The following is a 223202-nucleotide window of genomic DNA, read 5'->3' on the forward strand; positions in this document are numbered from 1 at the left end:
CAGCCGCGCCTGGAGTGTGGCGGCGAGGCGCCTTTCAAGGTCCTGACGGAGGCGCCTTTCTTGCTGTCGGCGCTGGCGCTCCCGCCACCAGATGGGTAGCACAAGAAATGCGGTGTATAGCCCGCCTAGCAGCAGAAAACCACCCACCGCTGCCCCCTGGCTCAGCGACAAGTCACCACGGCCCCCCGGGAGGGGCAGCCGAACCAGGGCCGGATTTTCCAACGACACCAGAAGAACGTAGGCCGTCAGGCCCAGCAGCAGCAGTACCTGGACAAAGGATAGGAGCCGCATCGGCCCAGTCTACGCTTTCGTGCAGAGCAAAAAAACGAAGAAGAGCCCCTTAACGGGGCTCTTCTCTCCGGAAAGGGTTAGAAGAAGAACTTCAGGCCGGCTTTACCAGCAACATTAAAGCCGTTGCGGGCGCTGTTGCCAAGGCCAGTGCCGGTGCCGTTGTTGGTCATGTAGTAGCGACCGTTGCCCTCGACGTACGCGGCAATGCTATCGGTGATGTTGAAGTCCACCCCAGCCAGCACATTGACGTAGGTGTCGGTGGCGTTGCCGGCAAAGCCGGTCACGTTGCCGTTGGCGTCCCGCGTACGGCCCGTGCTGCTGCTGAGGCCCAGACCAGCACCCACGTACGGAGTGATTGCGCTGCCTGTTTCCAGGTGGTAGGTGGCAGTTACGTCAGCGTTAAAACCGTTCTTGCCAGGAGCGTATTCGGCGGCGACGCGAGCACCGACAGGGCCCAGGATGTTCTTGCTACCGATCATGGCGCCGGCGGCTACACAGTAGCTGGTCTGACGACCCGAATTGCTGTTGCCCTGGAAGCAGGGAATATCACTGCTCGTCGCTGCGGCGCCCACGCTAACACCAGCGTACAGGTTGCTGCGTACAGGCGCGTCGACCACAGGTTCACCAATGACTACCGTGGTTGGAGCAGGTGGTGCAGGCGTCACAACAGTAGCGCTCGCGCCGGCAGGACCAGCGGGGCCGGCAGGACCGGCGGGGCCAGCAGGACCGGCAGGGCCAGCAGGACCGGCAGGGCCAGCAGGAATGTTGCGAATAGCCGCTTCCAGAGCATCAATGCGTGCATTCAGAGCGGTTACGTCTGCGCCGGCAGTGCCGGTACCCATGGCGTTGATACGTTCTTCCAGGGCCGTGATACGGGCCTGCTGCTCAGCGTTCAGACGCTCGAGATCGGTCACGCGGTTGGCAATCGCTGCCAGCTCGGTGCTGACTTCTGCCATACCACGAGCGACAACCGTCATGTCGGTCTGCGACAGTCCACAGTTGCTGAGCGTTCCGGTCTGAAGGAGGCGGTAGAAGATCAGAGCGGCCTGGTAACGGGTCAGGTTCTCGTTACCGCGGAAGGTTCCATCCGGGAACCCCTGGATCAAACCGCACTGCACAATGCGGTCAACTGCATCCTTGGCCCAGTGCCCGGCAGGCACGTCGGTGAGGGTGACTTGCGTGGCGGTGGTGGCCGTGGTGGTCGTGGTCGTGGTCTGGGCACTGGCGGCACCCAGAATCAATGCGACCGTGGAAGCGAACATCATTGACTTGCGCATGGTTTCTCCTTTGAAGCGGTACGAGAGGTTTGTAACGACCTGCCCGTTTTCCTACAGTCAACGTAGGCATGCTCGGTGAGGGTCCTGTGAATTGTGACTCCCAGACGTATTTATTTTCAGATGAGGACTAGCAATCCTGCTTGAAGATACCCATATATGGGACATTTATGAGAAACGGTGTTGTGATGTGTGAGGTATAGAAAGCGGTCAGATCGGCTTTTTTGTTGTCAATATGTGAAAAACCAAGAAGCTTTTACGCTTCTCCCTCATGAGTGAGGACTCATGAATATGGCCTTCGTCGTTGCCGCAGATAAGCATCAGAATTGATACAGGGTCATTTTCTACGCTGTGTTCACGTCCTGCACATGAAGTCCGGCTTAGCGCTTGAGGACATTGGTTTCTGCTGACTGACACTGTTCTGCGGCAAGCCATAAAGCTGTAGGCCGTGGTCCTGGGTCCCTCTGTGCAGGACTCCCGAATTCCTCTGGGATGCTCCTTCATGCCAAGTGAAATGACTCGCGTCGCGCTGACTTCTACGAGGCGCGAAAAGGACATGTCAGGATGAGGCCATGACACACCTCGACGAACATGAATTTGAAACCATCCAGATCGATCAGCATGGGCCCCTGGCAGTTCTGTCGGTCAGCCGTCCCAAAGCGCTGAATGCGCTGAGTGCCGAAACGTTCGGTGAGATCAGCGAAGCCATCGATCTGATCATGGACAATGCCGAAATCGGTGCGCTGATCGTGACCGGAGCAGGGGATAAAGCGTTTGTGGCAGGTGCTGACATCACCGAGCTCGCTGCCCTGGACGGCGTTTACGCTGGGCGTGAGGCTTCGCTGGCAGGTCAGGACGTTATGCATCAGCTCAGCAGCCTGCCTATTCCTGTCATCGCGGCCATCAACGGCTACGCGCTCGGCGGCGGGCTGGAACTGGCTCTGGCCTGCGATATCCGGGTGGCGTCTTCCGGGGCGCGTCTGGGCCTGCCCGAGGTCACCCTGGGCCTCCTCCCAGGCTACGGTGGGACCCAGCGCCTCTCGCGCCTGATTGGCGTTGGGCGTGCACTGGACCTCATGCTCACCGCACGTCAGGTGAGCGCCGAGGAAGCGTTGCAGCTGGGACTGGTCAACTATGTGGCTGACAATGCGCTGAGCAAAGCCCGTGAGATTGCCGAAACCATGTTGCGCCACGGCCCTATTGCGCTGTCTCTGGTCAAGGAAGCCGTGCGCCGGGGTATGGATACCAGCCTGGAAGGCGGACTGGAAATAGAGGCCGACCTGTTTGGTATGGCGATGTCCACCGAGGACTTCAAAGAAGGGACTGCCGCCTTCCTGGGCAAGCGCCGCCCGGAGTTCAAAGGTGAGTGACGAAGAGCGCACTCCGCTGGAAGGTGGCCAGAAGTTCCGGCTCAGCGTAGAAGACGGGAACGTAAGCGACGTTGGCCTACAGGCCGACGCAGCAGCTCCTAAAGTCGATCACGGGGAACGCGTGGTCGAATACTCCACACCGCGCGCCAAGCTCATTGAGGAAGCCAGTCAGGCAATCCGAACGGACCTCAGGGCCTATCCGCGTGCGATGGCCGCCTTCGAGGCCCTGCACAATGACCCCGAGGCCCTTGCGCACTGGGACATGGCAAATTACATCACCATGCGGAAGTTGGGATACAACGACCACGGCCGCGTTCATGCCTTTATCACCGGCGCCGCCAGCCTGGCGATCACCGAGTTGCTGCTGGAAGGTGGTGTCAAACCTGATCTGATGGACTCGGGAATCGGTGACGCTGATGACGTCCATCTGGTGGTCATTCTGGGCACGATGCTGCACGACATCGGCAATCAGATTCACCGCGTTGCGCACGAGGAGCATGGTGTGCGGCTGGCCATGCCGATTATCGACCGGATCATGGGGCCGCTCTACCCTGATCCTTTCAGGCGTACCAAAGTTCGCTCGTTCATCCTGAGCTGTATTAATTGCCACGACCTGAACCCCGCGCCGCTGACTATCGAGGGCGGAATCACCGCAGTGGCCGATGGTACCGACATCACCAAGGGCCGTGGGCGCAAGGCTTTCTCGCTGGGCAGTGTCGATATTCACAGCATCAGTGCCTTGGCCGTGGACGAAGTCGTGATTGAGCGTGGGAAGAATAAGCCAGTGCTGATCAACGTGACCATGAACAACTCAGGTGGGATCTTTCAGGTCGAAGAGATTCTGGCACCGAAGGTGATCCGTACACCGTTACGTCCTTTTGTTGAACTGCGGGCCAGCATGCGTGCAGCAGGCGAAGAACAGATTCTGTCGCGGGTTCGTCTGGAGGGCGACGCCTTTGTTATGGACCTTGACAGCGGTGAGCAGGTCGCTGTGGAAATCATGGACAGTCAGAAAAAGACTCAGGAAGCCATTATCGATAACCTGGGAATCGGGAACGACAGCCGCTGAAAATAGAGTAACTTGAGTATGTAAGAAGGCCAGAACATCCTGTAGGGCAAGGCCAGATAGGGCTGTTTGGTCCTTCTGGGTGACACCACAAGGCTGTTGGACAGCGGCGAACAAGCTCACCCGTTTGGGAGTTCACTTGACGCTTGGAAACTGGCTGCTCAGACGAAGCTCGAGGCAGGACACATCTATGGTGTCAGAAGGGTACGGTCACTTTGGTTCTCCGCGTGCCGCCAGTGGGGGAGCCTGAGACAACCGCCTGTTGGATAGGGAACTGGCCGGATAGAGAAGGTGGACCGGCAGGCTTGTTGGACCAGTCAAAGCCAGCCGTTGAACCTGCTTGGCAAGCCTAATGTGGTTGTGTGACCACAACGCCTCTGCTATAGCTGACTTGATCCAGCGGCGTTGACCACAGTCACGATGAAACTGACACAGATGAAGAGCAATTGCTGCCGGCGGGGACTATACTTGACCGTCTATGACCAAGCCCCGCCCCACCATGACACAACGCGGCTATGACAAGCTGAAAGAAACGCTGGACCATCTGAAGACCACCCGGCGCGAGCAGATCAGTGAATATATGGGTCAGGCCATCGCCGACGGTGACCTGCGGGAGAGCGCTGCCTACGACGAGGCGCGCATGCAGCAGAGCGAGAACGAAGCCCGTATCGCGGATATCGAGTACCAGCTCGAGCACGCGCTGATCATTGCGGAAGATAGCGCTGGCGGCGCGGGTCTGGGCGCCAGAATCCGTGTCAAGGACGACAAAGGGAAAGAGCACCAGTTTGAGCTGGTAGGTACCTACGAAGTTGACATCCTGAAAGGCAAAATTAGCGATGCCAGCCCTATTGGCAAAGCCCTGGCCGGCAAGCACGCAGGCGAAACTGTCAATGTGCAGTTGCCTAAAGGAACCTCCCGCTTCGAAATTCTTGCCGTCGAATACGACTGAGAGCGAGCAGAGATGAAAGGGGCAGGCGGAATTCACCGCTGCCTCTTTTTTTTACGGTATGAGCCCGGCGGAAACCTCGCACAAAGGACGAGCGCACCTCCAGTGGCTCCAATCATGCGGTCCAGAACAGTGACCTGTTTCCCGGCTCCAGCAGAACCATGAGGCTGTTCTGCCGAAACGACGTGGCGGGTGGCAGGGGGACAACATCCCTGTCTTCCTGTGACTTGCAGTGGCGGCTATGCCGGCGCGGCGCCGCAAGGAAAGAAGAGCAGCCACTCTGTAAGGCCAGCGAGACGCACCGGCGCCCAGGTCCTCTTCAGGAAACGCTTATTCCGGCTCTTTGAGGCTTGGCCTACTCGCGACGGCGGAAAAATAGTGCGAGCAGAAACAGGGCGGTGTTGACCAGCACGATCGTGGCGCCCGGCGCAGTATTCATGAAGTAGCTCAGGTAAAGGCCGGTGATGCCTCCAACAACGCCCAGCAGCGCAGCCGTCAGGATCATTTTCTTCAGGTTCCGGGCCAGCAGGCGCGCGGTAGCGCTTGAGGTGATCAGCAGGCTTACGCTGAGGGTGGTGCCGACCAGTTGTACAGTCAGGACCACCACCAGTCCAATCAGAATCAGCAGCAGGCTTTCCAGGGGCCGTACCGGCAAGCCGATGGCACGCGCTTCCGTGGGATCGAAACTGGCAAGCAGCAGTTCCTTCTGGATAGCAGTCAGCAACCCGCCCACCAGCGCCGTAACGAGCAGGGCGCTCCACAGGTCTGTTGGCGTCACGCCCAGTGGATTGCCGATCAGGAAATTGCTCAGGTCGGTGGTAAAGCTCGGCGCGCGTGAGAGCATGACTATGCCCAGCGCGAACATTCCGACAAACACGATGCCAATGGCACTGTCCTGTTTCAGCCCGCTGCGCTGACTGACCAGTCCGATCCCCAGTGCTGTAAGTACGGCGGCAATCAGAGCTCCGACCAGCAGATTTCCCTTCATCAGAAAGGCGGCCACGATTCCTGGGAACACCGCGTGACTCATGGCATCCCCGATGTAACTCAGTCCACGCAACACCACCCATGCGCCCACCAATGCACACAGCACACTGACCAGCACCACGGCTGCCAGCGCACGCTGGAAGAAATCAAATTGCAACGGATCGGTCAGCCAGTCCATGTTCAGGCTTCCGCGTGGGTATGACCCAGATGACTGGTGCTGAAGGTCGCCTCGATGTTCGCCGGAGTGTAGACCTGCTCGGGTGTGCCGTCGGCAATGATGCGGCGGTTGATCAGCAGCAGATGATCACACCAGCGGCGCGCCTGCTCCAGGTCGTGGGTCACCATGACGACAGCCCGGCCTCGCTGCGCCTGCGTTTTGAGCAGAGCCATCAGCTGTTCCTGGGTGGCACTGTCAACCCCGGTCAGGGGTTCATCCAGCAGCAGCAGATGGCCCTGGCGCGCAAGCATACGGGCCAGCAGCACACGCTGACGCTGCCCCCCCGAAAGCGCGCCGATATGCCGTGCGCGCAGCTCGTAGACTCCGGTCTCCTTCAGGGCGTCTTCGACCAGCTGCCGGTCCCGCTTCGACGGCCAGCGGAGCCAGCCCAGCCGTCCGGTGCGGCCCATCATGGCCACGTCCCATACGGTAACCGGAAAGCCCCAGTCCAGCGTCTGCTGCTGCGGGACATAGGAGATGCACTGACGCGCAGAATGGCCTTCGTCAAAAGCCACGCGGCCTTCGGTGCCGGGCAGGAGACCCACCAGCGTTTTGAGCAGCGTGCTTTTGCCGGCGCCGTTTGGCCCGATGATGGCGCTGAAGGAGCCTGCCTCGAAGCGCACCGTCGCGTCCTGCAGGGCGACGTGCGATCCGTAGCGGACGGTGAGGTTCTGCACGCCTAGCACCCGCGAAGCATACCTGCCTTGAAGTGATATTGCGAGTGCGAAATCAACAAAGACAGGTGCCTTGCGACAACAGGGGACGTTGCGCGGGCACGAAAGGTTGTCTGCTCCTGCCTGAGCAAGCCCGGAGAGTCCTTGCAGTTGGTAGTGCCGCCCACAATCAGTGACTTCGTGCCCTCAGGGTCAGACGCAGCGGCCGGAGCATCTGCTCCGGCCGCCATGAAACCTCTCTTCAGATCAGGCTGAGTTCGCTGCCAGCGTCCAGGTGGGCCAGATGCTCGGGCAGGTTGCCGGGGTTGTCCATCACGATCTGCTCGGCCTTGTAACTGCTGCGTACCAGGGGACCGGAAACCACTTCCATAAAGCCCAGCCCCATGCCTTCCTCGCGGATCTCGTCGAACTCGGCAGGGGAGACGTAGCGCTCCACCGGCAGGTGATGCATGGTCGGGCGCAGGTACTGGCCGAAGGTCAGCACGTCCACGCCTGCTGCGCGGCAGTCCCGCATGGCCTCGCTGATTTCCTCGCGGGTTTCGCCCAGCCCCAGCATGATGCTGGTTTTGGTGATCACGTCTGGTCGTGCCTGCTTGGCGTGAGCCAGCACGGCCAGCGTCTGGTCGTAGTTGGCACGGATGTCACGTACGGGGTGGGTCAGGCGGCGCACCGTTTCCAGGTTCTGGGCGTAGGTGTCCACACCGCTGTCCAGCACCAGGTCCACGCAGTGGGTATTCCCACCGAAGTCGGGTGTCAGTGCCTCGACCCGTGTGCCTGGATTCAATCGCTTGATTGCCTGTACGGTCTTGGCGAAGTGGTACGCGCCGCCGTCCGGCAGGTCGTCGCGGTCCACGCTGGTCAGTACGACGTATTTGAGCCCCATCAGCTGAACGCTCTGGGCCACACCCTGCGGCTCGTCCAGGTCCAGCCTGCCCATGGGGTTACCGGTGTCCACTGCGCAGAAGCGGCAGGCGCGGGTGCAGATATGGCCCATCAGCATGAAGGTGGCGGTGCCCCTCGACCAGCATTCGCCGATATTCGGGCACATTGCTTCCTCACACACAGTGTGCAGGCGGTGTTCCTTGACGATCTTGCGAACTTCGCCGTATACCTGCCCCGTGGGAATGGTGACCTTGAGCCACTCGGGCTTCTTTTCGCGTACCGGCACACTGTCTTTACGGTAGATGCCGTTCTTGATGAACTTCGGTTCTTGCTGAGTCATAACTTAACTCCCCGCCCCGGCGGGTGCCGGCAGGCTCCAATCATACGTCTGGAAGGTGCGCACAAAAGCGTCCGCGAGCGCTTCCTTGGCATCTTTAATCTCAATGGTGCTGTTCCGGCCGCGCAGATCATATTCGCGCTGCACGCTGGTCATCTGGGTATCGGTCAGGCCACAGGGCACGATCAGATTGAAGTGGTCCAGATTGGTGGTGACGTTCAGGCCAATGCCGTGCAGTGCGACGTGTTGTTTGACCGCCACTCCAATGCTGCAGATCTTCTGGTGACGCTCCAGCCCATTGACTTCGCGGTCTTGCAGATACACACCCGCGTAGCCTGGGTTGGGCCGGGCGTCGGGGAGTCCCAGCGTGCCCAGGGCTTCCACCACGCTCTGCTCAAGCAGCCTCAGAAAGTCACGAACGCGTCGCCCAACTGGGAAAATCGCGTAGGCGACCAGCTGGCCGGGGCCGTGATAGGTTACGTCACCGCCGCGTTCGACCTCGAAGACGTCAATACTCTGGGCGGCCAGATACTCGCGGGTCACCACGATGTTCTCGCCCTCCCGGGCCTTGCGCCCCAAGGTCAGCACTGGCGGATGCTCGACGAGCAGCAGCGTCGGCCGGCCACCACCCGCGACACGAGCATGGTGCTGCTTTTGCAGATCCCAGGCTGCGCGGTAGGGCATAACCCCCAGATCCAGAATGTCGAAATCCGCTCGCGTCACGTGGGCGATTGTACGCCCCCGGGCGCGCATTTCACCGTGCTGCCAGAGCGGTTTGAGGCTTGATTGACCACGCGCTGTGGTGAATCTGCGTGTCTGCGCTGGTAGACGCCGTCCATTTGGTATGGACAGGCTGAATGACAGATGGCGGTGCCGGTCCAGGCCGGTACCCTGACTCATGCCAGAACTTGTTGTGCCCTCGCAGCGGTACAAGGAGAGCTTCATCGAAGCTGTCAGGGAAGCGCAGATGATGGCCAGTGGCCTGGGAGACACACTGGGGCGGAGTGCACCTGGGCTGGAAGCCGATTTCACCATGTTTCTTGCTGAATTGCGGCGGTACGAGCCTGGTCAGAGGTTGCCGGAAGGGTTTGTGCACTCCGAGGCCCTCTGGCTTGTTGACGGCGAAAATTATCTGGGCCGGGTCAGCCTGCGCCATACCCTGAACGAGCGTCTGCGGACCTTTGGTGGTCACATCGGATATGAGATACGGCCCTCAGCACGGCGCCAGGGATATGGCACGCTGATTTTGCGGCTGACCCTGAACCGGGCGCGTGAGCTGGGCCTGGACCGCGTGCTGGTGACCTGCGACGTGGACAACAGCGGCTCGCGCAGAGTGATCGAGGCTAACGGAGGCGTGCTGGAAGGCGAGTTTCAGTTGGATTTTTATGACAAGCCCATCTACCGGTACTGGATTCAGCTCTGACGGTCACTCTGAGCGCCGCGCAGGTTCTCGCTCTTGTCCTGAGCGGCCCTGGCCAGCCGATCAAGCGCGTCAGCCTGCGTACAGGGATCTCCTCCGGTTTCCGGCACACTGTCCACCACCGCCTCCCCGATCCGGGTCAGGGCGTTGAGCTGTCCCGGCGGAGTTTCATCAAGCTGGGTAATGCGCGTCACAAGCTGTTCACCGACTTCTCCCAGAGCCAGGACTTCGTCCTCGGCACTGAATTGCTTCAGGCTCTGCACGCGCTGCTGGTGTTCGGCGCTGACGCGTTCGAGCGCGCCGAGCTGCTCCAGGGTATCGGCCTGGACCTGCGCCGCCTCAATAATGGTGTTCAGGGCCTGGACCTGCTCGCGGACGCGCTGGTGTACCCGTTTTAACCGCTGCACGTTGAGCTCCTGCACGGGCGTGTGTGTCACGTCGTCCAGTGCCTGACGCAGCAGTTCGTCCAGGGCCTGGGCCGCCGTGATCTGTTCCTCACTGCGGTCCACAATGTCCTGCAGGGCCTGAAGGTGCCCGTCACGCTGATCCAGCGGCGCACTCAGCGGCAGCGTGCGAAGCTGCTCGGTGGTCAGGCTCACGACCTGACGCAGCGCGTCGGTGGCCGACAGTCCTTCGCGGCCTGTGCGGATAATCTCTTCAAGGGTACTGCTCTGGGCCCAGCCGGCAGCGCCGACGTGCTCCCGCGCCCGCACCTCCGACAGCCGGCGACGCTGCACCGAGTTGCTGTGCTCCAGGCCAGCCAGCAACTCGTCGCGTTTTTCAATCAGTTCTGACACGCAGATCATGCTGCCGCATGGTGACCTGCGACACCGTGACCTGAAGTGCCTGATTCGAATGCTTGCCGTACCGGGCAGACCCACGTATACTCTCAAGGTTGCAGCCTCCCCGGTTCCCGGGGCCCATGCAGGTGTTAAGAACGCCCCCCTCCGGGGACACCGGAGTTTCGTGGAGCGGTCCGCTGACCAAAGGAGATCCTATGCAGAGCACCGTTAAAGTCAACCGTGGCGCCATTCTCCGCGCCGTTGAGCAGCCCCACATCAAGACCGACGCACCTGACTTCCGCCCCGGAGACACCATCCGCGTGGAAACCAAGGTCGTGGAAGGCAACCGCACCCGCAATCAGGCCTTCGAAGGCGTCGTTATTGCCATCAACGGCAGCGGCAGCCGCAAGAGCTTCACCGTGCGCAAGATCTCCTTCGGTGAAGGCGTCGAGCGTGTGTTCCCCTTCAGCACCCCCCTGATTGCCAAGGTCACCGTGCTGGAGCGCGGCAAGGTTCGCCGCGCCAAGCTGTACTACCTGCGCGACCTGCGCGGTAAGGCAGCCCGCATCAAGAACGACCGCAGCCGCGTGATGAAAGACGCCGCGCGTGCCCAGCAGGAGAAGGCCGCAGCTCAGGCTGCCGCTGATGCGCCCGCTGCCGACGCTGCTCCCGAAACCCAGGGCGAATAAGTTTTACCTTCTCCCGGACCGTCTGCCCCAGAGGCAGGCGGTTTTTCGTTGATATTCCCTGATGTGGCCGGGCTGGTCGTCTCTGGGCTGGCACGGTAACCGCTCCTGGGCAGGAGGGAAGGCCGGCGTGCTGACGGTCAGGCTCCACAAGTTATCGCTCCGGATGCATATTGAGCCATCCTGCAGACATACAGTGCGCTTCAGGGATTCCACCGTCGTCAGGGCGACAGACGAGGCGCTCTGGACGGAGCATCACATACGGGAATCCCTCAACTGCTCTGGCCCTGCTCGCAACCGTGCGGGCAGACTGGTAGCCTGCCGCGCATGACTGCCCGCACGCCTGTTTCCTTTCCTGCCGGACGCCCGCTGCTGCTGGCCTTTGACCTGGACGGTACTCTGATTCCCGACGCCGGACGTGAGGTTCCGGCCGACACCGTCAGTGCTCTGGCCCGTTTGCGCGCTCTGGATGTCAGGCTGGCCATCATCACCGGGCGCGACACTCCGCCGGGTGCAGTACGTTCAGCAGTGCAGCCGGATGCGGTCGCCACCAACAATGGAGGCCGGATCGAATTGGACGGTGCCCTTCACATCGAGGTCCGCTTCACTCCGGAAGACCTGGAAGCTGTGCTGGCCCATGAGCTTCAGGACGCGCGGATGGTGTTGTTTACTGCCGATGGCCTGTACGTGGATGTGCCGGAAGGCTCAGAGCCAGAAGCCTGGATGGTGGCCCGTTCCTACCGGCCGGTTTCGGAAGCGCCGCGCGAAGGCATTCTGAAAGTCGGCTTCTATCATCCCGAGGTCGCTGGCCTGGCCGGTCGTTTGCGCCAGAGCCACCCTCATCTGGTGCTGACAGGCGCGCAACCACCGTACCCTCAGTTTCTGACCGTCACGCCTGAGGGGGCCCATAAGGGCGCAGCGCTGACGCTGATTGCCGACGCGCTGGGGGTGCCGCACAACCACACCGTGGCCTTCGGTGACAGCGACAACGACGAGGCCATGCTGGAAGTGGCTGGCTACGCGGTGCAGGTGGGGACGCTGCCCCTGTTGGCCCGTCACGCTCATGTCCAGATCCCGCGGCATGAGGACCTGGGTGCCTACCTGCACGACCTGGCCAGTCAGCTGGAAGCCACGCGGGCTGGCTGAAGAGCCCGGCTGTACACCGCCTGCCCATGATCCAGGTGCAGGTGGTGGGTCAGGCCGGGGGGTGCGTCGGACGCACGGTGGGCGACCACCATGACATGTGTGCCCTTCGCTGCCAGGTCTGGCAGCAGGGCCAGGAAGGCGGTACGGCTGGAGGCGTCGAGGAAGTCCAGACCCTCGTCCAGGATCAGCAGCCTGGGCCCATGCACCACAGCGCGCGCCAGCAGCAGGCGCCGGAGCTGCCCCTGCGAGAGCGTCTCTGTGTGGCGGCTGAGCAGCCCGGTCACTCCCAGCTGTGCGGCCAGGGCTTCTACCTGGGCTTCCTGGGCGGGGCTCAGCAGCTCACTGAAGCCCTCGGTGCCTGCAAAGGCGCTCCCGATCAGGTCCCTTCCGGTCCACTCACGACGCTGGCGCATTCCCAGTTCGGCGCTGACCAGCCCCACGCTGCGTCGGCGTTCGGTCAGCAGGTCGCGCGTCAGGAAGGGCCGGGTGACCTGCCCGCCCAGCGCGGCGTGGAACTCGCCGGCAATCAGGCGGGCCAGGGTGCTTTTTCCACTTCCGTTCTCGCCAGTGACCAGCCAGTGCTGCCCGGTGTTCCAGCTCCAGGACAGTGGCCCCAGGGCAAGGTGACCGTTGCGGTAGACCTCCGCGTGGTCAAGCTGCACCAGGGGGGCGCTACCCGGCGGACGGGGCAGGGTTGGAGCCAGGCTGGTCTCAGCGCTGGTGGCGGGCTCGTCCACGATCCGCCCCCCTTGGACATGCACGCTGCGCCAGGACAACTCGGGGGCCTCTTCAGGGCGGTGAGTGGCCAGGACGATCGCCACCCCCGCCTTATGCACGTTTGTGAGCACCTCACTCAGCCCAGCGCGCGCTCCTTCACTCAGGCCATCGGTAAATTCATCCAGCAGCAGCAGTTCCGGCGCCGCCATCAGCGCGCGGGCCAGAATTGCCCGGCGGCGCTGCCCGTGACTCAGGGTCCGGAAATCGCGGGTCAGCAATGAGGTCAGGCCGGTCAGCACACTCACTTCTTCCAGCCGCTGCAACGCTTCTGGCCGCGCGTCCCACAGGTTAAGCAACTCGCCTTCAAAGCCGGAAAGCAGCACATCCTGAACCGTCTGGGCCCAGTCTCGCGTCAGATAGAAGGCCTCGGCATCTGGCCCGACGACCCCCAGCGTCTGACGCGCCTGCACGGCCGAGTGCTGAACGCCACCCCGCAGGCCATAGGTTCTGAGTCCCTCGACTGGAGCAACCTGGCCGGCGAGCAGGCGCAACAGTGTCGTTTTGCCCCCACCATTTGGTCCCCACAGACGCAGCGCTTCCCCCCGCTGTACCTGAAGCGTCACGTCAGACAGCAGGGTGTCGCCGCCTGCCCGGACAGTCACTGCATGGAGGTCTACCAAGGGCCGCATCAGCCGAGTCTAGAGCCTGAATCATATGGCGCATGGCGGCTGCGCAGAGGTGTGCTTCCCTTGTCAGATGTCGCGTACCCTGCACCTTGTCAAGCATGGCCAGCCGCACATCCTGTCTGGCGTCCCAGCGCATGAGTGGCAGCTGGCCGAAGGCGCGCTGGGTGGACTGCCCGGACTGATCTCACGCCTGCGCCCCCGTCCGGAGGTGGTCGTCTCCAGCGAGGAACCCAAGGCGGTTTCCACGGCACAGGCCCTGGCCACCGAACTGGGCGTACCGCACCGCCGCATGCTTGGGCTGCATGAGCAGCTGCGTTATACCGTACCCCTGTATCCGGAACCTGCGGACTTTCAAGCCGCCCTGGACCGGTTTTTTGATCACCCTGCCCAGGTGATGTTCGGAGAGGAAAGTGCTGATGATGCCCGGCGCCGTTTTGCCAACGCCGTAGGGGCCGTAATGAGCCGGCAGACAGGGGATTCAGTGGCCATCGTCGCGCACGGTACCGTGATCAGTCTGCTGGTGGCCCATGCCGGGGACCTGGACCCAAAACCGCTCTGGAGGCACCTGAACTTGTTGGATGTCCTGACACTCGAATGGCCAGCACTGCAGCTACGGGAACCTTTGTCCTGAGCCCGGCGTACCGGTTTGCAGGAGGATCAATCTATGGGACTGACGATATTTGTGATTGTGGCCGTATTGCTGGTCATAGTCACGCTGCTGGCCGGGGTCAAGAGTGTGCCGCAGGGGTTTGAGTGGACCCAGGAACGCTTCGGAAAGTTCCAGCGCAGCCTCAAGCCGGGGTTGAACCTGATCATTCCCTACATCGACCGCATCGGGCGGCGGGTCAACATGATGGAGCAGGTGCTGGACGTGCCCAGCCAGGAAGTCATCACCAAGGACAACGCGCTGGTCACAGTGGACGGCGTCGTGTTTTATCAGGTGCTTGACGCCGCCAAGGCCAGTTATGAGGTGGGCAACCTGCAACAGGCGGTCCTGAACCTCACCATGACCAACATCCGGACCGTGATGGGCAGCATGGACCTCGACGAACTGCTGTCCAACCGCGACCAGATCAATGCGCGCCTGCTGGCCGTGGTGGACGAGGCCACGGAGCCGTGGGGCGTCAAGGTCACCCGCATCGAGGTCAAGGACATCAAGCCGCCCGCCGATCTGGTGGCCAGCATGGCCCGCCAGATGAAGGCCGAGCGCGAGAAGCGTGCCAACATTCTGGACGCCGAAGGCTTCCGTCAGGCGGCCATCCTGAAGGCCGAAGGCGAGAAGCAGGCCGAGATCCTCAACGCCGAGGGTCAGCGTCAGGCTGCCTTCCTTCAGTCCGAAGCCCGCGAGCGTCAGGCGCAGGCCGAGGCCGAAGCCACCCGGATGGTGTCCGAGGCTATCGCCGCCGGGAATGTGCAGGCCATCAACTACTTCATCGCCCAGCGTTACGTGGACGCCCTGAAGGACGTTGCGACCGCACCGAACCAGAAGACCCTGATTCTGCCCATTGAGGCGACCAGTGTCCTGGGCAGCCTGGCGGGCATAGCGGAAGTCGCCAAGGAAGCTTTCGGGAACAAAGGCTGAGGTGAGACATGGACTGGCTTCCCACTCTTGAGCGCATCCAGTCGTGGCACTGGTGGGTGCTGGGCGCTCTGCTCCTGATTCTGGAAGTGTTCGCGCCGGGTGTGTTCTTTGTCTGGCTGGCCATGGCCGCTTTTATGCTGGGCCTGCTGGTGTTTGTGCTGCCACTCCCGGTGACCCTGCAACTGCTCCTGTTTGCTCTTCTAAGCGTGGTGGCGGTCCTGATCGGCCGGCGGTATGTCAACCGTCTGATTCTTGGGGGTGACGAAGGCGAGAGCATGAACCGTGGTGCAAGCCGGCTTGTGGGCCGCACTGTGGTGGTCACTTCAGCTATCCGTAACGGGGTTGGCCGGGTTCGCGTCGGTGACAGTGACTGGCGGGCCACCGGCCCGGATGTTCCCGAGGGCGCCAATGTCCTGATCGTCAGTGCTGAAGGAACGACCCTTCACGTCCGTGAGATCAACGGCACCTGGGTCTAGCGAAGGAAATAACGAGGGAAGCGCCAGCTGACACTTGCTGGCGCTGCCCTCTTTGACCTGCGGTTAACTTGTCCGGGGATAAAGCCATCGGCGCAGGGCGCGTGACAGTAGCGGCAGCACCGGCCAGTTCAGAAACAGCGTGGCCAGGAAAGCGGACGGCACAATGGCTGCCCACCAGGGCCAGTGACTGGTCAAAAAACCCGTCAGCCACGTGAACAGCAGGATGAGGGGATAGACACCTGCAAACCCGACCAGCACGTTCTTCCAGAGCGGCGGCGCCGGAGTGCTGGCAGGACGATCAAACCACGCTTCCAGTCCACTGGCTTCCCGGTAATGAACCTCGGACGCTGTGAAGTGGGGCAGCTCACGCAGAGCGGCCTGATATGCAGGGGAGTGTCGCCAGCTTTCCAGCGCCTGCTGCGAGGTGAACCGCAGCAGGGTGATGTATTCGGGAAAGGGACCGCTGCGGTCCCGCAGCACGTTGAGCCCCACAAACCCTGGATGCTCGGCCAGCAGATCATGTACTTCCCGGGCCCAGGCCTCGTACCCTTCCACCTGTGAGTGCTGGACCCTCTCGGTGATCACCAGCGTCACGCCCTGCGGAGTGGCGTCGGAGGGAGAAGGCACAGTCATCTGTGCCTGGTGAGCCGGGATATTCGGAGGGATGGCGTCAGGGGAAGGACTCATGTGCCTGGGCAGGGTAGCGCAGCGGCGTGTTCTGCAAGCCAGATGCAGAAAAAAAGTCCCTCCACAAGGGAGGGACCACTGGGAAAACTTTGGATTCAGCGCTTGCTGAACTGAGGTGCGCGGCGGGCCTTCTTGAGGCCGTACTTCTTGCGCTCGACTTCGCGGGGATCGCGGGTCAGGAGGCCCTTGGGCTTCATCTGGGCGCGGAAGTCAGGGTTGACCTTCAGCAGTGCGCGGGCGATGCCCAGCTTGATTGCGTCGGCCTGTCCGGTGGGGCCGCCACCGTTGACGGTGATCACGGCGTCATACCGGCCAGCAGTGCCGGTTTCACGGAACGCCTGCAGGGCGTGCACGGCGCGCAGCAGACCACGGAAGTAGGTCTGGAACTCTTTGCCGTTGACGATGATCTTGCCTTCGCCAGGGCGCAGGAACACGCGCGCCACGGCGGACTTACGGCGGCCGGTGCCGTAGAACTGTTCAGGTTGCTGAATCGCCATTATCTAACCTCGAGCGTCTGGGGCTTCTGGGCGGTGTGGGGGTGGGTCTCGCCGGCATACACCTTCAGGCGGTTGTGCATGGAGCGGCCCTGGCGGCCCTTAGGCAGCATGCCGAACACAGCGTGCTCAATGACGCGCTCGGGGTGCTTGGCCAGTGCTTCGCGGGCGGTTTCGGTCCTGAGGCCGCCCTGGTAGCCGGTGTAACGGGTGTAGACCTTGCCGTCGAGCTTGTTGCCGGTCAGGGCGACTTTCTCGGCGTTCAGCACAACCACGAAGTCGCCCTGAATCAGGTTGGGCGTGAAGTCGGGGCGGTGCTTGCCGCGGATGCGGCTGGCGATCAGTGTGGCGAGGCGGCCCAGGGGCACGCCGGCTGCGTCCACGACGACCCAGTTCTGCTCATCGTTTTTGGGGATGTAGGTTTTCACCGTAAAGCTCCGTATGCGTGGGGGATTTGGCTGCGACATGCCCCAGCCTGTGGGGGATAAGGACCGTGCATGTCCGGGTGCCTCCCGGTCGCCGCGCGCCCTACCAAGCGCGAGACACTAAAGGCAAGGGTACCAGATGTGCCCCCACCTGGGCAAGTTGTGGCTGCGGATGTGATGCTGGATCAGGGTGCTGCGCGCAAGACACGCGCAATGGTGTCCACATTGAAGCGCAGGGCTCCCAGAAAGGTTGCCCCTGCGCTGCCTTTGGCTCCGAGCGCGTCGGTGTACAGGGCAGGGGCAATCCGCGCGCCTGTTTCCCGGGCCAGCGTCTGTGCCAGGCGGGTATTGACCGACTGTTCCGTGAAGATCACCCAGGCTCCGCTCTTGCGTACGGTCTGAACCAGTCGGGCAAGTTCCTGTGCACTCGGCTCGCGCTCGGTACCCTGGCCCGGCATGACGGTGCCGACCACGGTCAGTCCGTAGCGCTCGGCGAGATATCCCAGACTCTCGTGGTTGGTCACGAAGCGGCGCTTCGCAGCTGGCAGAGACGCGAACTGCTTTTTGGCATAGGCGTCGGCGGCGGAAAGCTGCTTGAGGTACGCTGCGCTGTTTTTCGCATACACGGCCTTGCCGGCTGGATCCAGTGCGGTCAGGGCTTTCTGGACGTTGCGCACGTACCCGGCAGCCAGTGACGGGTCCCACCAGGCATGGGGGTCCAGAGCGCCATGGTCATCGTGACCGGCAGTTTCTTCCTCATGCCCAGCCTCGTGCAGCTTCAGGCCCTGGGTCAGGGTGATCAGCTGTGCCTTGGGAACAGCGGCGCGCAGCTTGGGCAACCAGGGCTCAAGGCCGGCGCCATTGGCGAACAGGGCGCGGCTCTGGGCCAGGCTGCGGATCACGCCGGTAGATGGCTGGAAGGTATGACTGTCGCTGCCTGGCTGCACAATCACGTTGACCTGCACGCGGTCGCCGCCAACGACCCGTACAAAGTCACCCATGATGCTGGTGGTCGCGCTGACCTTCAGCGGCGCAGCGCTGGCAGTACCGGCGAGCATCAGCATGAACATCAGACTGCGTGTCATACCAGCTCCACGTTCTTGTACACACCGCGCGTCAGGTTCCTCAGGGCGTGGGCACTGAGCCATACAGTCTTGAGCTGCCCGGATTCACGGACGGTCTTTTTCTGCAGGTTGGCCTTCTGGGTGCGCCTGGTAATGCCAGTGGTCTTGCGGCCCACGCCACCCTGCGCGCGGGCCTTACCGCGGCGGGTCACGCTGTTGACGACAAGATTTTTCTTTCCGGTGAGATAACATTCACGGCTCATTGGGCCTCCTGAAGCACAAATTAGGGAGCAGCAGGCAGAACCTGCATCTTCTGAGAATAATATATCAATATCTATTGCGGTGAATCTTGAAGGAGATAGGCCCGGTCGAGGGGAGGGCTCTCATCGTGGGGGCAGCGCTTCCAGGGGCTTGTCAATTACACTGGCTCGCATGATCCAGACCACCCCACCAGAGTGGTACAAGAGTGCCGTCTTCTATGAGCTGTCTGTCCGGACCTTCGCTGATGGAAATGGTGATGGCAAGGGCGATTTCCCGGGGCTGACGAGCAAGCTCGACTACCTCAAGAATCTTGGGGTGGACTGCCTGTGGCTGCTGCCCTGGTATCCCAGTCCGCTCAGAGACGACGGCTACGATGTGGCCGATTACGTGGATATCCACCCCGACCTCGGAACCCTGGAAGATTTCAAGGTTTTTTTGCGTGAAGCGCATGCCCGCGGGCTGCGGGTCATCGGCGATCTGGTCACCAACCACACTTCCAGCGACCATCCCTGGTTCCAGGCGGCCCGCCGCGGCCCGACGCTGCCGGACGGCTCACCGAACGAGTTCTACAACTATTACGTCTGGAGTGACACCGGCGAGGAATACCCCGGTGCGCGCATCATCTTTACCGATACGGAAACCAGCAACTGGACCTTTGACGAGCAGACCGGGCAGTACTACTGGCACCGCTTCTTTTCCAGCCAGCCGGATCTTAACTTCGACAATCCCGCAGTGGTTGAAGAACTTCTGGCTGCCGCCCGCTTCTGGCTGGATCTGGGCGTGGATGGGTTCCGGGTGGACGCTGTGCCCTACCTGATCGAGCGGGAAGGGACCAACTGCGAGAATCTGCCAGAAACCCACGCCATCCTCAAAAAGATGCGCCAGCTGGTCGACCAGGACTACCCTGGGCGCCTGCTGCTGGCTGAGGCCAACCAGTGGCCTGAAGAAGTGGTGGAATACTTCGGCAGCGAGACCGATCCGGAATTCCATATGTGTTTCAACTTTCCGGTGATGCCGCGCCTCTACATGAGCCTCAAGCGGGAAGACACGAGCAGCATCCGCGACATCATGGACCGACTGCCGGCCATTCCGAGCTTCGGACAGTGGGCGACCTTTCTGCGCAACCACGATGAACTGACGCTGGAGATGGTCACCGACGACGAACGTGCCTTTATGTACGCCTCGTACGCGCCTGATCCCCGCATGCGGATCAATGTGGGCATTCGCCGGCGTCTTGCACCCCTGCTGGACAATGACCGACGGCGCATCGAACTGCTGAACAGTGTCCTGCTGGCGCTTCCAGGCAGCCCGATCCTGTACTACGGCGACGAGATCGGCATGGGCGACGACCTGAGCCTGGCCGACCGCAATGGTGTACGCACACCCATGCAGTGGAATTCCAGCCTCAGCGGTGGTTTCTCGAGTGCCAGCCCCGAACACTGTTTTTACCCACCTATTGAGGATCCGGTGTATGGGTTTCACCGTGTGAATGTTCAGAGCCAGGAGCAAGATCCAAGCAGCCTGCTGAAATGGACTGCCCGTCAGCTTGAGATGCGCCGTCAGCATCCGGCTTTTGCCTACGGAGAACTGAACTTTGTGGACAGTGACAACCCGGCGATCCTGGCGTTCACCCGGACTACACCTGATGAGACCCTGCTCATCGTGAGTAACTTTGCTGCCAACGCTCAGGCCTGCACCCTTGACCTCTCGGCGCATCACAGGCGCACACCGGTCACCTTGTCCGGAGGCAGCCACCTGCCGCCTGTTCAGGATGAGCGCTATCCGCTGGTCATGGGCAAGTACGACTATTACTGGCTGCGCCTGAACTGACGGCAAGCCCAGATTGCTTTATGCGGGCTGCCGGCTTAGGCCCGGACAGGTCTTAAGATTCGGTAGGGAGCCGATTTTTCAGTTTCTCTGGGATGGTGCATCATGGGATCATGAGTGACCGGCAATACGGGCGTCCGTCCCGCGTGATCATGGAGTGGGACGAGGTGGAGACAGACACTGAACACCCGACTCCAGCCGCTGCAGAGGCCACTCCTGCCGCCCAGAGGATTGCCTCGCCAGAGCCTGCTGCAGCAGGTGGCTCGAAAGATGCAGAAAACAAAGGGGCCGGCTCTTCGTTGCTGAAAAATATTTTCAAGGGTTTGCGGCGCACAGACAAATAGCACAGATACATAGGTGCCCGGCAAACGAGCACATTTGCGGAGCGGCTTTGACCGCTCCGTTGCCATTCCCCGACCAGTATTGGGCGAGGCAGAGTCAGCGCCCTGTTGGATTGACCGAGTTAGGTGTGGCCCCTTCCTTTCCGTAATGCTGCCGAACGCGCCAGACCCGTGCTGTGGAAGCCCAGGCCTGGCAGTGCAAAGATCTGAGTTGTCCTGGCTCGCTACAACATCACACGCGGATGGTGACGCGGGCGCCGTCGTCTTCCAGGTGGACAGTGTCGATGAACCGGACGACCCGCGTCGCATAGCCCATCACCAGGGTATGGGTGCGCGCCCCTCCACCGAAGCGCCGTACCCCGTTCAACAATTCACCGTACGTAATGCCCGTTGCGCTGAACACGATCTGCTGCCCAGGAGCCAGTTCATCGGTGCGGTATACCCGGTTTTCGTCAACGCCCATGGTCCGGAACCGCTCGCGCATCGCGTCATCTTCAGGGATAAAGCGGCCCTGGATTTCAGCGCCCAGACATTTGCAGGCTGCAGCGCTCAATACGCCTTCAGGAGCTCCGCCCGAGCCCATCAAGGCATGAACGCCGGTGCCGCGCACGGCCACGGCCAGTCCTGCCACGACGTCACCGTCGCCGATCAGCTTGACGCGCGCTCCGGTGGCACGGACCCGCCGGATCAGTTCCGCATGCCGCTCACGGTCGAGGATGGTCACCAGCAGGTCTTCCACGTCACGGTCCAGCGACTGGGCCAACGCTGCCAGATTGGCCTCAACCGGCCATTCCAGATGCACCCGGCCAGCCGCAGGCGGCGGCACGATCAGTTTTTCCATGTAGCAGTCCGGCGCGTGCATCAGGCCGCCACGCTCACTGAGGGCAATCACGGCCAGCCCGTTCGGGAGCCCCTTGGCCGTCACGCTGGTCCCTTCCACCGGGTCGACGGCGATGTCCACTTCGTAACGTCCGGTGCCCAGCTCCTCGCCGATGTACAGCATGGGCGCCTCGTCCATCTCGCCCTCACCGATCACCACCCGTCCCCGGATGTTCAGCGTATTCAGCAGCGCGCGCATGGCCTCGGTACCGGCGCCGTCCACGGCATTCTTGTCTCCCATGCCGACCCAGCGGCTGGCCGCCAGTGCTGCGCCCTCGGTGACCCGCGCCGTTTCGAGCACCAGTGCATGCTCGAAACTCTGCTCCTGTGCTCCGCTGTCCTGCCTTTTAACCATCATGTCCTGAACCTAACACGCGTTCAGCGGGTAGACCGCTCCGGGAGCGCTTCCAATAGGTGTCAGGCAATCAGCGCACAGGAAATCCCGCGCCGATTCCCAGAGGCAGGTTCAAAGGATGCAGACTTACCGCAATATGCCCAGCAGCACCAGCAGGCCCCACAGCACCACCGGGATGGCCAGCGTTGCAGCGGTCAGTTTGCCCAGGCGCCACCAGTCGTTCAGGAACTCGCGCATGTGGTCTACGGTAGCAGGGCGACTCAGGCAGGGTGTCCCGAAAACCTTTGGCCTGTCTTGTGGGGCGGGCGTGAGGTCAGGGTCGGCTGCTTAAACTGCAGACATGACCCAGAGCCCACTTGCCGGACAGCCTGCGCCCTCGTCCCTGCTGACCAATATTCCGCGTCTTGTGTCTCATTACTACGAAACCCGTCCCAACGTCCACGACCCGCTGCAGCGCGTCAGTTTTGGCACCAGCGGGCACCGCGGCACCAGCCTGGGCGCAACGTTCAACGAAGCTCATATCCTGGCCATTACCCAGGCGGTCTGTGAGTACCGCGCCTCAGCCGGTATTCAGGGCCCTCTTTACATGGGCCTGGACACCCACGCGCTTTCAGAACCTGCCTGGATGAGTGCGCTGCAGGTGCTGGCTGCAAACGGAGTGCGTGCCCATGTCCAGCCGGGTTTTTTTACGCCCACGCCGCTGGTCAGCCACGCGATCCTCGAATACAACCGCTCCGGCCAGGCGGACAGGGCCGACGGCATCGTGATCACGCCCAGCCACAACCCACCCCAGGATGGCGGTTTCAAATACAACCCCCCCAGCGGAGGCCCCGCCGATACCGACGTGACAAAGGTTATTCAGGCCCGCGCCAACGCCATCCTGGAAAACGAGATGCGGGATGTGCACCGCCTCAGCCTGGAAGACGCCATGAACGCCCTGGTCCCCTTTGATTTCGTGACCCCGTATGTGGAGGCTCTGCCGCAGGTGGTGGACCTGGACGCGATCCGCCACAGCGGCGTGCGGCTGGGCGTGGACCCGCTGGGCGGCAGCAGCCTACCGGTGTGGCAGGCCATCGCGGCGCGCCACAACCTGAACCTGACCATCGTGAATAAAAAGGTCGACCCTCAGTTTGCGTTTATGAGCGTGGACAGGGACGGCAAGATCCGCATGGACTGCTCGAGTCCTTACGCTATGGCCAGCCTGCTGCGCCTGAAAGACGATTTCGACGTGGCAGTCGGCAATGATCCCGATGCTGACCGTCATGGAATCGTGACCCCGGATGGGCTGATGAATCCCAATCATTACCTCGCCGTCATGATCGACTACCTGTTCCAGAACCGGCCGGGATGGAGTGCAGACGCGGCGATCGGCAAGACACTGGTCAGCAGCGCCCTGATCGACCGGGTGGGCGCAGGCATCGGGCGGCGTGTGCTGGAAGTTCCGGTGGGCTTCAAATACTTTGTGGAGGGTCTGCTGGACGGCTCGCTGGGTTTCGGCGGCGAAGAGTCCGCTGGTGCCAGCTTCCTGCGGATGGATGGCCGCGCCTGGAGCACCGACAAGGACGGCATCATTCCTGGTCTACTGGCTGCCGAGATCACCGCCAAAACCGGTCAGACTCCCTCTCAGCGGTTTGCGGAGCTCAGCGCCCGGTACGGCACAACCGCCTACGACCGCCAGGACGCGCCTGCCACCTCGGATCAGAAGAAGATCCTGGCCGCCCTGTCGCCCGAGCAGGTGACCGCCACCACGCTGGCCGGTGACCCCATCACGGCCCGGCTGACCCGCGCTCCCGGCAACAATGAAGCTATTGGAGGCCTGAAGGTCACCACTGAGAACGCCTGGTTTGCCGCCCGGCCCAGCGGCACCGAGGACGTCTACAAGATCTATGCCGAGAGCTTCAAGGGTAGCGACCATCTGCAGCAGGTCATGGCTGAAGCGCGCGAAGTGGTCAGCGCGGCACTGGCCCAGTGAGCCCGGAGGGGAAGAGGGGGAGAGAGGTGCCTTTCCCTGGACCTTCAGCAAGTGCTTATAGTTGGGCCCGTGAAGGTCCCCCCAGGCTCCAAGCCCCCAGTCCCTGAAATCAATCTGGAGTTCGGTGAGACCCCTCCTGCCGCGCCCGATCCCAGCCTGACGCCCACCGGCCCCGCGCAGCCAGCGGCCATGGCCAGCGCGCCGCGCCGGTCTCTGGGGGCCAACACCCTGATTGTCATGGCCGGGACGCTTGGTTCGCGGCTTTCAGGGATTGTCCGGCAGCAGATCATCAATGTCTTTGATACAGCCCTGACTGACGCCTTTACCGTGGCAGTCAGGGTGCCCAACCTTCTGCGGGAACTGCTGGCCGAAGGAGCGCTGGTCAACTCGTTTATACCGGTGTATAAGACACTGGACGACACAGAGCGGCGGCGGCTCGCACAGGTCTTCAGCGGGGTGATGATCGCCGTGAACCTGCTGCTGATGGCTCTGGGAATCCTGGCCGCGCCCTGGGTGGTAGACCTGCTGACCTCGACGAATTCCAACGTGGACCGTGACCTGGCGGTGTACATGACCCGGCTGGTCATGCCCTTCCTGATGCTGATCAGTCTGTCCTCCGTTGCCATGGGTCTGTTAAACGCCGACGAACACTTTCGGGAAAGCAGCTTCGCCCCGGTCGCCTTCAATGTGGCCAGCATTGTGGCGCTGCTGCTGCTGCCGGATACGGCGACCTGGCTGGCGTTCGGCTGGCTTATCGGCGGGGTAGCGCAGCTGGTGGTGCAGCTTCCGGCGCTGCGGCGCTTCGGGCTCCTGCCGGCCCCAGCCCTGGGCCGGCATCCGGCTTTGGGCCGGGTGTTGCGGCAGATGGCTCCGTTTACCCTGACGGCAGGCGCACGGCAAATCCTCAATGTCTATGTCACGCGTCTGCTCACGAACGCCGGGCAGTTTCCGGCTGGAACCCAGACCGGCTACGCCAATGCCGAGGCCCTGTTTACCATGGCCAATGGACTGTTTGTCGTGTCACCAGTACTGGCGTTGTTTCCACGTTTCTCTGAGAGGGCGGCGGAGAAGGACTGGCCCGCATTCCGGGCTTTGACCGTGCAGGCCATCCGGACCACCACCTTTTTCGCCGCCATCATGAGTGCCCTGCTGCTGGCCCTGGCACCCTACGCCGTGAGTCTGTTCAACCTGGAGCGGGACTTCGCGCCCACCAAGTTCGAAGCCGGGGCAGGCATTCTGTCCGGCTGGGCGCTGGCTCTGGTGCCCTGGGCCATCGTGACGGTACTTCTGCGGACCTTCTATGCCCGTGAACGCACCCGCGAGGCCGTAATCGTCAGCGCTATAGGATTCGTGCTGGAAGTTGTGTTGTACAGGCTGCTGGTGCCCTCCCTGGGCTTTATGGGCTTCGGGATCAGCACCACCATCAGCGGCCTGCTGATGGCCGGAGCACTGACCTTTATGTACCGCCGCGCCCTAGGCTTTCCGGGACGTGAGGTGGCAGGCCACCTGTTGCGGGTGGTGCCCCTGGCAGCAGCATCGGGGCTGGCGGCATGGGCGGTTTCCCTGGTGTTGCCTGATCCCGGCTTTATCCTGCCTGGCCTGCTGGGCCTTGCTGTGGCCGGCGGTGTGGGTATGGGGGTCTACCTGACCGGAGCTCTGGCCCTGCGCCTGCCGGAAGTGGCCGGGGTCATGCGCCGTCTGAAACGCTGAAGGTCCGTAGGCCAGAAAGATCGCGCCGTGCCTCAGGCCCGGATGCCGATCAGGGCATAGGCCACGAGCGCCAGCTTCTCGCGCAGCAGGTAGCGCAGGTCGGGCCGGGCCCCCAGCGGACTGGCGTTGGCATTGGCGTCGAGCCCCAGGGCACGGGCCAGGGCCAGCGCGCGGGGCGTATGGGCTTCGTCAGTGACCAGGGTTACGGGCGTCTGGGGCGGTAAAGAGGTGCGTGCATTACGCAGGTTTTCAATGGTGGTGCGGCTGCGGGTTTCGGCCAGCAGAGCCTGGGCCGGCACACCATGGAAGGCCAGAAAGGTCACGCCGACTTCCCCTTCGCTGTAGGGATCACCGGGTCGGCGGCCTCCGGTCACGACGATGCGCTCGACGCCGCCCGCACGGTACAGCCGCAGGGCATGGATCAGCCGGCGTTCAAAGGCAGGACTGGGCCGTCCGGCGTACTGGGCGGCCCCGAGCACCACCAGCGTAGGGTGCGGCGTTACAGCCCTTGGCGCGCGGAGACCAGAAGAAAGCACGAAGCTGGCCGCCAGGACAGCAATGATCATGACGGGTAGCAGGGACAACGTGGAGCCTCGGGCGCGCATGACTCTGCGAGCCTAGCATGAAGGAAATGTAAATCCTGTAGCAAAGGGTATTGAGCGCCTCCTGTGCCCAAAGCCACAGCGCAATGAAAGCCTCCTTGTGCGCGGGGAGGGCTGTGCTACCCTCAGCCGCAAGTTTCCAGCTTATGCACGGCACCACCATGGAAGCTTTCAGGGGAGCGTATCAGGGAGATGGCCAGAACCTTAGTGATCGTCGAGTCGCCCGCCAAGGCGAGAACCATTGAGAAGTATCTCGGGAAGGGATACGCGGTGGAGTCGTCCATCGGACACATCCGCGACCTGCCCAAGAGCGCTTCGGACATCCCCGAAAAATACAAGGGCAAGGCCTGGGCCCGGCTTGGGCTGGACATCGAAAACGACTTCCAGCCGCTGTATGTGGTCGCTCCTGACAAGCGTCAGCATGTGGCCAAGCTGCGCAAGCTGGCCGCTGACGCCGACGAGATCATCCTCGCGACCGACGATGACCGCGAAGGGGAGAGCATTGCCTGGCACTTGTTCCAGGAACTCAAGCCCAAGGTGCCGGTCAAGCGCATGGTGTTTCACGAGATCACCAAGGAAGCCATCCAGGCAGCCATTGCGCACCCACGTCAGATCGATACGAATCTGGTCGAGGCCCAGGAAGCCCGCCGGGCCCTGGACCGCCTGTACGGGTACGAAGTCAGCCCGGTGCTGTGGAAAAAGGTTGCGCCCAAACTGAGCGCCGGCCGGGTTCAGAGCGTGGCGACCCGCATGCTCGTCGAGCGCGAGCGCGAGCGCATGCGTTTTGTCAGTGCTACCTGGTGGGACCTGCTGGTGACCGGCAAAACAGGCGACGGTCAGACCTTCCCTGCCCGGCTGACTGATGTGGGTGGTCAGCGCCTCGCCGCCGGCAAGGACTTCGACCCCCTGACCGGCCGCCTGAAGGAAGGCGCAGCCGTGCGGCTGCTGACCGAAGCTGAAGCCCAGGCGCTGACCGCCGGCCTGACCGGTCAGGCGCTGACCGTCACCAGCGCTGAGGAAAAGCCCTTTACGCAGCGGCCCTATGCGCCGTTCATCACCTCGACCCTGCAGCAGGAAGGCAGCCGCAAGCTGGGCTTCGCGGCCACACGCACCATGCGCGCCGCACAGAAGCTGTACGAGGGCGGGTACATCACCTATATGCGTACCGACAGCACCAACCTGAGTGTCGAAGCAGTCACGGCGGCACGCACCCAGGTCACGCAGATGTACGGTCCTGCCTTCCTGCACCCGCAGCCGCGCGTGTACGCCAAGAAGGCCAAGAATGCCCAGGAGGCGCACGAGGCGATCCGCCCGGCCGGCAGCAGTTTCCGTACCCCTGACAGCCTGCGCGGTGAACTGGGTGGAGACGAATGGCGGCTGTACGACCTGATCTGGAAGCGTACTGTGGCTTCCCAGATGGCCGACGCCAGGGGCCGCAGCCTGCGGGTGCGCCTGGGCGGTCAGGCTCAGGGAGGTGAAACGGTCGGTCTGAGTGCTTCCGGGCGGACCATTGATTTCCCTGGATTCCTGCGGGCCTACGTTGAAGGCAGTGACGATCCCAATGCTGCCCTGGAAGACCGTGACACGCCCCTGCCTCCTCTGAAGGAGGGCCAGCAGGTGACGGCCGAAACCGTCAGGCCCGAGAGCCACGAGACCCAGCCGCCAGCCCGCTATACCGAGGCCAGCCTGGTGCAGGCGCTCGAAGCTGCAGGCATCGGCCGACCCAGCACCTACGCCAGCATCCTGGGCACCATTCAGGACCGCGGCTACGCCACCAAGAAGGGTCAGGCACTGGTGCCGACCTGGACCGCATTTGCTACCAGCGCCCTCCTGGAACACCACTTCGGCAAGCTGGTGGATTACGACTTCACGGCGCGCATGGAAGAGGACCTGGACGACATTGCCGGTGGACGGGCCAGCCGGGTGCCGTACCTTCGGCGCTTCTACCTGGGAGATGAAGGTCAGGGCATGGCACTCAAGCCCCTGATCGACCGCCAGATGGGTGAGATCGACGCCCGTGGGATCGCGACCATCCACGTGCCCAAGCTGGACGGCACGGGCATCGAGGTGCGGGTGGGCCGTTACGGCCCGTACATGCAGCGTGGCGAGGACAAAGCGAACCTGCCTGAGGGTCTGGTTCCTGATGAGCTGACGGCTGAGGTTGCCGAAGATCTGATGAGCCGGCCCAGTGGCGACCGCGTGATCGGCACCGATGAGGCCAGCGGGCATCCGGTGGTCGCCCGTGCCGGGCGCTACGGCCCCTACGTGACCCTGGGCGACAGCAACCCACCTGTGCGGAGCGCCAGTCTGTTTCCTGGCGACGACCTGAATACCCTGACCATGGAGCGTGCCCTGCGCCTGCTGAGCCTGCCGCGTCTGGTCGGTGTCAGTGAGGGCGAAGAGGTCTGGGCCATGAACGGAAAGTACGGTCCGTACCTCAAGCGGGGTGGGGACAGCCGCAGCCTCAACAGCCACGAGGAACTGTTCACCGTAGGGCTTCACGAGGCCGAAGCGCTGTTCATGCAGCCACGTTTCCGGGCTCGTGGCGTGGCGGCCGCGCCGTTGCGCACCTTCGAGTTTGAAGGCCGGCCACCCATCCTGCTGAAATCGGGGCGGTTTGGTCCCTACCTGACCGACGGCGAGCGCAACGCCACCCTGCGCAAAGGCGAGGACGAGGACAACCTGACCCCAGAACGCGCCCTGGAAATTCTCGAGGAGCGCGGCAAGGAACCCAAGAAGAAGGCTGGCAAGTCCCCTTCACGCAAGGCTTCCGTCAAACCTGCAGCCGGGAAGTCTGCCAAGGCGGGAAGCAGTACCAAAAAGCCAGCAGCCAAGAAACCGGCTGCCAAGAAGGCAGGCGCAAAGGGCCCAGCCAGCAAATCATCAGCAGCCAAAACCCCACTAACCTGGGCCGAACTCAAGCCGCATCTGGGCGTGCTTTCTGAGCAGGAGCGTGAGCTGGTTACGGCAACCCGCGAGCAGGGCCGCAAGGTAGACGAGGTAGCGCCGGGCCTCGGGCTGGACGTCAAGAAAGCCAAAGGAATGGCGCTGCAGGCCAGCAAGAAGCTCAATCAGGCAGCGCGCGGAGAGTAAATGCCGGCGCGTTCCCGCCCCGAGATACCACAGGCCCTGCATCTGGCTCGGCTGGCGCAGGGCACCCCAGGGCAGTGGGTGGCCCTGCCTGGCGGGCAGGTGCGGTGCCTGAACCTCAACGGCCGGGTAGACGGCCCGGCCCTGGCTGGCTGGCTGGTGTGTCTGACCGGTGAGGCTGTGGTGGACCTGCCACTGAACAACTTCGTATGTCTGCGCGCCAGCGAAAGTTACCGGCTGCGGGCTGAAGAGCCCTGGAGTGCCTTTGAGACCAAGGCAGGCACGGTGCTGCTGCTGATTCCGGACGCCTGATGGATTCATGAAAAGGGGAGAGCCGCATTCAGGCTCTCCCCTTAAGGTTGCACTCCTACTTTTTACGGCGCGCGGCCTTGGCCGCTTCTTTGGCCGCTTTCTGTTCTGCCTTCTGTTTTTCCTGCAACTCGCGGCCCATGTCTTCCATCAGCTGGGCGCCCTGAGCGTCTACCTGGCGCTGCAGTTCCAGCAGCGTGGACATGACCAGATTGTGCAGCATGCGCTCCACGGGCCGGCGCACCCAGCCGTAGCGCACCCGCGCGTTGAGGGTCAGCGTGACGTCCGTCCCCCCGGGCATGGGCTTAAAGCTCCACGCCTGAGTCAGCTTCTCCAGGGGGCCCACATGTCGAACACTTTCCCAGCCTCCACGCTGAGGCGCCTGAAGCTGTCCGTACTTGGCGGTAAAGCTCAGCCCCAGCAGCCGCCGGGCAAACTTGAAGCGCACCAGGGCGTTGTTGGCCAGCCGGCCGTCCCCACCCTGGTAGTCGGCCTTGACGAGGTTGGGGTCCCATTTCACGCGGCGACGGGGTTCCAGCGCGAGACGGTACAGCACGTCCGGGCGGGCGCGCACGACAATGTTCTGCTTGATGTGTATCGACTCGGACATTCCTGAGCGGCAGTCTAGCGCGCCTGCTCGTCCCGGACGGACTGCCCGATGCTCCAAGTGCAGATAAGCCCTTCAGTGCAGATAAGGCCGGGCCGGCAGATGGCTGGCCTTCAGATTGAACCGCTCGGCGTACTTCGCGCCGGTCAGGCGACCAGCCACTGCGCGGGTCTCCAGAAACTGCTCGCGGTTCCAGGTCCAGCGGTAGAAGGCCTGGTAGTACTCCATCACCTCAGCGGCGACTTCCACCGTGTCGGTAATGTCCGTAAACACCTCCGGATACGGGCTGGCCGGTGCGTGGTACTGATAGAAGCGCACCGGTTCCCTCCAGGCCTCCAGGCGGCGCACGTCCTCACCGCTGTCCACGCCGTCACTTCCGCCCAGGTCCGGGGCAGGCGCCATGGGGACGCCACCCCCTTCCTCGTTGATGATCTTGGGAATGCGTGCCAGCGTGATCGCATCAAAGGCGATCTTCGCTGTCATGCGGTGGTCCGGATGAGGATGATCGTCGCTCCAGGTAATTACGGCGTTGGGGCGGAACTGCGCGTACAGCCGCGCCAGTTGCAGGGCCTCACTGCGTGAGCCGGTCATGCGGCTGTCACCCATGTCGAAGAAGTGATGGGACGCGCCGATTTTGCCGGCCACCCAGGCGCCGTGCTCGCGCCGCACGCGGGTGACCTCTTCGTGCGTCTGATCCCCAAACTGGCTGGCCAGCTCGCCCAATGTGGTCCACACCAGCATGACCTCATCTCCACGTGCCGTGTGCTTGGCCAGAGTACCGATACAACCGATCTCGTCGTCGGGGTGGGCAAAGACCGCCATGATTCGCATAGCCACAAGAATAAGCTGCCTGCAGGAGTGCAGGCTCGGAGGGCAGGTGTCTGCAGCCTTCCCCCGTGTTTTTCAGCCAGTGCCTTCAGCGCAACAGGCGCAGCGTCAGCGGGTAGCGGTAGGGCCTGCCACCACTCACGTGAATTACCGCCATCAGCATCAGGATCAGCGGCAGCAGGGCAAGCACCAGCAGAACCGGTAGAAAAAACAGCAGGAAGGCGCCGAACAGTCCCAGCGCAGCAAACGCTCCGGCGGCCGGCTGCCCGGCAGCGCTGCCCACCGCCCCGCCGATCACGCCCAGGCTGAACAACCCAAAGGCCACCAGGCCAATGACCGTGTTATAGATCCATACACTGATCTGAAAATTCACCGCTTCCTTGCCCTGCTCGTCCAGGAGTCGGCTCCGGTCACGGAAGTACAGCCACGCCGCCACCGGCCCCAGCAGCGCGCCGATCCCCGGCAGCACAAAACCCAGCAGTGGAGAAAGGTGCGTCACCAGGGCCGGCGTGCGCTCGGATTCAGGAATGCAGGAGGACGGGGCGCTCATGCTTGACACTACGCCCCCAAGCTGACTACAGTTCCTCGGATGACGGGCAAGCCCTCCTACCGCACCAGCGCCGCGCAAAAAGCGCAGGCGGCTGCCCGTGACCGCCTGCCGATCAAGGCCGGAATTCAGCCTGACGTGCCGGTCTCCGGCGAAGAGGTTGAACTGTACAGTGACGGTGCCTGTGATACGACCCAGGGCCACGGCGGCTGGGCCACCATCCTGAAGTACAGGGGTCAGGAACTCGTGCTGAGCGGCAACGAGGAAGCCACGACCAACAACCGCATGGAGTTGCGCGGTCTGCTTGAAGGCCTGAAAGTCCTCAAGCGGCCCTGTCAGGTACGGGTGGTCACAGACAGTCAGTATCTGCGTAAGGCCTTTACGGATGGCTGGATTCTGAAATGGCAGCGCAATGGCTGGAAGACAGCCGGAGGTGATCCGGTAAAGAACCGCGAATTGTGGGAGGAGCTGATTGCGCAGGCGCGAACGCACGCCCTGACCTTTATCTGGGTCAAGGGACACGCCGGACACGGGGAAAACGAGCGGGTGGATGTGCTGGCCGTCCAGGAACGTACGAAACTGCGTGCGCGCTGAGGGCAGGCCCGCCTCATTGCCTGGCTGAGGCACACCGTGCACAATGCGGCTCAGATCTCTCTGCGGGGAGAAGCGCTGCGGCGCCTGCCCCGAAAGGACGGGTGCCCATGCAGGATCACTGCTCCAGAATGCCTCACCGCCCTTGGTCCTTTGCCTGGAATGTGCGACGGCTCGCAGGTGTGGGGCTGCTTGGTCTGGCTGCCACCGCCTCCGCCGGGGGCAGCGAAAGACGACCGGAACTGCACAGTCCTGACTCCGTGCGGTCGGTCGCAGCCGGCACAGATGGCCTGGGACGCTTTGTGGTTGCCTGGGTCTCACGCCGCACTGAACTGGCTGAAGGCGGAGGCGAGCAGTTGAGGGCTGCCCGGCTGGAAGGCACCCGCTGGCGGCCACTGGGCGATGTGGTCAACGAAAAGCCGCAGTACAACGCTGCGCAGCCTAATGTTCATGCCGGGCTGGGCGGCAGCGTGTGGCTGGACTGGGAAGAAGGCAGCGGCCACGCCCACATCGATTCCTATCTGATGTCCAGCTGGACCGGGAGTGCCTGGACCCGGCCAACGCCGTATGCTCTGCGGCGCAACCTCTCGGACGCGGGACGCTCCCGCTCCCTGGCACTGGACCCACAGAACCGCCCGCTGGTGGGCTGGACCGATATCGGCACCGGTACCCGCAGCATGTATCCCAGTGTGGTGTCGCTCAGGCTCTGGCGGGGCCAGGACTGGGTAACCACGCCCTACCTGAATCTGAACCTGCGGCAGCCGGCCTACATGCCCAGCGTGGCCCAGGTCAACGGGCAGGTCAGCGTCGCGTATGTGGAAGGAGCGACAACCCGTTCCAACCTGTGGGTGCGGCAGTGGACGGGTGACGGCTGGCGCACCCTGGGTGGGCGCGTGAACGTCCGCCCCGATACCTATGTTTTTCGTCCCCTGCTGCGGGCCGATGGGCTCGGCCGGCTGACTGTGGCGTGGCTGGAAGACCTGAATGGGGCAGACGCTCTGTATGTCAGCCGGTGGAATGGGCGTGCATGGCAAGAGCTGGCAAGCGGTCCGGTCAGTCAGGCAGGCAAACACGCCGCCACCGCGTCACTGGCCTTCGACGGACATCACCGTCCGGTCGTGGCCTGGACGCAGGCACCGGATGGTCAGCGTACGGTCCACGCTTCCCTCTGGGATAGGGACCGCTGGAAGCCACTGGGCAGGGGAGCCCTGAATACCAATCCGGGAGCGGACGCAGACCACTCCTCTGTAGCGGCTGGTCGCTACGGCATCCTGGTGGCCTGGAGGGAGTTGCGCGGTGGCGTCTGGCGGCTGCAGACCTGGTTGCAGCCTTGAAGACTCACCCGCCGCATTCCATGTGCACACGAAGCGTTGCCGACCCCCTCGGAAAGTAGCTTCACGAACCTGAAATCCGCTTCGGCAATAAAACCCGGCTGCGTCCTCGTCGGTTTCTGCGGTCATGATCGTCAGCTCCAAAGCCAGCGCGAAGGCAGACAGCAGCGCCCGGCCCGAGCAAAGCCCTTGCCTGTCTCCTGCGGGTCGGTACCAATGTGCAGCCCTCTGCCTGCTTCCCCTGTACCTGGAGCCCGACTGCACACATCACGCGGCCACCGGTTTCCCAGGTAACAATCAGCTGCTGTGAATCGGTCCGGTAGGCTTCCCGGTGGCGTGAAATGCGTACTGCATCAGGAAACATGGCGCGGGCCAGCAGGGTCTGGACCTCCGGGGTCAGAGGCCTACAGAGGCGCATCGCAAGGCACATTTTGACGTCAGAATTCTGTCCTGGGCCATTCGGCGTATCGCGCACCAGAGCGCTTCAAGCCTACGCTGGACCTATGACGCCCTCACCTGTCCAGCCAGCTCCAGATGGGGACAGCTGGCGCACCTTTCTGCGCCTGTGGGCCTCGCAAGCGCTCAGTGTGCTGGGCAGTGGCCTGAGCGGCTTCGCCCTGAACATCTACCTGACCCAGACCATGTTTCCCCTGGAAAACCAGCGGGCGCAGCTGGCGGGCGCACTGTCGCTGACGGCCCTGGGCTGGACGGTTGCGGCAATCGCGGGTGGTCCGCTGGCCGGGGCACTGGCAGACCGTTGGGACCGCCGGCGCATGATGATCACCTGTGATGTGCTGGGCGCCGCATTGCTCCTGGGCCTGACCGGCCTGATCCTGGCGGGCACCCCTCCGGTCTGGGCACTGGTCGTCTTTACCACACTGCTGGGCCTGGTCGGTACCTTTCACGGCTCAGCTTTCGACACCAGCTATTCGGCCCTGGTGCCGCGTGAACGGCTGCCGCGAGCCAACGGCATGATGCAGACGCTCTGGAGTCTTTCGGGGTTGCTGAGCCCCGCACTGGCGGCGCTGCTGATCGGTCTACCGGCTCTGGCGCGCAAAAGTGATGGGCCTCAGTGGCTGTCCGGCTGGAGCAATGGGGTGCCCCTGGCCCTGCTGATCGACGCGGTGTCTTTCGGTGTGGCTGCGCTGGTGATCTGGCGTCTGTCGCTGCCCAGCCCGAAGCGAGCCGACCTGCAGGGCCCGGCTGCGCAGAACACCAGCCTGGGACAGGACATGCGGTTTGGATGGAGCTACATTTTTGCCCGTCGTCCGCTGCTGCACCTGCTGCTGACCTTCGCCGTGGTGAACCTGATGACCAGTGGGGTCGGGGTGCTGCACCCCCTGCTGGTGAAGTTCACGCTGGTGGGTGACATCCAGACTCAGGGCCTGAGCACCGAGACTGCCCTGGCGACCCTATGGACTGCCATGAGTGCGGGTGGGCTGGTGGGCGGCCTGTTGATCAGCGTGTGGGGAGGCCTGAAACGGCAGCGGGTGCTGGGCGTGCTGGTTCCCATGGTGCTCGCCGGCGCTGCGCACGCCCTGAGTGGCGCAGCCGGAACCCTGTACCTGACAGCCGCATGTATCGCGGCGTTCGGCCTTATGACGCCAATCATGAATGCCCACTCGCAGAGCATCTGGCAGTCGCAGGTTCCCCCTGAAATGCAGGGCCGGGTCTTCAGTGTCCGGCGCCTGATCGCCCAGTTCACCTCACCGCTGGCCACGGCAGCCGCTGGCTTACTGGGAGCGCATACCTCTCCAGGCCTGATCCTGCTGTGGAGTGGCGTGGTGATGCTGGCAGTATCTGGCCTGCAACTGCTGAATCCGGCCCTGCGCCGGGTGGATGAGTTGCCTGCTGTGTCCAGGCCAGCAGAAGCAATGGGGTAGGGAAAGGCGCGCTGGGATAGCTTCCAGCGCGCCTTTCAACCGAAATTAGTTGTCGCAGACAGTCAGACCAAGGTGGCGAATACCGCGGTCCTCACGGCGCAGGTCCTGCCAGAACTCGTCACGGAAGACCGGTGGACGGACGTCCAGGGCTGCCATCTGGCTTGAGGTCATAAACCGGGCTTCAACCAGGGTGTCTGATTCATCATCGACCAGATGTGCGCGGGAAAGTGCGCCGCCGACCTCATGACACAGCACGAAGCTTTTGCAGATGCGGCTTTCAGCGTCCGCCAGCTCCTGCAGGTACAGGATGCGCTCGGCGCCCACTTTCAGTCCGGTTTCCTCGTGCACCTCACGTTCAGCGGCCTGCAGGATGCTTTCGTGCCCTTCCAGCCCACCGCCCGGCGGCACCCAGAAGTCGTAGGCGCCCGGCTGGCGGTGACGCACCATCAGCAGCTGGTTGCCACGAAGGACCACGCCTGCGGCGCTGATCCGGTGCCGCAAGGCTCAGCCCTGACGGTCCAACCAGCCAGCCAGCCAGGGGAGTTTGACCTGCACCTTCTCATGTAGGCCACCCCAATAGCGCCGGGACCAGCCTTCGAGGTTGCGCTGTTTGCCCCGGGCCACAGCCATGGCGCCTTCCGGAACATCGTCGTGAACGGTGCTCCCCGCAGCGATAAAGGCGGCGTCGCCGACCACGCGCGGCGCGATCAGGGTGCTGTTGCTGCCGATAAAGACCCCGGCCCCCACCCTGCTCTGGTGTTTGTTCACGCCATCGAAGTTCGCCACGATGGTGCCGGCACCAATATTGGTTTCTGCACCGATGGTCACGTCGCCCAGGTACGCCAGATGTCCCGCTTTGACGCCTGCGTCCAGCTGCGCATTCTTGGTTTCCACGAAGTTGCCGATATGCACGCCCTGCGCCAGCCGGGTGCCGGGCCGCAGCCGGGCAAACGGGCCCACGTCACTGCCGGCTCCGACCTCTGCACCTTCCAGCACGCTGTGGGGTTTGATCACGGTCCCCTCGCCCAGCACGCTGTCGGTCACGATGCTGTACGCGCCGATCGTGACCCCATCTGCCACCCGGGTCTGGCCCCGCAGCATGACGCCGGGCTCCACCGTTACGTCGCGGCCCAGCGTCACGGTGTCTTCGATGTAGATAGTGTCCGGGTCCTGCAGCGTCACGCCAGCCGCCATGTGAGCGCGGTTGATGCGGCGGCGCAGGATGACCCCCAGATCGGCAAGACCCTGACGGTCGTTGGCCCCCAGGACCTCGTCGGCGTCCGTCAGTTTGAATGCGCTGGCCTGCGCTCCCAGGGCGCGGTACAGGCCCAGCAGGTCAGTCAGGTAGTACTCGCCAGCCTTGTTGTCGTTGCCGATCTGGCGCGCCAGTTCAGGCGCACGGGCGTCCATGACGTACACGCCACTGTTGAACTCGCCAATTGCACGTTCCGCTTCCGTGGCGTCTTTCTGCTCCACGATGCGTTCTACCGTTCCGTCCGCGCTGCGGACAATCCGGCCGTAGCCGGTGGCGTCGGCCAGTTCGCCGCTGAGGATAGTGAACGCACCGCCGCGGGCGCGGTGGTCATCAATCAATGCCTGCAGGGTTGCAGTCCGGAGCAGTGGAGTGTCGCCGTACAGCACCAGCACGTCCGCGTCCTGGGTGCCCAGGGCGTCCACACCGCACAGAAAAGCGTGCCCGGTGCCCAGCTGCTGGTCCTGACGCGCAAAGGTCACCCCACTGCCCTCCAGGGCTGCCTCGACCTTCTCTGCGCCGTGGCCAGTGACGACCACCACGTTCCTGGCCCCCAGTTCGCGCGCACTCTTGACGGCCCAGGCCACCATGGGGCGGCCGGCAACCGGGTGCAGCACTTTGGGAAGAGCGGATTTCATGCGGGTGCCTTGCCCAGCCGCGAGGATCACTACGTCCAGCGGACGATTGTTATCTGTCATCACATTCACCTTCTGTGCCAGTGTAACCGGCAGTCCGGTCCTGGTTGGACCTCAGCAAAACAGGAGACGCGTTGATGCGTCTCCTGATGGGATCCCCGCTGCTGTCAGGCCGGTCGTGTGCCTGCCCCCCTGCCCGCAGCCGGGTCCACGCGGGTATCCGGCTGCCTTCTCAGTTTCAGCAGCATCCAGATGCTGACAGCGATCAGCAGGAAGCTGATGACATGGGTTTCTGTAAACAGACCAATGCCGGGGGACTCCAGACCCTGGTTCAGGTAGACCTTGGGCAGCAGAGGATTGAGGCGGAAAGTCTCTTCCCAACCGGCGCGCAGGATGGAATACCACAGCCAGAACTGCCAGAAGGCCCAGCCCGGCTTGCGCGAACGCAGCCAGAAATACGCCGCCACGCTGAGGATGATTCCAATGATCACGCCGTACAGCTGCGCGAAATGCACGGGGGCAGTCATGACCAGCTGACCGCCGATCTGCTGGCAGTACTGCGAGAGATCCAGATCCGGATTTGGGTTGCGGACGCACATGCCGTCGTGGAATGCACGGGCGCTGTCAGGCCAGCGGAAGCCGACCGGCCAGCCAGTCACGCGGCCGACCGTGTCGGTGCCGTTCATGATGTTGCCGATGCGCCCGCCGATGATGCCAAAGGCCACACCGGGCACGCACAGGTCGGCGTATTCGTAAAAATTCATGCGGTACTTGCGGGTGTAGTACAGCATCACCAGAATGCCGCCGATCAGTCCGCCGTGAATGCTGATGCCGCCCTGGCGCAGGTTGACGATGTCCAGCAGCACGCGTGGGAAGGGAATGTTTTCGAACTGGTGCCACGACGTCGCCACAAACACAATCCGGGCGCCCACCAGACCCCAGATAATCATCCACAGGATCATGTCGTTGAACCGGTCAACGTCCAGGCCGCGCTGGCGGGCCATGCGGGTTCCCACCCATACGCCGGCCACGATCCCCAGCGTGATCAGCACGCCGTACCAGGCGATGGTGAAACCACCAATGTTCAGAAAAACTGGATTCATAAGTCGGTGCCAGTCTACCTGCATAAACGCGGCCCTCAGGCATCAACGCTTGAGGGCCGCAGGAGCTGTGGGGAAATTAGAGGTGCAGAGCGGGTACTTCTTCGGGCTCCTGCACGCGGAACACCTTCGACAGGATGACGCCAAGTTCGTACAGCACGTAGAGTGGGACGGCGACCAGCAGCATGCTGCCAGGGTCAGGAGTGGGCGTAAGCACAGCCGCGAACACCATAATCAGCACCAGTGCAATGCGCCAGCTCTTGCGGAGCATCGTGTGATTGATCAGCCCGATACGCGTCAGAATGACTGCCAGAATCGGCATTTCGAAAGCCAGCCCGAAGCCCACAAGGAATGTAGTGACCGTGCTCACATACCCGGCCAGCCCCAGAATCGGTGTGACGGCGCCGTTCAGGAAGTCGAGCAGAAAGCGCACCATGCTGGGCAGCACGAAGGTATACCCGAACGCAGCTCCGGCCATGAAGGCCAGTCCCGCTCCAATAATGAAGGGTGCGGACCAGCGTCGTTCGTGGGCATACAGCCCGGGTGCGATAAAGGCCCACACCTGCCACAGGATAAATGGCAGTGCCAATGCCAGACCCGCCCAGAACGACAGGTTGATACTCAGCATGAACTGGTCCGTGAGGTTATAGGTCACAACCTCGACCCTGTCCTGCTGGTACAGGCGGGAATACCGCAGCGGACCTTTGATCAGGTCAATCAATGGCGTGCGGTACTGAAAGGCGACCACCATCCCGGCAATCAGAAACGCGACACTGATGATCAGCCGTTTGCGCAGTTCTTCGAGATGGTCAAACAGTGGAGCACTCTTGAGGTTGTGTTGCGGGGTGCTGGGCATGCTCATGTGCTGTCGTCCTTACGGCTCAGGAACGGCGGTCGCTGGCCGGGACTGTGCTTTCGGTACTGACTGGCGCACCTGTCACCGGGTCCAGGCGCTGGGAAGGAATATCCGTCACCTGTGGCCGAGGGGGAGAGGGTTCGTGCATTTCCTGCTTGAATTCCTTGATGCCGCGTCCCATGCCCTTGCCGAGCTCCGGCAGTTTGCGTGCGCCGAACAGCAGCGCGATGATCACCACGATCAGAATCAGTTCAAAAGGTCCAAATCCCAACATAGCTTCCTCCTGAGATCACGGCTTCCAGGCCGGACCGGGGTCTTTCTAATATCAGCGTAGCGCCTGAGAGTAAAACGAACGGTTATCTCTGAGCCAGGAGCAGGTGTAACTGCCGTGACAGCTGTACCTAGGGGTATGCAGTACACGTGGAACTGGATCATTTCGTGCGGTGCCAGGAAGCATGCATGAAGTCTTTAACATGATCCATCTGGGCTTGCCGTGCATATGACTTGTTGAACCCGCCGCAAGCGCCTTACCCCCACCGGTGCACGGAAGTTCATAAGGAGACGTGACATGCCCAATATCGGTGCCGCTGAAATTATCATGATTGTTCTGGTCGCCCTGGTGGTTTTCGGACCACGTAAGCTTCCGGAATTGGGCCGTACAGTTGGACAGGCACTGCGCGAGTTTCGCAGTCATACCAGCAGCGTGACCAACGAACTGCGTTCCGGTCTGGACGTCACCCCACCAGTTCCACAGGCCGTTCCTGCAGCTCAGGTTATGGCTGAGGCTCCGGCTGAAGCTGTTGTACCGGTGGCCGCCAAGGCATCGTGAGCTCTGGGTAAATGATGATGCGGTTAGAGGGAACGGTCAGCTGGTACCCTGGGTTTCATCCCATGACTCACCCCGAACCGCACCTCGACCCCACCGACGAAGTGCTGATTGCCCGTATGGCAGCCCGCGACGAAGAGGCCCTCAGAGAATTGCACCGCCGGCATTCCCGGTTGCTGTATGGCCTGGGTCAGCGCATGTTGCGCCATCCCGACGATGTGGACTGCTGCGTACAGGACGCCTTTGTCAATGCGTGGAACCATGCGGCGCGCTTCGATCCATCCCGCGCCCGTGCACGTACCTGGCTGGTCAGTATCGCGCACAACCGTTTTCTACAGCAGCTGAGGGACCGTCCCGATGTTGCCCTGGAGCTTGAAGACTGGGACCAACCGACGCGAGACCCTGACCCTATTGACCGTCTGATGACCGAACGGGCCATGGAAGGGCTGGACAGTACACAGCGTGAACTGATTGAGCTGGCATACTTTCGCGGATATTCTCACTCGGAACTCTCGGCAATGACCGGGCTGCCCCTGGGTACAGTCAAATCGCGGATGCGTACTGCCCTCGACCGGATGCGGGCCAAGCTGAGTCCAATTCACACAGATGTAAAGAAAGGAGGTGAAACCCAATGACCGTTCAGTCTGATCAATTGCTTGCCTACGCGTTAGGGCAACTCGACCCAGTCGAGACCGCCCAGATGGAAGCGGCGCTACAAGCTGATCCTGCCCTGCAGGCGGAGCTGCAGCAACATCTGGACGCACTGGCGACCCTGCTCGACGAGCTGGACCTGTCTACTGTCGAAGTGCCAGCTGACGCCGAGGAACGCCTTCTGGCACGAGTGCGTGCCGAAGGAGCAGCGCCTTCCCTACAGACCGAGACAGCTTCATCTGCTCCTGCTGCTGGACCTGCTCCTCTGGAATCTGGTTCGAATGCTCTCCCGGTTCGCAAAAAGGCGTGGTGGATCCCGGCAGGGCTCTCTCTGGCTGCCGCATTGGCCCTGGCATTCTTCCTGCGTCCTGCCGAAGATCCAGTCAGCCGTTATGCCAGGCTTCCAGGAGCAGTGGCCCAACCCATCGGAACGCCTGAAGAGCAGCTGGGCACCATAGTGCGCCTGACCGATGGCCGCGTCTACGTACACCTGAAGCGTCCACCTGCAGACGGCCGCACCTATCAGCTGTGGCAGATCAAAGATGGTCAACCAGCGTCCCTGGGCGTGTTCTCAGGCGATGGCCTGCTGACCGAGGGCCTTCCGCAAGGGGTCACGCTGGCGGTCAGTGTGGAACCTCTTGGTGGAAGTCCACAACCGACCACTCAACCGCTGTTCGCTCAGCGTGTATAGCTGAAGGGCCCGTAGTGGACTCACCGCCTTTGCGCCGCCCCTGGATCCCTGGGGGCGGCGCTTTCTTGATGTGGATCTTCATCCCTCGTTCATACAATCTGGCAGCAGTGATCCAACTGAACTGTGGCTGCATACAAGCAGGGTGAAGGCAAACGCGACCGCGGTGCGGCCCCTCCCTTAGGGCAGGTCCAGCTGCAGGTTCACGCTTGACCCTCACGTCCAGCGTCCTGGTCCTTTCCCTTTTTCCGGAGGTTTCCACCATGAGTAACGACAACAGCACCACCCCAGGCCAGAGCACCCGCCGTAAGTTCCTTGGTATGGCAGGATTGATGGGCGCCGGCGCCGTGTTGAGCGGCTGCACCAGCGTTATGGCTACGCCCAAGGAAAAAACCAACCTTGACGCAACCATCTTCAACTTTGCACTGAACCTGGAATACCTCGAAGCGGCCTTCTACCTGGCAGCCGTGGGCCGTCTGGGCGAACTCGACGCTGCAGGCGGCAGCAGCGCACGCGTCTCCCTCCCCGCTGGCTTCAACGGTATGAACGGCACCGGCATCTCCACCCTGAGCCCCGAAATTCGCGCCATCGCCAACGAGATCGCTACTGACGAGCTCGCCCATGTGAAAGTCATCCGCGCGGTTCTCGGTAACGCCGCTGTTGCACAGCCCCAGATCAACCTGTCCACGGCGTTCCAGGCCGCTGGCAGCGCCGCGTCCGGCGGAGCCATCACTGGCTTCGATCCCTTTGCCAACGAACTGTTCTTCCTGCACGGCGCCTTCATCTTCGAAGATGTCGGTGTAACCGCCTACAAGGGCGCTGCACGTCTGCTGGTCGACGACAAACCCGCTGGGAACCTTGAGAACGCCGCCGGTATTCTCGCTGTCGAGGCCTACCATGCAGGCGCCATTCGCGCGCTGCTCAACCAGCGCCGTGGCACGGCAGTCACCGCCTCCCTGAATGTTGAGGCAGTCGTAGGTGCTATCAGCAACCTGCGTGACGCCGTAGACGGTGCGGACGACCGTGATCAGGGCATCAGCCATATCGGTGCCGGTGCCAACATTTCGTCCAACATCGTTCCTACCGATGCCAACGGCATTGCATACAGCCGTACGCCCCGTCAGGTTGCGAACATCGTGTTCCTCGACACAAGTGGCAAGGCAGGGTCGGGGGGCTTCTTCCCCAACGGCCTCAACGGCAACTTTGGCGCTATTCTCGCGCTCTGATCCACCTTTTAAAATTCAAGGAACTGCCCCGGAGTTTAACTCCCGGGGCGGTTTCCGTTTACGAGGGATAATTCGCTTCAGATACTCCAGCCGCCGTCCACCAGGATTTCTTGCCCCGTAATGTATGCCGCTTCATTCGTGGCGAGAAAGGTAATGGCTGCAGCAACTTCACCCGGCTCTCCGAAGCGGCGGGCAGGAATGCGGACCTGGAGTTTTTGGGCTTCGGCAGGATCGGAATGGAGCTTTTGAAGACGCTCGGTGGCCGTGTATCCAGGTGCGACCGTATTACAGGTCACGCCGTCGGCAGCCACCTCCAGGGCCAGGGTCCGCAGATGGTTGGTCACCCCAGCGCGCAGGGCGTTGCTGACCGGCAGGTTGAGGGCTGGGCGCCCGACCGCCAGGCTGGTAATGGCGATGATCCGGCCCCAGCCACGCTCCCGCATCCCTGGAAGCGTGGCGCTGGCCAGGCGAACGGTGCTCATAAAAGTCGTCTGGATGCCCTGCGCCCAGGCTTCTTCAGTCACTGCGCTGGGCAGACTTGGGGGCGGCCCACCGGCGTTGCTGACCAGAATATCTACGTCGCCCGCAGCAGCCACGGCGGCCTGTACGCCCTCCAGGGTGCTCACATCAGCCACGACCCAGCGGGCACCTATAGCCTCAGCTGCCGGGCGCAGCGTGTCCTCATGGCGTGCAGCTACGGTCACTTCGGCGCCCTGTTCAATCAGTTGCTGCGCAGCCGCGAGGCCAATGCCCTTGCTTGCGCCCGTGACCAGGGCGCGCCTACCTTCCAGTCGAAACAACGTCATACGGCAGGGTAACGCTTACAGACGCTACGCTGCGCCGCGTGAAGCCCTTGATCGTGGTGGCCACCGCCGGGGAAGCGGCCCGGTTACATAGCCTGACTGCCCGTGTCGTGGTCTCAGGCGTGGGGCCGGTCGCTGCTGCCCTGGCGACTGCCAGCGCCCTTGCCAAGCAGCCCGCCCCCTTGGTAGTCAGCACCGGAATTGCGGGGGCATTCCCGTCAAGTGGCTTGCAGCCGGGAGACCTTGCGGTCTCCAGCCTTATTGTTCAGGCGGATCTGGGGGCCTGGGAGGGCGATCAGTGGCTGCCTCTGGACAGGCTAGGTCTTTCGATCCACCCGGCAGTACTGCACCATGCTGAATTCGAGGTCTGGGCAGGGGCCAAAGGCATTGCACGTGAACTCGGCGCAGGCTTTGGCCCCGCCCTGACCGTCTCGTCGGTGACGGGTGATCATGCCACTGCTGCCCGCCTGGAAGCGAGGTATCCGGGTGCACAGACCGAGGGCATGGAGGGTGCCGGGGTAGCTCACGCTGCACTGTTGGCTGGTGTGCCGGTAATTGAGGTCCGTGGAATCAGCAATCTGGTCGGTCCTAGAGACCGCCGTGCCTGGAAAATTGGTCCTGCCCTCGACGCTGCTCAGACAGGTGTCGCTGCTCTTCTCCAGCACCTGAATTGAGGGAGTCAGTCACAGTGCACGACTTGCGTCCAACAAGTAAGGACGCTGTTCTATATCAGGTGTGGCTCTGTTCCTGACTCTCCATCACCGTGCCGATCAGCGCCCGCATCATCAGAAAGCCGACCGCGAAAAACAGCAGGGGTGTCAGGTTCACGCTGACCTCGGCGTCCTTTTCAGGCTCCAGGGCATTCTGCTTTCGGTACTTGATCATGGCGGCAGCGTAGCCCGCAGGGTCTGCGGAGGGACAGGCCCAGGGCTTATTGAACTGTTCAGACGTTCGCCTTCAGCTCCTGGCCATGCGCGTCTCGTTGCGCGCCGCTGCACCCACGCGTTAGAACCGCTGACGTGACTGATACTGAGCCCGCATCCACTGATTTTCAGGACCCCCCCGGCCGCATGAAGGCTCTCAGCAAGCAGGAGTCCAGAGCGGGCATCTGGATGGTGGACACCGAGGTCCCCAGGCCCGGACCCAACGACCTGCTGATCCGGGTCAAAAAGGGCAGCATCTGCGGCACCGACGTCCACATCTACAAATGGGACGAGTGGGCGCAGAAAACCATTCCGGTGCCTATGGTGGTAGGTCACGAGTACGTGGGCGTGGTGGCCGCTATGGGCAGCGAGGTTCGCGGTTTCAATGTGGGCGACCGCGTCAGTGGGGAAGGCCACGTCACCTGTGGACACTGCCGCAACTGCCGGGCCGGTCGCCGGCACCTGTGCCGCAACACGCTCGGTGTGGGGGTCAACCGTCCCGGGTCCTTTGCGGAGTACCTGGTGCTGCCAGCCTTCAACGCCTTCAAGCTGCCCGACGATATTCCCGATGACGTCGCTGCCATCTTCGATCCTTTTGGCAACGCGGTTCACACGGCCCTGAGCTTTGATCTGGTCGGAGAGGATGTGCTGGTTACAGGCGCCGGTCCTATCGGCGTGATGGCGGCTGCAGTGGCCCGGCACGTGGGCGCACGCAACGTGGTGATTACCGATATCAACGACTACCGGCTGGATCTGGCGCGCAAAATGGGCGTGACCAGGGCGGTCAACGTCACCAAAGAAGACCTGTGGTCCGTGGCCCGGAACGAACTGGGCATGACTGAGGGGTTCGATGTCGGCCTTGAAATGAGCGGATCGGGGCCTGCCTTCGCGCAGATGGTCGATGTTATGAATAACGGTGGCAAAATTGCCCTGCTGGGAATACCCAGCGGTGACGTGCGCATCGACTGGAACGCCGTGATCTTCAAGATGCTGACCATCAAGGGAATCTACGGCCGTGAAATGTTCGAGACCTGGTACAAGATGGCCGCCCTGATCCAGTCGGGTCTGGACCTGAGGCCCATCATCACGCACCACTTTGGCATCGATGACTTCCAGCAGGGCTTTGATGCCATGCTCAGCGGTCAGAGCGGCAAGGTCATTCTGGACTGGGAAAAACGGTAGACTTTGCAAATGACACGTCAGGTACAGGGATGGTGGTGGCCCGGTTCTCCCGGGTGACCCTGCTTTGTGCCTGATGCTCAGCTGGCATGCCGCGCCCGGAATATCTGTCCGGGCGCGGCTCTTTTTTTGCCTCAGGCCTTAAGGAGATCCCATGAAACAACGGATTCTGACCGGTGACCGTCCCACCGGGCCGCTTCATATCGGCCACTACGCAGGATCACTCAAAAACCGTGTGGCGCTGTAGCACCAGTACGAGACCTTCGTGCTGATCGCGGACGTGCAGGCCATGACCGACAACTTCGGGCAGCCGCAGAAGGTCCGCAGCAACGTGCTGGAGGTGGCGCTGGATTACCTGGCCGTGGGCCTGGACCCGAAGGAGTGCACTTTTGTCATTCAGTCTCTGGTGCCTGAAATTGCCGAACTCACGGTGTTCTATCTGAACCTGGTGACTGTCTCGCACCTGCGTCAGAACCCCACGGTAAAAATGGAGATTTCCCAGAAAGGCTACGGTGAGGCAGTGCCGGCGGGATTTTTCGTCTACCCGGTGTCCCAGGCGGCCGACATCACGGCCTTTGGGGCTCATCTGGTGCCGGTTGGGGCTGATCAGCTGCCGATGATCGAGCAGACCCGGGAGATTGTCCGGCGCTTTAACAGCCTCTACGCCACGGTGCTGGTCGAGCCGCAGGCCCTGGTAGGAGAGACCGCGCGCCTGCCAGGACTCAATGGAGGCAACAAGATGAGCAAGTCTCTGGGCAACGCCATTTGCCTGCGCGACCCGGCAGACGAGGTGAAGCGCAAGGTGATGGGCATGTTCACGGATCCCCACCATCTGCGGGCTGAGGACCCGGGGCGTGTGGCCGGTAATCCGGTCTTTACCTACCTGGACGCCTTTGACCCTGACAAGGTCCGGGTGCAGGCCATGAAGGACCACTACTCCCGCGGTGGGCTGGGGGACGTGAAGGTCAAGCGGCACCTGCTTGACGTCCTGGAGGACACTCTGGAGCCTGTCCGTCAGCGCCGGGCCGGATTTGCACAGGACCCGGGTGCGGTGATGGAGCTGCTGCGTGAAGGGACCATACGCGGCCGGGAGGTTGCCGTGCAGACCATGGCGGCCGCAAGGCGGGCCATGACCCTGGACTATTTCGGCGGCAACTGAACTGCCCGGTTGCCCCCAACTGCACCCACGTTTCTTGAGTGTGGTCATGTTAACCTGGGAAGTGGAGGTCGGGCCAAGCCGCGCCCGGCGAAAACACGACACATGGACTACTACGAACTGCTGGGCGTCGCCAAAAGTGCGAGCGCCGATGAAATCAAAAGCGCCTACCGCAAACTCGCCCTGAAGTATCACCCCGACCGCAACAAGGAAGCTGGTGCGGCCGAGAAGTTCACCCAGATCAACGAGGCCTACGCGGTGCTCAGCGATGCCGAGAAGCGCGCCCACTATGACCGATTCGGCACTGCGCCCGGTGCCGGGATGCCGGGTGGTGACCCCTTCGGCGGCATGGGCGGCGCAGGGTTCGACCCCATGGACATCTTCGAGCAGCTGTTCGGCGGGGCCGTGGGAGGACGCACCCGGCGCGGTCCGGCGCGCGGCGACGACCTGGAAACCGAGGCCCACATCTCGCTGCTGCAGGCCCGGGCAGGAGAGGAAATCGAGGTCACGGTGGACCGCCTGCGCGAGTGCGAGCACTGTCACGGCTCCCGCAGTGAGCCCGGCGGCAAGCCGCCCAAGACCTGTGCGACCTGCGCCGGGGCAGGGGCAGTCCGCGCTCAGGCCCGCACCATTTTCGGCATTGTCGAGACGCAGCAGCCCTGCCCCACCTGCCGGGGCGAGGGGCAGATCATAGAGGACCCCTGCACGGTCTGCAAAGGCCGTGGGCGCACGTTGAAGGCCGACACGGTGAAAGTCAAGCTGCCCAAGGGAATCGACGAGGGTTACCGCATCCGCGTGGCCGGCATGGGCAACGAGGGCCCGGGAGGCAACGGCGACCTGTACGTGCATATCGAGATGGAGCCCCACCCGGACCTGCGCCGTGAGCAGGAGCACCTGATTCACACGGCCCGCATTGGCTTTGCCAAAGCTGCCCTGGGCGGCCAGCTGACGGTCCCAACCCTGGACGGCCCGCAGGTGATTGAGGTTAAAGCCGGCACTCAGCACGGAGACCTGCACCGGCTGGCAGGGCAGGGTATGCCCCGCCTTCAGGGACGTGGCAATGGTGACCTGATCGTGGAGTACGAGATTGCCGTGCCCAAGCCTTCGCAACTGAGTACCGAAGCCCGCGAGGCACTGCTGGCCTATGCGCGGGCAATGGGCGACGAGGTGAACGACCGCCAAGAGAGCCTGTTCGACAAGGTCGGCAAAATTTTCCACGGAAAGTAAAACAGTTCAGAGGTATTGCAAAGGGGAGGCACGCCAAGCGCCTCCCCCTCGTCCGGATTTACGGCACCTCGTGGATTCCGAATTCGTCCCGCAGCGCAGTGAGGGCGGCGTGATGCCCGGCCATGCCATGAACTCCACCACCGGGGGGCGTGCTGCTGCTGCACAGATACCAGCCTCGCAGCGGTGTGCGGTAGGGAGTCAGACCCAGGGTGGGCCGGGCCAGCAGCCCCCAGAGCGTGCCTGCTCCACCGTTGACGTCACCACCGCGGAAAACCGGGCTGAACGCTTCCAGGGCGGGAGCGGTTGTGACGTGCCTCGCCCTGACCCGCTGGCCAAAGCCCGGCGCAAAGCGTTCGATCTGGGCTTCGACCACACCGCTGATATCAGCGCTGCTGCCATGCGGCACGTGGGCATAGGCCCAGAAGGTGTGGCCGCCAGCAGGAGCACGGCTGGGGTCAAACCGGGTGTGCTGTGAGGCCAGGACGTACGGCCGGGCTGAGACGCCTGAATGCAGTCCAGCTTCCGACGTCCGCACCTCCTGTTCAGGTCCACCCAGATGCAGGGTGCCGGCGCGGTTCATACGGGGGTCAGCCCAGGGCACCGGGCCTTCCAGGGCGTAATCGAATTTCTGCACGCCCGCTCCGTAACGGTACCGGCCCAGCGCCTCGCGGTAGGGCGCTGGGGCACGGTCTCCAAGCAGGTTCAGCAGCACCTGAGGACTGCTGTCCACCAGGACAACCCGCGCCTCTGGCAGGTCGGCGGGCTTATGAACGGTCACGCCAGTCAGAACCTCTCCACCTAAAAAGTGCAGGTACGCGCAGAGGGCGTCCGGAATGGCCTGGGCACCACCTCTCGGAAACGGCCACCCCACAGCGTGCGCCAGGACACCCAGCACAAGGGTCGCTGCCGCCGTACCGGGTGTTGAAAGGGGCAGGGCCGTGTGCGCCGCAAGACCGGCCCACAGCGCCCGGGCCTCTGGCGTGCGGAACAACGCGTGTCCTGTCAGGTCTGCAGAAGGTAAACCCCGGAGTCCAAAGCGTGCCAGGGTCAGGGGATGGGAAGGCACCCGAATAAGCGGCCGCAGGATGTCGTGCAGGAGGCCTTCCCAGTCCTGGAGCAGAGGAGCCATCAGGCGCCGGTAGGCAAACCCGTCGGAGCCGAGGGCGTCGACCGTGGCATCCAGGCTACGTTCCAGCGTGACCGTGTGGCTGGGCGACAGGGCGTGGGCAACCGGCGCTGCGGGGTGAATCCAGTCCAGCCCGAACGCATGCAGTGGCCACCTCCGGAACGCGGGACTGGCAATTGCCAGCGGATGAATCGCCGACCCCACGTCATGCACGAAACCTGGCAGCGTCAGTGCCGCGCTGCTGACTCCGCCACCGGGCCGGGCATGTGCTTCCAGAACCTGGACCCTGAGTCCAGCGCGCGCCAGGGTGACAGCAGCCGCCAGCCCATTGGGACCGGCGCCCACCACCACCGCATCAAGCCGGGTCATGCGCTCAGCCTAGAGCACCCACCAAAAAAACAGCATGTTCCGGGCACTGAAGCGTCTGGAAGATGCCAGGCAGGCCTGAAGAAGGTGACCAGAGGCTGTCCAGCAACCACTTCCCGGCGCGTGACCTATAAAGTTGCACGCCTGCAACTGTGCCTGAGGCTCTATGTCGTGTGAACCGCTGTCTTTGGCCGTTCAGGGCCGGCGCTTTGGCAGCAATCAGACGACCCAGCTTCAGCCAGCCCGGACCGGAGCACTCTGACGCGTCCCGACCGGCGATCTGCATGCCTCTGTCATGAGGGTGCCCTCGTCGGGTTATGGAGTGCTGGCCCCCTAACGCCGCAGAAGTTCAATGTCTCCAGCACTTCCTTTGAGCGTCAGGTGCTGTGCTGTGCGTGTGATGGTCAGTGGTGTGTTCAGAACCTGAATCAACGCACCTTCCTGTTCGTTCAGTGCTGGCGCGCAGTCCAGACGTGTAGTTCCTGCCGTGGTGAAGGTCACCACAGGTCCGGCCTGCTGCAGGGTTCCAAAGATGCGGTTGCAGCCGGTGGTTCCGCTGAACTGGCGGAGATTCCGGTCAGTGCTCATCATGAAGTTGATGCTTGCCGGAGCAGCCAGCGCAACGGTACGTCCCCCTGGACTCAGCCGGGTCACGTTCCATTCTCCCTGCAGGTCTGGCGGAAGAATCGCTGGGCCGGTTCCTGCGGCGCGGAAAACCAGCCGGCCAGCCTTGCCGCTGAAGAGCGTCAAGGTCGAGTCCTTCAGCTCGTATCGCGTCACCTGCCGCAGAAGGTTGATGAACCCGTCCTCCTGGGCTGTGCGCTGCGCGTCCGTGCACGCCCGGCGGGACTGAACGACCGGGCCGAAATTCATGGCGTGCTTCAGAACACTGGCACGGGCGGAAAATGTATTGCAGCCGGTCTGGCCCACAACGCGGATTCCATTGAATTGCATGGTGGGGACCTGTGACAGCACAGCCTGGCGGTCGTCCATCACCATATTGGACAGTTCCCAGGTGACACCTTTTAACCCTGACGTGCCGGCTGATCCGGCAGCCTGTGCAGCGAATGGAATCACGTTCAGCAATGACAGCAAAAAGAAGTGTCGCATAAGACACATTTTATTGTTGGTCGCTCAAGGGCCGTGCCACATATGAGGTTGTCCGGCGGAAAAGGACAATTGCGAAAGCAGAGAGAGGGAACCTGGGTGTTCCTGGGATGGGCACGCTCCTGGTCCATGACACCTGCCCTTACAGACCGGTATGCTTCCATCGGTCACGCCTGGCGCGTTGCTCCATTCTTTATCCACCCGGAGGATTCCACCTTGTCCGTTCCCCACCGCCCGCCGACAAACTCGCTCCAAAGCCGCCGCTCTCCGTTGCTGGTGTTTGCCGGTCAGAGTAACCGTCCCCTTGCCCAGGCGATCTGCGACAACCTGGGTGTTCCGCTGGGGCGCAGTGAAACCGTGAAATTCACCAACGACAACCTGATCGTTCACTATGAGGAGTCCCTGCGCGAGGGCGACGTCTTTATCGTGCAGACCTTCTCCACACCGGTCAGTGACGCGATTATGGAATTGATGCTGATGATCGACGCAGCCAAAAGTGCGAGCGCCGGGCGGGTTACAGCGGTCATTCCCTACTACTCCTATGCGCGCAGCGACAAAAAGGACAGCCCGCGCATCTCCATCGCGGGTCGCCTCGTGGCAGACCTGCTGCAGGAAGCCGGCGCGGACCGCATCCTGACCATGACGCTGCATGCGCCGCAGGTTCACGGGTTTTTCAAGGTCCCGGTGGATCACCTCTCGGCGGATCTGGTGCTCAGCGAGCACTTCAAGAAGTGTGTTCCTGACGCGCACGACGGCGTGGTACTGGCGCCGGACGCGGGTAGCATCAAGCGGGCCTCACAGATCGCCCGCCGCCTCGACAGCGGTCTGGCCATGATCGACAAGGAGCGCCTGTCGGATACCGAAGTGCGTCCCCGCGCCCTGATCGGTGATGTGAAGGGCAAGACGGTATTTATCGTCGATGACGAGATCAGCACGGCCGGTTCTCTGGTGGAAACAGTGAACATTGCCCGGGAAATGGGTGCCAAGGATGTCTACGTTGCAGTGACGCACGGGGTCTATACCGGGCCTGCCATCCAGCGGATTGCGGGGCTGGATGTCACCCAGGTGGCCAGCTGCAATACCGTTCATGTGCCGGAGTCCAAGATCGAGGGGGCCAACGGGCGTCTTGCCGTGCTGGATGTCGCGCCGCTGTTCGCCAACGCGATCCGCAACATTCATACCGGCGACAGCGTCAGCACCCTGTTCAGCTGAAGCTTGCTGAAAGGAGGGGCGGGGGAGTCATTCCTCCGCCTTTTTCTGCTGTCGGTGCGAACTTCAGGGAACGTGACTGAGCAGCGGCTGGCGGACACTCGCACCAGGGCTTGAGTTTCGCGCCTTTGGCCGGTGTACCAGATCCTATCGATGGCCGCGGATCAAGGGGAATCCAAGGCGCTCACATGTGTTGGTGACTGCGGTCCGCCCAAGGTGCATCAGGGCCTCAGCAATCGTTTGAGAAAGGTGGGGTACCTGGTTGCGGCCAGAGCTGATGGTTGCTGGTGCTGGCCTTCGTTCCTGCATGCCTTCTGGGACCAGCTGCTGATTCCTGCTTTACAGCGCGGATTAAAGTCTGCGACCGGTGCTGGGGGTCCTTGCGTAACAGCGCAGGCCAGCAGAGACCGGGCGGGGTATGCTGCTAGGCATGGGATTCCTGCTGAGGTTGCTGGTGACAGCTCTGGCCCTGTACCTGCTGGCCCGGGTCTATAGCGGCGTCACTTTTGCGCCGGGCGCTGGGGTGGTCAGTATCCTGATTGCCGCGCTTGTCATGGGGATCGTCAATGCGCTCATCCGGCCGGTACTGCTGCTGCTCAGCCTGCCGATCACTATCCTGACGCTGGGCCTGTTCACGCTGGTGGTCAACGCGGTTGTGCTTCTGATCGTGGCCGCTGTGACAGCCCTGGATGTCGCCGGCTTTGGAGCCGCTTTCATTGGCGCATTGCTGCTGACCATCATCTCTTGGGTGTTGGACGCCATTGTGGGCGCGCTGGGCCTGGACGGTGGGCGCGATTAAGACCCCAATTCTGATCACATCTACCGAAGAGCTGCGTACCGCGTTGACCGGAGCAGGTGAAATCGGCTTCGTGCCGACGATGGGCTATCTGCACGAAGGTCATGCCACCCTGATTCGCCGGGCCCGGCAGGACCATCCAGGTGGGCGCGTGGTGGTCAGCGTGTTTATCAACCCCATGCAGTTCGGACCTTCTGAGGACCTCAGCCGCTATCCGCGCAACCTGGAAGGCGACCTGCAAGTGGCCGGGCAGGCCGGCGCAGACATCGTGTTTCACCCCAACGCTGCTCAGATGTATCCCGAAGGCTTCAGCACGCGGGTGAGCGTCTCGGGCGTGAGTGAGCCGCTGGACGGCGCTGCACGCCCCGGACATTTCACAGGGGTGACCACCGTGGTCCTGAAGCTTCTGAATATGGTGCGCCCCGACCGGGCGTACTTTGGAGAGAAGGACTGGCAGCAGCTGGCGGTTGTGCGCCGCATGGTGACTGACCTGAATGTGCCGGTGCAGGTGGTTGGCGTGCCCACCGTCCGGGACCCCTCCGGACTGGCGCTAAGCAGCCGCAACAGTTATCTCAGCGACGAGCAGAAGGCGCGGGCTGCTGTCCTCGCACGCGCGCTTAGGGCGGTGCAGGCCGCGTTTGCTGCCGGAGAACGCCACACACAGGCACTACAGCAGGCGGGCCTGGACATTCTGGCTGCAGACAGTGAAGTCACCCTGGACTATCTCAGTGTGGTCAACAGTCATCTCCAGGAAACGGAACTCGTCAGCCCCGATCCCCTCAACCGTGTCCTGGTCGCTGCGCGGATGTTCGGTGTGCGCCTGATCGATAACCTGCCGCTGGACCAGGGTCCAGATGACATTGGGAGGAATGTATGACCCTCGAAGAACTGCTGCGCGAATTGCTGGCACACCGCGCTTCTGACATTCATCTTCAGGCGGGGAGTCCACCGATGGGCCGGATTGACGGCGCCCTGGTGCCTTTTGGCAGCGAGCCGCTGATGCCCCCTGATACCGAGGCCCTGGCTCAGACCATTCTGAATTCGGAGCAGTGGGAAGATTTCGAATACCGTCAGGAGTTCGACACCTCCTATACGGCCCCAGGATTGGGACGCTTCCGCTGCAATGTATTCCGGCAGCGCGGGGCAGTGGGCGTGGTGATGCGTGTGGTGTCCGATGCGGTGCCAGGTTTCGAGACCCTGGGCCTGCCTGCCGACGTCATGCGTCATTTTTCGGATGCCCCTCGTGGTCTGGTGCTGGTCACCGGTCCGACCGGCAGTGGGAAGAGCACTACTCTGGCCAGTCTGATCGACCACATCAACCGGACCTACGCCTATAACATCATCACCATTGAAGACCCTATCGAGATTCTGCACCGTAACAAGCGCAGTCTCGTGGTGCAGCGCGAGGTGGGCAACGATACCCGGGATTTCCGGACGGCGCTGAAGTACGCCATGCGTCAGGACCCGGATGTGATCATGATCGGGGAAATGCGTGACCGTGAGACGGTGGACGCTGCGCTGTCGGCCGCACAGACCGGCCACTTGGTGCTAAGCACGCTGCATACCCAGGATTCGGTCCGGACGGTCAACCGCATCATCGAGTTCTTCGCACCACACGAGCGCGAGCAGGTGCGGCTGCAGCTGGCAGAATCGTTGATCGGCATTGTCAGCCAGCGCCTGCTGCGCCGGGCAGACGGAGTCGGACGGGTACTTGCCAGCGAGATACTGCTGAACACGCCCCTCATTCAGGACTACATCCGTGACGAGGACCGTACGCCGTTGATCAAGGACGCCCTGATGGAAGATAACATCCGCGGCATGCATACCTTCGATCAGCATCTGATGGAGTTGTATCAACACAACCTGATCACGTTAGAAGAGGCCACGGATGCAGCGACCAGCCCGCATGAGCTCAAGCTGATGGTCACTCGCTCGGGATTCGCCTCGTAAAGAAGGGAGAACGGCGCACCTGGACTTCGGGTGCGCCGTCCGGGGAGAACCGCTTTACCGGAACAGAGCATGGCTCCGTGGTCCTTTCAGGACCAGACCGGCTGGATAAGCCATGACTTCAACAAGCAGCACCAGACCGTATCGATACGGTCTGGTGCTGCACGGTTTGCAGTGCTGGTTTTTAACGTGCCTTGTAAATTGCAAACGATTTGGCAGGGAGGCTGACCGTCACGGAGCCGTTGCTGCTGGTCACCGTCGCGGGTGCGCCCTGTCCGGCCTGGTCGTCAAAGACACGGTTGGCCAGGTAGCTGCGGTCGGCACTGCTGATCGCCGTATTTCCGCCTATGTTGAGGGTCACGCTGGCCGAAGTGGCATTGTTGTTGAAGGCCACAATCAGACGGCTGCCGGTGGTGCTGTCACTGTAGCCGCGGTAGAAGGCAAACACATTGGTGCCTCCGTTTGGACGCCACATTTCCGCGTAGGAACCCTTCCACAGACCGGGGTTATTGGTCCGGACGCTTGCCAGTTTCTGAACCAGGTTGAAGGTCAGCCCGGGGTTGGGCAGGAAGCCGCTGTAGGTTCCGCTGCGCCCTGTGCTGGTCCAGGCCCATGACGGCATGTCACGGCGGTTGTCGGGATCGCCGCCACCATACATTGCGATTTCGTTGCCGTAGTAGAGCTGAGGGATACCCGGCAGGGTCATCAGGGCCCCCAGAGCCATATGGTAGCGGCGGCGAATTTCGTCCTCGGCGACACCAAATCCGGGCTCGTTGAGAAAGCGGGGCACATCGTGGTTGTCCAGCAGGTTCACTGTCAGCAGGGCGCGGTTCAGGCCCAACGTACCCATGTAGTCCTGAACACTGCTGGCCAGGGTGTCCATGCTGCCAGCCTTGGCGATGCTGCTGACCAGAGCGCTGCGCAGCGGGAAATTGAAGGCGCTGTCAAAACCGGCGTCGTAGTAGGGCTTGATCTGCGAGGCACTGCCGGTCACGAAGGCTTCGGCCAGCAGGAAGGTGTTTGGTCGGGAGTTGAGCACTCCGGGAATCCAGTTGTATTGCCAGTAGTTCATGGGCACGTGTTTGGCCGTGTCCATGCGGATTGCGTCAATTGCGTAGGTGCTGGTCCAGGTCTTGCTGAGATTGGTCAGATAGGTCGCGACCGCGCTGTCTTCCTGACGGAAGTCAGGCAGGCCTGCCAGCGGACAGTTGATGTCGTCGCCCGTACAGTCGCTGTGGAACCATGCCGGGTTGCTTTTGGTGACACTGGCGTTGTACCCGGCATGGTTGGCCACCATGTCCATCATGTAACGCATGCCGTTGGTGTGCAGGTCGCTGATCAGGCCGCTGAGCTCGCTGCTCGTGCCCAGCTTGGGCTCTACAGCAAGGTCGCTGGGGTTTTTGAAGTTTGGCCAGTACCCGTGATACCCGCATGACGCCGAGGACGTTCCTGGATTAACCTCGGGGACCTGGGCGTAGACAGGGGTGGTCCAGAGGGTACCCGCACCCAGGCCCTTGATGTACGAAATTTTCTGCCGCAGACCCGACAGGTCACCTCCATGAAACTTGTAAGGCCAACTTTGGTCAAAGCAGTAGGGCTGGCCCAGGTTATCGTTGGAGGTAGTGCCATTGAAGAAACGGTCCGGCAGGGTCAGGTAGATGATCTGTTTGCGCCAGGTATCAATATTGGTCCCGCTGATGGCCTGTGAGCCCACAGAGGTTGCGGGACTGTCCGATGTGGAAGTGCTTCCACAGGCGGTAAGACCAAGAGAGAGGGCCAGCAGACTGCTCAGAGAACGCTTCACAATAAGTCTCCATGACGCGACGGAATCGCGTGCTTAAGATTTTTGGAACTGGTAAATCATATGCCCAAGATCACAATTTGTTTTCAGGAAAAACTTTAATTATTCCTCATGTGAGTGACGCCTACACCAAGATGAATAGCCAGGAGGTTGGCAGCGTCGTGGGGAATGGCCACTGGACAGGAAAACTGTATGCCTGAGCTTGAGACGATCCAGGCTCCTGCTGCCTTGCCTGAATATTCGCAGCGACAAGATTCCGCGTCTGCAAACGCAGCTGGACGTGCGTTTTAAAACGGCTTTTCTGACGCGAGAGTCTCTGTGACGGGACCAGCGATCCACGGGCGTGTCCTGGGCAGCCCTGGAAACCCGCCTTGGTGCATTCGGCCGATTCTGAAGAGCTGTATAGAGCTGCGTCCTTACGTTCAGAACGGCTGGGCCATGTGTTCATGGTAATGTGAAGTGTCAGCGCAGCGGCAATGTACACCCGGGTTTCTCGTTCTCGTACCCCGGTTGCCCGATCCGTTTTTCTCCAGCAGGGGCAAAACACATTCGCGGGCAAGAGCAGGGGCGAAAGGCAGGCATGTATGGCAGAAGTGATTCTGGAGAACATCAACAAGCGCTATGGCACCAAGCATCACGCGGTCAAGGATTTCAATCTGCATATCGAAGACCGCGAGCTGATGGTGTTTGTGGGCCCCTCGGGTTGCGGGAAGTCCACCACCCTGCGGATGATTGCAGGCCTGGAAGACATCAGCGACGGCATCCTGAAGATCGGCGACCGGATCGTCAACGACGTGCCGCCCAAGGACCGTGACATTGCCATGGTCTTCCAGAACTACGCGCTGTACCCGCACATGAATGTCTACGAGAACATGGCCTTTGGCCTGAAACTGCGCAAGACCCCGAAAGACGAGATCGAGCGCCGGGTACGTGACGCGGCCAAAATCCTGCAGATCGAGCATCTGCTGGGCCGCAAGCCCAAGGAGCTTTCCGGTGGCCAGCGTCAGCGCGTGGCCATGGGCCGCGCCATCGTGCGTGAACCCAAGGTCTTCCTGATGGACGAGCCGCTGTCCAACCTGGACGCCAAGCTGCGCGTCGAGATGCGCTCGCAGATCAGCCAGTTGCACCGCCGTCTGGGGGCAACCATCGTCTACGTGACCCACGACCAGGTAGAGGCCATGACGCTGGGCAACCGCATTGTGGTGATGCGTGACGGCGTGATTATGCAGGTCGATACCCCCATGAACCTGTATGACTTCCCGCAGAACAAGTTCGTGGCCGGCTTTATCGGCAGCCCCAGCATGAACTTCCTGAACGGCACCGTGCAGAACGGCGAACTGGTGATCGGTGAGAACCGCGTCGCTCCGATGGGTCGCCTGGGCCAGAGCCTGCGCGCCTACGAGGGTCGCGAGGTCAGCATGGGCATCCGCCCGGAGCACGTGGGTGTGGTGGGCATGACCGACCTGCCGCGTGGCAACAACGTCCTGCGCGGCACCGTGGTGGTTGTGGAGCCGCTGGGCGCCCAGACGGACCTGATTATCGAGGTCGCTGGCCAGAACATCGTGGCCAAGGTTGAAGGCCAGGCTCTGGTTCAGCCCGGAGACAGCATTGACCTGTTGGTTGATCAGACGCGTCTGCACGCATTTGACCTGGCTACAGAACTGGCCATTGACCGTGGAACGCCGGCGGGCAAGCGTGGTCAGGCTGACACCACTGGCCTGGGCTACGAGTACCCGGCCACGACGACAAGTACGACCACTGTTTCGGGTTCCCCAGTCGTCTAACCCCGTTGACCTGACAACTGAAAACCACCTTCTGGAGGAGCAGCCTATGTGCTAGGCTCCTCCTCCAGTTTTTGTGGTGAATGCTAATCTGCCTCCTCAACAGCTTGATATGCGTAAAAAGGCAGCAGGTCGAGCTTCCCGCGAATCCAGATACATGCGCTACACTCGGCGCATCACAGCCTTTGTCGTACCTTCACAATCCGTTCCGAAAGACGATGTACTTCCAATACAGCCGTCGTTTTTCCAAGGAGATTCAATGAAAAAGACCCTGCTGACCCTGACCGCCCTGGCTCTTCTGACTGGTAGCGCTGAAGCGCGAACCTGGGAGGAGATCAAACGGAGCGGAACCATAAAGATTGCCACTGAGGGTGCTTTCCCCCCTTTCAACATGATCAAGGGCAAGCAGCTGACTGGCTTTGAGGTCGATCTGGCCAAGGAGCTGGCCACGCAGCTGGGCCTGAAGGTTCAGTGGGTAACTCAGCCCTTTGACAACCTGCTGATCGGCCTGAACCAGGACCGCTATGACTTCGTGATTGCCAGCCATGGCATCACGCCTGAGCGGGCCAAAGCTGTGAACTTTGCCAACCCCCATTACTGCACCGGCGGCGCTATTGTGACGCGCCCGGGTGGCCCGATGACCGCCGCCGCGCTGAAGGGGAAGAAGGTGGCCGTGCAGGTAGGCACCACCTACCTGGAAAATGTCCGCAAGGTCCCCGGCGTAGGGGACGTTAAGACCTTCCCCAAAGACACTGATGCCCAGGCCGCCCTGATGGCCGGCCGGGTGGACGCCTGGGTGGGCGACAAGTTTACCGGTATTGATCTGGTCAAGGCGCAGAAAGGGAAGGTCATTCAGGGAGACATGCTGTTCAAGGAGAGCATCGCTATGGCGGTCAAGAAGGGCAACAGCGGCCTGCTCAAGGAACTGAACGCGGCTCTGGCCAAGGCACTGACCAACGGCAGCTACGCCAAAATCAGCAGCCAATACTTCGGACAGGACGTCCGCTGCAAATAAGGTGAAGTCAGGGGTCTCGTTCAGGCCTCTGAACAGCGGGATGAAAGGAGGGGCGCCCGGTTGCGCTATGGCCGGGCGCTCCCTTCCTGCCTGAGGCCCCTGAACCTTTCTGCAGTCAGTTACGGTATGCCATGCTCCAGACCATGAACGAATTTCCTGAACGTCACGACCTGCTCTCCATCTACAGGAGCGTGCTGTGACGGCCCCCAGAATCAGCGCGCCGCGTCAGCCAGCGGGATCGCGCAACCTGCTGCTCTGGCTCCTTGGGGCCGCTGCCGCCTTCCTGGCGTTGTTCGGCGTGATTACCCTGATTCTCCGCCAGATGCCTGACCCTATCGGGCCACGGGCCGACCTGTTTGTCGAAGGTGCCCGCATGACCCTGCAGCTGACGGTGGTAAGCGGGGTCATTGGCCTCGTCATTGGCATGATTGCCGGGATTCAGAAGACCAGCAGCAACTGGCTGGTGCGCGCGCCCGCCAGCCTGTTTATCTGGTTGATTCGCGGCACCCCTCTGCTGGTGCAGATCCTGTTCGTGTATAACGCCTTGCCACCCCTGCTGGCCGCAATCGGCCTGAAAGTTGAGCTTAACGAGTTCTGGTCTGCGGTCATTGCGCTGGCTCTGAACGTGGGTGCGTATAACGCTGAAGTGATTCGTGCGGGGATTCTGGCCATTCCAAGGGGCCAGACAGAAGCCGCGCGTAGTCTGGGTCTCAGCGGTGGGCTGACCATGAGCACGGTCGTCCTGCCGCAGGCCCTGAGGATCGTGGTTCCCCCGCTGGTCAACAATCTGGTGGCCCTTCTCAAGGATTCCTCGCTGGCCTCGACCATTGCGCTGCTGGAACTGTCGCTGGCCGGGTCGCGGGTCTCCAGTGAGAGCTTCCAGCCTGTACCTGTGCTGACCACCATCGCTGCCGTCTATCTGGCGCTGACCACCGTGATGACCCTCTTTACCGATCAGCTGGAAAAGCGGGTCAAGGTTGCCAGCCGCTAAAGCAATGTCCGCCCAGGTCCTCGTTCAGGCCGGGCTTAGGGGCTGAAGAAGCGCCAGAACAGAAGTGGCTGGAGATTCATTCTCCGGCCGCTTCTGTTCTGGCGATTGCTTCTCCAGGCCCGGTCAGGCACCTGGAGTGCTGGGTGGAATGGGCGGCACAGTGCGCCCCTGGTGCGTGCGGCTGGGTAGCCAGTACCGTTCCATCCAGCGTTTGAGCAGCGTGGCAAATGGGATGGCCAACAGGGCGCCGCCGACGCCGCCCAGTGCCAGTCCCACCAGCAGCGCGATCAGAATGGCCGCAGCGCTGAGCCGCATCGTGTGACCCATGATCAGTGGCCCCAGCACGTTTCCCAGCAGCTGATTGATCAGAAAGTAAAGCCCGGCGACCAGCAGAATGGTCGTGGTGCCCATCGGAATTGCCTGGAACATTGCCAGAATCGAGGCCAGAACAATACCGACGTAGGGAAACAGGTTGATGACGCCGCTGAGCAGGCCGATTGCCAGCGGATTCGGCACTTTGAGCAGCAGCAGGCCGGTGGTGGCCAGGACCACGCAGGCGATCAGCAACAGCAGGCTGCCTCGAAGGTAGGAACCGAAGCTCTCACTGACGTCTTCAGAGAGTTGCAGGGCAGTAGGCTGCCAGGCACGCGGAAGTATCTGTAACATGCTGCGCCCTATGCCGTCGTAGTCGATCATGAAGTACATCGCCAGCGTCACGATGAACCCGACCTGCCCGAGCCAGCCCACCAGATTGCTGAGGGTTTTCATGACGGTCGGGCCGGTGCTGAGCAGCCGTTCGGCCAGTGGCCCGGCATTCTGCGTGATGTCCTGGACTTCGCGGTCAATGTAGGTGGTCAGCGTTTCTTTGAGCCCCTCGGTTCCTGGCAGGCGGTCCAGACGGTCCAGCAGGTTGACCAGAATTTCCTTGAGGCTGCGTGCCAGCTCTGGGACGTTATTCAGCATGCCGTTGATTTGCGAGCTTACAGTCATGACAACAGCCGTAACCAGCAGGATCCCCAGCACCAGCAGAAGCAGCACGCCGATCATCCGCCGGACCCGGTGCCTTTCCAACCAGGTCAGCAGGGGATTGCATAAAAAAGCCAGGCCGTAGGCCATGAACACGGTAAACAGGACGCTGGCCAGAAGACTTGAAGCACGCAGCACTACCCACAGCAGAAGCGGAAGCAGCACGATGTAGACGGCCAGTCGCACCGTGGGCCGGGCCCAAAGTGCCAGGACCAGGTCGGGGACACTGCGGGCCTGCCCGAGAGAGGACCCGGGTTCAGGAGGCGGTGAGGAAGCTGCGGAGGAAAGTGGGTTACTGCTCACCCTCTCATCCTGCCATCTGCGGCCCAAACAGACGCGTCCCCCACCAATTGGTCAGGGACGCGTAAAGAGAAGGATGAACCTAGAGGTGCGGCATTCAGGCGGCGCGGGTAACTGGAGAAGGAGGTCCTGTCCGTCCCGCTTTCTGCCAGAAGTACACCAGGGCAATCAGCGCCAGCGCTCCCAGGTTCCACACGATGTCCGTGGGAATAATCAGGATGAACGACGCCACCAGCAGCAGCAGTGTCTGCACCAGATTGGTCCGGCGGTGCAGGAACCGAAGGGTGCCCGCACTGAAGGCGACAAGACCGATAAAGGCAAACAGCACCATGGGAATGGCCTCACCCAGCGGCAGGCCTCCCAACCGGTTGTTGGCGATAAGCAGCAGCTGCGGATTGAAGAACATCATGTAAGCCAGCAGGGCGGTCCGTAGCTCGTATTTGAAAGCCTGCACCCCGGTTTTTACTGGGTCGCCCCCCGAAATGGCCGCCGCCGCAAAGGCGGCCAGCGCTACTGGCGGCGTGCTGTCGGCCATGATGCCGAAGTAGAACACGAACATGTGGACCGGCAGCATCTCGGCCGGGTTGCTGGTATCCAGGCCGGCGATACGCGCAATGATCGGCACGATCAGGGCGCTCATCAGAATGTAGTTGGCGGTGGTGGGCAGGCCCATGCCCAGAATCAGAGCAATCAGCTGGCCCATCATCAGGACCACCAGAATCCGCACGAACTCATTGGCAAACAGGGCCGATACTCCTTCAACCACATCCGCCAGCCCAAAGCCCAGCCCCGTGACTGTCACGATGCCAACGATAATTCCGGCTGCGGCAGTTGCAACGGCGATGCCGACCATGCTGCGGGCTCCGGCCTCGAAAGCATCAATCAGCTTGCGACCGCCGTCCAGGAAACTCCGCAGCGGGGTGCGGCCATCTTTGCGTCCCCAGAACACCTCCTGGACCAGCATCATCACCACCATGATCAGAATGGTGTACAGGGCAATCCGCTCCGGGTTGGCATCCGGGTTGGAGGTCAGAACGCCGATCAGGTAACCCAGAGGCAGGATGTAATACCAGCCTTCAAGCAATGTTCTGCGCACCGGAGGCAGCTCGCTTTTCGGCAGGCCCCGCAGGTTGAGCTTCAAGGCCTCAATGTGGGCCACCACCAGCAGCGCCGCATAACATAGGAAGGCAGGAATTGCTGCCGCCAGAATCAGGCTGCGGTATTCGATGTTCAGGTTCTGCGCCATGATGAACGCCGCTGCGCCCATGACCGGCGGCATCAACTGACCATTGGAAGAACTCGCAACCTCGATGGCGCCGGCCTTCTCGCGGCTGTATCCGGTACGTATCATGGTCCCGATCGTGATATTGCCGCCCGTCACGACATTGCTGACGGAAGAACCACTGATGATGCCGTTCAGGCCGCTCGACACGATACTGGCCTTGGCTGCCCCGCCCCGGAAACGCCCCAGCAGTCCCTGCGCCACACGCATAAACCAGTCGCCGGCACCCATCTTGTCAAAAACAGCCCCGAACAGCACGAACAGAAAGACGATCTGTGCACTGACGCCCAGCGCCGTTCCGAAGATCCCTTCGGTATTGGTGGCCAGCTGACCGATCAGCTGCGGCCAGGTGTAGCCTCCGTGAAAGGGCGTCTGGATGCCTTTGATCAGCCCTTTTGCCCCCATGAAGGCAAACAGGATGAATGCCATCGAAATCAGCGGCATGGCAATGCCAATGGTGCGCCATGCAGTCAGCAGCAACAGGACCACCAGAGCGCTGCCAGCAATCAGGTCCAGCGGTACATCGGCGCGAATGCCGCCGTTCCCAGCGATGTTGGCGTACTGTGCCACAAAATACAGCGCGCTGCCGGTGGCAGCTGCGCCCAGCAGCCAGTCAGACCAGGGCACCCGCGTCTGAGGCTGCCCTGGCGTCTTCCGGAAGGGAAAAACCAGAAACGCCAGCGCGAATGCGAAGGCCAGGTGAATTGCCCGGAGGGTCGTGGGGACCATCGTGCCGTTCCAGGCCGCGTACATCTGAAACAGACACCAGCCCACCGCAATAATGGTGACAAGATGCTGCTGCCAGCCGAACAGTTTACGCCCACCGGTTTCAGCGGCTTCCACTATCTCGATGGCGCGGCGCTCACCTTCGGTCATGGGGGTGTGATGATGTGGTCCGCGGGCGTCCAGGCTGGGATCGCTGCTGACCGGTCTTGTTGGATCACTCATAGGTGACTCATCCTCCTCGAATGAGAAAGGGCCAGTCGCACGGGTGCTGGCGACTGGCCCAGAAGGCAGGCCCTGTAAGAGGCCTTAGCGGACGTTCTGCCCCTGCTCCTTCCAGAACTTCAGGGCTCCGGGGTGCAGAGGCGTAGGCAGGCCTTTGACCGCCTTGGCATCGCTGTAGTTGATCGAAACGCTGGGGTGCAGGGCGCGCAGACCCTTTTCGTCACTGAAAATGGCCTTCATGGCCTTGTACACGGTGTCGTCGCTCAGCGCCGTGGTGGTGACCAGCGTGGCCTGCACCGCGACGCTGGGCACCGTTGCGCCGACGCCCTTGTAGCTCTTGCCGGGGATGTTGTAGCGCACATAGAAGGGGTACTTCTTGATCAGAGCGCTGGCCTGGTTGCCGCTGACCGGGACCACCCTGACGTCCACGGTCTGGGCGATCTGGGTAATGGCACTGGCACCTACGCCCACGGTGTAGAACAGGGCGTCAGCACGCTTGTCCTGCATCAGGGTGATGCCCTGAGCGGGTGACACGCGCAGCGCCTGGCCCAGATCGTCGAAGCTCAGACCGTAGGCTTCGAGCACCTGACGGGCCGTCTGCTCGGTGCCGGAGCCCAGGTCGCCAATCACGACGCGCTTGCCTTTCAGGTCTGCAATCGAGTTGATCTTGGCGTCCTTGCGGGCCACGACATGCAGCACCTCGGGATACAGGACGGCCAGGCTGCGCACCTTGTTGTTGGCTTTGCCTTCGAAGGCCTGGATGCCTGTGCCCCGGTACGCATAGAAAGCCACGTCGTTCTGGACAATGGCCATATCCAGCTCGCCAGTAGCCAGGGCGTTCATGTTGAACACGCTGCCGCCGGTAGAACGGGCGTTGGCACGCAGGCCAGCGTTGCTGTCGTTGATCATCTTGGCCATGCCGGTGGCTACAGGAAAGTAGACCCCGGTGGTGCTGCCCGATCCGATAGTCAGAAAGCTGCCCTGGGCCAGCGCTGTGGCACTGACACCCAATACAAGTGCGGTCCCGATAATCTTGTGCGATTTTTTCATGTGTGATCCTCCTGGATTGACCCGTCCGGCTGCAACGGGCTTGCCGACGAACTGAATGCCGGAAATCCTACCATAAGGCCCTCTGAGCCACAGGAAGTTACCCCCCTACTGGGGAGTTGCAGGCACGGATGGTCCCGGCGCGGTCCGTGTAAAGTGACCCTATGACTCAGCGGGCCGCCCCATCCATCCACGCCCCCCCGAAGGCACTTTCTGAAGAGGGCCGGTCCAGCCCGGCTGAGGCTGGCAGCACGCCGATCATTATTGCGCAGGGGGTAGAGAAGCACTTCGGGACGTTTCATGCCTTGCGGGGCGTCAACCTGGAGGTGCGCAGCGGCGAGGTGGTCGTGATCATCGGTCCCTCGGGCAGCGGAAAAAGCACCTTCATCCGCACCCTCAACGCCCTGGATCCCCACGACCGCGGCAGCATCACCATCGACGGCATTCCCCTCAACGGCCGTCACAACCTCGACGCCATCCGCCGTGAGGTCGGCATGGTGTTCCAGAGCTTCAACCTGTTTCCGCACCTCAGCGTGCTGGACAACATCACCCTGGCCCCCATCCGGGTTCGCCGCCTCAGCCGCGCCGAAGCAGAACAGCGTGGCCTGGAACTGCTGCGGCGGGTGGGAATCGAGGAGCAGGCGCACAAGTTTCCGGCGCAGCTCAGCGGCGGTCAGCAGCAGCGGGTGGCGATTGCGCGGGCGCTGGCGATGGACCCGAAGATCATGCTGTTTGACGAGCCGACGAGTGCGCTGGACCCGGAGATGATCAAGGAAGTGCTGGACGTGATGAAGGAACTGGCGCGCAGTGGCATGACGATGCTGGTGGTGACGCATGAGATGGGCTTTGCGCGTGAGGTGGCCGACCGGATCCTGTTTTTTGATCAGGGCACGGTGGTCGAGGACACCACCCCCGAAGCCTTCTATCAGAACCCGCAGCACGACCGCGCCAAGGCCTTCCTCTCCAAAATTCTCGGCCACTAGGGAGCGGGACTGGGGTGCTCCGGCTGGCGGCGCCCTTGTTGCCCAGGAGAAACTGGCCCCGTGAAAGTTGCCTGACATGAGGCCCTGAAAGCGTTTATGCGTCGCGGCGCAGGCGACCGCATTGCCACCAGGCCAGGGCGCACAGTACCGCGCTCATGAGAAAGACCGGCGTGTACCCGGCCGCGTCAGCGACCAGACCGCCAAGAACCGGGGTGAACAAGGCGGCGCCGACCAGGGTATTCAGTGTGCCGATATACCGGCTGCGTGCTTCGGGCGGCGCGATGTTGAGCAGGTGGTTGGTATGGCCAAGGTTGAAGCCCTGAGCAGCCACACTGGACAGAACAAACACCCACAAGTACGCCCAGGCGCCCAGATCCAGCGCGCCAACCAGCAGGGCTGCCAGGGGAGCCAGCCCGTAGAACACGCTGGCGTAGCGGATGATCCGCCGTGAACCGTTGCGTTCGGCGACCCGCTGCCACATCACATTCGACAGTGGAGCAGCCCCCGTCAGCGCCATGACGAAGATGCCCAGCGTGGCAGCCGGGAAATTCAGTTCACGCAGTGCGTTGGCCGCAAAAAACGGTTCGCTCATACTGGCGCCGGCCAGCAGCAGCCTGACCGTAAGGAAGGCGCGGAAGTGAGGGTCCCTGAGCGTCTCCGGTATGGCCCGGAACTCGCCGCGTACGCCCTGGGCGACCAGCGGTGGGTCCGGGGGTTCCTGAATTCGCCCGAAAACCCAGTAGCCGAACGTAAAGGCCACAGTACCCAGCCCGAAAATCAGCGCATAGCTATAGGGAAATTCCAGCCCGGACGGCCCCAGAATCCAGCGGACCAGGAGCCCGGCGCCAAAGGCAAGCAGCCCGCCGTACAGATTGCGCGTGCCGAAAAACCTGGGCCGCCGCGCTGGGGGAACCGTCTTGCTGACCACCTCCAGGAAAGGCAGCCCGGATACGCCTGAAGCCAGGGCATTGATCAGCATGGCCAGCACGAACAGGCTCAGGCACAGGGTTGGGGTGTCGGCAAGGAAGGCCGCAACCAGCACCATGGCCAGGTAGGTCACAGTGCGCACCAGAGCCGCGGAACGGTACACCGGCAGTTTGTAGGGCAGCGGACGTACCCGCGCGGCCACCAGCAACTGCGGCAGCATCCAGCCGCCACCCGCGATGGCCGGCAGCAGCCCGATGACCCAGTTCGGGGCGCCCAGCCGCGCAGCAAATCCCGCCACCACGACGGAGACGCTCATAAAACCGTCGCCGGTAAACACCGCCCAGCCGTTCAGGATGCCCAGGCGCTCATTGCGGTTCCAGGCCGCCGGCCGTCCGGAGTGGCCAGGGGAGAGGGGCACCGGAGAGGGGGGATCGCTCATGTCTGTGCAGGCTACGCCACCTGAATCCACCGTGGCCTTGCCCCAGTCGGCTCACCCGGACGGCTTACCGGGGCCGCCTCTTTCGGGGGGCCTAGTTGCCCGGCAGGCGCAGGACACCTTCAAGCGCTTCATAGGCTTCCGGCTGAGCCAGGAAAACCAGTTCATCCTGTGCTGTCAGGCGCATTTCGGGCCGCGGCAGACGGACAGTGCCGTCGCGGACCACACCAACGACCTCGACGCCCGGCGGCAGGCTCAGAAGCGTCAGCTGCGCCCCGAGCCAGCTGCGCGGCACACCACGCCTGTACAGTTCACGTTCGGAGGCCAGGAGGGCGGCGCCGTCGCCTCCACGGTTTTCAGCTGGAGCGTCGAATGGCTGACCCGGCGCGGGCTCTGCGGCCTCAGGCACGCGACGGGCTGCAAAGCGGATGCCTTCGGGCAGCAGGACTGCTCCCCGGCGCAGCCCGCTGTCCTGACGTGAACCCACCTGCGAAGGTACGAGACCGGCGGTGCTGCTCAGTACGTGTGCCAGACCAGCAGCCAGCAGGAGTGCTGGAAGCAGCGCATCGCCGCCCCAGGCGACTGCCAGCAGCGCCGCTGCGACCGGCACGTTCAGCGTCACGGTCAGAAACGCGGTGGCTCCCACCAGTGCCGCTACAGCCGTGTCCAGACCCAGCATGCTGCCCAGCCCAGCGCCCAGTACGCCGCCGACCCCCACGGAGGGCAGCACTCCGCCGCCAAACGCCAGATGTGCGCCCAGGGCCAGCAGGAGCCAGCGCCACGCACCCTGGCCGGCGGCTTCGCCACTCAGGAATCCGGAGATTCCCAGCTGGGTCCAGCCCAGTCCGTCACCCAGCACCGCGGGAGTGCTGAAGACCGCCACGGCCGCAGTAATCAGGCCGAAGGCGCCGCCCAGTACCGGCCGGAGCCATCCGGCAGCGAGGTCCTGAGGGAAAGCCCGGACTGTCTGCAACAGGATCCAGCCTGCTCCCGTAATCAGAAGGGTCACCAGAGTGAAGGCCGGTACCTGAGCCATGGACGGCACCTGGACATCCGGCACACTCAGGAGCGGGTCAAAGCCAAACGCCAGTCCATAGACAGCGCTGCCTGCGACTGCTGCCAGGACGCAGGGCATCAGCACCTCGAATTCGAACTCGAAGCGGCGGTACAGGACTTCCACAATCAGGACCGCGGCTGCAAGTGGAGCGTGCAGGACCGTTCCCAGCGCAGCGGCAGCCCCGGCCAGGGTGAGGGTGCGCAGTTCTACAGCGTCGAGCTGTGCTGCGCGGCGCAGCAGGCTGGTACCCAGCTGCCCGACCAGGGTGAAGGCCGAGTCCCGGCCCACCATCAGCCCCGCGCTGTAGGCCACACCGGTGGCGGCCAGGGTCCGGCCCTGCTCGGCAGGTGAGGGCCACTGCCCACGTGCGTGATAGCCGCGGACCAGCTGAGTCAGACCGTCGCCAAGCTGAGCCGGGACCAGCCAGGCATACAGCGCACCGACCAAGGGGAGGGTCAGCAGGGACCACGGCAACACGTTTCCGAAGACCATCAGCAGGCCTCCCTCACCGGGAGTCCCAGGCGGAGCATAACCAGTCAGCAGAGCCACAAGTGGCGTGGCGGCGTCCAGTGCCAGACGAAGCAGAATGCACAGGCCACCCACCAGGGTGCCCAGTAACACACTGAGAACCACCAGTCGCCCGGTTTCCAGGCGGGTTAAAACGGCGCGGGGCAGCGGGGAACGCATCTCTGGCGTGCATGGTAGTGCAAAGATCCCCAGATGACGTTATCGGCGTCTTTGCGGCCGGGCTCTGAAGCATCAGTCATGCCCGATCTTGCCCAGGCGGCGATGACTGGCAAGTCGCCTGGGCGGTCCTCACCCCGGGTTTCCCTGATGCTTTTTTGATCCTGGCGCCCACGGCAGCAGTGTGAAGCAGGAGGTGTGCGAAGGAATCACGATGCTTTTTGACCTTGAGTTTCAGGCGCCGGTGCGCTGGCTACCGAGGTTCCAGTTTGTTGGCGGCTGCCAGTCCACTGCTTCTGAAAGCTGCCAGACCGAGATTTTGCACAGCTTCAATCCGGTGTTGTCGGTCCAGAGAAGAAGCGCAGTGCAGGCCATAAGGCGTTCTGAAGTCAGACCGGTTCGCTGATGGATCTGCCTGCTGATCAGTCGGCAGCCAGAGCGCAGAAGGTCAGATCCCAAAAGAGCAAGATGCAGAAGAGTGGGCCCTGGGGCCTGCTGGCGGCGAGCCCTGTTGACCTGGGACGGCTGGGTGCGAATGCCGATGACGCTGCGTTGCTGCACTCAAACCCTTGAGCTGCATGCCCAGAGGCTCTGCACACCGCCGAAACGAGTGCGAGTTTTGCTGCGCCGGAGGGGAAGATCCCGCATGAGTCAACAGGCTGGACTTCAAGAATCTTCGCCATGTCCTGTCCACATTAAGTCCCGGTAAAGCTGGTACGCGGGGGCTCCCAGCGTGCCCCACCTGTAAGATGAGGCCGAAAGTCAGGTTCGTGCCGTGTCCGCCTGGCGCCGCCGTCGGCACGCAATCGCCCGTCCCTGGCCTGAAAGGAGTTTTACCATGGCTTACGAACTTCCCCAGTTGCCCTACGCCTACGACGCCCTGGAACCCCACATTGACACCCGCACCATGGAAATCCACCACACCAAGCACCACCAGGCTTATGTGGATAACGCCAACAAGGCGCTTGAAGGCAGTGAACTGGCCAGCCTGCCAGTTGAGGAACTGATCCAGAAACTCGATCAGGTGCCTGCCGACAAGAAGACTGCCCTGCGTAACAACGCTGGTGGACACGCCAACCACAGCCTGTTCTGGCAGGTCATGGGCCCGGGTCAAGGTGGTCAGCCCAGCGGCGAACTGATGGAGGCGATCAACGCTGCCTTCGGTTCCTTCGAAGCCTTCAAAACGAAGTTTGAAGACGCCGCCAAGACCCGCTTCGGCTCCGGCTGGGCGTGGCTGGTCGTCAAGGACGGCAGTCTGACCGTCGTGAGCACTGCCAACCAGGACAACCCACTGATGGGAGAAGCCATCGCTGGAGTCAGCGGCACTCCGGTCCTGGGTGTGGACGTCTGGGAGCACGCCTACTACCTCAACTACCAGAACAAGCGTCCCGACTACCTCACTGCGTTCTGGAACGTCGTGAACTGGGACGAAGTCAGCCGCCGTTACGCTGCTGCCAGGTAAATCAGTTCATAAAAAGCCCCAGCCACGGTCGGCTGGGGCTTTTCTTACGCCTGAGCCTGCTTAGGCCAGGTCATTCAGGACATCGCGCAGGTCTTTTTTCAGACAGGTGAACATGGGTGTGTCAGACAGGGTGTAGTTGCTGGCCTCGGTGTAGCGCAGGCGGTGCACCAGATCCACAAATTCCTGCGGGTAGTCAGAGTCGAAGCTGACCACAAATTCCTGATCGTCGATGCCGTAGGAATAACTGGTATTGATGCGCACCCCTTTAAACGGTCCGGAGGCGTAGATGTGCTCGTCCATCATGCCCTGGCGGGCGTGAGGCGTCAGGTCATACCAGGCCCGGGTTTTGATAAAGGGGTAGATAAACAGGTACTTGCCCTGCCCCGGCAGAATTTCCAGGCCGTGCCCGCTGCCCTCGATTCTGTTGACGTACTGACTGCGCTTCTGCATGGCGATGTAGTTGTATGGCTGGGAAAGATAACCCATCATCCGCGTGCGGTTCAGGCGGGCCTGGGCTTCCTGAAGCTCGCGCAGATCAAAGGCAATACGCCACAACATCAGGTCCACGTCGGCACGTACGCCAGTCAGGCCATAGCTGCGCTGAATCAGGCCTTTTTCGGCAGGGGCGTCTTCGGTCCATCCAGCGGCAGCCGCCAGGAACTCTTCTTTGATCTCCTCGCGTTCTGCCTGAGGCAGACGCCGGAATGCCGGGTCCAGCTTGAAAAAAGCGTAATTCAGGAATTGCCGCTGCGCACGGTCGGGCTCGCGCTGCGTTACCTGACCACTGGGATCAAGATCCACCATCATCTTGGGCCGGCCGGGCTTGCCAGCCGGGGGACGCGTTCCGCCAGGCGCGCTGCCTTCTGCGGGTGCAGAGCTTTCCGTGGGGCGGTCATTTCCAGGCTGGCCGCTCATTGCGTGACCGCCATCAGAGACAGATGGGCATGAGGTGCGGTAGCTGATTGGCCGCCTGATGGCATGGTGGTCCGAAACGTCTTCATGATGTCCTCCAGTGATGTTGTCCTGCTGCGGTTTTTGGTAGCGGCATGATGCTTGAAGCTCTCCCGCCAACCACAGTCGTTCAGCATTTCAGGTTACTTCCGTTTTCTCTTGCTGTACCGGGCACAAGACGCTGCTCCGGGCGTTCGTTCAGCGCTGTGCCTGTCCTCAGCGACGACCCGCATGAAGTACCGTTCTGTTCTCCACGCCTGTTACTTTTTCACCGCCGGTACAGGACGTATTGCCCCGAACGACCGGTCAGGGAAGCCGGCCCAGCTTCAGCAGCCCGTATGCATCCATTCCCCTTCTTCCAAGGTAGCGCAAATGCGTGCCAGACGAGAGATTTTTATGCCCGGCGCATAGGCTTGACTGCACCTGAATCGCGCTGTATTCTGTTAACATCACCGTCCGCCAAGGGCGGATTTTTTGTTTCTCTGATGTGGCTTCCAGAGATCAGGGCGTCCAGTGACCCCTGGGGAACAGCAGAGTGAATTCCGGAACTGCCAGAGCAAGCACGGGCCTGTGGCGTGCAGGACGGGGAACCAGATCGCTCGCCTGACACCGGTGCTGCCGTGCCAGCCCTATCCAGCCATGCCCGGCAGGAGTGGTCAGTACCTGTCCTGGGCCGTTGAGGGCGGGTTGGGCCAGTGTGCGCCAGGGCGCCGGTATCCAGCGCAGGTTCATGGGAATATTCCAGGGGCTCTCGGAAAAGCTCAGATGGGCGATAACCTGACCCGGAGCGGCCGTGACCTGAACCTCGCCGGGCGTGCTCCAGTCGAATGACGCGAGCTTTTTCGGAATGGCCCAGTTGTGCCGTCCCCAGGTCATGCTGGCCTCCTGGCTGACCACGATGTGCCGGATCACCGGGTGCCCCAGCAGGCGCGTAGGCAGATCCAGCCACATCAGCTCGTCGTAGGAGCCAACCGGTGAAGTGCTGTACCTCACGAGCATCAGTGCTCCAGCGCGGGCACCGCCGCCCGGCGCGTACACGGCCAGGAAGGCGCGTCCGGTCAGGCGCCAGGGTGGGGGTGTCACACTGCCCAGGGTACGATGAACCCCCATGCTCAAACACGTCTCCTTTCTGACGCGCAACCTGGAAGACACTCTGGCGTTTTACGAGCAGCTGGGTGCCGTCACGGAAAAGCGGCTCGTGACGCCTGAGGGCTATGGGCGTGCTGTCGTGCGCCTGGGCGAGGGCCGCCTGCAACTGTTTGAAGTCAGTGGTCAGTTGCCACACCCGCACGCTCACTGGGCCGAGCACATTGCACTTTATGTAGGGGGGCTGCGGGAACTGTTGCCCATCCTGCGGGCGTCCGGGGTGCAGGTCAGCCGTGACCTGCAGCTGAGCCCTGGAGGACGTGACATGGCATTTGTCCTGGATCCGGACGGCCGGCAGGTCGAATTGCTTGAAGCAGACTAAGTGCACAAAAACTACGGGCCAGTGCCTGTCACAAAGCACTGGCCCGCCGCACTGGACGCGGCTATGGTCCGTCGGTGTAGATCCGGCTAGGATAGTAGTATTTCTGGAGCAGCAGTTTGACCAGGGCCACGGTTGGAACGGCCAGAAGTGCGCCGGCAAAGCCCATCAGGGCCACGCCTACCAGAATTGCCATCAGCACCGTTATGGGATGCAGGTCGGTGGTCTTGCTCAGGATGTACGGACTCAGGACATTGCTTTCAATCTGGTTGGCGGCAGCAAAAACCACGACCACCAGAATAATCTTCAGGACCACATTTGGCAGTGTCAGTGCCAGCAGCAGGGCAGGCGTGGCCCCGATGATCGGCCCCAGATAAGGCACGATATTGAATGCTCCGGCCAGGAATCCGATGGCCGCTGCACTGGGAATACCGGCCAGGCTCAGACCCAGCCATACAAAGACTCCAATAAACGCGGCAATCAGCAACTGCCCACGAACGTAGCCGCCGACAGCAGTGCCCACCAGGTCGCTCAGTTCCAGGATCCGCGGCTGCCAAGGGCGTGGAAAAGCGTGCAGGATGGCGCTGTTGACGCGGCTGTAGTCCAGCATCAGGTAGACGCTGAGCAGCAGAATCAGGAGCACGTGCCCAAAGATTCCCCCGATAGACAGCAGGCTGTTGAACAGGGTTCCGCTTGAGTTCAGGGCATTCTGCAGAATCGGCACGATATTCTGGCCGATGTTCTGTACGTATTCCTGGGCGCTGGCAATGAGCCGCTCACGGACATTGTCGAGCCCACCGATGCCGCGCTCGCCGAGCCACTGGCTCCAGCGGTCAAGCGTCTGACCGAATGTGCCGATCAGATCCGGAAGTTTTTCGAACAGCTGCACCAGTTGTCCGGAAACCGTGGCCAGCAGCATCCCGGCCAGCCCGAAGATTCCTATGAAGACCAGCAGGACGAAGAACACACCCAACCCACGCCGCACCCGGCCCCGCTGTAACCAGTTGAGCAGCGGGTTGGTGAGATAGGCAATCAGGAAGGCCACAGCAAAATCCACCACCACGGTCCGCACCTGCGAAAACAGCCGGTAGGACAGCCACAACAGCAGCAGAAACACCAGGAGGCGTATCCAGGGGCTGCGCCAGGCATGCTGGAACGCGTTCAGACGTGGAGGACTGGTCACCCTGTCAATCTACGGGATCGGCTGCAGCCGTACGGTTATGTTTCGACAACTTATGACCGCCCCACCTTGCCGGGCCGCGGCAGATGGAGGGGCACGAGCGGGCCTCAGAACTGGCGGCTGACGACCTGACCTGCTTCGCCGAGGGCCTTGAAGGCCGATCCTTTCACGCTGACCCGGACTGCGCCGGCGTTCCCGGTCCGCACCGTTACGCCTGCCGGAAAGCCCTTGCGTGTACCGGCTGGTGGAATACCCTCGTACAACACACGGCCGCTGGCGTCCGTCACCCGGGTCCAGGCCTCGGCGGTGAACTGCACGCTGACAGGCGTGCCCGGCGCTGCTTCAGGAGACGGGGTGGTCACGCTGTTTTCAGCGGGCCCCCCGCCTGACGCAGGAACCCCGGGTTTGACGACGGGTTTGGGTGTGGGTACTGCCAGATCCGTCAGCTCACTGGCGCCCTGCCCGGGCGGAAGCAGACGCGCACGCAGGTTGCGGCCCTGAGTGAGCGATACGCTTTGCTTGAGGGGCTGCCTTCCGGTGTATTCCACGCGCAGCTGAGCGTCCTCGCGTGCTTCGACCGGGAACGAGCGCAGCGGAGTCAGTCCCAGGTCACGGTTGTCCAGATACACCCTTGCGCCGCTGGGCACACTGCTCACCGAGAGCTTGACCGTACGCACCGGCTCAGGGGCCGCCGGGGTGGGATCAGTGGCTGGCACTGGAGTGCTGCCTGCCTGAGCGGCCTCTGTCGGGGAGCCAGTCTGTATGCCCGGCGCGAGGTACCGGTAGACCCCGTAGCCAGCGCCTCCCAGCACCAGCAGTCCGGCCAGAAGCGCCACCAGTGGGGAAGCCCGGCGGCTGACCGGAGCCGCGGTGCGCGAAGGCCGGGTCATGCCCAGATCCTGCGTAGACGGCACGCTACGGTCAAAGTCTGCTAGCAGGGGCGCAGGGTCGATCTTCAGTTCGCGGGCGTAGCGCTGCAGGTATGAACGTGCAAATGTCCGTTCAGGCAGCAAGGCGATGTTGCCGTCCTCCAGCGCCCGTAGATAGTCGCCCCGAATCTTGGTGCGCAGCGCCAGGTCCTGGGTACTCAGCCCCTGGGCTTCACGTGCCTGACGAAGCGCGTCACCATAGTTCATCGCTGGGATCCTCCGGCTGCCCAGAGCCGCTTAACCTTCATAGGGTCTTCCCAGAGCCTTGGGCGCATTGGCCCGGCCGGTAAAGATCAGCGCAATGATGGTAATCAGGTAGGGCAGAGCAGTCACCAGGGTGGGAGGCAGCAGATCCGTGCCGCCCAGCGTGATGCTCAGGGCCTGCAGAAAGCCGAACAGCAGTGTGGCGGCCAACACCCCCAGAGGCTTCCACTGCCCGAATATCAGCGCTGCCAGAGCAATAAAGCCCATACCGGCGCTGATGTTACGTACATACGAGTCCAGGTTGCCAATGCTCAGGAACACGCCCGCCGTACCGGCCAGGATCCCTGAGAGAATCACAGCGCTGTAGCGCATCCGCCGCACGTTCACGCCCATACTCGCTGCGGCGCCGGGCTGCTCACCTGTGGCGCGCAAACGCAGGCCGTAAGGCGTGCGGTACAGCACGTACCAGGTCACGATCACAGTCAGGAAGGCAAAAAACACCGGCGGCGAGAAGCGCAGGTCGCCAACGCCCCACAGTGGCAGTGCCTGCTCGACTTTGGGACTCTCGGTGCTGCTGCCGAACAGAGCAGTCAGAATCACCGGCGGTACACCGGCGGCAAGCAGGTTGATGGCCGTGCCGCTGATCACCTGATCGGCGCGGTACTTGATGCTGACCACAGCGTGAATCCACGCGATCAGACCGCCGACCAGCATGCCGGCCAGCCAGCCCAGCCAGGGAGCGGCCGCGCCCACCACCGGTTCGAGCACCAGGGTGCTGACGGCGCCTGCCAAGGCTCCGAAGATAATCAGGCCTTCAAGGGCAATGTTGACCACGCCGCTTCTTTCGCTGAAAAGGCCACCCATGGCCGTCAGCAGCAGGGGAACGACACTGCGGATAAAGGTGACCAGGAAGGCTGTGGTCAGGAGTTGTGTAAAGAGCTCGTTCATGCCTGGCTGTCCTTGTGTGCAGAAGAGTGATCGGACGCGGCCCGGTTGCTGACCTCGGTGCTCGTGAGGCCCAGGTTGGGAAGGGGCTCAGGCCCGGAAGCCGCCTTGGCTGGTCCAGGCGCATCAAGCTGAGGCGGCGGTGGGTCCAGGACCCGCCGGCTGAGGAAGCCACCAGCCGCGATAAACAGCACAATCAGGGCTTTGAGGACCGTCACGATGTCCTTGTTGACCTTGTCCAGCTTCTGATCCACGTCGACGCCGCCAGTGTCAATGGTGCCGAACAGCAGACTGGCAGCGACCACTCCGCCCGGTGTGCTCTGGCCCATCAGCGCCACTGCAATACCGTCGAAGCCCACATTGACAGGCATGTTGCCCTTCAGGCGGTATTCGTCGAGCGCCCCGCCGTTGACGTAGTGGGTTCCGGCCAACCCCGCGAACATTCCCGCCAGCGTCATGGCCAGGATCGTGCCGCGGGCCACGCTGATGCCGCCGTATTCTGCTGCCTTGGGCGAGTGGCCCACAGCGCGCAGGGCATAGCCGGTGGCTGTACGCCACATCAATGTGCCGAACAGGGCCACACAGGCCAGAGCGATCAGAAACGAGGCATTGAGCTGACTGCCGGCCACCTGGACCGGAATGCCGATACGCCACGTCAGGGCACCAGCCACTACGGCCACCGCCAGGGCAATCAGAGCGTGCAGGCGTCCACGCAGCAGCCGACGCGCCACGAAATAGGCCGCCAGGGCCACGAGCAGACCGATACTCAGCGCGACTGTTCCGTCACGTCCGACATTCAGCAGTTCCAGCAGGGTAGGCAGGTGCGCAGCTTCCTGCAGTTCCTGACTGCGCGGTTCGAAACCTTCTGCCTTGATCGGCAGGTTGTAGGTGCGGCCCAGGAAAGGAAAGCTTTCGGTGCCGATCAGAAAGATGAACACTGCCGAGGCGATGTAGTTGAGCATGATGGTGTTGATCACTTCACTGGAGCCGAAGCGGGCCTTCAGCAGTCCCGGAATGGCTCCCCACAGCGCGCCGCCGACTCCCGCGGCGATCACGCTGAGGGGCAGCAGGAGCCAGCCCAGGGCCGCAGGGGCGTATACGCCCACCAGCATGGCGCCGATAGCTCCCATGGTCAGCTGCCCCGGCGCGCCGATATTGAACAGACCGGTACGGAACGCGAACGCCACACTGAGGCCGGTGAAGATCAGTGGTGTGGCCAACTTCAGGCTGTCGAGCAGCGGGTTGAGGCTGGTGACCGGCGCAAACAAAGAGGAATACACGAAGTAGACCAGATCACTCTTGGCCAGCCAGCTTCCCCACAGCGTGAGCGGCTGGCCACTCAGGTTCACCACTGGCTGCACAATCAGGACCACCAGGGCGCCAACAACCACGGCCAGACCAATGGCCACGGCCGGAACCAGCAGGCTGCGCAGCCGGTTCAGACGGTCCCACACCTTTGGGCGGGCGCTCAGACCTGCCCCGGCGGCAATCAGGCCACCAAGAATGGGAAGGACCAACCCCAGATGCATGCCACCACCGTCATAAAAATTCCGCAGCTGTCGCTTGGCCCCCGGCCTCAGCGCGGTATCAGAGGCTACGCGGGCCATCTCGCTGTTCAGGCCGCCGCCCAGCAGCAGCACCGCTGCCAGGGCAGACAGAAAACTCAGCAGGCCGGTCAGCCAGAACCACCGCTCGCGCCGGACTGCGCCAAAAATGGTCGCCGCCAGCAGAGCCAGGGTCAGCCAGCCTAACGTCACGGTGGCTCCCACAGCCGGTAGCGGCGTCTCGGGATTGGACGTCAGGTTCAGGACTGAGCCACTGAGATGCAGCAGCGCAGCGTCAGCGGTAAAACCGCGTCCGAGCGTGGCCAGAGGGAAGAGCAGCATCCCGGCCGCTGCCGTAGTGGCCGCAGCCAGGGCGATGCGCGCCGCGGTCTGAGAAGGGCGCGGGTGAGGATCGTGGGTCACCTCGGTATTGTAAGGGCCGATACGTCAGGTGGCGACGTCCGGTGGGGCCGTATGCCTGCTATGCTCCTGGGCGGTATGGAACGGACTTTTGCCATGATTAAGCCCGACGGTGTACGCCGCGGTCTGACGCCCGAAATTCTTGCTCGTATTGCCCGCAAGGGCTACCGGGTGGTAGGTCTCAAGCAGATGGTGATTGCCCGCGAGACCGCCGAGAACCATTACGGCGAGCACAGGGAACGCCCCTTCTTCGGTGAACTGGTGGATTTCATCACCGGTGGGCCTGTGGTGGCCATTGCCCTCGAAGGCGAGAATGCAATTGCTGGCTGGCGCGCCATGATGGGCGCGACCAACCCGGCCAATGCTGCGCCTGGCACCATCCGCGCTGATTTCGCGACCACCACCGGAGAGAACGTGACTCACGGCAGCGACAGCGCTGAGAGTGCCCAGCGCGAACTTGCCCTGTTTTTCCAGGAAGGCGAACTGCTCGCCTGAGTTTGTCGGACGTATGCCCGGCCTGTCCAGCAGGCTGGGGTTTTTTATGGTTTGAATGAGGAAAGAATGAGCTTTTAAGGGTTGTGTAAGATATCGCACTTTATGCTGACTCATACGCCATGAACTCAACTGGGAGCATCCTCGAACAGCGTTTTCAGGCCATCCGCCTGAATGTCGTTCTTGCGGTGACCACCGCTTTCGTGGTGTTTTCTGGGATTACCAATCTGGTTGACCCACCCCCTGACCTGAACGCCATAGTGAGCAGTCCCAAAACCTGGCTTGCCGTCATGACCCTCAGTGCTGGCCTGATCTGCCTCTACCGGCCAGACACCCTGAAGATCGTGGTTGGCATCCTTCTGGCCCTGACCATGTTCAGCCTGCCCATTGAAGTGCGCTGGCACATCGACCACCGGGCTGTGCCCATGAATATGTTTGTCTGGCTGATGGTGTACCTGCTCTGCGCCTATGTGGTGTTTGGGACCCGGGTGGGGGGGATCCTCAATGCCGTGAGCCTGGGGATCATGCTGCTGGCGCTGGTATCGGACCCGCCCACCATGCCGATGCTGGTGTCCTCCTGGCTGACCGGACTGATCGTGCTGAGTGTTCTGGGGGTGCTGGGCTACTCGATCATCCACTTCATTGAAATCAACCTGCTGCTGCATGCACAGGACAACGTGCGCCTGCGCGCAGCGCGCCTTGACGCACTAACTGGCGTGTATGGCCGGGGAGCTATCGAGGAAGAACTCAAGCGTTCCATGCACACGGCCCGGGAAGCCAACACGGCCGTCAGTATTGTCGTGACCGACATTGATCACTTCAAGAGTGTCAATGACCTGCACGGCCACATGGCCGGTGACGACGTCCTGCGCGCGGTGGCCAAGTGCCTGCGGCGGAATGTACGCCGGATAGGCGGGGTAGTGGGCCGCTGGGGCGGCGAAGAGTTCGTGGTGCTGCTGCCCGGCATTTCACGCACCGACGCCCTGGTTGTGGCTGAGCAGCTTCGCCGTGAACTCAGTGCGGTTCCCCTGGGGGGACTGCCCATCACTGCCAGCTTTGGCGTGGCGGCTTACCGGGGCACAGGGGACAGCCCTGAGAAGATGTTCAGCCGGGCAGATCTGGCAATGTATGAGGCAAAACGTGCCGGACGCAACGCCGTGCGCTGATTGTGGTGCGGGCCCTCCACTCAGTCAGCCGGTCGGAAGGCCGGCAGCTGCCGGTTGTCGTACTGCGTGGCATAGCCGCGTGTCAGCAGCTGTAGTCCACCAGGTACCGGACGAAGCAGCACATCGCGCAGCCGGCCACTGGTGAACAACCGGCCCGGCCCCTGAGGAGTCCGGACGGTGCGGAAGACTGAATTTCCTTTCAGCAGTTCAGCCTGAAGCGACCCTGGAGCCCGCACGGTCACCGCCCAGATGGCCGGCCGGGCTTCACTGTTGTATTCCACCGTGACGGTCTGCCCAGGCAGCGGCGGGTTCCGATGCCAGATAGCCCGGCGACGTCCAGCTCCCAGACGAATTTTTTCATCAGCCCGGGCGTCGTAGGTGCCGGTGGCGGTAAACAGCAGCCGCGCTGTCAGGTCAGGCTCTGCTTTTGAGCCGCAGGCAGTGGTCAGCAGCGCGGCTGACAGCAGCGTGACGGGCAGGAATCCGGCAGACAGCCTGGGCAGGAAACGCTGGGGCTTCACGCAGCGCACCATAGCGCCCGCATGGGGTGCGCCCTGTGCCACCATGACATGTGATGACTGCCGCCCAGCTCAGCCTGATTACAACCGGGGCACTGCTGGGGGGGCTGTTGCTGCTGGGGCTGTCGCTGCAGTTGGGGTGGCGGCGCAATCAGGCACGCTGGCCGCACCACGCCCTGTTTTTTGCCGTATGCCTGGGGACGGGTTGCTCGCTGATGTTGACCATCCATGCGGGCCTGCAAGGCTGGGCCCTGGCGCCAGCACTGATCCTGCTGCTGACCATGCCCCGGACACGGCCGGGCAGCGCCAGCCACTGGCAGAGGGCCGTGCTGGTGGCCCTGGCCTACACAGTGGGTGCCTGGATCAGCTGGTGACAGCCTCGGGCCCACTGTCCAGCTCACTTTGACGAATCATCTTCCTGACCCTGCGAGTACACACGCTGGCTGCATCAAACGATTTCACGTGGATCACAACAGAACCATGGACGTCATGTGCTGGCCTTGTTGCCAGAAAGCACTGGACAGTGGACGGGTGCCGGTGTGGCCGAGGTCGGGCCGCATGCCCCGTGGGCTGACTGCTAGCCTGCATTCATGACCATCGCCGCCCGGCCCGAGACCCTGCTGATCCAGGGAATGCTCGCGCGCCGCACCACCAACGGGTCCTTCCGGCCGGACCCGGTCAGCCGCGAGCACCAACATCTGCTGATGCGCGTGGCCCAGGCCGCGCCGAGCCACTTCAACAGTCAGCCGTGGCGTTTTGTCCTGATCGAAAACTCCCAGACCATCCAGGAGATTGCCCGCATTTCCGGAGAGAGCATGACCGAGCTGATCGAGGCTGGTGTGTTTTTCGAGCGGTACCGCCGGTACTTCCGCTTCAGCGAGGCCGAGATGAACGCCCGGCGTGACGGTATTCATATCGATCACCTGCCCGGACCGCTGCGCCCGTTTACCCGGCAGGTTTTCAGCGACGCTGGCCTGCGGCTGATGCGGCAACTCGGCGTTCCGCGCAAACTGGGCGAGGACAACCGCCGCCTGGTGGCCGGCAGCCCGCTGCTCCTGGCAGCGCTGCTGGATAAGACGGAGTACCACCCGGGTGAACTCAGTGGGTTCTACAGCGTGTTCGGTCTGGGAGCAGCCATAGAGAACATCTGGAATGCGGTGGGCGCTCTTGGCATGGGCATTCAGTTTGTCAGCACTCCTATGGAAATTCCCCGGCAGTGGCAGGCTATCGGTGGACTGCTGCGCGTGCCGGATCACCTTGAACTGATGGCGGTGTACCGGCTGGGATATCTGCCGGACGAGGACAGGCGGCCAGCCATCGACTGGAGCAGCCGCCACCGCAAGCACCTGGAGCAGTTTGTCTCGCGTGAAACCTGTGACCTGCCGGAGACCGAACCGCGCTGACCCGCCCCCTTCCATGCCGGGAGGCTGAGCCGAACATGAACAAACACCCCACGCGCCTTCAGGCGGGTCTGGTGCAGCGCCGCCAGAATAGCGGGCGGAGGAACCACTGCATGACTTTGACTGGAGCGACAGCCGCCCGCAGCGGCACATTCAGAATAGGCGGGGACCTGGAGGTCAACCGTCTGGGGTTCGGCGCCATGCGCGTTACGGGCACCGGCGTCTGGGGAGATCCGGACGACCGTGACGGGTCGCTGGCCACGCTGCGCCGCCTGCCCGAACTGGGCGTGAACTTTATCGACACGGCCGACAGTTACGGCCCCGCTGTCAGCGAGGAACTGCTGCGCGAAGCGCTGCATCCCTACGACACGGTCGTGATTGCGACCAAGGCGGGTTTCCTGCGCACTGGGCCCAATGTGTGGGTGCCGATGGGCCGCCCCGAGTACCTCAAGCAGCAGGCCGAACTGTCACGCCGGCGCCTGGGGGTTGACCGCATCGACCTGTGGCAGCTGCACCGGATTGATCCCAAGGTGCCGCGTGAGGAGCAGTTCGCGGCCATCAAGGAGATGATGGACGCCGGTATCATCCGCCACGCCGGACTCAGCGAGGTCAGTGTCGAGGAAATCGAGGCCGCGCGTGAGTATTTCCCGGTCTCAACCGTGCAGAACCTGTACAACCTGGTGCACCGCAAAAGTGAGGACGTTCTGGACTACTGCGAGCGCGAGGGGATCGGTTTTATTCCCTGGTATCCGCTGGCAGCGGGAAATCTGGCGCGAAAAGGCAGTGTGCTGGGTGATGTGGCTGAGCGCCTGGGAGCGACCCCTTCGCAGGTGGCACTGGCGTGGGTACTCAAGCGCAGCCCGGTGATGCTGCCCATTCCCGGCACCGGTAAGGTGCGTCACCTGGAGGAAAACGTGGCTGCGGCGCAGCTGAGTCTGAGCGACGAGGATTTCCATGCTCTGGACGAGGTCGGCCGGCAGGAGTGGGCCACCCAGAACAAGGATGCCTGAGTCCTGCATCCCCGTGTCCTGCTCCTGACCTCAGGAGACCTTGGGGCCACGCACACCTTCAATCCCGGCGGACCGACGCAGAATGCCGCGTATGTCCGCCGCTGTCCTGCCCGCCGTGCGCTCCCTGGTGACCGGGACACCGCCGTATCACACCTCGCAGTCTGAAATACAGGCTGCTGCCCAGACCCTGTTTCCAAGGATGGCCGCGCGTCCAGGCCTGCTGGAGGTCTTTGAGAATGCCCAGATCGGGTCACGTGCTCTGGCCCGTCCACTGGACTGGTACCTGCAGGAACGAGGCTTCGGAGAGAAGAACGCCGTGTTTCTCGAAGAGGCCCGCAGCCTGATTACGAGGCTGGCGCGTGAGGCTCTGACCCAGGCACAACTGGCCCCAGCCGACGTGGACGCGGTCATCGTGGTGAATACCAGCGGCCTGAGTACCCCCAGTCTGGATGCCTATCTGATCGAGACCCTGGGTCTGAACCGGCACGCGGCGCGGCTGCCACTGTGGGGGCTGGGGTGCGCCGGCGGAGCGTCCGGTCTGGCACGGGCGGCCGATCTGGTGCGGGCGGGATTCCGGCGCGTCCTGTATGTCGTGGTGGAGTTCTGCAGCCTGACGCTGGTCAAGGGAGACGAGTCCAAGAGCAACTTCGTCGGCACGGCGCTTTTTGCCGACGGCGCTGCGGCCCTGGTGGTGACAGCACCCGACGTGCCCGGACCCCCAGCCCTGGTCTCGCTGCACGGCGGATTTTCCACGCTCATTGAGGACAGCGCGGACATCATGGGCTGGGACGTCGTGGATAATGGGCTGAAAGTGCGTTTCAGCCGCGATATTCCCGCCCTGGTCCGGGAAATGATGCATGGCAATATAGAAGAAGCCCTGGCCTCGCACGGCTGGGAGCGTGCCGACCTGCAGACCTTTGTGGTGCACCCAGGTGGGGTTAAGGTGCTGACTGCCTACGAGGAAGCGCTTGGGCTGCCGCCCTGTGCCCTTGATGCCAGCCGCACGGTTCTGCGGCAGTTTGGCAACATGAGCAGTGTGACGGTGCTGTTCGTGCTGGCTGAAACATTAAAAACCCGGCCAGTTGGCCGGGCCCTGCTGTCGGCCATGGGTCCGGGCTTCAGTGCCGAGCACGTGTTGCTGGGTTTCCCCACTCCCTGAAACCGGTTCGAGGCGGGAGTATCTGATTCCCGCCCTGATGCTGAGTCGCTATGCGCGCCGGTTGATTGGCTGTGCACCGTCGAGTTCACCAGTGACGTCCTGCGGCGTTTGATCCACCTGACGTCCTTTTTCCTGCATACCCTGATCCTGCACCTGCTTGATGCCCTCCAGGCCCTGGGTATCCTTGTCGCCTCCCTGAGGGGCGTCTGACTGGGCAGGCTGATTCTTGTCGTTACTCATCGTATGACCTCCCTGTGGTGAGGACTTCAGGCTAGGTGCCCTCCGCATGGGACGGACAAGAGGAGCCTTCAGGTGTCCTCAGAAAGTAGGCGCATTACCTTTGCAGAATGGGGCCACCTACCCCAGCGCGCTGCATCACCTGACTGACGCTGGCTGCCAGTTCCGTGAGCAGATCAAATGCCGGCTGGTTGCCTGAATGCCGGCTGCGCTTCCTTGAACTGAAGGATGGAGGAGCAGTCAGGCAAGACGAGCAAGAGCCTCAGCGCGGCAGTGTTGAGGTGTTCACCTCGGCAGTTCCGCGCCGCACTGTGACGAGATCAAGCAACATCAGGGCGTGAGGGTCACTCGCATGTAAGGTCAATGGCATCTTCAGTGTGCCGGGAAATGCCGGGTCCTGCCCAGAAAGGTCATGTTGCCTTCACTGCTTTCTGCTTAAAAGACGAGGCGGCGCAAGTCCACTCCACCTCGCACACGAAGATAGAAATGTATCTGCGGACTCTGCCTGACTTGGAGCCAGAATCAGGGCGCCGACTCCAGCGGGACCTGAACCAGCGGCAGGTCATGACTCTGCGCCAGTTCAAGCCAGTACCGGGTCGGCTCGCAGATCAGTGTCGTTGTGGCATCTTCACCAAACATGTCCTGCCAGCGCCTTGCAAAATGCTCCTCCAGGGGCGCAGCAGCGACCCAGCCGTCTGCTGTCCGGTACAGCCGGTAGGTGCCGTGCGTGCCCGAAAGTATTCCGCCAGGTGCGGTCAGGCCGTGAGTCAAAGGCAACGCCGCAAAGCGGGCAGCGTCCCCGAGGCCCACCGTCCGTTCGCGTTCAGCGGAGCCTCGCTCCCGTCCCAGCAGCAGGGTCAGCGCTGCGGCCACAGCGACCCGGCTGCCCAGCATGTCAGCCGTCAGCGTGCGGGGCATGGCCGGGGCCCGGGGGTCGAGGAGACCAGCCTCGGCCTGATAGGTCAGGTCATGCCCTGGAAGGTCTGGCTCACGAGTGTCCCCCACGATCCGCAGGCGGCAGAGGTGCGGGTAACATTCCTGAAGCGTCTCGCCGTCCAGCCCCAGGCGCTTCAGGGCTGAAGGCCTGGAACTGGTCAGAAGCACATCGGCCTCCTGCAGCATAAGAGCCAGCGCTGCCTGTCCAGCTCCGGTTTTCAGGTCCAGCTGATGTCTCTCCACGCCCTGGTGCAGCTCTTCGTACCACCGCGGAGCCAGCGTTGCCAGCGGGTCCCCGGCGGGCGGCTCAACCTTGATCACACGGGCGCCTTCCTCGCGCAGCTCCGCAGCTGCCAGCGGACCTGGCAGGTTCAGGGCAAGCGACACTACAGTTAGACCAGACAGAGGAAGAGACATGCCTCATCTTGCCAGTTGCCGCGTGTTGTCTCTATAGTGGTAACGCGTTTTACCCCTCGTGCCTGAGCCGGTAACGCCCGCGCTTATATACACGCGGCTTATGATGAACAGGTAATAGCCCAGAGGGCTTTCTCAAGGAGGAACACACATGGCGGACACGGCGATGAACCTTTTTGGCGCGCGCGACACGCTGACGACGCAGAGCGGCCAGAAACTCTACTTCTACAACCTCAACAAGCTTCAGGGGCGCGACGTTTCCCGGCTGCCCTTCAGCATCAAAGTGCTGCTTGAAAGTGTGCTGCGTGAAGCCAACGACTACGACGTGCGCCGTGAGGACGTTGAGACGGTCGCCGGCTGGAGCCCGACCAACCCCGAAGTCGAGATTCCCTTCAAGCCCGCCCGCGTGATCCTGCAGGACTTCACTGGTGTGCCTGCCGTGGTGGACCTTGCCGCCATGCGCAGTGCCATGGTCAAACTGGGCGGCGACCCCAGCAAGATCAACCCGCTGATCCCAGTAGACCTTGTCATCGACCACTCGGTGCAGGTCGACGAGTTTGGGACCGACTTTGCGCTGGCCAACAACATGGCCCTGGAGTTCGAGCGCAACCGCGAGCGTTACGAGTTCCTCAGATGGGGCCAGAAGGCCTTTGACAACTTCGGCGTGGTGCCTCCCGCCAGCGGCATCGTGCACCAGGTCAACCTGGAGTACCTGGCCAAAGGCGTGCAGAGCCGCCCAGAGGACGACGGCGTGGTCGTGTACCCCGACAGTCTGGTCGGCACCGACTCGCACACCACCATGATCAACGGCCTGGGGATCGTGGGCTGGGGCGTCGGCGGTATCGAGGCCGAGGCCGTCATGCTGGGCCAGCCGATCTACATGCTCATGCCGGAAGTCGTGGGCTTCAAGATCACCGGTGCCATGCCCGAAGGCGCCACCGCGACCGACCTGGCCCTGCGCGTGACCGAGATGCTGCGTCAGGCGGGTGTGGTCGGCAAGTTCGTCGAGTTCTACGGCGCTGGCCTGAGCAACATGACCCTGCCTGACCGCGCGACCATCGCCAACATGGCCCCCGAGTACGGCGCCACCATGGGCTTTTTCCCGGTGGACGACGAGGCGCTGCGCTACCTGCGCCGCACCGGCCGCCTGGAAGACGAGATCGAACTGGTGGAGGCCTACTACAAGGCCCAGGGCATGTTCCGCACCGACGAGACGCCTGATCCCATGTTCACCAGCACCATCGAACTGGACCTCGGCACCATCGTGCCCAGCCTGGCGGGTCCCAAGCGTCCCCAGGACCGCGTGAACCTGAACGAGATGCACACCGTGTTCAATGAGGCCCTGACCGCGCCCGTCAAGGCCCGTGGTTTCGAGCTGAGCGGCGATGCTCTGTCCGCCCAGGGCACCATCGGCGGTACCGATATCCGCATCGGCCACGGCGCCGTGACGCTGGCCAGCATCACCTCCTGCACCAACACCAGCAACCCCAGCGTGCTGATCGCCGCCGGTCTGGTGGCCCGCAAGGCCGTGGAGAAGGGCCTGAAGAGCAAGCCCTGGGTCAAGACCAGCCTCGCTCCTGGCTCCCGCGTGGTGACCGAGTACCTGGAAGCGGCCGGCCTGCAGAGCTACCTGGACCAGATCGGCTTCAACACCGTCGGCTACGGCTGCATGACCTGCATCGGCAACAGCGGTCCGCTGCCCGAACCCGTCGTGCAGGCTATTCAGGAAGGCGACCTCGTGGTGGCCAGCGTGCTGTCGGGCAACCGCAACTTTGAAGGCCGCGTTAACCCGCACATCAAGGCGAACTACCTTGCCTCCCCGCCCCTGGTGGTGGCCTACGCCCTGGCCGGCACGGTTGTGAACGACATCGTCAACGATCCTATCGGTCAGGACCAGAACGGCAACGACGTGTTCCTGCGTGATATCTGGCCCAGCAACGCCGAGATCCAGCAGGTCATGGACCAGGCGATCAACGCCGAGATGTTCAAGAAGGTCTACGACGGCATCGAGCAGAGCAACAAGGAATGGAACGCCATCCCTGTGGCCGAAGGCGCGCTGTACGACTGGAAGGAAGACAGCACCTATATCCAGAACCCACCCTTCTTCGAGAACCTCGCCGGTGGTCCCAGCGACATCGTGAACATCGAGAAGGCCCGCGTGCTGGTCAAGGTGGGCGACTCGGTGACCACCGACCACATCAGCCCCGCCGGTTCCTTCAAGGCCGATACTCCTGCTGGCCGCTACCTCACCGAGCGCGGCATTGCCCCGAAAGACTTCAACTCCTACGGCTCGCGCCGCGGCAACGACCGCATCATGACGCGCGGTACGTTTGCCAACATCCGCCTCAAGAACCAGCTGGCTCCCGGCACTGAAGGCGGCTTTACCACCAACTTCCTGAACGGCGAAGTGACCAGCATTTTCGATGCCTCGACCGCGTACAAGGAAGCTGGTATTCCGCTGGTCGTGCTGGCCGGCAAGGACTACGGCATGGGCTCCAGCCGCGACTGGGCCGCCAAGGGCACCTTCCTGCTGGGCGTCAAGGCTGTCATCGCCGAGTCCTTTGAGCGCATTCACCGCAGCAACCTTGTGGGCATGGGCGTGCTGCCCCTGCAGTACAAGAACGGTGAAACGGCCGAGAGCCTGGGCCTGCAGGGCGATGAAACCTTTGACTTCATCCTGCCCGGCGACCTGAAGCCCCGTCAGGATGTGACCGTGCGCGTGACCAGCAAGGATGGTCAGAGCCGCGACATCACCGTGCAGTGCCGGATCGACACTCCGGTGGAGATTGATTACTACAAGAACGGCGGCATTCTCCAGACCGTGCTCCGTGGCATCCTTGCCAAGAGCAAGGGCGAGGTCAAGGCGTAAGTCTGACCAGCTGACGTTCTCGACGAGCTCCCTGCCTGATCATCAGGCAGGGAGCTTTTCTCTCTCTGGCACTTTCCTGTGGGCAAGCCGTGAGCGCTACCGGTGCCGTCCCGGCTTTCTGATCATCTTCCTTAACTGTCATCTGTGTTCAGGTTGATGTCAGCCCTGAGCTGTAAACATAGAAACTATGAAGACGAGTGTTGCCCTCCCGCTGCTGGCGCTCTCTATGAGCCTTGCATCCTGCTCGTCCGGGTCGGGCGGCACCGTTCCACAGACTCCACCGGCTTCGACCACGCCGCCTGCCACGGGCACCACGCCTCCTCCTGCGCCTGCCATCTGCGCACAGGGTACGGATCAGTCCACTCCGGTCACAGCTTCGGGCCTGGGGACCCTCAGCGTATCCGGGACCTTTGCGCCTGACTGGTCGGCTCCCCATGTGCCTGGACGGGTACTGATCGTAGACGGCGGCAGGGGCCTGAGCGCCCAGAAGCTGAGTGCGCTCAGCACCGTGCGGACCCAGAGCGTGATTTCGGGTCTGACCCTGGCCTTTACACCCGGCGGGGAGTCGGACGAGGCTTTCGCAGGCCGTCTGGAAGCCAGCGGCCTGAAGGTGCAGCCGGATTACGTGTACCGCAAGCTGGCCACGATCGTGAACGACCCCGGCTACCCCGGCAATGGGGGATTCATGTCTGGCGGGGTCAACGTGACGCAGAACTACCTGACCCGCGTGCGCGCTGACCGGGCCTGGACCTTCCTGAACGGATGTGGCAAGACGCCTGCCGGCGTGGTCACGGCTGTGCTGGACACCGGCACGGAAGCGGCCCATGAGGACCTGCAGGGACGGGTCCTGCCCGGCGCACACTTTGCGGGCACGACGGCCGCTACGGTTGACGAAGACGGCCACGGGACGGCCACTGCGGGGCTGATCGGAGCTGCGACCAACAATGGAAAGGGCGTGGCCGGGATAACCTGGGGCGGCCAGAATCTGCTGCCGGTGAAGGTGCTGAGCAGCGAGGGCGAGGGGTCGACCTCCACCCTGGTCAAGGGCGTCAATTACGCGGTTTCGCAGGGCGCTAAGGTCATCAACATGAGCCTGGGGTCCACGGTGGCTGGTGGAGCAGACAAGGCGCTGGACGCTGCCCTGAGCGCAGCTGCAGAGTCCGCGGTTCTGGTCGCCTCGGCGGGCAATACCGCTACAGACGGTGTGTATTACCCGGCAAGCCACTCCAGGGTTATTGCCGTGGGTGCTGTGGGCGCCATGGATGGCGTGCTGGCCTGCTACAGCGCGCGTCCCAACGAAAAGTACCCGCGGCAGCTGGACATCGTAGCTCCTGGAGGTGCTGGCGACTGCGCGGGTGCGACGCCCGCACAGCAGATGCTGATTCTGGCGCCGGGCAACCGGTACGGCGTAGCCGCTGGCACCAGCGAGTCTGCTCCCCTGGTCAGTGGGGTCGCTGCTCTGATGCGCGCTGCCAACCCGAAACTGACCGCAGAGCAGACCAAGGGGTTGCTGCTGAGCAGCGTGAACCGGGCCAACGGCCTTCCCCTGCTGGACGCAGAGGCAGCGGTGCGGGCAGCCACGAAGTAACAGGAGTCAGGAGCAGGACCGCACTTTCCAGGAAGGTGCGGTCCTGCTCGTGTTTCCTCTGATCTGGGTCTCTTCGACGGGTCCATGAACCACACTTTGGACCTTCACGCCCGGGACTCGTCGGGCTCCTGTCCGCTCCAGGCTGGAACTATCGCAGGAATTTTGCAGGTGCTCAGGCCTGAACAAGCTGGTCCAAGAAGAGCCGCCCGGATGCGATGTTCCGGGCGGCTCTTTGTTCATTTTTGACTTGAGCAGCTTCGCTTGACTGGCGAAGCTGAGCGTGTATTACAGCTGCAGAGGGCGATCAGGAACGCTCGATGCGCTCCACAGCGGCAACCGGTGTCTGCACGTGGTGCAGGAGCATAAAGAACACGGCCGTGCTGTGAAGCAGCAACAGGTTGAACAGCGCGACGTTCGGCTGGTACCAGTGGCTTCCGGCTCCTACCAGGAGAATAAGCAGCAGGTTGAGCAGCAGCGCCGGGCGGCGTTCCGGAAAACGGACATATCCGTACAGGCCGGCCATGATGCTGAAGATCATGGGGAGTGCCAGAGCATTGAGCAAGTCTTGGGACATACCTCATTTTGCCTCTGGACTATGACGCGTTCATGACAGCTTCCCTACCTGAATAGAGGACCTGCTCCTAAAGCTGATACTGCCTGAGTTTCACCTGATCCACCGCATGCTCGCGGAGGGTATCAACATCGAGCCAGCCGTCCTGGAACGTGATGGGAAGATTGAGCAGATCGTCTTGCAGCTTCAGCACAAAGCTCAGTTCGCAGGGTTCAAGGACCTCGCTCTGTGTAGACAGCAGAGCGGCGTGCACGGTGCCCAGGCCGGTGCTGGCCTGCGAACCCACCATGCCGCGCTTGCCCTGCCGGGCCGCCGCACGCAGCATGTTCAGGCCGTCGGTAAAGCCATTGCGCGCCGTCTTGACGTTCAGCACGTCGAAGGTATCGAAGGCCAGTTCCCGTTGCAGATCGGCCGGGGTAAAACAGCTGTCATCAGCCACGATGGGCAGCAGGCTGCGTGCATGAAGCTCAGTGCGCGCGTGGAGGTCCCGGACCGGCAGCGGCTCTTCGACATACATCAGGCCCGCGTCTCGCATGGCGGCGAGAGCGTCCGGGGCCGTTTCCGAGGTCAAGGTTTCGTTGCTGTCGGCATAGAGTTGCACCTCATCACCAAACAGGCGACGCAGTTCATGAATCACCTGCAGGTCCTGCTGATGCTGCCGGCCGACCTTCACCTTCAGGCACCGCACCCCGGAATCCACGACCCGCTGGGCCTCCGCAATCATCTCAGCCGGCGCGGCAATGCCCAGGATAAAGCTGGCCCTGACCTTCCGGTTCGGGCCCAGCAGGGTGTCGAAGAGCGTCAGCCCCTGGGAGCGGGCACGGGCGTCATGAAGGGCCATGTCCAGCGCGCCGCGCGCGGTGTGGTTGTTGGCCACGCTGTTGCGTATCCGGTTCAGGGCAGTCTCGTCCTGAATATCCAGACCATGCAGCGCAGGGGAGAGGTGCTCCAGGATGCCCAGCACACTGGAGGTGGTTTCTCCATAGATGGTCGGTCTCGGGGTGGCTTCCGCAACGCCCACCGTGCCGTCCGAAAGGGTGACCTGGACCAGCACATGCTCGGCCACGCTGAGGGCCGAATGCGCTCCCCAGGCCAGTGCAGAGGTCAGCGGCAGGCGAAACGGAATTCCCTGGACGCGGGCAACAGTAACGGTCATTCCTGTGCCTCCGGGGAAGTTGACTGCAACGCCCACTGACGCACTGCCTGGGCTACCTCCGCCGGATTCAGCGCCACCGTGTCGAGCAGCAGAGCACGCTCGCCGGGAAGGGTCCGTAAAAAGGCTTCAGCTGCCTGCGGGTCGTAGTTCCGCCGCTCGCTGACCACGATCCGGGCCTTGGCAACGATCTCAGCCGGGCTGTGGCCCTCTGCTGTCAGTGCGGCGAGTTCTTCCAGTTCCCGGGAGCTGAAGACAGCCTCGACTCCTGGAATTGCCGACAGGCTGCTGCGCACATCCGAAGCTGGCGCCCCGCCCTTCACGCGGTCGAAAGCGTCCGCGCGGCCCAGGAGCCGGCGCACCCGTACGGCGTCAGGTGCCCCCAACGCCACAAAACGCCAGGCGGGAAAGGTCATGGCTGCGTACTGCACCTCGTCGAGGCCGCGCAGGCCGTCAAAGACCGGGGACGTGCCCCAGTGGGTCGTGTCGGCCTGCAATGACCCCAGGGCCTGGGCCATACCGCCTGGATTGGCCGCCCGGTACTCGGCCGTCAGGCGGAAGCGCTGCTCGCGGTCTGTGACCGGGCCGCCTGCCAGGGGCCAGATCATCACGGCGTCGGTCACCTCGCGCCGGTCAGGCAGGATCCGGAGCCCGGGCCGAACCTCCTGCAGGGCCTGCAGCGCAGTGCTTTTGCCAACGCCGGTCACGCCGACGAGCACAGTCAGCGGTAGACTTCCAAGAGGAGCCCAGGGGCTCTCCGGAGGGGTTGGGGTGGTCCGCAGAAAGGGCAACGGTGCGGGGTCGGTCACAGTCGCCAGGGTACAGGAGCTGTTGGGGAAGCGCGCAGGGCGGGTCCAGGCAGGGCCTCCCTAAAGAGACCCGCAAGAATCGTTCAAGTCCAGCCCTTACTGCGTCCTGCACGCGGTGAGGCCGCGCTTTCTAAACTCAGAGAGAGCCCCCGCTGGCGAGCTGCGTTGTTCCCCTCTCCCTGTGCTCAAAAGGTCGGGCTGACGGCAGAGCGCTGCTGCCTGCGTATCGCAGGCGCCTGGGCAGGGCCATACAGGAGCACCCATGATCAAAGGCAAGGAAATCCTCGGCAAGAACATTGTGGCCATCAGTACCGGTCAGCGGGTGGAGTCGGTCCGCGACGTGATCTTTGATCACCAGGCCAATCAGGTGCTGGGCTTGCTGGTGGATGAGGGCGGCTGGTTCCGCGCGGCCCGGGTCCTGCCGTTTGAGCGCATCCGCTCGTTTGGCGAAGACGCGCTCATGATCCAGGATGCAGGCGACCTGACGACCACCCGCGAGGACGGTCGGCTGGCCGATGTTCTGGAAAGCAACACCAACCTGATTGGCATGACCCTGCTGACCACCGACGGCCAGGACCTGGGCAGGATTGCCGATGTGCTGTTCGATGAGCGCACAGGCCGCGTAGAGGGTTATGAGGCGACCGGCGGACTGTTTTCTGACCTGAGCAACGGCCGTACGTTCGTGCCGGCTCCCGAGGGTGTGCAGATTGGCATCGACACCGCGATAGTTCCAGTAGAGGTCGCCAACGCCATGCGGGAGCAGGAAGGCGGACAGAGCGCCTACCCGCCCCTGTATGGCGTTGCGGAGACGCGCCATCCAGGGGCTTCGGGCAGCCGGGAAGGCGCCGTTCCAGCTGACGTGGCGCCGCGTGTCAATGGCAGTCCAGACGGACGCGTGGTGCAGGTGTATTCCCCGTCCCGCAGCCCGGCTTCTCCTCCAGCGGACCTGGATGCCCGGCAGTCCCTCAGTGAGGCGTCAGCAGACAGCAGGCAAGCATCCAATCTCACGGTCCAGGGGCAGTCTGAAGCTGCCGCGCAGGGCCGGCGCGTGAAGCGTGATGTCCGGACTCCCGGTGGACACCTGCTGGCTGTGCAGGGTCAGATCGTCACTCCAACCGTGCTCTCACGTGCCCGTGACATGGGCGTCACGCCAGAACTCGTGGCTGCCACACAGGACGACCACAGCCAGACGGCGGGGGCAGCCGGCGAGGGAGCCGGGCACCTGCTCGACCGCGCCAGACAGTGGTTCAACGACCGCCGTGAAGAGACCGAAGCGGCCATTCAGGAGCGTCAGGTCGCTGAACAGGAACAGCGCATCCGCGAAGCTCTGGGACGTCCGGTCAACCGGGTCATTCTTGCCCCCGATGACAGCGTGATTCTGAACATTGGCGAAATCATCACCCACCGGGCGGTGCAGTCGGCGCGCGACGCCGGGGTGCTGGATATTCTGCTGGGCAGTGTAAGCAAGGAGAATGTTTCCATTGACCCACTGTCAACACGGCCCAGTGAGCCCGGGCAGGCGGCACTGGAAAGCCGGAACCTGCTGGAGCCCAGGCAGGACTGAAGCGGGCACAGTAAAGGTCGGTGGTCGTCAGACAGGGGCCACCGACGCGTTTCTGCTGTAGTCTGATCGGCTTTTTTATAGTCTCTGGGAAGCCGTTTTTTCTGCGGTGCACCAAGGTCCCGGCTCTTGAAACCGTTCCGCGGCGGCTGTCGCGCGCCAGGAACTGCTCTATGCTGCGCGGCATGATCGACACCCTGATCGGCCATACGCCTCTGGTGCAGTTGCGGCACCTGGTCACAGCGGAAATGGCCGATGTGTTTATAAAGCTCGAAGGTCAGAATCCCGGTGGAAGTATCAAGGACCGCACCGCACTGGGACTGGTGCAGGATGCCGAACGCAGTGGCCGGCTGAAACCCGGCGGCACCATTGTGGAACCCACCAGTGGCAACACCGGCATCGGGCTGGCGCAGGTCGCGGCGGCCAGAGGCTACCGCCTGATCCTGTGTATGCCTGCCCAGATGAGCGAGGAACGCAAGCGAACCCTGACCGCCTACGGCGCGCAACTGGTTCTCACAGACCCGGAGCGCCGTATGCTGGCTGCTATTGAAGAGGCGGAGAAGATCGCCTCGGAGACAGGTGCGGTCATGATGGGGCAGTTCACCAATCCTGCCAACCCGGCCACCCATGAGGCCACCACTGGCCCCGAACTGTGGGACCAGATGGAAGGGCGCATTGACGCCTTCGTGTATGGCTCCGGTACGGGCGGCACCATCAGCGGGGTAGGCCGTTACCTGAAACGCCAGAATCCCAGCGTGCAGGTCATTGCCTGTGAACCGGCCCGCAGCAACGTCCTCAGCGGCGGCGAGCGGGGGGACCACGGCTTCCAGGGCATGGGACCGGGCTTTATCCCCGACAATCTGGACCGTTCGGTGCTGGATGACGTGATTCAGGTCTGGGAAGAAGACGCCTATCCGCTGGCCAGGCAGCTGGCACGCGAGGAAGGCATTTTCGTCGGTATGAGCAGTGGCGCCATGGCCTGGGCTGCGCTGGAAGTGGCACGGCGCCTGGGACCTGGGAAGCGCGTGGCGACGATTGCCTGCGATACAGGGGCGCGCTACCTGACCACCGCCCTGTTCACCGATGACTCGGGTACCCCTCCCGGCTACAAGCCATACTCGCGCGAGAAACTGACACCTGTTGATTCATGACTGTGATGGTGTGCCGCTTCTGGCAGGTGCTGAAGAAAGTGAACAGTGCATGGCCGCTCCGGATCACCCCACCCCACGACCAGCACCAGGAAAGGCGGAAGCAAGACCACTACTAAGGTGGTCAGTGATGCAGTGGTATTGCGCCCCCTGACCTGGGGCATGGGTGACAGATCGGACGGTCCTGTTATGGCCTACTTTGCGCAACGAATCTCCTGCCGGGAATCTTGGCCGCATCCTGGCCCCCGGCTTTTCAAAGTGTAAAAGGACGCCTACATGAAAAAACGTTTCGCCCTTCCTCTGCTCGCGACCCTTCCCACACTGCTTGCCGCATGTGGCGCGGACGACATCGACCTCGACGGGTACAAACGCAAGAGCTTCAGATCGCAGACCGAGTGCCGGGCCTACTACAAGACGCAGATCGATCAGGGCCTGCGTAATCCGTGCTACCGCGCCTCAGGAAGTGCCCTGTTTTTCGGCCCTTACTTTCTGGCCAGCCGCCTTGGAACCCGGTACCTGGGCTATGACAGCCGGGGGAAGGTCAGCCGCAGCGGCCTGAGCATCAGCCCACGGGGTGTACCCAACACGTTTAAGGCCCCTACTGTTTCCCGGGGCGGCTTTACCAATAGTTCCCGGGCCTCTGGGAGCAGTGGCACCCGGTCCTCCGGCAGCTTCGGCGGCTGACCGACCTCCAGGGACCGGCCGGGTGCACCCGGCCGTGGTTGTAGCTTCTGGGGCTACGACCTCAATGGCAAGAACTCTCGACTCAGGGTTGCCTTGTTCCTTTCATGTGAGTGCCGCGTTGCCGAGTGTTTGAAGGATATGATGCCAACTTTGGGGCATCGGTCCTGTGTGGTCGCCGGTAGCGTCAGGCATGACGCAAAACGGGCACTTCACGGCGCACGATGAACGCAGACTGGTGATCGCGGGAGGGTCAGGTTTTCTGGGCCGTGCAGCAGCCCGGCATTTTTCTTCACGGGGCTGGGACGTGGTTCTGGTCTCACGTTCGCGTCCGGCCCACACCACGCCGGCCCGGTGGGTGCCCTGGGACGGAGTGCGCCAGGACGCCTGGGCACGCGAGATCGACGGTGCCGCAGCGGTGCTGAACCTGGCAGGCAGAACCGTGAACTGCCGCTACAACGCCCGCACTATGCTGGAAATCTACACTTCGCGCCTGGCCTCAACCCGCGCCCTGGGCCGTGCGATCCGTGACTCAGCCGCGCCGCCCCCGGTCTGGCTGAATTCCAGCACCGCGACCATCTACCGGGACGCGCGGGACGGTCCACAGTCAGAATCAGGTGAGATCGGCGCGGGATTCAGTGTGGATGTCGCCCTTCGCTGGGAAGCAGCCCTGATGGAAGAAATGCTGCCGCACACCCGCCGGGTGGCCCTGCGCACCGCGATGGTTTATGGAGTCGGCACGGGCGGCGTTATGGAAACCACAGACCGGGTGGTGCGTCTGGGTGGAGCAGGGGCTATGGCGGGCGGGAGCCAGCGGGTGAGCTGGATTCATGAAACCGATTTCTGCCGCGCCCTGGAATTTCTGATCGCTTCGGAGCTGTCCGGGCCAGTCAATGTCTGTTCACCCGAACCTCTGCCCAACAACGAGTTTTTGCGTGCCTACCGCAAGGCCTGGAGGATGCCACTGGGACTTCCTTCAGCGGCGGCGCTCATCCAGGTGGGCGCGCGCATCATGAATTCAGAGGCCGAGCTGTTGCTCAAAAGTCGCTGGGTCTGGCCCGGCCGTCTCCTGGATGCGGGCTTCGAGTTTTTGTATCCGACCTGGGAGAACGCAATACATGCTCTTGTTCAGGAGGCGCGGCTCAAAGGACACCACACGCGCTGAAAAGAGGCCTATGCTTGCTGAAGAGGTCCCGCTACGCTGAGCATCTTCGTCTGCTCTGAACTGCCGTGCTTAACGGCGCTGGCCGCCGAACATTCCAATCAGGTCATCCAGTGCGTTGCCGTCCCCGTCACGGTCCAGCACGTTGTTGAGCGTACCGATCAGGCCACCCGTATTGGCCTGCTGCCCCATGGGGGGCTGCGGCCTGTGCCACTGTCCCGTTGGCTCGTCCTGACTGGGCAGCCCCGGAATGACCGGTCCGCCTCCCAGCACGCCGCCTGACTGGTCATCCGGAACCTGTGTGCGCTGAGCGTACCCATTTCCTGTGCCGGAGCCCATCCCTCCGCCCAGGAGACCGCCGAGGATGCTGCCAATGTCAAAGCCCCCGCCTCCTGTTCCGGCATTATCGCCCTGGCGTGACCCGCCCGGTTGCCCCTGACGCAGGCGGCCCAGGTAATTCAGGACCAGCGGGGCCAGCATCATAAGCACCTGCATGGCCATCTGCGGATCAATGCCGGCGCGTCGGCTGACCGCGTTCGCGGCGGCATGCTGCTGATTCCCAAACAGATGCCCCAGGATCTTCTGCCCGTCCTGCGGGTCGGGTACCTGACCCTGTCCGAACAGGTCCAGGGCGCGGCCGTCGTGGCGGTCCAAAGCTCCACTCAGCGCCGCTGCGCCTTCCGGGGTCTGGGCATTGCGGGTCAGGGCCCCCAGCAGTAAGGGCAGCGCGGCCTCCATGGCCGCTTCGGTCTGGTGGGGGCTGGTGCCCAGCTGACGGCTGACCGTCTGTTGCGCCTGCCCCATCCCGCCCAGCATGTTGAAGATGTCCATCATGGTGTGTTTCTCCTGGAAATGTGCGTAGGGCGAATTTGACGTAGGGCATAGCCTACGCCGCGCTGCCCGGTGGCTTATTGAGAAAAGCCTGAGACTCAGCCAACCCGGCTCCCACGAACCTTCCCTGGGACTCCGCCATCTGGCCCATGCGGTGTGAACCAGCCCGCCGCTATCTTTGCCGGTCCCTGGTTCGGCAATTTCTGGGGTGGAGGTTTCCTTGATAGGAGCTACGACCGGGCGCGACAGGCGCCCGAACTTCAGGCTGTATCTGGCGGTCGCGCGGCTCAGCTTCCGCCGGGGGTTCGCCTACCCGCAGGCGGCCCTGTGGGGGCTGATCACCAACGCCTTTTTCGGAGTGCTGCGCGCCGCAGTGCTGATGGCCCTGTTTGGTGCCCAGCCGCAGGTAGCCGGATTCACGGTGCAGGACGCCCTGACCTACACCGCCATGACCCAGCTGCTGATTGCGGCTTTCAGCCTGTTCGGCTGGAGCGAGCTGATGCGCACCATCCACCGCGGCGAAGTGGGCACCGAGCTGCTGCGCCCCCATCATTTCCTGCTGTTCTGGACTGCGCAGGACGCCGGCCGCGCAGCCGGTCAGTTCGTGCTGCGCGGGCTGCCGATTCTGCTGATCTTTGCCCTGCTGTGGCCGCTCAGCTGGCCGCAGGGAACCGAGGGATGGACCGTCACGGCCCTCAGCCTGCTGCTGGCCTGGGCCTGCGGCTTCGCCTTCCGCTTTCTGGTCAACTGCGCGGCCTTCTGGACTCCGGACGCTGCTGGCGTGGGGCGTTTTGCCTGGGCAGTGCTGGGCCTGAGCTGCGGCTTTCTGATGCCGCTGGCCTTTTTCCCCGACTGGCTGCGGGGAGTGCTGGCCTGGACCCCGTTTCCCTGCATGCTGAACACCAGCGTGGAGCTGTGGCTAGGAGTCCGGAGTGGCCCCGACGCCTGGACGGCACTGGGCACCCAGCTGGCCTGGGCAGGAGCGCTGTTCGTGGCTGGGGAATTCACGCTGCGGCGGGGTCTGCGCCGGCTGGAGGTCGCCGGTGGCTAGCTATTGGACCGAAACACGCTCTCTGGCCGGACTGTATCTGCGTTTGCTGGGCGCCCAGGCACGTTCTCAGGGGGCGTACCGGGTGTCGTTCGCCCTGGACGCGCTGAGCGCCATGCTGATCACCGCTGCCGAGTTTGCCGCGTTTGCGCTGGTGCTGCCGCGCTTCGGTGCTATGACCGGGCAGCATGGCGTGGCCTGGACGCTGGGCGAGGTGAGCCTGCTGTACGGACTGGCAGAACTGGCCTTTGTGCTGATGGATCTGCTGTTCGGGGGCTTTGACGCCCCGAATCTCTCGGGGCATGTCCGCAGCGGCAGCTTCAGCACGTTTCTGCTGCGGCCTGCGCCTCTGGTCCTGCAGGTGTTCGGTTCTGACTTTGCCCTGCGGCGCCTGACCCGGGTTCTCCTGGCTGCCGGCATCGTAGCCTACGGACTCTCGCAGGTCGAAGTGGACTGGACGGCAGGGCACGCCCTGATGCTCCTGGGCAGCGTGGTTGGCATGATCGCCTTTTTCGGCGGGCTGTTCGTGATCGGCGGCACGCTGACCTTCTGGACGGTGGACAGCGTCGAGGCCATGAATGTCCTGACTTACGGCGGCCGTACGCTGATCAGCTATCCCATGGACATCTACGGCACGTTCCTGCGCAAGACCTTTACCTACCTGATTCCCGCGGCCTTCCTGTCCTATTTTCCGGTGTTGTCCGTGCTGGGCCGCCCGCTGCCCGATGGTCTTCCGGTGGCGGCGGCGTTCCTGGCCCCGCTGGTCGGACCCGCACTGCTGGCGGCAGCGTTCGCGTTCTGGCGTTTCGGTGTTCGCCACTACCAGGGCACCGGGACCTGAGCCTCCTTCCCTGTCTGCAGGAGTAACCATGATTGAAGTTCGGCACCTCCAGAAAACCTTCCGCGTGCGTCAGGGCGGTCTGCTGCGCGGCACTTTCAGCGTCCGCGAGGCTGTGCGCGACGTGTCCTTTCAGGTCGGCGCCGGCGAGATCGTCGGATACCTGGGTCCCAACGGAGCAGGCAAAAGCACCACCATCAAGGTGCTGACCGGATTGCTCGTGCCTGACGGGGGACATGTCCGTGTGGGCGGCCTGATTCCCTGGCGTGAGCGCCGGAAGCACGTGGCCCGGCTGGGTGCCGTGTTCGGACAGCGCACCACCCTGTGGTGGGACCTGCCGGTGCGTGACTCGCTGGATCTGCTGCGGCACGTGTACCGGGTGCCCGAGGGGCGGTTTCGCGAAAACCTGCAGACCTTCACGGACCTGCTGGACCTGGGACCATTCCTGGGAACGCCAGCCCGCGCCCTGAGTCTGGGCCAGCGCATGCGTGCAGACCTCGCGGCGGCGCTGCTGCACGACCCGGAACTGCTGTTTCTCGACGAGCCGACCGTCGGGCTGGATGTGGTGGCCAAGGAACGTATCCGTGAATTTGTCCGCCATATCAATGCCAAGCGCGGCGTGACCGTTCTGCTCACCACGCACGACCTGGGCGACGTGCAGCGGCTGGCACAGCGGGTCATGATCATCGACCAGGGAAGCCTGCTGTACGACGGAGATCTGGCGCGTCTGCAGGCCCGCTATGGCAGCGCACGGGAACTCGTGGTGGACTTCGAGACGCCGCAGCAGCAGGCCCAGGTTCCCGGTCTGGAACTGCTGGAGGTCACCGGACTGCGCGCCCGCTACGCCTTTACTGGAGGCGCTGCCGTTCCCATCGCCCGCGTCACAGCCCACGCCCCGGTGCGCGACATCACGGTCCGCGAGCCTGACATTGAGGCGACCATCCGCCGCATCTACGAGGGTGGACTCCTGCGCGGCGTGTTAAATGAAGAGCATGCATCTGGCATACCTGCCGTACCCGCCACCTGAAGAGGTCGAGCGCCGCGCCCTGGCCCTGGCCGTGCTCGACGCGGTGCTCAGCCCGGAATGGGAGGACAGGTGTTTTTCCTTTGACCGGGGCTGGAGCGCAGGCACGCGGATGGCTTCGGCCAGAAACGGAAGCGGTGACGAAGCCTTCATGCTGTTCAGCCAGGGAGAGTGCATCTTTAAGGAGTTTCTTCATGAGGTCCCACAGCGTCTTCTCGTATCCGAGGTGCGCGCCACCGCCGGGGCAGCAGACCAAATGCCTCTGCTGGAAGAGTTTCTTGCAGAGCCTGCGTTCTCCATGCAGCTCCTGACTGAACTTGGTTGGTACACACCCAGGGCCCGTCACTGGGTCGTTATGAGTTCTGCTGGTGCACCGACCGAAGACAGCCTGTTCCGGCTCCTGTTTCAGGGCGATGGGCCGCAGTACGCCGCCTGGGCCAGCGACCTGTTCGAACGGCCTGTCAGGGAAGACGTGGTTGAACTTGTCTTTCAGGGCGTCCCGTTAACACCATTTCTGGTTCAGGGCCTCAACCCGGACGCAGACTGGCACAGCGTCCACGCGGAGGCTGCCGAAATGGGTTATCCGGTGCAGACCACGTAATGGAAAAGTTGCCTCCCCAATTTTTTCACCGGGACCCGGTACGGGTTGCACGCGACCTTCTTGGCGCCACGCTGGTTCACGTCCTGCCGTGTGGCGAGCGGCTGAGCGGCCGGATCGTGGAGACCGAAGCCTACGATTGCCCCCGCGACCCCGCCTGCACCGCCGGGCGGTTTCACGCCGCGCGCAGCGCCGAGATGGCCATTGCCCCGGGCCTGTGGCTGTTCTGGAGCGCTCACGGGCATCCGCTGTTGCAGGTGGCCTGCCGCGAGGAAGGTGTTCCGGCCAGTGTGCTGATTCGTGCCCTGGAGCCAGGAGAGGGAATCAGTCAGATGCTGACGCACCGCCCGGTCACACGGCACCGTGACCTGACCAACGGACCGGCCAAGCTGGTCTATGCCCTGGGGCTGAATCCGGCCCAGGTGACCCATACGCCGGTGGACAGTCCAGCGCTGCACCTTTACCCCGCGCCGCCGCTCGCTCCGGACTTCATAGAGGTCACAGCGCGGGTCGGCATCCGAGAGGGCCGCACGCTGCCGTGGCGTTTCCTGTTGCGCGGCAATCCCTGGGTGTCGCCAGCCACGCCCAGCATGGCGCTGGTCGACCCGGCAGATTAAGAGACAAACAGGTTGCTGGCGGCCAGAACCGGCGATTGGACCAGCAGACGCCTTCTAGACTGCTGGGATCATGACCACCCAAACTCCTCCGGCCGGCGCCATGAGCGTGGACGCCGCGATAGACGGCCTGGGCCTGGGACCCTTTCAGTGGCGGCTGCTGCTGATCTGCGGCCTGACCTGGGCGGCCGACGCCATGGAAGTGCTGCTGATGGGCTTTGCCCTGCCGGGAATTGCTGAAAGTTTCGGCCTTCGCCCTGGCAGCACGGAAACCAGGTGGCTGCTCACCTCCACCTTCGCCGGTATGTTCGTCGGAGCGTGGTTCTGGGGCTGGGTGGCCGACCGCCTGGGTCGGCGTCAGGTGTTTCTGACTACCGTGGCGCTGGGCGTGGTTTTCGGACTGCTGGGGGCCTTTGCCCCCGGACTGGGCTGGTTGGTGGTGGCCCGCTTCCTGACCGGCTTCGCCATCGGCGGCACGCTGCCCGTGGACTACGCCATGATGGCTGAATTTGTGCCGACAGCCTGGCGTGGCCGCTTTCTGGTGTACCTGGAGAGTTTCTGGGCGCTGGGAACCATCATGGTCGCGGCCCTGGCGTGGAGCCTGAGCACCCTGCTCCCCCCAGGTGAGGCATGGCGCTGGCTGCTGGGCCTGGCCGCCCTGCCGGGACTGGTGGGGCTGCTGGCCCGCCTGGGAGTTCCCGACTCGCCGCGCTCTCTGCTGGCCCGGGGAAAGGAAGCGCCGGCCCGGGCCGCCCTGAAGCGGGTGGCGCGCCTGAACAGGAAGACCCTGCCGGATGTGCCGCTGGCTGCGCCGGAACACACCGCCCGGGTGACGCCGGCGCAGCTGTTTTCCGGCGGTCTGGGCCGGCGCACGCTGCTGCTGGCGGCCGTATGGTTTGGCCTGAGTCTGGGCTACTACGGCATTTTTTCCTGGTTGCCCAGCTTCCTGAAAGCGCAGGGGATGGAACTGGGCGCGGTGTACCGCACCACGCTGCTGCTGGCGCTGGCGCAGGTGCCCGGGTACATCCTGGCGGCCTATCTGGTCGAGCGGATCGGTCGCCGGGCGACGCTCGTGGGTTACCTGCTGGGCAGTGCGGCGGGCGCGTACCTGTTCCTGGCGGCCGGTACCCCGGTGCAGGTGCTGGCCACCTCGGCGCTGCTGTCCTTTGCGCTGCTGGGGGCCTGGGGAGCCCTGTACGCCTACACGCCGGAACTGTACCCCACGCCGCTGCGTACCACCGGCATGGGGTTTGTCAGTGGCATGGCCCGGGTCGCCAGCGTGCTTTCACCCAGCGTAGGTGCCCTGCTGCTGACCGGTCAGCTGCCGGCGGCGCTGACCCTGTTCGCCGGGTGCTTTCTGCTGGCCGCACTATGCGCCTGGGGCATTGGGATCGAAACGCGGGGTCAGCGCCTGCCGGAGGCGATTGGCCCTCAACAGTAGGAGATTCGCCGCACCGCAGGGTTCGACCTGGTATGCACAAAAACGGGTGCGCATTGCGCGGAGAGACGGTACCCACATGCCGCCCGAGTGGAGACAGGTGAAACAAAGCCTGTCTCCAGTGCTGTATGCAGGCCAGCGCTGTCATGCCTTTCTGGGAGAAGCTCGGTGGTATGTGCTCCCCAGGATGCCAGTTCGGCCGGTTCGCAAGGCTGCTAGTCCAGCAGGCACTGGCTGGCGTTTCAGCAGCCCCAGGCTGGTGAAACTGATGCGCCCCAACCATCGTGTGCAGCAGGGGCGGGCATCAACCAGTGAACGGTGCTTACCGCTCACTGGTTAACCACCAGACCGACGCCGCTGGTGCCATAGGCGGAACTCTCCCGCTGTGCCTCCGCTGCGCACCTGCACTGACCCAAAGGCGCGACATACCGGAGAATGCCTGCATGTCACTGCTCCCCGGGTCCTCATTTTCCTTCGCCCATCCTGCGCTGTTTACCGATCTGTACCAGCTCACCATGATGCAGGGGTACTTCCGCGAGGGCCTGCATACCCAGGACGCCACTTTCGACCTCTATTACCGCCGCAATCCCTACCAGGGTGGATACGCCGTGTGGGCTGGGCTGGAGGTGGCCCTGGACTATCTGGAGGCGTTACGCTTCTCTGCTGCGGACCTGGACTACCTGCGCAGCCTGGGCCTGTTTAAAGAGGACTTCCTGGCTGCCCTGGAGTCCTGGCGCTTTACCGCCCAGGTCACTGCGTTTCCCGAGGGCAGCGTGGTGTTTCCCAATGAACCGTTGCTGACAGTCCGTGGACCGTTATGGGAAGCGCAGCTGGTGGAAACTGCCCTGCTGAACATCCTGAATTTTCAGACGCTGGTGGCCACCAAGGCGGCCCGTTGCCTCAGTGCCGTTCAGACCAGCAGGTACGGCGGGTCGGTGGTGGAGTTCGGGACGCGCCGGGCCCAGGGTCCGGACGGCGCCCTGGGTGCGGCGCGCGCTGCTGTGGTCGGTGGGGCCACCGGCACCAGCAACGTGCAGGCTGCAGCGCTGTACGGTCTGACCCCGGTGGGTACCCACGCACACGCCTGGGTCGAGAGCTTTCCCACCGAGCTGGAGGCGTTCCGGGCTTACGCGCGGCTGTATCCGGACTCGACCACCTTGCTGCTCGACACCTTCGACACCCTGGAAAGCGGACTGCCCAATGCCCTGACCGTTGCCCGGGAACTTCGTGCGCAGGGACATGAGCTGCGTGGAGTCCGGCTCGACAGCGGCGACCTGGCGTACCTGTCAGCCCGCGTGCGTGCCGCGCTGGATGAGGCGGGCTTCCCTGACGTTCAGATCGTCGCCAGCAACGACCTCAGTGAATTTGTTATCGAGTCTGTCATCCGCGAGGGCGGGCGCATTGACGTCTACGGCGTGGGGACTCAGCTGGCCACTGGCGGCGGTGAGGGCGGCGGCGCACTCGGCGGCGTGTACAAACTGGTGGCCCTGCACGGCGAGGACCGCATGAAGCTGACCGGGGACCCGCGCAAGACCAGTGTTCCTGGCCTGAAGCGGGTCTGGCGGGCCACCGACACCCAGGGCCGGCTGGTGATTGACGTGATTGCTTCCCTGGATGAGCCCCAGCCTCAGGCTGGAGCACGCGTGAGCGACCCGGCCAACCCGCTGCGCAACACCCGCCTGGGCGCAGGGCTGACTTGGACCGATCCGCGCCATGTGGTCATGGAAGGAGGACAGCGCAGTGGGGAGCCCGAGGCGCTGACCACCATTCAGGCCCGCGCCGTCGCTGACCTGCAGCGCCTGCCTGAAGGCACGCGTCGTCTGCTTAACCCCCACATCTACCGGGTTAGCCTCAGCCAGGATCTGCAGGGACGGCGTGACGCCCTGGTGGCCGAACTGCGCGAGCGCCACGGCCTGTAATGACCGTGCCGGCCCGCAGCTCACATCGGCTGTCTGACGTGCCAGCGGTGTATATCGGGCGCTTTCAGCCCCTCCATGACGCGCACCTGCGGAGCATGCTGGATGCACTCAGTCACTTCGAAAGGCTGATCGTGCTGCCTGGAAGCGCCAATCTGGCCCGGAGCATCCGCAACCCCTGGAGTGCAACCGAGCGTATCCACCTGATTCGTGCGTGTTTACGAGACGCGGGGATCGCTCCGGGGAGAGTGACCTTCCGGCCTGTTCCCGATGAGTTCGACAGTCACCGCTGGGCCGCACGAGTCCGCAGCGCCGTGCCCGCACCGCGGGCGGTGCTGGTGGGATTTGAAAAGGACGCCAGCAGCGCCTACCTGCGCTGGTTCCCCGAATGGCAGGCGCACCACGCTCCGGTGTGGCCCGGCCTGAACGCCACTGATCTGCGCGCCGCCTATTTCACGGGTGAAGCGGTTTCAAATGTGCCTGCCCGGGTCTCGGCGTTCCTGCAGGACTTCAGGGAAACGCCAGCTTTTGCGCGCCTGCAGACCGAGTGGAGGGCTGTGGAAACCGCCCGCTCACTCCTTGATCCGGGACGGATGCTGCACGAGGAACGCTGGGTGCACGTTCAGCAGGGGCACGTGTGGCTGCACACCCGTCGGGGGGCCATTGGTCACGGCCTCTGGGAACTGCCGGGACACGTGTTGGCGCCTGGGGAGCAGGCCGCTCCGGGGCCGGACGCCGTCTTCGCCCACCCCGCGCGCGCGCTCGTTGCTCCTACAACTGCCCATGTCTGGTGCGGCCCGCCTGCCCAGCATGTCGCCGGACGTCCCGTGCCCCTCTCCACTGCCCTGCGTCTGCCACGGCGTTTTCACGAGGACCATCACGTCATTCTGTCAAGGCTGCTTAAAGGTAAGCCGCCTGCCGAATGATCCAAAGGACACGGGGCTGCATACACCCTCATGAAGCAAGTCACTCCGCACCCGCAGAGGACAATTCAGGAGGAACCCCTATGACCGAAGACCAGAGCATGATGACTGACCAGAGCCTCGAGACCCCCAGCACCGACGCTCAGACTTTTGATCGCCGCAGCGCCCTGAGCACGCTCGGCAAGTTCGGGCTGGGAGTCGCGGCCTTCGGTCTTGCCGGAACAGGTGCCCTGGCAGCCCCGGCCAAGAACATCGATGTCGATGTGCTGAACTTCGCTCTCAATCTGGAGTACCTGGAAGCGGCCTTCTACATGGCTGCAGTGGGGCGCATCAACGAACTGCGGGCCTTCGGCGGCGACGCTGAGATCCGTCTGCCCGCCGGCCTCGACCGCACCCGCGGCATGCAGTTCAAGGACAGCAATGTCCAGGCTCTGGCCAAGGATATCGCTGAGGACGAGTTCCAGCACGTCAAGTTCCTGTATGGCGCCCTGGGCAAGGCCGCCGTTCGCCGCCCCGTGCTGGACCTGTCGGCCGCTTTCGACGCCGCAGGACAGGCCGCCAGTGGGGGCGCCATCAAGGGCTTCAATCCTTACGCCAACGATCTGTTCTTCCTGCACGGCGCCTTCATTTTCGAGGACGTGGGCGTGACAGCCTATAACGGCGCAGCCACCCTGCTGACCAACCCGGCTTTCCTGCAGGCAGCGGCCGGCATTCTGGCGGTCGAGGCGTATCACGGCGGGGTCATTCGCGGCATGCTGTATCAGGAGCGGCAGGTAACGGCGGCAGCCGGGCTGTACGTAGGCCAGGTTGTGCAGGCCATCAGCAATCTGCGCGGCAAGGTCGGTGGAGGCAAGGATATGGGCCTGACCGACGCACGTGGCAACGCCGTGTTTGCTCCAGCAGACCAGAACGGCATCGCCTACCCACGCTCGACCCGTGAAGTTCTGAACATCGTGTACCTGGCTCCCGGCGCGCGTAAGGGCGGCTTCTACCCCAACGGCCTGAACGGCAGCATCAAGTAATTCAGCGTTACGCAGGGCCGGAACGGCGTCTTACCGTTCCGGCCCTGCGTGTTCTGCTGTCTCGGAGAGCAGAGAACAACTCATCCTGCTTTTAAGCACACGGCGCAGATGAACAATCTGACGGCCACAGGAGCCAGATCATGGGTGCCCGCAAACAGGGCAGATGGTACTTGCACTCAACACGCTGTCAGACGAAATCCACTCGCCTGAGTGCCTCTAACGGGCTGGCAAAAAGGCTCCACTTCTATTGCTATCCCGCTCCAGTTTCATGGGGCAGCAATCACCTTTACCCTGATTCGCGCCGTCCGGTGCCTGCGCTCTCCGTCTGAGCCCACCTGAGTCGGTGGGGGAGAACAGTCAGGCAGCTGGCCCGTCGCTTCATCAGGTGTGGGGCTTTTTCCCTGAGGTCAGGTCCTCGACCAGGGCATGAATTCCCTGCACCGGCGTCAGAGTTCCAGCGAGGACTTCTGCCCGGAGCTGTTGCAGACGTCCGGTGTCCACTCCTGCCTGAAAAGCACGCCACGCAGCCTCGCGCAGCAGCTCGTCGAACCACAGGGCGGTCTGGGTGCGGCGTTTTTCGGCGACATCCACGGTAGTGCGGTACGCTTCCACCGCATTCCAGACTTCAACGATGCCTGCGCCTGTCAGTGCTGAGGCCTGAAGCGCGCGTGGACGCCAGGAGGCCGCAGCGGGGGTCAGCAGCTTGAGGGCCGCCGTGAGTTCCGTCTGCGCCCGGGTGGCTGCTTTGGGGTCGCTGTCGGCCTTGTTGACCACGCATAGGTCGGCCAACTCCATGATTCCGCGTTTGATGCCCTGCAGTTCGTCCCCGGCGTTGGGCAGGGTCAGCAGCACAAACAGGTCGGTCATGTTCGCCACCTGGGTCTCGCTTTGCCCGACTCCGACGGTTTCTACCAACAGGACGTCATAGCCGGCCGCTTCACACAGCGCGATGGCCTCACGGGTCCGGCGGGTAACCCCGCCGAGTGCCCCGCCCGATGGACTGGGCCGGATGAAGGCCCCTGGGTGAACGGTCAGCCGGGGCATGCGCGTCTTGTCCCCCATGATGCTGCCGCCCGTGCGGACACTGCTGGGGTCTACCGCCAGCACCGCGACCCGGTGTCCGGCGTCTGCCAGGTGCAACCCAAGTGCCTCGATAAAGGTGCTCTTGCCAACCCCCGGCACGCCCGTCAGCCCCACGCGTATGGACGGCACAGCTTGCGGGGTGACCTCAGCCAGAAGCTGCTGGGCCTGGGCTTCATGCTCCGGGCGGGTGGACTCGCTGAGCGTGATGGCCTTGGCCAGCGCACGCCGCTCGCCGGCGAGCAGGGCAGCAGTCAGGGGATGCTCAGGCATGGCTCTTCAGCACGCTGCTCCTCGTGGCAGCGGACGTAGGTAGCTGCGCAGGGGCCGCACAACCTCCCTGTGCCGGTACCCGGTTTCCCGGACCAGCCGCCCGCGGGAATCAAAGGCGCCGCGCACGTTGAGCAGCTCACCGGCAAAGCCGCTCCACTGCACCCGTACGCCGCTCAGACGCCCAGCCCGGTCGTAGCTCTGCCGGACCCATAGCTGGTTGTCCGGGTACAGGTGTCCGTGTTCCAGAAAGCGCACCCGCCCGGACGCGTCGACCAGCAGCCGGACGTCACCCTTCACGCAGGCCCGCAGACCAGCAGCAGGTGGAGAGGCCGAGGGCCGGAACTGGGGCACCGGAGGCAGACCCCAAGCGGCAGCACCCGACAACGTGGCAGTCAGGCACAGGCAGATCAGAACACGGCTCATGGGCACAGGTACGCCGCCAGCCTCAGACGGGTTGACGGTCACGCAACAGTTCCAGAACTTCCCGTGCGCTATGCAGGATGGGTGTGCCGGGGCCGAAGATCCCGGCGGCGCCTGCGTCGCGCAGGGCTGCGTAGTCTTGCTGCGGAATCACGCCGCCCACGACCACCAGGACGTCCCCGGCTCCCTGGGCACGCAGGGCCTGGATCAGCTGGGGCACCAGGGTTCTGTGCCCGGCCGCCTGACTGCTGACGCCCACCACGTGAACGTCGTTTTCGACCGCCTGGCGGGCAGCCTCCTCGGGGGTCTGGAACAGTGGGCCCACATCCACGTCGAAGCCCAGGTCGGCAAAGCCGGTGGCAATCACCTTGGCCCCGCGGTCGTGACCGTCCTGGCCCATCTTGACCACCAGAATGCGTGGCCGGCGGCCCTCGGCCTCGGCAAAGGCCTCGATGTCGCGTTGCAGGGCAGCGAAACCTTCGTCCCCGGCGTATCCGGCGGCGTACACGCCACTGAGGGTCCGGATCTCGGCGGAATGGCGCCCCCAGACCCGTTCCAGTGCGTCGCTGACCTCGCCTACGGTGGCGCGCACGCGCATGGCCTCCACGCTCAGCGCGAGCAGGTTGCCCTGTCCGCTGCGGGCGCACTCTTCCAGCGCGTGCAGGGCCTGCTCCACTGCGTTTCCGTCGCGCTCGGCGCGGATGCGCTGCAAACGGGCGATCTGCGAGTCGCGTACGGCGGCGTTGTCGATGTCCAGCACCTCGATGGGCGTTTCCATGGTGGGCCGGTACTTGTTCACGCCGACAATCACGTCTTCGCCGCGGTCAATCCGGGCCTGTTTGCGCGCAGCCGATTCCTCGATGCGCAATTTGGGCACCCCGGACTCGATGGCCTTGGCCATGCCGCCCAGTTCCTCGACCTCCCGCATCAGCTCGCGGGCTTTGTCGGCCAGATCAGCCGTCAGGCGCTCCATCATGTAGCTGCCGCCCCAGGGGTCGATCACGTCTGGAATGCCGGTCTCTTCCTGCAGTACAAGCTGGGTATTGCGCGCAATCCGGGCGGAAAAGTCAGTTGGCAGTCCAATCGCTTCGTCGAAGGCATTGGTGTGCAGGCTCTGGGTCCCGCCGAACACGGCGGCCATGGCCTCGATGGTTGTGCGCACGATGTTGTTGTAGGCGTCCTGCTCGGTCAGGGACCATCCGGAGGTCTGACAGTGGGTGCGCAGCGCCCGGCTCATGGGCTTCTGCGGGCCGAACTGCTCGATCAGTTCGCTCCACAACAGCCGTGCGGCGCGCAGCTTGGCGACCTCGGTGTAGAAGTTCATGCCGATGCCGAAGAAAAAGCTGAGGCGCCCGGCGAACTCGTCGATGTTCAGTCCGGCCTTCAATGCAGCCCGCACGTACTCCAGGCCGTCGGCCAGGGTATAGGCGAGTTCCAGCGCGGCGTTGGCCCCCGCTTCCTGCAGGTGGTAACCCGAGATGGAGATGGAATTAAAGCGCGGCATGTTGCGGGCGGTGTAGCTGATGATGTCCGCGATGATGCGCATGCTGGGCTCGGGCGGGTAGATGTAGGTGTTGCGCACCATGAACTCTTTGAGAATGTCGTTCTGGATGGTGCCGGACAGCTGATCCAGGGCCGCACCCTGCTCCTGCGCAGCCACGATATAGCCTGCCAGAATCGGCAGCACCGCGCCGTTCATGGTCATGGACACCGACATCTCCGAGAGGGGAATGTCAGCGAACAGAAGCTTCATATCCTCGACCGAGTCAATAGCCACGCCAGCCTTGCCCACGTCACCCACCACCCGGGGGTGGTCCGAGTCGTAGCCTCGGTGGGTCGCCAGATCAAACGCCACCGACAGACCTTTTTGCCCGGCGGCCAAGTTGCGGCGGTAAAAAGCGTTGGATTCCTCGGCGGTGGAAAAGCCCGCGTATTGCCGGATGGTCCACGGCCGGGCGGCGTACATGGTGGCGCGGGGGCCACGGGTAAAGGGCGGCAGGCCCGGAAGGGTATCCGCCGCGCCCCCTTCAGGCAGATCGGCACGGGTGTACAGCGCCTTGAGGGTCAGGCCTTCAGGTGTCTCGCGGTTCAGGGTTGCGGGGTCGCCGCCCTTCAGATCCTTCTGCGCCAGGGCTTTCCACGCGCTCAGGTCGGTCATGTGAGTCCTCCGTTCCTTCCGATTCTGCCACGCCTCCCTAACGGGCGTTCGGTTGTGGAGGTCAGCGCACGTGCCTGGATGCGTAACAGTTGCAGGTCAGCCGCTCATATTCTGAGGTTCATGAGCAGGGCGTCCCGGCTTGGTAGAGTGCAGCCTGTGACCGACCCCGCCGTGCCCCACCCCGTCAAACTCGCTCCAAGCCTCCTGGCCTGCGACTTCGCCCGTCTTGGAGAGGAACTGCAGGCCATTCAGGGAGCGGACTGGGCGCATGTAGACGTGATGGACGGCGCCTTCGTGCCGAATATCAGCTTCGGGTTGCCGATTCTGGCCGCAGCCCGGCGGGCCAGTTCGCTGTTCATGGACGTCCACCTGATGATCCAGCACCCTGAACGCTATCTGCGCGACTTTGCCGAAGCTGGTGCTGACGGCCTGACGGTCCATGTGGAGTCCACCCCGCATCTGCACCGCGCAGTGCAGCAGATCCGCGAACTGGGCAAGAAAGCGGGTGTCACCCTGAATCCCGGCACGCCCCTCGAAGCGCTCAGGCCCGTGCTGGCCGATGTCGACCTGGTCCTGATCATGAGTGTCAATCCGGGTTTTGGCGGTCAGAAGTTTATCCCGTCCAGCCTCGAGCGCATCCGGACCCTGCGCCGCTGGCTGGACGATCTGGGCAGCGCGGCCGAGATTCAGGTTGACGGGGGCGTGACTCCGCAGAACGCCCGCGCGGTGGTTCATGCCGGCGCCACCTGCCTGGTGGCCGGCAGCGCCGTGTACGGCCCGGACGGCGCTCAGGCCGGGCTCGAGCGCCTTCGCGAGGCCCTCAAGTGAGACTTCGGGTTGACCTGCTGCCCCACGGAAACTACCCCGACGTGGTGGTCGTCATTGATGTGCTGAGGGCCACCACCACTGCTGTGGCCTACCTGGAGCGCGGCGCGGACGCCCTGCTGCTGACCCGCACGCCTGAAGTGGCCCTGGCTCTGCGCCCGGAGGTCGGTGAGGCAGGGGAGAACCGGCCGCTGGTGCTGGGCGGCGAGCGCGGCGGCCTGCCGATCCCAGGTTTCGATTTCGGCAACAGCCCGGTCGAAGCGGCGGCGCAGAACTTTACGGGCAAAACCGTGGTCATGAACACGACCAACGGCACTGACGCCGCGCATGTTGCGGCGCAGACCGGCAAGCACATCCTGCTGGCCAGCCTGACCAACGCTCACGCTGCCGCCCGCCGCGCCCGCGCCCTGGCCACGGAGGAAATTGCCATTGTGTGTGCGGGCACCGACGCCCGCGTCAGCCTGGAAGACGTGTATGCCGCCGGCGTGCTGGCCGAGTATCTGCTTGCGCTGGGTGGATTCAGCATCGACGACGGCGCACGCATTGCGCTGACGATGCGCCGGAACGTCGGGAACCCAATTGAAGCCCTGTCGAGCAGTGTCCACGGCGAGCGCCTGGGGCAACTGGGTCTGGGCGAAGACGTGCGGTACGCCGCTCAGGTCAGCACCAGTACGCTGGTGCCTGTCCTGGTTTCCGGCGAGGACGTGCCGGAAGGCACACTCAAATTTACGGCTGGCTGAGCACCGGCTGCCCAGGGGCAGTATTGGGGGCACTCTAGGGGGCGGCTCATAGGTCACCTCTAGACTGCCTGAATGCCCCGTCACGCTCTGCTTGCTGCGCTGCTCACCAGCTGGAGCGCCGCCGCTGCCTACACCGATGCCACGAACGGATTCAGCGTCACGCCACCGGCCACGTGGAAAAAGACTGCTCATCCCGGAACGGTCCTGGTATACGTTGCGCCGCAGCCTGTGCAGCAATTCACCCCAAATGTGTACGTAGTGGTACAGAACCTTCCCACGGGCATGACGCAGGCGCAGTATCACCAGCTCAGCATGGCCCAGATTCCCAAAGTGTTCCCTGAGGGCAAGATTGTCAGCCACCGTCCAGTGACACTGAGCGGCCAGAAAGCAAATGAACTGGTGTATACCGGACGGCAGGGGGAGTACCTGCTGCATTTCATGGCGACCTACGTGGTCAAGGGAAACAAGGCTTACCTGATCACCTTCACGACGGTCAAGGGACAGGAGGTTGCACTGAAAACCCCCCGGGCAACGTTCCTGCAGACCTTTAAATTCACGCGGTAGAACTCGGCGGCCTGTATAAGCGTGGCCGGGTCAACAAGCATTCCGGGTTCCATTTGACGAAGGCGCCGTGTGGCCCATGAACATAGGGCTCTCTGCGGAAGAGCCTGAAGCTGTCTGCTGGAGCAGGCCGCCGGAGACCACCTGGCTTGCAAGTGTAAGAGTGTCCAGGAAGTGTTGTTTTGCGTTCCTGGACGCCAGAAGCGTCAATCGCCCCAGCAGTCCCAAAAGCCCTTTCCAACCTGTGCTGGCCATTGCCAGGCTCCTTGGCTGGAAAGCATTGTGGTGCGCGAATTTACCGGGGATGAAGGAACAGACGGTTGCAATCGTTCCCCGCGTGGCTGCGTCACACGGGCCTTGTCCGGTACCCTGTAGCGCGTGACTGATTTTGACCTTCCCCCTGTAACCCCTGTAGAAGCGGTGAACTGGGCGGACATCCCCAGTCCGGCTTTCGTGCTGGATGAATCGAGGCTGCGCAGGAATCTCTCGCTGATCTCGCAGGTGCAGCGTGAAAGCGGCGCCCAGATCATCGTGGCGTTCAAGGGCTTTGCGATGTGGAGTGCCTTTCCGCTGCTGCGTGAATACGGCATCACAGGCGCTACCGCCAGCAGCCTCAACGAGGCGATCCTGGCCCGTCAGGAGATGCAGGGCGAAGTCCATGTGTACGCCCCGGCGTACAGCGACGAGGATTTCCCCCGGATTCTGGAACTGGCGGACCACCTGGTGTTCAACTCCTTCGGGCAGTGGGAACGGTTCCGCCCTCAGGTGCAGGCGGCCCGGGAGCAGGGCCGCGTCCTGCATGTCGGTATCCGTGTCAATCACGAATACGGCGAAGTAGAAACGGACCTGTACAATCCCGCCGGCCCGTTTTCCCGCCTGGGGGTAACGCGCCGCGAGTTCCGCGAGGACCTGCTTGACGGCGTGGACGGCCTGCATTTTCACAGCCTGTGCGAGAACGACTCGACCACCCTGGAACGGACGCTGGTTGCCTTCGAGGAAAAGTTCGGGGAGTTCCTGGGGCGCATGAAGTGGGTCAACTTCGGCGGGGGCCACCTGATGACGCGGGCCGGGTACGACATCCCACGCCTGATTCGCGTGATCCGTGACTTCAAGGCCCGGCACGACGTTCACGTGATCCTGGAGCCCGGCAGTGCGTTTGGATGGCAGACTGGCTGGCTGGTCAGCAGCGTCCTTGACGTTGTACACAATGTCAAGGACGCTGCGGTACTGGACGTTTCCGTGTCAGCGCACATGCCCGACGTGCTGGAAATGCCCTACCGCCCACGCATCCTGGGTGCCGGCGATCCGCCGGAGCAGGGGCAGCATCGCTCGGACGACGGCACCGCTGTAGCAGCCGGGCACCCCTACATCATCGGGGGCACGACCTGTCTGGCCGGGGACGTTATCGGTGAGTACATCTTCCCGCAGCCCCTGCAGGTCGGGGACCGCGTGGTCTTTGACGACATGATTCACTACACCATGGTCAAGACGACGTTCTTCAACGGCGTCAAACATCCGGACATCGGCATCCTCCGCCCCGACGGCCGCTACGACCGCATCAAAACCTTCGGCTACGAGGAGTTCAAGGCCAAACTCAGCTGAAATGCGTCAAGAGAAAGGCTCCGGCCGGGTGGCTGGAGCCTTTCTCTTGCTGGAAAACTCGGTGAGAGAACGGAAACCTGCGTTATCACGCGCCGATTGGAACCCGGGCGTCTCATTCACACCAGACGCGCATCGGGAAGATACATGCCAGGGGTGGGACGCGGTGCTGCGCGCATCAGTCACTCCCAGCGTGGAAGGTCAGATCATTAAATCTTACTTGCGGTAGATCTTGGGCACGCCACCGATAGTGCGGATGGTGCCGCCCTCGAAGTCTGCTGCCCAGCCGCCGTTCAGCAGGAACTGGTCGCGGGTCGGGAAGCCCAGGAAACTGCCGGACCCACCCAGGCCCTGGTAAGTTTTGAGTACTGCGCCCTGGAGCCAGAAGGTGCCGTACTTCTCGGTGCCGTACAACGCGCCATTCTGGAAGAAGCCGTACAGTCCACTGGTGCCGTAAGGGTTACGTGGGATGACCTTTTCGTCGCCGGCAGCCCAGCCCAGACGGCTCGGTGGACGCGTGGCGCCGTTCTCAGCGCGCGCCATAGCCAGATAACGTTCGAGCAGGCGGCCGTGTACAGCGTAGGAGCGGCTGCTGCCATTGGCGTGCAGAAGCACAGCGTCACCGTAGGCGCCGATCCCTTTGAACTTCTGCCACCAGCCGTCACCCCAGGGAACAGCGTAGGTGGTGGCAGCACCCAGGGACTCGTCACCCTTCAGGCGGTCATAGGCTTCCGCCATGGCCCGGTCGATGGTACCGTCCCGGCGTTCACCTGCCTGGATCTGCGTGGTCGGTGTCTGTTCCTTTTCAGTTTCCCGGGGCTGGGTCTGAGGCTGGGTTACAGGCTGTGTGGAGTTCTCGGGAGTCTGCGAGACCGTACCTGTAGCACTTCCTTTCTCTTCGGTGCCTACACGGAACGTCGCTACGTCGGTGGTCCAGCCGTCGGCTGGCAAGGGGTTGACCACAATGCTCAGCGCCCTGGCCAGGTTCTCCTGCCCTTTCAGACGCACTTCGGCAAAGCCCTGGTTTTCAGCAAAGGTGGCGATGTCATCCAGGTCAAGTTCACGGGTGCTGGCCAGAGCCAGGAGTTTGTCCTGTCCGTTCGGGCCACCGACAGTGAAGGTGTACTTGGCGCCCTTCGTAGGAAAGATCCGGGTCACACCCGCCTTCACGAAGTTGCTTTCCTCATAGTTGTTGGGGAAAAACAGGTCCACTACGCCGTTCGCGTTGATGTTGAACAGGTACACATAGGCGTCCTGATTGGTTTTCAGGCCGATAGTGAGGTCCTCGCCTTTACGGTACAGGGGATTCCCTTTTCCGCTCGCGTCCCGGTTAACCCACACCTGAACGTCCAGCTTGGTCTCGACCGGATTAACGATGATGCTTTGGGCAGTAATCTTGGCTGGCCCTGCGCTTGCGGCACTCAGGCCAAGCAGGCTGGTCAGGGTCAGGATGCCTCGAACGTTCCTATGCATGGGTGAACCTCCTTGGTACGCCTGACCCTACGGCCTGAATCTGACCAGTCACTGAAAATCACGTTGACAACAACGAAAATAAAGTCTGCCTCAACGGTCTATCAAGAAGAGGCAGGCTTTGTGGGCGGCGGGTAAGGCTGCTCTGATGAAGTTTGGCGAGGTCAGTGCCGCTGACGAGTTTTTTTCTATGGAGGGGAAGGATATATCTGACCCTGAAAAAGAACAGCAGAGGGTGACGTTTAGATGATCCTATCTCGGGTTTGTGGTCCATGCTGCTTGGTCGTATGTCAACCAAAAGGTGCCTCGCATCCAACAGTGTCATTCATGACCACTGCCTGAGGCATGCCCAGCAGTTCAGAACTGGTCTGGAGAAGTTGGTGGTGCGCCTGCACAGTGAACCCCACGCCAATGCCATAGCCCCCTGACAATGCCAGGATCGCAATTCCGTGCAGTGTGCTTCTCACGGTGTAGGTGCCGTTGTCACAGGTCAGTTCGTACTGTAAACCTCGGACGACAATCATTCGGCCAATGCAGAACAACGGACTTGCCGCCACATGTCCTTCTGTGAAGCGGCCTTCACTCCAAAAGCGGCATTTGGATTTTCACCCATTTGCCCGAGACTTTCCTTGGTACCTGGGGCTTTTCCCCGCACGGCGCCTGCGGCGAGGATGATAAAAGCCAGAATGTCGCCGGGCATGCGTCACTATCTGTCCCGTTCAGGTTGCCGGCCATATCCAGCGCAACAAAAAAGGTCATAAGACTCACGGCTGCCACAGGATTCGCCGGGTGATTCAGGCAGGCGTGCTCCTCCTGTCAAACCCATCAAAGTGCCAGCAGCACGACACAAATATTCATGAACGTACCCAAGAACTGTTCCCTGAGACTTGTCAGGAGCAACGGTGCAGCAGCTCCGCCCCGAACGCTGGATCTCAGCTTTGCGTATGTATGAGCGCAGGCGTCGCTGGATGTCCTAGAGCTCCCCTTGAGAGTTGACACCGGGCTGACCAGGTGTATGGTACGCTCGCCCCAAGTTGAAACGTGTTGCCTGCCCTATTTGTTGCCAGCGCCCCGATGCGGGCGGGCCAGGCGGCGCGCGGAACATCCTTGATTCAGAAATCTCGTGTGGGGCTGCCGTGTGGTGGCCCCACGCTCTTTTGGAGGCCTGAGACTATGACCCTATCCGATCAGTTCCAGAATCTGCCCAAACTCCTGAAAGTCAGCGAGGTTGCCGATTTTACCGGCACTCACGAACGTACGGTCCGGCGCTGGATCCGGGATGGACGGCTGGGCGCTGTCGAGCATCCAAGCGGTCTGCGGGTACCGCGCCGCGCGCTCTGGCGTTTTCTGGGGCTGGATATGGCCCTGAGCGCCTGAGCTGCCCCGGCTTCGACCGATTGCCTGACAGAAGACCTACACTGCCGGCGTGAATTCCGGCGAACCACCGTCACAGACGATTCAGGACCTTCAGCTTGCCATGACAGCAGGGGATTTCCCCAGAGCCCTGGCAACGCTGGAGGTCCTGAGTCCAGAACATCGGCAGCAGGCCGCGCCCCTGGCCTTACAGCTTGGCCGGCCACGTCTGGCCGCTGCCTGGACCGACATTCCGGTGGTCAGGGCAGCCGCCCTGCTGCGTCTGGGAGAAGCAGCCGCGGCCCTGGAAGCGCTCCGGGAGCAGGAGCATGCAGCCAGGCCCGCTGCCCTGAGGGCCCGCGCTGCATGGCAGCAGCAAAGCAGCGGTGCAATCACAGAAGCAGAAGAGGCCCGTCGGCTGGCTCAGGCAGAGGGCGACGCCGCAGCCCTGGTGGCTGTGGCTACATTGCGCGGCGAGCAGCGCCTGAGTGATCCTTTCGCAGCTTTGCGAGCCCTGGCTGAAGGCCTGAAGGTCGCAGAAATGACCGGTGACCCGGCAGATGCGCATCTGCTTGCCGTGCTGGGACACGCTCAGTTACGGCTTGGCAGCAGCAAAGGCCGGCGCACGGCCGAGAAGGGCTTAGAGCGCAGTCTTCCCGGAAGCCCTGCACGGGTCCTGGCCTTACTCGCGCTGGAGCAGCCAGAAGAAGCCCTGACACAGGCAAAGGCGGGGGAGCTGGCTCCGGTCTGGTGGCGGGGATTTATGCCATCAGGGTCTGCCAGCGCGTCAGGAACGGCACATACGGCGGTGGACGGATAAGCCGTGGCGGATACGCGTCAGAGCTCGCCGGCCACCTTGTCAGGAGCTGGAAGAGCCAGGATGGCCTGCTCAATGCTGTGAAGCCTCTTGGTGGTGCATTCCACACTGGCTGCATATAAAGTCGGCACGGCAAACGGGACTTCCAGCGGCAGGCGGTTGTGCACCGACGCTGAACAGGTGCCCAATGCTGACGCGGTGTTTCTGCAAAGAGCAACCCGTGAAATAAGGCACCGGGAGCCTGGCAAAACAGCGCAGCTCAGGCTCCCTGCAATCGGGCCACAGGTCCGCCATCATGGGCTGGATTAGGAAAATCGGCGACCAGCGCGGCAGCTCAGCTATGGCCACATGTTCGCGTTCGACCTACATCCAGTCCGGCGAGCGGTAAACACGCCCGTGACAGGTACCATTTCCGCTCTGCACGCGCTAAGCGCCGTTGACGCTGCCTCTACCGGGAGCCAAATCTGCTTGACCGGACCAGTTGCCCTCCATGTGGCCAGGTCTGCCACGGTGGGTTCTGCGCTGTTTACCCGCTCCGTACGTCCAGCCGCGCCAGCCCCCGGATAACAAAGCCACCGGTGTAGTGCGCTGATCCGTCCGGGTCGTTGAGCCGCAGATCCGGCATGGCGCGGCACAGGGCCCGCAGGCTCAGGGCCAGCTCTAGCCGGGCCAGGGGGGCACCCAGGCAATAGTGAATGCCCAGGCCAAAGGTCAGATGGGGATTGGGGTCACGGCTCAGGACCAGCTCGTTGGGACGTTCAAACCGGCGGGGGTCACGGTTGCCACTGGCATACAGCAGAGCCACACGGTCACCGGGCCGGAGATCCGTGCCGAAAAGCTGCATCTTCTCCAGCGCGATTCGCTCGAACATGGGCAGCGGCGTGTCATAGCGCAGCAGCTCTTCAATGGCAAGGCGGAACAGCGGCAGGCTGTCTTCGCGTGGTGCGGCCTCTACCAGGGCTTGCCAGTGCTCCGGCTGGCGCAGCAGGGCCAGCACGCCCGCTGACAGGCCATTGACACTGGCCTCATGACCAGCGTTCAGCAGCAGAATGCAGGTGTCGATCAGCTCCTGCTCAGTCAGGCGGTCGCCGCCTTCCTCGGCCTGAACGAGGGCGGTAATCAGGTCGTCCTGTGGACGTGTGCGGCGCAGAGCCACCAGTTCGCGCAGCAGGGCACTGAAGTCCAGCACCGCCTGCTCGGCTTCGGCCTGGGCCTGGGGCGACACTCCAGGTTCGTAGAGTTTCACGATCGCGGCCGACCAGGGCCGCAGGTGCCCCCGCGCTTCCTCAGGCACGCCGAGCAGTTCAGCAATCACGATCACCGGAAGAGGCTCCGCGTAGCGCTCGACCAGATCGAAGGAACTCCCGGGCCGCAGACCCTCAAGCTGCGCAGCCAGAATGTCCTCGATGCGGCCCTGCAGGCGCTCAACCCGCTTTGGTGTGAAGGCCAGCTGCACCAGAGAGCGCAGGCGGGTGTGCTTGGGCGGCTCGCTGTCGAGCAGATGGTTGCTGTTGAAAGCGTCGAAGTTGGCCTGCCGCGGGTCGGCTGGAGGCCACCCCAGTTCATCACGGGAATAACGGTGCAGGGCGCTGCGTCCGAATCTGCGGTCGCGCAGCAGGGCACTGATGTCGGCATGGCGGGTCAGCACCACCCGGTTCATGCCCCGGTCATAAAAGACAGGGGACGACTCCCGCAGTTCAGTCAGCAGGGGATAGGGATCAGCCACGAAAGCCGGGTCTGCCAAGGGTAAGACGACCTGAGGCACCGCGGAGGCCTGATCCGTCATAGGAATTGCTGGCTTTTGACCCGGATTCCATCGGATGTGGTGTCTTCAGCTGGTGTGCCAAGCGTGGGCTCGTCCAGGCGGGGCGCAGCATCACTGTCAATTCTGTTCTGTGTACCCAGGTGGTGCCGGTCTGTCACGCCTGGAGGCAGCATCGCCGCATTCATCATGCGGGTCAGTTCACCGGGGAGCACCCCGGAGGGGACTGGCCCGTCAGGCGCTGGGGAAGGGGGCAGGGCATCGTTGGGCAGCAGGGCGCCTTCCGGAAGGACATGATGGGCAGACAGCTCGGTAAACGAGGCCATCAGTGCGCGGTAGCCACTGAGGAAATGGGCATATTCCTGGCGGGCGGCCGTGAGGCGGCTGGTCAGTTCGGCGTGGCGTTCCAGGTAGGTGCGTTCCAGTGAGGCGAGGCGCTCGGCCTGAATGCGCTCCCGTTCCAGAACCAGCTGATGGTGCTGGGTTTCCAGTTCGGCAAATCGGGTGCGGAAGGCGCCCTCCAAGGCGGCCATGCGGGCGCCGTACTGGGCTTCAAGTTCCACGTTACGGGCTTCGGCCTCGCGCAGCAGGCTTTCACGCTGGGTGGTGGCCTGGGCGATCAGCAGGTCACTTTCCCGCACGGCGTTCTCGCGCAGCTCATGCCCGATTCGCTCGGCTGACACCACGGCGCGGCGGATCTCGTCTTCAGCCTGGCGCTGCTCTTCGATCTGGCGTTCGAGATTCAGCAGATGCTCGCTCTGGGCGTGTTCAGCCTGCAGCATGTCCTCGAACTGATCGGCGATCTGGGCCAGAAAGGCACGCACGCTGTTGCGGTCATAGCCGCCCAGCCGGGAGGGAAAATCCTGATGGCGGATATCGAGAGGGCTCAGTTTCATGTAAACAGACTCCTTCCCACCCGGACCAGGGTGGACCCCGCTTGTACGGCCAGTGGGTAATCGCCGCTCATGCCCATGCTGAGTTCACTCAGGCCCAGGTCATGCGCGCGGCGCGCCGTATCCTCGAAGACTCGCCGGACCTGCGCTTCATCGGCCTCGGGCGCCATGACCATCAGACCGCGGACCGTCAGGCCGGTTTCACGGACACTGCTATAAAACCCAGGTAACTTCTCCGGGTCTACGCCATGTTTCTGCACTTCGCCATTGTGCACCTGAATCAGGACGTCGGGGGCCCGGCCCCAGCTCTGCGCCGCCTGGGCAATGGCTTCGGCCTGCCAGATTTCTTCCAGGCTATGCACCAGCGTCACGGGGCGCAGATACTTGACCTTGTTGCGCTGCAGGGGACCCAGAAAGTGCCATTCCAGGTCCGGGCGTGCCGCTGCCTTGTCACGCAGTTCCTGAGCCCGGCCCTCACCCAGGGGGAAGGCGCCGTATTTCAGGACCGAGCGTTCAATGCTGAGAAAGTCCTGTCCCTTGGTCACCGCCACCAGCCGGGCACTTCCTGGCTCGCGGCCAGAGGCGGCCTCAGCCTGCCGGATAGCCGCAAGCACCTCTGGCAGGCTCACGGCGTCCCTCCCGTGACCCGGTCCTGCTCGTATAAGGAAAACACGGACTATTCTCACCCACTGACTGCCCCTGGCTCAAGCCTGGAGGCAGTCCCCCACCGGTCGGCACCAAAGCCGACAGAACAGAGCAGCAAACCTTCACCCTTCTCAGAGATGAAGAGGCAAGTGTGAGCAGAGCGTTTGCCGCGTTTCGCCCGGGCCCGGTTGGTGCCCGGGCCAGTTCAGGAACGATGAGGCTACTCTAGGAGAAGAATGCGACACCCCATGACCCTTGCTGTAACCGTCTTGATGGCTGCGCCCGCTGTGGCCCAGACGGCCGGAACTGTGCAGGACATCACCATCGTCGGTACCAGTGAGTTGCTCGCCAACTTCCTGCGGGCCACCCTGACCGTTCAGCAAGGCGCCCCTCTGTCCAGTGTCAATGTCCGGCAGGTGGAGCAGGAAGTTATTGCCAGCGGATACTTCAAGACGGCTGTGGCTGAACTGCGCACCGTTGGTGGCCGGGACGTCCTGGTCGTGACGGTGACCCCCAACCCCACCATTTCCAGGGTGGAGGCAAGCGGCCTGACCTTCCTGCCTGCAGAAGGCTTCAAGAAATCGATCGGTGAGCTGCTGAACGTCGCTCCGGGCGCCACGCTGAATACCCAGCGCATCGAGCAGGCCAAAGAAGCTCTGGCACAGAACTACCAGTCCGAGGGCTACCCCTTCCAGCCCAGCATCAGCAGTGAGGTCAAGACCAACCCGGACGGCACTGTTACCATAAATTTCGTGGTCGATGAGGCCGCCAAGATCAGCCGCGTGGAAGTCAGCGGTGTGACCCTGCTGCCGCAGAGCACAGTCACGGGAATTTTCAAGCCGCTGTACGACGCCAGGAAGTTCACGCCGGAGGCCTTCTTTCAGGCCGTCGAGGCGCTGCAGCAGGCCTACAACGCCGCCGGTATCCTGCAGGCGGGGGTAGACAGCCGCAACACAACGCTGGAAAACGGTGTCCTGAAAGTTCGCGTGATCGAGGGCAAAGTTGCAGACATCGACCTCAGCGATCTGGGGAGCCCCCAGCCCACGGTGACGCTGCAGACCCAGCTGGGCCAGCCACTGAATCTCGAGCGCCTGCGTGCCGATGTGCGCACGCTGTCCAACCAGACCGGCAAGCCGGTGGGCTTTGCGATTCAGCCCAACCCTCAGGACCCTTCTCGGGTCACGGTGCTGTTCGGCGCCGCTGACATCGCCACGGGTCCTGTACGCAGCATCAACGTGCGCGGCAACACCCTGGTGCCCACCGCCACGCTGCTCGCGGCAGTCAAGACCAAGGTGGGAGACACCTACAGCCCTCAGCTGGCGCAGGATGACTTCCTTGCCCTTCGCGATGCCTACCGCAAGGCTGGCTATGAAATCAGCACCCGCGACGCCATCACCTTCCAGGAAGGCGCCCTGACCTTCAATGTCCGCGAAGTCAAACTGGTCGGCTACGAGCTGCAGTGGCAGGGCAAGCACTCTACCCGCGACCGCGTGATTCTGAGGGAACTGCCTGCTCCTGGCGGCGCCTACAATCAGAAGACCATTCAGGAGGCGCTGGGCCGCATCGGCCGACTGGGCTTCGTGCGTCCGGTGGGCGCTACGGTCAGGAGTGATCCCAAGAATCCCGAGAACGTCACCTATGTCCTTACCCTGGCCGAAACCTCCAGCGGCATTCCGGTCAACCTGGCCCTGTCATACGACAGTCTGGCCGGCGGCCTGGGCGGCGAGGCCGGCTACAGCAACCCCAACGTGTTCGGTCTGGGCCACAACTTCAGCCTCAATGCCGGGGCACAGCAGAACGAAGCCCGGCAGAACTTCGTGGGCAATGCCAGCTACACCATTCCCTGGCTGGATCTGGATTTCCTGGATTTCCGCAAGACGCCCACCAGCCTGAGCTTCAATGTGGGCAGCAACGTCGCCGGAAATAACCCGGTGGTGCAGCCCGGCAACACCAAAGACACCGATCCGGCCAACGACAAGGCTTCCGACACCGGCTACGACTACACCGTGCGAACCACCGGCTTCAGTGTCAACGCCGGGCGTAACCTGTCGCAGTACCTGCGCGCCAGTGTGGGCGTCGGGGTGTCTCAGCGGACCTACTTCCTGGAGCCGGTTCAGAAGGCGGACAAGCCTGCCGAGGGGGTCACCCCCGAGGCGGCAGCCACACTGGTGCCCGACCAGTCACTGACCACCAACCTGACAGGCAGCCTCAACTACGACAGCACCGACAGCGGAGAATTTCCTACCCGTGGCATACGCGCCGGACTGAGCTCCACCTACTCCTTTGGCCGCAGCGGTGAGACGCCCCTGGGCTGGACCGACGTGCAGAGCGGTGCGAGCACCTACTACGGCTTCGGCCGCATCACGGAAAAATCTGCGGGCGCCACCAGCCGTCAGCAGGTCTTCGCGGTTCGCGCCAACGCTGGCACCACCTTCGGCAACTTCCCCGAAGGCACCGGTTACGCGGTGGGCGGCGGCAGCAGCCCTCTGGCAGCCCGTCAGATCCGCGGTCTGGCCGACGGTGAACTGTTCGGCACCAACTACTTCACCACCAGTGCCGAATACCGGTACGACTTCGGGCTGAATGTCGGGGTGGCGCAGGGTCTGTACGGCGTCGTGTTTGCAGACGCAGGCAGTGCCTGGGGGACCACCAATAACCCCAACTTTGACCTGAAGTACGGTGTGGGAGCCGGAGTGCAGCTTGATCTGGGCTTTGGCGGTGCACGCCTGCCCAGCCTGCGCTTTGACTACGGCTTCAGCCCCCAGAACGGTACCGGGAAGTTCTACTTCCGTCTGGGCAACTTCTGGTAAACGCCTGACCCGAGTCCGGCCTTGTACGGCGCGTCTTCCTGCGGGAAGGCGCGCCGCTTTGCGGTTGTCCTAACGTGCGGGGTTGATCGTGTCACGACGACCGGGTCACCCGCAGCGCCGCTGTACCTGCTGGAGCCCGCGCTAGCATGCCCGGATGACTGCCTCTGACTTTCGCTTCGTTTCCGGAGGCCCCGCATGGAAGGACTGATGCTTGACCGGGTTCTACGCGACCTGCAGCCTCACCTGCCGGCCCGGACCCTGGGCTGGGCCTTCCCGGACGAAACGACGGCCGCCCTGCTGATTGAGGGCCTGGGCAACCTGGTGCTGTCTTACCGTCCGCCGCAGCCGGTGCTGTTCGTTTCGCGTGAGCGCCTGAGGGGCGATCCGCGCAGCCCCTTTCAGCGCTATCTGGCCGCGCGGGTTCGCGGGGACCTCACGGTCGTCAGCCAGCTCAAGCTCGACCGGGTGGTGGTCCTGCACTTTTCCGGCGAAAGCGGATTTGTGGATCAGGCGCCCACCCGGATCGTTTTCGAGGTCACGGGCCGCAACGCCAACGTGCTGGTGCTTGAGGATGGCGAGGGCTTCAACGGGCGCATCGTGATGGCTGCGCGCGAGATTACCGGGAGCCGAAACCGCTTCCGCACCATCCGCACGGGCGGTCAGTACAGTCCGCCGCCGCCGTACGAGAAGCTCGACCCGCGCACCATAAGCGAGGCCGAGGCCCGGGAACTGTCGGGCCTGCCGCTGGGCCGCTGGCGTGAGCGGGTTGATGGACTGGGGCCACTCCTGAGTGCTGAACTGGCGCGGCGGGCGGGCCTTCCGTTTTCAGCGGCACCAGAGGAGGCCTGGCCACAGGCGCTGGCAGCCCTGCGGGACCTTGTGGCTGACCCTACCGTCAGTGAAGGCGTCATGCACGGCGGCGCCCGCGAGGCCGCACGCACAGAGAAGGCCGAAGCTCTGCGCAAGGCCCTGCGCGAACCATTGGAAAAGCGGGTAACACTGCTCACCAACCAGCTCAATGACGTGACCCGCGCTGAGGAGGGGCTGGAGGCCGCTGCCCAGGACCGGGAGGAGGCGGATCTGCTGATGGCGTACGCCCACACCATTGAGCCCGGCAGCAGCGTGGCTGTGCTGCCCTCCTTTGACGGCAGCGGTGAGCGGCCGGTCAGTCTGGAGCCGCAGCTCAGCGCAGTTCAGAACGCCGAGAAGCGCTACACCCGGGCCCGGCGCCGTGAGGAGGTCTACGAGCGCCTGGCCGAACGCGAGCCGGTGCTGCGTGCCGAGCTCGCCGAGGCTCACGCCCGCGTATCGCAGCTGGAACAGGCCGAGCTGGGTACCCTGGAGGCTCTGGCGGCGCAGCTGCAACAGGAACGCCCGGAGAAAAGCCAGTACGGCGCGCGCTTCACCACTCCCGGTGGGTTCGAGGTTCTGGTGGGCCGCAACAACAAGGAAAACGCCACGCTGACGCACCGGGTGGGCCGCTCGATGGACTACTGGTTTCATACCCAGGGGTACCCGGGCAGCCACGTGCTGGTGCGCACAGGGGGCCGTGAACTGCCCTTGCCGGACATCCTCTATGCCGCGCAGCTGGCTGCGGCGCACAGCAAGGCGCGCGGCAGCAGCAATGTGGCGGTGGATTACACCCGGATCAAGTTTGTCTGGCGCCCCAAGGGTGCGCCGGCTGGACAGGTCCACTACACCGATCAGAAGACGGTCTGGGTGGATGGCGTGTCTCCGGAGGCCTGACAGAAGTCAGAGACCGTGCACTTATCTGCATGACTTCCGGGCGCAGCCGGGTACAATGCTGCGTTGTGGAACGCATCATGTTCAGGGCCAAGATTCACCGCGCAACCGTGACCCAGGCGGACCTGGATTACGTCGGCAGTGTGACCATCGACCAGGACCTGCTGGATGCCGCTGACATCCTGGTAAATGAAAAGGTCGATATCTGGAACATCACCAATGGCAACCGGCTGCATACCTATGCGCTGAGCGGCCCACGCGGCAGCGGTGTGATCGGCATCAACGGCGCCGCAGCTCACCTGATGCGACCTGGCGACATGGTGATCATCGCCGCGTTCGGAAACTTTACCGAGGAAGAAGCCCGTGTGCTGGAGCCCAAAGTGGTGCTGGTGGACGCCAGGAACCGGTTGCTGGAACTGGAGCCGGCCTGACCAGTCCTCCCCCAGACTCTCAGACTTGACTGCAAAGGTTCAGACGCACGCGAAAGTTCGCACCCGGTAGGGGAGGACACGAAGCGGCTCCGGCTGATACCATTGTGGAATGTGGCAAATTTCACCCTTGCCCACCAGCCTGGCGCTGATGGGGGCTGGCCTTCTGGTGGTCGGAGCCCTGACCCGCAGCGCTCCGCTGATGGCAGGGGCAGCCCTGGTGATGGCCATGGCCGCGCCCCTGGAGGCGCCGGTCAAGCGTCTGGCAGTATTGTCAGCCTATCCGGTCGCCTTCTTCCTGAGCTTGACCTGGCACGGGGTGGCCCTTGGAGTTGCGGACCTGCTGGGCGCTCTCCTGGTCAGCGGTGGGGTTGGTGTTCTGGTCCTGGGGCGGCAGCAGGCGGCCAAAGAAGACCGCTGGCAGCAGCGGGTCGTCACTGCGCTGCATAAGGGCAGCCAGCGCCTCCCCGCAGCCCGGGACTCTATGGGCATCATCCGGGCGGGGCTGGATACGCTGGATGTCCTGAAGATCGCGCCTCATCTGGCTTTCGTGGCTTACCGGGAAGGTACCCCCATGATTCTGGCGGGGCGAGGAGCATACGGCGCGGTAGTGGATACACCTGTTCATTCATTCCGCGACGGGTCGGCCGGCCACAGTGTACAGACTGATCTGCTCGTTGCGGAACACGCAGCCGCGCTGCTGCGGCCTCAGGCCGCCCGGCATACCCATATGGCACCCGTCCACGGTCATGCAGGAATACATCTGGGCCTGCTGCTGCTGAGCCGTTCAGAAGACCTGCCATTTACCCCGGAGGAAAAGAATGCCGTGCAGGCGTTTGCCCGGTTGCTGGGCGGGCAGCTTGGGCAGTGGCAGGCCATCTCTGATCTGTATGAAGCCAACGACCAGACGCTGCGTGCTCTGGGATCAGCTCTGGAACTGCGGGATGACAACACGGGCGGCCACACCAACCGGGTGGTAAGTCTTGCGGTTCGTCTGGCGCGTCATCTGGGCTGGAACGAGCGCCAGATCCACGCGTTGCGCTGCGGTGCCTATCTGCATGATCTGGGAAAAATCGCCATTCCAGACGATATTCTGCATAAGGCCGGTACGCTGAGTGAAGAGGAGCGTCGGGTGATCCAGACGCACGCGACCCGTGGACACGACATGCTTCAAAACCTGCAGTTTCTGCCGGCTGAGACGCTGGACCTGGTGCGCTATCACCATGAGCGCTGGGATGGCAAAGGTTACCCGGCCGGCCTTCGGGGCCATCAGATTCCTGAGGGGGCACGGCTGTTCAGCATTATTGATGTTTACGACGCCCTGACGCACGCCCGTCCTTACAAGGCCGCCTGGTCCTGCGAAAGAGCCGCGCAGGAACTCCGTGAGCAGGCGGGCCGGCAGTTTGACCCGTTTTTTGTCGATGCCTTTCTGGAGCTGATGGTCGAACAGGACGAGGCTCAGCTGGTCAGCTGACCTGGTACAGGGCTCCGAAGGCCTCTGGCAGGCGGCTGCTTTCAACCGTGCCGAGGCAATGATGATCAGGGAATAGAGATGGCAGGAGCAGTCCGGATTGGGGTCATGGCTCCCGCCGATGAGAGTGTCTCGTTCAGGAGCTCAGAATCTGCAGGTCGGCCCTTGTCGGCGCGTAGGCACCGGCGCGGGCACAGGCCGCGGCTGCGGTATTTAGAGCAAACTGCAGGTGTTCGGTCCATAAGGCCTGCGGGCGTTCCGTGGCGCTGACCAGCAGGCCAGCACACAGAGCGTCCCCAGCGCCGACCGTGTCGACCACCGGAACCCTGACAGCCGGAAGATCTGCCCGGCCTGCAGAGTGGTAAAGGGTGGCCCCTTCACTGCCACGAGTAATAACGATCGGGCAGCGGGCGTTCATGCCGCGCAGATCGCGCAGGGCGTCGGCCTCACTCAGCCCTGGAAAGAAGAATTGCAGGTCCTCGTCGCTCAGCTTGATCAGGCTGGCCTGACGCGCCACCCGTGCGAAGACAGCCGGGTAATCCGGGTGCCGGTGCGTGATGCGTGCGTTGGGATCAAAACTGACCTTGACGCCAGCCGCCACGGCCTTGTCCATAAGCGTCAGCAGGGTGTCGGCCAGGGGCCAGCGGCTCAGGCTGATTCCGCCCAGATGCAGCCAGCGTGCCTCGGCCATCCAGCCTTCAGGCAGCGCTGCCGGGTCGAAATGCAGGTCGGCGCTGTTTTCACCCAGAAAGCGGTAGGCCGGAGGCTGGAGGCTGTACACCACCGCCATCAGGGTGGGGGCGTCCACGCGCTGAAGAAAGCGCGAATCCAGCCCGGAGTCCACAGTAGAGGCGTACAGGTCCTCTCCGAAGTTGTCGCGGCCGATCGCACCTGCAAATGCGCTCGGGACCCCCAGCCGTGCGCAGGCGCGCGCCACGTTCCAGCCGGCTCCCCCCGGATGGGCAGTCCAGCTCTGGCCTCCGGCAGTAACCAGATCGGTAAGGGCCTCCCCGGCGCTGACAATGAGTGGCCATGTCATGGTGGCATGCATGGTAGCGCCTGGGCACACTCCGGAGGCCTCACCCATGGGCACCCGTCTGTACCGGCAGCTCATACAGCGACACCGCCCAGCTCTTGACGATCCGGTCGGCCACATGCTCAAAACCGATGGACTCGTACACGGCGCGCAGTTTGGGACGGTGGGTCGCGGTGTCCAGCCGCAGATAGGCACGCCTTCGGTCAGCGGCCTGTTGCGCGGCGCGCTGCAACAGCGTCCATGCCAGGCGCCGGCCCTGAACTTCGGGATGCACGGCCAGCTTGTGAAGGTAAAGGGCTTCACCCTCGGGGTCGTCTGGCCAGAACAGGGGGTCCTGGTCCAGCAGCACGTAGCACCCGACTGGCTGACCACCGTGCCACGCGACCTGCCAGCCTTCAGGCGGATAGTATTTCCCCAGGCGTTCGGGCGTCAGGCTCTGGGGCAGCCAGAGTTCCTCACCACGCGCCGTGCGGTCAACGGCACTGGCCATCAGGACACTGGACGCGGCCGCCACATCGCCGTGTGTGAAGGTCAGAGGAGACAGGAGCATGGCTCCAGTTTCACTCAGGTGCCAAGCTGAGGGGCAGGTTCGATGCCAGTGGCATAGATATCGTCGCCGCGCAGTTCCAGGCGCACCCGTGGCAGCGGCCCATTGGCTTTTCCGAAGACTGCGGCTCCGGCGCGCAGCGGATCGAACACGCTGTAGTGGCAGCGGCAGCCCAGTTGCGGATGCTGTTCCCCGCGTGGCGGCCGGTAATTAAATGCAAAGGCCAGCACTTCGGGGTCCCGTACCAGATTCACCGCGCAGCCCAGATGCGTGCACACCCGCGAGAAGGCGACCACATGCCTGCCTTCGGGGGCTTCAAGCCCGCCAGGAACCGCCTGCGGTACCCGCAGCAGAGTGCAGGGTCGCCCAGCATAGGAGAAATTGACGTCGGCCCAGTCCCGGGACAGCGCCGAAAGCGTTGCCACGCGCATGGCTGGCCCTGGCTGAAAACCGGGCTCACCGGCGCCGCGCTTGCCCAGCGTGACCTGTGAGGCGTACCAGCCCATAAACCCGAAGGCCCCCACCGTGCCGGCCACCGGGAGCATCCACCAGCGTTCCAGCACGGCCCGCCGGGTCAGCCGCTTTGCGCCGGCCGAAACCTGAGGTCCGGGGACTTCCGGCAGCTTCACTCACCTTCCTTCTGCCACCGCTGCATCAGGTCCAGCAGACCATTGAGCTGCGAGGCGCTCAGGTCGGGGAACGCGGGCATGGCGCCGCGTCCCTGCACGGTAATCTGCCGTAATTGCTCCCGACTGAGCGTACTGGCGCGCAGGCTGGGCCCCAGCCCCCCGGCGCCGGTTGGTCCATGGCAGGAGGCGCAACTGGCCGCGTAGGTGCGCAATGTGGGGTCCTGGGTGGTCTGGCGTGCGCGGATGGCAGTGATCATCTCGTCGGCGTCGCGGCCCTTGGGTTCCAAAGTGCGGTAGCGCTCCAGCGCTGCCAGGGCGTCTTCGTCCTGGCCGAAGCGCGCAAAGGCAAAACCCAGCAGCAGTTGCGACTCGGCTTCATCCGGAGCGAGCTGCGCGGCGGTACGAATCAGCAGCGCTGCCTGGTTGGCTTCCTCTGCGCTGAGCTCGCGTCCGGTACGCTCGCCCCCGGTCAGCAGCAGAATGCCCAGACGCCGCAGGGCCTCCGGCTGACGGGGATTTTGCTTCAGGGCATTGCCATAGGCGGTCAGGGCCTGGTCATAGGTACCGGAGTCAAAGGCCGCCTTGCCCCAGGCCATATACGCGGCGGCGCCTTGGGTGCGCTCGGCTTCCGCTTTCAGTCTGGGCAGGTTCAGTACCGCCAGCACGTCCTGGGCCTCGCCGGCGTCCAGCGACTTGAGCTGCCAGCGGGGAATGAACGTCACCGCGCCCGCCACCGTGAGCAGCCCAGCCAGCGCCACCCCCGTCAGGGCCATCCGGCGGGTTCCGGTGCTGCGTGTTCTGGGAGCCGGGGCCAGCGCGTCCAGTTCACGCAAGGCCAGTGCGGCACGCCGTTCGAGATCGGGGCGCCGGGTTTCGTCCTTCAGGGTGGCCAGTTCGTCGTACAGACGGTCGCGTTCGGCTTCAAGTGCGGCGCGTTGCAAAGCGTCCGGATCCGGCGCCGTGGCCGCGCGTAGCGGTGAGAGCATCAGCCCTCCGGCGATTACCACGATCAGGATCAGCAGAATGACGCTCAGGATCATGACTTGCTCTCCGTATCGCTTCCGGCAAGGCGCGCTGTGTCCCGCTGCACCTGGGCCAGGAAAGGATCAAAGGGTTCGGGCTCTGTCATGGGCGGCGCAGCCATGGTTGCCGGGGTGCGGCGGCGCAGCACGCGCCACAGCACAGCGCCGCCGGCGCCCAGGGCCAGCAACGGGGCACCCCACAACAGCACTCCAGCCCCTTCCTTTGGAGGATCAAGCAGGACAAAGTTTCCGTAACGGGCCACAAAATACTCGTACACGTCCCGGTCACTGCGTCCAGCGGCCACCTGTTCGCGAACCTCGCGCAGCATTTCGCGGCTGATGTCGTTGGTGGATTCGGTGATCGGCACTCCGGTGCAGATCGGGCAGCGCAGATTGGTCCCCAGGCGCTCGGCGCGCGCCTCCTGCGCCGGACTCAGCGCCGGCGGAGTCGCGGCGGCCAGAGTCAGCAGCAGAAAGGCCGGTACGGCCAGGCGGCGGACCAGGCATCTCACAGCCCCTTCACCCCGATTTTTTCCAGCCCGACGTTCAGCCGTGCACGGTCGAGCCCCCCACGGTCCACATGTTGAATCACTCCTTTGGCGTCAATAAAGACCGTCTCCGGAATGCCCGCCACGCCGTAGTTGATTGCGGTCCGGGCTTTCGGGTCCCGCAGGTTCGGATAGGCCAGCGCGTACTCCTGGATAAAGGTGCGCGCCGCGTCCTCACGAGGCTCCTGAAACAGCACCCCGACAACCGCCAGACCGGTGCCCGGTGCCTGCCGGGCGCTCAGGTCGCGGAACAGCGGCGCCTCCTCCCGGCACGGCACACACCATGAGGCCCAGAAGTTCACCACCACGGGCCGACCTTTCAGGGAAGAGAGGCGCAGTTCGGGGCCGTCCAGGCTCTGCAGGATGAAATCCGGCGCTGTCTTGCCGACCAGGGGCCCGCCAGTCGTGGCGTCGTCGGCAGGCCGGAAGAGCGCCACCCCCAGGACGCCTACCAGCCCCGCTGCGATCAGCGGGGGCAGCAGGCGTTTCCAGGCCGGCACAGGAGCAGAGTTGGTAGAGGATGCAGCAGGTTGAGTCATGTCAGGAAATCCTTGGAGACCAGGCAGCCGGAGCACACGGCGCCCAGCAGGGGTCAGTCACTTGCAGGGGCCATGACGGCCGGCACCCGGCGAAGCGCTGCGCGAGGTGGAGTTACCAGGGTCAGCGCCGCCCCCGCGCAGATGATGAGCGTGCCCCACCAGATCCAGGACACCAGCGGGCTCTGGATCAGGCGCACGCTGGCCCACTTCCCGGCCGGGTCCACGCTGGTCATGACCAGATAGGTGTCGCCCAGCAGGCCGTAGCGCACCGCCGGGGCAGGAAAGGGTGTGCTGCCGGACTGGGTGTAGGTGTTCATCCGGGTCTCGAAGGGCCGGCCATCAATCGTCACATGAGCCACCCGGGAGTGACCAAAGCCCCGGTCCACGACGTCGACCCGGTGCAGTTCCAGCCGCTCGCGCAGCAGGGTCACGGGAGCGCCCAGGTTCAGGGTGACCTGCGCGTCGCGGCGGTAGGCGGTGCTGAAGGCCAGGCCCAGCGCCATCACCAGCAGGCCAATATGGGCTAGGTAGGCGCCGTAGCGGCGGGGCTGGGCGCGCAGGGTGCCCAGCAGACTGCCGCTCTGGCGCGCAGCCCGGGCAGTCAGCAGGCTCAGGCCAACCAGGTTGTACGCACTGAGCGCCACGGTGAGCAGCACTCCCCAGCCCCGCACTCCCAGCCCAAAGGCCAGCACCGCCGCGCCCAGTCCCGCCAGCAGCAGCGGACGCAAGGCGCGGGCCAGCGTCTGACCCTCAGCGCGGCGCCAGGGCAGCAGCGGCCCCACGCCCATCAGCAGCAGCAGCCCCAGGCCCAGCGGGATGGCAAAGGCGTTGTAGAAGGCCGGGCCTACGCTGGTGTCGCGCCGGCCCTGTGCGAACTCTATGAAGGTCGGAAACAGGGTACCCAGCAGCACCATGAAAGCGAAGACCAGAAACAGCCAGTTGCCAGCCAGGAACGCTCCCTCACGGCTCAGCGCCGCCGGGGGCTCGCCCTCGTCACGCAGGTGCGGGGCCCGCCAGGCTGCCAGTCCTATGCCGGAAATCAGCAGAAACGCCAGAAACCCCAGGAACACCGGACCCACCGGACCACCGGCAAAGGCGTGCACGCTCTGCACGATGCCGCTGCGGTTCAGGAAGGTTCCCAGCACCGTGCTCGCGTAGGCCAGCACGATCAGCCACACGTTCCAGGACCGCAGCAGGCCGCGCCGTTCCTGAATCTGAATGGAATGCAGGAACGCGGTGGTCAGCAGCCAGGGAATCAGGGAAGCGTTCTCGACCGGGTCCCAGGCCCAGTAGCCGCCCCATCCCAGCGTTTCGTAGCTCCACCAGCCGCCGGCGACGATGGCCGCCGTCAGGAAGGCCCAGGCCACCAGCGTCCAGCGGCGAGTGACCACCACCCAGTGGTCGGACAGGCGGCCTGTGATCAGTGCTGCCACCGCGTAGGCGAACGGCACGCTCAGCCCGACGAACCCCAGGTACAGCAGTACCGGGTGCACGGCCATCATCCAGTGGTTCTGCAGCGCCGGGTTGGGGCCTCGGCCGTCAGAGAGCACCGCCGCCACCGGCGTAAAGGGGGACGCTACCGTGGCGCACACGCCCACGAAGAACAGCAGGCTGGCAAACATGGCCCCAAGGGCCCACGGGCGCAGGGCGTCCCGGCGCAGGGTCAGGCTCAGGATGAAGGTAAAGCCCGCAAGCAGCCAGGCCCACAGCAGAATGCTGCCCTCCAGGGCTCCCCACAGGCTGGTGATTTTCACCCAGGTAGGGGAGGCGCGCATGGAATGCTCGGCGACGTAGCGCACCGTAAAGTCGTCACGCAGCAGCCCGACCATCAGAACCAGACTGGACAGACTCAGCAGGGCAAACACCGCCCAGGTTGCTCTGCGCGCAGCTTCGGTGGCGCGTGCATCGCCATGCCGGCCCCCAACCGCCGAGAGCCACAGGCCCGCCAGGGTAAACGCCAGCGCCGCGAGCAGCGCCAGCTGACCCAGCGCCCCCAGCGGACTCGCGGAAAAGGAAATCAGGTTCAGCATCTCACCAGCTCCCGGCATGGCTGTCTCACTCGGACTGCTCAAGCAGGTCCCGGAGCTCGGCCTGCGTTTTGGGCACGTCGTACTGCTCGCTGTGCTTCACGATCAGCTCGCGGGCCTGGAACGTCTGGCCCTCAAATTCTCCGCGCACGACCACGCCCTGGTTCTCCTTGAACAGGTCACTCACGGCCCCGCGGTAGCGGACAGGGAAGCTGGCACCGCCGTCAGTAACGGTAAAGCTCAGTTCCAGGCTCTGCGGGTTGTATTTCACGGCCTTGACCAGTCCGCCAATACGCACCGGGCGGCCCTTGAGCTGCGCAGCCTGCTGCTGATATTCCGTGGGCGTAACGAAGTACTCCAGGCTCTTGTTAAGGTTCCCGAAGGCGATAAAGCCGGCCAGCCCCAGCAGGGCCGTGATGCCCAGCACGGTCGGCAGCGGATTGCGTTTGCGCCGCCGCGCCTCGGACAGCGGCGCGGGAGAAGAGCCGGAGTCTGGTCGGGTCATGACTGCCTCTCTCCTTCAGAACCCTCATTGCGCATGCTCTTCAGGCGCCACCAGATCCAGAGCAGGTAGCCCACCAGCAGCGCCAACGTCACGGTGTACACAATCACTACGTAAGCCGAGTACTTATCCACGTGCGCCCTCCAGGCCCCGCAGGTCTTCCATCAGTTCGCGTTCCTCGCGCGCGTCCTCGTGGGCAGCCAGAATGCCGCGCACCCGCAGCAGATACACGTACAGCAGGGTAAATGCCACTGTGGCCACCAGCAGCACCCAGCCGTACACCGGAGCAGCCTCAAAGCTCACCTTGCCCAGCAGGCGCAGGGTCTGGGTCTGGTGCACGCCGCGCCACCATTCCACCGCCATATAGTTCACCGGCACATACAGCGTGCCTACAATGCCAATCACGGCAGAAACTCGCGCCCGGCGGTCGGGGTCGTCAATCAGGGTGCGGATCAGCAGGTAGCCTCCGTAGACCACCAGACTGAGCGCGGTGGTGGTCAGCCGGGCGTCCCAGACCCAGTACGTGCCCCAGGTCGGCTTGGCCCACAGCATGCCACCCAGAATCGTTGCCAGCGTGAACAGCACCCCGATCTCGGCACTGGCCATCGCCAGCCGGTCCCAGCGGCGCTGACGGCGCACCAGGTACAGCAGTCCGAACAGACCAGTGCCGCCGTAGGCCAGGTAGCTCAGCCACGCCGAAGGCACATGAACAAACATCAGCCGCACCAGCGAGCCCTGGTTCACGTCCAGCGGAGCCTGGAGGCCCAGAGCCACAGCCACCAGCAGGGCCAGCAGCGTGGCGCCGCCCAGCAGCGTTGTCGTGAGGTCTTTTCTCATTACGCTCCCTATTCTGCCCCGCGCACTCGCGCCGGGCCGTGAATACCTGCACCATGCCGCCTGGACGAACTGCGGACAAGTGCGACTGTCCCCGGAAACTACCCTTCCAGCGCGTAGGGAAACAGCAGTGTGGCCAGGATGACCGTGCCCAGATCAAAGGCGGCGAGAAACACCAGCCAGCTGGTCACCTCAGGGGTCCACCCGGCCGCGATAAGGGTCGTGGTGGCCTTGACCGTGGCGATCACCACGGGGACCAGAATCGGAAAGGCCAGGGCAGGCAGCAGCGCCTCACGCGCGCGCAGGCTGACCGTGATGCTGCCGTAAAAGGTGGTGCCGGCCGCGAAGCCCAGCACACCCAACAGCGTCGTCAGGGCCAGGGCCACCCACGGCAGCGTCCGCCCCGCTCCTGCGGCGCCAAACAGCACCAGTCCTGCCGGCAGCGTGAACGCCGCGACCAGCAGCAGCGGTCCCAGCAGGCCCAGCAGTTTGCCCAGATACAGCGCGCCGTGAGGCCCCGGGTACAGGGTCAGCTGCTCCAGGGCGCCGGCTTCCTGCTCCAGGGCAAAAGCACGCTGGGCCCCTACCGCTGCGGACAGCGCCAGGGCGGTCCAGACGGCGCCGGCAGCGGTTCCTGCCGTCTCTTCGAGGCCCCGCCCGACGTTGCCTCCCAGCGCCAGCCCCAGCACCAGCAGCACCAGCCCCGCAAAGAACGCCGTGGCCAGCAGGGTGTCTCGGGTACGCCCAGCCACGCGCAGGTCCTTGGCTGCCACGGCCAGCAGACCGGGCCACCCTGCTGGCCGCCGCCCGGTGTCGTGGGGTACGGTGCGGTTCATGCCTCGACCAGCTGGCCATTGCCCAGGACCAGGGTCCGTGGGGCAATCTGGCGGGCCAGTGCCGGTTCATGCGCGGCAATCACCAGAGTCACACCACTTCCTCTCAGCTCACCCAACAGGTCCTGTACCAGGGCTCGTCCGGCGTCATCCAGATTGGCAAACGGCTCATCCACCAGGGTGAGGGGACGCCGCAGCAGATGGGCGCGCGACAGCGCCAGCCGCTTGCGCATACCCGCTGAGAGAAACCGGCCACGGCGGGCCGCCACCTTTTCAAGCCCCACCCGCTGCAGCGCTCCCAGAACGTTGCCCGTCTGTCCGTGCATCCGCAGGGCAAATTCCAGATTCTCGGTGCAGGTCAGGTCCGGATACAGCCCTGCGTCTACCGGCATCAGGTGAACGAAGTCGCGGACCGCACGGCTGTCACGCAGGTCGAAATCCATGATGCGCCCCTCTCCGCGTGTGGGCCGGAGCCCCGAGGCCAGCAGGCGCAGCAGGGTGGTCTTGCCCGCGCCGTTCTCGCCCAGCAGCGTCACCCCCTCACCAACCGCCACGTCCAGCGTGACGCCGCGCAGGATGACTTCCCGGCCGAGGCGCAGCCACACGTCGCGCAGCTGCAGGGCGTACGGTGAGGAAAAGGGCCGGCTCAAATACGCATCCAGTCCGGCATGATAGTAAAGAAGAACGACGCCAGACGCGTAAATTCTCCGCTGAGCATCAGCAGCCCCATAGCCACGAGCACCACACCTCCCACCTTCTCGAACACCGGGGAGTAGCGGTTCAGGCGCCGCAGGTTCAGCCGGTGCCACAGCAGGGCCGCCAGCAGAAATGGCACTGCCAGCCCCAGCGTGTAAGCCGCCAGCAGCACCACGCCGCTGCTGAGACTGGCGCTGCTGGCGGCCAGACCCAGGATGCTGCCCAGCGCCGGTCCCAGGCAGGGGCTCCAGCCGAAGGCGAAAGCAGCGCCCAGGGCCACTGGGCTGTAGCTGCCTGCGCCTGCCAGGGCGCGGGTGTCACGCATCAGCAGGGGCACCCGGATCAGGCCCAGCATCACCAGGCCAAAAAAGACGATCAGACCGCCGGCCACCTGTCCCAGCAGAATTTTGTGAGGAGCCAGGACCGAGCCTAACGTGCTGGCTGTGGCCCCCAGAGCGATAAACACCAGTCCGAAGCCCGCGATAAATCCGAGCGCTCTGGCCAGGGGTGCCCGGGTCCCACCGATGGCACCCAGATAACTGGGCACCAGCGGAAGCACACACGGGCTGAGAAACGACACCAGCCCTGCCAGAAAAGCCACGGTCAGCGTCGGAGCGCCTGTGGACATCATGGGGCGAGTCTAGCGGCTGGTCCTGATCTGCGCCGGGGCGCGCGTCCCCTTTCCCCTTGGCTGGGTCGGAGTTAGTCCATCAGGCCCAGATCGCCGGTGAAAGTGCCTTCCCACGCGTTCAGGATGCGCTCACCCTGCACAAGCAGTACGGTGGGATAGGCCCCTACCTTCAATGCCCGTGCAAAGGCTGTGGCGTCCGGTCCGCTCCAGGCCTTCAGACCTCCTGGGGCAGGGGAGGTGATGTTCTCGGCATTGACTGCCCGCACCGGCAGACCGCTGGCCAGCACCGCCGACCAGAGGTCACCCAGGTCACCACAGTCGTGGCTGTACACCACCACGACTTCCCGCCCGGCCGAGGTCCAGGGGTGGGTGGGAAGCGTGTCGCCCAGCCGGACCCGGGCGTCGGCGTGTGAGACCCCCAGGGCCAGCAGCAGCGAGAGCAGTGGAGCGCGTTTCATGGACCGCATGATGCGCCCTGATGTGCCCAGGATGTATGACCAACATGTGAGAGCCCCCTTCCGGGCGTCCGCCTGTCGGACCAGGCAGCTTACGGAAAGGGGCAGCAGAGTCCGTCAGGCTCAGGGAGTACTGGGTTTGCTCTGTGGCGCCGGGGCATCCGCAGGTTCGTTGCTCAGGGGGGTGGTTTTTGCTTCGGGGGCGCCGCCCTCATTGCGCGCTGCTTTCAGGGCGTCAGGGTCCGGCTGCTCGTCGGCCAGCGGCTTGGGCGCCTCCTCAGGGGCGTAGGCCGGCAGCTCCTCCACATAGATCCGCCGCTCGACCACGTTCTGCGGCGGCGTGAACTCGGTGGCCAGCCGGTTGGTGGTGCGGTCCAGACTGATCAGCACCGTTCGGGGGTCAGTGTTCACCTGGGTGTAGGAGGTCTCGCGGTAGATCGTGGGCGCTGGTGCCTGCGCCTCGGTGGCGGTGTCGGCGGCGTCGCGGTAGCGCGGGTCCAGGAAGGCCATCTTGACCCCTGGCAGGTAGCCCGGGTCCGGGGCATCATCAAATACGATTCCAGGAGGAGGCGTGAACTGCGTCACGCTTCGTCCGGTATGAGCAATTTCCATCATCCGCCGCCAGATCGGAGCGTTGACCACTCCGGAGTAGTAGTTCACCGGCATCTCGCCGCCCTTCTGTTTGCCGACCCACACCGCGCCCGTGTACAGCGGCGTGGTGCCCACGAACCAGAAGTCCTTGGGACCATTGCTGGTTCCGGTCTTGCCGGCCACCGGCCAGTCGCCGAACTTCGCCTGGCTGGCCAGACCACCCTGTGCGGGGGTCAGGTCATTGACCACTCCCTCGATCATGTTCAGTCCCAGGTAGGCCACCTGGGGCGACCACACCCGCACGGGACGCAGAGGATCATTGGCGGCGTCGTACAGCACCTCTCCGCGGGCGTTGGTCACACGCGTGATGTACCGGGGAGGCCGGTAGCTGCCCCCATTGACGAACGGGGCGTAGGCGGCTGCCATCTTGATCGGGGTGGTCTCTACCGCGCCCAGTGCTGCCGCCAGCCCGGTGCCGTCGTTCGGCGGAATGCCCAGCTGACGGATCTTGGCAAACAGGGTTTCGAGGCCAATGCGGTCAGCCAGCCGGACCGTCACCAGGTTCAGGGAACGGTCCAGTGCCTCGCGGATGGTCATGTTGCGGTAGGTGGTGGCCCCTTCAAAGTTCTGGGGCTCGTACACTCCGTTCTTGCAGCCTACAGGGCACGGGAAGGATACCGGGCGGTCCTCCTCGCGGTGGTCCTGGCGCAGCCCGGTGGAAAGGGCCGTGGTGTAGAGGAGCGGTTTGATGGTCGAGCCGATCTGCCGCTGGCCCTGCGCGGCATTGTTCCAGTCGTCTGGCGGCTGCGTGCCATTGAGCTTCTGTCCGACCATGCCCAGCACCTCACCTGTGTAGGGATCGATGATGGTCGCGGCCAGCGTGGCGCCGGGCGGCAGGCCACGTGCCTCGCGGCTGGCCGTTTCCACGGCATTCTGCAGCTTGGGGTCCAGGGTGGTGTACACCCGCAGGCCACCGGAGCCGTACACCACATCCTGCCCGAAGTGCCGGACCAGTTCCTGCTCCACCTGCCTGACAAAGTGTGGCGCGCGGGTCGAGGTCACGGCCTTGAGCTCCTTGGCCGAGGGATCCACAAGTTTGGCGCTGCTGACGTTGCCTGCCGCGTCGTAGGTGATCTGCCAGCCGCGCGGCTGGAGTTTTTCCTGCCACGCGGCGTCCGCCTGAGCCTGGGTAATCCACTTGTCTTCCACCATGCGGGCCAGCAGGATTTTCATGATGGGCCGCACTGTTTTGTAATCGAAGTAGCGCCCGGCACGGGGCACCAGCGCGGTCAGGTAGGCGCTCTGTGCCAGGGTCAGCGCCTTGGGCGTGGTCCGGAAGTAGGCCTGTGCCGCCGAGTAGATGCCGTACAGTTCCACCGGGCCGCCGTCACCCCAATAAATAGTATTGAGATAGTTCTGTAGAATCTCTGCTTTGGTAAACGAGCGCTCGATCTGAACGCTGAGCATCCATTCCTTGAGCTTGCGGTCGGGCGTTCTGGCCTGGTTGTACTCCTCCAGCAGCAGGGTGTTCTTGACCAGCTGGTTGGTCAGCGTCGAGCCGCCCTGCACGTTCTCGCCCTGCGAAAGCCGGCGGAACTGCCGGAGCAGGCCGTACGGGTCGAGCCCATAGTGCTCGAAGAAGCGCCGGTCCTCGTTGCTGATCAGCGCCGAGATCATAAATGGGCTGATCTCATCGAGTGTGACCAGCGTGCGGCTGATGGCCTGCTCTCCGATTTTGGGAATCAGGCTGCCCAGCGGCGTGTTATCGCGGGCATAGACCCTGGTCTCCGCACCCAGCGAGCGGGTCAGGTTGTCGAGCTGCCGGTAGTCCGGGAGTTCCCGGGCCCATTTTCCGGCGTACGCGGCGGCAACTCCCATTCCTGCGACCAGCGCAGCCAGCAGGAAAGAAGTCAGGAATTTCAGAAAACGCACCAGGAAAATCATGCGGCAATCTCCGTTCTGGATGGAATGTTGTGGTCAGGGCTCAGCGTGGTCATCAGTAGCGCCGCGCCGCGATCAGCTGTGTTATGCGTCCTCGCAGGTTCTTGCCGGACAGCGGTTTGTACACCACATCGTCCGCGCCGACCATTCGGGCATGGTCCCGGGTATGATCGTCGTCAAAAGCCGTCAGCAGTAGCACCGGGGTGTTTTTGAGCCTGGAGATTCGCTTGACCCGCGAGCAGATCTCGAAGCCGTCCATGTGTGGGAGTTTGATGTCCAGCAGCATGGCATCCGGAGTGTTGTCCCTCAGGTACTCCAGCGCAGCCCGACCGTCGTTCGCCGTGACAATCCGGTGCCCGTCTGCCGACAGAATGACCTCCAGCATGGTCAGGATGGCAGGTTCATCGTCTACGACGAGAATGGTGTACGGCATATCTCCCATGATAAAGCAGCAGCCTGTTTGCGCATGGTGACCCGGCTGAGAGTAGAGCCAGACCTAGCATCCGGCACAAACTCTGCGGTCGGGAAAGCAGCAAGTCCCCGGCACTGAGGCCAGGGACAAACCAGTTTTAAGCTTCTGGGTTCAGACCGTGCGTGCTTCACAGGCTTCGCTGGCCAGCTGCCGGCGCAGGATCTTCCCGACTGCAGTCTTTGGCAGTTCCGAGCGGAACTCCACGCTGCGCGGCACCTTGTAGGCACTGAGCTCGGTGCGGCAGTGCGCGATCACGTCCGCCTCCGTGGCCTGCTGACCAGGCTTGAGCACCACCACAGCATGCACGCTCTCGCCACGGTAGGTATCTGGAACGCCCACGGCTGCCGCTTCCAGCACAGCCGGATGCTTCATCAGCACTTCCTCGACCTCACGCGGATAGATGTTGAAGCCGCCGGCGATGATCAGTTCCTTCTTGCGGTCCACGATGCGGAAATAGCCGTCCTCGTCCATGACCGCCATGTCGCCGGTCAGCAGCCAAGTGCGTCCGTAAGCCTCACGCATGGTCTTGGCGGTCTCCTCGGGCTTCTGCCAGTAGCCCAGCATGACCTGTGGGCCGGCAACCCAGAGCTCTCCAATCTCGCCGGGGGCCACCGGCTGCTCCTGGTTGTTCATCACCAGGGCGTCCACGCCCGGCAGCGGCAATCCGATGCTGCCCTCGTGCTGTTCGCCAAAAATCGGGTTGACGTGGGTCACCGGACTGGTTTCGGTCAGACCATAGCCCTCAACCAGATTGGCACCCCCGGTAATTTCCCGAAACCTGCGCGCCGTTTCAGCCATCAGTGGAGCGCTGCCGCTGATACAGGCGCGGATGGACGTCAACTTGAACCGGGGGGTGTCGGGATGGTTGTTGATGGCGTTATACAGGGTGGGAACGCCGGGAAACAGCGTCGCGCCGCTGGCCTGGATCTGCGCGAGCACCATGGGAATGTCACGCGGGTTTGGCACCAGCACGATGGTCGCTCCGATCAGCACGCTGAGGTTCATGGCCACCGTCATGCCGTACACGTGGAAAAACGGAATGGCCGCGAGCGTGATCTCCTGGCCTTCTTTGAGATCGCTCATCCAGGCGCGGGACTGCTCGCTGTTGGCGATCAGATTGCGGTGAGTCAGCATGGCGCCCTTGGGCACGCCGGTGGTTCCTCCGGTGTACTGCAGCAGGGCGAGGTCCTGTGAGCGCAGGGCCACTGGCTGCGGGCGCGGGGCCTGACGGCCCAGCAGGGCCTTGTACCCATGCACCGTGCCGCCTGCCTTGACATTGACCCAGGTGCCGTCCTTGCGGGCCTTGATGGGATACAGGATGTTCTTGGGAAACGGCAGGGCGTCCTGAATCCCGGTCACGATCACGCGTTTGACGCTGACGTTGCCGGCAATTTCCTGGTAACGCGGGAAAAAGGCGTCCAGCATGACCAGTGTTTCACTGCTGCTGTCCCGGAGCTGGTGCTGCAGCTCGTTCGGGGTATACAGCGGACTGGTGTTGACAGCCACGGCACCTGCCAGCAGCGTTCCATAGAAGGCGACCACGAATTGCGGGCAATTGGGCAGCATAATCGCTACCCGCTCCCCGGGCCTGACACCCAGAGACTGCAGGGCGCTGGCAAAACGCAGGGCGTCTTGCAGCAGCTGTCGGTAGGTGGTCTTTGCTCCCAGAAATTCCAGGGCCACCCGGTCCGGAAACTGGCTGGCGGCGCGCTCCAGCACCTGTGGCAGCGTGCGGTCGCTGGGCGTGAAGTCATGCGGAACGCCTGCTTCGTAGTGTGAAAGCCAGGGCCGGTCTAAAGGAAGAGTTGGGGTCATATCACTCCTGAAAAAGGGAGAGGAAGGCCGCGAATCTGGCGTCAAACCATCAGCACGGCGGTGAAGACTCGATGAAATTGAACTTAGTATAAGCTAATTTGGTCCGGGTTCAACCGGCTTTTCATGCGCAACTGTTTTTTCCTGCAGATGGCTGCGCCTGTCAGACTTGGCCTATGGTGCTTGAGCTTCAATCCGGCCGCCTAGAGCAGAGCCTCGGTGTGATTTCGTCAGGAGGAATCCGGTGAGTCTGCTGGTTGTGGGGAGTATCAATGTAGATATCACTGTGCGGGCCGAGCGCATTCCGGCTCCCGGCGAGACCGTACTGGGTCAGGACGCCCAGCTGTCCCCCGGAGGAAAGGGCGCCAATCAGGCTGTGGCGGCAGCGCTGGCCGGTGCTGCTGTGCAGATGGTCGGCGCAGTCGGCCAGGACGCCTTTCAGGATGTGGCCCTGGCTGGTCTCAGACGCAGCGGGGTGGACCTGGGCAGAGTGCAGCTTTTCAACGCGCCTACAGGTCTTGCTCTTATTACGGTTGATCCAGCTGCGGAGAATGCCATCACAGTGGCCAGCGGTGCCAATGCCCTGCTGGGACCAGCCCACCTGCCTGAACGACTGGACGCCTTTACGCATCTGCTGCTGCAACAGGAGCTTGGACCGGAGGTAACGCTTGCGGCGGCGCGCCAGGGTCACGCAGACGGCCTGCACGTTGTGCTGAACGCGGCGCCTGCGCGAGGTGCAGACCTGGAACTGCTCCGCCATGTCCACCTTCTGGTTGTCAACGAACACGAACTGGCCGTGTTATGCGGGCGAGACCTGAAACCTGAAGCCGCCGAACTGGAAACTGCAGCCCGGACCCTGCTTGTCCGCGGACCAGATGCCGTGACGGTCACGCTGGGCGCGGCGGGTCACCTGACCGTGACAGCCAATGAAACACTGCGTTTCCCGGCGCATCCAGTGACCCCCGTGGACACCACCGGTGCAGGAGACACCTTCTGCGGGGTTCTCGCCGCCCGGCTGGATCACGGTGAAGGGCTGCGTGCGGCGCTGCGGGCAGCCGGGGTAGCAGCCAGTCTGGCCTGCACCCGTTCAGGAGCGCAGGATGCGATGCCGGACTGGGCAGAGATCCGGGCGCTGCTTGACGCCTGATCGTCCCAGGCGGAACCCTGTTTTCGCACCAGTTCGGAAAGCGGCCAGCAGCAGCCTGCTAGCCTGCCCGCATGATGCTTTACCGCACTTTTGGAGAGGCTGACCACGCCGCGCTTCAGGCGCTGGACCTTCGGGTGCAGCGGCACACCGATCCATCCTTTGACAGTCTGCCCGAACGCGAGCGGGAGGGCAGACTGCACACCAGCCTGCCAGCGCTGAAATTCTATGAACGCAGCGAGCATTCGTTCGTGGCGCAGGACCCGCAGGGCACCCTGCAGGGCTTTGTGTTTGCTCAGCCTGTGTGGCAGGGCGACCGGCCAGTGGTGCTGATGCGGACCCTGACCCTCTCGCCGGATGCACCGGCCGGGACCGCTGCGGGGCTGATGCACGCCGTGGTCAAAAGCGCCTACGACACTGCCGTCTATGAGCTTCATTATCCGTTGACCCCAGCGCTGCTGGATGCTGCGCAGCAGGAGGGAGCCAACGTGATCGGTCAGTATGCGGTGCAGCATCTGGGGAGCCGGAACGGCACTGCGCCAGGACAGCAACTCAGGCTTGGGGGCGCATAATATCCGGATGACAGCCAAAGCCACCCGCGTCTTGCTCGGGGTGCGCGGAATGAACCGCGAAGCCGGAGAAAAAGTAGCTGCTGCCCTACTGGCCATGCCTGGGGTATCGAGAGCCACGCCGGATGAGGCCCAGATCGAGGTGCACTACGACCCCTCCTGCCACACGGTGATGGATCTGGTACGCACCGTTCGGACGCAGGGCTTTCTCGCTGGGATGCTCTGAGCGTGGCACTGGGGTATGTCGGAGTTTTGACGGTCCGGGTAGAAATGCCCTGGGTCGGAAACCTGAAAGAGAAACGGGCGCTGGTGCGTCCGGTGGTCGAGCGCCTCAAGGCCCGCTATCCGCTGACCGTGGCCCGCCTCGATGGTCTGGATGCCCATGACTGGGAAGTGATCGGCGTGGCGACCCTGTCCAACGATTACGGCTGGGTCGAAGAGACCCTGCGCATGGCTGCTGACTTTATTGCCCGTGAGGGACAGTACCGGGTCGTCAGCGAGTCCACGGAAATTACCGTTCTTGGCGCCGAAGAAGAGTTCGAAGACTAAGACACAGCGCACCACAACCCCGTGTGCTGGAACTGGAGTGTCACGTAAAAGCGGGGCCGTCGGTCTAACGTGTGCCTCACCAGCAGGCAGGAGAGATCGTAAAAGAACAGCACATCAGGGAAGCCTGGGTCTGCTCCCCAGGCTTCCCTGCTGCGTTCCTATCGGCCTTACTTGGCGAGCTGTGTCTTAAGGTCCTGGAAAGCTTCGGGGCGGGTCAGCATGCGCAGGTTGAGCTTGTTCTCGCCGGTCAGGCTGGCAACGCGCTCGGCTGTGCAGTCGTACCGCGCATCGGTCTTGCGCATGATCGGCCAGACCACGGCGGCGGCACGTCCGGCAATATCCCGCTGCGGCACCGCACCGAACAGGCGCGAATCCTCGCTGCCGTTGGGGGTGCGGTTGTCCCCCATCACAAAGTAGCTGCCGGCGGGCACCGTGAACTCCGGCTGATCGGGCACCACTCCGTTGCGGCTGGAGGTGGCCTGCATGGCCAGGTCGCTCTGGTTGTCCCAGCAGCCCTGCTGGCGCCAGTAGTCGGTGGTCCAGCTCGAATCCAGCCGGACCCCGTTAACGGTGACCTCGCCGCCCGAGATCGCAATGCGGTCGCCGGGTAACCCGATCAGCCGCTTGATCAGAAAGGGACGGTAGGTCCACAGGCCCAGCGCACTACGGTTCAGATTGGGGATGCGCTCAGCAGCGGACCGAGGCGGCTTGAAAATCACGATGTCTCCGCGCTGGAAGTCGCCGACGCCGGCCTTGTGCAGCCAGGTCTCGTATTTGGGGACAAACACGCGTTCGCGGTCTCGCAGGTTAGGCATCATGCTGACGCCCTCGACACCGACCAGTGTGGCCACGAACTGCGTAATCACCACAGCAAAGACGATGGGTTCCAGAAAATCCTTCCACAGCTTTTGCATGGGCCCGTGCTTGCGGGGAGGAGGGGTGGCCGAGTCGAGTCTGGTCATGCATCGCAGAGCATAGCCCATGTGCCTCTATCCGCCGTGTCACAGGTGGCGCGGTAGCGCAGACAGATGGCCGGACATCTCGTGCGGAAGCGCTCCAGCCGGCGACTTCCGTACTCTTGCCCGACACGCAGCTGAACCTGTCGCCGAGCCAGGCGACGGTTTCAAAGTGGTAGTTCCATGTACGATGCCAGCCATCCGGACAAGCCCCAGCAGAAAGACTTCACATGGGAGTGCACTGGCTACTCGGGAAGGGCAGCCCACCGAGTCCAGCCGGCACAGGAGTCAGATGTCGGCCCCACTTGAGGCGCAATAAGTAAAACTGTGTAACACCGTTGGGGGCAGTTCTCACCCCTATGCCTTCCCGCAGGACCCCCATGTGAGGTAGCGTGAGGCGAATGCCAATCGCGGGACAAATGATAGAGGGGGGCCTAAGACTGGTCCGTCCTCTCGGGCGGGGGTCACACAGCCTGGTGTACTTTGCTGTAGACAGTGCCGGCCAGCCTCGTGTCGTAAAAATCTTCCCCGCACATCTGGCGGCCTTTGCCAACCGTGAGGAAGCTCATGCCAGCCGTCTGGACCATCCCCGTCTGGCGCGGGTGATCGGCCGCACAGAAGTTGATGGAAACCCCGCCCTGATCGGCACCCTTGCACGAGGCGAGGTGATGTTTACCCGTTATACCCAGAGGCCGGCGGCAGTCCATGAGCGCCGCGCCTTTCTGTTGACGCTGGCGCATGTCCTGGATGGACTGGCCTACCTGCATGAGAATGGGCTGGTTCACCGTGACATCAAGCCTGAAAACATACTGGTAGAGCCCGACGGCGGCGCCAAACTCGTTGATTTTGACCTGGCTGGACCGGCATTTGAACTGCTGGAGGTGCCCACCAGGTTTGGGACGGCAGCCTTTCAGAGCCCTGAAGCGTCACGCGGCGAGCCGTTGGGCCCAGAGAGCGATCTGTATGGGGTCGGGGTGCTCCTGGGCTGGGGCCTGCATGGCGCGCTGCCCGACCCTGAAGAGCCACTCCCACCGATCCAGGATCCCCTGGAGGGCCTCTACCTGAGCCTGATCCGCTTCGACCGTACCAGGCGGCCCAACGACGCGCTGTGGGCCCGCGAAGAGCTGCTGCGCCTCGCAGGCCTGCCGTACTGACCTGTCCCTGTGGTCGCTGCCGGGGAGGTACTGTACAAGGCCAGTACCTCCCCGGCAACACTATCGGCTCTGACTAAACCCGCAGCACCCGGGCCTCGTTGGGCCGAAGTGGCGCGCCCGCCTCCGGCTGGTCGCCCAGGCTGCTAAGTAGGGTCTCGCCGTGGGTACCGTTGCTCAGGTCGAGTTCCTCGGATCCGAAATTCAGCACCACAATCAGCCGGTCGCCATCCAGAGTTCGCTCGAAAGCAAACACCTTGTCGTGACCGGCGTCCAGACTCCGGTAGTCGCCGGCCAACAGTGCAGGATGCTCCTGACGCAGCCGGGTCAGGGCCCGGAAGTAGCTGAGGTCACTGGACGGATCGTTCTCCTGGGCCTGGACATTCAGCGTGGTGTAATTGTCGCCCACGGGGAGCCAGGGCTCGGTACCTGCGGCGCTGAAGCCTGCGTTGGCGCTGTCGTCCCATTGCATGGGGGTGCGCTCAGGATCGCGGCTGGCGGTGGGGCTTTCGGGCTGCTGAAGGCCAGCCGGGTCAACCATGCGGTGCAGTGGAATGTGCACGTTGCTCATGCCGATCTCGTCGCCGTAATACACGGTGGGAGTGCCGCGCAGGGTCAGCAGCAGGGTCTGGGCCACACGGTACTGGGCGTCACCTACACGTGACCGGAAGCGGTGCTGGTCGTGGTTGCCCAGCACCCAGTTCGGCCACGTGTGGGCCTTGCGGCACTCTGCGTCGTAACTGTCGGTGAATGTGCGGATCTGGGCAGCGTCCCAGGGCATCAGAATCAGGTGAAAGTTGAATGGAAGGTGCACCATCGGCTCGTCGGGAGTCCCGGCAAAGGGCAGCAGCTTTTCGACCGGCAGGTAAATTTCACCGACCATCATGCGGTCATCGAATTCGTCGATCACTGCGCGCATTTCCCGGATGTACTCGTGCGTTTCGGGTTGATCCTGGGTATAGATGTGCTCCACGCTGGCGTGCTCGATATCGCCGGGACGCCAGTTGGGATTGGCGGGTTCATCGAGAAAGCGTTCGTCTTCTGCCAGCAGCCAGATCACATCGACCCGGAAGCCGTCAACGCCGCGCCGCATCCAGAAGCGCAGCACCTCGAACATGGCCTCCCGGACGTCCGGATTGCGCCAGTTCAGATCCGGCTGTGACGGCAGGAACTGATGCAGGTAATACTGGCCGCTTGCCTCGTCCAGGGTCCAGGCCGGCCCCCCGAAAAAGGATTTCCAGTTGTTGGGCAGTCCGCCGTCCGGGCCTGGATCGCGCCACACGTACCAGTCACGCTTCGGGCTGCCTTTGCCCTGCAACGCCTCCTGAAACCAGGCATGGTCGCTGGAGGTATGGTTGGGAACATAGTCCAGCATGACCTTCAGCCCCAGGCGGTGGGCCTCAGCGACCAGAGCGTCGAAGTCTTCGAGGCTGCCAAACAGCGGATCGATATCGCAGTAATCGGCGACGTCGTACCCGAAGTCCCGCATCGGACTGGTGAAAATGGGGGAGAGCCAGACAGCCTGCACTCCCAGGCTGGCTACGTAGGGCAGCCTGGCCGTGATCCCACGCAGATCCCCAACGCCGTCGCCGCTGGCGTCCTGAAAGGACCGTGGATAGATCTGATAGATGATGCCGCTCTGCCACCACTTCAACTGCGCTGTCAGGGTCATAGGGTCAGCCTAGCAAATTTTTTCTGTATCGATTAAGTACAAAAAGACAGGCTGCCCTTCGGGGAAACTGAAGCATGTGAAACTACGTCAAGGCTGAATCCCAGTTCTTCCTGGGACCGGCGCCCAGAGCATCAACGTCCGCGATCAGGTCGTGGGTTGCATTCAGGAACGGGGCGGACTGAGCTGGTCGCCAGGCCGGCTCGGCGTAAGCTGTGTCCCCAAACTCCTGAACAGAGGTTGAAGTGATCTCAGTTGGCTGGCGTATCCGTGCCCAGGCGCACGGTGACATCAGCGCCGGAGACCCCTGCCGCCGAGGTCACCGTGCCGTGGCCGACATCCTGCAGCAGACGTGGCGCCGCGCTGCCTGTGATGGTGGTCGGTGCCGGGCCGCGAGGTTCCGAGGCGATCCAGACATTCCTGTAGCCCAGACTTTCGAGCTTTGTCTTCAGGCGAGCCGCGCTGCCCGCCGGAGCGTCGATATTCACTACGGCAATCCCCAGGCTGCGCGGGTCGTTGGGATCGCGGAAGTGTTTGGCGATCAGTGCGTTCAGAGCGGCCCGGTCTGTTTCCCAGATACTGAGCCGGCCACTGCGGCCGAAGTTCCCTGGAACCGTATGTGTCTGTACCTTCAGGCCACTCAACGCTCCTCCAAGGAGCGCACCGAACTGCTCCCGGCTGATGTTGGTTTTGGTGGTCCGGTCCAGCGCGCCGGCAATCATGGGCAGGCGCCACCAGTTCAGCGGGTTCTTGACCTGATTGCCCATGGCTGTCATGAACTGCTGCTGACGTCCCACCCGGCCAATGTCCCCAAGGTTGTCATTGCGAAAACGCAGGTATCCCTCGGCCTGCACGCCATTGAGGGTCTGCCGGCCAGGTTGCAGGTCCACATGCAGTTTTCCGGCATTGTCGTCGTACTTCATTCTCTGCTGGACATCCAGCGTCACGCCCCCTGCCGCATCTGTCAGGGCCCGCACCGCGTACAGCGATAGAAACACGTAAGCGTCGGGTTTGACGCCCGTCAGGCTCTGCACCGCGTTCATGACCATTTCCGGGCCACCGTGGGGATTGGCACCGTTGATCTTGCCCCAGCCCCAGCCGGGCACATTCAGCCATGTGTCGCGCGGAATGCTCAGCAGGTTGACGGTGCCGTCCGGGCGCAGCTGTGCCAGGACCAGGGTATCTGTGTTGCCCTTGTAGTCTTCCGGTTTAACCGGGTAAGGCCACACCGGCGCATTCTCGTCGTACTCGGGCGCCACGCCCGCCAGCAGCAGAGTCACGGGACCCTCGGCCTTGCGGGGCAGGGCACCGTACTTCATCAGGGCGGGAGCAGCAGGGGCAGACAGGGCCACCAGACCAGCAAGGGCAGCAAGAACGACGACGCGGAGCACGGGCGGAGCATACCTCTAAGTAGCTCACGGCGTATCACCCAGAAGGAGGATGGTCCTCAGCCGCAGCGGAAGGGGATCGGCAGAGGGCCGCAGCAGCACACCCCACGTACCTGTGGCCCGCTTGTTCCAAACGCCAGGGGAGAGCCCTCGCGCAGGGCGTTATGGGCCTGGCGGCAGCTGGCAAAGCGCGTGGCTACCCGGCGGCGCCCGCCGATCAGCCCGTCCTCCCGGATGATGCGTGCCACTGCTGCCGAGCAGGAATCGCCGCCGTGCAGCGCCGCGTGAGCGCAGCGAAAACCCTTATGCGGGGAGAGATAACGTCCATAGAAGCGGATGGCACCCAGAGCAATGGCGTCCAGGGGACGGGAAATAGGTCTGGTCATGCCCCAGGGTAGCCACCGCCCCAGGCTTCAGCGTCCTGCCTCAACCGATGGTGAAGCCGCTCCTGCCGCCGGGAGCTCGTGGATGAGGTGAATAAAGCGGATACCCGACACCGTACGCTCTCCAGCCGCTATGAAGCCATGCCGGGTGTACAGGCGCGTGGCCGGGTTGTGGGCCTCGGACAGCAGGCCCAGCCTCGTCAGACCCAGCGTCTGAGCCCGAATGACAGCTGCCTCCAGCAGGGCCCCGCCCACACCTCTGCCCCGCCAGTCGGGACTGACGGCCAGGGTATCCAGATACAGCTCCCCGGGCTGCCCTTCGGGTTCGGTCGTTGCTGGCTGGCCAAGGACCCGCAGGTGATCGCGGAAAGGCTCATCCAGTGCCATGGCAAATTCTCCAGGGTAGGAGACGAGCAGCCCGACAGGCTGATTGCCGGTTTCCGCAATCAGGGTATGGGTAAAGCTCAGACGGTGTCCCCTCAGCGGAAAGAACTCGGCCAGGACATGGGCAGCGTCGTCATCTGTGGTGGTGCCTGTCAGGGCCCGCCCGATCCCTCCGATGGTGGACTGGATCAGTGGTGCGGCAAACCCGGCGTCAAAAAGCTGGGCGGGGCGAATACGGACTGTCATGTCAGGACCGATTCTGGCACTCCCGGCGCAGCAGCGCCATCTTCACGCTGTCATGACGCCGCCCCTGCCACACGCGAGCCTGCGGAATCCGGGGGCACTCATGCCAGCCGGCGCGCAGTGCTGCGCGCAGCATCCGCTCGTTGCCGCTCCAGGTGGTCAGCGTCAGAACGTGGGCGTCAGTGTCGTGGAAGGTAAGGTCAGTGCACTGACGCAGCGCCTGTGTTCCCAGGCCGCCGCCCCAGTACCTCGGATCGAAAATCAGCACTCCCAGTTCCCACCATCCGCCTCCCGCCGGTGCTTCCTCCCAGCGCGTGGTCTGCCCGATGCACTCGCCATTCAGGGCAACAATGTGCAGATGCGGACTGGGCATCATGCCCTGCGCCTGCTCGAGAAACGCTTCAAGCGAGGTTCTTTTTGGCGCGGCTGAGCTGTGAAAATACGGCGCGTCCCAGCGTTTCCATTCGGGAGCCGGCTCAGCCTGCATTCAGTAACACACGACAGGCCGGTCTTCGGGGTGTCGTTCGCGCAGCGCCAGGCTCATTGCGCTCAGTGTGACAAACCTTGCCCGCCGCACGCATCGGCACGGTGGCCTGCTCACCTCAAGAGAGGGTGAACTGCGGTCATCAGTGCCTGTGAACACAGCCCGGTACGGTAGGGCATGCCGCTCAAACCTGATCTGCCCCAGCCGGAAGCCGAACAGCAGCGCGTAGGGTACGCCATCGTCGGGCTCGGCCAGCTGACGGTCGAAGAACTCGTCCCGGCCGTGCGCACCAGTGAACATGCCCATGTGGTCGCGTTCGTGACCAGCGAAACCGAAAAAGGGCTGGCCCTGGCCCGCGCCGTTGGTCTGGGCGAGAACGACGTCTACACCTACGACGATTTCGAGAAGATCGCCGAGCGCGGCGACGTGGACGCCGTGTACATCGTACTGCCCAACGCCCTGCACCGCGAGTACGTGGAGCGTGCTGCGAAGATCGGCAAGCACGTGCTGTGTGAAAAACCCCTGGGTATGAACGCCGACGACGCCCGCGCCATGGTGCAGGCCTGCGGTAACGCTGGTGTGCTGCTGATGACCGCCTACCGCTGCCAGTACACCCCCGAACACTGGGCCGCGCGCGACGCCGTGCAGAACGTGAAACTCGGCAAGGTCAAACTGCTCGACAGCGTGCATGTGCAGGTCGAGGACCATCCGGAGGCCTGGCGCCTGAAAAAGGAACTCGCAGGCGGCGGCCCCCTGGTGGACGTGGGTATTTACTGCCTCAACACCATGCGCTTCGTGCTGGGTCAGGAGCCGGAATGGGTCTTCGCTGCGCTGCACCAGCCGGAAGGTGACCCCCGGTTCGAAGAAGTCGAGGAATCGCTGAGCTTCATGCTGGGCTTTCCCGGCGGCGTGATGGCCAACGGCCTGACCAGCTACGGAGCGCGGACCACCAGCACTCTGCGTGTTCTTGGCGAGAAAGGCAGCCTGCTGATGGACCCTGCCTTTCCCTATGTGGGTGTGAGCCTGAGCCTGACCGATGAACAGGGAGAATTGACCCCCAGTTTTCCCACGTATGACCAGTTCAGCCGCGAATTCGACCACTTCGCGCAGTGCATCCGCCAGGGCAAACGGCCGTGGACCCCCGGTGAGGAAGGCGTGCAGGACCATGTGGTGATGGACGCCATTTACGAAAGTGCCCGCACGGGACAGGTGGTGAAGCTGAAGGGTGGGCAGGGGAAAGATGCTTTCCGCGGCACAGCTCCTGAGGTGCCCGGCCGGGACTGACTTGAGGCAGTCTGACCGAGCGGTTGAAGGAATGCCATGATCGTAGTAGTGCGCATTAATTCAATGACGGGGGCTGGAGGCGAAAACCGTGGGAAATGGAGAGCAACTACTGCTGATGTGTAAAGAAAGCGGAGCAGTTTTGCCCGGCTAACGCCTTTATTGGCCCTAAGTAATCAGGGTGGAATGAATTAGATTATGTCTCCCATCTTTCATCATGGTTATGCCAGAAATTTGCCCAGACGACCGATAGTTACGGACTTGTGGACTTGGCTAAGGGTCCGACGGTCAAGAAATATTTGACTTCTTCATATAGATTTACTTCATTAACAAAGTCGCCATGAGAAATGCATTTTGGAGTGTAGTAATTATAAGCTCCCTGCTTCAGCACAACGCTATCTACAGGGTTTATAACGAAATCGCACTTAGAACGCCAAGTGCCATAGCGTATAGTCGTGGGATATTGTGCAGTTGGTTTGTCGTAAGGTGTTTCGGCATCATCGCCGCCATAGTTTAATCCGTCTACCGAATTTGTAAGAAAGGCTGAGCCAGGCTTCATCTCGGTACAGGCTATGTCTGAGCCAGAACATAGATAGGTCGTTTTCGTCCCATGATTTGGACCTGCCAAAGAAACCCATGTACCCACCTTGATTATATCTGGCTTCATCAAGTAGCGAATGTAGTACCTTGATGAAAGCGAACCCATCGATACAGCAACAATATCAACCTTTTTACTAGAAGTGTGACCGGATCCATATGCTTTTTCCAGTGCGGTCTCTATATCGGTCATGATCTGTTTGGCGATGTCTCTATTTGAACCTTTGGGAGTGTAGTTGAATGCACTCAGACAACGATCAGGGTAACCAGCGGCCATAAATCTGGATTTCATGGTATCCCATACGCCAGAGCCTGAGTTATAGCCATGCACGAATAGAATAGGATTGGATGGACATGGCGGTGTGAGTTCAGTATTGAGGGTAGAAACCTTTGGGGCAGTCATATTTTGTGAAAACGAATCTTCTGTAGTTTGCCCGCAAGCTGATAGGATCAATATTCCCATAAACGTTGCACTTGCTCTTATAGTTTTCATTGATTTCCTCCTTAACGAGGTTTGCACTATGACATCAGGCGAAAACGTTAGGTTTAACAAACAAAGTCTCTTAACTATCATCTATTTACCGGGTAAATACGAGAATTTTCGAGTTGATAACAAGTAAGCGGCATGCCGACAGACCGATAAGCAGATTCCACCTAGCACCTGTTATGGGAAGAGATGAGGACCATCGGACTAAAGCGCACTAGCAGGAATCAAAAATTAGGGGTGTTACCGTCAAACGCGAATTTTCGAGCACGCATACGCCTCTCCATTGAGTCGGGCTCACCATTCGCTCGGCTTGACCCAGGTGACCGTATACAGGGCAAGCGTCGATGCATCTCAGTACAGTGAGTTCCCAGCCAGTCCGATGCGGAGTGCTGTGACATACGTTCTGTTGGGTGGATCCATACTGCTTCATACCCCCCGATTCCGCAAGGTTAAATAAGTCGTTCCTAATGAAGAACGACTATTGTTCATTCACTTGTGTAGAGCTGATCAAAAATAATCGCTGACTATCGCGCACAGCTGGACCATACATAGCGCTTAGCTTCAGACGGCGCAGGTCGTCACCATGGCCAGTCAACGTACGGACCATCAGATGGATAAAAGCAGGCTTTGACAGAGCAGAAGTGCGCTGCCCTATCTACCGATAGTCGTAACAGTTCAGAACGCCTCTGCCCTTGGGAGCCGTTCAGGCGTGAAGCTCAGAACCGGAAGGTAAAGGTGTCTCCGGAAGCTCCCACTGTGACCTTACCGCCTTTGCTCAGCCGGCCGAACAGCAGCTCGTCACCCAGGGGCCGCTTGACCTGCTGCTCAATCACACGTGCCAGCGGCCGGGCGCCCATCAGCGGGTCGTAGCCCAAGGTGGCCAGCAGAGTCCGGGCAGCAGGCGTCACAGTCAGGTTGACCTGACGCTCGGCCAGCTGCAGGTGCAGATCTCGCAGGAATTTGTCCACCACGCCGGCCATCACTTCACGTGACAGGGGACGGAAGTGAATCACGCTGTCCAGGCGGTTGCGGAACTCGGGCGTGAAGGTGCGCTTCACGGCCTCAGCCTGTTCCCCGGCGCGTCCCTCACGGGAAAAACCCAGCGCAGGGCGGCTGGCGTCGGCAGCACCCGCGTTGGTGGTAAAAATCAGCACCAGACCGCGCCCATCGACCTTCTTGCCAGCGTGATCGGTCAGCGTTCCGTGGTCCATCAGCTGCAGGAAGATGTTGTACACGTCCGGATGGGCCTTCTCGATCTCGTCGAGCAGCAGCACGGCATGAGGGTGGCGGGCCACCGCGTCGGTCAGCAGGCCGCCCTGGTCAAAACCCACGTACCCGGGAGGGGCCCCGATCAGCCGCGCAACGGTGTGCGCTTCCTGATACTCGCTCATGTCAAAACGCGTCAGCTCAATGCCCAGCCGTTCGGCCAGGGCGCGGGCCAGTTCAGTCTTACCCACTCCGGTGGGTCCGGCAAACAGGAACATGCCCTGCGGTTTGGTCTGGTCGCGCAGTCCGGCGCGGGCCAGTTTGACTGCACTGGCTACGGCCTCCACGGCCTCGTCCTGACCAAAAACACGGCTTTTCAGATCCCGTTCCAGCGTGGCCAGCGACTGCACTTCCTCGGCCTTCACGGCGCCCAGCGGTACCCGGGCCATGCGCGCGACGGTGGCTTCGATGTCAGCGACATCAATGACGCCTCCCTTTCCGGCACTGCTGCGAGCAGCCCCTGCTTCGTCAAGCACGTCGATGGCCTTGTCGGGCAGGAACCGGTCGCGCAGATGGCGCACGCTGAGGCGCACTGCCGCGTCCAGGGCGCCGTCCGTGTAAGTCACCTTGTGGTGCGAGGCGTAGCGCCCAGCCAGCCCCCGCAGAATGCTCAGCGCATCTTCCTCAGAAGGCTCCGGTACGTCTACGGTCTGAAAGCGCCGCCACAGAGCCCGGTCCTTTTCCAGATGACGCAGCTCAGCCGGTGTGGTGGCGCCCAGGACCCGCAGCTTGCCACGGGCCAGAGCAGGCTTGAGGAGGTTGGCAGCGTCCATGCTGCCTCCCTCGGTGGCGCCGGCGCCCACCAGGGTATGCAGTTCGTCGATGAACAGCACGGCGTTCTGGCCATCCAGGGCGGCGAGGACTGCTTTCAGCCGCGCCTCGAAGTCGCCCCGGTAGCGGGTTCCGGCCAGCAGGGCCCCCAGATCCAGGGCGTAGATGCCGGCTCCTTTCAGGAAGCCCGGCGCGTCGCCGTCCGCCACGCGCTGCGCCAGGCCCTCGGCCAGCGCCGTCTTGCCAACCCCGGGTTCCCCGACCAGCACCGGATTGTTCTTGTTGCGCCGCGCAAGCACGTGCACTGTGCGCTCAAGCTCGGTGGTCCGGCCAATCACCGGATCAAATCCCCCTGCTCGCGCCTGCGCAGTCAGATCGGTGGTGTAAGCCTCAAGCGGGTTCTGCTCGGCGCTGCCTTCCAGTTCGGCCGGGCTGTCCACTCCAACCGCGTGGCGTTCGCGGCTGCGACCTTCAACCTTGGCCACACCGTGCGAGACGTAGTTCAGCATGTCCAGCCGGTTGACCCCCTGGGCTTCAAGGGCAGCGCGCGCCGGGCTGTCGGGTTCTTCAAGCATTTCGACCAGAACGCGTGCGCCGTCGGCCTCCTGGCTGCCTTTGCCACTGGCATGCAGCTGTAACACGGCTCCCTGCACGACACGGTGCAGACCAAGGGTGAAATCTGGCTCGATGCCCGGGACGACCTCCAGGGCTTTGAGCTCGGCCTCCAGGGTTTCACGCAGGGCTTCTACGTCGGCTCCCATGGCCAGCAGGGCTTCCAGGGCTTCAGGGTCGTGGGTCAGGGCCAGCAGCAGGTGTTCCTGCGTCACGTACTCGTGACCGGCTTCGCGGGCGTGAGCTGCCGCGCGGCCAATGGCCAGTTGCAGGTGCTCGCTGATCATGTTTCTGTCTCCGGCTCGGAAACCAGCCGCAGGGGATAGCCCTCCTGGCGGGCACGGTCGGTGACCTGCGCAACTTTCGTTTCGGCCACGTCACGCGTATAGATGCCAGCCACTCCCTGCCCCTTATGGTGGACGGCCAGCATGATCAGCTCGGCTTCCTGTTCGGTTTTGCGGAAATACAGTTCCAGTACCCGCACCACGAATTCCATCGGGGTGTAATCGTCATTGAGAAGCAGCACGCGGTACAGCCTGGGGCGCTGCGTGGCGCTTCTCTCCAGTGTCTGTGTATGGCTCTCGCCGTCCCTTCGCGTCATGGCTGAAGTCTACCGGCTGTACCTGTGGCTGACCGTGGTCCCTGCTTCACCAAAGCAAAAACCTCCCCGGTGGGGAGGCTCATGCGTGGCAAGCTGGCTTACATTTTGCGTTCGGCGTCACGCACCGAATTCTGGGCAGTATTGCCAGTTTTCTTCGCTGCCTGGTTGGCTTCAGCTGCGGCTTTCTGCGCGGCGCTGCGGGCATCCTGAGCAGCGTCTTTCAGGGTGGTCTGGGCGTCCTTGGCAGCTGCCTGAGCGTTGGCTTTGGCATCCTGGGCAGCGTCACGGGTCTTGTCGCCTACGTTCTGGGCATTGTCCTTGGCATCTGTTGCTACCTGGCTGGCAGCGTCCTTGGCCTCACTGGCCGCGCCACTGACAGCTCCCTTGACCTCACTGACCACTTCCTTGGCCTTGTCCAGCGCCGCCTGGGGACCACCGCTGGCGGCCTCCTTCACTTCACCGGCCTTATCGGCAATCACGGCACCTGCGCTCTGGGCAGCGTCCACGGTTTTTTCCCAGCCCTTGGCGACGCTCTGCCCCATATCCGTGGCGGCGTCCTTGAGTCCCAGTTCGGCCAGCTTGGCGTCCAGCGCCTTGCGGTTCTGCTCGCGGCTCAGGTAATAGGCCCCGGCACCGATCAGGGCGCCCAGCAGCAGCAATCGTTTGGTAGGAAAGTGATGGGATTCATAGTGGTCAGACATTCCTGAAGCCTACGGGTCTGCTCTCATGAACAGATGAGGGGGGGTTATGCCCGACTTCACGCCGTCTGAGGTGATTCTCGCAGGGCGCAGAGCATCACTTGATGAGGCTGTTCTCTCCGGGCTCCCGGGAGCTTTAGATCAGGCCCAGCCGCCGGGCAAGCTCCGCGGTCAGGATCCATTCTTCGGGCTCCTCCATACCGCTGACCCGCACCAGCACGCAGCCGCGTTCCAGGTAAAAAGCGCAGATTTTCGCCCACGCCTCTTCCTCATCTGCAGCCGTCTCGTCCAGGTCCTCCAGTGTTTCCCAGATGTCGCCGTCCACGTCGGCGCTGCGCAGGGCCTCGGCGTGACCACTGAGCACGTAGGCATCCACAGCTTCATGGTTTGGGTAGGTCTGGCCGGCCTCGCGCAGTTCGAGCCGGTCATCGCGCTCGTACAGGCCAGCCAGAAGTTTCTCCCACTGGTCGGCATTCAGGGTGATCTGATTTTCAGGCGCGTTCACGCTGAGCAGTGTACCCCTGTGGCCCGCACGTAAAGATTTCTGAACAGTGTTCCCGAAGCGTGAGTCATGGCCGCCCCGTAGACTCACGCTATGCAGCCCGCAATCCGCAAGACCCTGAGCACGCTTCTGATCGCTGCCCTGCTTTGCGTGGGCAGCCTCGGCCTGACGCCCGGCGCCCTGGCACAGTCGGGTGGCGGTTTTGGTGGCAGCAGCTCCGGAGGAGGCTCCGGCGGTTCCTCAGGTGGGGGCTACAGCGGTGGGGGCGGGTATTCCGGCGGTGGGTATAGCGGTGGAGGCTACAGCGGTGGCGGCTACAGCGGGGGATACCGTGGCCCGATCATCATCAACGGTGGCGGCTACGGCGGCGGTATGGGCTTTGCGGGGGGCATGGGCATCGTCCCTCTCCTGATTTTCGGATTCGTGATCTTCTCAGTGGTAAGAGGCATGCGGCGCAGCATGAGCCACGCTGGTGGCGGAACGCGTGGGCTGGCCGGCATCAGCGGGACGGCGCAGGCGGTCAGTGTGCAATTGCTGCTGGCTGAAGGTGACGAGGTCAAACGCGCCCTGCAGCGCGTGGCCCAGTCCGGAGACCCTGACACCAATGCCGGCCTGGCGCGCATGTTGCAGGAGGCGGCGCTGGTTCTCCTGCGCCATCCAGAGCGCTGGGTCTACGGCAATGTCGAGCGTGCTCAGGGCGATCCAAGCGCTGCAGACAGCCAGGTCGGTACCTGGGCCACCGAAGCGCGGGCGGCCTTTACGGAACAGACCACCAGCAACTACCAGAACCGTGATCCCAACAGCGGGTTTGTCCGCCGCGACGATTACAGCTTCCAGGCCGACGGCACCGACCTGTATCTGGCCGTCACCATCGCAGTGGCCGCACACACCCTGAGTAACCTCCCTCCGGCAGGAGTCACCAATGCCGCCGAAGCCCGAGCGGCGCTGGCGGCCATCAGCAGCGTATCGCCCGGTGACCTGATCCGGGCCGAGGTGATCTGGAGCCCGGATGTGGAAGGCGAGTTCCTCAGCGAGGAGGAGGCCATCCGCAAGTACCCCCAGCTCACTCGTCTCTGAGCGGTGAGTTGCCAACATGCTGAGGCAGCGCTTTGAATTAATGGCTGGGCCGCTTTTCCACAGCGAGGCGCTGCGAAGTCGGGCGTCACGCTGATGGCGGCCCGCCGCGCGCCTCCTGCGTCCTGGCCGCCCCCGCCGGGCCAGCCGGAGCTGTGTGGTCTGTGTGGCCGGGCAGTGCCGGTGCTGACCGAGCACCATCTGATTCCCCGCTCGCAGGGACGGCGCCGGGGTACCCCAGTCACAGAACTTCCGACCGTCATGCTGTGCAGCCCGTGTCATAAATTTCTGCACCGCACCTTTACAAATGCTGAGCTGGCCGGCGAGTATCACAGCCTGGACGCACTGGGAAATCACCCGGAGGTCAAAAAATTCGTGACCTGGCTGCGCAAACAGCCGGTCACAAAAGGGATACGCGTGCGCTGAAGCTCAGACCTGGGCAGGCGTTCGCATGGGGCTCAGCTGCGGGCCGGACTGCGGCATCCAGCGGCGCAGCACAAAGGGAACGCCCTGCACGGCCACGACGACCAGCAGCGCGTAGCGGAGCGCCCGCACCAGCCCCAGGTTACGGACCTCTTCAGGAAGGGCGGAAAGGCCGAAATACACGGCGAACACCATCACCAGCCCAAGCAGCGCCACCACCAGACGGCCGGTCCACTCACGCGGAGGGACAAAGCTGGGGCGGGCGTACCAGAATCCGGCCAGCATGCCGAGTCCTGCTCCCAGTTCACGTGGTGTGCTGCTGGGGAGCAGGGCCGCCACGGCCAGCAGGACAAGTGGAAGGGCAAGGCGAGTCCAGTCGTGCTGCGGGAAGTACCCATGACGTGCGGACAGGGCAAAGAGGCCACCCAGGAGCAGACCCACAATGACGTCACTGGGGTAATGAACCTGCAGGGCCAGCCGCGACACTGCGATCAGGCCAATCAAGGCAACTGCGGCGATCCAGACTCCGCGCCGGCCGACCTGGATGGCAATTCCACCCCACAGGGTGGCGGCCATCTGGGCGTGACCACTGGGAAGCCCCGGTCCGCCCGCTGTGGCTTTGGCCGCTTCTGAGGCCAGCTCAGGCTGAGCCACGAACGGACGGGGAAGATCCAGACCGTACTTGAGACCGGAATTCACCAGATAACTCAGCGCGAAGGCCACGCCAAGGTCCCGGCCACCCTGAGGCCGCACCAGCCAGGTGTACAGGGCGAGCGCCACAATAAATACCTCGTCACGTCCCAGGGTCGTGACTGCCAGCCAGAATGACTCCATAGTCATCATTCTGAAGGATTACACTTCAGGATATGACGGTACTTCCTGCCGACGTGCTGCAGACTGTGCAGCATCGCTCAGAACACGCGCTGGAGCTGCGTGGTATTACCAAACGCTTTCCGCTGGTCCTGGCCAATGACAATATTTCCATGGCGGTGCGCTGGGGCAGCGTACATGCCCTGTGCGGCGAGAACGGCGCAGGCAAAAGCACCCTGATGAAAATCGTCTATGGCGCCCAGCCGCCGACCAGCGGTGAGATCGTCGTGGACGGCGAGGTCGTGCACTTTGACAACCCTGCCGACGCCATTGCGCGGGGAATCGGCATGGTCTTTCAGCACTTCATGCTGGTCGACACCCTGACCGTGACCGAGAACGTCATCCTGGGGGCCGAGCCCACCAGCGGTATGTCCATCAACTATGCGGCCGCGCGCCGGCGTGTGGCGGAGCTGATCAAGCAGTTCAACTTCGACCTGAAGCCCGACGCCCTGGTCGGAGACCTGCCGGTGGGCCTCCAGCAGAAGGTAGAGATTCTCAAGACGCTTTACCGCGGGGCACGCATCCTGATTCTGGACGAACCCACGGCCGTGCTGACGCCCAGCGAGACCGACGAGCTGTTCGACTTCCTGAAAAATCAGTACGCCGCGAGCGGCAACGCGGTGATCTTCATCTCGCACAAGTTGCACGAGGTGCTGCACATCAGCGACACCATCAGCGTGATCCGGGACGGCAAGATGATCGGCACGATTCCCGCAGCTGGCGCGACCACCGAAACCCTGGCGCAGATGATGGTGGGCCGCGAGGTGACCCTGAAGGTGAACAAGCAGCCTGCGCAGCCCGGCGAAGTGGCGCTGGACGTGCAGAACGTGGTTGTTCCCGGAGAGCACGGCAATGCGGTGGACGGCGTGAGTTTCCAGGTGCGGGCGGGGGAGATCGTCGGGATTGCCGGCGTGGAAGGCAACGGCCAGAGCGAACTGGTCGAAGCTATTACCGGCCTGACTGCCGTGGCATCGGGGCAGATCACCTACCTGGGCCGCCCCGCGCGTGGGGTGCGCGAGGTCGAGGCCGCCGGATTGTCGCACATCCCCGAGGACCGCAATGAACGTGGCCTGGTGCTGGACATGACCACCGCCGAGAACTACATCCTGGGTGAGCACGACCGCGCGCCCTTTGCCCGGAAGTTCGGCATGCTTGACCTGGACGCGATCGAAAAGAACGCCCGTGAACTGTCGGAAAAGTATGACGTGCGCCCGCGCAGTGCCAGCCTTCCTGCCGGGAAGTACAGCGGGGGCAACGCGCAGAAGCTGATTGTGGCGCGCGAGATGCGCAAGGGGCCCAGAATTCTGGTTGCCAGCCAGCCCACCCGTGGCGTGGACATCGGAGCGATCGAGTTTATCCATGCGCGGATTGTGGAAGCGCGGGACCAGGGGCTGGCCGTGCTGCTGGTCAGCGCCGACCTGGGTGAAGTTATGAACCTCGCCGACCGCATCCTCGTGATGTACGAGGGTCGCGTGGTGGGCGAGGTGGAGGCCTCCAGCGCCACCGAGACCCAGTTGGGCCTGCTGATGACGGGCAGCGCAGGCAGCAGTGGCCGCAGCGGCGAGGTCAGCGTGTCGCAGGCCACTGGCGAACGGTAAGACAGGCAGCTCAGCAAGGGCCACCCTGGTCACCGGGTGGCCCTTCTTCTGCCGCTCAGGTGATCAGCTCAGCCGGAGTGGACGGCTCGGCCACGCGCGGCGCACTGAGGTGAATCCCGGCGCTGGCCGCGATGACACACCCCATGGCTGCCCACTGCAGGGTGTTCAGGTGCTCGCCCAGGAACAGCAGGCCGCTCAGGGCGGCCAGGGCCGGCTCCAGGCTCATCATCACGCCAAAAACACGGGCGGGAATGGCCTTCAGGGCCACCATTTCCATGGTGTACGGTACGGCGCTGGACATGATGGCCACCCCCAGCCCGACGGCCAGCAGGGCAGGGGAAAGCAGGTCTGCTCCAGCCTGCACCAGCCCGAACGGCAGGGCGACCAGCGCGGCCACCAGCATGCCGGCCACCACGCCGGTGGTGCCGGGCACCTGCCGGCCCACCGCACCACCGGCCACGATATACAGCGCCCACAGTGCTCCAGCCAGCAGAGCCAGCGCGACGCCTCCCAGGTGCAGGGGCTCACCTCCTGACGCGCCGTGCGGCATGATCAGTGCGATTCCCACGCCCGCCAGGGCCACCCATACGAAGTCCAGAGCGCGGCGTGAGAGTGCCAGGGACAACACCAGTGGCCCCACGAACTCCAGTGTCACGGCCAACCCCAGCGGCAGGTAAACAAGGGAGGCATAGAAACACAGGTTCATCAGGCCCAGGGCCAGCCCGTAGGGCACCACGGCCCGCCACTGGGCGGCGGTCAATGCGCGGAGCCTGGGCCGCAACAGGACCACCAGTAGGGCGGCCGCCAGTGCCACCCGCATGGCTGTGGTGCCGGCTGCGCCCAGCACCGGAAAGAGCGTTTTGGCAAACGCCGCACCGGCCTGAATGCTGATCATGGAGATCAGCAGCGCCGGCACAGGCGGGATGGTCACGCGGTTCACAGGCGGCATTATGCCCCTGGGATACGTAAAACCCCCGGACCTGTGCAGGTCACGGGGGCGGGAATGATCAGCCTGGGCCTGTCTTCAGGCCCACTTGATCAGCCGGGCCTCCAGCTCGTTGCTCAGACCGTCAATCTGAGGCACCATGCGCACGCCTACTGAATACAGGCCGCTGTCCTGCAGGGGCACCTCCGCATGGAAGCTGCCGTCCCCACGGCTCTGCAGAGGCACGTGGGTCAGGTGACCGGCGCGGTCAAGCACCGCCTCGACCCGCAGGTCCTGCAGGGAGATCCCGGCGGGATGAACCTGCGCCGTCACCGGAATGGCCTGTCCAGGCTGGGCACTGGCCGGGAAGTCGGCCTGTGCCGTGATGGACGTATAGGGCCACTGCTGCTGTACCCAGCTCTTCCAGCCGGCAATCTCGCGGGCGCGCTGACTGCCGTTCGCTGCCAGCTGAGCGCCGCGTTGCGCCACCGGCAGGTAGTACTTCTGCACGTAGTCGATGACCTGCCGCTGCATGGAGAAGCGTGGGCTGACCGTCTCGATCGCGCGGCGGACCGTGTGGGCCCACGACTCGGCTCCAGGCAGGGTGCCGTAATAACGCGGCACGATGGCTTCTTCCAGGTGGGTGTACAGGCTGAAGGCGTCCGCATCGTCCTGCACGCTCAGGTCGGCATACTCGCGCTCCTCGCCGATGGGCCAGCCGTTGGTGCCGTCAAAGCCTTCCCGCCACCAGCCGTCAAGCACGCTGAAGTTGGGTGAGCCGTTGAAGCTGGCCTTCATGCCGCTGGTGCCGGAGGCTTCCAGGGGACGGCGCGGATTGTTCAGCCAGATGTCCACACCCTGCACGAGGTGGCGGGCGACATTCATGTCGTAGTTTTCCAGGATGACGATCTTGCCGCGGAACTCGGGCTCCTGAGAAACCTTGTAGATCTCCTGGATAAAGGCCTTGCCCGGGTTGTCGGCCGGGTGGGCCTTACCTGCAAAGACAAACTGCACCGGATGCTCCGGGTGATTGACGATGCGGCTCAGCCGGGCTTTGTCACGGAACAGCAGAGTGGCGCGCTTGTAGGTTGCAAAGCGGCGCGCGAAGCCGATGGTCAGAGCGTTCTCGCTGAGCACAGTTTCGGTAGCGGCCACATCTGCGGCGCTGGCGCCGTTGCGCAGCATCTGCTCCCGCATGCGGGAACGCACAAAGGCGATCATCTCGCGCTTCATGGTGAGCTGCACGTCATGCAGCTGCTCGTCCGTCAGGCCTTCGACCGCCTGCCACATGGCCTCGTCTTCCAGGCGTTCGGTCCAGTCGGCCGGCAGTACGGTAGACAGCAGGTCGCGCATGGCCTGACTGGTGAAGGTCAGGTTGTGCGCACCATTGGTCACGTGGCCGATCGGAACTTCCTCAGGTTGTGCGCCGCTGTACAGGAAGTTCCACATGCTGCGGCTGACCTCGCCGTGCAGCTCCGAGACGCCGTTGGCCGCCCGGCTCAGGTTCAGCGCGAAGACCGTCATGCTGAAGCTCGGCACCCAGTGGTTGTCCCAGAACTGGTCGTGTCGGGCCAGGGCGTACAGGTCGTCCCGGCTGGTGGCCAGCTGCGCGGGCCAATCGCCGATGTATTTGTCCATCAGCTCATAGGTAAAGGCGTCGTTGCCGGCTGCCACTGGGGTATGGGTAGTAAACAGGGTGCTGCTTGCCACGGTCTCAAGCGCGGTGCGGAAGTCCAGGCCACCGGCGACTGCCTCACGGATGCGTTCGAGGCCCAGCAGCGCCGCGTGGCCTTCGTTCATGTGATACACGTCAGCAGCAATACCCAGCAGCCTGAGGGCGCGGATGCCTGCGACACCCAGCAGGACGTATTGCTGGACCCGCAGGTCCTGGTTACCGCCGTACAGGCGGGCCGTGAGCTTGCGGTCTTCCTCGCTGTTCTCGGGCACGTTGGTGTCGAGGAGCAGCACCTGAATGCGGCCGACCTGCAGGGTCCAGACGCGTACCTGCACGGTGCGTGCCCCGAGGCGCACACTCACGCGTGCCTGGTGACCAGCTGGGGTCAGTGCCGGGCGGATAGGCAGGGTAGTCAGGTCCAGTTCGTCGTAGGCTTCGTTCTGCCAGCCGTCCTTGTCGAACAGCTGCCGGAAGTATCCCTGGTGGAACAGCATGCCGACGGCGGTAAACGGGAGGCCCAGGTCGGATGCACTCTTGCAATGGTCACCAGCAAGCACACCGAGGCCGCCGCTGTAAATAGGCAGAGACTCGTGGAACGCGTATTCCATACTGAAGTAGGCGACCGGGTTCATCCCGGGTGCCTTCTGTGTGGCCCACGTGTCGCGCTTGCCCATATAGGCATCAAAATCAGCCATGACAGCGGCGTAGCGTGCCAGGTACGCTGGGTCCGCGGCGACTTCGTCCAGGCGCGCACGCGGCACCTCCAGCAGGGTCCGGACCGGGTTCTGGTGGAAGCGCTCCCAAGTGGGGTAGTCCAAAGCCTGGTAGAGCTCTTGAGCGCGTGGGGTCCACGACCAGTAGAGGTTGTAGGCCAGCTCCGAGAGCCGCGCGATCTCCTCCGGCAGCTGGGGCAGGACAGTGACTTTCCCAATGATGTTCATACCCGATGAGCTTAGCGCATTCTCACTACACGCCAATCCAGGTTCGGGTGCCACAATGCGCCATGCATTTCTACCGTTCTCTATTTGCCGGTCCTGTATGACAGGCGTTCCGGACACAGAAACGGCTCTGCAGGCTGAAGGGGCCCGGCTGGCCAGGCGGCTGGCTCAGATCCTGCACGCCTCTTTGGACGAACAGGTCCGCATACAGCTGATCGGCCACAGCCTTGCCAGTAACCTGATCGGAGCCTTTGTTCCGACCGTGGAGCACGTCTCCCGGCGGGCCGGGCGGCCTCTGCATACCCAATTGGAGGTGGACGCTTTCGGGCAGATCGCGCTGCACGTTGTAGCTGCTGACGGCGCAACGCGCACCAGGCTGGGGGGCGCCGATCTGCTCGACCGGCTGCTGTTTACATCCGGTCGTCTGCATCCGGTTGTTGCAGAGCACCTGCAACGCGCGCTGGGCGGCAGTGAGCACCAGGCCACGCGGGCGCTGGTGGACTGTCTGCGGAGCAAGCCAGTGTTGAACGCCATGCAGCGGCAGCTGACTGTCCTGCTGTCCGATTGACCTGGGGCGGGGGAGATCGCTCTTCGTTAACGCCGCGCCAGAAGGATAATAAACGCGAGTGGAAGTGATTTCCCACCCGCGCGTCATATTCAATTTACCCGCGATTTTTCAGGGGAAAACCTTACTGGCTGAGGGCGCCAATAATGCTGAACATGGGGAGGAACATCCCAGCCACGATTGTGCCGATGATGACCCCCAGGAAAACGATCATCAGGGGTTCGATAGCTGCAGTCATGGCGTCGACGGCTTCGTCGACTTCGCGGTCGTAGAAGTCTCCGACCTTGTCGAGCATCGAATCCAGGGAGCCGGTTTCTTCACCAATGGAAATCATGCTGACCACCATCGGCGGAAAGACCTTGCTGGCCCCAAGACTTGAACTCATCTGTTCACCAACCATCACTACGTTCTTGGCATTGTCCAGGGTCTCCTCAACCACTGCATTGTTTGCCGTCCCCTTCGTGATCTCCAGACTCTCGATAATGTTGACCCCACTGCTGAGCAGCAGGCCGAGTGTCCGTGCAAATGAGCTGATGGCACTTTTCTGGATCAGGTTGCCGAAGACAGGAATCCTGAGTTTGATCTTGTCGATCTGCATTCGGCCCTTGGGGGTTTTGTAAATGGCACGGTAGGCATAAACGAGTGCTGTGACGACAAGGGCAATGACCCAGGTAGAACTTTTCAGGAAGTCCGACACGGCCATCAGCATTTTTGTGATGAATGGCAGTGGAGCGTTGAGCTGAACCAGAATCATCCCGAACTGCGGCACGATGGTCGTCAGCAGGAAGTAGGTGATGCCCAGTGCAAAAATAAGCACAATTACCGGATAGGTCATCGCACTCTTGATCTTGCCGCGCAGGGCCAGATCCTTTTCCTGGAAGCTTGCAATCCGCTCGAGGATGGCGTCAAGCGTGCCACTCGTTTCACCGGCACGAATCAGGTTGACATACAGGCGATCAAAGATTTTGGGGTACTTGGCGATGGCCTCGCTCAGCGGGATCCCCGACTCGACGTCCCCGCGCAGGTCCTTGACAACCTTCTGAAAGCCCTTATGCTCGATCTGCTTTTGCAGAATAGCCAGTGACTGCACCAGCGGGACTCCGGCGTTGATCAGCGTGGCAAGCTGTTTGCTGAAAATAGCCACCGGCTTGAGTCCTGGCGGGCGGTTATTCAGGAAGGGAATGTTGATATCGGCGTTCAGGCCGCTCTTGGGCGGCTTGATCTCGAGGATCATGAGGCTCTTGGACCGCAAGATGTCACGGACCTGAGCGGCCGTCTCTGCCTCCATCTGTGATTTCAGCACAGTGCCGGAGCGGTCGCGTGCGCGGTATTCAAAGACGGGCATACAGGATGAGTATAGTCATAAGGACTTGCAGTCTCCTGACTGCCCGCCGCCCGGAACCTCATGAACCATGACCTTTGATGTAATTTCTATGGTACCCAACACTCCACCAGATTGGCTTACTGCCGTTCATAACGCTGCCGCTGCCCTGCTGCGGGGAGCTGTCGTTGCCTATCCCTCGGAGACCGTGTGGGGCCTGGCCGCGCATCCCCAGCACCCGCAGGCTGTCGAGCGGCTGTACGCCCTGAAGGGACGCGCCGCAGACAAACCGGTGCAGGTGTCCTGCGCGGGGGTGGACGAGGCGCTTCATTACGCTGTCCCGAGCCCTGCGTTGAGTGCCCTGGCTCCGTTATGGCCCGGACCCCTGACGCTGGTTACGGCGGCACGGCCTGAGTGTCCAGCCTATCTCGCCCCCCATGGCCAAGTGGGACTGCGGGTGCCTGACCATCCGGTTGCCCTGGCACTGCTGCAGCTGAGTGGAGGCGCCCTGGCCACCACAAGCTGTAACCGCAGTGGTCTCCCTGCAGCCCGCACCTGGGAGGAAGCTGTCACGAGCGGCCTGGGCGACCTGGTTCTGCCGGACGGCGGTCATCCCGCGGCCGGCATAGCAAGCACAGTGGTTCTTCTGCCCGCTGGTGAAGTGGTCCGTGAGGGCGCCGTATCTGCCGTCACTCTCCGGCAGCTTTTGGTTCTGCACGAAGAGCGGGAACAGTGAGCGACACTGCACCTCGCCTTTCCCTCCAGGCGTTGATTGGAGCAGCGCTGCTGGCAGCGGGGCGACCCGTCGCAGTTCGGGAGCTGGCCACCGTCCTTCAGCTTGAAGAGGAAGCCATGCTGCGCGAGTTGGAGTCCTTTTCAGACGTGCTGTCGGCAGCGGATCTGGGTTTCCGTGTCGAGGTGGTAGCGGGCGGATACCGACTGGTCGTGCCGGGAGAAGTTGCAGCTCAGCTGTCGCCCCTGCTGGCCCCGCCGCCGCTGCCAGCCCTGAGCAGCGCTGCACTGGAAGTGCTGGCCGTCATCGCCTACCGTCAGCCGGTGACCCGCGCTGAAATTGAGGCCATGCGCGGCGGGAGCGCCAGCACCGTGGTCACCCTTCAGGAGCGTGAGCTGGTCAAGGTGGTGGGACGCAGTGACGCGGTGGGACAGCCGCTGCTGTACGGCACCACGGAACGGTTCTTAATGGAGTTTGGTCTGGCCGGCCTGGGTGACCTCCCGCCCCTGGACGGCGCGGATTTCTCGCATCTGTTGCGCGGCTGATCAGGAGCCGGGCGGGTTACAGGCAGGGCGCTTGTGAGTAGAGAATGGGTCACGATAAAGCACCTACGGCCACGAAGGAGAACCGGACCATGGTCAATACCACCATCAGCCTCGAGGCATTCGATGTGCTGGAGCTGTTATATCTGCTCGCGGGACAGCGGCGCACCGGGGCGTTGCAGGTGGTCCATAACGATGGTCGGTTCACCATGTGGATGGAAGACGGGCGCGTTCAGGCCCTGCGGTTCGGGCCCCTGAGCGGCAGTGTGGCCCTGAGGCAGCTCCTGCTTGATCCCCATGGACATTCCAGTTTTCTGCCTGGCGCCCGGCTGCCCACGCCGCTTGAACTGAACGCCACGCTGGATGAGGTGGTCATTGAGGCCCTGCTGCATGACATTCCGGTTTCAGAACTGCCGTTCAGCGGGCCTGGCCGGATCACTGAACCGCCAAGGGTAAACGTTCTGAAGTGGTCGGATGAGGAACAGCACATTCTGAGGCAGATTGACGCGCAGCACCCGGTCGGTGAACTGGCTGTCAGCCCGGCTGCCGTACGCCTGATTCTGACCCTGATCCGGATGGGGCTGCTGGTACCAACGCGTTCGCGGCTGGCGCGGCTCACCGTGGTCATGACCCGTCAGGTTCAGGGCATGGTGCTGGTCGACGAGGTGATCTGCCGGCGCTGGCACGAAGCGCTTCAACGGCCTCCAGCGCGCGTGGCCGTCAAGACCGGGTGTGGCATGGTTCATACGCTGGCCGTGTGCTCCGCGCCGGACCTTGGCCGCCAACTTCTGATTCCCCCTGAGCTGTTACTTCAGACCGGCATTCAGGGTGGAGACAGCGTGCTGGTGCAGCCAGTCTGAAGACACGGGTGTTGCGCGGTGCTGGTGCGCCCCGGTCTACCCGGCAGCAGATCCATGCACAGGTGCCCCGTTAGACTGGACGGCGGTATGTCCGTCCAGTTCACCGCCACTGCCCTTGCCCGCGCCGTCACGGCCGGCGAAACCACCCCTCAGGCCCTGCTGGATCAGGCTGTTGCCCGCGCTGAGGCTGCCAGCACCCTCAACGCACTGGTCAGCCTGAACGAGCAGGCCGGCGCCCAGGCTGCTGAAGTCAGCCGGCGACTGGCGGGTGGGGAAGCCCTGCCGCTCGCCGGGGTACCGGTGATCGTGAAGGACAACATTAATGTGTCCGGCACGCGCACCACCTGCGGCAGCCGCATCCTGGCCACCTATGTCAGTCCATACACGGCAACCGCTGCGCAGCGCCTGATCGACGCTGGGGCGGTCATCGTGGGCAAGGCCAACATGGACGAGTTCGCCATGGGCTCCAGCACCGAGAGCAGCGCTTCGGGTCCTACGCTCAATCCTTGGGACCTGTCGCGTGTTCCCGGCGGCAGCAGCGGCGGCAGCGCCGTGGCGGTTGCGGCCAACCTCACCCCGGTCAGCCTGGGAAGTGATACCGGCGGTAGCGTCCGGCAGCCTGCGGCCCTGACGGGCGTGTACGGACTTAAGCCCACCTATGGCCGGGTGTCGCGTTACGGGCTGGTCGCGTATGCCAGTAGCCTGGATCAGATCGGGCCGTTTGCCCGCAGCGCTGCAGACCTCGCGCTGCTGATGAATGTCGTGGCGGGGCATGACCCCCGGGACGCCACCAGCCTGGAGGCTCCGGCCCGGTTCCAGGCCGGAGCCCCCGAGGACCTCAAGGGGCTGCGCGTGGGCGTGATCCGCGAGAGCCTCGGGGGGAACACCTCTGCTGTTGACGCTGCGTTGAACACTACCCTGGAAGCCCTGCGCGCAGGAGGTGCCACAACCGGTGAAGTCAGCATTCCGGACCTGAGTCACGCCATTGCTGCGTACTACCTGATTGCCATGCCCGAGGCGAGCAGCAACTTGGCCCGCTACGACGGCATGGTCTATGGTCAGCGTGCTCCGGGCAGCGACGTGAGCGAAGTCATGACCCTGACGCGCGAACACGGATTTGGCCGGGAGGTACAGCGCCGGATCATGATCGGAACGTATGCGCTCTCCAGCGGGTATTACGACGCCTACTACAGCAAGGCGATGAAGGTCCGGCGACTGATCGCGCAGGAATTCAGCCGTGCCTTTCAGGAATATGATGTGCTGGTCACACCCACCAGCCCATTCCCGGCCTTCCGGCGCGGCGAAAAGACCAGTGATCCGCTGGCCATGTACGCCGCTGACGTGGACACGGTGGCGGTGAATCTCGCCGGGTTGCCTGCCATCAGTATTCCAGCCGGATTTGACCTGGCCGAGGGCGGTGTGAGACTGCCAGTAGGCGTTCAGTTCATTGCTCCGGCACTGAAAGACGAACTGCTGGTGCAGCTTGCCGGGGCCCTGGAGGGCATAGGCGCCGTTCAACTCGACAGCCCTGCCGGGTACGCAGCCCCCTGATCAGGCCCAGGCGCGCACGACCTTCAGCTGCTCTCCGTCTCCGTCCACGACTGCCACCAGCTGACCTTCCAGGGTCACGACGTGCCGCCCCTGCGCCGTGTGCCGGGGGCGTTTTCCCTGCCGAAGTTCCAGGGCCAGCCGTTCGCTGGCCTGGATCCGGGGAAAGTCCAGCGCTTCCAGATCGGGAATGCCCGGCGCTTCGGCCAGGTCCTCAAGTGACACCGCGCCGCTCAGGTCGTACCGGCCGACCCGGGTGCGGACCAGTCCGGCCAGGTGGGCGGGGACGCCCAGGGCAGCGCCCAGATCACGGGCCAGCGAGCGCAGATAGGTGCCACTGCCGACGCTGGCCCGCAGCAGGAGCGTGGGGAACTCACCCAGCGGCTCTGGCAGAGAAAAGGCCTGGCCCTGTGGATCTGGCGACCAGCCTTCAGGAGTTGCGGAAAACATGCGCGGTGCTGCCTGCACACTGGGGTAAACCCTAAGCAGGTCCAGCGAATGAATCACGATGTTCCGTGCAGGCAACTCGAGTGTGCCCCCAGCACGCGCCACAGCGTAGGCGCGCTGCCCGCCCAGCTGAATGGCGCTGTACTGGGGAGGAATCTGCTGCTGCGGGCCGCAGAACGTGGTCAGCATCCCTCGGATGTGGTCCTCATCGAGTGGGGGAACCGGCGCTGTAGCGTCCACCGGACCCTCAGCGTCCAGAGTCGGTGTGCCGGCACCCAGGCTGACCCACGCAAGGTAGTCCTTGCTGTCGTGCTCCATGAACTGCACAACCTTGGTGCTGTCATCCACACACAGCACCAGAACGCCGGTCGCCAGGGGGTCCAGAGTGCCGGTGTGTCCTACCCGCCGGGTTCCGCGCGCGCGGCGTGCGCGGTTCACCACGTCGTGCGACGTGAGGTTCAGCGGCTTGTCCACAGCAAGTACAGGCATGGACGGAGCGTAGCATTGGCGGAGTCACAGCCCGGAACGGGAGCAGGCGTCATACACTGGCGGGCGTGTTACGTGCCGCCTTCTGGTTCACCGCCCTGATTTTTGTGCCGTTGGGGTTGTTTCTCTACTTTCTGCCACCGACAGTGGCGTCTCTGGTCGGGGTCTCCCCGCTCTGGCTGGCACGCGCCTCCGGCGGTCTGGTGTTTGTGTGGGGTGCCTTTCTGCTGGCGGCCAGCGCGGCACCTGACGGCCTCAAGGTCGGCGCCCTGGTGGCTGGAAATCTGCTGAGCGTGGCCACCCTGCTTCCGGCGGTCATCCGCCAGGGCGAGCAGATGCCGCCATCAGTCCGAACGGCCCTGCTGGCCCTGTGCGCGCTGCTGACTCTGCTGGCGGTTGTCACACTGCTTTCCCTGCCTTCACGCCGGAGCCGTCTGTGAGCGGCGAGCGTCTTCAGAAGCGTCTGGCGCGCGCCGGAATTGCCTCTCGCCGTGCGGCCGAAGAGATGATCACTGCTGGCCGGGTCACGGTCAACGGCGTGGTCGCCCACCTGGGACAGACCGTTACGGACGCTGATGACGTGCGGGTCGACGGCAGCCTGGTGGACTCCACAGCGGTGCCGGCTGTGACCTACGCGCTATACAAACCGCGTGGATATGTCACCACCGCGCGCGACGAGTATGGACGCCGCAACGTGCTTGACGCCATGCCCGAGATTCCTGGCCTGCATCCAGTAGGCCGGCTGGACAGGGATTCCGAGGGCCTGCTGCTGCTGACCACCGACGGCCAGCTGACCCTGACCATGACGCACCCTCGTTACGGCCATGAAAAGGCTTACCGGGCCTGGACCGAGGGACCTCATGACCCGACCCAGGGGGAGCTTGATACCCTGGTCAGCGGCGTGGAACTCGAAGATGGCCCTGCCAGGGCAGTGAGTGCCAGCCCGGCGTATGGTGGCGCCTTCGTGGTGCTGGGCGAGGGCCGCAACCGTCAGGTGCGCCGGATGCTGGAGGCCGTCGGGCATCCGGTCAGCCGGTTGCTGCGTTACCGCGTCGGTGGCCTGTGGCTGGGAGATATGGAAGTGGGCGAGTACCGCGAACTGACCCGCAAGGACCTGGATGAGCTGGTCAACCCGGCAAGCATCCCGCGCGCCAGCTGGCAGCGCTCCTGGGAGCACGCGCAGCAACGCTGGGGATAGGTCCGCGCCAGGTCTGGTATACTGTTTCTTTGCGGGGGAATGCTCGGTCGCGCTTGAGCGTGAGTTCAGGTGAGGAAAGTCCGGGCACCGCAGGGCAGGATGCCAGCTAACGGCTGGTCGGTGAGTCAAGCGCCTGCATGTGCGCCGATTTCAGCATGCGGGTGGCGGCGAAGCCGAAGGATAGTGCCACAGAAACCAGACCGCCATGTCCACGGGTGCACCGGCGCGCACGGGCATGGTCAGGGTGAAACGGTGCGGTAAGAGCGCACCAGGCTGCCTGGAGACAGGCGGCGCTGGTAAACCCCATCTGGTGCAAGACCCGACAGTGCGCGAGGGTGGCCCGCCCGTTGACCGCCAGGATGGTTGCTTGAGGCAGCTGGCAACAGCTGTCCCAGAGAGATGACCGTGCAGCCGCCCCCCGGGGCGGTGGACAGAACCCGGCTTACAGTTCCCCCGCTCCGAAAAGTACCCCGGCCATGGCCGGGGTAACTTCTTTGTCACACGCTGTCGAACGTGAGCAACTTTTAGCGGCGAAGGTCCAGGGCGCACATCACGAGTCCCGCAATCAACAGGAGGCCCCCCAGTGGGGTGACGGCGCCCAGCCACCGCATCCCGGTCAGCGCCAGGATGTACAGGGAGCCGCTGAAGATCAGCAGGCCTATAAGCAGCAGCACCAGCCCCCGGGTGTGCTGGACATGTGGTGCCAGCGCAATCACAGCCAGGGCTGAGTACATGTGGTACCGCACGCCGATTTCAAATGTAGCCAGCATCTGTGGGTCCAGCCGCGATTTCAGGCCATGGGCCCCGAATGCACCCAGCGCTATACCCAGGGCGGCCATAAGGACGCCGGCTTGCAGAAGTGTCAGAGGAAGCATCAGGGGCAGGGTAGGGGAGACTCGGGTGGGGAATTGTCCCACGCGTCTGCCCATCCTCTGGCCCGCTGTACGGAAATGGTAATTTGATGTCAGGGGCGGCGTTTCTGCGTGCTTCTGTCCCGAATTCCTGTCCGGTTGCCCAGCAGCAGAACCACCCCTGAGTGGGAAAGGCAGGAGATGACCGGAGAATTTGGGGGAAAAAGTGGGAGCCAGTGGTAAATGGTGGTAAGGCTTGTTACACTCCTTTTGGCAGCCTGAAGTCTTTGCTCATGCATGTTTCAGGTTGCTTTGCCCTGACGGCCCCTGCTCTGCTCTGGTGGGACCGCGTGGGAAAGGAGCCCAGTGCCGTTCGGAGAGTACCCGTACACCATCGACGACAAAGGACGCGTGGTCATGCCACCGCCCTTCAGAGAATTCGTCGAGGACGGAATGATTCTCACGCGCGGAATGGAGGGCTGTTTGTACGTATTTCCGCTGGCCAGCTGGCGACGCGTTGAAGAACAACTCGAAGGTCTTCCTCTCACGGACGCCGAATCTCGGGCGTTCGTGCGCTTTTTTTACTCCGGGGCCAACAAGGCCCGGCTGGACAACCAGAGCCGGGTCTCAGTACCGCAGACTCTCCGAACCTTCGCAGGCCTGGACGGTGACGTGATCGTGGCGGGGGCTCCCGGTCGCCTTGAACTGTGGAACCCGGGGCGCTGGGAAGAAGCCATCAACGCAGTGCAGCACACGCCTCCCAAACCTGACCTTCTCGCCAACTTTGTGGCGTAATAACTATGACCCTACCTGAAGACACAACAACCGCGGAATCCCTGATCCATACCTCTGTTCTCTCGGCCGAGGTGCTGGAGGCTCTGGCCCCCACCCCCGGAAAAACAATTGTTGACGGCACACTTGGCGGCGCGGGGCACACGCGGCTGCTTCTGGAAGCCGGTGCTCACGTGTACGGCATTGACCAGGACCCATTTGCTCTGGACCGTGCCCGTGAGGCCGGACTGCCGAATCTCACCGTGCTGCAGGGCAACTACCGCGATATGGTCTCCCTGCTGGAGCAGGCAGGCGTGTCGCAGGTGGACGGCATCCTGCTCGACATCGGTGTCAGCAGCTTTCAGCTTGACGATGCTGGTCGCGGGTTTTCCTATCACACCGAAGCCCCTCTCGACATGCGCATGAGCCAGAGTGGAGAATCGGCCGCCGACGTCGTGAACACCTACGAAGAAGAGGATCTCGCCGCCATCATCTACGAATATGGAGAAGACCGCCTGTCGCGCCGCATTGCCCGGGCCATTGGGCAGGCGCGTCAGAAGGCGCCCATCGAGACCACCGTGCAGCTCGCCGAGATCGTGAAGCGGGCCTACCCCGGCTTCTCCAAGGGCATCCACCCGGCGCGGCGCACCTTTCAGGCCCTCAGGATTCATGTCAACGACGAACTGGGCGCGCTGCGTGACGGGCTTCAGGCAGCTGAAACCCTGCTGCGCCCGGGAGGCCGTCTGGCGGTCATCAGCTTCCATTCGCTCGAGGACCGCATCGTCAAACGCTTCCTGCTGGGCAGCGAGGTACTTCAGCCTTTGACCAAGCGGCCGGTAGTAGCCTCCGACGAGGAACAGGCAATCAATCCCCGGTCCCGAAGTGCCAAGTTGCGCGCCGCAGAGCGCGTCGTGGTTCAGGAGGCCTCATGATGGCCCGTCCCCCGGCTGGCGGCTGGTGGACGGATGTGGACCTCAGCTTCGTGACCTGGCGTGGACGCGCAGTGCGCTATGTGCTGATTTATCTGGCTCTGGCAGTCGCTCTGGTCGGCCTCAGGATGGGAACACAGCAGATCCGCCCCGGCCTGATCACTGCTCAACAGCGCGAAGCTGCGCTGATCAGCCAGCGCGACGACCTGCAATTGCGCATTCAGATTCTGGAAAATCCGCAGTTGGTCCGTGATTGGGCGTTTGCTAACGGCATGCAGCGGTTTGCCCAGGCTCCCAAAACCATGCAGGACTTGCCTCCTGCCCCCAGCACCGCAGCCCGAGTTGCAGCTCCGAAGCGCACCGTGGAGGTAAGAACGCAATGGAAGTAAAGATCCGAAACCGTTCGCGCATCATGCAGGTCATTGCTCTCCTGATCTTCATGACACTGGTGTGGGCCTATGCCCAGCTGGAATGGGGGGTGCCGCAGGGGGTCAAGCGCAAGGTGGTGCAGTTGCGCGGAACCATCACCACGGCAGACGGCAAAGTGCTGGCACGCAGCAGTGTGGACGGCAAGCGGGTCTATCCCCAGGGGAAGCTTGCGGGTCAGATCGTCGGCATGATGGGAGCCACCGAGGGTCTGGAGGGCCTGGAATTCGCCTACAACCGGGTCCTTGAGTCAGGCACTGACGTGCGGCTGACGCTGGACACCCGGATCCAGGCCTCTGCCGAAGCGGCACTGAGCGCTGCCGTTCCGCGTCACCAGGCCGAATATGGCTCGGTGGTGGTCATGGAAACCCGGACCGGGCGCATTCTGGCTGCGGCCAGCTACCCCTCGTTCGACCCCAACCGCTGGCGGGACTTCAGCCAGGACGACCGCCGTAACCGGCCCTTTCTGGACGTTTTCGAGCCGGGCTCAACCATCAAAGGTCTGGTGGTGGCCGCGGCCATGAACGAAGGTCTGACCACGCCGAACACCGAATACGAGACCCCGATGCGGCGCTATATCGGCGGCCGCTGGGGAAGCACCATCGGAGACGTCGTGGCGCACCCGCTGCGCCTCACCACTCAGCAGATACTGCGATACAGCAGTAACGTTGGTATGTCTCATATCGTAGAGAACTTTCCGTCGGCAGAACTGCGTGATTACCTGACGCAATTTGGCTTCGGGCGCGACGTCAGTCTTCCCACCGTGATGACCGCGACAGGCCGGCTGCAGCCGCTGCGCAACTGGGGAGACCTCGTACGCGCCACGAACGCCTTCGGACAGGGGATGAGCAGTACGACTCTTCAGATGGCGGCTGCCTACAATGCCCTGGCAAATGATGGACTGTACGTGTCGCCCCGGCTGGTGGAGGGTGCTGGAGGTGTGGAACGCCACGAGGTACTGCGTCCCGAAGTTGCCCGCACAACCCGCAACATGCTGCAGTTTGTTATTGAGGATGGCATTCCGACCCAGGCTGGGATTCGGGGATATGCCCTGGCTGGGAAAACAGGTACAGCGCAGGTTGTGGTCGGCAACCGTTACTCCAACAGTGTGTACAACAGCACATTTGCAGGTTTCTTCCCTGCGGACGCTCCTCGAGTCACTGTCGCCGTCATGGTGCACGGAGCCAAGGTGCGCTTTCAAGGATCACAGCTGGCGGCCCCGATCTATCAGAACATTGCAGCCGACATTCTGTCCCGCTGGGGCAGCGCTCCAGCAATAGCGCCGGAAGCAAGTGAGTAAAATATGAGCTCAAATCCGGGTTCGAGATATTACGGCGGGATCATAAATGTCCATCTCAGGGCCCTTAGGTTTTATTTGTGTATGTGAATACAATTCAACCCGAACTCGCGTTGACGGATCCTAGTTTTGACCACTTCCAGGTTGGCTTTTCGGAAAAGATCATGAGAACGTTAGTGAGTGAATTAGAACTTGTCTCATAAAAAGGGATGCGCTCTGCATGGTGGGAAGATTCTAATTCTTTACCTGGTCTAAAAATATAACGCCTTTATGATGAGTTCATAAAGGCGTTTTTCTTATCAAGTTGCCATCCTGCCTCCTTAGTCTCACTCAGGACGAAGAGCGAAACTTCATAGTTTCGCACCTCTTGATTCCCCTCTCACTTAATCCCCAGGGTGTGGCTCGGCCCACTCTGACAGGAGACCTTATGACCCGAATTCTCAACTGGCTGCAAGCGCTTGTGCTGAGCCTGACTGGCCTCGCTGCTGCAACCCCCGCCCTTCCCAATACCAGTCTGGCGACCAATGCCGTGCGTGATGCACTGAGTGCCGCCGCACCTGCTCCGGTAGTTTCCCAGCAGGCTGCCTCCAATGCCGCTCAGAAACGTGCCGAAGCTGTTGCTCAGGCCACCCGTTCCACTTCTGCGGCGGTCACCGAGACTCCAATTGCTGCGGCGCGCAGCACCGGCCGCACTGCTATTGTTCGGGCCACCGCCTACAACAGCCTGCCGAATCAGACCGACAGCACTCCGTTCATTACTGCCACGGGCACCCGCGTGCGTCCTGGAGTCGTGGCCCTCAGCCGTGACCTGTTACGCCAGTTTCCCTACGGCAGCAGGATCACGATCGAAGACCTGAGTGGCCGCTATAACTTCAAAGGACGTGTCTTTGTTGTCGAAGACACCATGGCCGCCCGCAAAAGAAACAGCCTGGATATCTGGATGGGTACCCGCACTGAGGCCATCAACTTCGGCGCGCGCCAGCTTCGTATCACCGCAGTACGCTGATTTTCTAACCGTCTGACCAGGTAGGGCACCCTTTCATCAGGGTGCCTGCTTTGTTGTCTGAATTCCTCGTGGAGTGCCTCCCGTATCGTGCTGGAGACTGTGCACCGGCAGGACACATCACGCCCTGGCACTTTTCCAGCCCTTGCTGCTCAGGACCGCCGTGGAAACACGGGGCAGAAGAGCTGGAGGAATCGTTCTGCTATCCTCCGCTTCGCATGACGGTACCCGCGCGCCCCACCTCTTCCATGGCTCTGGCATGGACCCTGGCCCGGGCCCATCTGCGCCGTCGGCGCACCCAGAATGTCCTGACTATCCTGGGGATTGCTGTCGGAGTTATGGCGCTGATCGCCGCGCTTAGCCTGACCAACGGTTTCACGGCGGCTCTGGTCGACGCGACGTTGCGTGCCAGCCCACATCTCAGCATGAGTGCGTTTACCCCGAGCGGGCGGGACGCTGAACTCGAAAGGGCCATGCGGGATGATGGGCGCGTACAGGCATTTACCCCGTTTCTGGCTGACAAAGGTTTGCTGACAACGCCTGCGAGCCCGGGTCGCCGTGCAGGCGTGGACTTTGCCACTCTGTTTGGCGTTCCTTCGACCGGCGCCCGGGTTCTTCGTCTGCCGGCGCCGGGAAACGTTCTGTTGGCCACACTGAAAGACGGGGAGGTTCTGCTGGGCAGTGCGCTTGCCCGGAATGTCAGTGCCTTTACCGGTGATGAGGTGCGGCTGCTGGGCAGCACTCAACGCCGGACGGTGCTGAAGGTCAAAGGCGTATTCACCACCGGCAACTACCTGATTGACAGCGCCTATGCCTTTACCAATCTGAAAACCTTGCAGGAGCTGCAGAAAACCCGGAATATCACCGGTTATCAGGTACGGCTACACGATCCACAGCAGGCTGTGGCTCTGGGCGACGATCTGTCCCGGGCCCGGGCCTATGCTCCGCTGCCCTGGCAGAGTCTGTACGGGACGCTTCTGGAACAGCTGGCGCTTCAGAAAAAGGTCATTGGCTTCGTGGTGTTTCTGATCGTCATTGTCGCCGCCTTCGGCATTGCCAATGTTCTGACTCTGGTGGTATTCGAGAAGACCCAGGAAATCGCCATTCTGCGTGCTATTGGTGCTACCCGGGGACTCATCACGCAACTTTTCCTGCTGGAGGGTCTGGCTTTGGGAGTCGGTGGACTCTTGGTTGGCAATCTGCTCGGGCTGGGGATCACCACCTATTTCACTGTGAGGCCCTTTCAGTTGCCGGGAGATCTTTACTTCATCACCTCGCTTCCGGTGGAAGTGCGGTGGAGCGACCTGGTAGCAGTCAACGCTGTAGGACTTGTGACGACCCTGCTGGCTGCGCTGATTCCCGCCCGCCGGGCTGCAAACATCGAGCCGGCACGGATTATCCGTTGACAGGGCAAGGGCAGGGCTCCTTCTCTGGGCCGACGTGCCTCAATGAATCAAGCGCTCTGACATGATTGAGGATGTCTTCAGCTGCTTCGCGCTGAATTCCACGGTCCCCTGAGTGAACGAGGCCCAGAACGACAAGAGAAAGTCTGATCTGTAGCCAGGGCCGGAGAAAGGTTGAACTTCTGCGCCGCCCCCCAGCCCTCTTGGTTCTCTCCGTAGAGAGCAGTCCTGGCCACCTACCTGACCGTGGTCTGAAGCACCATTAACCTTGTGGACTGGAGGGCTCATTGCCCGTCAAGTTGCTGCGCCTACCCTTTGGTAGGAGGTCCACATGAAGAAATTTCTGATGATTCCGGCAGCCATGCTGCTGAGTACCGCTGCGGCTGCCCCTAAGATCAGCGCCCAGAGCATTATCGTCAACCCCAGCCAGCCTGACCTGAGTGTCAGCGTACGGGTCGACAAGGACACCACCGGAAGCCAGAACCCCGCTTACCGCATTGGCGAGAAAATCACCATCAGCACTTCCGTTAACCGTGACGCCTATGTGTACCTGTTTAACGTCAACCCTGACGGTAGCGTGGACCAGATCCTGCCCAACCGCCTGAGCGAAACCAACTTCGTGAAAGCCGGAACGACGAAGGTGTTCCCGGCTCCCGATGACAACTTCAACTTCACGATTGCTGGACCCATCGGGCAGAACAAGGTACTGGCGCTGGCCAGCACCAGCGAGCTTGACCTGAACCAGATCAGCAGCTTCAAGAGCACCCAGGATCAGTTCGCCACCGTGAACGCCAAGACGCAGGCTGGCCTGGCTCAGGCGCTGAGTATCGTGGTCAACCCCCTGCCCCAGAAGAGCTGGGTCAGCGACACCGCGTTCTATACGGTCGCAGACCGTACGCCGGTGGCCACGGGCAGTCTGTTTGTCGGTACCAACGTGAACAATGCCACCGTTATTCTCAACGGTCAGCGCCTCGGCGGCGCCAACGTCACGTACAGCAACCTGCGTGCTGGCACCTACCCTGTTCGGGTCCAGGCCAGTGGTTACCGTGACTTCACCACCACGCTGACGATCCGTGGCGGTACCACCACCAACCTGAACGTCGAGTTTGCCCAGGCGGCTCCGGCCCCCGCTCCCGTGGCCACCCAGTACACCCTGAGCATTCGCAGCCCCGTGAACGGCGCACGTGTGTTTGTTGACGGTGAGCAGGTTGGGGTTATCCGAAACGGTGGGCTGAACATCCGTGTGAGTCGCGGCGCCCATGAAGTCGTGGTCATGGCTCCCGGGTACCGTACCTTCTCCAGCACCTATGACGTGACCCGCAACGCTCAGATCACCATCACCCCGACCCGCTGAAGCAGCGACAGAGTTACGCTTAGGCTGACCAGTAAAGCCCCCACCCGCGCGGTGGGGGCTTTTTATGTTGTCAGGGAGACCGGGCCCTGGGTCACCAGGTCGTGGAGCACCCGCGCTGTCATGCCCCAGATGTTATGGCCCTGCCAGGGGTAGTGGTAGACCGGAACCTGTGTGCCATCTGGCAGCGACCGCCACTCTTTGGTATAGGGCGCGGCACGCAAGGCAGCCAGACTGGGCATCAGCACCTGCGCCACCTCGCCGGACTTGGTGAGCGACGGCTGCGGATCAATACGTGCCAGAACCGGTGTCACATGGAAACCCACCGGCGTAAAGACGTCATCAAGCTCTCCCAGCACCTGTACGCGATCCGGGTCCAGGCCTACTTCCTCCCAGGCTTCGCGCAGGGCTCCCTGGACGGGCCCTTCACCCGACTCCAGACTGCCCCCGGGAAAGCTGATCTGACCTTTGTGGGTCGGCAGATCAGTCGACCGCACGGTCAGCAGCACACGCGGATCAGCTTCACGGGTCAGACCAACCAGAACCGCAGCGCGGCGGAAGTCCGGAAGATGCAGGGCCTGCCGCGCACGCTCGCCCAGCCACAAGGCCCAGGGATCGGCCAGCGCGTCGTCCAGCGGATCACTGCTGGCCATGTGAGGCCTCATCCGGCAACTGTTCGAGAGTCTGATGGGTGTGGGAGCGCAGTGCCACTTCCGGATCTATCCCGGCAGAACGGGCCCAGGCGACCACAGCCGACAGCACGTGAGCGACCCCTTCTTCGGAATCCGGGGCTTCCTGAAGAGCTCGCAGCACACTCTGGCGGTCACCCTGCACCCTTGCCAGCTTCTGAGCCTGGGCCTCCCGGGCCAGGGCGCCCAGCGCAGCAGGGACCCGCTCAGCCGCACGCCGGGGCTTGCCCTCCTGCTCGGCGGCCTTGATGGCCTGCCAGTTGCTGACCACCTGATCACTGCCGCTGACCACTGTGTCTCCGAAGACATGCGGGTGGCGCCGGATCAGCTTGGCCACAATGGCGGACTCGACATCGTCATAGGTAAAGGTGCCGGCTTCCTGCGCCACGACGCTGTGAAAGGCGACCTGAAGCAATACGTCGCCCAGTTCGCCGGGCAATTCTTCGAGCTTGCCGCTGCTGATGGCATCTACAGCCTCGGCCGCTTCTTCAAGCAGGTAGGGACGCAGCGACTCGTGGGTCTGTTCGCGGTCCCACGGACAGCCGTCGGGAGCACGCAGGCGCCGCATGACGTTCAGCAATTCATGCATGCTCTGAATCTAACCTGCCACCGGGCTGTTCCTCCCTATCTGAGCACCTTGTGGCACCAGACTGACGCGGTTCACCTACGCTTCACGAGGCATCAGCAATCATGTGGTGAACTGGACCCCATGACCAAACGGACGAAATACATCACGGGCGCTGTGATACTTGGGGCTGCGCTCGGCGCCTCCGCCCAAGGGAGCAATCCGGCCAGCTGGAATGCTCAGCGCCTCGGAAATGCGACCTACCTGATTCTGGATCCGGAAATCAAGGGCAATCCTAACCTGATCAGTGGTGACCAGCGGGAGGGAGTTCTGAAAGCCATGCGCAAAGACTCCGGCGACGCCATCAAGCGCCGTTATCCCAAGGCGACCATTACGACTGATCTCAAGGCCGCAGACGCGATTCGGGTCAGCCCGGAACTGGTGGCTCCCGGGTCCCTGATGCCCTGGGCCAAGCTGACGGCGCGGATGACCTTCGCACTTCCAGAAGGGTCCAAGGTGGTCATGAACGAGCAGCACTCGCTGCTGACGCTGTGGCAGCATCAGGCCGACGCAGCCAATTTCATATTTGACCGGCTGGCCCAGCGCCTGCCTTGAGTCCTGACCGTACGAATGGGAGCAGGTTTATACAGCCTGCTCCCATTTCCGTATTGTCTTGGGAGTGCCTCAATGTCACCCGGAGAGGGAGCATGTTAGCGTGCCCACATGACGCAGACATCATCTGGCAGAAGTGCATTTATTACCGGCGCAAGCAAAGGCATTGGTCTGGCGGTGGCGCGGGCGCTGGTCCGGGAGGGCTACGCCGTGACCATCACCAGCCGTCACCAGGATGAGGTAGAAGCAGCGGCCGGCGGGCTTGTCAATGAACAGGAAGGCGCTCAGGCGCGTGGGGTAGCCTGCGACGTGCGTGACGCCGCGTCCCTCCAGCAGGCAGTGGACGATCATGTGCAGGCTTTCGGTGGTCTGGACGTGCTGTTTGTCAATGCGGGCGTGGGCCACTTCGCGAACGTGGCCGAGCTGAGCATTGAGGACTGGGACACCATGATTGAAACCAACCTGAGTGGTGCTTTCTACACTGTCAAGGCGGGGATCGAGGCTCTGTCCAAGCGGGGCGGATATATCTTTACGCTTTCCAGCCTGGCCGGCAAGAATCCGTTTCCCGGAGGCGGTGCCTACAATGCCAGCAAATTTGGCCTGAACGGCCTGTCGGAAGTGCTGAACCTGGACCTGCGTGACCGCGGCATCAAGGTGACGCAGATTATGCCAGGGAGTGTGTCAACGTATTTCGGTGGTCATACGCCCAGCGAGGCCGATGCCTGGAAAATCCAGCCAGAAGACATTGCGCAGCTCACGGTAGACCTGCTGAATATGCCTGAGCGGACCCTCCCCAGCCGGATTGAGGTTCGCCCCAGCCGACCGCCCCGAAAATAGCCGGTCTGTAGTGTGCGCCTCCGCAGTCTTTCCTGCGGAGGCGCGTTCATGTCGTGCTGTGCCCGTATCCGCTGCCCGCTCTGCGGAAAAGTCCGGCGCACCATGCTGTAGAATGCCGCGCGTGTACACGAACCGCCGCGCTCATTACGAGTACGAGTTGTTGGAGCGCTTCGAGGCGGGCATCAGCCTGACAGGCAGCGAGGTCAAGAGCATTCGTGCGGGTGGCGTGGATTTTCGCGACGCCTTCGCCCGGCTTCATGGTGGCAATGTCGACCTCGAAGGCCTTTACATACCGGCGTACAAGGAAGCAACCTACAACAACCACGAGCCCCGGCGCACCCGGCGCCTGCTTCTGAACCGCATGGAAATCCTGAAACTTAAAAAAGGCTTGGAGCAGAAGGGCCTGACCCTGGTGCCAACCCGGCTTTACCAGAAAGGTCAGTACTTCAAGGTGGAGCTCGCTCTGGCCCGCGGCAAGAAGCTGCATGACAAGCGCCGCGCAGACGCCGAAAAAACGGTGCGGCGCGAGCTGAGGGAGCTGTGATCCGGCGCGCCCGTATGGCACTGTGGCCGTTGTTGCCGGCGGCTGTACTGGGGATTGGCCTGCTGGGTGCTGGCCTTGCTGAAGCCCAGATTGCCCTGAGCAAACTGACACTGGCAGGCAAGCAGGTGCAGAGTGTCAACCTGTACGGTGCTGAATACGCCAGCCAGGAAACCCTCAGCGCTCTGCTGAATGTGTCGCGGGACGGCGCCCTGTTGCGCGTGACCGGGCTGGGGCATACCCTGCTGCTGCCCATTGACGAGGACCAGCAGCGCGCCACAACCGACTTCAATACGGTGCAGCTCGATACCCGTCGCGTTCGGGCCCGGACGGCCACCCTGATCAATGGCAACGTCTACCTCCCCCTCGATACCCTTGCGCGCGGCTTGGGCGCCACCTACGAAACCGGGAAATTCCGTGTGGCTGCCCCGACCCTTCAGGGAGTCAGCAGCCGGGCGGGCAAGGACGCGGACCGTCTGGTGTTGGATTTGAGCCGCGACGTGGAAGTGATAGATGAGCAGCGCGGGGCCAAAGTGGTGGTAACCCTGCGGGGGCTGAAGGGTGAGCCGCGCAAATACACCACCCGGGGCGCATTCGTGCCCCGCGCTGAGGTGACCCGCGAGAAGGACAATCTGGTCCTGAGCTTTCCCCTGACTGCCGCAAGTGGCGTGCGGGTGTTCAAGGTGGTGCGTCCGGGCAGCGTGCGGGTCGTGGTTGATGCCGGACCGGGCATCGAGCGCACCAGTCCTGTTCTGCTGCAGCACGTGACCCGTCCGCTGATTGTCATTGATCCCATGCGGGTGGAAGGTGTGGGCCGCGACGTGACGCTGGAGGTTGCCCGCCGGGCCGCTGAACTGCTGAGCGGCGCCGGGTGGCAGGTGCGTGTGACGCGTGACTCGGCTAGCGCCATGAATCTGGGCACCAAGCTGCAACTGGCACGTCAGAGCGACGTCTTCCTTGCACTGGATCTGGGCCGACTGCCGGGTGCCAAGCGCAGTGGAGTCACGGTCTATGAGCAGTCCGGTGAGTCCAGCGCGCAGATTGTCAATGCCATTCGCGCCGGCAATGCGCCCCCTTACGGAGCCCTCGTGGCCGGCAACTCAGGCGGAACCCGCAAGCTGGGCGAACTGTTGCGGGGTGAGCTGAAGGGCGGTGGGGTAATGGCCAAGCAGGACACCACCTCACGCGTCCTGACCCTGCGCGAGGCACCGCAGGCGGCGCTGCTGATGGAGCTCGGCTGGGCCAGCAGTGCTGAGGACCTGGCCAGGCTGGCAGTCGACCGGCGCCTGCAGGCCATGGCTAACGCCCTGGCACGGTCCGTTGCCACCTACCTGACGGCCCGGGCCAACAACAACGCCAGTCTTGGCGCCCAGGGGGTGGAGCGGTGAAACGCCTGTTTTCTTTATTTAACGTGGTAACGCTGGTTCTGCTGGGCGCTTCGGTTCTGGCGCTGCAGGCAGTGCAGCGGACTCCCGATACTCCTGAGGCCCCCAAGCTCGAACTTGCCCAGCGCACCGCTGTAAAAGTCAAGGTGTACTTCACCGACCCACAGGTTCAGGCCCTGAAGACCGAAACCCGCACGGTGCAGGTCACCCAGCAGGACGCCGGAACGCTGGCGCAGGCGGCACTGAATGTCTGGGCCGGTGGGCCAAACGACCGTGACCTCCTGGGACTGGTCCCAAAGGGAACAGCAGCGCCGAAGGTTTACCTGCGCAGTGGTCACTATTACGTGGACATGCCGGCTTCTTACGGCAAGCTGCGGTATGGCACCAGCGGCGAGCGCATGCTGCTGTGCAGCATGACCCGCACCCTGCTTGACCTTAAGGGGCAGGACGTCACCTTCCTGCTCGACGGCAAGAACATCGAGACTCTGGGCCACCTGGACCTGCGCGAGGCCTTTACCGGGCGCGACTGCGCGGACCAGTGATGGGACCGTCCGTGATAAGCCGCGTGATCAGGGCAGGGCAGCGCCAGCGCCAGAAGGGAGCGGCCAGGACCTGAGCAGCCCCAAACCTTCGGTCCAGGCTTCCAGTCCTGTACGACCTGAGGTGAGCTGCGGAGTTGGTCTCTAATTCCTTATGCTGCACAGCATCACCCTGCAGGGGTTCAAAAGCTTTGCTGACCGCACCCGGCTGGAGTTCGGCCCTGGGGTCAGTGCCGTCATCGGTCCCAACGGCTCGGGCAAAAGCAACGTGGTCGAGGCGATCCGCTGGGTGACCCATCAGGCCCGGGCCCGCGAACTGCGCGCCGGGCGCGGCACTGAGCTTATTTTTCATGGCAGCGGAGGTAAGGCGCCACTGGGCCTCGCCGAGGTGCAGCTGGAACTGAGCACGCCCGAAGGCCGTGTCAATCTGTCCCGGCGCATCTACCGTGACGGCGCCGCCGAGCAGGACCTGGGAGGACGCCCGGTACGGGCCCGTGATGTGCAGGGCGCGCTGCGCGGAACCGGCCTGGGCCCGGGTGGATTGGCGGTGATCGGCCAGGGAGAGGTCAGCGGGGTGGTGCAGGCTGAAGGCAGGACCCTGCTGGGCTACGTGCAGGAGGCGGCGGGTCTGTCGCGCGCTGTGACGGCCCGCCAGGAAACCGAAGCCCGGCTGCGGGACGCCGACACAGCTCTGGAGCAGTTGCGCCTGGTGCTGAATGAACGCGAGGCAGCGGTGGTGCGGCTTGAGAAGGCGGCGCAGGCAGCGCGTCAGCACCGTGACCTGAGTGCCCGCGTGCTGACCCTGGAAGATGCCCTGCGCCGCGAACGGCACCTGGCCCTGCGACGCGAAATTGCCGGGGCCAGCTCGGAAGCGTCGGCACTGGAGGCCCGGAGTGTGGTGCTGGGAGCAGAAGTGCAGGCTGCCGCCGCAGCTGTCGAAGCGGCGCGCGACCGGGCTCAGGAGGCCCGGGCCCGGCGTGAGGCCTACGGCGGTGCCCTGGACGCCCTGAACGCAGCGCGCGAGGCGCAGGCCCAGGCCGGGCGTTACCACGCCCACCTGAGACGGGAAGGGGAGACCCTGCAAGCTGAGCTGAGCGCCTTGCCGACTCGGATGCCGGAGCAGCCTGCTCCGGATCTGCTGGCCTTGGACGCGGCAGTGCACACGTCCCGCTTGGCCGCTGAGGTTGCCGAGCAGCGGGTACGCACTCTGGACGCTGAACTGACCCGCGCCCGTGCGCAGGCCGCGCGGGTCGCCGAGCAACTCGCCCGTGCGGACGCCAGCCGCGAGACGCTGCATGCCGAACTCCAGCGCGCCGAAGGCAACCTGGAACAGGCGCACGACAGTCTGGTTGCCGCTACCGAACGCCTGGGCAGTGCACGCCTGGCCCGCGAGCAGGCCGAACAGGCCTTTGCGGCGCTGAGCGGCAGCCGGGACGCCGCCCTTCACCACGAGCGGCACCTCAGCAGCGAGCTGGCCCGGGTCAATGCCAGTGTGGCGCCCCTGCGCCGGGAACGGGAGAGGCTGGAGGCTGCACTGAACAGCTACGCCCGCTACGGTGAAGGCGCGCGCAACGCCCTGCGGCTTGATCACCCGGGCATCGTGGGCAGCGTCGCGGACCTGCTGAGTGTGCCTGCCGAGTACGAAGTGGCCATCGGCGCTGCGCTGGGCCGTCGCCTGGAACAGATCGTGGTCTCACACGCTGAGGATGCCCGCGAAATTATTGAGGAACTGCGGCGTGCTGGCGGGCGCGCGACCTTTCTGCCGCTGGACCTGATCCGCGCCCGTCCCCGCCGTGACGCGGGGCTCCTCCGTGAGGACGGCGTGGTCGGGAATCTGGCTGACCTGTGTCCCACCGATCCGCCTCTGGTCGGCGAGGCTATTCTGGCCGACACGCTGGTGGTGCGGGACCTGCGCGCAGCCAACCGGATTGCGCGCAGTCACCAGAGCCGCCCACGCCTGGTGACCCTGGACGGAGAACTGGTGGAACCCGGTGGAGCCATTACCGGCGGGCGCCTGCGCGACACGGGAACCGGCGTGCTGGCCGACCAGCGCCGGTTTCAGGAACTGGACGCCGAACTTGAGGACGCTGACGCGGCCGCGCACAGGCTCAGCACCGAACTGAAAAAGGTCCGGAACGGCCTTGAAGGCAATGCGGAGCAGCACGACGCCCTGCTGGCCAGCCGCGAGCGTGCTGCCCGCGAGGAACGGGAGGCCGAACGCCGGGTGACGGAACTCGAAGCGCAGATCCGCAGCCTGACCACGCACCGCGACCGGTTGTGGGACCGCCTGGGGCCGGATGAACAGCGCACCGGCGCGCTGCCCCCCGATATGGACCTGGCTGCCCTGGAGGCCGACCTGAGCGCTGCCCGGGCCTCCGCAGAGCAGGCCCGGGCCCAGGAGCGTCAGGCGGCCGAGGCACTGGCCCTGGGGCGGGAAGTGGACACTGCCTGGAAGGCCTACCGGGCCGGTCGTGCGCGCGCCGGAGACCTCAGAGGTCGGCTGGAAGCCAACACCCAGGCGGCCGAGGCGCAGGAGGCCCACCTGAGTGCCTCTGCGGCTGAGGTCGCGCGGCGTACGGCAGCCCTGGGCACCCTGGACGAGAATGAGTTTCCCCGCGCCGAGTATGCGCGGGAGCAGGCCGCTCAGGCCTACGCCAACCTGATCGGCACCCAGAACAAAACCCGCGCCCGTCTGGATGAACTGCGGCTGCTGATTGCCCGGCGCGAGGGCAGTCTGGATGACATTCCTGATGGAGTCAGCCCGCTGGGCACCCCCCGTGAATGGACGGCAGAGCTTGCGCGCGCCCGCACGACCCTGGAAGCCCTGGGGCCAGTCAACGCGCGTGCCGAGGCCGACCATGCCGAGGAACTGACACTTCTCCAGGACCAGCAGACAGAACTGAACGACGCGCAGTCTGCCAGCGATGAGCTGCGTGCGCACCTGGCAGAACTGGAGCGGGCCGAAACAGTCGCCACCCGCGCGGCCTTTGAACGCGTGAACGCCGCTTTCCGTGACTACAGCGCCGAGCTGCTGGGAGGCCACGGTGACTTGGAAGCCGAACTGACAGAATCCGGGCGTCTTTCGGGGCTACGGCTGGCTGTCCAGCCCCGCGGGAAACGCACCCGCAGCATGACCCTGCTGTCAGCCGGGGAGCGCACCATGGCGGGGCTGGCCTTCCTGTTCGCCCTGAACCATGCCGGCGGTGAGGGGAGTGCGGGTGGTTTGCCCCTGGCCGTGCTGGACGAGGTGGACGCGCCGCTGGACGAGGCCAACATCCGCCGCTTTACAGGTTTTCTGAAGCTGTTCAGCGAGCGGGGAGCGCAGTTCCTGCTGGTCACGCACCAGAAGGCGACCATGGAAGTGGCCCAGGCGCTGTGGGGCGTGACCACCGATCAGACCGGCGCCAGCCGGGTGCTGAGCATTAAACAGCACGCTGAGGGATAAGGGTGGGTTTTCCCGCCTAGCCACCCTGAAGTGGAACTTCATGGGCCACCCGCCAGCGGTTATCCGCGTCTTTTTGTGCGACGGTGACCCGGTCCACCAGATACCGAACTGCCGCAAGCTCGGGAAGAAGTGCTTGCAGCTGGCCTGCAATGACATCGAGCTCATCTTCGCCTCCCCTGGCAACCGTCAGGTGTGGTTCCGGATCGGGATGCTTGCCGCTGTACGGAGGTGTCTCTGGAAAGGCCCGCGCAATGGTACGCATCAGGGCGCGGATCTCGGCGGCAGGCTCCGGCGCCAGCCACAGCAATCCCGGAAACCGTCCAAGGTGGGAGAAACTCAGGCTGACCGGCCTGGTCCCTCTCAGGCACGCCTCCAGCCGGGCCAGATGCTCCGGCGCGGGCTCTGGTGACACCCAGGGAAACAGCAGGGAGACATGCGGCGCCACACCCCGCCTCGCGGCAGGGAGGGTCTGACGCCAGTGCCCGATCCACCGGTCCAGCTCCGGCAGCCACAGCAGGACGCTGGTTTGGCTCACTTCAGTGCAAACGCTGCGGCGTCCCTGCCGTCCAGGCTCAGATGCAGGTACCCTCCCCGGACGCTGACCTTGGCATTCTGGCCGGCATACAGCGACTGTGTGACCGCCTGATCGCTGGCTGTGAGCCCCAGGCCAGCCAGCTTGATGCTGTAGGTCCTGCGCTCCTTGCCTCCATGCCAGGCCGCCAGGACCCGCTGACCGTCCTTCTCGCGGGTTAGCAGCAGCAGGTCGTCCTGCAGGCTGACTGGGACGGGTAGCAGGGTCTGGGATCCCAGGCTCAGGGCCGAGCTGGCCTTGCGGGCGGCCACCGCACTGCGGGCGGCTTCGAACACGTCGCGCTCTGCGGGTGTCCAGGCCTCCTCGAAGCGCATGTCGCGCCGGTTGTCGGGGTCCGGGCCTCCGCGCATGGCAATCTCGATGCCCTGATACAGCACCGGCACCCCTTTCAGGGTCATCAGTGCACGCAGGGCGTAGCGTGTGCGGGCCTGACCCTCATCCTCAAACAGGCTGCCCTGCGCAAAGCGGGGGATGTCGTGGTTGTCCAGAAACAGGGCGACCTCACCGGGACGTGAGAGTTCGCCGTTTCGCTCCAGCACGGCACTGACCCGGCTCAGGCTCTGGCCGCTCATCAGGCTGTCGCGCATGGCCCGCTGCAAGCTGAACAAAAACAGACTGTCGAACCCGGCCTTCTGCCAGTCGGCTACCGTGCCGGTATCGGCGTCGAACCATTCGCCCAGGGTCCAGGTGCCGGCGGCGCGGTCGCGGGCCAGCACCTCCTTGAGAAAGTCGCCCGGCACATGTTTGATGGCGTCGTAACGGAAAGCATTGACGCCACGGTTGCGCCAGAAGTCCGCGTTTTCCAGCAGCATCTTACGGACCTCGGGGCGGCTCTGATCCAGATCGGGCAACCCCGAGAGCGGACAGTCCACGTCCTTGTCGGCGCTGGCTTCGCAACGGGACTGGGGCGTAAACCATTCTGGCTTGGCCTTGACCGCCGGAGCTTCGTAGCCGTAGTGGTTGATGACCTGATCCAGGACCACGCGCATGTTGGCCGCACGCGCCGCTTTGACAAAGGTGTCGAAGTCAGCCAGCGTTCCGAAATGCGGATCGACATCCCGGAAGTCCGCCGGCCAGTAGCCGTGGTATCCGGCAGTATCAAAGGAGTTGGCCGCCTGTTGCCGGTAGACCGGCGTCAGCCATACCGCGGTGGCGCCCAGGCGCGTGATATGCCCCAGTCTGGCGGTCAGGCCGGGAAGGTCACCGCCGTGCCACGCACGGAGATTGCTGCGGTCCACGCCAGCATTGTTGTTCGGGTTGCCGTCGAAGAAACGGTCCGGCATGACCTGATAGATGATCTGGCCCTCAAAGGAGGGCAGGGAGGCCTGGGCCTGCGCGCTTCCTGCACTCAGGAAGGCAGCCAGCAGTAAAGAGCGGCGCATGGACGAATCCTAGCCCGCCCGCGCGCCACTCTGGACACATTTTGCTTTAACAGGTGTTGCGTCAGCCGGTGTTGCGCACGCCCGCCGCGATGCCCTGAATACTGAGCAGCAGTGGGACCTCGAACTCGTCCAGGCCGCCTTCCTTGCTGCGGCTGCGGCGAAGCAGCTCAACCTGAATCCGGTGAATCGGGTCAATGTAGGGGTTGCGCAGGGCGATGCTTTCTTTCAGACGCGGCTCGCCGGCCATCAGCGGTGCGCCCACCACGTCCTGCACCAGGGCCACCGTGGCCTGATAGGCCGCCTTGAGTTGCGTGGCCAGTGGATGCTCGCCCATCAAGCGCAGGTACTCGTCGAAAATCAGCGGATCGCTCTTGGCCAGACTCATCTGGGCGTTGTCCAGCACGGTACGGAAAAAGGGCCAGTCCCGGTACATCTCGCGGGCCAGATCCACGCCCAGGGTGCTGAGACCCTCGTGCAGGCCGTACCAGCCAGGCAGGTTGGCCCGGTTCTGGGTCCAGCACATGACCCAGGGAATGGCCCGCAGGTTCCCCAGGGTCGGCGCACCGGGCCGCCGGACCGGACGCGAAGCGATGTTCAGGCGGGCAATCTCGTGAATCGGCGTGACCGCCTCGAAAAAGGGCAGGAAGCCCGGGTCGTCCACCAGGGCGCGGTACGCAGCCGCGCTGGCCCTGGCCGCTGTGTCCATGCCACGGGTCCAGGCCTCCGGCGGAGCCACTGCCGGACGCGCGGCCGCCAGCAGCACCCCGTAGAGGGCCTGCTCCAGATTGCGCCGTGCCAGGACCGGATGGCTGTACTTGTCAGCCAGCGCCTCGCCCTGCTCGGTAATGCGCAGCCCCGCGTCGATGGTGCCGGCCGGCTGTCCCAGGATGGCCCGCGACGCCGGGCCGCCGCCGCGCCCGATGCTGGTGCCGCGCCCATGAAAAAAGCGCCAGCGCACGCCGGCACGCCGGCACACCTCACTGATGGCACGCTGCGCCTCGTGCAGCGCCCAGTTGGCCGCCAGGAAGCCCGCGTCCTTGTTGCTGTCGCTGTAGCCCAGCATGATCTCCTGAACGTCGCTGCCCAGTGCGGCGCGGTACTCAGGAATGCTCAGCAGCTCCCAGACCACCTGTGGGGCGCGCTGCAGGTCATCCAGGGTCTCGAACAGCGGCACCGGCAGGGCCCGGAAGCCTACCTCGCGGGCCAGGATCAGGGGTTCGAGGACATCGCTGACGCTCTCGGCCATGCTGACGATGTACCGTCCGAAAGCGCGGGGGCCCACCTGCCGGGTCGCGGCCTGCACCTGCCGGATGGGCCCGATGGCGGTTTCGAGCGTCTCGGGGAACGGCTCACCGGCAGGCCACAGCGGGCGGCGGGAACGCAACTCGCGGGTCAGCACCTCCTGCCGGGCATGCTCGGCCAGCGCCTCGTAGTCGTTCTCCACGCCTGCAGCCTTGAGCAGCGCGGCCACAGCTGCGCCGGTCTGCGCGGAGTGCTCACGGATGTCCAGGCTGACCAGGTGCTGCCCGAAGACCCGCGCTACCGTCAGCAGCGGCGTCAGCAGCTGATCGGCGCTGCGCCGCTGCCCTTCGGCGCACAGACGCCGGTGCAGCGCTTCCAGGCGCGGCAGCAGTTCTACCGGTTCGCCGTCGCGCACAGCGTTATGCAGGGCGCGGAGTTCCTGACGGTAAGGCTCCTGGCCCTCCTTTTCCTGGCTGAGGTCCGCGTAGGCCTGCGCAATGCTGGAGATCAGCACCTCGCGGGCCCGCTCGCGGTGAAGCGCCAGGGCGTCGTGGGTGGCCTGCGGAGTCACGAAGGGGTTGCCGTCGCGGTCTCCGCCCATCCAGGAGGTGAAGCTCAGCGGCAGCTGCGCCTCGCTGCTGTGCCCGTACACCCTTTCGAAGGCGCGCGACAGGTCGCGTTGCAGCATCGGCAGTGCCCGCGCGATGTTGGGCATGTAGCTCAGACCGCCCTTGACCTCGTCCAGAACGGTGGGTTTCAGGCGGCGAAGCTCCGGGGTAGACCACATGGCCTCCACATGGGCGGCAATCCGCTCGGTGGCGTCCTCGGCCAGCGTGGGCTGGCTCAGCTCGGGAATGGCGCGCGCGACTTCAACCAGGTGACCGCGCACGGTGCGGCGGCGCATCTCGGTGGGGTGAGCCGTGAAGGTCAGACCCAGGTCCAGCCGCGACAGCAGCGCCTCGACCTCCTGGGCACTCATGCCCTGCGCTTTGAGATCCATCAGGGCCTGCTCCAGACTCTGGGGCCTGACACCCTCTACGCTGCTGAGCACCCGCACCCGCTCGTATTCCTCGGCCAGGTTGACCAGCTGGAAATACCACGTGAAGGCCCGGGCCAGCCGCCCGGCCTCGGCCCCGGAGAGCTCCGCGAGCATGGCGCTCAGTTCGGTGTCGTCACCTCCCGCGCGGACCTCGCGCACCAGGGCGCGCGTGCGCTCCACCAGTTCGAAGAAGGCCTCGCCCTCCTGCTCTTTCAAAACCTGCCCGAGCGTTCTGCCCAGCAGGTTCACGTCACTGCGAATCCCCATTCAGCCCTCCCTGTGCATTGCGGCTGGGACTGGCCCCCGCGCATCACGTTCTCAGCTCTTTACGTCCTCAGCTCTCTTCGATGTAACGGTAGCGCTCCACACTATGTGCCCGGCCACCCTCCATCTGGACAATCACTCCATTCAGCTCCGCGCGCCCCTCGGCAACGCCAAAACGGTGAGGCCGCTCGGTCAGAAATCTCTGGATCGGGCCTTCCTGGTCACTGCCGATCACCGAGTCGTGCGGCCCGGTAAACCCGGCGTCGGTCTGGTACGCCGTGCCCCTGGGCAGGATGCGGGTATCGGCGGTTGGTACATGCGTATGGGTGCCGATGACAGCTGCAACCCGGCCGTCGAGGTGCCAGGCCAGCGCCTGCTTCTCACTGGTGGCCTCGGCGTGGATGTCCACGAAGACATTGCCGAGATCTTTGCGTTCCAGCAGCTCATCCATGGCCCGGAAGGGGTTAGACACGGCTTCCATAAAAACCCGGCCCAGGACATTGACAATCGTCAGCCGCTCGTTTTTGACCTCGAAGGTGCGCCAGCCGACCCCAGGCGTGCCGGGGTCCGCATAGTTGATCGGCCGCACGATGGGGTAGCTGATCTCGTCGAGCATCAGCGAGTACACGTCCTTGTGATGCCAGGCGTGATTGCCCAGGGTCATGCAGTCCACCCCAGCCCGGAGTGCGGCCTCGGCGGCGTCGCGGTGCAGCCCGAAACCACCGGCAGCGTTTTCCATGTTCACCACAGCAAAATCAACGGTGCGGCGCAGGTCCGGCAGATGCGCCGAAAGCAGGCGCCTCCCGGGTTGCCCGAAGACGTCTCCTACAAATAAGACCCGAATCATGCTGCAGGCTACCGCGCGCGCGTCCGTGCGCCCTGTAACATACAGCTGACCCTGCGGTTTCACTTTGTCAATAAGGCACTCCACGTCCTTTTAAAGGAGGCGATGTAGATGACCAAAGTGATAGTGACTTCCGATTGCAGTCCTCTTGCCAACGAGGCGCTGGGCCATGCCTGCAGCCTTGCTCAGTCGCTGGGCGCTGAGTTGCAGGTGGTTGCCATCCAGTCTGACCCTGACCCGCCCCTGGCAGGAGAATTCGGCTACATCCCGGCAATGTCGCCGGCCGAGTGCCAGGCCCAGGAGCAGGCTTTGCGCCGGCGGCTGGAGTCCTGCGTTCCAGGTGCCCAGGTCCGGGTGGTTCCGGCGGGTGGCCGTTCCATTCCGCGCGCGATTCTGGATGTGGTGCAGGAAGAAGGGGCCAATTTGCTGGTCATGAGCACCCATGGTCGCAGTGGCCTGGGCCGCGCTCTGATGGGCAGTGTCGCAGAGGCGGTCGCGCACCAGTCGCCCATTCCGGTGATGCTGGTCCGGGCCGGTCAGCCTGTGACCCAGTGGTCTGCCGGTCCCACCACAGGCCTCTCCTCCTTCGAGCCGTTGAGGGTCTGAGCTCCGTCCGGTACTCCCGGCGCTCAACTGTGGCGCCTGACGTTGGCTGTGCACCCGCCAGACCGCTACACTGACCCGTTATGTCGCGTGTGCGTGGAAAACCTGAAGTCATGAGCCCCGTTGGCGGCGAGGCCCAACTGCGCGCCGCCGTGGAGGCTGGGGCGGACGCGGTCTTTTTTGGCGTCAATGCCCCGAAGGGTGACGCGCGGGGCTTCCACGCCCGCGCCAAGGTCGGGTTCGAGGCCGAGGCCCTGCCTGACATCATGCGCGGGCTGCACGAGCGCGGTGTGATGGGCTTCGTGACCTTCAACGTGCTGGTGTTCGACCGCGAGCTCAGGCAGGCCGAGCGGCAGCTGATGCACCTGGCGGAATCGGGCGTAGACGCCATTATCGTGCAGGATCACGGCGTGGCCCGGCTGGCTCACGAGATCTGCCCCGACCTGCCGATCCACGGCTCGACCCAGATGAGCATCACGTCTGCCGAGGGCGCAGAACTGGCGGGCCGCTTTGGCGCCAGCCGCGTGGTGCTGGGACGTGAACTGTCGCTGCGCGATATCGAGCGGATTGCCCGCGCCACCGACATCGAACTGGAAACCTTCGTACACGGCGCGCTGTGCGTGAGCTACTCCGGACAGTGCTTCTCCAGCGAGGCCTGGGGTGGACGCAGCGCCAACCGGGGCCAGTGCGCGCAGGCCTGCCGCCTGCCCTACGATCTGCTGGTAGACGGCCAGGAGCGTGACCTGGGCGACGCACGCTACCTGCTCTCGCCGGGTGACCTGTACGCCCTGCATCAGGTACCGGAACTGGTGCGCATCGGCGTGGACTGCCTGAAGATCGAGGGCCGCTACAAGGACGCCGAATTCGTTGCGCTCACCACCGCCGCCTACCGGAAGGCCGTGGACGAGGCCTGGGCTGGCCGGCCCCTGAGCGTCACCCCCCAGGAAGAGCAGGACCTTGAACAGGTGTACTCGCGCGGTCTGGGCCCGCACTTCATGGCTGGCACCAACCACCAGACAGTGGTTCGTGGCCGGGCCCCCCGTCACCGTGGCGTGCAGGTGGGAACCGTGCGCGGCGTGACCGAGCGCGGCGTGCTGGTCGAACTGAGCCAGAGCGTAAAACCCGGTGACGGCCTGGTGTTCGACCCGGCCAACTGGCGCACCCCCGAGGGCCGTGAAGAGGGTGGGTTCCTGTACGGCCTGTGGCAAGGTGGCCGGCAGGTCGAGGACGTTCGGGCCGGCGCAGTGGCCGAGCTGCGTTTCGGGCGTGGTGCCGTTGACGGCCGCCGTGTGCGCGAGGGCGATCTGGTGTGGCGCACGCAGGACCCGACGCTGGCCGCTCGCGTAAGGCCCCTGCTGGAAACTGCTGATCCCCTGTACACCCGGCCGGTGGAGGCTCACTTTACCGGCCATGTGGGCCAAGCGCCGGTCCTGACCCTGACGGACGAGCAGGGCCGCAGTGTGAGCGTGACAGGTGACGCACCGCTGTCTGAATCCCGCAACCGTGCTCTGGACGAGGCCAGCCTGCGGGAGCAACTCGGCAAGCTGGGCGGGACGCCCTACCATCTGGGAGCCCTGACCACAGACCTGCAGGGTGCGGGTTTCCTTCCGGTCAGTGCGCTGAACGCCCTGCGCCGCGCCGCTTCAGAGCAGCTGAGCGCCCTGCGTGCCCAGGCTCCGGAACGCCGCGTCGCTCCCCGCCTGGACGAGGTGCTGAACACAGTTGGAGGACTCGCGCCCGCCCCGGCCCAGGGCACTCCCCGGTTGCACGTTCTGGTCCGCACTCCGGAGCAGCTCGACGCTGCCCTGGAGGAAAGGCCGGACTCCATCACCCTGGACTACCTGGAGCTTTACGGCCTGAAGCCCAGCGTGGAGCGCGTGAAGACTGCCGGAATTCCGGTGCGGGTGGCCAGCCCGCGCATCCTGAAGCCGACCGAGCAGAACCTGCAGAAGTTCCTGCTGTCGCTCGACGCGCCGATCCTGGTGCGCTCGGGCGGGCTGCTGGAAGGATTGCAGACCGAGGCTGGTCCTGGTGGGTCTGGCCCCGAGCTGACCGGCGACTTCAGCCTGAACGCCGCGAATATGCTGACCACCCGCGCGCTGCTCGACCTGGGCCTCAGCCGGATCACCCCCACCCACGACCTCAACGCCCAGCAGATTACTGAACTGGCCGGGCTGGTCGGGCCCCACACGCTTGAAGTCATCGCGTATCAGCACCTGCCGGTGTTTCACACCGAGCACTGCGTGTTCTGCCGGTTCCTGTCAGAGGGCACCGACTACACCAACTGCGGGCACCCCTGTGAGAGCCACCGCGTGGCCCTGCGCGACGAGCGCGGCGTGGCGCATCCGGTCATGGCTGACGTCGGCTGCCGCAACACCGTCTTCGAGGGCCGGCCCCAGGTGGCAGCCACGCATCTGCAAGACTGGCTGGACGCTGGCCTGCGCGAGTTCCGCCTGGAGTTCGTTCACGAGACTCCCGCCCAGGTCCGCGAGGTTATTGCCCTGCACCGCAGCTTTCTGAAGGGCGAGCTGAGCCGCAGCGCACTGTCCGAGCGCCTCTCAGCACTGTCGGACCAGGGAACCACCGAGGGCAGCCTGTTCGTACCCAATGACTTTGCCATGCTGGACGCCCTGCCGATCCTGTCCTGACAAGTGCTCCAAAAACTTCAGGTTGCGTCAAGGTTTCTCACTCTCCAGCTGACTACGCTGGCACATGGCGAATCTGGCACAACCGGCGGTGATCCAACCTGTGCATGCCCACCCGATCAAGGTGGAGCGGCACGACATGGCGGCCATGCGTCATCACACCAACACCGGAATCAGGCCGGTGCATACCTACCGGGAAACGCCATACGGTCTGTTTGTGGGCCGGCACTTTGAAGGCCACCCACGCATTCGTCACTGGGAGGCTCACCTGTTGCCCGAACTGAACATGGTGGTCTGCCGCTACGACTTTCATGGCCTGCGCGAGCATGATTACTACCTGGACGTGGCGCGTATTACGAGCCAAAATCACCTGTGGACTGTCGAAGACCTGTACCTCGATCTGATTGTGCATGACGGCCTGAGGGCTGAAATTCTGGACACGGATGAACTGCTGGCCGCCCGGGCAGCCGGCTACCTCAGTGAGAGCGACATGCAGCAGGCGGTTGCTGTAGCGCATCAGGCCCTGTCCGGGCTGGCGCGGGCCGGCTACTCTCTGAATAACTGGCTGGCCTCACACGGCGTGGTGGTCGACTGGTGCGCCGCCGGGGGAGACGACCCGTCTGAAGTGAGGCCGCACATCCCCAGCTCCGGTCCTATCTTTGGGCATGAGCTCTACTGCTCCCCAGATTCGGCTGGAGGCCGCCCTTCCTGAAGCGCTGGGGCGGATTGCAACCACGCCTGGGGTTTACGCCGCGCTCTGGTGCGGGTCTGCTTCTCGTGGTGAAGCCAATGAATACAGCGACCTCGACATTCATGCCCTTGTCACCGGAGATCAGCGCTGGCGCAGCCACTTCACCGTGCACGGGAATGGGCAGCCTGTGCCTGTGGAGGTTTTTTATAATCCTGCCGGGCAGATCAGCAGCCTGATTGCGCAGGAAGACAGTGCTAGCGTCGCCATGTATGCCCACGGGCGAGTGCTCCTGCATCATCCTGACCTGACTGGGTTGATGCGCGAAGCGCAGGCAAGATACGAGGCAGGCCGCACGCCCCGTTCCGTGACTGCGGAGCAGCGCTTTGCCCTGATCGAGGAGGTGATGGACGGGCGTGCCCAGGTTGATGATCCGGCTCATGTGCTGACCGCCATGACCGCCGTATCGCGGCGGATGATGCCTTTGCTGTATGCCTCGCGCGGCTGGTGGGATGTCAAACGCGAGCACTGGCTGTCTGATCTGGAACGCCGGGATGCGGGTGTGGCCACTGACCTGCGCCGCTTACTGGAGGCGCGGGATGGTCGCAGCAGGCAGGCAGCGCTGGAAGCGCTGACGCTGCATCTGACCGGAAACCTCGCCTATGAAGACGGCCGGAGCACGCCCCAGCCGGTGGCCTGAGCGTTCAACCGGCGCGGCTGTCAGACGCTGGACAAGGTATGAGCCCTAAGCTGCGACTCAATGATCGAGGTCAGCAGGTACACCAAACGCTATGGACGGCACGAGGCGGTCAGCAACCTGAGTTTCAGTGTGCCGCCCGGCATGGTGTTTGGCCTGCTGGGAAGTAACGGGGCAGGGAAGACCACCACCATCCGCGCTCTGGTCGGCCTGACCCGCCCCACCGAGGGGACCGTGCGCGTGCAGGGTCACGACGTCTGGCGGGAGCCGGTGAAGGCCAAGGCCGCCTTCGGCTATATCCCCGACCGGCCCTACCTGTACGGCAAGCTGACCGCGCGCGAGTTGCTGCGCTTTGTCGCGCAGCTGTACCGGGTTCCCGGCGCTGAAGCCGAAATAGACCGCTGGCTTTCCTTCTTCCGGCTGACCGACTTTGGCAACGAACTGCTTGAAACCTACTCGCACGGCATGCGTCAGAAGGTCGCCATCGTTGCTGCGCTGCTGCCCGACCCGCCAGTGCTGATCGTGGACGAGCCGATGGTTGGTCTGGACCCTCACGCTGCCCGGCAGGTGCGTGAACTCCTGCGGGGTCACGCCGACCGGGGCCGCACGGTGCTGCTGACCACCCACAGCCTGCCGGTGGCCGAGGCCGTGTGTGACCGTCTGGTCGTCCTGGACCGTGGCCGCGTGCTGGGTCAGGGCACCATGGATGAACTGCACGCCCACACTGGCACCGAGGCCGGCGGAGTTCATGGCGACAGCCTGGAACGGATTTTCTTTCGCCTGATCGAAGAAGAGCAGGCGGAGGAGGCCCGGCGCGCCGAGACCGTCAGCCCATGACAGTGCAGTCCCACGCTCCAGCCACGCCTGCCAGCCTGCTCCGGTTGAAAGCCACCGCACTTCGCCATGCCCTCCGGAAAGCACCGCGGGCCGGGCTGCTGGTGGTCACGTTCCTTGCGGTGCTGCTGGTGTGGGGAGAGGTGTACGGCAGCTGGCGCGCGCTGGTGTTTCTGGCCCGCTTTGGAGATATCGGCACGAATGTGTTCGCCCGCGTCCTGGAAATCGGCCTGATCACACTGTGCAGCGGCGTGACCTTCAGTGCCACCACGGCGGCCATTCAGACGCTGTATCTCAGCGACGACCTGAACTTTCTGCTGACCCAGCCGCTGCCGACCTGGCGGGTCTTTGCTCTGAAGGTCTTTGAGACCTTTCTGAATACGGCCGTGGTGCCATTGTGTCTGATCCTGCCGCTGATCTTGACAGTAGGAGCATTTTTCCAGGCGCCCATCTGGGCCTACCCGGTCATGGCCCTGGCAGCATTCCTGACCTTTGCCGCGCCCGTGGGTCTGGGTGCCCTGCTGGCGGTGCTGCTCATGCGTGTGGCGCCGGTCGGCCGGGTGCGGGAGGTCAGCACGGCCCTCGGGGTCCTGATCAGTGCCGGGCTGGTGTATGCCATTCGTGCCGTGCGTCCCGAGCTGATCGTGCAGCAGGCCCAGGACCCCGAGCGGTTCGAGGCCCTGTTGCGGTCGTTCGCCAGGCCGACAAGTCCGCTTCTGCCTCCAGCCTGGGCCGCCCAGGGGATCTGGCAGGCTGCCCACGGCACCCTCACCTGGTCCCTGTTGCCTCTGGTGGTGCTAACCGCTGTCCTGCTGCTGGCCGCCACTCTGCTGGCTACGCGCGCCTATCAGGAGGGCTGGGCACGGGCACTGGACAGCAGCCGGCCTCGACTGGACCCCACTGCCCGCCGTGCAGGCGCACCTGAGCACCTGTTCAGCCGGTTTGGTGCGGGCGGAAGTCTGGCGTTCAAGGACCTGAGGGTCACGCTGCGCGACCCCACCCAGTGGAGTCAGCTGCTGGTGGTTGTGGCATTAGGCGGCGTGTATCTGGTCAGTGTGCAGGCGGTGCCCATTCCTGTGCCGCAGTTCCGGGGAATCCTGGGGTATGTGCAGCTCGCTTTTCAGGGGTTCATCATCGCGGGCGTCGCGGTCCGGCTGGCCTTCCCAGCTGTCAGCACCGAGGCCCGCGCGTACTGGCTGCTGCGTACCGCGCCGGTCAGCCCACGTCAGATTGTCCTGAGTAAATTTCTGGGCGTGCTGCCGGTCACACTGATCCTGGGACTTGTTATGGCCCTGGTCAGCGCGCGCAGCATGAACCTTGGGCCGACCCTGCTGCTGCTCAGCGGTCTGGTCAGTGTCAGCAACGCACTGGTGATTACCGCGCTGGGAGTCAGCCTGGGCGCAGCCGCTCCCCGGTTCGAGGCCGACAACCCCGCCGAGATCGGCGTCAGTCCAGGCGGGCTGGCCTTTATGGGCCTGAGTCTGATGTACTCGGTGCTGTGCCTGCTGCTGCTTGCAAGGCCCGCTGCCGCCAGCGTTCTCCGTCCGGACCTGTACCCCGGATTTGCCGCGCTGGGTACTCCCGAAGGCGTGCTGGGCCTGCTGGGATTGCTGCTGGTGACCGCTGCAGGCACCTGGCTGAGCCTGAAATGGGGCTGGGGCCGCCTGGACGCACTGGAGTAATCTCACTTAATGTTCCACGGGCATAAAGGTGCAGGCCGGACGCTATTGTCCGGCCTGCACGTTCCGCTGACTTGACGCTCAGGGGGTGTGAGCGGCGGCCGCGCCAGCAACCGTGTGCCAGCGGCGGACTTCCCAGCGGCCGATCAGGCCGTTCAGGACATACGGGTCGGTGCGGGCGAATGTTTCCGCAGCGGCGGGGCTGTCACCCTGAAACAGCAGTACGGCCCCGTCTGCCGGATCGGCCAGGGCACCGCCCAGCACCAGTTCGCCGCGCTCTGTGGCAGCCTGGGCGTGCGCGAGGTGCATTCCACGCAGTGTTTCGCGGCGCGTGACGTAATCTGGCACGAGGTCACGGTAGAACAGCAGGTAATGCACGCTCAGTCCTTGACCAGTTCGATTCCGGCGAGCTCGTCCACCGGCAGCCCCCAGGTGTTCATGGCTTCGATAAAGGGATCGGGGTCAAGCTGCTCGACGTTCCATACGCCAGGCTTCATCCAGACTCCCTTCAGCATCAGCATGGCGCCGATCATGGCGGGCACGCCTGTCGTGTAGCTCACGCCCTGGGCCTGCACCTCGCGGTAGCACTCGGCGTGATCCTTGACGTTGTAGACAAAGTGCACTTTCGGCTGGCCGTCCTTGCCGATGCCCTTGGCCTGCACGCCGATGCAGGTCTGGCCGGTGTAGTTCTCGGCCAGCGACTCGGGCGCGGGCAGCACGGCCTTGAGGAACTCGATCGGCGCAATCTTCTGCCCACGGAAGTCGATCGGCTCGATGGACGTCATGCCGATCCCCTCAAGCACATTGAGGTGCTTGATGTACGCTTCACCGAAGGTCATCCAGAAACGCGCGCGCTTGATGGTCGGGAAGTGCTTGACCAGCGATTCGAGTTCCTCGTGGTACAGGACAAAGCTTTTGCGCGTGGCAACCTTGGGATAGTAGATGTCCTGAGAAATTTCGAGCGGCTGGGTTTCGACCCACTGGCCGTTTTCCCAGTAGCGGCCGTTGGCGGTGATCTCGCGGATGTTGATTTCGGGGTTGAAGTTGGTGGCGAAGGCCTTGCCGTGGCTGCCGTTGTTGCAGTCCACGATGTCCAGGTAGTGAATCTCCTGGAAGTGATGCTTGGCGTGGTAGGCGGTAAACGCCTGCGTGGCGCCCGGGTCGAAGCCGCAGCCCAGCAGCGCCATCAGGCCCTTTTCCTGGAAGCGGTCCTGGTAGGCCCACTGCCAGGAGTACTCGAACTTGGCGACTTCCTTGGGCTCGTAGTTGGCGGTGTCCAGGTAATGCACGCCGGTTTCCAGGCAGGCGTCCATGATGGTCAGGTCCTGGTAGGGCAGGGCCACATTGATGACCATGACCGGACCGAAGCCACGGATCAGCTCGACCAGTTCCGGCACGTTGTCGGCATCTACCGTGGCGGTGCTGAATACGGTTTTGCTGCCGGGCATGTGCTGCGCGATTTCTGCGACGATCTTGTCGGCCTTGCTGACCGTCCGGGTGGCGATCAGCACTTCGCTGAACACCGTGTCGTTCTGGGCGCACTTCTTGGCCACGACGTTGGCCACGCCGCCCGCTCCGATAATGATGACCTTGCTCATGGCAGGCAGTCTACCCGACGGGACTTTCCTGCCCGGGTTCCGGCCATTCAAGGCGCTAGCCTGCGCTCATGAGCAAGCCCTCCGGCGTTCCCCAGCCACGCGTCGTCACCCCCGAGGAGCGTAGCCGGGCCATGCGCACCTTCATGTGGATCGTGGTGGGCTTTGTCGCAGCCATCGGCATCCTGGTGGCCACCCTGAGCGTCATGGGCCGGGGGATGCGCGATTACGGTCAGGCTGCGGCCCGCGCCGTGCAGGCGACCCGGCCGGCACCCGGCACCAACTTCACCCGTCCCTGTGCCGACGTGTTAAATAAGCCAATGCCGGGCGGCGTCGTGTCGTGCATGGTGATGGTCAAGAACGGACAGGTCACGGCCCTGCTGAAGGTCGAGGGCGACAAGCAGTACCGGGTCAAGCCGTGAAGGCTGTTGCCGAGCTCTACCTGAGCGATGTCCGTGAGCGGATGGCGGAAGTCAGGCGCCTGGGTGACCGCGCGCTGAGCCAGTTGGACGATGCCGGCTGGCACCGGTCCCTGGCCGGCGGAGGCAACTCGGCAGCGGTGCTTGTCCAGCATCTGTCCGGCAATATGCATGCCCGCTGGGGAGGCCTGCGCGGAGGGTACCGCCCGGATTATGAGGGCGAGCCAGCCAGCCGGGACCGGGACTCGGAGTTCGAGGAAAGCGGGCTGGCTCCAGCCGAGCTGCAGGCCCGCTGGGACGACGGCTGGGCCGTCTTTCTGGACACCCTGGACCACCTGACTCCGGAGGACCTGACGCGCACGTTGACGATCCGTGGTGAACCGCACACCGTGCTTTCGGCCGTTCAGCGGCAGGTGGCGCACTACAGCGGGCATGTCTACCAGCTGGTGCTGATCGTCAAGACCCTGCGCGGCGACCAGTGGCAGACGCTCAGCATTCCACGGGGCCAGTCTGTGGCGTATATCACTCAGATGCATGCCGCTCAGGCGGCTGCCCTGCCAGACTCCGACGAGCAGCGCTAGACCGGTATCAGCCTCCAGGGTATGTGGGCGGATAGCCTTGCGGGTATGAACGAGGGCGCCCTGCTGGATCACCTGACCCTTCCAGAACAGTTTGACGTGGTGGTGCACCCCGTGCGCGAACTGCGCGGAGACGTGCGGGCTCAGCCCAGCAAGAACTACACCACCCGTTACCTGCTGGCCGCTGCCCTGGCCGAAGGAGAGACCCGGGTGGTCGGGGTGGCGACCAGCGAGGACGCTCACGCCATGCTGCGCTGCCTGACGGACTGGGGAGCGGGCATCGAGCACATCGGGGACGATGTGGTGATCCGCGGGTTCGGGGCAGCGCCCCGCGCGGGCGTCACCCTCAACCCAGGCAATGCGGGCGCCGTGGCGCGCTTCCTGATGGGAGTCGCGGCCCTGACCCGTGACACCACCCTTGTGACCGACCACCCTGACTCCCTGGGACGCCGGCCTCAGGGGGACCTGCTCGAAGCCCTGGAGCGCCTGGGTGCCCGCGTGAGCAGCAACGAAGGCCGCCTGCCCGTCACCATTTCTGGCCCGGTGCGCGGCGGCGTGGTCGAGGTCAGTGCCGAGCGCAGCAGCCAGTACGCCAGCGCCCTGATGTTCCTGGCGCCGCTGCTGCCCGGCGGACTGGACCTGCGCCTCACCGGACAGATCAAAAGCCACGCGCCGCTGCGTCAGACGCTCGATACCCTGGCGGCCTTCGGGATACGTGCCAGCGCCAGCGACGACCTGAGCCGCGTGCAGATTCCCGGAGGGCAGCGCTACCAGCCCGGCCGGGTTTTGGTGCCGGGCGACTACCCCGGTTCGGCTGCGCTGCTGGCCGCCGCGGCGCTCCTTCCTGGCGAGGTCCGGCTGTCGAACCTGCGGGAGAACGACCTGCAGGGAGAACGGGAAGCCGTGGATGTCCTGCGTGAGATGGGCGCGGACATTCACCGCGAAGGTGACACGCTGATTGTTCGGGGAGGCCAGACCCTGCGGGCCGTGAACCGCGACGGCGACGGATTTACCGACGCGGTGCAGGCCCTGACGGCGGCGGCGGCGCTGGCTGAAGGAACCACCACCTGGCACAACGTCTATACCCTGCGCCTCAAGGAATGCGACCGCATTTCCGACACCCGCCGGGAACTTGAGCGCCTGGGCCTTCAGGCCCGCGAGACCGAAGACAGCCTCAGCGTGACGGGCGCAGCTCAGATTGCCGGCGGAGTCACGGCCGACGGGCACGGCGACCACCGCATGATCATGCTGCTGACCCTGCTGGGCCTGCGCGCTGAGGCGCCCGTCCGGATTACCGGCGCGCATCACATCCGCAAGAGCTACCCGCAGTTCTTTGCGCATCTGCACTCGCTGGGCGCCCGGTTTGACTTCGTGGAACGGGACACTTGAGAGACTCGTACCCCTGGGTATGTTTCCGCCCCACGATGCGCCGCTGACCGCACATCAGCGGCTTCTCCTTCTGATCTGCACCCTGATGTTCCCGCCGCTGCTGCTGATGCACGCTGCACTTGCCGTGTGGTTTCAGGACTCGTTTCCGCAGCGTGCCAGGAGTTTTGCCTGGGTCGGTCTGACCTTCCTGCAGGGTTTAGCTGTGATCGTGGTGCTCACAGGCGCAATGGCGTTCATTTTTCAGGCGCTTCGCGGCTTCTGAACTCGCAGCAGCTTCTGCGCATTTCTGACATGATTATTGACAGCGCTGGCTTACACTCGCGGCATTCACGCCGCAGACAGGGAGGCTACCGTATGACCCAGTACACCAACCCGGACCTGATTGGAGATTCACCCGCCTGGATGAGCTTTATCTGGATCGCGTTCACCGTGAGCATGACGCTTATGCTGGTTGGCATCTATTACCTGCCGGTGGACTGGTGGATTCGTGGTTACCTGTACATGGGCACCTTGTTCCTGACGGCCAGCACCCTGACGCTCAGCAAGTCGCTGCGCGACCGCCATGAGTACGAACGTATGGTCAACCGTGTCAAAACAGCCCGCACGGAGCAGGTTCTGAACAAATACGAGAGTTGAGGCCCCGCAGCCTGTCTCTTTACCGGCCTGGACGCCTGTTCTCACCCCCGGACGCTGAAATGGGGGACATGTTAAGAGTCCTGCTGATTGCTGCGCTGGCCCTGGGTCCTGCTGTTCCTGCTGGTGCTCAGGCGCCGGCGCTCAAACTTCCTGCTGGCTTCACCGCGACCACCTATGCCGAAGGCTTCGAGAAACCACGCTTCATGGTGGTTGCCAGCAATGGCGATGTGCTGCTCAGCGACACTTCGGCTGGCCTCGTGTACCTGCTGCCGGACCGCAACAGCGATGGCCGCGCCGACAGCCGCCTGGTTTATGCCCGGGGGCTCAATCAACCGCACGGGCTGGCCATCCGTGGAGGCTACCTGTACGTGGCGAATACGGACAGTGTGGTGCGCTTTGCCTATAAGGCCGGGGACCGTCAGGCCAGCGGCGCGCCACAGAAGGTGGTCAGTCTGCCAGGAGGTGGGGGCCATTCCACCCGGACCATCGAATTCGGCCCCGACGGCCGGATGTACGTCTCGGTGGGCAGCACCTGCAATGTCTGCGAGGAAGAGGACCCTAAGCGCGCCGCCGTATGGGTGTATGACTCCGACGGCAAAAACGGCAGACCCTACGCCACCGGCCTGCGCAACGCCGTGGGGCTGGAGTGGTTCGGCGGGCAGCTTTTCGCCACAAACAACGGCCGCGACCAGCTGGGAGACGATATTCCGCCGGAAAGCTTCTTCAAGCTGCGCGCCGGCGGCTTTTACGGTTGGCCGTACTGCTACACCGTTCGCGCTGGGCAGGCTCAGGTCTGGGACAGGGACTTCGGGCGCAAGACCGCCTCCACTTGCAAGACCGCCGTCCCTGCCTTTGCCCTGACGACTGCCCACTCCGCACCGCTGGGCCTGGCGTTCTATACAGGAAAAACCTTTCCAGCAGCCTACCGGGGCCAGATGTTCGCGGCGCTTCACGGCAGCTGGAACCGGTCGGAAAAGAGCGGGTACAAGGTGGTAGCCGTGGACCCGAAGACCGGTAAGGTCACCGATTTCCTGACCGGGTTCCTGCGCGGCGAGCAGGTCAGCGGGCGTCCGGTGGATCTGGCTGTGGCGCGCGACGGGGCTCTGCTGCTCAGCGACGACGGGGCCGGTAAAGTCTGGCGCATTCAGTACGGTAAGTAGGGTCAGGCTTGGGGTTGACCTTTCGCCAGACGCTGCCTGGTCCGGAGCTGGCGAGGTCTCACCTTGTGCACGGGCAAGTTTTGCTCAGGCGCGGTATCCTTGAGAGCGTGTTTGTTCCTGACGTGCCGCGTCCTCACGGTCAGGTGAGGGTTTGAAGCTCAGCCGGTTGCCACCGGGCTTTGCGCTGAATACTGCCGCGCAGGGTCTGGCTCTACGCCAGGAAGCGGTGCAGCAGATCGCCCGCACCTGGATCCCAGGCGGCTGGCGTGCCGAGGGCGAAGTCACCGATGGTGGCAAGACCTTCCAGGCCAGTGTGGAGCTGACCCCGCCTCCCGACCCTCAGCTGCTCGGCTCCAACTGCACCTGCGGGCGTTACCGGTGCCGTCACGTGGCGGCGCTGGTCCTGTCCACCGACCCGCCAGAGGGAACGCCGCCGGCCACCCCGGCTGCTCCGCCGCGTGTAGAAGAGCCCCTGGAGGCACGCGTTTCGCAGTGGCTGGAAAGCTTTAGTGATGGGCCGGTCTCCGCGCGCGGGCGCCAGTATGAGCTGCGCTATGTCCTGCGCCTGCTGCCGGGCACCTCGGCCCAGGGCGCGGCGCCACGGGGCCGGGTGGCGATCCAGGTGCTGCGCCTTCCACTGCGATCGGACGTCCCGGATGTGCGGGCTGCAGAGGTATATGCCCTGCCGCGCAGCCTGTCCACCGCGCCGGCCTTCGCGCGCCGTGACGCCGAGGTGCTGACCCTCCTGGAGATGACGACCTCCACCGTGCACGCCCCTGGCCGCTGGGAGGACGCGGTGCACGCCCTGGGTGACCATCCCGCCACTGACCTGCTGCTCGACACCCTGCTGGAGACCGGTCGGTTGTGCTGGGAGCGGGTGGATACGCCTGTGACGCGCGGCCCTGACCTGAAAGGGGTGCTGGGCTGGGGCAGCGACGCGAAAGGCATGCAGTTTCCCACCCTGCTGCTGCCCGACGCACCCGACGCGCTGCTGCTGCCGCTGCACACCCGGCCCTGGGCAGTGCGGCCGCAGGCCCATGCGCTGTGCCGCGTGACCACCAGTGCGCCCCCCGCCAGGGTCAGCCGCTTCCTGGCCGGGCCTTCGCTGACCACGGCCCAGGCCACGGCCCTGGCGCACGCCATCACAGCTTCGGGGACCGCGCTGCCTGTGCCGCAGACCGTGCAGGTTCAGGAGGAGACGCTGCCGTATACGCCGCAGCTGCACCTGTCCGGCCGGGTCATGACCGTGCATGTTCGTGACCGCTGGATGCTGCGGCCCGAAACCCGGACCTTCCCGGTTGCCGAGCTCCGTCACGCCTACGGGGGGCTGACGCTGCCCGATGCTAATCACGACGGTCCCGACGGTGCCACGGAGCACATGCCGGCGCTGTACCGCGCTGGGGTGCTGACCCGGGTGCGGCGTGATCCGGTCCAGGAACGCCACGCCCTGGAGCAACTGCAGCATGCCGGTTTTGACCGCATGGACCGGGTATTCGAGGAAGACTTTGGCCTGCCGCCTGAAACCCACAGCCTGCTGACGTTAGGCGACGAGGACTCCTGGATGGCCTTTATGCGTGAAGGCCGCGAAGCGCTTGAAGCCCAGGGGTTTACCCTGCACCTGCACCCCGACTTCCCGCTGAACTTCGCCGAAATTGAGGACTGGTACGGCGAGGCCGACGACAGCTTCGGCGGCTGGTTCACCCTGGACCTGGGGATTGTGGTGGACGGCGAACGGGTCAGCCTGATTCCCGTGCTTGCCGATCTGATCGCCCGCCAGCCTGAACTGTTCACAGCCGAGGCGCTTGAGGCACTGGACAATGACGAGACGCTGTATGCGGCGCTGGGCGACGGCCGCCGTGTGGCTCTGCCCGCCGGGCGGGTGCGCTCCATCCTGAGCGTGCTGGTCGAACTCCACCTGCGTGACCTGCCCGACGGTCCACTCAGGCTGCCGCTGCTGGACGCCGCGCGGCTGGCGCAGCTCGAGGGCGCGGTGCAGGCCCGCTGGGTGGGCGCCGACAAACTGCTGGAACTGGGTCGGCGCCTGCGCGACTTCCAGGGCATCCAGCCTGTGGCGCCGCCTGAAGGGTTGCACGCCGAAATGCGTCCTTACCAGCTGCAGGGACTGGCCTGGCTGCAGTTTCTGCGCGAGCTCGGCATGGGCGGCATCCTGGCTGATGACATGGGGCTGGGCAAGACCCTGCAGACCCTGGCCCACCTGCAGCTGGAAAAGAACGCTGGTCGCGCCGACCGGCCCAGTCTGGTGATCGCGCCGACCAGCGTGATCGGCAACTGGCGCGCCGAAGCGGCCCGCTTTACACCGGACCTGAAAGTGCTGACCCTGCACGGCAAGGACCGCCGCGAGCACTTTGACCGCATTCCCGACGCAGACATCGTGCTGACCACCTATCCACTCCTGCCCCGCGATCTGGTCGAGCTGGGCGCACACGCCTACCATTTCGTGATTCTGGATGAGGCTCAGAACATCAAGAACAGCAAGACGGCCGCGGCAAAAGCGGCGGGCAGCCTGGATGCGCGTCACCGTCTGGCACTCACCGGCACGCCTCTGGAAAACCATCTCGGCGAGCTGTGGTCCCAGTTCAACTTTCTTTCGCCGGGCCTGCTGCACGACGAGCGAACCTTTCGGGACCTGTACCGCACGCCGATTGAAAAGCGGGGCGATCCTCACCGCCGCGCCGCCCTGGCCGCGCGTGTGCGCCCCTTTATCCTGCGTCGTGAAAAGCGTGATGTGGCGCGCGAACTGCCGCCCAAGACCGAGATCCCCGTGCGGGTCACGCTTGACGGTGACCAGCGTGACCTGTACGAAACGGTGCGCGTCACCATGGAGTCCCGGGTCCGTGAGGAACTGCGCGCGCGGGGCCTGAACCGCAGCACCATAGCCATCCTGGACGCCCTGCTCAAGCTGCGTCAGGCGGTCACCGATCCGCGTCTGGTCAAGCTGGAGGCCGCCCGGAACGTACAGGGCAACGCCAAGTTCGAGTGGCTGCAGGGCAACCTGCCGCAGATGCTCGAAGAAGGCCGCCGGGTGCTGATCTTCAGTGGGTTTGCCACCCTGCTGAGCCATCTGGAGCAGTGGCTGCGTGAGGAAGGCACTCCGTACAGCATGATCACCGGGCAGACCCAGGACCGGCAGACGCAGATCGACCGCTTCCAGAATGGGGAAACCCATGTGTTCCTGATTACCCTCAAGGCGGGTGGGGTGGGCCTGAACCTGACAGCTGCCGACACGGTCATTCACTACGATCCCTGGTGGAACCCGGCAGCCGAGGATCAGGCCACTGACCGCGCCTACCGCATCGGGCAGGACAAGCCGGTGTTCGTGTATAAGCTGATTGCTGCTGGCAGCGTCGAGGAGCGCATTCTGGATCTGCAGTCCCGTAAGGCGTCGCTGGCCCGGGGCATCCTGGACGGTGGGCTCAGCGAGGCCACGCAGCTCACCACACACGACCTGGACCGGCTGTTTGCTCCGCTTGCTGACGGAGACGACGCCGTCGAGCCCCGTCCGGTGGTTTCGGAAGCGCCCGGGGCCTGAGGGCGCAGGTCTGCGGGACAGTGGCCAGCCGAGTCGTTTCGGCACTTTCGCCTCCGCACGGTCAGCTGTGAGGCACTCTCCACAGGCGACGCCGGATTCTCTCATGGACACCCTGTCTGACAGCTCACAAGCCAGAGTTCCAGGGGGGCAGTTCTGATGGGGCTCAGGGTGGATGCACCGCAGCAGCTAGACCGGTCTTGAGTGTTTCCTGGGCTGCGCGCTATTCTCGCCAGGATGACCGTGTATGGCGCGTGGTGGTGGCCCAGCTTCGCCTGGGAGTGACGCGCTGTTTTTGTTTGATTGCACGCGCCCAGGTGGTTTCCAGACCACCGGGCGCTTTTTCTTGTTCCATACGGGAGCCGCATGACACAGACCCTCAACGCCCAGATTGTCGTCCAGGAGCTGAATGCCGACCTGGACACCCCCGTGACCGCTTACCTGAAAGTTGCTCAGGGTGAAACCGTTTCCTTTTTGCTGGAAAGTGTCGAAGCTGGTGAAAAGCTGGGGCGCTACTCGTTTATTGGCGTTGGCGAGCAGGGCACCTTCGTCTACCGGGACGGGCAGGTGCAGAGCAGTGGGGTATTCGGAGAGTTCAGCGGTCCGGAAGCCGACCCTCTGGCGCGGCTGTATCAGGTGACGGCGCGGTCGGTGGAGGTGCCTCAGGGACTGCCGGCTTTTGTGGGTGGCGCTGTGGGCTTCGCTGCCTACGACATTATCCGCGCCTACGAGACGCTGCCGGACCAGAATCCAGACGAGCTCAATATCCCCGACGCCCTGTTTATTGCGCCGCGTGGCATGGTCATCTATGACCATCTCAAGCACCGCCTGATCGCTGTGGCGACCGCAGAAAAGAAGGCTGAGGCTGACGCGATGCTGCGTGAACTGGTCTCCAGGCTGCGGGCTCCACTGCCTGAGGTTCCGGGCCGTGAGCCTGCCCCCGCCCCTGAGTTCACCAGCAACTTCACGCCTGAGGGCTACATGGCTGCCGTAGAGAAAGCCCTTGACTACATCCGTGCCGGGGACGTGTTTCAGGTGGTGCCCAGCCAGCGCTTCAGCGCAGACCTGACCGTACATCCCTTTGCGTTGTACCGGGCCTTGCGGCGCGTCAATCCCAGCCCGTACCTGGGGTATCTCGCGCTGGGAGACGTGACCCTGGTGGCCAGCAGCCCTGAGAGCCTGCTGCGCAGCGACGGGCATGAAGTCATCACGCGGCCTATTGCCGGGACCCGGGTGCGCGGGCAGACGCCTGAGGCCGATAACGCCAACGCTGCCGAGCTGCTGGCCGATGAGAAGGAGCGGGCCGAGCACCTGATGCTGGTGGACCTGGGACGCAACGATCTGGGGAAGGTCAGCGCTTATGGCAGTGTGCGCGTGCAGGACGCCTTCTCCGTCGAGCGCTACAGCCACGTCATGCACATCGTTTCGACGGTTGCTGGCCAGCTTCGAAGCGGTCAGACCCCACTTCACGCCCTGGCCAGCGTGCTGCCGATGGGAACCGTCAGCGGCGCTCCCAAGATCCGGGCCATGGAAATCATCGACGAACTTGAGCCGGTCAGGCGCGGCCCGTACGGCGGCGCTTTCGGCTATATCGCCTTTGACGGCAGCCTCGACATGGCGCTGACCCTGCGCACGATGGTGATTGCCGGCGGAAGACTGCATATTCAGGCCGGTGCAGGCGTGGTTGCCGACAGTGACCCAGCCAGTGAGGAACTCGAGACCCGCAGCAAGGCCGCCGCGCTGATGCGTGCGGTCGAGCTTGCCGCTGGAGGGCTGTGATGCTCATGGGCCAGGCCCGGCAGCACGGCATATTTCTCATCTGCCCAAGGACAACAAATATGACGGTGACCGCATGACCCCGCTGCGAATCCTCCTGATCGACAACTACGACTCGTTTACCTACAACCTCGTGCAGTACCTCGGTGAGCTCGGGGCCGAGCTGACCGTCTGGCGCAACGACGCCTTCACACTCGACGACGTGCGGGCGCTGAATCCCGATGGCATTGTCGTGTCTCCTGGTCCCTGCACGCCGGCCGAGGCCGGGCAGAGCGTCGACGTGATCCGGGCTTTTGGCCCCAGTGTCCCCATGCTGGGCGTCTGCCTGGGACACCAGAGCATCGGGGAGGCCTACGGCGCGCGGGTGGACCGGGCCATGCTGCCGGTTCACGGCAAAACCAGTCCGGTCCGGCATGACGGTCAGGACCTGTTTGCAGGACTGGAACAGGACGTCCGGGTGACCCGGTACCACTCTCTGGTGGTGCGTGACCTCCCCGAGGAGCTGCAGGCCACCGCCTGGACCACCGATCCCGAAGAAGAGGTCGTGATGGCGCTGCGCCACCGCGAGTACCCGGTCTATGGTCTGCAGTTCCATCCCGAAAGCATCGAGACCCAGGCCGGCATGGACATGCTGCGTAATTTCCTGGCCCTGGTGCGCGAACATCGGACCGTGTCCACACGCCCGGAGCAACAGGCATGATTCATGCCCGACTGATGAACGGAGAAGTGCTCTCGCAGGCAGAGGCCGCCGCCTTCATGCACGAGGTCATGGAAGGCGGCATGAGCCCGGCGCGGCTCGCTGCTGCCCTGGCTGCGCTGAGGGTGCGTGGCGAAACCCCCGAGGAGATCGCGGGATTCGCGCAGGCGATGCGCGCGAGTGCCGTGCGGGTGGAGGTGCGCCCACGCGAGGTACTGCTGGATGTGGTGGGTACCGGTGGCGACGGCGCGCACACCTTCAACATCAGCACGACCACCGTGTTTGTCCTGGCTGGTGCAGGGATTCCCATCGCCAAACACGGCAACCGCGCCGCAAGCAGCCGCTCAGGCAGCGCGGACGTCCTGGAAATGCTGGGCGTAAACCTGGACGCGGCTCCAGACGTTGTGGCAGGCGCCGTGAACGAACTGGGGATAGGTTTCATGTTTGCGCGCAACTACCATCCGGCGCTGCGGCATGCTGCGCCGGTCCGCGCCGATCTGGCTGCCCGCACGGTATTTAACATTCTGGGGCCGCTGGCTAATCCAGCCGGAGCCACCCACCTGCTGGTGGGCGTGTACAGCCCGCACCTGACGCGGGTGCTGGCCGAGGTGCTTCGGCTGCTGGGTACGCGGGGAGCCACGGTGGTGCACGGCGACGGGCTGGATGAATTCACGGTCTGCGGCCCGAATACGGTGACCGGCCTGCGGGACGGCGAACTGGTTGACCGGATCATTCATCCTGAGGAGGCCGGGCTGTCTCAGCACCCCAAAGAAGCCATCGTGGGCGGTACACCGGCCGAGAACGCTGAGATCACCCGGGCTCTCCTGACCGGGGGGGGAACTGCGGCCCAGCGCGACATCGTGGCGCTCAATGCGGGCGCGGCCCTGCGAACGGTGGGACGCGTGGGCAGCATCCGCGAGGGGGTCGAGGTTGCCCGCGAGGTGATGAACGGCGGGCAGGGCTGGGACGTGTTGCAGCGCTATGCCACCTACACCCGCCGCTGAGCAACACCCCGGAGAAGCAACTACAGCAGAGGACCACTTTCCAACCTCAGGAAAGCGGTCCTCTGCTGATTGTTTCAGCGTGGCGGTAGCAGCAGTTTGCCTTCCAGCGGTGTGCTGAGCACGATACTGGTATCGCACGTGAAACCCATCTGAATCAATTCGCCCAGCAGCCCCTCTAATTCCCCTACGTCAGGCACGGCGACCTTCAGGATGCAGCTGTTGTCGCCGGTAACGCTGTGGCACTCCAGCACGCTGTCGTGGCGGGTAGCCCAGCGCACCAGCGTGGGATCGTTGCGTCCTGAGTCCTGCACGCCGATAAACGCGGTAATGGTGCGCCCCAGCGGCTTGGTGGCCACCCGCACCCCATATCCCAGGATGACACCAGCATCTTCCAGGCGCCGCACCCGTTCGGTCACCGCTGGTGCACTCAGGCCGACGCGGCGGCCCAGCTCACGCATGCTCAGACGCGAGTCGCGCTGCAGCTCTTCCAGAATGCGGTGGTCCAGGGAATCCAGGTGCGTGCTGTGTTGCTTCATATGACCTCGAACGAGAACGGCGCGGTCCACTAGTAGGGACCCCGGGAAAAGGGTGGAAACGGTGAGTTACAGGTGCTGACTGCAGGACGGCTTCAAACAGCTCTGATAAAGCCATCTTAACAATTGTAAGGCGTAAGGTGGCAAATGAGAACTTTGCGGGCACCGTGACCCCACCTCCTGGGAGGTGACGAACATTCCAATCACTGGGGCTGTCAGAAGACAATAGGGGAGTCAACCACGTTCTACCGAGCCCTGATTTTCAAGCCCCTGGAGGCCCCCTATGCCTGACCGTCATGCCCTGCATCCGCAGGCCACCACCCGCAGCCAGCAGATGCTGCCCCGCAATTACCGCGCCCCCAAATGGGCCGATGTCCCTGATGAGCAGTGGTACGACTGGAAGTGGCAACTCAAGAACCGCATCAATTCGGTTGCCGAGCTTGAAGAAGTGATCCGGCTGACGGACAGCGAGCGCCAGGGTGCCAGCGCCGAGGGTATTTTCCGCCTGGACATCACTCCGTACTTCGCCAGCCTGATGGACCCCGAGGATCCCACCTGCCCGGTCCGGCGTCAGGTGATTCCCACGCACCACGAGCTCACGCCGTTTACCTCCATGATGGAGGATTCTCTGGCCGAGGACAAACACAGCCCCGTGCCCGGCCTGGTGCACCGTTACCCCGACCGTGTGCTGATGCTGGTGACCACCCAGTGCGCGAGCTACTGCCGCTACTGCACGCGCAGCCGCATCGTGGGTGACCCCAGCGAAACGTTCAACCCTGCCGAGTACGAGGCTCAGCTCAACTACCTGCGCAATACCCCGCAGGTGCGTGACGTGCTGCTCTCCGGCGGCGACCCTCTGACCCTGGCGCCTAAGGTGCTGGGCCGCCTGCTGGCCGAGCTGCGCAAGATCGAGCACATCGAGATCGTGCGTATCGGCACGCGCGTCCCGGTCTTCATGCCCATGCGCGTGACCCAGGAACTGTGCGACGTGCTCTCGGAAAACCACCCGGTGTGGATGAACATTCACGTGAACCACCCGCGTGAAATTACGCCGGAAGTGGCTGAAGCGTGCGACCGCCTGACCCGCGCAGGTGTGCCCCTGGGCAACCAGAGCGTGCTGCTGCGTGGCATCAACGACCATCCCGTGATCATGCAGAAGCTGGTGCGCGAACTTGTGAAGATCCGTGTGCGTCCGTACTACATCTACCAGTGCGATCTCGTGCACGGTGCGGGCCACCTGCGCACCACCGTCAGCAAGGGCCTGGAGATCATGGAAAGTCTGCGCGGTCACACCAGCGGTTACAGCGTCCCCACCTACGTCGTGGACGCGCCCGGTGGCGGCGGCAAGATTCCCGTCGCACCGAACTACGTACTGTCGCACAGCCCAGAAAAGCTCATTCTGCGCAACTTCGAGGGCTACATCGCCGCGTACTCCGAGCCAACCGACTACACCGGCCCCGACATGGCGATCCCCGAGGACTGGCACCGCAAAGAGCCTGGTCAGAGTGGCATTTTTGGTCTGATGGAGGGCGAGCGCATTTCCATCGAGCCCAAGGAATTCAGCGAAAGCCGCAACCGTCCCGGTACGACCAAGCACCGTCTGAACAGCCGCGAGGACAAGTGGGAGGCGCACGGAATTGGCACAGCAGAAAGCAACGCTGGCCCTCTCGCGCACGACACCTCCCTGACCGATACCGCGCCTGACGGTATGGTGCAGACTCCCCAGCCCATAGAAACCGAGCCGCACTCTGTCAGCGGCGACTGACCGCCCAGGCCGAGGGCTCAGCCGACCTGCGCCCTGCTTTTCTTGCCCCCTCTTTTCTCAGGAGCTTCCATGACTATTGCCATCAAACCCCGTCGGCCTGAACTCAAGACTGCTCTGCCCGGCCCGAACACCCGCGCCATCATGGACCGCGACGCTCTGCATCTGTCCACCTCCTATATGCGCCCCTACCCGTTCGTGCCCGATCACGGTGAGGGCGTGTGGCTGACCGACGTGGATGGCAACACCATGCTGGATTTCTTCGCGGGAATTGCTGTCAGCACCACCGGGCATGCGCACCCGCACGTCGTAAAGGGCGTGCAGGAGCAGATCACGAAGTTCACGCACGTCTGCCTGACCGACTACCCCCAGGAGATCACCACCAGCCTTGCCGAGCGGCTCGTCAAGCATGTGGAGCGTCCCGGGGAGAAGTGGCGTGTGTTTTTCGGAAACTCCGGCGCTGAAGCAGTCGAGGCGGCGATTAAACTTGCGCGCAACCACACCGGACGCACGCACATCATCTCCACCATGGGCAGCTTCCACGGCCGGACTTATGGCGCCATCACGTTGACCGGCAGCAAGACCAAGTACAAGCGCGGCTTTGGCCCCCTCCTGCCGGCCGTCAGTCACGTGCCGTATCCCAATCCCTTCCGTCCGCCGCTGGGCTCTACGCCTGAAACCTGCGGTCAGGCTGTCATCGACCACATCGAGAGCCTGTTTGTCGGGGTAATTCCAGCTGACGAGGTAGCCGCGATCATTATTGAACCCATGCAGGGTGAGGGCGGCTACATCATTCCGCCCGCTGATTTCCTGCCCAAGCTGCGCGCCCTGTGTGACAAGCACGGCATCATGCTGATCTTCGATGAGGTGCAGGCCGGTATGGGCCGCAGCGGCAAAATGTTCTCCTTCCAGCACTTCTTTGAACACGGGGATGTTCAGCCCGACATGATCACGCTCGCCAAGGGTATTGCTTCGGGCATGCCCATCAGTGCGCTGCTGGCCAAGGAAAGCGTCATGACCTGGCCGGTCGGATCACATGGCAGCACCTACGGCGGCAATCCGGTGGCCGCTGCGGCCTCTCACGCCACCCTGGACCTGCTTGAAGGCGTCGTCAAGCACCCCGGCTGTGGAGACAACCTGATGGACAATGCCACCCAGGTGGGCGACTACATCATGGCTGAGCTTAAGAAGATGCAGGCGCAGTTTCCGTTTCTGGGCGACATTCGCGGCAAGGGCCTGTTTATCGGTCTGGAGTTCGTCAAGCCTGACGGCAGCCCTGATGGCGCGCTCCGTGACCGGGCAAGTATGGCCATGTTCGAGAAAGGCCTGCTGAACCTGGACTGCGGCGAAGCAGTCATCCGCATCAGCCCGCCTCTGATCCTGACCCGGGAGGACGCTGAAACGGGCCTGCAGATCATGCGCCAGGCACTCAGTGAACTGAAGTAATCGCTTTAGCTCTGTGCTGAACGCGTGTGCCTGACAACCGACGAGACTGATGCCCTCATGACATGAGGACGCCAGTCTCGTTAAGCTGTCGGTCGCTTCAAAGAATTCATCTTTATACTGGAGTTCTCATGAATAGAAATGTCCTGAAGGGCAGCTTTGTGATGCTTGGTCTCACAGCCCTGCTTTCTGCGTGTGCAACCACTGCGCCTGTCTCTACCTACACCTGTCCGGCTGACGCCACCGTGACCGGCATTGCTGCGGTTCAGGGCGCTGGAGAGGCCAGCCCGCTGGTCGGGCAGACAGTCACCGTTCGCGGAGTGGTAACGTTGGACGCCCAGCCTGGCCTGAGCGGGTTTTATCTGCAGGATGTCAAGCCCGACGCCGATGACAAGACCAGTGACGCACTATTTGTGTTTACAGGAACCACCCCCAAAGACGTCAAGTTGGGCGACGTGGTACAGGTGACCGGTACTGTCAAGGAATTCAACGGCCTGACCGAACTCGACCCGGTGACGGCCGTGACTGCCTGCGGCAAGACCATGCTGCCCCTGGCAACCACCGTTACCTTCCCACTGACCACCCCTACCGCCCTTGAAGCGGTCGAGGGCATGCTGGTGCGGGTGGCCACGCCCATGACCGTCACGGACACGTTTACCCTGGGACGCTTCGGCGAACTTGGGCTGTCCAGCGGAGGCCGCCTGTTCAACCCCACCAACGGTCAGGGGGGCACAGCGCAGAGCAACAAGCTGCGTACCCTGCGTCTGGATGACCTGAGCAGCAAGCAGAACCCCGCGACCATTCCGTACCTGACCGGCACCGACCCCCAGACCGCAACCCGGCGCGCAGGCGACACCGTGACCAACCTTGAAGGTGTCATCCACTACGCCAACAACGCGTACAAGCTGCAGCCCACCAAGACCCCCGTATTCACGGCCAGCAACCCGCGCACCGCAGCGCCCAAGGACGTGGGCGGCACCCTGAAGGTGGCGGGGGCCAACGTGCTGAACTACTTCACCACGCTGGGCAGTGCCGGCCGTGGCGCAAGCAACTCCACTGAATTTACGCGCCAGAAGGCTAAAATCGTGGCCGAGCTGCGTGCGCTGAACGCCGACGTCATCACTCTGATGGAAGTCGAAAACAATGGCGAAGTTGCACTGGACGACCTCGTGACGGCGCTCAACGCGGCGGCCGGGAAGACCGAGTTTGCCAGCGTAAAAACCGGGAAAGTCGGTACGGACGCTATCCGCATGGCGATCATCTACCGGCCTGACCGGGTCGAGACCGTCGGTGGTCCTCAGATCGATACGAACGCGGTGCACAGCCGCCCACCCGTTGCCCAGACATTCCGTGACCTCGGCGGCAAGGGCATCTTTACGGTGGTGGCCAACCACTTCAAGAGCAAGGGAAGCTGCCCCGCCAGTGGCGACGTGGACATGGGCCAGGGCTGCTGGAATCTGCTGCGCGTGGATCAGGCCAAGGCCCTGCTGGAGTTTGCTGGCAGGCTCAAAGCAGTTGATCCCGATGTGCTCCTGATGGGTGACCTCAATGCCTACGGCGAAGAAGACCCGATCAAGACCATCGAGGCAGCTGGTTTCGAAAGCCTGAATAAGCGCATTCCCGCTGAGGACCGCTACAGCTACCAGTTCAACGGCGAGTTTGGTTACCTCGACCATGCGCTGTCGAGCTCAACGCTGAGTGCTCAGGTCACCGGTATCACCGAGTGGCACATCAACAGCGATGAGCCTGTGGTCCTGGACTACAACATCGAGTTCAAGAAGCACCCTGAGTGCACCGCGACCAACTGCACCAGCCCGGACCTGTACGCCCCCACGCCTTACCGCAGCAGCGACCACGATCCCGTGCTGGTGGGCCTGACCCTGAAGGCCGACGGGGATCCTGTGATTCCAGTAACGGTGAGCGCCACTGGCAATGACACTGTCACGGCGGGAACCGCCTACAGCCTGACCTACACGGCCGGAGGCACCCCTGACAGCGTGAGCGTGAACTGGGGCGACGGCAGCACCGAGACCCTGGCGGTGGGCGGCGGCACAGCAACGCATACCTACGCTGCAGCTGGCACCTTCACGATCACTGTGACCGCGAAGCGTGGCGCACTGACCAGTACCACCACCAAGACGGTGACCGTGCAGGCAGCGCCGGTAGTCGGGAAGGGCCGTTTGGTCATCAGTCAGGTATATGGCGGGGGCGGCAACGCCGGAACAACATACAAGAATGACTTTGTTGAACTGTTTAACGCAGGGACTGCAGCTATCAGCACGGCTGGCCTGAGCGTGCAGTACGCTGGCGGCACCAATACCTTCAGTGCAGCGAATACCTTTGCGCTGCCCACTGCCACAATGCAGCCAGGGGCCTACTTCCTCGTGCAACTGGCGGCGGGCACGGCCACTACTGGCGGGACACAGGCTCTTCCGGCGCCTGACGCCACCGGCACCCTGGCCCTGGGTGCCCAAGCGGGAAGGGTTGCATTGGTTGCGAACGCTGAGCCCGCGACAGGAGTTGCTGACACCGATGTGCTGGACTTTGTGGGGTACGGCAGCGTCACCGAGTTTGAGGGCGCCGCCCCGGTGGCTGCTACGGCTAACACGACCAGCGCCCTGCGCAAAGGAGCCGGATGCACCGACACCAACCAAAACGCCGCTGATTTCACGGTAGGTACGCCTGCACCTCGAAACAGCGCCAGCGCGGTCAACGTCTGCACGCCCTGAGCTGCACAGATTGATTCTTCAAAGAGCGCCGGGCAACTTGCCCGGCCGCTTTCTTTTTAAAGTTCTGCTCAATACGCCCCGGTGCGTCGCTCCAGCTCGCTGAGCACCTCGCCGGCGTGTGTAGCCGGATTGACAGTGCGCCAGTGGCAGGCCAGCTCACCTTCCGGGCCAATCAGGAATGTCTCGCGGGAGGCAATGCCCAGCAGTCCCCTTAAGCCGGTGACCACGCCGTAGTCACGGGCAAGCCGTTTCCTGCCATCAGGAATAAGGGGGAACGACAGCCTGCACTGGTCCCGGAAGCTGGCCTGCCGCGCCTCGGTATCGGTGCTGACCCCAATAACCGTCGCGCCCAGTCGTTCAAACTCTGGAAGCACTGCCTCAAAGCGCTGTGCCTCGATGCTGCATGCCGGTGTATTGGCTTTTGGATAGAAGTACAGTACGACCCACTGGCCACGCATGGCTGACAGGCTGACACGGCGGCCATCGTCACTGCGAACATCGAAGGGCGGAGCCTGACGGCCGACCTGAAGACTCATGACCCGCATTCTACGGGCGCAGCTAGAATGCGCCGGTGTCCACACTTCTTGCCCCTCTGCATCCCTATGCGGGCCGGGTCGTGGTGGTTGGTGTGTCGGGCGGCGCAGATTCCGTGGCGCTGCTGCGGGCACTGGTGCAGGCTGAAGCCCGCCCTGTGGTGGCTCACCTTGACCACGCCCTGCGGCCGAACTCGGCGGAGGACGCCCAGTGGGTGCACGATCTCG

The 223202-nt window shown here is 63.5% G+C and carries 214 protein-coding genes, 1 other RNA gene, 1 pseudogene and 1 riboswitch (2 of these 217 only partly in view); of the genes and pseudogenes, 117 read left to right on the forward strand and 99 right to left on the reverse strand.

The features are described from left to right. Together DEIDE_RS04155 and DEIDE_RS04160 are read right to left on the reverse strand one after the other, a co-directional pair. On the reverse strand, positions 1-291 hold the 5' portion of the coding sequence (locus DEIDE_RS04155; RefSeq protein WP_012692694.1) for a hypothetical protein. 66 nt of this gene lie to the left of the window's left edge; 291 of the gene's 357 nt are visible here — the first part of the coding sequence; it begins with the start codon at positions 289-291; the stop codon falls past the left edge of the window. A 77-nt stretch (positions 292-368) separates the two neighbouring features. Then, positions 369-1568 carry an S-layer homology domain-containing protein gene (locus DEIDE_RS04160; RefSeq protein WP_012692695.1) on the reverse strand — a complete coding sequence of 400 codons (1200 nt, stop codon included), beginning with the start codon at positions 1566-1568 and terminating at the stop codon, positions 369-371. 569 nt (positions 1569-2137) lie between these two features. Here DEIDE_RS04160 and DEIDE_RS04165 point away from each other — a divergent pair. From DEIDE_RS04165 to DEIDE_RS04175, 3 genes are all read left to right on the forward strand, one after another. Further along, complete coding sequence (locus DEIDE_RS04165; protein WP_012692696.1) at positions 2138-2935, forward strand: enoyl-CoA hydratase/isomerase family protein; 798 nt, start codon at positions 2138-2140, stop codon at positions 2933-2935. Beyond that, entirely contained in the window at positions 2928-4004 is a 1077-nt protein-coding gene (locus DEIDE_RS04170; RefSeq protein ID WP_012692697.1) for a phosphohydrolase, read from the forward strand. The genes DEIDE_RS04165 and DEIDE_RS04170 overlap by 8 nt, the downstream gene beginning before the upstream one ends. Positions 4005-4479: 475 nt before the next feature. Further along, positions 4480-4950 carry a transcription elongation factor GreA gene (locus DEIDE_RS04175; RefSeq protein WP_012692698.1) on the forward strand — a complete coding sequence of 157 codons (471 nt, stop codon included), beginning with the start codon at positions 4480-4482 and terminating at the stop codon, positions 4948-4950. Between the two features lie 352 nt (positions 4951-5302). On the opposite strand, the gene DEIDE_RS04180 is transcribed toward DEIDE_RS04175, so the two are convergent. The 4 genes from DEIDE_RS04180 to lipB all read right to left on the reverse strand — a co-directional run bounded on the left by DEIDE_RS04180 (position 5303) and on the right by lipB (position 8767). Continuing rightward, positions 5303-6112 (reverse strand): metal ABC transporter permease, encoded by an 810-nt coding sequence (locus tag DEIDE_RS04180; RefSeq protein WP_012692699.1) that lies wholly within the window; start codon positions 6110-6112, stop codon positions 5303-5305. 2 nt (positions 6113-6114) lie between these two features. Continuing rightward, complete coding sequence (locus tag DEIDE_RS04185) at positions 6115-6837, reverse strand: metal ABC transporter ATP-binding protein (RefSeq protein WP_012692700.1); 723 nt, start codon at positions 6835-6837, stop codon at positions 6115-6117. Positions 6838-7066: 229 nt separating this feature from the next. Next, positions 7067-8047, reverse strand: coding sequence for a lipoyl synthase (gene lipA / locus DEIDE_RS04190; RefSeq protein ID WP_012692701.1), 981 nt, complete (start codon positions 8045-8047; stop codon positions 7067-7069). Between the two features lie 3 nt (positions 8048-8050). Further along, a complete protein-coding gene (lipB, locus tag DEIDE_RS04195; protein WP_012692702.1) occupies positions 8051-8767 on the reverse strand; it encodes a lipoyl(octanoyl) transferase LipB in 717 nt (238 codons plus the stop codon). Positions 8768-8942: 175 nt separating this feature from the next. Here lipB and DEIDE_RS04200 point away from each other — a divergent pair, with 175 nt between their 5' ends. After that, positions 8943-9467 (forward strand): GNAT family N-acetyltransferase, encoded by a 525-nt coding sequence (locus tag DEIDE_RS04200; RefSeq protein ID WP_012692703.1) that lies wholly within the window; start codon positions 8943-8945, stop codon positions 9465-9467. Here the strand turns inward: DEIDE_RS04200 and DEIDE_RS04205 are convergent. Continuing rightward, on the reverse strand, positions 9458-10270 hold the full coding sequence (locus DEIDE_RS04205; protein ID WP_012692704.1) for a hypothetical protein: 813 nt from the start codon (positions 10268-10270) through the stop codon (positions 9458-9460). The two genes, DEIDE_RS04200 and DEIDE_RS04205, sit on opposite strands and share 10 nt — an antisense overlap. 191 nt (positions 10271-10461) lie before the next feature. Here DEIDE_RS04205 and rplS point away from each other — a divergent pair, with 191 nt between their 5' ends. Beyond that, a complete protein-coding gene (gene rplS, locus DEIDE_RS04210; protein ID WP_012692705.1) occupies positions 10462-10935 on the forward strand; it encodes a 50S ribosomal protein L19 in 474 nt (157 codons plus the stop codon). A gap of 324 nt (positions 10936-11259) precedes the next feature. Continuing rightward, positions 11260-12078 (forward strand): HAD-IIB family hydrolase, encoded by an 819-nt coding sequence (locus DEIDE_RS04215; RefSeq protein ID WP_012692706.1) that lies wholly within the window; start codon positions 11260-11262, stop codon positions 12076-12078. Here DEIDE_RS04215 and DEIDE_RS04220 read toward each other — a convergent pair. Continuing rightward, complete coding sequence (locus DEIDE_RS04220; protein WP_012692707.1) at positions 12051-13484, reverse strand: ATP-binding cassette domain-containing protein; 1434 nt, start codon at positions 13482-13484, stop codon at positions 12051-12053. The two genes, DEIDE_RS04215 and DEIDE_RS04220, sit on opposite strands and share 28 nt — an antisense overlap. Before the next feature lie 67 nt (positions 13485-13551). Here DEIDE_RS04220 and DEIDE_RS04225 point away from each other — a divergent pair, with 67 nt between their 5' ends. From DEIDE_RS04225 to DEIDE_RS04235, 3 genes are read left to right on the forward strand one after another with little or no spacing between them, the layout of a single operon-like run. After that, positions 13552-14112 carry a histidine phosphatase family protein gene (locus DEIDE_RS04225; RefSeq protein WP_041227078.1) on the forward strand — a complete coding sequence of 187 codons (561 nt, stop codon included), beginning with the start codon at positions 13552-13554 and terminating at the stop codon, positions 14110-14112. A 33-nt stretch (positions 14113-14145) separates the two neighbouring features. After that, positions 14146-15063: an SPFH domain-containing protein gene (locus DEIDE_RS04230; protein ID WP_012692709.1), complete on the forward strand. Its 918-nt coding sequence runs from the start codon at positions 14146-14148 to the stop codon at positions 15061-15063. 8 nt (positions 15064-15071) lie between these two features. Then, entirely contained in the window at positions 15072-15539 is a 468-nt protein-coding gene (locus tag DEIDE_RS04235) for an NfeD family protein (RefSeq protein ID WP_012692710.1), read from the forward strand. 63 nt (positions 15540-15602) lie between these two features. On the opposite strand, the gene DEIDE_RS04240 is transcribed toward DEIDE_RS04235, so the two are convergent. The 5 genes from DEIDE_RS04240 to rpmB all read right to left on the reverse strand — a co-directional run bounded on the left by DEIDE_RS04240 (position 15603) and on the right by rpmB (position 18472). Then, a complete protein-coding gene (locus DEIDE_RS04240) occupies positions 15603-16226 on the reverse strand; it encodes an antibiotic biosynthesis monooxygenase (protein ID WP_242402949.1) in 624 nt (207 codons plus the stop codon). Between the two features lie 95 nt (positions 16227-16321). Then, positions 16322-16723, reverse strand: coding sequence for a 30S ribosomal protein S9 (gene rpsI, locus DEIDE_RS04245; protein ID WP_012692712.1), 402 nt, complete (start codon positions 16721-16723; stop codon positions 16322-16324). Then, a complete protein-coding gene (gene rplM / locus DEIDE_RS04250; protein ID WP_012692713.1) occupies positions 16723-17148 on the reverse strand; it encodes a 50S ribosomal protein L13 in 426 nt (141 codons plus the stop codon). Before rplM ends, rpsI begins: the two co-directional genes overlap by 1 nt. Positions 17149-17330: 182 nt before the next feature. After that, the gene (locus DEIDE_RS04255; RefSeq protein WP_012692714.1) at positions 17331-18230 is read right to left on the reverse strand and encodes a metal ABC transporter solute-binding protein, Zn/Mn family; all 900 of its coding nucleotides are present in this window, start codon (positions 18228-18230) and stop codon (positions 17331-17333) included. Beyond that, entirely contained in the window at positions 18227-18472 is a 246-nt protein-coding gene (gene rpmB, locus DEIDE_RS04260) for a 50S ribosomal protein L28 (RefSeq protein ID WP_012692715.1), read from the reverse strand. Before rpmB ends, DEIDE_RS04255 begins: the two co-directional genes overlap by 4 nt. Positions 18473-18641: 169 nt before the next feature. Between rpmB and treS the strand changes: the two genes are divergently transcribed. Next, entirely contained in the window at positions 18642-20300 is a 1659-nt protein-coding gene (gene treS, locus DEIDE_RS04265; protein WP_012692716.1) for a maltose alpha-D-glucosyltransferase, read from the forward strand. 110 nt (positions 20301-20410) lie between these two features. Beyond that, complete coding sequence (locus DEIDE_RS04270) at positions 20411-20641, forward strand: hypothetical protein (RefSeq protein WP_162485397.1); 231 nt, start codon at positions 20411-20413, stop codon at positions 20639-20641. Between the two features lie 229 nt (positions 20642-20870). Here the strand turns inward: DEIDE_RS04270 and glpX are convergent, their stop codons facing one another. After that, complete coding sequence (gene glpX, locus DEIDE_RS04275; RefSeq protein ID WP_012692717.1) at positions 20871-21875, reverse strand: class II fructose-bisphosphatase; 1005 nt, start codon at positions 21873-21875, stop codon at positions 20871-20873. Between the two features lie 337 nt (positions 21876-22212). Between glpX and pgm the strand changes: the two genes are divergently transcribed. Beyond that, a complete protein-coding gene (pgm, locus tag DEIDE_RS04280) occupies positions 22213-23844 on the forward strand; it encodes a phosphoglucomutase (alpha-D-glucose-1,6-bisphosphate-dependent) (protein ID WP_012692718.1) in 1632 nt (543 codons plus the stop codon). A 189-nt stretch (positions 23845-24033) separates the two neighbouring features. Continuing rightward, a complete protein-coding gene (gene murJ / locus DEIDE_RS04285; protein ID WP_012692719.1) occupies positions 24034-25554 on the forward strand; it encodes a murein biosynthesis integral membrane protein MurJ in 1521 nt (506 codons plus the stop codon). A 32-nt stretch (positions 25555-25586) separates the two neighbouring features. Here murJ and DEIDE_RS04290 read toward each other — a convergent pair whose 3' ends face one another. Next, complete coding sequence (locus DEIDE_RS04290; RefSeq protein WP_012692720.1) at positions 25587-26159, reverse strand: YdcF family protein; 573 nt, start codon at positions 26157-26159, stop codon at positions 25587-25589. 189 nt (positions 26160-26348) lie between these two features. Here DEIDE_RS04290 and topA point away from each other — a divergent pair, with 189 nt between their 5' ends. Together topA and DEIDE_RS04300 are read left to right on the forward strand one after the other, a co-directional pair. After that, on the forward strand, positions 26349-29249 hold the full coding sequence (gene topA, locus DEIDE_RS04295) for a type I DNA topoisomerase (protein WP_012692721.1): 2901 nt from the start codon (positions 26349-26351) through the stop codon (positions 29247-29249). Beyond that, on the forward strand, positions 29250-29558 hold the full coding sequence (locus tag DEIDE_RS04300; protein ID WP_012692722.1) for a hypothetical protein: 309 nt from the start codon (positions 29250-29252) through the stop codon (positions 29556-29558). 55 nt (positions 29559-29613) lie between these two features. Here the strand turns inward: DEIDE_RS04300 and DEIDE_RS04305 are convergent, their stop codons facing one another. From DEIDE_RS04305 to DEIDE_RS04315, 3 genes are all read right to left on the reverse strand, one after another. Further along, positions 29614-30165, reverse strand: coding sequence for an SRPBCC family protein (locus DEIDE_RS04305; protein ID WP_012692723.1), 552 nt, complete (start codon positions 30163-30165; stop codon positions 29614-29616). Positions 30166-30237: 72 nt separating this feature from the next. Beyond that, positions 30238-30993, reverse strand: a complete 756-nt coding sequence (locus DEIDE_RS04310) for a PIG-L deacetylase family protein (RefSeq protein WP_012692724.1) — start codon at positions 30991-30993, stop codon at positions 30238-30240. 85 nt (positions 30994-31078) lie between these two features. Next, a complete protein-coding gene (locus DEIDE_RS04315) occupies positions 31079-31540 on the reverse strand; it encodes a DUF4870 domain-containing protein (RefSeq protein WP_041227081.1) in 462 nt (153 codons plus the stop codon). Positions 31541-31579: 39 nt separating this feature from the next. Here DEIDE_RS04315 and rnhA point away from each other — a divergent pair, with 39 nt between their 5' ends. From rnhA to DEIDE_RS04330, 3 genes are all read left to right on the forward strand, one after another. Further along, positions 31580-32131 carry a ribonuclease HI gene (gene rnhA, locus DEIDE_RS04320; RefSeq protein ID WP_012692726.1) on the forward strand — a complete coding sequence of 184 codons (552 nt, stop codon included), beginning with the start codon at positions 31580-31582 and terminating at the stop codon, positions 32129-32131. A gap of 128 nt (positions 32132-32259) precedes the next feature. Continuing rightward, positions 32260-33462 (forward strand): hypothetical protein, encoded by a 1203-nt coding sequence (locus DEIDE_RS04325; protein WP_012692727.1) that lies wholly within the window; start codon positions 32260-32262, stop codon positions 33460-33462. A 500-nt stretch (positions 33463-33962) separates the two neighbouring features. After that, positions 33963-35342, forward strand: coding sequence for an MFS transporter (locus DEIDE_RS04330; protein WP_012692728.1), 1380 nt, complete (start codon positions 33963-33965; stop codon positions 35340-35342). A 45-nt stretch (positions 35343-35387) separates the two neighbouring features. Here the strand turns inward: DEIDE_RS04330 and DEIDE_RS04335 are convergent, their stop codons facing one another. The 5 genes from DEIDE_RS04335 to DEIDE_RS04355 form a co-directional block, all read right to left on the reverse strand. Further along, positions 35388-35843 carry an NUDIX domain-containing protein gene (locus DEIDE_RS04335; protein WP_012692729.1) on the reverse strand — a complete coding sequence of 152 codons (456 nt, stop codon included), beginning with the start codon at positions 35841-35843 and terminating at the stop codon, positions 35388-35390. Between the two features lie 3 nt (positions 35844-35846). After that, positions 35847-37292 carry a bifunctional UDP-N-acetylglucosamine diphosphorylase/glucosamine-1-phosphate N-acetyltransferase GlmU gene (gene glmU / locus DEIDE_RS04340; protein ID WP_012692730.1) on the reverse strand — a complete coding sequence of 482 codons (1446 nt, stop codon included), beginning with the start codon at positions 37290-37292 and terminating at the stop codon, positions 35847-35849. 104 nt (positions 37293-37396) lie between these two features. Further along, positions 37397-38332 carry a prolipoprotein diacylglyceryl transferase gene (lgt, locus tag DEIDE_RS04345; RefSeq protein ID WP_012692731.1) on the reverse strand — a complete coding sequence of 312 codons (936 nt, stop codon included), beginning with the start codon at positions 38330-38332 and terminating at the stop codon, positions 37397-37399. Positions 38333-38408: 76 nt separating this feature from the next. Next, entirely contained in the window at positions 38409-39191 is a 783-nt protein-coding gene (gene tatC, locus DEIDE_RS04350; protein ID WP_012692732.1) for a twin-arginine translocase subunit TatC, read from the reverse strand. Between the two features lie 19 nt (positions 39192-39210). Then, positions 39211-39459 carry a twin-arginine translocase TatA/TatE family subunit gene (locus tag DEIDE_RS04355; protein WP_012692733.1) on the reverse strand — a complete coding sequence of 83 codons (249 nt, stop codon included), beginning with the start codon at positions 39457-39459 and terminating at the stop codon, positions 39211-39213. Positions 39460-39753: 294 nt separating this feature from the next. Between DEIDE_RS04355 and DEIDE_RS19740 the strand changes: the two genes are divergently transcribed. The 4 genes from DEIDE_RS19740 (at position 39754) to DEIDE_RS04375 (ending at position 42576) form a co-directional block, all read left to right on the forward strand. Further along, on the forward strand, positions 39754-40014 hold the full coding sequence (locus DEIDE_RS19740; RefSeq protein WP_012692734.1) for a twin-arginine translocase TatA/TatE family subunit: 261 nt from the start codon (positions 39754-39756) through the stop codon (positions 40012-40014). 62 nt (positions 40015-40076) lie between these two features. Next, positions 40077-40646, forward strand: coding sequence for an RNA polymerase sigma factor (locus DEIDE_RS04365; RefSeq protein WP_012692735.1), 570 nt, complete (start codon positions 40077-40079; stop codon positions 40644-40646). After that, the gene (locus tag DEIDE_RS04370) at positions 40643-41353 is read left to right on the forward strand and encodes an anti-sigma factor (protein ID WP_041227086.1); all 711 of its coding nucleotides are present in this window, start codon (positions 40643-40645) and stop codon (positions 41351-41353) included. Before DEIDE_RS04365 ends, DEIDE_RS04370 begins: the two co-directional genes overlap by 4 nt. Before the next feature lie 260 nt (positions 41354-41613). Then, positions 41614-42576: a ferritin-like domain-containing protein gene (locus tag DEIDE_RS04375; protein ID WP_012692738.1), complete on the forward strand. Its 963-nt coding sequence runs from the start codon at positions 41614-41616 to the stop codon at positions 42574-42576. A 77-nt stretch (positions 42577-42653) separates the two neighbouring features. Here DEIDE_RS04375 and DEIDE_RS04380 read toward each other — a convergent pair whose 3' ends face one another. Beyond that, a complete protein-coding gene (locus DEIDE_RS04380) occupies positions 42654-43382 on the reverse strand; it encodes an SDR family oxidoreductase (RefSeq protein WP_012692739.1) in 729 nt (242 codons plus the stop codon). A gap of 38 nt (positions 43383-43420) precedes the next feature. On the opposite strand from DEIDE_RS04380, the gene mqnB reads away from it, so the two are divergent. Beyond that, on the forward strand, positions 43421-44053 hold the full coding sequence (gene mqnB, locus DEIDE_RS04385) for a futalosine hydrolase (RefSeq protein ID WP_012692740.1): 633 nt from the start codon (positions 43421-43423) through the stop codon (positions 44051-44053). Positions 44054-44108: 55 nt separating this feature from the next. Here mqnB and DEIDE_RS19360 read toward each other — a convergent pair whose 3' ends face one another. Beyond that, positions 44109-44264, reverse strand: coding sequence for a hypothetical protein (locus DEIDE_RS19360; protein WP_012692741.1), 156 nt, complete (start codon positions 44262-44264; stop codon positions 44109-44111). Positions 44265-44449: 185 nt separating this feature from the next. Between DEIDE_RS19360 and tdh the strand changes: the two genes are divergently transcribed. The 3 genes and pseudogenes from tdh to dnaJ all read left to right on the forward strand — a co-directional run bounded on the left by tdh (position 44450) and on the right by dnaJ (position 47864). Next, the gene (gene tdh / locus DEIDE_RS04390) at positions 44450-45484 is read left to right on the forward strand and encodes an L-threonine 3-dehydrogenase (RefSeq protein ID WP_012692742.1); all 1035 of its coding nucleotides are present in this window, start codon (positions 44450-44452) and stop codon (positions 45482-45484) included. Positions 45485-45635: 151 nt separating this feature from the next. Beyond that, a pseudogene (gene trpS, locus DEIDE_RS04395) lies at positions 45636-46640 on the forward strand (tryptophan--tRNA ligase). 102 nt (positions 46641-46742) lie between these two features. After that, positions 46743-47864, forward strand: coding sequence for a molecular chaperone DnaJ (gene dnaJ / locus DEIDE_RS04400; RefSeq protein ID WP_012692744.1), 1122 nt, complete (start codon positions 46743-46745; stop codon positions 47862-47864). A 58-nt stretch (positions 47865-47922) separates the two neighbouring features. On the opposite strand, the gene DEIDE_RS04405 is transcribed toward dnaJ, so the two are convergent. After that, a complete protein-coding gene (locus DEIDE_RS04405; RefSeq protein WP_012692745.1) occupies positions 47923-49359 on the reverse strand; it encodes a phytoene desaturase family protein in 1437 nt (478 codons plus the stop codon). A gap of 330 nt (positions 49360-49689) precedes the next feature. After that, a complete protein-coding gene (locus DEIDE_RS04410; protein ID WP_041227089.1) occupies positions 49690-50466 on the reverse strand; it encodes an META domain-containing protein in 777 nt (258 codons plus the stop codon). Positions 50467-50679: 213 nt separating this feature from the next. Between DEIDE_RS04410 and DEIDE_RS04415 the strand changes: the two genes are divergently transcribed. From DEIDE_RS04415 to DEIDE_RS04430, 4 genes are all read left to right on the forward strand, one after another. Further along, positions 50680-51675, forward strand: a complete 996-nt coding sequence (locus DEIDE_RS04415; RefSeq protein WP_012692747.1) for a ribose-phosphate diphosphokinase — start codon at positions 50680-50682, stop codon at positions 51673-51675. A 427-nt stretch (positions 51676-52102) separates the two neighbouring features. After that, a complete protein-coding gene (locus DEIDE_RS04420; RefSeq protein ID WP_041227406.1) occupies positions 52103-52471 on the forward strand; it encodes a phage holin family protein in 369 nt (122 codons plus the stop codon). Continuing rightward, positions 52458-53345, forward strand: a complete 888-nt coding sequence (gene panC / locus DEIDE_RS04425; protein ID WP_012692749.1) for a pantoate--beta-alanine ligase — start codon at positions 52458-52460, stop codon at positions 53343-53345. Before DEIDE_RS04420 ends, panC begins: the two co-directional genes overlap by 14 nt. Further along, a complete protein-coding gene (locus tag DEIDE_RS04430) occupies positions 53342-54418 on the forward strand; it encodes a PilT/PilU family type 4a pilus ATPase (protein ID WP_012692750.1) in 1077 nt (358 codons plus the stop codon). Before panC ends, DEIDE_RS04430 begins: the two co-directional genes overlap by 4 nt. Positions 54419-54599: 181 nt before the next feature. On the opposite strand, the gene DEIDE_RS04435 is transcribed toward DEIDE_RS04430, so the two are convergent. Then, positions 54600-56219 (reverse strand): alpha-amylase family glycosyl hydrolase, encoded by a 1620-nt coding sequence (locus DEIDE_RS04435; RefSeq protein WP_012692751.1) that lies wholly within the window; start codon positions 56217-56219, stop codon positions 54600-54602. Between the two features lie 581 nt (positions 56220-56800). Between DEIDE_RS04435 and DEIDE_RS04440 the strand changes: the two genes are divergently transcribed. From DEIDE_RS04440 to DEIDE_RS04450, 3 genes are all read left to right on the forward strand, one after another. Next, complete coding sequence (locus DEIDE_RS04440; protein ID WP_012692752.1) at positions 56801-58000, forward strand: ABC transporter ATP-binding protein; 1200 nt, start codon at positions 56801-56803, stop codon at positions 57998-58000. A 256-nt stretch (positions 58001-58256) separates the two neighbouring features. Next, on the forward strand, positions 58257-59012 hold the full coding sequence (locus tag DEIDE_RS04445; RefSeq protein ID WP_012692753.1) for an ABC transporter substrate-binding protein: 756 nt from the start codon (positions 58257-58259) through the stop codon (positions 59010-59012). A gap of 196 nt (positions 59013-59208) precedes the next feature. After that, the gene (locus tag DEIDE_RS04450) at positions 59209-60003 is read left to right on the forward strand and encodes an amino acid ABC transporter permease (protein WP_012692754.1); all 795 of its coding nucleotides are present in this window, start codon (positions 59209-59211) and stop codon (positions 60001-60003) included. Positions 60004-60126: 123 nt separating this feature from the next. Here the strand turns inward: DEIDE_RS04450 and DEIDE_RS04455 are convergent, their stop codons facing one another. The 3 genes from DEIDE_RS04455 to DEIDE_RS04465 all read right to left on the reverse strand — a co-directional run bounded on the left by DEIDE_RS04455 (position 60127) and on the right by DEIDE_RS04465 (position 64609). Next, a complete protein-coding gene (locus tag DEIDE_RS04455; RefSeq protein WP_162485398.1) occupies positions 60127-61332 on the reverse strand; it encodes an AI-2E family transporter in 1206 nt (401 codons plus the stop codon). A 94-nt stretch (positions 61333-61426) separates the two neighbouring features. Beyond that, a complete protein-coding gene (locus DEIDE_RS04460; RefSeq protein ID WP_012692756.1) occupies positions 61427-63559 on the reverse strand; it encodes a TRAP transporter permease in 2133 nt (710 codons plus the stop codon). Positions 63560-63643: 84 nt separating this feature from the next. After that, positions 63644-64609: a TAXI family TRAP transporter solute-binding subunit gene (locus DEIDE_RS04465; RefSeq protein WP_012692757.1), complete on the reverse strand. Its 966-nt coding sequence runs from the start codon at positions 64607-64609 to the stop codon at positions 63644-63646. A gap of 161 nt (positions 64610-64770) precedes the next feature. On the opposite strand from DEIDE_RS04465, the gene DEIDE_RS04470 reads away from it, so the two are divergent. After that, positions 64771-65589 (forward strand): amino acid ABC transporter ATP-binding protein, encoded by an 819-nt coding sequence (locus tag DEIDE_RS04470; RefSeq protein WP_012692758.1) that lies wholly within the window; start codon positions 64771-64773, stop codon positions 65587-65589. A 94-nt stretch (positions 65590-65683) separates the two neighbouring features. Here the strand turns inward: DEIDE_RS04470 and DEIDE_RS04475 are convergent, their stop codons facing one another. Both DEIDE_RS04475 and DEIDE_RS04480 read right to left on the reverse strand, forming a co-directional pair. Then, positions 65684-66955 (reverse strand): MFS transporter, encoded by a 1272-nt coding sequence (locus DEIDE_RS04475; protein WP_012692759.1) that lies wholly within the window; start codon positions 66953-66955, stop codon positions 65684-65686. Between the two features lie 91 nt (positions 66956-67046). After that, positions 67047-68696: a chloride channel protein gene (locus tag DEIDE_RS04480; RefSeq protein WP_012692760.1), complete on the reverse strand. Its 1650-nt coding sequence runs from the start codon at positions 68694-68696 to the stop codon at positions 67047-67049. An 835-nt stretch (positions 68697-69531) separates the two neighbouring features. On the opposite strand from DEIDE_RS04480, the gene sodA reads away from it, so the two are divergent. Then, a complete protein-coding gene (sodA, locus tag DEIDE_RS04490; RefSeq protein ID WP_012692762.1) occupies positions 69532-70155 on the forward strand; it encodes a superoxide dismutase [Mn] in 624 nt (207 codons plus the stop codon). Positions 70156-70215: 60 nt separating this feature from the next. Here sodA and DEIDE_RS04495 read toward each other — a convergent pair whose 3' ends face one another. Continuing rightward, the gene (locus tag DEIDE_RS04495) at positions 70216-70962 is read right to left on the reverse strand and encodes a chlorite dismutase family protein (protein ID WP_012692763.1); all 747 of its coding nucleotides are present in this window, start codon (positions 70960-70962) and stop codon (positions 70216-70218) included. Between the two features lie 645 nt (positions 70963-71607). Then, a complete protein-coding gene (locus DEIDE_RS04500; protein ID WP_162485399.1) occupies positions 71608-72189 on the reverse strand; it encodes an acetoacetate decarboxylase family protein in 582 nt (193 codons plus the stop codon). 25 nt (positions 72190-72214) lie between these two features. Between DEIDE_RS04500 and DEIDE_RS04505 the strand changes: the two genes are divergently transcribed. Next, a complete protein-coding gene (locus DEIDE_RS04505) occupies positions 72215-72574 on the forward strand; it encodes a VOC family protein (RefSeq protein ID WP_012692765.1) in 360 nt (119 codons plus the stop codon). Positions 72575-72635: 61 nt separating this feature from the next. Here the strand turns inward: DEIDE_RS04505 and DEIDE_RS04510 are convergent, their stop codons facing one another. From DEIDE_RS04510 to DEIDE_RS04525, 4 genes are all read right to left on the reverse strand, one after another. Continuing rightward, a complete protein-coding gene (locus tag DEIDE_RS04510) occupies positions 72636-73754 on the reverse strand; it encodes an AI-2E family transporter (protein ID WP_012692766.1) in 1119 nt (372 codons plus the stop codon). Positions 73755-73858: 104 nt separating this feature from the next. Next, positions 73859-74887 (reverse strand): helix-turn-helix domain-containing protein, encoded by a 1029-nt coding sequence (locus DEIDE_RS04515; RefSeq protein ID WP_012692767.1) that lies wholly within the window; start codon positions 74885-74887, stop codon positions 73859-73861. A 30-nt stretch (positions 74888-74917) separates the two neighbouring features. Beyond that, positions 74918-75832 carry an ABC transporter permease gene (locus DEIDE_RS04520; RefSeq protein ID WP_012692768.1) on the reverse strand — a complete coding sequence of 305 codons (915 nt, stop codon included), beginning with the start codon at positions 75830-75832 and terminating at the stop codon, positions 74918-74920. Next, a complete protein-coding gene (locus DEIDE_RS04525) occupies positions 75829-77796 on the reverse strand; it encodes an ABC transporter permease (protein ID WP_012692769.1) in 1968 nt (655 codons plus the stop codon). The genes DEIDE_RS04520 and DEIDE_RS04525 overlap by 4 nt, the downstream gene beginning before the upstream one ends. A gap of 75 nt (positions 77797-77871) precedes the next feature. On the opposite strand from DEIDE_RS04525, the gene ndk reads away from it, so the two are divergent. Beyond that, positions 77872-78288, forward strand: a complete 417-nt coding sequence (gene ndk / locus DEIDE_RS04530; RefSeq protein ID WP_012692770.1) for a nucleoside-diphosphate kinase — start codon at positions 77872-77874, stop codon at positions 78286-78288. 119 nt (positions 78289-78407) lie between these two features. After that, positions 78408-79451, forward strand: coding sequence for a GGDEF domain-containing protein (locus DEIDE_RS04535; RefSeq protein WP_242402951.1), 1044 nt, complete (start codon positions 78408-78410; stop codon positions 79449-79451). Between the two features lie 20 nt (positions 79452-79471). On the opposite strand, the gene DEIDE_RS04540 is transcribed toward DEIDE_RS04535, so the two are convergent. Further along, positions 79472-79972, reverse strand: coding sequence for a hypothetical protein (locus DEIDE_RS04540; protein WP_242402952.1), 501 nt, complete (start codon positions 79970-79972; stop codon positions 79472-79474). A 53-nt stretch (positions 79973-80025) separates the two neighbouring features. Here DEIDE_RS04540 and DEIDE_RS04545 point away from each other — a divergent pair, with 53 nt between their 5' ends. The 4 genes from DEIDE_RS04545 (at position 80026) to DEIDE_RS04560 (ending at position 83538) form a co-directional block, all read left to right on the forward strand. Beyond that, positions 80026-80343, forward strand: coding sequence for a hypothetical protein (locus DEIDE_RS04545; protein WP_012692773.1), 318 nt, complete (start codon positions 80026-80028; stop codon positions 80341-80343). A gap of 216 nt (positions 80344-80559) precedes the next feature. Then, positions 80560-81372, forward strand: coding sequence for a nitroreductase family protein (locus DEIDE_RS04550; protein ID WP_012692774.1), 813 nt, complete (start codon positions 80560-80562; stop codon positions 81370-81372). Positions 81373-81482: 110 nt separating this feature from the next. Then, entirely contained in the window at positions 81483-82379 is an 897-nt protein-coding gene (locus DEIDE_RS04555) for an aldo/keto reductase (protein WP_012692775.1), read from the forward strand. An 82-nt stretch (positions 82380-82461) separates the two neighbouring features. Next, positions 82462-83538, forward strand: coding sequence for a type III polyketide synthase (locus DEIDE_RS04560; RefSeq protein WP_012692776.1), 1077 nt, complete (start codon positions 82462-82464; stop codon positions 83536-83538). Positions 83539-83586: 48 nt separating this feature from the next. Here the strand turns inward: DEIDE_RS04560 and DEIDE_RS04565 are convergent, their stop codons facing one another. Beyond that, a complete protein-coding gene (locus tag DEIDE_RS04565; protein ID WP_012692777.1) occupies positions 83587-83778 on the reverse strand; it encodes a hypothetical protein in 192 nt (63 codons plus the stop codon). Between the two features lie 519 nt (positions 83779-84297). After that, on the reverse strand, positions 84298-85128 hold the full coding sequence (locus tag DEIDE_RS04570; RefSeq protein ID WP_012692778.1) for a CoA transferase: 831 nt from the start codon (positions 85126-85128) through the stop codon (positions 84298-84300). Positions 85129-85276: 148 nt separating this feature from the next. Here DEIDE_RS04570 and acnA point away from each other — a divergent pair, with 148 nt between their 5' ends. Then, entirely contained in the window at positions 85277-87994 is a 2718-nt protein-coding gene (gene acnA, locus DEIDE_RS04575) for an aconitate hydratase AcnA (protein WP_012692779.1), read from the forward strand. A 226-nt stretch (positions 87995-88220) separates the two neighbouring features. Then, positions 88221-89582 carry a S8 family peptidase gene (locus DEIDE_RS04580; protein WP_242402954.1) on the forward strand — a complete coding sequence of 454 codons (1362 nt, stop codon included), beginning with the start codon at positions 88221-88223 and terminating at the stop codon, positions 89580-89582. A gap of 304 nt (positions 89583-89886) precedes the next feature. Here DEIDE_RS04580 and DEIDE_RS04585 read toward each other — a convergent pair whose 3' ends face one another. The 3 genes from DEIDE_RS04585 to DEIDE_RS04595 all read right to left on the reverse strand — a co-directional run bounded on the left by DEIDE_RS04585 (position 89887) and on the right by DEIDE_RS04595 (position 92115). After that, positions 89887-90156: a hypothetical protein gene (locus DEIDE_RS04585; protein WP_012692781.1), complete on the reverse strand. Its 270-nt coding sequence runs from the start codon at positions 90154-90156 to the stop codon at positions 89887-89889. A gap of 67 nt (positions 90157-90223) precedes the next feature. Beyond that, a complete protein-coding gene (locus DEIDE_RS04590) occupies positions 90224-91309 on the reverse strand; it encodes an enolase C-terminal domain-like protein (protein ID WP_012692782.1) in 1086 nt (361 codons plus the stop codon). Further along, positions 91306-92115, reverse strand: a complete 810-nt coding sequence (locus tag DEIDE_RS04595; RefSeq protein WP_012692783.1) for a DEAD/DEAH box helicase family protein — start codon at positions 92113-92115, stop codon at positions 91306-91308. The genes DEIDE_RS04590 and DEIDE_RS04595 overlap by 4 nt, the downstream gene beginning before the upstream one ends. Positions 92116-92377: 262 nt before the next feature. On the opposite strand from DEIDE_RS04595, the gene DEIDE_RS04600 reads away from it, so the two are divergent. The 4 genes from DEIDE_RS04600 (at position 92378) to DEIDE_RS04615 (ending at position 96670) form a co-directional block, all read left to right on the forward strand. Beyond that, on the forward strand, positions 92378-93679 hold the full coding sequence (locus DEIDE_RS04600; RefSeq protein WP_012692784.1) for a PRC-barrel domain-containing protein: 1302 nt from the start codon (positions 92378-92380) through the stop codon (positions 93677-93679). A gap of 182 nt (positions 93680-93861) precedes the next feature. After that, positions 93862-94827, forward strand: a complete 966-nt coding sequence (gene cysK, locus DEIDE_RS04605) for a cysteine synthase A (RefSeq protein ID WP_012692785.1) — start codon at positions 93862-93864, stop codon at positions 94825-94827. 273 nt (positions 94828-95100) lie between these two features. After that, a complete protein-coding gene (locus tag DEIDE_RS04610; protein ID WP_012692786.1) occupies positions 95101-95508 on the forward strand; it encodes a hypothetical protein in 408 nt (135 codons plus the stop codon). A gap of 190 nt (positions 95509-95698) precedes the next feature. Continuing rightward, complete coding sequence (locus DEIDE_RS04615; RefSeq protein WP_049760438.1) at positions 95699-96670, forward strand: epimerase; 972 nt, start codon at positions 95699-95701, stop codon at positions 96668-96670. 69 nt (positions 96671-96739) lie between these two features. Here DEIDE_RS04615 and DEIDE_RS04620 read toward each other — a convergent pair whose 3' ends face one another. Next, the gene (locus DEIDE_RS04620) at positions 96740-97501 is read right to left on the reverse strand and encodes a DUF937 domain-containing protein (RefSeq protein WP_012692788.1); all 762 of its coding nucleotides are present in this window, start codon (positions 97499-97501) and stop codon (positions 96740-96742) included. A gap of 217 nt (positions 97502-97718) precedes the next feature. Between DEIDE_RS04620 and DEIDE_RS04625 the strand changes: the two genes are divergently transcribed. The 9 genes from DEIDE_RS04625 (at position 97719) to DEIDE_RS04665 (ending at position 106919) form a co-directional block, all read left to right on the forward strand. Next, positions 97719-98549, forward strand: a complete 831-nt coding sequence (locus DEIDE_RS04625; RefSeq protein ID WP_012692789.1) for an ABC transporter permease — start codon at positions 97719-97721, stop codon at positions 98547-98549. Next, a complete protein-coding gene (locus DEIDE_RS04630; RefSeq protein ID WP_012692790.1) occupies positions 98542-99387 on the forward strand; it encodes an ABC transporter permease in 846 nt (281 codons plus the stop codon). The genes DEIDE_RS04625 and DEIDE_RS04630 overlap by 8 nt, the downstream gene beginning before the upstream one ends. A 28-nt stretch (positions 99388-99415) precedes the next feature. Continuing rightward, on the forward strand, positions 99416-100411 hold the full coding sequence (locus DEIDE_RS04635; RefSeq protein ID WP_012692791.1) for an ABC transporter ATP-binding protein: 996 nt from the start codon (positions 99416-99418) through the stop codon (positions 100409-100411). Beyond that, a complete protein-coding gene (locus DEIDE_RS04640; protein ID WP_041227094.1) occupies positions 100377-101009 on the forward strand; it encodes a hypothetical protein in 633 nt (210 codons plus the stop codon). Before DEIDE_RS04635 ends, DEIDE_RS04640 begins: the two co-directional genes overlap by 35 nt. Continuing rightward, positions 101009-101623, forward strand: coding sequence for a DNA-3-methyladenine glycosylase (locus DEIDE_RS04645; RefSeq protein WP_012692793.1), 615 nt, complete (start codon positions 101009-101011; stop codon positions 101621-101623). Before DEIDE_RS04640 ends, DEIDE_RS04645 begins: the two co-directional genes overlap by 1 nt. A 70-nt stretch (positions 101624-101693) precedes the next feature. Continuing rightward, positions 101694-103061 (forward strand): MFS transporter, encoded by a 1368-nt coding sequence (locus DEIDE_RS04650; RefSeq protein ID WP_049760439.1) that lies wholly within the window; start codon positions 101694-101696, stop codon positions 103059-103061. A 440-nt stretch (positions 103062-103501) separates the two neighbouring features. Continuing rightward, positions 103502-104977, forward strand: a complete 1476-nt coding sequence (locus tag DEIDE_RS04655; RefSeq protein ID WP_012692795.1) for a nicotinate phosphoribosyltransferase — start codon at positions 103502-103504, stop codon at positions 104975-104977. After that, on the forward strand, positions 104977-105900 hold the full coding sequence (locus DEIDE_RS04660) for a bifunctional nicotinamide-nucleotide adenylyltransferase/Nudix hydroxylase (protein WP_012692796.1): 924 nt from the start codon (positions 104977-104979) through the stop codon (positions 105898-105900). Before DEIDE_RS04655 ends, DEIDE_RS04660 begins: the two co-directional genes overlap by 1 nt. 80 nt (positions 105901-105980) lie before the next feature. Continuing rightward, positions 105981-106919: a ferritin-like domain-containing protein gene (locus DEIDE_RS04665; protein WP_012692797.1), complete on the forward strand. Its 939-nt coding sequence runs from the start codon at positions 105981-105983 to the stop codon at positions 106917-106919. A gap of 381 nt (positions 106920-107300) precedes the next feature. On the opposite strand, the gene meaB is transcribed toward DEIDE_RS04665, so the two are convergent. The 3 genes from meaB to scpA are packed head-to-tail and all read right to left on the reverse strand — an operon-like array spanning position 107301 to position 110850. Further along, positions 107301-108272 carry a methylmalonyl Co-A mutase-associated GTPase MeaB gene (gene meaB / locus DEIDE_RS04670; protein ID WP_012692798.1) on the reverse strand — a complete coding sequence of 324 codons (972 nt, stop codon included), beginning with the start codon at positions 108270-108272 and terminating at the stop codon, positions 107301-107303. A gap of 6 nt (positions 108273-108278) precedes the next feature. Beyond that, on the reverse strand, positions 108279-108695 hold the full coding sequence (locus tag DEIDE_RS04675; protein WP_162485400.1) for a hypothetical protein: 417 nt from the start codon (positions 108693-108695) through the stop codon (positions 108279-108281). Between the two features lie 22 nt (positions 108696-108717). Then, the gene (gene scpA, locus DEIDE_RS04680) at positions 108718-110850 is read right to left on the reverse strand and encodes a methylmalonyl-CoA mutase (protein ID WP_012692800.1); all 2133 of its coding nucleotides are present in this window, start codon (positions 110848-110850) and stop codon (positions 108718-108720) included. Positions 110851-110970: 120 nt separating this feature from the next. Here scpA and rpe point away from each other — a divergent pair, with 120 nt between their 5' ends. The 4 genes from rpe (at position 110971) to nspC (ending at position 114578) form a co-directional block, all read left to right on the forward strand. Next, on the forward strand, positions 110971-111678 hold the full coding sequence (gene rpe, locus DEIDE_RS04685; protein ID WP_012692801.1) for a ribulose-phosphate 3-epimerase: 708 nt from the start codon (positions 110971-110973) through the stop codon (positions 111676-111678). Next, positions 111675-112415 (forward strand): 2-phosphosulfolactate phosphatase, encoded by a 741-nt coding sequence (locus DEIDE_RS04690; RefSeq protein WP_012692802.1) that lies wholly within the window; start codon positions 111675-111677, stop codon positions 112413-112415. Before rpe ends, DEIDE_RS04690 begins: the two co-directional genes overlap by 4 nt. A 72-nt stretch (positions 112416-112487) precedes the next feature. After that, a complete protein-coding gene (locus DEIDE_RS04695) occupies positions 112488-112979 on the forward strand; it encodes a DcrB-related protein (RefSeq protein WP_041227095.1) in 492 nt (163 codons plus the stop codon). A gap of 375 nt (positions 112980-113354) precedes the next feature. Beyond that, positions 113355-114578 carry a carboxynorspermidine decarboxylase gene (gene nspC / locus DEIDE_RS04700; RefSeq protein ID WP_041227097.1) on the forward strand — a complete coding sequence of 408 codons (1224 nt, stop codon included), beginning with the start codon at positions 113355-113357 and terminating at the stop codon, positions 114576-114578. Between the two features lie 213 nt (positions 114579-114791). Here nspC and DEIDE_RS04705 read toward each other — a convergent pair whose 3' ends face one another. The 3 genes from DEIDE_RS04705 to DEIDE_RS18995 all read right to left on the reverse strand — a co-directional run bounded on the left by DEIDE_RS04705 (position 114792) and on the right by DEIDE_RS18995 (position 116745). Further along, the gene (locus tag DEIDE_RS04705) at positions 114792-116048 is read right to left on the reverse strand and encodes a DUF4384 domain-containing protein (protein WP_012692805.1); all 1257 of its coding nucleotides are present in this window, start codon (positions 116046-116048) and stop codon (positions 114792-114794) included. Between the two features lie 287 nt (positions 116049-116335). Next, the gene (locus DEIDE_RS17945; RefSeq protein ID WP_083764225.1) at positions 116336-116602 is read right to left on the reverse strand and encodes a DUF554 family protein; all 267 of its coding nucleotides are present in this window, start codon (positions 116600-116602) and stop codon (positions 116336-116338) included. Continuing rightward, entirely contained in the window at positions 116566-116745 is a 180-nt protein-coding gene (locus DEIDE_RS18995) for a hypothetical protein (protein ID WP_162485354.1), read from the reverse strand. Before DEIDE_RS18995 ends, DEIDE_RS17945 begins: the two co-directional genes overlap by 37 nt. Positions 116746-117218: 473 nt before the next feature. On the opposite strand from DEIDE_RS18995, the gene DEIDE_RS04715 reads away from it, so the two are divergent. Continuing rightward, on the forward strand, positions 117219-117422 hold the full coding sequence (locus tag DEIDE_RS04715; RefSeq protein ID WP_041227100.1) for a helix-turn-helix domain-containing protein: 204 nt from the start codon (positions 117219-117221) through the stop codon (positions 117420-117422). A 49-nt stretch (positions 117423-117471) separates the two neighbouring features. Then, complete coding sequence (locus tag DEIDE_RS04720) at positions 117472-118218, forward strand: hypothetical protein (RefSeq protein WP_012692807.1); 747 nt, start codon at positions 117472-117474, stop codon at positions 118216-118218. A 523-nt stretch (positions 118219-118741) separates the two neighbouring features. Here the strand turns inward: DEIDE_RS04720 and DEIDE_RS04725 are convergent. From DEIDE_RS04725 to DEIDE_RS04735, 3 genes are read right to left on the reverse strand one after another with little or no spacing between them, the layout of a single operon-like run. Continuing rightward, complete coding sequence (locus DEIDE_RS04725) at positions 118742-119959, reverse strand: cytochrome P450 (RefSeq protein ID WP_012692808.1); 1218 nt, start codon at positions 119957-119959, stop codon at positions 118742-118744. A gap of 38 nt (positions 119960-119997) precedes the next feature. Continuing rightward, entirely contained in the window at positions 119998-120873 is an 876-nt protein-coding gene (locus tag DEIDE_RS17950) for a DivIVA domain-containing protein (protein WP_012692809.1), read from the reverse strand. Further along, positions 120870-121499: a YggS family pyridoxal phosphate enzyme gene (locus tag DEIDE_RS04735; protein WP_012692810.1), complete on the reverse strand. Its 630-nt coding sequence runs from the start codon at positions 121497-121499 to the stop codon at positions 120870-120872. The genes DEIDE_RS17950 and DEIDE_RS04735 overlap by 4 nt, the downstream gene beginning before the upstream one ends. Positions 121500-121763: 264 nt before the next feature. Here DEIDE_RS04735 and DEIDE_RS04740 point away from each other — a divergent pair, with 264 nt between their 5' ends. From DEIDE_RS04740 to DEIDE_RS04755, 4 genes are all read left to right on the forward strand, one after another. Then, a complete protein-coding gene (locus DEIDE_RS04740) occupies positions 121764-124325 on the forward strand; it encodes a BamA/OMP85 family outer membrane protein (RefSeq protein WP_338032129.1) in 2562 nt (853 codons plus the stop codon). A gap of 195 nt (positions 124326-124520) precedes the next feature. Continuing rightward, positions 124521-126071: an Rqc2 family fibronectin-binding protein gene (locus DEIDE_RS04745; RefSeq protein ID WP_012692812.1), complete on the forward strand. Its 1551-nt coding sequence runs from the start codon at positions 124521-124523 to the stop codon at positions 126069-126071. A gap of 65 nt (positions 126072-126136) precedes the next feature. Beyond that, complete coding sequence (gene panD / locus DEIDE_RS04750; protein ID WP_012692813.1) at positions 126137-126499, forward strand: aspartate 1-decarboxylase; 363 nt, start codon at positions 126137-126139, stop codon at positions 126497-126499. A gap of 109 nt (positions 126500-126608) precedes the next feature. After that, positions 126609-127970, forward strand: coding sequence for an HD-GYP domain-containing protein (locus DEIDE_RS04755; protein ID WP_242402956.1), 1362 nt, complete (start codon positions 126609-126611; stop codon positions 127968-127970). A 133-nt stretch (positions 127971-128103) separates the two neighbouring features. Here DEIDE_RS04755 and DEIDE_RS04760 read toward each other — a convergent pair whose 3' ends face one another. The 17 genes from DEIDE_RS04760 to DEIDE_RS04835 all read right to left on the reverse strand — a co-directional run bounded on the left by DEIDE_RS04760 (position 128104) and on the right by DEIDE_RS04835 (position 143085). Continuing rightward, complete coding sequence (locus tag DEIDE_RS04760; RefSeq protein WP_012692815.1) at positions 128104-129006, reverse strand: carbohydrate kinase family protein; 903 nt, start codon at positions 129004-129006, stop codon at positions 128104-128106. 40 nt (positions 129007-129046) lie between these two features. Then, positions 129047-129553: a GNAT family N-acetyltransferase gene (locus DEIDE_RS04765; protein ID WP_012692816.1), complete on the reverse strand. Its 507-nt coding sequence runs from the start codon at positions 129551-129553 to the stop codon at positions 129047-129049. Between the two features lie 14 nt (positions 129554-129567). After that, on the reverse strand, positions 129568-130179 hold the full coding sequence (locus tag DEIDE_RS04770; RefSeq protein WP_012692817.1) for a Rieske (2Fe-2S) protein: 612 nt from the start codon (positions 130177-130179) through the stop codon (positions 129568-129570). Continuing rightward, a complete protein-coding gene (locus DEIDE_RS04775) occupies positions 130176-131219 on the reverse strand; it encodes a c-type cytochrome (RefSeq protein ID WP_012692818.1) in 1044 nt (347 codons plus the stop codon). Before DEIDE_RS04775 ends, DEIDE_RS04770 begins: the two co-directional genes overlap by 4 nt. Next, entirely contained in the window at positions 131216-131713 is a 498-nt protein-coding gene (locus tag DEIDE_RS04780) for a cytochrome c-type biogenesis protein (RefSeq protein WP_012692819.1), read from the reverse strand. Before DEIDE_RS04780 ends, DEIDE_RS04775 begins: the two co-directional genes overlap by 4 nt. Beyond that, positions 131710-132288 (reverse strand): TlpA family protein disulfide reductase, encoded by a 579-nt coding sequence (locus DEIDE_RS04785; RefSeq protein ID WP_012692820.1) that lies wholly within the window; start codon positions 132286-132288, stop codon positions 131710-131712. The genes DEIDE_RS04780 and DEIDE_RS04785 overlap by 4 nt, the downstream gene beginning before the upstream one ends. Before the next feature lie 53 nt (positions 132289-132341). After that, on the reverse strand, positions 132342-134318 hold the full coding sequence (locus DEIDE_RS04790; protein ID WP_012692821.1) for a heme lyase CcmF/NrfE family subunit: 1977 nt from the start codon (positions 134316-134318) through the stop codon (positions 132342-132344). Between the two features lie 25 nt (positions 134319-134343). Then, the gene (gene ccmE, locus DEIDE_RS04795; RefSeq protein ID WP_012692822.1) at positions 134344-134820 is read right to left on the reverse strand and encodes a cytochrome c maturation protein CcmE; all 477 of its coding nucleotides are present in this window, start codon (positions 134818-134820) and stop codon (positions 134344-134346) included. Next, positions 134817-134951, reverse strand: a complete 135-nt coding sequence (gene ccmD / locus DEIDE_RS18370; protein WP_083764226.1) for a heme exporter protein CcmD — start codon at positions 134949-134951, stop codon at positions 134817-134819. Before ccmD ends, ccmE begins: the two co-directional genes overlap by 4 nt. Continuing rightward, complete coding sequence (gene ccsA, locus DEIDE_RS04800; RefSeq protein WP_012692823.1) at positions 134944-135654, reverse strand: cytochrome c biogenesis protein CcsA; 711 nt, start codon at positions 135652-135654, stop codon at positions 134944-134946. Before ccsA ends, ccmD begins: the two co-directional genes overlap by 8 nt. 98 nt (positions 135655-135752) lie before the next feature. Next, positions 135753-136487, reverse strand: a complete 735-nt coding sequence (locus DEIDE_RS04805; RefSeq protein WP_012692824.1) for a heme exporter protein CcmB — start codon at positions 136485-136487, stop codon at positions 135753-135755. Continuing rightward, positions 136484-137134 carry an ABC transporter ATP-binding protein gene (locus tag DEIDE_RS04810; RefSeq protein WP_012692825.1) on the reverse strand — a complete coding sequence of 217 codons (651 nt, stop codon included), beginning with the start codon at positions 137132-137134 and terminating at the stop codon, positions 136484-136486. Before DEIDE_RS04810 ends, DEIDE_RS04805 begins: the two co-directional genes overlap by 4 nt. Next, entirely contained in the window at positions 137131-137811 is a 681-nt protein-coding gene (locus DEIDE_RS04815) for a cytochrome c biogenesis CcdA family protein (RefSeq protein WP_012692826.1), read from the reverse strand. The genes DEIDE_RS04810 and DEIDE_RS04815 overlap by 4 nt, the downstream gene beginning before the upstream one ends. Positions 137812-137882: 71 nt before the next feature. Further along, positions 137883-138278 (reverse strand): hypothetical protein, encoded by a 396-nt coding sequence (locus DEIDE_RS04820; RefSeq protein WP_012692827.1) that lies wholly within the window; start codon positions 138276-138278, stop codon positions 137883-137885. 111 nt (positions 138279-138389) lie between these two features. Further along, positions 138390-140801 carry a transglycosylase domain-containing protein gene (locus DEIDE_RS04825; RefSeq protein WP_012692828.1) on the reverse strand — a complete coding sequence of 804 codons (2412 nt, stop codon included), beginning with the start codon at positions 140799-140801 and terminating at the stop codon, positions 138390-138392. 52 nt (positions 140802-140853) lie between these two features. After that, positions 140854-141240, reverse strand: a complete 387-nt coding sequence (locus DEIDE_RS04830; protein ID WP_012692829.1) for a response regulator — start codon at positions 141238-141240, stop codon at positions 140854-140856. Positions 141241-141381: 141 nt separating this feature from the next. After that, the gene (locus DEIDE_RS04835; protein WP_012692830.1) at positions 141382-143085 is read right to left on the reverse strand and encodes a long-chain-fatty-acid--CoA ligase; all 1704 of its coding nucleotides are present in this window, start codon (positions 143083-143085) and stop codon (positions 141382-141384) included. Positions 143086-143326: 241 nt separating this feature from the next. Between DEIDE_RS04835 and DEIDE_RS04840 the strand changes: the two genes are divergently transcribed. The 4 genes from DEIDE_RS04840 (at position 143327) to DEIDE_RS04855 (ending at position 145344) form a co-directional block, all read left to right on the forward strand. Next, the gene (locus DEIDE_RS04840; RefSeq protein ID WP_012692831.1) at positions 143327-144229 is read left to right on the forward strand and encodes a ribokinase; all 903 of its coding nucleotides are present in this window, start codon (positions 143327-143329) and stop codon (positions 144227-144229) included. 74 nt (positions 144230-144303) lie between these two features. Further along, positions 144304-144798 (forward strand): DUF1999 domain-containing protein, encoded by a 495-nt coding sequence (locus DEIDE_RS04845; protein WP_041227422.1) that lies wholly within the window; start codon positions 144304-144306, stop codon positions 144796-144798. A gap of 7 nt (positions 144799-144805) precedes the next feature. Next, positions 144806-145021 (forward strand): hypothetical protein, encoded by a 216-nt coding sequence (locus tag DEIDE_RS04850; RefSeq protein ID WP_041227105.1) that lies wholly within the window; start codon positions 144806-144808, stop codon positions 145019-145021. 2 nt (positions 145022-145023) lie between these two features. Continuing rightward, positions 145024-145344 carry a DUF503 domain-containing protein gene (locus DEIDE_RS04855; protein WP_012692834.1) on the forward strand — a complete coding sequence of 107 codons (321 nt, stop codon included), beginning with the start codon at positions 145024-145026 and terminating at the stop codon, positions 145342-145344. A gap of 167 nt (positions 145345-145511) precedes the next feature. Here DEIDE_RS04855 and lepB read toward each other — a convergent pair whose 3' ends face one another. Continuing rightward, positions 145512-146306 (reverse strand): signal peptidase I, encoded by a 795-nt coding sequence (lepB, locus tag DEIDE_RS04860; RefSeq protein ID WP_041227107.1) that lies wholly within the window; start codon positions 146304-146306, stop codon positions 145512-145514. Positions 146307-146701: 395 nt separating this feature from the next. Here lepB and DEIDE_RS04865 point away from each other — a divergent pair, with 395 nt between their 5' ends. Next, the gene (locus DEIDE_RS04865) at positions 146702-147454 is read left to right on the forward strand and encodes a serine/threonine-protein kinase (protein ID WP_012692836.1); all 753 of its coding nucleotides are present in this window, start codon (positions 146702-146704) and stop codon (positions 147452-147454) included. 73 nt (positions 147455-147527) lie between these two features. On the opposite strand, the gene DEIDE_RS04870 is transcribed toward DEIDE_RS04865, so the two are convergent. The 5 genes from DEIDE_RS04870 to DEIDE_RS04890 all read right to left on the reverse strand — a co-directional run bounded on the left by DEIDE_RS04870 (position 147528) and on the right by DEIDE_RS04890 (position 152005). After that, the gene (locus DEIDE_RS04870; RefSeq protein WP_012692837.1) at positions 147528-149123 is read right to left on the reverse strand and encodes an alpha-amylase family glycosyl hydrolase; all 1596 of its coding nucleotides are present in this window, start codon (positions 149121-149123) and stop codon (positions 147528-147530) included. Between the two features lie 248 nt (positions 149124-149371). Further along, positions 149372-150511, reverse strand: a complete 1140-nt coding sequence (locus DEIDE_RS04875) for an LCP family protein (RefSeq protein WP_012692838.1) — start codon at positions 150509-150511, stop codon at positions 149372-149374. Between the two features lie 56 nt (positions 150512-150567). Further along, the gene (yidD, locus tag DEIDE_RS04880) at positions 150568-150894 is read right to left on the reverse strand and encodes a membrane protein insertion efficiency factor YidD (protein ID WP_012692839.1); all 327 of its coding nucleotides are present in this window, start codon (positions 150892-150894) and stop codon (positions 150568-150570) included. Between the two features lie 27 nt (positions 150895-150921). Continuing rightward, entirely contained in the window at positions 150922-151521 is a 600-nt protein-coding gene (locus DEIDE_RS04885; RefSeq protein WP_012692840.1) for a GNAT family N-acetyltransferase, read from the reverse strand. 1 nt (position 151522) lies between these two features. Further along, positions 151523-152005, reverse strand: a complete 483-nt coding sequence (locus DEIDE_RS04890) for a GNAT family N-acetyltransferase (protein WP_083764227.1) — start codon at positions 152003-152005, stop codon at positions 151523-151525. Positions 152006-152179: 174 nt separating this feature from the next. Here DEIDE_RS04890 and DEIDE_RS04895 point away from each other — a divergent pair, with 174 nt between their 5' ends. Further along, a complete protein-coding gene (locus DEIDE_RS04895; protein ID WP_012692842.1) occupies positions 152180-153286 on the forward strand; it encodes a Gfo/Idh/MocA family protein in 1107 nt (368 codons plus the stop codon). Between the two features lie 250 nt (positions 153287-153536). Here DEIDE_RS04895 and DEIDE_RS18375 read toward each other — a convergent pair whose 3' ends face one another. From DEIDE_RS18375 to DEIDE_RS04920, 5 genes are all read right to left on the reverse strand, one after another. After that, positions 153537-154373: an esterase/lipase family protein gene (locus DEIDE_RS18375; protein WP_012692843.1), complete on the reverse strand. Its 837-nt coding sequence runs from the start codon at positions 154371-154373 to the stop codon at positions 153537-153539. 271 nt (positions 154374-154644) lie between these two features. Next, positions 154645-154728, reverse strand: a riboswitch (cyclic di-GMP riboswitch). A 355-nt stretch (positions 154729-155083) separates the two neighbouring features. Continuing rightward, positions 155084-157303, reverse strand: a complete 2220-nt coding sequence (locus tag DEIDE_RS04900; RefSeq protein ID WP_012692844.1) for an AAA family ATPase — start codon at positions 157301-157303, stop codon at positions 155084-155086. Further along, on the reverse strand, positions 157300-157617 hold the full coding sequence (clpS, locus tag DEIDE_RS04905; RefSeq protein WP_012692845.1) for an ATP-dependent Clp protease adapter ClpS: 318 nt from the start codon (positions 157615-157617) through the stop codon (positions 157300-157302). Before clpS ends, DEIDE_RS04900 begins: the two co-directional genes overlap by 4 nt. Positions 157618-157715: 98 nt before the next feature. Then, entirely contained in the window at positions 157716-158318 is a 603-nt protein-coding gene (locus DEIDE_RS17955) for a hypothetical protein (RefSeq protein ID WP_012692846.1), read from the reverse strand. A gap of 133 nt (positions 158319-158451) precedes the next feature. Beyond that, the gene (locus DEIDE_RS04920) at positions 158452-158820 is read right to left on the reverse strand and encodes a hypothetical protein (RefSeq protein ID WP_012692847.1); all 369 of its coding nucleotides are present in this window, start codon (positions 158818-158820) and stop codon (positions 158452-158454) included. A gap of 90 nt (positions 158821-158910) precedes the next feature. Between DEIDE_RS04920 and DEIDE_RS04925 the strand changes: the two genes are divergently transcribed. Together DEIDE_RS04925 and DEIDE_RS04930 are read left to right on the forward strand one after the other, a co-directional pair. Continuing rightward, positions 158911-159894, forward strand: coding sequence for a DUF1517 domain-containing protein (locus tag DEIDE_RS04925; protein WP_012692848.1), 984 nt, complete (start codon positions 158911-158913; stop codon positions 159892-159894). A gap of 93 nt (positions 159895-159987) precedes the next feature. Further along, the gene (locus tag DEIDE_RS04930; protein WP_012692849.1) at positions 159988-160317 is read left to right on the forward strand and encodes a hypothetical protein; all 330 of its coding nucleotides are present in this window, start codon (positions 159988-159990) and stop codon (positions 160315-160317) included. A gap of 3 nt (positions 160318-160320) precedes the next feature. Here the strand turns inward: DEIDE_RS04930 and DEIDE_RS04935 are convergent, their stop codons facing one another. Continuing rightward, a complete protein-coding gene (locus tag DEIDE_RS04935; RefSeq protein WP_162485401.1) occupies positions 160321-161148 on the reverse strand; it encodes a phosphatase PAP2 family protein in 828 nt (275 codons plus the stop codon). A gap of 32 nt (positions 161149-161180) precedes the next feature. On the opposite strand from DEIDE_RS04935, the gene DEIDE_RS04940 reads away from it, so the two are divergent. Further along, positions 161181-162782, forward strand: a complete 1602-nt coding sequence (locus DEIDE_RS04940; RefSeq protein ID WP_012692851.1) for an ABC transporter ATP-binding protein — start codon at positions 161181-161183, stop codon at positions 162780-162782. A gap of 55 nt (positions 162783-162837) precedes the next feature. Here DEIDE_RS04940 and DEIDE_RS04945 read toward each other — a convergent pair whose 3' ends face one another. Next, positions 162838-163731 (reverse strand): EamA family transporter, encoded by an 894-nt coding sequence (locus tag DEIDE_RS04945; protein ID WP_012692852.1) that lies wholly within the window; start codon positions 163729-163731, stop codon positions 162838-162840. Positions 163732-163806: 75 nt separating this feature from the next. Then, positions 163807-166323 (reverse strand): alpha-glucan family phosphorylase, encoded by a 2517-nt coding sequence (glgP, locus tag DEIDE_RS04950; protein WP_012692853.1) that lies wholly within the window; start codon positions 166321-166323, stop codon positions 163807-163809. A gap of 97 nt (positions 166324-166420) precedes the next feature. Here glgP and DEIDE_RS04955 point away from each other — a divergent pair, with 97 nt between their 5' ends. Further along, positions 166421-166888, forward strand: a complete 468-nt coding sequence (locus DEIDE_RS04955; RefSeq protein WP_012692854.1) for a hypothetical protein — start codon at positions 166421-166423, stop codon at positions 166886-166888. 121 nt (positions 166889-167009) lie between these two features. On the opposite strand, the gene pilC is transcribed toward DEIDE_RS04955, so the two are convergent. Then, positions 167010-168230 (reverse strand): type IV pilus assembly protein PilC, encoded by a 1221-nt coding sequence (gene pilC, locus DEIDE_RS04960; RefSeq protein ID WP_012692855.1) that lies wholly within the window; start codon positions 168228-168230, stop codon positions 167010-167012. Positions 168231-168297: 67 nt separating this feature from the next. Here pilC and DEIDE_RS04965 point away from each other — a divergent pair, with 67 nt between their 5' ends. The 4 genes from DEIDE_RS04965 (at position 168298) to gatA (ending at position 171892) form a co-directional block, all read left to right on the forward strand. Then, on the forward strand, positions 168298-168942 hold the full coding sequence (locus DEIDE_RS04965; protein ID WP_012692856.1) for an L-threonylcarbamoyladenylate synthase: 645 nt from the start codon (positions 168298-168300) through the stop codon (positions 168940-168942). Next, a complete protein-coding gene (gene scpB / locus DEIDE_RS04970) occupies positions 168939-169484 on the forward strand; it encodes an SMC-Scp complex subunit ScpB (protein WP_012692857.1) in 546 nt (181 codons plus the stop codon). The genes DEIDE_RS04965 and scpB overlap by 4 nt, the downstream gene beginning before the upstream one ends. Before the next feature lie 89 nt (positions 169485-169573). Beyond that, on the forward strand, positions 169574-170341 hold the full coding sequence (locus tag DEIDE_RS04975) for a DUF4388 domain-containing protein (protein ID WP_012692858.1): 768 nt from the start codon (positions 169574-169576) through the stop codon (positions 170339-170341). Between the two features lie 87 nt (positions 170342-170428). Further along, complete coding sequence (gene gatA, locus DEIDE_RS04980) at positions 170429-171892, forward strand: Asp-tRNA(Asn)/Glu-tRNA(Gln) amidotransferase subunit GatA (RefSeq protein WP_012692859.1); 1464 nt, start codon at positions 170429-170431, stop codon at positions 171890-171892. Here gatA and truB read toward each other — a convergent pair whose 3' ends face one another. Continuing rightward, positions 171893-172825, reverse strand: a complete 933-nt coding sequence (gene truB, locus DEIDE_RS04985; RefSeq protein ID WP_012692860.1) for a tRNA pseudouridine(55) synthase TruB — start codon at positions 172823-172825, stop codon at positions 171893-171895. A 65-nt stretch (positions 172826-172890) separates the two neighbouring features. On the opposite strand from truB, the gene DEIDE_RS04990 reads away from it, so the two are divergent. The 3 genes from DEIDE_RS04990 to rnpB all read left to right on the forward strand — a co-directional run bounded on the left by DEIDE_RS04990 (position 172891) and on the right by rnpB (position 174481). Further along, complete coding sequence (locus DEIDE_RS04990; RefSeq protein ID WP_012692861.1) at positions 172891-173262, forward strand: hypothetical protein; 372 nt, start codon at positions 172891-172893, stop codon at positions 173260-173262. Further along, entirely contained in the window at positions 173259-174020 is a 762-nt protein-coding gene (locus tag DEIDE_RS04995) for a pseudouridine synthase (RefSeq protein ID WP_012692862.1), read from the forward strand. The genes DEIDE_RS04990 and DEIDE_RS04995 overlap by 4 nt, the downstream gene beginning before the upstream one ends. Before the next feature lie 31 nt (positions 174021-174051). Next, positions 174052-174481, forward strand: an RNA gene (gene rnpB, locus DEIDE_RS18105) — RNase P RNA component class A. A gap of 63 nt (positions 174482-174544) precedes the next feature. On the opposite strand, the gene DEIDE_RS05000 is transcribed toward rnpB, so the two are convergent. Further along, positions 174545-174895, reverse strand: a complete 351-nt coding sequence (locus DEIDE_RS05000) for a DUF423 domain-containing protein (RefSeq protein WP_012692863.1) — start codon at positions 174893-174895, stop codon at positions 174545-174547. A 342-nt stretch (positions 174896-175237) separates the two neighbouring features. Here DEIDE_RS05000 and mraZ point away from each other — a divergent pair, with 342 nt between their 5' ends. The 7 genes from mraZ (at position 175238) to DEIDE_RS05035 (ending at position 182054) form a co-directional block, all read left to right on the forward strand. After that, positions 175238-175666 (forward strand): division/cell wall cluster transcriptional repressor MraZ, encoded by a 429-nt coding sequence (gene mraZ, locus DEIDE_RS05005; RefSeq protein WP_012692864.1) that lies wholly within the window; start codon positions 175238-175240, stop codon positions 175664-175666. A gap of 5 nt (positions 175667-175671) precedes the next feature. Further along, on the forward strand, positions 175672-176574 hold the full coding sequence (rsmH, locus tag DEIDE_RS05010) for a 16S rRNA (cytosine(1402)-N(4))-methyltransferase RsmH (RefSeq protein ID WP_012692865.1): 903 nt from the start codon (positions 175672-175674) through the stop codon (positions 176572-176574). Beyond that, positions 176571-176960 (forward strand): hypothetical protein, encoded by a 390-nt coding sequence (locus DEIDE_RS05015; protein WP_012692866.1) that lies wholly within the window; start codon positions 176571-176573, stop codon positions 176958-176960. Before rsmH ends, DEIDE_RS05015 begins: the two co-directional genes overlap by 4 nt. After that, the gene (locus DEIDE_RS05020; RefSeq protein WP_012692867.1) at positions 176951-178297 is read left to right on the forward strand and encodes a peptidoglycan D,D-transpeptidase FtsI family protein; all 1347 of its coding nucleotides are present in this window, start codon (positions 176951-176953) and stop codon (positions 178295-178297) included. Before DEIDE_RS05015 ends, DEIDE_RS05020 begins: the two co-directional genes overlap by 10 nt. A gap of 424 nt (positions 178298-178721) precedes the next feature. Further along, complete coding sequence (locus DEIDE_RS05025; RefSeq protein WP_012692868.1) at positions 178722-179300, forward strand: RlpA-like double-psi beta-barrel domain-containing protein; 579 nt, start codon at positions 178722-178724, stop codon at positions 179298-179300. A 215-nt stretch (positions 179301-179515) separates the two neighbouring features. Next, complete coding sequence (locus DEIDE_RS05030) at positions 179516-180703, forward strand: ABC transporter permease (RefSeq protein ID WP_012692869.1); 1188 nt, start codon at positions 179516-179518, stop codon at positions 180701-180703. Between the two features lie 328 nt (positions 180704-181031). After that, entirely contained in the window at positions 181032-182054 is a 1023-nt protein-coding gene (locus tag DEIDE_RS05035; protein ID WP_012692870.1) for a DUF4384 domain-containing protein, read from the forward strand. 62 nt (positions 182055-182116) lie between these two features. Here DEIDE_RS05035 and DEIDE_RS05040 read toward each other — a convergent pair whose 3' ends face one another. Both DEIDE_RS05040 and DEIDE_RS05045 read right to left on the reverse strand, forming a co-directional pair. Continuing rightward, on the reverse strand, positions 182117-182704 hold the full coding sequence (locus DEIDE_RS05040; RefSeq protein WP_012692871.1) for an NUDIX hydrolase: 588 nt from the start codon (positions 182702-182704) through the stop codon (positions 182117-182119). Next, positions 182691-183329 carry a MazG family protein gene (locus DEIDE_RS05045; protein WP_012692872.1) on the reverse strand — a complete coding sequence of 213 codons (639 nt, stop codon included), beginning with the start codon at positions 183327-183329 and terminating at the stop codon, positions 182691-182693. The genes DEIDE_RS05040 and DEIDE_RS05045 overlap by 14 nt, the downstream gene beginning before the upstream one ends. A gap of 120 nt (positions 183330-183449) precedes the next feature. On the opposite strand from DEIDE_RS05045, the gene DEIDE_RS05050 reads away from it, so the two are divergent. The 6 genes from DEIDE_RS05050 to DEIDE_RS05075 all read left to right on the forward strand — a co-directional run bounded on the left by DEIDE_RS05050 (position 183450) and on the right by DEIDE_RS05075 (position 190664). After that, complete coding sequence (locus DEIDE_RS05050) at positions 183450-183920, forward strand: hypothetical protein (RefSeq protein ID WP_012692873.1); 471 nt, start codon at positions 183450-183452, stop codon at positions 183918-183920. Between the two features lie 108 nt (positions 183921-184028). Beyond that, positions 184029-184754 (forward strand): SDR family oxidoreductase, encoded by a 726-nt coding sequence (locus DEIDE_RS05055; RefSeq protein WP_012692874.1) that lies wholly within the window; start codon positions 184029-184031, stop codon positions 184752-184754. 112 nt (positions 184755-184866) lie between these two features. Then, positions 184867-185298: an SsrA-binding protein SmpB gene (gene smpB, locus DEIDE_RS05060; RefSeq protein WP_012692875.1), complete on the forward strand. Its 432-nt coding sequence runs from the start codon at positions 184867-184869 to the stop codon at positions 185296-185298. Positions 185299-185312: 14 nt separating this feature from the next. Then, positions 185313-186683: an N-acetylmuramoyl-L-alanine amidase gene (locus tag DEIDE_RS05065; protein ID WP_012692876.1), complete on the forward strand. Its 1371-nt coding sequence runs from the start codon at positions 185313-185315 to the stop codon at positions 186681-186683. Then, on the forward strand, positions 186680-187222 hold the full coding sequence (locus tag DEIDE_RS05070; RefSeq protein ID WP_012692877.1) for a GerMN domain-containing protein: 543 nt from the start codon (positions 186680-186682) through the stop codon (positions 187220-187222). The genes DEIDE_RS05065 and DEIDE_RS05070 overlap by 4 nt, the downstream gene beginning before the upstream one ends. A gap of 151 nt (positions 187223-187373) precedes the next feature. Next, positions 187374-190664, forward strand: coding sequence for an AAA family ATPase (locus tag DEIDE_RS05075; RefSeq protein WP_012692878.1), 3291 nt, complete (start codon positions 187374-187376; stop codon positions 190662-190664). A gap of 16 nt (positions 190665-190680) precedes the next feature. Here DEIDE_RS05075 and DEIDE_RS05080 read toward each other — a convergent pair whose 3' ends face one another. The 4 genes from DEIDE_RS05080 to DEIDE_RS05095 all read right to left on the reverse strand — a co-directional run bounded on the left by DEIDE_RS05080 (position 190681) and on the right by DEIDE_RS05095 (position 196030). Next, complete coding sequence (locus tag DEIDE_RS05080; protein ID WP_012692879.1) at positions 190681-191199, reverse strand: 2'-5' RNA ligase family protein; 519 nt, start codon at positions 191197-191199, stop codon at positions 190681-190683. Continuing rightward, complete coding sequence (locus tag DEIDE_RS05085) at positions 191196-192638, reverse strand: alpha-amylase family glycosyl hydrolase (RefSeq protein WP_012692880.1); 1443 nt, start codon at positions 192636-192638, stop codon at positions 191196-191198. The genes DEIDE_RS05080 and DEIDE_RS05085 overlap by 4 nt, the downstream gene beginning before the upstream one ends. Before the next feature lie 61 nt (positions 192639-192699). Further along, entirely contained in the window at positions 192700-195186 is a 2487-nt protein-coding gene (locus DEIDE_RS05090; RefSeq protein ID WP_012692881.1) for a phosphoenolpyruvate carboxylase, read from the reverse strand. A gap of 67 nt (positions 195187-195253) precedes the next feature. After that, a complete protein-coding gene (locus tag DEIDE_RS05095) occupies positions 195254-196030 on the reverse strand; it encodes a TIGR00282 family metallophosphoesterase (protein WP_012692882.1) in 777 nt (258 codons plus the stop codon). Between the two features lie 108 nt (positions 196031-196138). On the opposite strand from DEIDE_RS05095, the gene DEIDE_RS05100 reads away from it, so the two are divergent. From DEIDE_RS05100 to DEIDE_RS05125, 6 genes are all read left to right on the forward strand, one after another. Then, entirely contained in the window at positions 196139-196633 is a 495-nt protein-coding gene (locus DEIDE_RS05100) for a universal stress protein (protein WP_012692883.1), read from the forward strand. Positions 196634-196713: 80 nt separating this feature from the next. After that, on the forward strand, positions 196714-199278 hold the full coding sequence (locus DEIDE_RS05105) for a U32 family peptidase (protein WP_041227110.1): 2565 nt from the start codon (positions 196714-196716) through the stop codon (positions 199276-199278). A gap of 64 nt (positions 199279-199342) precedes the next feature. Continuing rightward, positions 199343-199987, forward strand: coding sequence for a DUF402 domain-containing protein (locus DEIDE_RS05110; RefSeq protein WP_012692885.1), 645 nt, complete (start codon positions 199343-199345; stop codon positions 199985-199987). Next, positions 199941-200663 (forward strand): hypothetical protein, encoded by a 723-nt coding sequence (locus DEIDE_RS19475; protein ID WP_242402958.1) that lies wholly within the window; start codon positions 199941-199943, stop codon positions 200661-200663. Before DEIDE_RS05110 ends, DEIDE_RS19475 begins: the two co-directional genes overlap by 47 nt. A gap of 60 nt (positions 200664-200723) precedes the next feature. After that, positions 200724-201497 carry an ABC transporter ATP-binding protein gene (locus DEIDE_RS05120; RefSeq protein ID WP_012692887.1) on the forward strand — a complete coding sequence of 258 codons (774 nt, stop codon included), beginning with the start codon at positions 200724-200726 and terminating at the stop codon, positions 201495-201497. Next, positions 201494-203176, forward strand: a complete 1683-nt coding sequence (locus tag DEIDE_RS05125) for a putative ABC transporter permease subunit (protein ID WP_012692888.1) — start codon at positions 201494-201496, stop codon at positions 203174-203176. Before DEIDE_RS05120 ends, DEIDE_RS05125 begins: the two co-directional genes overlap by 4 nt. 78 nt (positions 203177-203254) lie before the next feature. Here the strand turns inward: DEIDE_RS05125 and DEIDE_RS05130 are convergent, their stop codons facing one another. Together DEIDE_RS05130 and DEIDE_RS05135 are read right to left on the reverse strand one after the other, a co-directional pair. Next, a complete protein-coding gene (locus DEIDE_RS05130) occupies positions 203255-203551 on the reverse strand; it encodes a YciI-like protein (protein ID WP_012692889.1) in 297 nt (98 codons plus the stop codon). A gap of 2 nt (positions 203552-203553) precedes the next feature. Further along, entirely contained in the window at positions 203554-204771 is a 1218-nt protein-coding gene (locus DEIDE_RS05135; protein ID WP_012692890.1) for a saccharopine dehydrogenase family protein, read from the reverse strand. A 68-nt stretch (positions 204772-204839) separates the two neighbouring features. Here DEIDE_RS05135 and DEIDE_RS05140 point away from each other — a divergent pair, with 68 nt between their 5' ends. The 10 genes from DEIDE_RS05140 (at position 204840) to trpD (ending at position 215974) form a co-directional block, all read left to right on the forward strand. Beyond that, a complete protein-coding gene (locus DEIDE_RS05140; protein WP_012692891.1) occupies positions 204840-205190 on the forward strand; it encodes a hypothetical protein in 351 nt (116 codons plus the stop codon). After that, the gene (locus DEIDE_RS05145; protein WP_012692892.1) at positions 205187-205768 is read left to right on the forward strand and encodes a DUF1572 family protein; all 582 of its coding nucleotides are present in this window, start codon (positions 205187-205189) and stop codon (positions 205766-205768) included. Before DEIDE_RS05140 ends, DEIDE_RS05145 begins: the two co-directional genes overlap by 4 nt. A gap of 45 nt (positions 205769-205813) precedes the next feature. Next, positions 205814-207154, forward strand: coding sequence for a 3-phosphoshikimate 1-carboxyvinyltransferase (gene aroA / locus DEIDE_RS05150; protein WP_012692893.1), 1341 nt, complete (start codon positions 205814-205816; stop codon positions 207152-207154). 19 nt (positions 207155-207173) lie between these two features. After that, complete coding sequence (locus DEIDE_RS05155) at positions 207174-207416, forward strand: hypothetical protein (protein ID WP_012692894.1); 243 nt, start codon at positions 207174-207176, stop codon at positions 207414-207416. A gap of 92 nt (positions 207417-207508) precedes the next feature. Continuing rightward, entirely contained in the window at positions 207509-207790 is a 282-nt protein-coding gene (locus tag DEIDE_RS05160; protein ID WP_012692895.1) for a YiaA/YiaB family inner membrane protein, read from the forward strand. Between the two features lie 68 nt (positions 207791-207858). Beyond that, the gene (locus DEIDE_RS05165; protein ID WP_012692896.1) at positions 207859-208950 is read left to right on the forward strand and encodes a PQQ-dependent sugar dehydrogenase; all 1092 of its coding nucleotides are present in this window, start codon (positions 207859-207861) and stop codon (positions 208948-208950) included. A gap of 151 nt (positions 208951-209101) precedes the next feature. Next, positions 209102-212500, forward strand: a complete 3399-nt coding sequence (locus DEIDE_RS05170; protein ID WP_012692897.1) for a DEAD/DEAH box helicase — start codon at positions 209102-209104, stop codon at positions 212498-212500. Between the two features lie 363 nt (positions 212501-212863). Then, entirely contained in the window at positions 212864-214276 is a 1413-nt protein-coding gene (gene trpE, locus DEIDE_RS05175) for an anthranilate synthase component I (RefSeq protein WP_012692898.1), read from the forward strand. 73 nt (positions 214277-214349) lie between these two features. After that, the gene (locus DEIDE_RS05180) at positions 214350-214973 is read left to right on the forward strand and encodes an anthranilate synthase component II (RefSeq protein ID WP_012692899.1); all 624 of its coding nucleotides are present in this window, start codon (positions 214350-214352) and stop codon (positions 214971-214973) included. Then, positions 214970-215974 carry an anthranilate phosphoribosyltransferase gene (gene trpD, locus DEIDE_RS05185; protein WP_012692900.1) on the forward strand — a complete coding sequence of 335 codons (1005 nt, stop codon included), beginning with the start codon at positions 214970-214972 and terminating at the stop codon, positions 215972-215974. Before DEIDE_RS05180 ends, trpD begins: the two co-directional genes overlap by 4 nt. A 74-nt stretch (positions 215975-216048) precedes the next feature. Here the strand turns inward: trpD and DEIDE_RS05190 are convergent, their stop codons facing one another. Continuing rightward, a complete protein-coding gene (locus tag DEIDE_RS05190; protein WP_012692901.1) occupies positions 216049-216510 on the reverse strand; it encodes an Lrp/AsnC family transcriptional regulator in 462 nt (153 codons plus the stop codon). A gap of 280 nt (positions 216511-216790) precedes the next feature. Between DEIDE_RS05190 and kamA the strand changes: the two genes are divergently transcribed. From kamA to DEIDE_RS05205, 3 genes are all read left to right on the forward strand, one after another. Next, positions 216791-218272, forward strand: coding sequence for a lysine 2,3-aminomutase (kamA, locus tag DEIDE_RS05195; RefSeq protein ID WP_012692902.1), 1482 nt, complete (start codon positions 216791-216793; stop codon positions 218270-218272). Between the two features lie 69 nt (positions 218273-218341). Then, complete coding sequence (locus DEIDE_RS05200; RefSeq protein ID WP_012692903.1) at positions 218342-219715, forward strand: acetyl ornithine aminotransferase family protein; 1374 nt, start codon at positions 218342-218344, stop codon at positions 219713-219715. A 128-nt stretch (positions 219716-219843) separates the two neighbouring features. Beyond that, a complete protein-coding gene (locus DEIDE_RS05205) occupies positions 219844-222441 on the forward strand; it encodes an ExeM/NucH family extracellular endonuclease (RefSeq protein WP_012692904.1) in 2598 nt (865 codons plus the stop codon). Between the two features lie 68 nt (positions 222442-222509). Here the strand turns inward: DEIDE_RS05205 and DEIDE_RS05210 are convergent, their stop codons facing one another. Next, positions 222510-222977 (reverse strand): peroxiredoxin, encoded by a 468-nt coding sequence (locus DEIDE_RS05210; RefSeq protein ID WP_012692905.1) that lies wholly within the window; start codon positions 222975-222977, stop codon positions 222510-222512. Between the two features lie 35 nt (positions 222978-223012). Between DEIDE_RS05210 and tilS the strand changes: the two genes are divergently transcribed. Beyond that, positions 223013-223202, forward strand: the beginning of a protein-coding gene (gene tilS, locus DEIDE_RS05215; RefSeq protein WP_012692906.1) for a tRNA lysidine(34) synthetase TilS. It continues 1412 nt past the right edge of the window; only the first 190 of its 1602 coding nucleotides appear in the window; the start codon lies at positions 223013-223015; its stop codon lies off the right edge, out of view.

It is taken from the genome of Deinococcus deserti VCD115, from assembly GCF_000020685.1.
Lineage (GTDB): Bacteria > Deinococcota > Deinococci > Deinococcales > Deinococcaceae > Deinococcus > Deinococcus deserti.

What these genes read in the sequence shown, in the direction of transcription:
- DEIDE_RS04160 (WP_012692695.1), bottom strand. Translation starts at nt 1,568, where the DNA reads ATGCGCAAGTCAATGATGTTCGCTTCCACGGTCGCATTGATTCTGGGT.
- DEIDE_RS04165 (WP_012692696.1), top strand. Translation starts at nt 2,138, where the DNA reads ATGACACACCTCGACGAACATGAATTTGAAACCATCCAGATCGATCAG.
- DEIDE_RS04175 (WP_012692698.1), top strand. Translation starts at nt 4,480, where the DNA reads ATGACCAAGCCCCGCCCCACCATGACACAACGCGGCTATGACAAGCTG.
- DEIDE_RS04180 (WP_012692699.1), bottom strand. Translation starts at nt 6,112, where the DNA reads ATGGACTGGCTGACCGATCCGTTGCAATTTGATTTCTTCCAGCGTGCG.
- lipA (WP_012692701.1), bottom strand. Translation starts at nt 8,047, where the DNA reads ATGACTCAGCAAGAACCGAAGTTCATCAAGAACGGCATCTACCGTAAA.
- DEIDE_RS04200 (WP_012692703.1), top strand. Translation starts at nt 8,943, where the DNA reads ATGCCAGAACTTGTTGTGCCCTCGCAGCGGTACAAGGAGAGCTTCATC.
- DEIDE_RS04205 (WP_012692704.1), bottom strand. Translation starts at nt 10,270, where the DNA reads ATGATCTGCGTGTCAGAACTGATTGAAAAACGCGACGAGTTGCTGGCT.
- rplS (WP_012692705.1), top strand. Translation starts at nt 10,462, where the DNA reads ATGCAGAGCACCGTTAAAGTCAACCGTGGCGCCATTCTCCGCGCCGTT.
- DEIDE_RS04215 (WP_012692706.1), top strand. Translation starts at nt 11,260, where the DNA reads ATGACTGCCCGCACGCCTGTTTCCTTTCCTGCCGGACGCCCGCTGCTG.
- DEIDE_RS04220 (WP_012692707.1), bottom strand. Translation starts at nt 13,484, where the DNA reads ATGCGGCCCTTGGTAGACCTCCATGCAGTGACTGTCCGGGCAGGCGGC.
- DEIDE_RS04225 (WP_041227078.1), top strand. Translation starts at nt 13,552, where the DNA reads ATGTCGCGTACCCTGCACCTTGTCAAGCATGGCCAGCCGCACATCCTG.
- DEIDE_RS04230 (WP_012692709.1), top strand. Translation starts at nt 14,146, where the DNA reads ATGGGACTGACGATATTTGTGATTGTGGCCGTATTGCTGGTCATAGTC.
- DEIDE_RS04235 (WP_012692710.1), top strand. Translation starts at nt 15,072, where the DNA reads ATGGACTGGCTTCCCACTCTTGAGCGCATCCAGTCGTGGCACTGGTGG.
- DEIDE_RS04240 (WP_242402949.1), bottom strand. Translation starts at nt 16,226, where the DNA reads ATGAGTCCTTCCCCTGACGCCATCCCTCCGAATATCCCGGCTCACCAG.
- rpsI (WP_012692712.1), bottom strand. Translation starts at nt 16,723, where the DNA reads ATGGCGATTCAGCAACCTGAACAGTTCTACGGCACCGGCCGCCGTAAG.
- DEIDE_RS04255 (WP_012692714.1), bottom strand. Translation starts at nt 18,230, where the DNA reads ATGACACGCAGTCTGATGTTCATGCTGATGCTCGCCGGTACTGCCAGC.
- rpmB (WP_012692715.1), bottom strand. Translation starts at nt 18,472, where the DNA reads ATGAGCCGTGAATGTTATCTCACCGGAAAGAAAAATCTTGTCGTCAAC.
- treS (WP_012692716.1), top strand. Translation starts at nt 18,642, where the DNA reads ATGATCCAGACCACCCCACCAGAGTGGTACAAGAGTGCCGTCTTCTAT.
- DEIDE_RS04270 (WP_162485397.1), top strand. Translation starts at nt 20,411, where the DNA reads ATGAGTGACCGGCAATACGGGCGTCCGTCCCGCGTGATCATGGAGTGG.
- glpX (WP_012692717.1), bottom strand. Translation starts at nt 21,875, where the DNA reads ATGATGGTTAAAAGGCAGGACAGCGGAGCACAGGAGCAGAGTTTCGAG.
- pgm (WP_012692718.1), top strand. Translation starts at nt 22,213, where the DNA reads ATGACCCAGAGCCCACTTGCCGGACAGCCTGCGCCCTCGTCCCTGCTG.
- murJ (WP_012692719.1), top strand. Translation starts at nt 24,034, where the DNA reads ATGGCCAGCGCGCCGCGCCGGTCTCTGGGGGCCAACACCCTGATTGTC.
- DEIDE_RS04290 (WP_012692720.1), bottom strand. Translation starts at nt 26,159, where the DNA reads ATGCGCGCCCGAGGCTCCACGTTGTCCCTGCTACCCGTCATGATCATT.
- topA (WP_012692721.1), top strand. Translation starts at nt 26,349, where the DNA reads ATGGCCAGAACCTTAGTGATCGTCGAGTCGCCCGCCAAGGCGAGAACC.
- DEIDE_RS04300 (WP_012692722.1), top strand. Translation starts at nt 29,250, where the DNA reads ATGCCGGCGCGTTCCCGCCCCGAGATACCACAGGCCCTGCATCTGGCT.
- DEIDE_RS04305 (WP_012692723.1), bottom strand. Translation starts at nt 30,165, where the DNA reads ATGTCCGAGTCGATACACATCAAGCAGAACATTGTCGTGCGCGCCCGC.
- DEIDE_RS04310 (WP_012692724.1), bottom strand. Translation starts at nt 30,993, where the DNA reads ATGCGAATCATGGCGGTCTTTGCCCACCCCGACGACGAGATCGGTTGT.
- DEIDE_RS04315 (WP_041227081.1), bottom strand. Translation starts at nt 31,540, where the DNA reads ATGAGCGCCCCGTCCTCCTGCATTCCTGAATCCGAGCGCACGCCGGCC.
- rnhA (WP_012692726.1), top strand. Translation starts at nt 31,580, where the DNA reads ATGACGGGCAAGCCCTCCTACCGCACCAGCGCCGCGCAAAAAGCGCAG.
- DEIDE_RS04325 (WP_012692727.1), top strand. Translation starts at nt 32,260, where the DNA reads ATGCCTCACCGCCCTTGGTCCTTTGCCTGGAATGTGCGACGGCTCGCA.
- DEIDE_RS04330 (WP_012692728.1), top strand. Translation starts at nt 33,963, where the DNA reads ATGACGCCCTCACCTGTCCAGCCAGCTCCAGATGGGGACAGCTGGCGC.
- glmU (WP_012692730.1), bottom strand. Translation starts at nt 37,292, where the DNA reads ATGACAGATAACAATCGTCCGCTGGACGTAGTGATCCTCGCGGCTGGG.
- lgt (WP_012692731.1), bottom strand. Translation starts at nt 38,332, where the DNA reads ATGAATCCAGTTTTTCTGAACATTGGTGGTTTCACCATCGCCTGGTAC.
- tatC (WP_012692732.1), bottom strand. Translation starts at nt 39,191, where the DNA reads ATGAGCATGCCCAGCACCCCGCAACACAACCTCAAGAGTGCTCCACTG.
- DEIDE_RS04355 (WP_012692733.1), bottom strand. Translation starts at nt 39,459, where the DNA reads ATGTTGGGATTTGGACCTTTTGAACTGATTCTGATCGTGGTGATCATC.
- DEIDE_RS19740 (WP_012692734.1), top strand. Translation starts at nt 39,754, where the DNA reads ATGCCCAATATCGGTGCCGCTGAAATTATCATGATTGTTCTGGTCGCC.
- DEIDE_RS04365 (WP_012692735.1), top strand. Translation starts at nt 40,077, where the DNA reads ATGACTCACCCCGAACCGCACCTCGACCCCACCGACGAAGTGCTGATT.
- DEIDE_RS04370 (WP_041227086.1), top strand. Translation starts at nt 40,643, where the DNA reads ATGACCGTTCAGTCTGATCAATTGCTTGCCTACGCGTTAGGGCAACTC.
- DEIDE_RS04375 (WP_012692738.1), top strand. Translation starts at nt 41,614, where the DNA reads ATGAGTAACGACAACAGCACCACCCCAGGCCAGAGCACCCGCCGTAAG.
- DEIDE_RS04380 (WP_012692739.1), bottom strand. Translation starts at nt 43,382, where the DNA reads ATGACGTTGTTTCGACTGGAAGGTAGGCGCGCCCTGGTCACGGGCGCA.
- DEIDE_RS19360 (WP_012692741.1), bottom strand. Translation starts at nt 44,264, where the DNA reads ATGATCAAGTACCGAAAGCAGAATGCCCTGGAGCCTGAAAAGGACGCC.
- tdh (WP_012692742.1), top strand. Translation starts at nt 44,450, where the DNA reads ATGAAGGCTCTCAGCAAGCAGGAGTCCAGAGCGGGCATCTGGATGGTG.
- dnaJ (WP_012692744.1), top strand. Translation starts at nt 46,743, where the DNA reads ATGGACTACTACGAACTGCTGGGCGTCGCCAAAAGTGCGAGCGCCGAT.
- DEIDE_RS04405 (WP_012692745.1), bottom strand. Translation starts at nt 49,359, where the DNA reads ATGACCCGGCTTGATGCGGTGGTGGTGGGCGCCGGTCCCAATGGGCTG.
- DEIDE_RS04410 (WP_041227089.1), bottom strand. Translation starts at nt 50,466, where the DNA reads ATGCGACACTTCTTTTTGCTGTCATTGCTGAACGTGATTCCATTCGCT.
- DEIDE_RS04420 (WP_041227406.1), top strand. Translation starts at nt 52,103, where the DNA reads ATGGGATTCCTGCTGAGGTTGCTGGTGACAGCTCTGGCCCTGTACCTG.
- DEIDE_RS04430 (WP_012692750.1), top strand. Translation starts at nt 53,342, where the DNA reads ATGACCCTCGAAGAACTGCTGCGCGAATTGCTGGCACACCGCGCTTCT.
- DEIDE_RS04440 (WP_012692752.1), top strand. Translation starts at nt 56,801, where the DNA reads ATGGCAGAAGTGATTCTGGAGAACATCAACAAGCGCTATGGCACCAAG.
- DEIDE_RS04445 (WP_012692753.1), top strand. Translation starts at nt 58,257, where the DNA reads ATGAAAAAGACCCTGCTGACCCTGACCGCCCTGGCTCTTCTGACTGGT.
- DEIDE_RS04460 (WP_012692756.1), bottom strand. Translation starts at nt 63,559, where the DNA reads ATGAGTGATCCAACAAGACCGGTCAGCAGCGATCCCAGCCTGGACGCC.
- DEIDE_RS04465 (WP_012692757.1), bottom strand. Translation starts at nt 64,609, where the DNA reads ATGAAAAAATCGCACAAGATTATCGGGACCGCACTTGTATTGGGTGTC.
- DEIDE_RS04470 (WP_012692758.1), top strand. Translation starts at nt 64,771, where the DNA reads ATGACTCAGCGGGCCGCCCCATCCATCCACGCCCCCCCGAAGGCACTT.
- DEIDE_RS04475 (WP_012692759.1), bottom strand. Translation starts at nt 66,955, where the DNA reads ATGAGCGATCCCCCCTCTCCGGTGCCCCTCTCCCCTGGCCACTCCGGA.
- DEIDE_RS04480 (WP_012692760.1), bottom strand. Translation starts at nt 68,696, where the DNA reads ATGCGTTCCCCGCTGCCCCGCGCCGTTTTAACCCGCCTGGAAACCGGG.
- sodA (WP_012692762.1), top strand. Translation starts at nt 69,532, where the DNA reads ATGGCTTACGAACTTCCCCAGTTGCCCTACGCCTACGACGCCCTGGAA.
- DEIDE_RS04495 (WP_012692763.1), bottom strand. Translation starts at nt 70,962, where the DNA reads ATGATGGTGGATCTTGATCCCAGTGGTCAGGTAACGCAGCGCGAGCCC.
- DEIDE_RS04505 (WP_012692765.1), top strand. Translation starts at nt 72,215, where the DNA reads ATGCTCAAACACGTCTCCTTTCTGACGCGCAACCTGGAAGACACTCTG.
- DEIDE_RS04515 (WP_012692767.1), bottom strand. Translation starts at nt 74,887, where the DNA reads ATGAACTATGGTGACGCGCTTCGTCAGGCACGTGAAGCCCAGGGGCTG.
- DEIDE_RS04520 (WP_012692768.1), bottom strand. Translation starts at nt 75,832, where the DNA reads ATGAACGAGCTCTTTACACAACTCCTGACCACAGCCTTCCTGGTCACC.
- ndk (WP_012692770.1), top strand. Translation starts at nt 77,872, where the DNA reads ATGGAACGGACTTTTGCCATGATTAAGCCCGACGGTGTACGCCGCGGT.
- DEIDE_RS04535 (WP_242402951.1), top strand. Translation starts at nt 78,408, where the DNA reads ATGAACTCAACTGGGAGCATCCTCGAACAGCGTTTTCAGGCCATCCGC.
- DEIDE_RS04545 (WP_012692773.1), top strand. Translation starts at nt 80,026, where the DNA reads ATGACTGCCGCCCAGCTCAGCCTGATTACAACCGGGGCACTGCTGGGG.
- DEIDE_RS04550 (WP_012692774.1), top strand. Translation starts at nt 80,560, where the DNA reads ATGACCATCGCCGCCCGGCCCGAGACCCTGCTGATCCAGGGAATGCTC.
- DEIDE_RS04555 (WP_012692775.1), top strand. Translation starts at nt 81,483, where the DNA reads ATGACTTTGACTGGAGCGACAGCCGCCCGCAGCGGCACATTCAGAATA.
- DEIDE_RS04560 (WP_012692776.1), top strand. Translation starts at nt 82,462, where the DNA reads ATGCCGCGTATGTCCGCCGCTGTCCTGCCCGCCGTGCGCTCCCTGGTG.
- DEIDE_RS04565 (WP_012692777.1), bottom strand. Translation starts at nt 83,778, where the DNA reads ATGAGTAACGACAAGAATCAGCCTGCCCAGTCAGACGCCCCTCAGGGA.
- DEIDE_RS04570 (WP_012692778.1), bottom strand. Translation starts at nt 85,128, where the DNA reads ATGTCTCTTCCTCTGTCTGGTCTAACTGTAGTGTCGCTTGCCCTGAAC.
- acnA (WP_012692779.1), top strand. Translation starts at nt 85,277, where the DNA reads ATGGCGGACACGGCGATGAACCTTTTTGGCGCGCGCGACACGCTGACG.
- DEIDE_RS04580 (WP_242402954.1), top strand. Translation starts at nt 88,221, where the DNA reads ATGAGCCTTGCATCCTGCTCGTCCGGGTCGGGCGGCACCGTTCCACAG.
- DEIDE_RS04585 (WP_012692781.1), bottom strand. Translation starts at nt 90,156, where the DNA reads ATGTCCCAAGACTTGCTCAATGCTCTGGCACTCCCCATGATCTTCAGC.
- DEIDE_RS04590 (WP_012692782.1), bottom strand. Translation starts at nt 91,309, where the DNA reads ATGACCGTTACTGTTGCCCGCGTCCAGGGAATTCCGTTTCGCCTGCCG.
- DEIDE_RS04600 (WP_012692784.1), top strand. Translation starts at nt 92,378, where the DNA reads ATGATCAAAGGCAAGGAAATCCTCGGCAAGAACATTGTGGCCATCAGT.
- cysK (WP_012692785.1), top strand. Translation starts at nt 93,862, where the DNA reads ATGATCGACACCCTGATCGGCCATACGCCTCTGGTGCAGTTGCGGCAC.
- DEIDE_RS04610 (WP_012692786.1), top strand. Translation starts at nt 95,101, where the DNA reads ATGAAAAAACGTTTCGCCCTTCCTCTGCTCGCGACCCTTCCCACACTG.
- DEIDE_RS04615 (WP_049760438.1), top strand. Translation starts at nt 95,699, where the DNA reads ATGACGCAAAACGGGCACTTCACGGCGCACGATGAACGCAGACTGGTG.
- DEIDE_RS04620 (WP_012692788.1), bottom strand. Translation starts at nt 97,501, where the DNA reads ATGATGGACATCTTCAACATGCTGGGCGGGATGGGGCAGGCGCAACAG.
- DEIDE_RS04635 (WP_012692791.1), top strand. Translation starts at nt 99,416, where the DNA reads ATGATTGAAGTTCGGCACCTCCAGAAAACCTTCCGCGTGCGTCAGGGC.
- DEIDE_RS04640 (WP_041227094.1), top strand. Translation starts at nt 100,377, where the DNA reads ATGCATCTGGCATACCTGCCGTACCCGCCACCTGAAGAGGTCGAGCGC.
- DEIDE_RS04645 (WP_012692793.1), top strand. Translation starts at nt 101,009, where the DNA reads ATGGAAAAGTTGCCTCCCCAATTTTTTCACCGGGACCCGGTACGGGTT.
- DEIDE_RS04650 (WP_049760439.1), top strand. Translation starts at nt 101,694, where the DNA reads ATGACCACCCAAACTCCTCCGGCCGGCGCCATGAGCGTGGACGCCGCG.
- DEIDE_RS04655 (WP_012692795.1), top strand. Translation starts at nt 103,502, where the DNA reads ATGTCACTGCTCCCCGGGTCCTCATTTTCCTTCGCCCATCCTGCGCTG.
- DEIDE_RS04660 (WP_012692796.1), top strand. Translation starts at nt 104,977, where the DNA reads ATGACCGTGCCGGCCCGCAGCTCACATCGGCTGTCTGACGTGCCAGCG.
- DEIDE_RS04665 (WP_012692797.1), top strand. Translation starts at nt 105,981, where the DNA reads ATGACCGAAGACCAGAGCATGATGACTGACCAGAGCCTCGAGACCCCC.
- meaB (WP_012692798.1), bottom strand. Translation starts at nt 108,272, where the DNA reads ATGCCTGAGCATCCCCTGACTGCTGCCCTGCTCGCCGGCGAGCGGCGT.
- DEIDE_RS04675 (WP_162485400.1), bottom strand. Translation starts at nt 108,695, where the DNA reads ATGAGCCGTGTTCTGATCTGCCTGTGCCTGACTGCCACGTTGTCGGGT.
- scpA (WP_012692800.1), bottom strand. Translation starts at nt 110,850, where the DNA reads ATGACCGACCTGAGCGCGTGGAAAGCCCTGGCGCAGAAGGATCTGAAG.
- rpe (WP_012692801.1), top strand. Translation starts at nt 110,971, where the DNA reads ATGAGCAGGGCGTCCCGGCTTGGTAGAGTGCAGCCTGTGACCGACCCC.
- DEIDE_RS04695 (WP_041227095.1), top strand. Translation starts at nt 112,488, where the DNA reads ATGCCCCGTCACGCTCTGCTTGCTGCGCTGCTCACCAGCTGGAGCGCC.
- DEIDE_RS04705 (WP_012692805.1), bottom strand. Translation starts at nt 116,048, where the DNA reads ATGCATAGGAACGTTCGAGGCATCCTGACCCTGACCAGCCTGCTTGGC.
- DEIDE_RS18995 (WP_162485354.1), bottom strand. Translation starts at nt 116,745, where the DNA reads ATGCCCGGCGACATTCTGGCTTTTATCATCCTCGCCGCAGGCGCCGTG.
- DEIDE_RS04715 (WP_041227100.1), top strand. Translation starts at nt 117,219, where the DNA reads ATGACCCTATCCGATCAGTTCCAGAATCTGCCCAAACTCCTGAAAGTC.
- DEIDE_RS17950 (WP_012692809.1), bottom strand. Translation starts at nt 120,873, where the DNA reads ATGAAACTGAGCCCTCTCGATATCCGCCATCAGGATTTTCCCTCCCGG.
- DEIDE_RS04740 (WP_338032129.1), top strand. Translation starts at nt 121,764, where the DNA reads ATGACCCTTGCTGTAACCGTCTTGATGGCTGCGCCCGCTGTGGCCCAG.
- DEIDE_RS04745 (WP_012692812.1), top strand. Translation starts at nt 124,521, where the DNA reads ATGGAAGGACTGATGCTTGACCGGGTTCTACGCGACCTGCAGCCTCAC.
- DEIDE_RS04755 (WP_242402956.1), top strand. Translation starts at nt 126,609, where the DNA reads ATGTGGCAAATTTCACCCTTGCCCACCAGCCTGGCGCTGATGGGGGCT.
- DEIDE_RS04760 (WP_012692815.1), bottom strand. Translation starts at nt 129,006, where the DNA reads ATGACATGGCCACTCATTGTCAGCGCCGGGGAGGCCCTTACCGATCTG.
- DEIDE_RS04765 (WP_012692816.1), bottom strand. Translation starts at nt 129,553, where the DNA reads ATGCTCCTGTCTCCTCTGACCTTCACACACGGCGATGTGGCGGCCGCG.
- DEIDE_RS04775 (WP_012692818.1), bottom strand. Translation starts at nt 131,219, where the DNA reads ATGATCCTGAGCGTCATTCTGCTGATCCTGATCGTGGTAATCGCCGGA.
- DEIDE_RS04785 (WP_012692820.1), bottom strand. Translation starts at nt 132,288, where the DNA reads ATGACTCAACCTGCTGCATCCTCTACCAACTCTGCTCCTGTGCCGGCC.
- DEIDE_RS04790 (WP_012692821.1), bottom strand. Translation starts at nt 134,318, where the DNA reads ATGCTGAACCTGATTTCCTTTTCCGCGAGTCCGCTGGGGGCGCTGGGT.
- ccmE (WP_012692822.1), bottom strand. Translation starts at nt 134,820, where the DNA reads ATGACCCGACCAGACTCCGGCTCTTCTCCCGCGCCGCTGTCCGAGGCG.
- ccsA (WP_012692823.1), bottom strand. Translation starts at nt 135,654, where the DNA reads ATGAGAAAAGACCTCACGACAACGCTGCTGGGCGGCGCCACGCTGCTG.
- DEIDE_RS04805 (WP_012692824.1), bottom strand. Translation starts at nt 136,487, where the DNA reads ATGAACCGCACCGTACCCCACGACACCGGGCGGCGGCCAGCAGGGTGG.
- DEIDE_RS04815 (WP_012692826.1), bottom strand. Translation starts at nt 137,811, where the DNA reads ATGATGTCCACAGGCGCTCCGACGCTGACCGTGGCTTTTCTGGCAGGG.
- DEIDE_RS04820 (WP_012692827.1), bottom strand. Translation starts at nt 138,278, where the DNA reads ATGCGGTCCATGAAACGCGCTCCACTGCTCTCGCTGCTGCTGGCCCTG.
- DEIDE_RS04825 (WP_012692828.1), bottom strand. Translation starts at nt 140,801, where the DNA reads ATGATTTTCCTGGTGCGTTTTCTGAAATTCCTGACTTCTTTCCTGCTG.
- DEIDE_RS04830 (WP_012692829.1), bottom strand. Translation starts at nt 141,240, where the DNA reads ATGGGAGATATGCCGTACACCATTCTCGTCGTAGACGATGAACCTGCC.
- DEIDE_RS04835 (WP_012692830.1), bottom strand. Translation starts at nt 143,085, where the DNA reads ATGACCCCAACTCTTCCTTTAGACCGGCCCTGGCTTTCACACTACGAA.
- DEIDE_RS04845 (WP_041227422.1), top strand. Translation starts at nt 144,304, where the DNA reads ATGCTTTACCGCACTTTTGGAGAGGCTGACCACGCCGCGCTTCAGGCG.
- DEIDE_RS04850 (WP_041227105.1), top strand. Translation starts at nt 144,806, where the DNA reads ATGACAGCCAAAGCCACCCGCGTCTTGCTCGGGGTGCGCGGAATGAAC.
- lepB (WP_041227107.1), bottom strand. Translation starts at nt 146,306, where the DNA reads ATGACCAGACTCGACTCGGCCACCCCTCCTCCCCGCAAGCACGGGCCC.
- DEIDE_RS04865 (WP_012692836.1), top strand. Translation starts at nt 146,702, where the DNA reads ATGCCAATCGCGGGACAAATGATAGAGGGGGGCCTAAGACTGGTCCGT.
- DEIDE_RS04870 (WP_012692837.1), bottom strand. Translation starts at nt 149,123, where the DNA reads ATGACCCTGACAGCGCAGTTGAAGTGGTGGCAGAGCGGCATCATCTAT.
- yidD (WP_012692839.1), bottom strand. Translation starts at nt 150,894, where the DNA reads ATGACCAGACCTATTTCCCGTCCCCTGGACGCCATTGCTCTGGGTGCC.
- DEIDE_RS04885 (WP_012692840.1), bottom strand. Translation starts at nt 151,521, where the DNA reads ATGACAGTCCGTATTCGCCCCGCCCAGCTTTTTGACGCCGGGTTTGCC.
- DEIDE_RS04890 (WP_083764227.1), bottom strand. Translation starts at nt 152,005, where the DNA reads ATGCAGGCTGAGCCGGCTCCCGAATGGAAACGCTGGGACGCGCCGTAT.
- DEIDE_RS04895 (WP_012692842.1), top strand. Translation starts at nt 152,180, where the DNA reads ATGCCGCTCAAACCTGATCTGCCCCAGCCGGAAGCCGAACAGCAGCGC.
- DEIDE_RS18375 (WP_012692843.1), bottom strand. Translation starts at nt 154,373, where the DNA reads ATGAAAACTATAAGAGCAAGTGCAACGTTTATGGGAATATTGATCCTA.
- DEIDE_RS04900 (WP_012692844.1), bottom strand. Translation starts at nt 157,303, where the DNA reads ATGATCAGCGAGCACCTGCAACTGGCCATTGGCCGCGCGGCAGCTCAC.
- clpS (WP_012692845.1), bottom strand. Translation starts at nt 157,617, where the DNA reads ATGACGCGAAGGGACGGCGAGAGCCATACACAGACACTGGAGAGAAGC.
- DEIDE_RS17955 (WP_012692846.1), bottom strand. Translation starts at nt 158,318, where the DNA reads ATGTCTGACCACTATGAATCCCATCACTTTCCTACCAAACGATTGCTG.
- DEIDE_RS04925 (WP_012692848.1), top strand. Translation starts at nt 158,911, where the DNA reads ATGCAGCCCGCAATCCGCAAGACCCTGAGCACGCTTCTGATCGCTGCC.
- DEIDE_RS04930 (WP_012692849.1), top strand. Translation starts at nt 159,988, where the DNA reads ATGGCGGCCCGCCGCGCGCCTCCTGCGTCCTGGCCGCCCCCGCCGGGC.
- DEIDE_RS04935 (WP_162485401.1), bottom strand. Translation starts at nt 161,148, where the DNA reads ATGGAGTCATTCTGGCTGGCAGTCACGACCCTGGGACGTGACGAGGTA.
- DEIDE_RS04940 (WP_012692851.1), top strand. Translation starts at nt 161,181, where the DNA reads ATGACGGTACTTCCTGCCGACGTGCTGCAGACTGTGCAGCATCGCTCA.
- DEIDE_RS04945 (WP_012692852.1), bottom strand. Translation starts at nt 163,731, where the DNA reads ATGCCGCCTGTGAACCGCGTGACCATCCCGCCTGTGCCGGCGCTGCTG.
- glgP (WP_012692853.1), bottom strand. Translation starts at nt 166,323, where the DNA reads ATGAACATCATTGGGAAAGTCACTGTCCTGCCCCAGCTGCCGGAGGAG.
- DEIDE_RS04955 (WP_012692854.1), top strand. Translation starts at nt 166,421, where the DNA reads ATGACAGGCGTTCCGGACACAGAAACGGCTCTGCAGGCTGAAGGGGCC.
- pilC (WP_012692855.1), bottom strand. Translation starts at nt 168,230, where the DNA reads ATGCCCGTCTTTGAATACCGCGCACGCGACCGCTCCGGCACTGTGCTG.
- DEIDE_RS04965 (WP_012692856.1), top strand. Translation starts at nt 168,298, where the DNA reads ATGACCTTTGATGTAATTTCTATGGTACCCAACACTCCACCAGATTGG.
- DEIDE_RS04975 (WP_012692858.1), top strand. Translation starts at nt 169,574, where the DNA reads ATGGTCAATACCACCATCAGCCTCGAGGCATTCGATGTGCTGGAGCTG.
- gatA (WP_012692859.1), top strand. Translation starts at nt 170,429, where the DNA reads ATGTCCGTCCAGTTCACCGCCACTGCCCTTGCCCGCGCCGTCACGGCC.
- truB (WP_012692860.1), bottom strand. Translation starts at nt 172,825, where the DNA reads ATGCCTGTACTTGCTGTGGACAAGCCGCTGAACCTCACGTCGCACGAC.
- DEIDE_RS05000 (WP_012692863.1), bottom strand. Translation starts at nt 174,895, where the DNA reads ATGCTTCCTCTGACACTTCTGCAAGCCGGCGTCCTTATGGCCGCCCTG.
- rsmH (WP_012692865.1), top strand. Translation starts at nt 175,672, where the DNA reads ATGACCCTACCTGAAGACACAACAACCGCGGAATCCCTGATCCATACC.
- DEIDE_RS05015 (WP_012692866.1), top strand. Translation starts at nt 176,571, where the DNA reads ATGATGGCCCGTCCCCCGGCTGGCGGCTGGTGGACGGATGTGGACCTC.
- DEIDE_RS05020 (WP_012692867.1), top strand. Translation starts at nt 176,951, where the DNA reads ATGGAAGTAAAGATCCGAAACCGTTCGCGCATCATGCAGGTCATTGCT.
- DEIDE_RS05025 (WP_012692868.1), top strand. Translation starts at nt 178,722, where the DNA reads ATGACCCGAATTCTCAACTGGCTGCAAGCGCTTGTGCTGAGCCTGACT.
- DEIDE_RS05030 (WP_012692869.1), top strand. Translation starts at nt 179,516, where the DNA reads ATGACGGTACCCGCGCGCCCCACCTCTTCCATGGCTCTGGCATGGACC.
- DEIDE_RS05035 (WP_012692870.1), top strand. Translation starts at nt 181,032, where the DNA reads ATGAAGAAATTTCTGATGATTCCGGCAGCCATGCTGCTGAGTACCGCT.
- DEIDE_RS05040 (WP_012692871.1), bottom strand. Translation starts at nt 182,704, where the DNA reads ATGGCCAGCAGTGATCCGCTGGACGACGCGCTGGCCGATCCCTGGGCC.
- DEIDE_RS05045 (WP_012692872.1), bottom strand. Translation starts at nt 183,329, where the DNA reads ATGCATGAATTGCTGAACGTCATGCGGCGCCTGCGTGCTCCCGACGGC.
- DEIDE_RS05050 (WP_012692873.1), top strand. Translation starts at nt 183,450, where the DNA reads ATGACCAAACGGACGAAATACATCACGGGCGCTGTGATACTTGGGGCT.
- DEIDE_RS05055 (WP_012692874.1), top strand. Translation starts at nt 184,029, where the DNA reads ATGACGCAGACATCATCTGGCAGAAGTGCATTTATTACCGGCGCAAGC.
- smpB (WP_012692875.1), top strand. Translation starts at nt 184,867, where the DNA reads ATGCCGCGCGTGTACACGAACCGCCGCGCTCATTACGAGTACGAGTTG.
- DEIDE_RS05065 (WP_012692876.1), top strand. Translation starts at nt 185,313, where the DNA reads ATGGCACTGTGGCCGTTGTTGCCGGCGGCTGTACTGGGGATTGGCCTG.
- DEIDE_RS05075 (WP_012692878.1), top strand. Translation starts at nt 187,374, where the DNA reads ATGCTGCACAGCATCACCCTGCAGGGGTTCAAAAGCTTTGCTGACCGC.
- DEIDE_RS05085 (WP_012692880.1), bottom strand. Translation starts at nt 192,638, where the DNA reads ATGCGCCGCTCTTTACTGCTGGCTGCCTTCCTGAGTGCAGGAAGCGCG.
- DEIDE_RS05090 (WP_012692881.1), bottom strand. Translation starts at nt 195,186, where the DNA reads ATGGGGATTCGCAGTGACGTGAACCTGCTGGGCAGAACGCTCGGGCAG.
- DEIDE_RS05095 (WP_012692882.1), bottom strand. Translation starts at nt 196,030, where the DNA reads ATGATTCGGGTCTTATTTGTAGGAGACGTCTTCGGGCAACCCGGGAGG.
- DEIDE_RS05100 (WP_012692883.1), top strand. Translation starts at nt 196,139, where the DNA reads ATGACCAAAGTGATAGTGACTTCCGATTGCAGTCCTCTTGCCAACGAG.
- DEIDE_RS05105 (WP_041227110.1), top strand. Translation starts at nt 196,714, where the DNA reads ATGTCGCGTGTGCGTGGAAAACCTGAAGTCATGAGCCCCGTTGGCGGC.
- DEIDE_RS05110 (WP_012692885.1), top strand. Translation starts at nt 199,343, where the DNA reads ATGGCGAATCTGGCACAACCGGCGGTGATCCAACCTGTGCATGCCCAC.
- DEIDE_RS19475 (WP_242402958.1), top strand. Translation starts at nt 199,941, where the DNA reads ATGAGCTCTACTGCTCCCCAGATTCGGCTGGAGGCCGCCCTTCCTGAA.
- DEIDE_RS05120 (WP_012692887.1), top strand. Translation starts at nt 200,724, where the DNA reads ATGATCGAGGTCAGCAGGTACACCAAACGCTATGGACGGCACGAGGCG.
- DEIDE_RS05125 (WP_012692888.1), top strand. Translation starts at nt 201,494, where the DNA reads ATGACAGTGCAGTCCCACGCTCCAGCCACGCCTGCCAGCCTGCTCCGG.
- DEIDE_RS05135 (WP_012692890.1), bottom strand. Translation starts at nt 204,771, where the DNA reads ATGAGCAAGGTCATCATTATCGGAGCGGGCGGCGTGGCCAACGTCGTG.
- DEIDE_RS05140 (WP_012692891.1), top strand. Translation starts at nt 204,840, where the DNA reads ATGAGCAAGCCCTCCGGCGTTCCCCAGCCACGCGTCGTCACCCCCGAG.
- aroA (WP_012692893.1), top strand. Translation starts at nt 205,814, where the DNA reads ATGAACGAGGGCGCCCTGCTGGATCACCTGACCCTTCCAGAACAGTTT.
- DEIDE_RS05155 (WP_012692894.1), top strand. Translation starts at nt 207,174, where the DNA reads ATGTTTCCGCCCCACGATGCGCCGCTGACCGCACATCAGCGGCTTCTC.
- DEIDE_RS05160 (WP_012692895.1), top strand. Translation starts at nt 207,509, where the DNA reads ATGACCCAGTACACCAACCCGGACCTGATTGGAGATTCACCCGCCTGG.
- DEIDE_RS05165 (WP_012692896.1), top strand. Translation starts at nt 207,859, where the DNA reads ATGTTAAGAGTCCTGCTGATTGCTGCGCTGGCCCTGGGTCCTGCTGTT.
- trpE (WP_012692898.1), top strand. Translation starts at nt 212,864, where the DNA reads ATGACACAGACCCTCAACGCCCAGATTGTCGTCCAGGAGCTGAATGCC.
- DEIDE_RS05180 (WP_012692899.1), top strand. Translation starts at nt 214,350, where the DNA reads ATGACCCCGCTGCGAATCCTCCTGATCGACAACTACGACTCGTTTACC.
- trpD (WP_012692900.1), top strand. Translation starts at nt 214,970, where the DNA reads ATGATTCATGCCCGACTGATGAACGGAGAAGTGCTCTCGCAGGCAGAG.
- DEIDE_RS05190 (WP_012692901.1), bottom strand. Translation starts at nt 216,510, where the DNA reads ATGAAGCAACACAGCACGCACCTGGATTCCCTGGACCACCGCATTCTG.
- kamA (WP_012692902.1), top strand. Translation starts at nt 216,791, where the DNA reads ATGCCTGACCGTCATGCCCTGCATCCGCAGGCCACCACCCGCAGCCAG.
- DEIDE_RS05200 (WP_012692903.1), top strand. Translation starts at nt 218,342, where the DNA reads ATGACTATTGCCATCAAACCCCGTCGGCCTGAACTCAAGACTGCTCTG.
- DEIDE_RS05205 (WP_012692904.1), top strand. Translation starts at nt 219,844, where the DNA reads ATGAATAGAAATGTCCTGAAGGGCAGCTTTGTGATGCTTGGTCTCACA.
- DEIDE_RS05210 (WP_012692905.1), bottom strand. Translation starts at nt 222,977, where the DNA reads ATGAGTCTTCAGGTCGGCCGTCAGGCTCCGCCCTTCGATGTTCGCAGT.